The 229,080-nt window shown below is 72.0% G+C and carries 202 protein-coding genes, 6 tRNA genes and 6 pseudogenes (2 of these 214 only partly in view); 113 read left to right on the top strand and 101 right to left on the bottom strand.

The window, feature by feature from the left end; all coding sequences use genetic code 11:
- From C6376_RS15160 to C6376_RS43825, 6 genes are all read left to right on the top strand, one after another.
- On the top strand, positions 1–487 hold the end of the coding sequence (locus C6376_RS15160) for a hypothetical protein (protein ID WP_107443905.1). The gene continues 851 nt to the left of window position 1, outside the view; only the last 487 of its 1,338 coding nucleotides appear in the window; its start codon lies off the left edge, out of view; its stop codon occupies positions 485–487.
- Between the two features lie 2 nt (positions 488–489).
- Positions 490–3,186: a serine/threonine-protein kinase gene (locus tag C6376_RS15155; protein WP_107443904.1), complete on the top strand. Its 2,697-nt coding sequence runs from the start codon at positions 490–492 to the stop codon at positions 3,184–3,186.
- 3 nt (positions 3,187–3,189) lie between these two features.
- Complete coding sequence (locus C6376_RS15150; protein ID WP_107443903.1) at positions 3,190–4,590, top strand: PP2C family serine/threonine-protein phosphatase; 1,401 nt, start codon at positions 3,190–3,192, stop codon at positions 4,588–4,590.
- Positions 4,591–4,761: 171 nt separating this feature from the next.
- Positions 4,762–6,108 carry a VWA domain-containing protein gene (locus C6376_RS15145; RefSeq protein WP_107443902.1) on the top strand — a complete coding sequence of 449 codons (1,347 nt, stop codon included), beginning with the start codon at positions 4,762–4,764 and terminating at the stop codon, positions 6,106–6,108.
- 66 nt (positions 6,109–6,174) lie between these two features.
- A complete protein-coding gene (locus tag C6376_RS15140; protein ID WP_107443901.1) occupies positions 6,175–7,908 on the top strand; it encodes an FHA domain-containing protein in 1,734 nt (577 codons plus the stop codon).
- Between the two features lie 29 nt (positions 7,909–7,937).
- A complete protein-coding gene (locus tag C6376_RS43825; protein WP_159083206.1) occupies positions 7,938–8,111 on the top strand; it encodes a hypothetical protein in 174 nt (57 codons plus the stop codon).
- A gap of 82 nt (positions 8,112–8,193) precedes the next feature.
- On the opposite strand, the gene C6376_RS15135 is transcribed toward C6376_RS43825, so the two are convergent.
- Complete coding sequence (locus C6376_RS15135) at positions 8,194–9,219, bottom strand: methyltransferase domain-containing protein (protein WP_107443900.1); 1,026 nt, start codon at positions 9,217–9,219, stop codon at positions 8,194–8,196.
- Positions 9,220–9,304: 85 nt separating this feature from the next.
- Between C6376_RS15135 and C6376_RS15130 the strand changes: the two genes are divergently transcribed.
- Entirely contained in the window at positions 9,305–9,718 is a 414-nt protein-coding gene (locus tag C6376_RS15130; protein ID WP_107448976.1) for a globin, read from the top strand.
- Positions 9,719–9,886: 168 nt separating this feature from the next.
- On the opposite strand, the gene C6376_RS15125 is transcribed toward C6376_RS15130, so the two are convergent.
- The 4 genes from C6376_RS15125 to C6376_RS15110 all read right to left on the bottom strand — a co-directional run bounded on the left by C6376_RS15125 (position 9,887) and on the right by C6376_RS15110 (position 13,125).
- Positions 9,887–10,567, bottom strand: coding sequence for a hypothetical protein (locus C6376_RS15125; RefSeq protein ID WP_107443899.1), 681 nt, complete (start codon positions 10,565–10,567; stop codon positions 9,887–9,889).
- Positions 10,564–10,977, bottom strand: coding sequence for a thioesterase family protein (locus tag C6376_RS15120; protein ID WP_107443898.1), 414 nt, complete (start codon positions 10,975–10,977; stop codon positions 10,564–10,566). Before C6376_RS15120 ends, C6376_RS15125 begins: the two co-directional genes overlap by 4 nt.
- Before the next feature lie 6 nt (positions 10,978–10,983).
- Positions 10,984–12,648 (bottom strand): energy-dependent translational throttle protein EttA, encoded by a 1,665-nt coding sequence (gene ettA / locus C6376_RS15115; protein ID WP_107443897.1) that lies wholly within the window; start codon positions 12,646–12,648, stop codon positions 10,984–10,986.
- Positions 12,649–12,903: 255 nt separating this feature from the next.
- Positions 12,904–13,125 (bottom strand): hypothetical protein, encoded by a 222-nt coding sequence (locus C6376_RS15110; RefSeq protein WP_057574844.1) that lies wholly within the window; start codon positions 13,123–13,125, stop codon positions 12,904–12,906.
- A gap of 407 nt (positions 13,126–13,532) precedes the next feature.
- Here C6376_RS15110 and C6376_RS45205 point away from each other — a divergent pair, with 407 nt between their 5' ends.
- A complete protein-coding gene (locus C6376_RS45205; protein WP_254075946.1) occupies positions 13,533–13,856 on the top strand; it encodes a hypothetical protein in 324 nt (107 codons plus the stop codon).
- 113 nt (positions 13,857–13,969) lie between these two features.
- On the opposite strand, the gene C6376_RS15100 is transcribed toward C6376_RS45205, so the two are convergent.
- The 4 genes from C6376_RS15100 to C6376_RS15085 all read right to left on the bottom strand — a co-directional run bounded on the left by C6376_RS15100 (position 13,970) and on the right by C6376_RS15085 (position 20,294).
- Entirely contained in the window at positions 13,970–15,391 is a 1,422-nt protein-coding gene (locus C6376_RS15100) for a thioester domain-containing protein (RefSeq protein ID WP_107443896.1), read from the bottom strand.
- 285 nt (positions 15,392–15,676) lie between these two features.
- Complete coding sequence (locus C6376_RS15095; protein WP_107443895.1) at positions 15,677–16,159, bottom strand: single-stranded DNA-binding protein; 483 nt, start codon at positions 16,157–16,159, stop codon at positions 15,677–15,679.
- 412 nt (positions 16,160–16,571) lie between these two features.
- Positions 16,572–18,683 carry a YfjP family GTPase gene (locus C6376_RS15090; protein ID WP_254075945.1) on the bottom strand — a complete coding sequence of 704 codons (2,112 nt, stop codon included), beginning with the start codon at positions 18,681–18,683 and terminating at the stop codon, positions 16,572–16,574.
- Between the two features lie 3 nt (positions 18,684–18,686).
- Positions 18,687–20,294, bottom strand: coding sequence for a dynamin family protein (locus C6376_RS15085; protein ID WP_107443894.1), 1,608 nt, complete (start codon positions 20,292–20,294; stop codon positions 18,687–18,689).
- Between the two features lie 320 nt (positions 20,295–20,614).
- On the opposite strand from C6376_RS15085, the gene C6376_RS15080 reads away from it, so the two are divergent.
- Positions 20,615–20,687: transfer RNA gene (locus C6376_RS15080), tRNA-Arg, on the top strand.
- A gap of 209 nt (positions 20,688–20,896) precedes the next feature.
- Here C6376_RS15080 and C6376_RS15075 read toward each other — a convergent pair.
- Complete coding sequence (locus C6376_RS15075) at positions 20,897–21,688, bottom strand: 4'-phosphopantetheinyl transferase superfamily protein (protein ID WP_254075944.1); 792 nt, start codon at positions 21,686–21,688, stop codon at positions 20,897–20,899.
- 29 nt (positions 21,689–21,717) lie between these two features.
- Positions 21,718–22,098, bottom strand: coding sequence for an S-adenosylmethionine decarboxylase family protein (locus C6376_RS15070; protein ID WP_069773010.1), 381 nt, complete (start codon positions 22,096–22,098; stop codon positions 21,718–21,720).
- A gap of 463 nt (positions 22,099–22,561) precedes the next feature.
- Between C6376_RS15070 and C6376_RS15065 the strand changes: the two genes are divergently transcribed.
- The 4 genes from C6376_RS15065 to C6376_RS15050 all read left to right on the top strand — a co-directional run bounded on the left by C6376_RS15065 (position 22,562) and on the right by C6376_RS15050 (position 26,179).
- On the top strand, positions 22,562–24,388 hold the full coding sequence (locus tag C6376_RS15065; RefSeq protein WP_107448973.1) for a GNAT family N-acetyltransferase: 1,827 nt from the start codon (positions 22,562–22,564) through the stop codon (positions 24,386–24,388).
- Positions 24,385–25,461, top strand: coding sequence for an HAD-IIIC family phosphatase (locus C6376_RS15060; protein WP_107443893.1), 1,077 nt, complete (start codon positions 24,385–24,387; stop codon positions 25,459–25,461). The genes C6376_RS15065 and C6376_RS15060 overlap by 4 nt, the downstream gene beginning before the upstream one ends.
- On the top strand, positions 25,458–25,736 hold the full coding sequence (locus C6376_RS15055) for a phosphopantetheine-binding protein (RefSeq protein WP_107443892.1): 279 nt from the start codon (positions 25,458–25,460) through the stop codon (positions 25,734–25,736). Before C6376_RS15060 ends, C6376_RS15055 begins: the two co-directional genes overlap by 4 nt.
- Positions 25,737–25,876: 140 nt before the next feature.
- Entirely contained in the window at positions 25,877–26,179 is a 303-nt protein-coding gene (locus C6376_RS15050; protein WP_107443891.1) for a chaplin, read from the top strand.
- A 215-nt stretch (positions 26,180–26,394) separates the two neighbouring features.
- Here the strand turns inward: C6376_RS15050 and C6376_RS15045 are convergent, their stop codons facing one another.
- The 6 genes from C6376_RS15045 to C6376_RS15020 all read right to left on the bottom strand — a co-directional run bounded on the left by C6376_RS15045 (position 26,395) and on the right by C6376_RS15020 (position 30,227).
- A complete protein-coding gene (locus C6376_RS15045; RefSeq protein WP_107443890.1) occupies positions 26,395–27,261 on the bottom strand; it encodes a tyrosinase family protein in 867 nt (288 codons plus the stop codon).
- Positions 27,245–27,727: a tyrosinase family oxidase copper chaperone gene (locus C6376_RS15040; RefSeq protein ID WP_107443889.1), complete on the bottom strand. Its 483-nt coding sequence runs from the start codon at positions 27,725–27,727 to the stop codon at positions 27,245–27,247. The genes C6376_RS15045 and C6376_RS15040 overlap by 17 nt, the downstream gene beginning before the upstream one ends.
- A gap of 381 nt (positions 27,728–28,108) precedes the next feature.
- The gene (locus tag C6376_RS15035; RefSeq protein ID WP_107443888.1) at positions 28,109–28,705 is read right to left on the bottom strand and encodes a vitamin K epoxide reductase family protein; all 597 of its coding nucleotides are present in this window, start codon (positions 28,703–28,705) and stop codon (positions 28,109–28,111) included.
- Positions 28,705–29,202: a DUF5949 family protein gene (locus tag C6376_RS15030; protein ID WP_107443887.1), complete on the bottom strand. Its 498-nt coding sequence runs from the start codon at positions 29,200–29,202 to the stop codon at positions 28,705–28,707. Before C6376_RS15030 ends, C6376_RS15035 begins: the two co-directional genes overlap by 1 nt.
- A 170-nt stretch (positions 29,203–29,372) precedes the next feature.
- The gene (locus C6376_RS15025) at positions 29,373–29,660 is read right to left on the bottom strand and encodes a hypothetical protein (RefSeq protein WP_107443886.1); all 288 of its coding nucleotides are present in this window, start codon (positions 29,658–29,660) and stop codon (positions 29,373–29,375) included.
- 327 nt (positions 29,661–29,987) lie between these two features.
- A complete protein-coding gene (locus C6376_RS15020; protein ID WP_107443885.1) occupies positions 29,988–30,227 on the bottom strand; it encodes a chaplin in 240 nt (79 codons plus the stop codon).
- A gap of 569 nt (positions 30,228–30,796) precedes the next feature.
- Here C6376_RS15020 and C6376_RS45200 point away from each other — a divergent pair.
- The 9 genes from C6376_RS45200 to C6376_RS14975 are packed head-to-tail and all read left to right on the top strand — an operon-like array spanning position 30,797 to position 40,409.
- Positions 30,797–31,111: a hypothetical protein gene (locus tag C6376_RS45200; protein WP_254075943.1), complete on the top strand. Its 315-nt coding sequence runs from the start codon at positions 30,797–30,799 to the stop codon at positions 31,109–31,111.
- A 52-nt stretch (positions 31,112–31,163) separates the two neighbouring features.
- Positions 31,164–32,339: a glycosyltransferase gene (locus tag C6376_RS15010; protein WP_107443884.1), complete on the top strand. Its 1,176-nt coding sequence runs from the start codon at positions 31,164–31,166 to the stop codon at positions 32,337–32,339.
- Positions 32,336–33,751, top strand: coding sequence for an exopolysaccharide biosynthesis polyprenyl glycosylphosphotransferase (locus C6376_RS15005; protein ID WP_107443883.1), 1,416 nt, complete (start codon positions 32,336–32,338; stop codon positions 33,749–33,751). The genes C6376_RS15010 and C6376_RS15005 overlap by 4 nt, the downstream gene beginning before the upstream one ends.
- A gap of 7 nt (positions 33,752–33,758) precedes the next feature.
- Entirely contained in the window at positions 33,759–35,081 is a 1,323-nt protein-coding gene (locus C6376_RS15000; RefSeq protein ID WP_107443882.1) for an O-antigen ligase, read from the top strand.
- On the top strand, positions 35,078–36,763 hold the full coding sequence (gene murJ, locus C6376_RS14995; RefSeq protein ID WP_107443881.1) for a murein biosynthesis integral membrane protein MurJ: 1,686 nt from the start codon (positions 35,078–35,080) through the stop codon (positions 36,761–36,763). Before C6376_RS15000 ends, murJ begins: the two co-directional genes overlap by 4 nt.
- Complete coding sequence (locus tag C6376_RS14990) at positions 36,750–37,490, top strand: polysaccharide deacetylase family protein (protein WP_254075942.1); 741 nt, start codon at positions 36,750–36,752, stop codon at positions 37,488–37,490. The genes murJ and C6376_RS14990 overlap by 14 nt, the downstream gene beginning before the upstream one ends.
- Positions 37,487–38,653 carry a glycosyltransferase gene (locus C6376_RS14985; protein WP_107443880.1) on the top strand — a complete coding sequence of 389 codons (1,167 nt, stop codon included), beginning with the start codon at positions 37,487–37,489 and terminating at the stop codon, positions 38,651–38,653. Before C6376_RS14990 ends, C6376_RS14985 begins: the two co-directional genes overlap by 4 nt.
- Positions 38,650–39,297 carry a lipopolysaccharide biosynthesis protein gene (locus tag C6376_RS14980; protein ID WP_107443879.1) on the top strand — a complete coding sequence of 216 codons (648 nt, stop codon included), beginning with the start codon at positions 38,650–38,652 and terminating at the stop codon, positions 39,295–39,297. The genes C6376_RS14985 and C6376_RS14980 overlap by 4 nt, the downstream gene beginning before the upstream one ends.
- Entirely contained in the window at positions 39,294–40,409 is a 1,116-nt protein-coding gene (locus C6376_RS14975; RefSeq protein WP_107443878.1) for a GNAT family N-acetyltransferase, read from the top strand. The genes C6376_RS14980 and C6376_RS14975 overlap by 4 nt, the downstream gene beginning before the upstream one ends.
- Positions 40,410–40,437: 28 nt before the next feature.
- On the opposite strand, the gene C6376_RS14970 is transcribed toward C6376_RS14975, so the two are convergent.
- From C6376_RS14970 to C6376_RS14955, 4 genes are all read right to left on the bottom strand, one after another.
- The gene (locus tag C6376_RS14970; protein WP_107443877.1) at positions 40,438–41,763 is read right to left on the bottom strand and encodes a glycoside hydrolase family 26 protein; all 1,326 of its coding nucleotides are present in this window, start codon (positions 41,761–41,763) and stop codon (positions 40,438–40,440) included.
- A 587-nt stretch (positions 41,764–42,350) separates the two neighbouring features.
- A complete protein-coding gene (locus C6376_RS14965) occupies positions 42,351–43,469 on the bottom strand; it encodes a chaplin family protein (protein ID WP_107443876.1) in 1,119 nt (372 codons plus the stop codon).
- A 103-nt stretch (positions 43,470–43,572) separates the two neighbouring features.
- Positions 43,573–43,800: a chaplin gene (locus C6376_RS14960; protein ID WP_107443875.1), complete on the bottom strand. Its 228-nt coding sequence runs from the start codon at positions 43,798–43,800 to the stop codon at positions 43,573–43,575.
- Between the two features lie 293 nt (positions 43,801–44,093).
- A complete protein-coding gene (locus tag C6376_RS14955; protein WP_107443874.1) occupies positions 44,094–44,504 on the bottom strand; it encodes a rodlin in 411 nt (136 codons plus the stop codon).
- 217 nt (positions 44,505–44,721) lie between these two features.
- Between C6376_RS14955 and C6376_RS14950 the strand changes: the two genes are divergently transcribed.
- The 3 genes from C6376_RS14950 to C6376_RS14940 all read left to right on the top strand — a co-directional run bounded on the left by C6376_RS14950 (position 44,722) and on the right by C6376_RS14940 (position 46,786).
- Positions 44,722–45,123, top strand: coding sequence for a rodlin (locus C6376_RS14950; RefSeq protein WP_107443873.1), 402 nt, complete (start codon positions 44,722–44,724; stop codon positions 45,121–45,123).
- Positions 45,124–45,228: 105 nt separating this feature from the next.
- Entirely contained in the window at positions 45,229–46,257 is a 1,029-nt protein-coding gene (locus C6376_RS14945) for an LCP family protein (RefSeq protein WP_107443872.1), read from the top strand.
- A 130-nt stretch (positions 46,258–46,387) separates the two neighbouring features.
- Entirely contained in the window at positions 46,388–46,786 is a 399-nt protein-coding gene (locus C6376_RS14940) for a rodlin (RefSeq protein ID WP_107443871.1), read from the top strand.
- A 122-nt stretch (positions 46,787–46,908) separates the two neighbouring features.
- Here C6376_RS14940 and C6376_RS14935 read toward each other — a convergent pair whose 3' ends face one another.
- The 3 genes from C6376_RS14935 to C6376_RS14925 form a co-directional block, all read right to left on the bottom strand.
- Positions 46,909–48,411, bottom strand: coding sequence for a VWA domain-containing protein (locus C6376_RS14935; protein ID WP_107443870.1), 1,503 nt, complete (start codon positions 48,409–48,411; stop codon positions 46,909–46,911).
- A gap of 172 nt (positions 48,412–48,583) precedes the next feature.
- A complete protein-coding gene (locus tag C6376_RS14930; RefSeq protein WP_107443869.1) occupies positions 48,584–49,438 on the bottom strand; it encodes an ABC transporter permease in 855 nt (284 codons plus the stop codon).
- The gene (locus C6376_RS14925) at positions 49,435–52,080 is read right to left on the bottom strand and encodes a CocE/NonD family hydrolase (protein ID WP_107443868.1); all 2,646 of its coding nucleotides are present in this window, start codon (positions 52,078–52,080) and stop codon (positions 49,435–49,437) included. Before C6376_RS14925 ends, C6376_RS14930 begins: the two co-directional genes overlap by 4 nt.
- Before the next feature lie 332 nt (positions 52,081–52,412).
- On the opposite strand from C6376_RS14925, the gene C6376_RS14920 reads away from it, so the two are divergent.
- Positions 52,413–53,267, top strand: coding sequence for a hypothetical protein (locus tag C6376_RS14920; protein WP_107443867.1), 855 nt, complete (start codon positions 52,413–52,415; stop codon positions 53,265–53,267).
- A gap of 154 nt (positions 53,268–53,421) precedes the next feature.
- Here the strand turns inward: C6376_RS14920 and mmsA are convergent, their stop codons facing one another.
- From mmsA to iolC, 5 genes are read right to left on the bottom strand one after another with little or no spacing between them, the layout of a single operon-like run.
- Entirely contained in the window at positions 53,422–54,924 is a 1,503-nt protein-coding gene (mmsA, locus tag C6376_RS14915; protein ID WP_107443866.1) for a CoA-acylating methylmalonate-semialdehyde dehydrogenase, read from the bottom strand.
- 14 nt (positions 54,925–54,938) lie between these two features.
- Complete coding sequence (gene iolD, locus C6376_RS14910) at positions 54,939–56,831, bottom strand: 3D-(3,5/4)-trihydroxycyclohexane-1,2-dione acylhydrolase (decyclizing) (protein WP_107443865.1); 1,893 nt, start codon at positions 56,829–56,831, stop codon at positions 54,939–54,941.
- Positions 56,828–57,649 (bottom strand): 5-deoxy-glucuronate isomerase, encoded by an 822-nt coding sequence (gene iolB / locus C6376_RS14905; RefSeq protein ID WP_107443864.1) that lies wholly within the window; start codon positions 57,647–57,649, stop codon positions 56,828–56,830. Before iolB ends, iolD begins: the two co-directional genes overlap by 4 nt.
- Positions 57,650–57,656: 7 nt before the next feature.
- Positions 57,657–58,541, bottom strand: a complete 885-nt coding sequence (locus C6376_RS14900; protein ID WP_107443863.1) for a deoxyribose-phosphate aldolase — start codon at positions 58,539–58,541, stop codon at positions 57,657–57,659.
- Positions 58,538–59,488, bottom strand: a complete 951-nt coding sequence (gene iolC / locus C6376_RS14895; protein ID WP_107443862.1) for a 5-dehydro-2-deoxygluconokinase — start codon at positions 59,486–59,488, stop codon at positions 58,538–58,540. The genes C6376_RS14900 and iolC overlap by 4 nt, the downstream gene beginning before the upstream one ends.
- A gap of 174 nt (positions 59,489–59,662) precedes the next feature.
- On the opposite strand from iolC, the gene C6376_RS14890 reads away from it, so the two are divergent.
- The 3 genes from C6376_RS14890 (at position 59,663) to C6376_RS14880 (ending at position 62,346) form a co-directional block, all read left to right on the top strand.
- Positions 59,663–60,580: a sugar phosphate isomerase/epimerase gene (locus tag C6376_RS14890; protein WP_107443861.1), complete on the top strand. Its 918-nt coding sequence runs from the start codon at positions 59,663–59,665 to the stop codon at positions 60,578–60,580.
- 255 nt (positions 60,581–60,835) lie between these two features.
- Positions 60,836–61,669 carry an AraC family transcriptional regulator gene (locus C6376_RS14885; protein ID WP_107448971.1) on the top strand — a complete coding sequence of 278 codons (834 nt, stop codon included), beginning with the start codon at positions 60,836–60,838 and terminating at the stop codon, positions 61,667–61,669.
- Positions 61,670–62,145: 476 nt separating this feature from the next.
- On the top strand, positions 62,146–62,346 hold the full coding sequence (locus C6376_RS14880; RefSeq protein ID WP_107443860.1) for an AlpA family transcriptional regulator: 201 nt from the start codon (positions 62,146–62,148) through the stop codon (positions 62,344–62,346).
- Between the two features lie 121 nt (positions 62,347–62,467).
- On the opposite strand, the gene C6376_RS14875 is transcribed toward C6376_RS14880, so the two are convergent.
- On the bottom strand, positions 62,468–63,511 hold the full coding sequence (locus C6376_RS14875) for a zinc-dependent alcohol dehydrogenase family protein (protein ID WP_107443859.1): 1,044 nt from the start codon (positions 63,509–63,511) through the stop codon (positions 62,468–62,470).
- Between the two features lie 219 nt (positions 63,512–63,730).
- Between C6376_RS14875 and C6376_RS14870 the strand changes: the two genes are divergently transcribed.
- A complete protein-coding gene (locus tag C6376_RS14870; protein WP_107448970.1) occupies positions 63,731–63,970 on the top strand; it encodes a heavy-metal-associated domain-containing protein in 240 nt (79 codons plus the stop codon).
- 112 nt (positions 63,971–64,082) lie between these two features.
- Positions 64,083–66,326 (top strand): cation-translocating P-type ATPase, encoded by a 2,244-nt coding sequence (locus tag C6376_RS14865; RefSeq protein WP_107443858.1) that lies wholly within the window; start codon positions 64,083–64,085, stop codon positions 66,324–66,326.
- 1,083 nt (positions 66,327–67,409) lie between these two features.
- On the opposite strand, the gene C6376_RS14860 is transcribed toward C6376_RS14865, so the two are convergent.
- From C6376_RS14860 to C6376_RS14850, 3 genes are all read right to left on the bottom strand, one after another.
- Complete coding sequence (locus C6376_RS14860; protein WP_107443857.1) at positions 67,410–68,699, bottom strand: citrate synthase; 1,290 nt, start codon at positions 68,697–68,699, stop codon at positions 67,410–67,412.
- A gap of 241 nt (positions 68,700–68,940) precedes the next feature.
- Positions 68,941–71,202, bottom strand: coding sequence for an ATP-dependent RecD-like DNA helicase (locus tag C6376_RS14855; RefSeq protein ID WP_107443856.1), 2,262 nt, complete (start codon positions 71,200–71,202; stop codon positions 68,941–68,943).
- A gap of 167 nt (positions 71,203–71,369) precedes the next feature.
- On the bottom strand, positions 71,370–71,696 hold the full coding sequence (locus tag C6376_RS14850) for a hypothetical protein (RefSeq protein WP_107443855.1): 327 nt from the start codon (positions 71,694–71,696) through the stop codon (positions 71,370–71,372).
- A gap of 323 nt (positions 71,697–72,019) precedes the next feature.
- Here C6376_RS14850 and C6376_RS14845 point away from each other — a divergent pair, with 323 nt between their 5' ends.
- From C6376_RS14845 to rbsD, 5 genes are all read left to right on the top strand, one after another.
- A complete protein-coding gene (locus C6376_RS14845) occupies positions 72,020–73,090 on the top strand; it encodes a LacI family DNA-binding transcriptional regulator (RefSeq protein WP_107443854.1) in 1,071 nt (356 codons plus the stop codon).
- On the top strand, positions 73,087–74,727 hold the full coding sequence (locus C6376_RS14840) for a sugar ABC transporter ATP-binding protein (RefSeq protein WP_254075941.1): 1,641 nt from the start codon (positions 73,087–73,089) through the stop codon (positions 74,725–74,727). The genes C6376_RS14845 and C6376_RS14840 overlap by 4 nt, the downstream gene beginning before the upstream one ends.
- Positions 74,717–76,672: a substrate-binding domain-containing protein gene (locus C6376_RS14835; RefSeq protein ID WP_173985644.1), complete on the top strand. Its 1,956-nt coding sequence runs from the start codon at positions 74,717–74,719 to the stop codon at positions 76,670–76,672. Before C6376_RS14840 ends, C6376_RS14835 begins: the two co-directional genes overlap by 11 nt.
- 73 nt (positions 76,673–76,745) lie before the next feature.
- A complete protein-coding gene (locus tag C6376_RS14830) occupies positions 76,746–77,672 on the top strand; it encodes a ribokinase (protein ID WP_107443853.1) in 927 nt (308 codons plus the stop codon).
- Entirely contained in the window at positions 77,669–78,058 is a 390-nt protein-coding gene (gene rbsD, locus C6376_RS14825) for a D-ribose pyranase (protein WP_107443852.1), read from the top strand. Before C6376_RS14830 ends, rbsD begins: the two co-directional genes overlap by 4 nt.
- Before the next feature lie 215 nt (positions 78,059–78,273).
- On the opposite strand, the gene C6376_RS14820 is transcribed toward rbsD, so the two are convergent.
- From C6376_RS14820 to C6376_RS14790, 6 genes are all read right to left on the bottom strand, one after another.
- On the bottom strand, positions 78,274–78,561 hold the full coding sequence (locus C6376_RS14820) for a GntR family transcriptional regulator (RefSeq protein WP_107448968.1): 288 nt from the start codon (positions 78,559–78,561) through the stop codon (positions 78,274–78,276).
- 186 nt (positions 78,562–78,747) lie between these two features.
- Complete coding sequence (locus tag C6376_RS14810) at positions 78,748–79,509, bottom strand: HNH endonuclease (RefSeq protein WP_254075940.1); 762 nt, start codon at positions 79,507–79,509, stop codon at positions 78,748–78,750.
- Positions 79,506–80,927 (bottom strand): AAA family ATPase, encoded by a 1,422-nt coding sequence (locus C6376_RS14805; protein WP_107443851.1) that lies wholly within the window; start codon positions 80,925–80,927, stop codon positions 79,506–79,508. Before C6376_RS14805 ends, C6376_RS14810 begins: the two co-directional genes overlap by 4 nt.
- Before the next feature lie 91 nt (positions 80,928–81,018).
- Positions 81,019–81,819, bottom strand: coding sequence for a sugar phosphate isomerase/epimerase (locus C6376_RS14800; RefSeq protein ID WP_173985891.1), 801 nt, complete (start codon positions 81,817–81,819; stop codon positions 81,019–81,021).
- A gap of 38 nt (positions 81,820–81,857) precedes the next feature.
- Entirely contained in the window at positions 81,858–83,012 is a 1,155-nt protein-coding gene (locus C6376_RS14795) for a dihydrodipicolinate synthase family protein (RefSeq protein ID WP_107443849.1), read from the bottom strand.
- Positions 83,009–84,166, bottom strand: coding sequence for a Gfo/Idh/MocA family protein (locus C6376_RS14790; protein ID WP_107443848.1), 1,158 nt, complete (start codon positions 84,164–84,166; stop codon positions 83,009–83,011). Before C6376_RS14790 ends, C6376_RS14795 begins: the two co-directional genes overlap by 4 nt.
- Positions 84,167–84,467: 301 nt before the next feature.
- Here C6376_RS14790 and C6376_RS14785 point away from each other — a divergent pair.
- The 3 genes and pseudogenes from C6376_RS14785 to C6376_RS14775 form a co-directional block, all read left to right on the top strand.
- Positions 84,468–85,508, top strand: a pseudogene (locus C6376_RS14785) (LacI family DNA-binding transcriptional regulator); the annotation flags it as partial.
- A 152-nt stretch (positions 85,509–85,660) separates the two neighbouring features.
- Complete coding sequence (locus C6376_RS14780) at positions 85,661–86,044, top strand: hypothetical protein (protein WP_107443847.1); 384 nt, start codon at positions 85,661–85,663, stop codon at positions 86,042–86,044.
- Between the two features lie 117 nt (positions 86,045–86,161).
- A complete protein-coding gene (locus tag C6376_RS14775; RefSeq protein WP_107443846.1) occupies positions 86,162–86,962 on the top strand; it encodes a sugar phosphate isomerase/epimerase in 801 nt (266 codons plus the stop codon).
- 199 nt (positions 86,963–87,161) lie between these two features.
- Here the strand turns inward: C6376_RS14775 and C6376_RS14770 are convergent, their stop codons facing one another.
- On the bottom strand, positions 87,162–87,842 hold the full coding sequence (locus tag C6376_RS14770; protein WP_107443845.1) for a hypothetical protein: 681 nt from the start codon (positions 87,840–87,842) through the stop codon (positions 87,162–87,164).
- A gap of 155 nt (positions 87,843–87,997) precedes the next feature.
- Positions 87,998–89,284, bottom strand: a complete 1,287-nt coding sequence (gene aroA, locus C6376_RS14765; RefSeq protein ID WP_107443844.1) for a 3-phosphoshikimate 1-carboxyvinyltransferase — start codon at positions 89,282–89,284, stop codon at positions 87,998–88,000.
- Positions 89,285–89,691: 407 nt separating this feature from the next.
- Between aroA and C6376_RS14760 the strand changes: the two genes are divergently transcribed.
- Positions 89,692–91,527, top strand: a complete 1,836-nt coding sequence (locus tag C6376_RS14760; RefSeq protein ID WP_107443843.1) for a glycoside hydrolase family 3 protein — start codon at positions 89,692–89,694, stop codon at positions 91,525–91,527.
- A gap of 14 nt (positions 91,528–91,541) precedes the next feature.
- On the opposite strand, the pseudogene C6376_RS14755 reads toward C6376_RS14760, so the two are convergent.
- From C6376_RS14755 to C6376_RS14735, 5 genes and pseudogenes are all read right to left on the bottom strand, one after another.
- A pseudogene (locus C6376_RS14755) lies at positions 91,542–92,811 on the bottom strand (RNA-guided endonuclease InsQ/TnpB family protein).
- A gap of 338 nt (positions 92,812–93,149) precedes the next feature.
- Entirely contained in the window at positions 93,150–94,565 is a 1,416-nt protein-coding gene (locus tag C6376_RS14750) for a S28 family serine protease (RefSeq protein ID WP_107443842.1), read from the bottom strand.
- A gap of 159 nt (positions 94,566–94,724) precedes the next feature.
- Positions 94,725–95,135, bottom strand: a complete 411-nt coding sequence (locus C6376_RS14745) for a hypothetical protein (protein WP_107443841.1) — start codon at positions 95,133–95,135, stop codon at positions 94,725–94,727.
- Positions 95,136–95,247: 112 nt separating this feature from the next.
- Complete coding sequence (locus tag C6376_RS14740) at positions 95,248–98,967, bottom strand: ABC transporter ATP-binding protein (RefSeq protein WP_107443840.1); 3,720 nt, start codon at positions 98,965–98,967, stop codon at positions 95,248–95,250.
- A gap of 206 nt (positions 98,968–99,173) precedes the next feature.
- The gene (locus C6376_RS14735; protein WP_107443839.1) at positions 99,174–100,028 is read right to left on the bottom strand and encodes a serine hydrolase; all 855 of its coding nucleotides are present in this window, start codon (positions 100,026–100,028) and stop codon (positions 99,174–99,176) included.
- 447 nt (positions 100,029–100,475) lie between these two features.
- On the opposite strand from C6376_RS14735, the gene C6376_RS14730 reads away from it, so the two are divergent.
- Positions 100,476–101,282: an endonuclease I family protein gene (locus tag C6376_RS14730; protein ID WP_107443838.1), complete on the top strand. Its 807-nt coding sequence runs from the start codon at positions 100,476–100,478 to the stop codon at positions 101,280–101,282.
- Between the two features lie 53 nt (positions 101,283–101,335).
- Here C6376_RS14730 and C6376_RS14725 read toward each other — a convergent pair whose 3' ends face one another.
- Genes C6376_RS14725 through speB form a run of 3 tightly spaced genes read right to left on the bottom strand, consistent with a single transcriptional unit; the run spans position 101,336 to position 104,730 of the window.
- Positions 101,336–102,052 (bottom strand): DinB family protein, encoded by a 717-nt coding sequence (locus C6376_RS14725; RefSeq protein ID WP_159083205.1) that lies wholly within the window; start codon positions 102,050–102,052, stop codon positions 101,336–101,338.
- 12 nt (positions 102,053–102,064) lie between these two features.
- Complete coding sequence (locus C6376_RS14720) at positions 102,065–103,765, bottom strand: thiamine pyrophosphate-binding protein (RefSeq protein ID WP_107443837.1); 1,701 nt, start codon at positions 103,763–103,765, stop codon at positions 102,065–102,067.
- Positions 103,762–104,730 carry an agmatinase gene (gene speB / locus C6376_RS14715; protein ID WP_107443836.1) on the bottom strand — a complete coding sequence of 323 codons (969 nt, stop codon included), beginning with the start codon at positions 104,728–104,730 and terminating at the stop codon, positions 103,762–103,764. Before speB ends, C6376_RS14720 begins: the two co-directional genes overlap by 4 nt.
- Before the next feature lie 164 nt (positions 104,731–104,894).
- Between speB and C6376_RS14710 the strand changes: the two genes are divergently transcribed.
- Both C6376_RS14710 and C6376_RS14705 read left to right on the top strand, forming a co-directional pair.
- Positions 104,895–106,433 (top strand): PucR family transcriptional regulator, encoded by a 1,539-nt coding sequence (locus C6376_RS14710; protein WP_107443835.1) that lies wholly within the window; start codon positions 104,895–104,897, stop codon positions 106,431–106,433.
- A gap of 116 nt (positions 106,434–106,549) precedes the next feature.
- On the top strand, positions 106,550–107,335 hold the full coding sequence (locus C6376_RS14705) for a phosphatase (protein ID WP_107443834.1): 786 nt from the start codon (positions 106,550–106,552) through the stop codon (positions 107,333–107,335).
- Positions 107,336–107,384: 49 nt separating this feature from the next.
- On the opposite strand, the gene tesB is transcribed toward C6376_RS14705, so the two are convergent.
- Both tesB and C6376_RS14695 read right to left on the bottom strand, forming a co-directional pair.
- Positions 107,385–108,257: an acyl-CoA thioesterase II gene (tesB, locus tag C6376_RS14700; protein ID WP_107443833.1), complete on the bottom strand. Its 873-nt coding sequence runs from the start codon at positions 108,255–108,257 to the stop codon at positions 107,385–107,387.
- Positions 108,258–108,293: 36 nt separating this feature from the next.
- The gene (locus tag C6376_RS14695) at positions 108,294–109,451 is read right to left on the bottom strand and encodes an acyl-CoA dehydrogenase family protein (RefSeq protein WP_057574840.1); all 1,158 of its coding nucleotides are present in this window, start codon (positions 109,449–109,451) and stop codon (positions 108,294–108,296) included.
- A 675-nt stretch (positions 109,452–110,126) separates the two neighbouring features.
- Here C6376_RS14695 and C6376_RS43820 point away from each other — a divergent pair.
- Together C6376_RS43820 and C6376_RS14685 are read left to right on the top strand one after the other, a co-directional pair.
- Positions 110,127–110,282 (top strand): hypothetical protein, encoded by a 156-nt coding sequence (locus C6376_RS43820; protein WP_159083204.1) that lies wholly within the window; start codon positions 110,127–110,129, stop codon positions 110,280–110,282.
- Positions 110,283–110,938: 656 nt separating this feature from the next.
- Positions 110,939–111,301: an Imm51 family immunity protein gene (locus C6376_RS14685; protein WP_107443831.1), complete on the top strand. Its 363-nt coding sequence runs from the start codon at positions 110,939–110,941 to the stop codon at positions 111,299–111,301.
- A 44-nt stretch (positions 111,302–111,345) separates the two neighbouring features.
- Here the strand turns inward: C6376_RS14685 and C6376_RS14680 are convergent, their stop codons facing one another.
- Both C6376_RS14680 and C6376_RS14675 read right to left on the bottom strand, forming a co-directional pair.
- Complete coding sequence (locus tag C6376_RS14680) at positions 111,346–111,804, bottom strand: MarR family winged helix-turn-helix transcriptional regulator (RefSeq protein ID WP_107443830.1); 459 nt, start codon at positions 111,802–111,804, stop codon at positions 111,346–111,348.
- 110 nt (positions 111,805–111,914) lie between these two features.
- Complete coding sequence (locus C6376_RS14675) at positions 111,915–112,622, bottom strand: TetR/AcrR family transcriptional regulator (RefSeq protein WP_107443829.1); 708 nt, start codon at positions 112,620–112,622, stop codon at positions 111,915–111,917.
- Positions 112,623–112,719: 97 nt separating this feature from the next.
- On the opposite strand from C6376_RS14675, the gene C6376_RS14670 reads away from it, so the two are divergent.
- The 13 genes from C6376_RS14670 to glmS all read left to right on the top strand — a co-directional run bounded on the left by C6376_RS14670 (position 112,720) and on the right by glmS (position 129,408).
- Complete coding sequence (locus tag C6376_RS14670; protein WP_107443828.1) at positions 112,720–114,336, top strand: carboxyl transferase domain-containing protein; 1,617 nt, start codon at positions 112,720–112,722, stop codon at positions 114,334–114,336.
- Positions 114,337–114,348: 12 nt separating this feature from the next.
- Positions 114,349–116,301 (top strand): acetyl-CoA carboxylase biotin carboxylase subunit, encoded by a 1,953-nt coding sequence (locus C6376_RS14665; protein WP_107443827.1) that lies wholly within the window; start codon positions 114,349–114,351, stop codon positions 116,299–116,301.
- Positions 116,298–117,245, top strand: coding sequence for a hydroxymethylglutaryl-CoA lyase (locus C6376_RS14660; RefSeq protein ID WP_107443826.1), 948 nt, complete (start codon positions 116,298–116,300; stop codon positions 117,243–117,245). The genes C6376_RS14665 and C6376_RS14660 overlap by 4 nt, the downstream gene beginning before the upstream one ends.
- 7 nt (positions 117,246–117,252) lie before the next feature.
- Positions 117,253–118,413, top strand: coding sequence for an acyl-CoA dehydrogenase family protein (locus C6376_RS14655; RefSeq protein WP_107443825.1), 1,161 nt, complete (start codon positions 117,253–117,255; stop codon positions 118,411–118,413).
- A 359-nt stretch (positions 118,414–118,772) separates the two neighbouring features.
- The gene (locus C6376_RS14650; protein ID WP_107443824.1) at positions 118,773–119,822 is read left to right on the top strand and encodes an ABC transporter substrate-binding protein; all 1,050 of its coding nucleotides are present in this window, start codon (positions 118,773–118,775) and stop codon (positions 119,820–119,822) included.
- 63 nt (positions 119,823–119,885) lie between these two features.
- Positions 119,886–120,707 (top strand): siderophore-interacting protein, encoded by an 822-nt coding sequence (locus C6376_RS14645; protein WP_107443823.1) that lies wholly within the window; start codon positions 119,886–119,888, stop codon positions 120,705–120,707.
- A 178-nt stretch (positions 120,708–120,885) separates the two neighbouring features.
- Positions 120,886–122,328 (top strand): lysine decarboxylase DesA, encoded by a 1,443-nt coding sequence (desA, locus tag C6376_RS14640; protein ID WP_107443822.1) that lies wholly within the window; start codon positions 120,886–120,888, stop codon positions 122,326–122,328.
- A complete protein-coding gene (locus C6376_RS14635) occupies positions 122,312–123,595 on the top strand; it encodes a lysine N(6)-hydroxylase/L-ornithine N(5)-oxygenase family protein (RefSeq protein ID WP_107443821.1) in 1,284 nt (427 codons plus the stop codon). Before desA ends, C6376_RS14635 begins: the two co-directional genes overlap by 17 nt.
- Entirely contained in the window at positions 123,592–124,152 is a 561-nt protein-coding gene (locus C6376_RS14630) for a GNAT family N-acetyltransferase (RefSeq protein ID WP_107443820.1), read from the top strand. Before C6376_RS14635 ends, C6376_RS14630 begins: the two co-directional genes overlap by 4 nt.
- On the top strand, positions 124,149–125,918 hold the full coding sequence (locus C6376_RS14625) for an IucA/IucC family siderophore biosynthesis protein (protein WP_107443819.1): 1,770 nt from the start codon (positions 124,149–124,151) through the stop codon (positions 125,916–125,918). The genes C6376_RS14630 and C6376_RS14625 overlap by 4 nt, the downstream gene beginning before the upstream one ends.
- A gap of 70 nt (positions 125,919–125,988) precedes the next feature.
- Complete coding sequence (locus tag C6376_RS14620; RefSeq protein ID WP_107443818.1) at positions 125,989–126,888, top strand: DUF4429 domain-containing protein; 900 nt, start codon at positions 125,989–125,991, stop codon at positions 126,886–126,888.
- A gap of 420 nt (positions 126,889–127,308) precedes the next feature.
- Positions 127,309–127,566: a hypothetical protein gene (locus tag C6376_RS14615; protein ID WP_107443817.1), complete on the top strand. Its 258-nt coding sequence runs from the start codon at positions 127,309–127,311 to the stop codon at positions 127,564–127,566.
- Positions 127,567–127,590: 24 nt separating this feature from the next.
- Positions 127,591–129,408, top strand: coding sequence for a glutamine--fructose-6-phosphate transaminase (isomerizing) (glmS, locus tag C6376_RS14610; protein WP_107443816.1), 1,818 nt, complete (start codon positions 127,591–127,593; stop codon positions 129,406–129,408).
- A gap of 94 nt (positions 129,409–129,502) precedes the next feature.
- On the opposite strand, the gene C6376_RS14605 is transcribed toward glmS, so the two are convergent.
- The gene (locus C6376_RS14605; RefSeq protein WP_107443815.1) at positions 129,503–130,069 is read right to left on the bottom strand and encodes a GPR1/FUN34/YaaH family transporter; all 567 of its coding nucleotides are present in this window, start codon (positions 130,067–130,069) and stop codon (positions 129,503–129,505) included.
- Between the two features lie 149 nt (positions 130,070–130,218).
- The gene (locus C6376_RS14600) at positions 130,219–130,746 is read right to left on the bottom strand and encodes a universal stress protein (protein ID WP_107443814.1); all 528 of its coding nucleotides are present in this window, start codon (positions 130,744–130,746) and stop codon (positions 130,219–130,221) included.
- 373 nt (positions 130,747–131,119) lie between these two features.
- Here C6376_RS14600 and C6376_RS14595 point away from each other — a divergent pair, with 373 nt between their 5' ends.
- From C6376_RS14595 to C6376_RS14575, 5 genes are all read left to right on the top strand, one after another.
- On the top strand, positions 131,120–131,449 hold the full coding sequence (locus C6376_RS14595) for a hypothetical protein (RefSeq protein WP_107443813.1): 330 nt from the start codon (positions 131,120–131,122) through the stop codon (positions 131,447–131,449).
- Between the two features lie 377 nt (positions 131,450–131,826).
- Entirely contained in the window at positions 131,827–133,056 is a 1,230-nt protein-coding gene (locus C6376_RS14590) for a helix-turn-helix domain-containing protein (protein WP_107443812.1), read from the top strand.
- A 127-nt stretch (positions 133,057–133,183) separates the two neighbouring features.
- Entirely contained in the window at positions 133,184–133,786 is a 603-nt protein-coding gene (gene orn, locus C6376_RS14585; protein ID WP_107443811.1) for an oligoribonuclease, read from the top strand.
- 84 nt (positions 133,787–133,870) lie between these two features.
- Positions 133,871–133,943 (top strand) — tRNA-His (locus C6376_RS14580).
- Between the two features lie 66 nt (positions 133,944–134,009).
- A complete protein-coding gene (locus C6376_RS14575) occupies positions 134,010–134,528 on the top strand; it encodes a GNAT family N-acetyltransferase (protein WP_107443810.1) in 519 nt (172 codons plus the stop codon).
- Between the two features lie 82 nt (positions 134,529–134,610).
- Here C6376_RS14575 and C6376_RS14570 read toward each other — a convergent pair whose 3' ends face one another.
- Positions 134,611–135,666, bottom strand: a complete 1,056-nt coding sequence (locus tag C6376_RS14570; RefSeq protein WP_107443809.1) for a LacI family DNA-binding transcriptional regulator — start codon at positions 135,664–135,666, stop codon at positions 134,611–134,613.
- A gap of 402 nt (positions 135,667–136,068) precedes the next feature.
- Between C6376_RS14570 and C6376_RS14565 the strand changes: the two genes are divergently transcribed.
- From C6376_RS14565 to C6376_RS14550, 4 genes are all read left to right on the top strand, one after another.
- On the top strand, positions 136,069–137,400 hold the full coding sequence (locus C6376_RS14565) for an ABC transporter substrate-binding protein (protein ID WP_107443808.1): 1,332 nt from the start codon (positions 136,069–136,071) through the stop codon (positions 137,398–137,400).
- A gap of 5 nt (positions 137,401–137,405) precedes the next feature.
- Entirely contained in the window at positions 137,406–138,416 is a 1,011-nt protein-coding gene (locus C6376_RS14560; protein WP_107443807.1) for a carbohydrate ABC transporter permease, read from the top strand.
- 32 nt (positions 138,417–138,448) lie between these two features.
- Positions 138,449–139,345, top strand: a complete 897-nt coding sequence (locus C6376_RS14555) for a carbohydrate ABC transporter permease (protein ID WP_107443806.1) — start codon at positions 138,449–138,451, stop codon at positions 139,343–139,345.
- A 172-nt stretch (positions 139,346–139,517) separates the two neighbouring features.
- Positions 139,518–140,948: a GH1 family beta-glucosidase gene (locus C6376_RS14550; protein WP_107443805.1), complete on the top strand. Its 1,431-nt coding sequence runs from the start codon at positions 139,518–139,520 to the stop codon at positions 140,946–140,948.
- 209 nt (positions 140,949–141,157) lie between these two features.
- Here the strand turns inward: C6376_RS14550 and C6376_RS14545 are convergent, their stop codons facing one another.
- Both C6376_RS14545 and C6376_RS14540 read right to left on the bottom strand, forming a co-directional pair.
- Positions 141,158–142,528 (bottom strand): HAMP domain-containing sensor histidine kinase, encoded by a 1,371-nt coding sequence (locus C6376_RS14545; RefSeq protein ID WP_107443804.1) that lies wholly within the window; start codon positions 142,526–142,528, stop codon positions 141,158–141,160.
- Positions 142,525–143,244, bottom strand: a complete 720-nt coding sequence (locus C6376_RS14540; RefSeq protein WP_107443803.1) for a response regulator transcription factor — start codon at positions 143,242–143,244, stop codon at positions 142,525–142,527. Before C6376_RS14540 ends, C6376_RS14545 begins: the two co-directional genes overlap by 4 nt.
- A 142-nt stretch (positions 143,245–143,386) precedes the next feature.
- On the opposite strand from C6376_RS14540, the gene C6376_RS14535 reads away from it, so the two are divergent.
- Positions 143,387–143,926 (top strand): hypothetical protein, encoded by a 540-nt coding sequence (locus C6376_RS14535; protein WP_107443802.1) that lies wholly within the window; start codon positions 143,387–143,389, stop codon positions 143,924–143,926.
- A 73-nt stretch (positions 143,927–143,999) separates the two neighbouring features.
- Here C6376_RS14535 and C6376_RS14530 read toward each other — a convergent pair whose 3' ends face one another.
- Entirely contained in the window at positions 144,000–144,866 is an 867-nt protein-coding gene (locus tag C6376_RS14530; protein ID WP_107443801.1) for a spermidine synthase, read from the bottom strand.
- Positions 144,867–144,964: 98 nt separating this feature from the next.
- Positions 144,965–145,354, bottom strand: coding sequence for a hypothetical protein (locus C6376_RS14525; protein ID WP_107443800.1), 390 nt, complete (start codon positions 145,352–145,354; stop codon positions 144,965–144,967).
- Positions 145,355–145,610: 256 nt separating this feature from the next.
- Here C6376_RS14525 and C6376_RS14520 point away from each other — a divergent pair, with 256 nt between their 5' ends.
- Positions 145,611–147,071 carry a hypothetical protein gene (locus C6376_RS14520; protein ID WP_107443799.1) on the top strand — a complete coding sequence of 487 codons (1,461 nt, stop codon included), beginning with the start codon at positions 145,611–145,613 and terminating at the stop codon, positions 147,069–147,071.
- Between the two features lie 107 nt (positions 147,072–147,178).
- On the opposite strand, the gene C6376_RS14515 is transcribed toward C6376_RS14520, so the two are convergent.
- Entirely contained in the window at positions 147,179–147,772 is a 594-nt protein-coding gene (locus C6376_RS14515) for a histidine phosphatase family protein (RefSeq protein ID WP_107443798.1), read from the bottom strand.
- A gap of 247 nt (positions 147,773–148,019) precedes the next feature.
- Here C6376_RS14515 and C6376_RS14510 point away from each other — a divergent pair, with 247 nt between their 5' ends.
- The 7 genes from C6376_RS14510 (at position 148,020) to C6376_RS14480 (ending at position 154,304) form a co-directional block, all read left to right on the top strand.
- Positions 148,020–148,988 (top strand): phosphatase PAP2 family protein, encoded by a 969-nt coding sequence (locus tag C6376_RS14510; protein ID WP_107443797.1) that lies wholly within the window; start codon positions 148,020–148,022, stop codon positions 148,986–148,988.
- A gap of 1 nt (position 148,989) precedes the next feature.
- A complete protein-coding gene (locus C6376_RS14505) occupies positions 148,990–150,078 on the top strand; it encodes a hypothetical protein (RefSeq protein ID WP_107448965.1) in 1,089 nt (362 codons plus the stop codon).
- Positions 150,069–151,658 carry a hypothetical protein gene (locus C6376_RS14500; RefSeq protein ID WP_107443796.1) on the top strand — a complete coding sequence of 530 codons (1,590 nt, stop codon included), beginning with the start codon at positions 150,069–150,071 and terminating at the stop codon, positions 151,656–151,658. The genes C6376_RS14505 and C6376_RS14500 overlap by 10 nt, the downstream gene beginning before the upstream one ends.
- Positions 151,655–152,995 carry an AAA family ATPase gene (locus C6376_RS14495; RefSeq protein WP_107443795.1) on the top strand — a complete coding sequence of 447 codons (1,341 nt, stop codon included), beginning with the start codon at positions 151,655–151,657 and terminating at the stop codon, positions 152,993–152,995. The genes C6376_RS14500 and C6376_RS14495 overlap by 4 nt, the downstream gene beginning before the upstream one ends.
- An 82-nt stretch (positions 152,996–153,077) precedes the next feature.
- Positions 153,078–153,446: a hypothetical protein gene (locus C6376_RS14490; protein ID WP_107443794.1), complete on the top strand. Its 369-nt coding sequence runs from the start codon at positions 153,078–153,080 to the stop codon at positions 153,444–153,446.
- 206 nt (positions 153,447–153,652) lie between these two features.
- Positions 153,653–154,240: a bifunctional DNA primase/polymerase gene (locus C6376_RS14485; RefSeq protein ID WP_107443793.1), complete on the top strand. Its 588-nt coding sequence runs from the start codon at positions 153,653–153,655 to the stop codon at positions 154,238–154,240.
- A tRNA-Lys gene (locus C6376_RS14480) sits at positions 154,231–154,304 on the top strand. Before C6376_RS14485 ends, C6376_RS14480 begins: the two co-directional genes overlap by 10 nt.
- A 48-nt stretch (positions 154,305–154,352) precedes the next feature.
- On the opposite strand, the gene C6376_RS14475 is transcribed toward C6376_RS14480, so the two are convergent.
- Entirely contained in the window at positions 154,353–155,756 is a 1,404-nt protein-coding gene (locus C6376_RS14475) for a M6 family metalloprotease domain-containing protein (protein ID WP_107443792.1), read from the bottom strand.
- 315 nt (positions 155,757–156,071) lie between these two features.
- Here C6376_RS14475 and C6376_RS14470 point away from each other — a divergent pair, with 315 nt between their 5' ends.
- Positions 156,072–157,928 carry a bifunctional diguanylate cyclase/phosphodiesterase gene (locus tag C6376_RS14470; RefSeq protein ID WP_107443791.1) on the top strand — a complete coding sequence of 619 codons (1,857 nt, stop codon included), beginning with the start codon at positions 156,072–156,074 and terminating at the stop codon, positions 157,926–157,928.
- On the opposite strand, the gene C6376_RS14465 is transcribed toward C6376_RS14470, so the two are convergent.
- The 3 genes and pseudogenes from C6376_RS14465 to C6376_RS45195 form a co-directional block, all read right to left on the bottom strand.
- Positions 157,907–158,980 carry an LLM class flavin-dependent oxidoreductase gene (locus C6376_RS14465; RefSeq protein ID WP_107448964.1) on the bottom strand — a complete coding sequence of 358 codons (1,074 nt, stop codon included), beginning with the start codon at positions 158,978–158,980 and terminating at the stop codon, positions 157,907–157,909. The genes C6376_RS14470 and C6376_RS14465 overlap by 22 nt on opposite strands.
- A gap of 258 nt (positions 158,981–159,238) precedes the next feature.
- Complete coding sequence (locus C6376_RS14460; protein WP_107443790.1) at positions 159,239–159,970, bottom strand: decarboxylase; 732 nt, start codon at positions 159,968–159,970, stop codon at positions 159,239–159,241.
- Positions 159,967–160,164, bottom strand: a pseudogene (locus C6376_RS45195) (decarboxylase); the annotation flags it as partial. The pseudogene C6376_RS45195 and the gene C6376_RS14460, both read right to left, overlap by 4 nt.
- Positions 160,165–160,402: 238 nt before the next feature.
- Between C6376_RS45195 and C6376_RS14450 the strand changes: the two are divergent.
- The gene (locus C6376_RS14450; RefSeq protein WP_107443789.1) at positions 160,403–161,398 is read left to right on the top strand and encodes a D-2-hydroxyacid dehydrogenase; all 996 of its coding nucleotides are present in this window, start codon (positions 160,403–160,405) and stop codon (positions 161,396–161,398) included.
- Positions 161,399–161,518: 120 nt separating this feature from the next.
- On the opposite strand, the gene C6376_RS14445 is transcribed toward C6376_RS14450, so the two are convergent.
- Positions 161,519–162,019, bottom strand: coding sequence for a cupin domain-containing protein (locus C6376_RS14445; RefSeq protein WP_107443788.1), 501 nt, complete (start codon positions 162,017–162,019; stop codon positions 161,519–161,521).
- A 308-nt stretch (positions 162,020–162,327) separates the two neighbouring features.
- On the opposite strand from C6376_RS14445, the gene ehuB reads away from it, so the two are divergent.
- From ehuB to C6376_RS14415, 6 genes are all read left to right on the top strand, one after another.
- On the top strand, positions 162,328–163,254 hold the full coding sequence (gene ehuB, locus C6376_RS14440; RefSeq protein WP_107443787.1) for an ectoine/hydroxyectoine ABC transporter substrate-binding protein EhuB: 927 nt from the start codon (positions 162,328–162,330) through the stop codon (positions 163,252–163,254).
- The gene (ehuC, locus tag C6376_RS14435; protein WP_107448963.1) at positions 163,254–163,997 is read left to right on the top strand and encodes an ectoine/hydroxyectoine ABC transporter permease subunit EhuC; all 744 of its coding nucleotides are present in this window, start codon (positions 163,254–163,256) and stop codon (positions 163,995–163,997) included. The genes ehuB and ehuC overlap by 1 nt, the downstream gene beginning before the upstream one ends.
- Positions 163,994–164,641, top strand: a complete 648-nt coding sequence (ehuD, locus tag C6376_RS14430) for an ectoine/hydroxyectoine ABC transporter permease subunit EhuD (RefSeq protein WP_107443786.1) — start codon at positions 163,994–163,996, stop codon at positions 164,639–164,641. The genes ehuC and ehuD overlap by 4 nt, the downstream gene beginning before the upstream one ends.
- Positions 164,631–165,455, top strand: a complete 825-nt coding sequence (gene ehuA / locus C6376_RS14425; protein WP_173985642.1) for an ectoine/hydroxyectoine ABC transporter ATP-binding protein EhuA — start codon at positions 164,631–164,633, stop codon at positions 165,453–165,455. Before ehuD ends, ehuA begins: the two co-directional genes overlap by 11 nt.
- Before the next feature lie 344 nt (positions 165,456–165,799).
- Positions 165,800–166,558: an IclR family transcriptional regulator gene (locus C6376_RS14420; protein ID WP_107443785.1), complete on the top strand. Its 759-nt coding sequence runs from the start codon at positions 165,800–165,802 to the stop codon at positions 166,556–166,558.
- Positions 166,559–166,659: 101 nt separating this feature from the next.
- Positions 166,660–166,733 (top strand) — tRNA-Lys (locus tag C6376_RS14415).
- Here C6376_RS14415 and C6376_RS14410 read toward each other — a convergent pair.
- From C6376_RS14410 to C6376_RS14390, 5 genes and pseudogenes are all read right to left on the bottom strand, one after another.
- A complete protein-coding gene (locus C6376_RS14410; RefSeq protein ID WP_107443784.1) occupies positions 166,699–168,483 on the bottom strand; it encodes an AMP-binding protein in 1,785 nt (594 codons plus the stop codon). The genes C6376_RS14415 and C6376_RS14410 overlap by 35 nt on opposite strands.
- A gap of 55 nt (positions 168,484–168,538) precedes the next feature.
- Positions 168,539–169,003 (bottom strand): DUF3592 domain-containing protein, encoded by a 465-nt coding sequence (locus C6376_RS14405; RefSeq protein ID WP_107443783.1) that lies wholly within the window; start codon positions 169,001–169,003, stop codon positions 168,539–168,541.
- A 116-nt stretch (positions 169,004–169,119) separates the two neighbouring features.
- Positions 169,120–169,215: pseudogene (locus C6376_RS14400) on the bottom strand (chitin-binding protein); the annotation flags it as partial.
- A 124-nt stretch (positions 169,216–169,339) separates the two neighbouring features.
- On the bottom strand, positions 169,340–170,446 hold the full coding sequence (locus C6376_RS14395) for an SPFH domain-containing protein (RefSeq protein WP_107443782.1): 1,107 nt from the start codon (positions 170,444–170,446) through the stop codon (positions 169,340–169,342).
- 285 nt (positions 170,447–170,731) lie between these two features.
- Positions 170,732–171,916 (bottom strand): peptidoglycan-binding protein, encoded by a 1,185-nt coding sequence (locus C6376_RS14390; RefSeq protein WP_107443781.1) that lies wholly within the window; start codon positions 171,914–171,916, stop codon positions 170,732–170,734.
- Positions 171,917–172,106: 190 nt separating this feature from the next.
- Between C6376_RS14390 and C6376_RS14385 the strand changes: the two genes are divergently transcribed.
- Positions 172,107–172,180, top strand: a tRNA-Lys gene (locus C6376_RS14385).
- 59 nt (positions 172,181–172,239) lie between these two features.
- On the opposite strand, the gene C6376_RS14380 is transcribed toward C6376_RS14385, so the two are convergent.
- From C6376_RS14380 to C6376_RS14360, 5 genes are all read right to left on the bottom strand, one after another.
- Positions 172,240–172,911 (bottom strand): class F sortase, encoded by a 672-nt coding sequence (locus tag C6376_RS14380; protein WP_107443780.1) that lies wholly within the window; start codon positions 172,909–172,911, stop codon positions 172,240–172,242.
- Positions 172,912–172,914: 3 nt separating this feature from the next.
- Entirely contained in the window at positions 172,915–173,541 is a 627-nt protein-coding gene (locus tag C6376_RS14375) for a hypothetical protein (RefSeq protein ID WP_107443779.1), read from the bottom strand.
- 104 nt (positions 173,542–173,645) lie between these two features.
- Entirely contained in the window at positions 173,646–174,425 is a 780-nt protein-coding gene (locus C6376_RS14370) for an HAD-IIA family hydrolase (protein WP_107443778.1), read from the bottom strand.
- A gap of 124 nt (positions 174,426–174,549) precedes the next feature.
- Positions 174,550–175,407, bottom strand: coding sequence for a hypothetical protein (locus C6376_RS14365; RefSeq protein WP_254076375.1), 858 nt, complete (start codon positions 175,405–175,407; stop codon positions 174,550–174,552).
- 147 nt (positions 175,408–175,554) lie between these two features.
- On the bottom strand, positions 175,555–176,670 hold the full coding sequence (locus tag C6376_RS14360; protein WP_107443777.1) for an ROK family transcriptional regulator: 1,116 nt from the start codon (positions 176,668–176,670) through the stop codon (positions 175,555–175,557).
- 47 nt (positions 176,671–176,717) lie between these two features.
- Between C6376_RS14360 and C6376_RS14355 the strand changes: the two genes are divergently transcribed.
- Positions 176,718–177,806: a Gfo/Idh/MocA family oxidoreductase gene (locus tag C6376_RS14355; protein ID WP_107443776.1), complete on the top strand. Its 1,089-nt coding sequence runs from the start codon at positions 176,718–176,720 to the stop codon at positions 177,804–177,806.
- Positions 177,806–178,312, top strand: coding sequence for a heme-degrading domain-containing protein (locus C6376_RS14350; protein ID WP_107443775.1), 507 nt, complete (start codon positions 177,806–177,808; stop codon positions 178,310–178,312). The genes C6376_RS14355 and C6376_RS14350 overlap by 1 nt, the downstream gene beginning before the upstream one ends.
- 473 nt (positions 178,313–178,785) lie before the next feature.
- Here the strand turns inward: C6376_RS14350 and C6376_RS14345 are convergent, their stop codons facing one another.
- The 3 genes from C6376_RS14345 to C6376_RS14335 form a co-directional block, all read right to left on the bottom strand.
- Complete coding sequence (locus C6376_RS14345) at positions 178,786–179,649, bottom strand: fumarylacetoacetate hydrolase family protein (RefSeq protein WP_107443774.1); 864 nt, start codon at positions 179,647–179,649, stop codon at positions 178,786–178,788.
- A gap of 150 nt (positions 179,650–179,799) precedes the next feature.
- Entirely contained in the window at positions 179,800–180,498 is a 699-nt protein-coding gene (locus C6376_RS14340; protein ID WP_107443773.1) for a YidC/Oxa1 family membrane protein insertase, read from the bottom strand.
- 101 nt (positions 180,499–180,599) lie between these two features.
- Positions 180,600–180,917 carry a DUF6412 domain-containing protein gene (locus C6376_RS14335; protein WP_107443772.1) on the bottom strand — a complete coding sequence of 106 codons (318 nt, stop codon included), beginning with the start codon at positions 180,915–180,917 and terminating at the stop codon, positions 180,600–180,602.
- Positions 180,918–181,252: 335 nt separating this feature from the next.
- Here C6376_RS14335 and C6376_RS14330 point away from each other — a divergent pair, with 335 nt between their 5' ends.
- The 3 genes and pseudogenes from C6376_RS14330 to C6376_RS14320 all read left to right on the top strand — a co-directional run.
- The gene (locus tag C6376_RS14330) at positions 181,253–182,011 is read left to right on the top strand and encodes a hypothetical protein (protein WP_107443771.1); all 759 of its coding nucleotides are present in this window, start codon (positions 181,253–181,255) and stop codon (positions 182,009–182,011) included.
- Complete coding sequence (locus C6376_RS14325; RefSeq protein WP_107443770.1) at positions 182,004–182,387, top strand: GntR family transcriptional regulator; 384 nt, start codon at positions 182,004–182,006, stop codon at positions 182,385–182,387. The genes C6376_RS14330 and C6376_RS14325 overlap by 8 nt, the downstream gene beginning before the upstream one ends.
- A gap of 67 nt (positions 182,388–182,454) precedes the next feature.
- A pseudogene (locus C6376_RS14320) lies at positions 182,455–183,192 on the top strand (DUF817 domain-containing protein); the annotation flags it as partial.
- Between the two features lie 72 nt (positions 183,193–183,264).
- Here C6376_RS14320 and C6376_RS14315 read toward each other — a convergent pair.
- Positions 183,265–184,131 (bottom strand): class E sortase, encoded by an 867-nt coding sequence (locus C6376_RS14315; RefSeq protein WP_107443769.1) that lies wholly within the window; start codon positions 184,129–184,131, stop codon positions 183,265–183,267.
- Positions 184,132–184,450: 319 nt separating this feature from the next.
- Between C6376_RS14315 and C6376_RS14310 the strand changes: the two genes are divergently transcribed.
- The 3 genes from C6376_RS14310 (at position 184,451) to C6376_RS14300 (ending at position 190,536) form a co-directional block, all read left to right on the top strand.
- Entirely contained in the window at positions 184,451–185,926 is a 1,476-nt protein-coding gene (locus C6376_RS14310; RefSeq protein WP_107443768.1) for a glycoside hydrolase, read from the top strand.
- 87 nt (positions 185,927–186,013) lie between these two features.
- Complete coding sequence (locus C6376_RS14305; RefSeq protein WP_107443767.1) at positions 186,014–187,042, top strand: SEC-C domain-containing protein; 1,029 nt, start codon at positions 186,014–186,016, stop codon at positions 187,040–187,042.
- 416 nt (positions 187,043–187,458) lie between these two features.
- Complete coding sequence (locus C6376_RS14300) at positions 187,459–190,536, top strand: DUF3427 domain-containing protein (protein ID WP_107448960.1); 3,078 nt, start codon at positions 187,459–187,461, stop codon at positions 190,534–190,536.
- Positions 190,537–190,552: 16 nt separating this feature from the next.
- On the opposite strand, the gene C6376_RS14295 is transcribed toward C6376_RS14300, so the two are convergent.
- Entirely contained in the window at positions 190,553–191,215 is a 663-nt protein-coding gene (locus C6376_RS14295; protein WP_254075939.1) for an ATP-binding protein, read from the bottom strand.
- Between the two features lie 199 nt (positions 191,216–191,414).
- On the opposite strand from C6376_RS14295, the gene C6376_RS14290 reads away from it, so the two are divergent.
- The 7 genes and pseudogenes from C6376_RS14290 to C6376_RS14260 all read left to right on the top strand — a co-directional run bounded on the left by C6376_RS14290 (position 191,415) and on the right by C6376_RS14260 (position 196,673).
- A complete protein-coding gene (locus tag C6376_RS14290; RefSeq protein WP_107443766.1) occupies positions 191,415–192,260 on the top strand; it encodes a helix-turn-helix transcriptional regulator in 846 nt (281 codons plus the stop codon).
- On the top strand, positions 192,260–192,463 hold the full coding sequence (locus tag C6376_RS14285; RefSeq protein WP_107443765.1) for a DUF397 domain-containing protein: 204 nt from the start codon (positions 192,260–192,262) through the stop codon (positions 192,461–192,463). The genes C6376_RS14290 and C6376_RS14285 overlap by 1 nt, the downstream gene beginning before the upstream one ends.
- Before the next feature lie 224 nt (positions 192,464–192,687).
- Positions 192,688–193,428, top strand: a pseudogene (locus C6376_RS14280) (DUF6879 family protein).
- Positions 193,425–194,468, top strand: coding sequence for a helix-turn-helix transcriptional regulator (locus C6376_RS14275; RefSeq protein ID WP_319595072.1), 1,044 nt, complete (start codon positions 193,425–193,427; stop codon positions 194,466–194,468). Before C6376_RS14280 ends, C6376_RS14275 begins: the two are co-directional and overlap by 4 nt.
- On the top strand, positions 194,416–195,045 hold the full coding sequence (locus C6376_RS14270) for an RNA polymerase sigma factor (RefSeq protein ID WP_107443764.1): 630 nt from the start codon (positions 194,416–194,418) through the stop codon (positions 195,043–195,045). The genes C6376_RS14275 and C6376_RS14270 overlap by 53 nt, the downstream gene beginning before the upstream one ends.
- Entirely contained in the window at positions 195,042–196,196 is a 1,155-nt protein-coding gene (locus tag C6376_RS14265; protein WP_107443763.1) for a CU044_5270 family protein, read from the top strand. Before C6376_RS14270 ends, C6376_RS14265 begins: the two co-directional genes overlap by 4 nt.
- Positions 196,197–196,370: 174 nt before the next feature.
- The gene (locus tag C6376_RS14260) at positions 196,371–196,673 is read left to right on the top strand and encodes a hypothetical protein (RefSeq protein ID WP_107443762.1); all 303 of its coding nucleotides are present in this window, start codon (positions 196,371–196,373) and stop codon (positions 196,671–196,673) included.
- 154 nt (positions 196,674–196,827) lie between these two features.
- On the opposite strand, the gene C6376_RS14255 is transcribed toward C6376_RS14260, so the two are convergent.
- Both C6376_RS14255 and C6376_RS14250 read right to left on the bottom strand, forming a co-directional pair.
- A complete protein-coding gene (locus C6376_RS14255) occupies positions 196,828–197,868 on the bottom strand; it encodes a hypothetical protein (protein ID WP_107443761.1) in 1,041 nt (346 codons plus the stop codon).
- 60 nt (positions 197,869–197,928) lie between these two features.
- Positions 197,929–198,891: a GlxA family transcriptional regulator gene (locus tag C6376_RS14250; protein ID WP_107443760.1), complete on the bottom strand. Its 963-nt coding sequence runs from the start codon at positions 198,889–198,891 to the stop codon at positions 197,929–197,931.
- Between the two features lie 394 nt (positions 198,892–199,285).
- On the opposite strand from C6376_RS14250, the gene C6376_RS14245 reads away from it, so the two are divergent.
- Together C6376_RS14245 and C6376_RS14240 are read left to right on the top strand one after the other, a co-directional pair.
- On the top strand, positions 199,286–199,735 hold the full coding sequence (locus tag C6376_RS14245) for a hypothetical protein (protein ID WP_107443759.1): 450 nt from the start codon (positions 199,286–199,288) through the stop codon (positions 199,733–199,735).
- 95 nt (positions 199,736–199,830) lie between these two features.
- Positions 199,831–201,291 (top strand): alginate lyase family protein, encoded by a 1,461-nt coding sequence (locus C6376_RS14240; RefSeq protein ID WP_107443758.1) that lies wholly within the window; start codon positions 199,831–199,833, stop codon positions 201,289–201,291.
- Positions 201,292–201,384: 93 nt separating this feature from the next.
- Here C6376_RS14240 and C6376_RS14235 read toward each other — a convergent pair whose 3' ends face one another.
- Positions 201,385–202,905, bottom strand: coding sequence for an MFS transporter (locus C6376_RS14235; RefSeq protein ID WP_107443757.1), 1,521 nt, complete (start codon positions 202,903–202,905; stop codon positions 201,385–201,387).
- A 65-nt stretch (positions 202,906–202,970) separates the two neighbouring features.
- Entirely contained in the window at positions 202,971–204,293 is a 1,323-nt protein-coding gene (locus tag C6376_RS14230; protein WP_254075938.1) for a DUF445 domain-containing protein, read from the bottom strand.
- 215 nt (positions 204,294–204,508) lie between these two features.
- Here C6376_RS14230 and C6376_RS14225 point away from each other — a divergent pair, with 215 nt between their 5' ends.
- On the top strand, positions 204,509–205,864 hold the full coding sequence (locus C6376_RS14225; RefSeq protein ID WP_107448958.1) for an SGNH/GDSL hydrolase family protein: 1,356 nt from the start codon (positions 204,509–204,511) through the stop codon (positions 205,862–205,864).
- A 210-nt stretch (positions 205,865–206,074) separates the two neighbouring features.
- Here the strand turns inward: C6376_RS14225 and C6376_RS14220 are convergent, their stop codons facing one another.
- Genes C6376_RS14220 through C6376_RS14205 form a run of 4 tightly spaced genes read right to left on the bottom strand, consistent with a single transcriptional unit; the run spans position 206,075 to position 209,581 of the window.
- On the bottom strand, positions 206,075–206,908 hold the full coding sequence (locus C6376_RS14220) for a DUF1707 domain-containing protein (RefSeq protein WP_107443755.1): 834 nt from the start codon (positions 206,906–206,908) through the stop codon (positions 206,075–206,077).
- Positions 206,909–206,917: 9 nt separating this feature from the next.
- Positions 206,918–207,970: an ATP-binding cassette domain-containing protein gene (locus C6376_RS14215; RefSeq protein WP_254075937.1), complete on the bottom strand. Its 1,053-nt coding sequence runs from the start codon at positions 207,968–207,970 to the stop codon at positions 206,918–206,920.
- Positions 207,967–208,731 (bottom strand): ABC transporter permease, encoded by a 765-nt coding sequence (locus tag C6376_RS14210; RefSeq protein ID WP_107448957.1) that lies wholly within the window; start codon positions 208,729–208,731, stop codon positions 207,967–207,969. The genes C6376_RS14215 and C6376_RS14210 overlap by 4 nt, the downstream gene beginning before the upstream one ends.
- A gap of 49 nt (positions 208,732–208,780) precedes the next feature.
- Positions 208,781–209,581 carry an ABC-2 family transporter protein gene (locus C6376_RS14205; RefSeq protein WP_107443754.1) on the bottom strand — a complete coding sequence of 267 codons (801 nt, stop codon included), beginning with the start codon at positions 209,579–209,581 and terminating at the stop codon, positions 208,781–208,783.
- A 229-nt stretch (positions 209,582–209,810) separates the two neighbouring features.
- On the opposite strand from C6376_RS14205, the gene C6376_RS14200 reads away from it, so the two are divergent.
- On the top strand, positions 209,811–212,246 hold the full coding sequence (locus tag C6376_RS14200; RefSeq protein WP_107443753.1) for a transglycosylase domain-containing protein: 2,436 nt from the start codon (positions 209,811–209,813) through the stop codon (positions 212,244–212,246).
- A 161-nt stretch (positions 212,247–212,407) separates the two neighbouring features.
- Here the strand turns inward: C6376_RS14200 and C6376_RS14195 are convergent, their stop codons facing one another.
- Both C6376_RS14195 and C6376_RS14190 read right to left on the bottom strand, forming a co-directional pair.
- Positions 212,408–212,764, bottom strand: a complete 357-nt coding sequence (locus C6376_RS14195) for a co-chaperone GroES (RefSeq protein WP_107443752.1) — start codon at positions 212,762–212,764, stop codon at positions 212,408–212,410.
- A 180-nt stretch (positions 212,765–212,944) separates the two neighbouring features.
- Positions 212,945–213,274 carry a DUF3618 domain-containing protein gene (locus tag C6376_RS14190; RefSeq protein WP_107448956.1) on the bottom strand — a complete coding sequence of 110 codons (330 nt, stop codon included), beginning with the start codon at positions 213,272–213,274 and terminating at the stop codon, positions 212,945–212,947.
- Between the two features lie 94 nt (positions 213,275–213,368).
- On the opposite strand from C6376_RS14190, the gene bcp reads away from it, so the two are divergent.
- Both bcp and C6376_RS14175 read left to right on the top strand, forming a co-directional pair.
- On the top strand, positions 213,369–213,836 hold the full coding sequence (gene bcp / locus C6376_RS14185; protein ID WP_107443751.1) for a thioredoxin-dependent thiol peroxidase: 468 nt from the start codon (positions 213,369–213,371) through the stop codon (positions 213,834–213,836).
- 545 nt (positions 213,837–214,381) lie between these two features.
- Positions 214,382–214,470 (top strand) — tRNA-Leu (locus C6376_RS14175).
- Positions 214,471–214,514: 44 nt separating this feature from the next.
- Here the strand turns inward: C6376_RS14175 and rdgB are convergent.
- The 3 genes from rdgB to rph all read right to left on the bottom strand — a co-directional run bounded on the left by rdgB (position 214,515) and on the right by rph (position 216,423).
- The gene (gene rdgB, locus C6376_RS14170) at positions 214,515–215,117 is read right to left on the bottom strand and encodes an RdgB/HAM1 family non-canonical purine NTP pyrophosphatase (protein WP_107443750.1); all 603 of its coding nucleotides are present in this window, start codon (positions 215,115–215,117) and stop codon (positions 214,515–214,517) included.
- A 40-nt stretch (positions 215,118–215,157) separates the two neighbouring features.
- Entirely contained in the window at positions 215,158–215,574 is a 417-nt protein-coding gene (locus C6376_RS14165) for a hypothetical protein (RefSeq protein ID WP_107443749.1), read from the bottom strand.
- Positions 215,575–215,685: 111 nt separating this feature from the next.
- Positions 215,686–216,423 carry a ribonuclease PH gene (gene rph / locus C6376_RS14160; RefSeq protein ID WP_107443748.1) on the bottom strand — a complete coding sequence of 246 codons (738 nt, stop codon included), beginning with the start codon at positions 216,421–216,423 and terminating at the stop codon, positions 215,686–215,688.
- Positions 216,424–216,786: 363 nt separating this feature from the next.
- On the opposite strand from rph, the gene C6376_RS14155 reads away from it, so the two are divergent.
- Positions 216,787–218,007 carry an RNA-guided endonuclease TnpB family protein gene (locus tag C6376_RS14155; protein ID WP_107443747.1) on the top strand — a complete coding sequence of 407 codons (1,221 nt, stop codon included), beginning with the start codon at positions 216,787–216,789 and terminating at the stop codon, positions 218,005–218,007.
- Positions 218,008–218,042: 35 nt separating this feature from the next.
- On the opposite strand, the gene C6376_RS14150 is transcribed toward C6376_RS14155, so the two are convergent.
- Positions 218,043–218,276 (bottom strand): glucose PTS transporter subunit EIIB, encoded by a 234-nt coding sequence (locus tag C6376_RS14150; RefSeq protein ID WP_107443746.1) that lies wholly within the window; start codon positions 218,274–218,276, stop codon positions 218,043–218,045.
- A 179-nt stretch (positions 218,277–218,455) separates the two neighbouring features.
- Between C6376_RS14150 and C6376_RS14145 the strand changes: the two genes are divergently transcribed.
- Together C6376_RS14145 and C6376_RS14140 are read left to right on the top strand one after the other, a co-directional pair.
- A complete protein-coding gene (locus C6376_RS14145) occupies positions 218,456–219,754 on the top strand; it encodes a PTS transporter subunit EIIC (RefSeq protein ID WP_107443745.1) in 1,299 nt (432 codons plus the stop codon).
- Between the two features lie 222 nt (positions 219,755–219,976).
- Complete coding sequence (locus tag C6376_RS14140; protein WP_107443744.1) at positions 219,977–221,284, top strand: PTS transporter subunit EIIC; 1,308 nt, start codon at positions 219,977–219,979, stop codon at positions 221,282–221,284.
- Positions 221,285–221,380: 96 nt separating this feature from the next.
- On the opposite strand, the gene C6376_RS14135 is transcribed toward C6376_RS14140, so the two are convergent.
- Complete coding sequence (locus C6376_RS14135; RefSeq protein WP_107443743.1) at positions 221,381–222,133, bottom strand: MBL fold metallo-hydrolase; 753 nt, start codon at positions 222,131–222,133, stop codon at positions 221,381–221,383.
- A gap of 260 nt (positions 222,134–222,393) precedes the next feature.
- Here C6376_RS14135 and C6376_RS14130 point away from each other — a divergent pair, with 260 nt between their 5' ends.
- Entirely contained in the window at positions 222,394–222,960 is a 567-nt protein-coding gene (locus C6376_RS14130; protein ID WP_107443742.1) for a type II toxin-antitoxin system PemK/MazF family toxin, read from the top strand.
- A gap of 137 nt (positions 222,961–223,097) precedes the next feature.
- Here C6376_RS14130 and C6376_RS14125 read toward each other — a convergent pair whose 3' ends face one another.
- The 5 genes from C6376_RS14125 to C6376_RS14105 form a co-directional block, all read right to left on the bottom strand.
- Positions 223,098–224,048 (bottom strand): PLP-dependent cysteine synthase family protein, encoded by a 951-nt coding sequence (locus C6376_RS14125; RefSeq protein WP_107443741.1) that lies wholly within the window; start codon positions 224,046–224,048, stop codon positions 223,098–223,100.
- A 16-nt stretch (positions 224,049–224,064) separates the two neighbouring features.
- Positions 224,065–224,343 carry a MoaD/ThiS family protein gene (locus C6376_RS14120; RefSeq protein ID WP_107443740.1) on the bottom strand — a complete coding sequence of 93 codons (279 nt, stop codon included), beginning with the start codon at positions 224,341–224,343 and terminating at the stop codon, positions 224,065–224,067.
- A gap of 89 nt (positions 224,344–224,432) precedes the next feature.
- Positions 224,433–224,528 (bottom strand): winged helix-turn-helix domain-containing protein, encoded by a 96-nt coding sequence (locus tag C6376_RS44705; RefSeq protein ID WP_216825713.1) that lies wholly within the window; start codon positions 224,526–224,528, stop codon positions 224,433–224,435.
- A 168-nt stretch (positions 224,529–224,696) separates the two neighbouring features.
- Positions 224,697–225,281: an isochorismatase family protein gene (locus tag C6376_RS14110; RefSeq protein WP_107443738.1), complete on the bottom strand. Its 585-nt coding sequence runs from the start codon at positions 225,279–225,281 to the stop codon at positions 224,697–224,699.
- Between the two features lie 205 nt (positions 225,282–225,486).
- Complete coding sequence (locus tag C6376_RS14105) at positions 225,487–226,833, bottom strand: nicotinate phosphoribosyltransferase (RefSeq protein ID WP_107443737.1); 1,347 nt, start codon at positions 226,831–226,833, stop codon at positions 225,487–225,489.
- A gap of 56 nt (positions 226,834–226,889) precedes the next feature.
- Between C6376_RS14105 and clpS the strand changes: the two genes are divergently transcribed.
- The 3 genes from clpS to C6376_RS14090 form a co-directional block, all read left to right on the top strand.
- Entirely contained in the window at positions 226,890–227,207 is a 318-nt protein-coding gene (gene clpS, locus C6376_RS14100) for an ATP-dependent Clp protease adapter ClpS (RefSeq protein ID WP_057574446.1), read from the top strand.
- Between the two features lie 11 nt (positions 227,208–227,218).
- The gene (locus C6376_RS14095; RefSeq protein ID WP_107443736.1) at positions 227,219–227,827 is read left to right on the top strand and encodes a DUF2017 domain-containing protein; all 609 of its coding nucleotides are present in this window, start codon (positions 227,219–227,221) and stop codon (positions 227,825–227,827) included.
- 335 nt (positions 227,828–228,162) lie between these two features.
- Positions 228,163–229,080, top strand: the 5' portion of a protein-coding gene (locus tag C6376_RS14090; protein WP_107443735.1) for an amino acid permease. It continues 516 nt past the right edge of the window; only the first 918 of its 1,434 coding nucleotides appear in the window; its start codon is at positions 228,163–228,165; its stop codon lies beyond the right edge, outside the window.

Here is a 229,080-nt window from a genome sequence, read left to right as displayed (position 1 = left end):
CACCCTCGCCGAGGCGCGTGCCGCGCGCGGCGAGGTGCTGGCGAAGATCGCCGCCACCGAGGTGCCGGTGGTCAGCGGCCCGCCCACCGCGCTGCAGGAGCAGCTCGCGACGGCCGCCGAGTACCGCCGGCACGCCCAGTGGCACCGCCTGTCCCCGCTCCTGGAGTCCCTGGAGCAGAAGGCGGAGGACGAACTGCTGCGCGCCCGCGAGTCGTTGGGCGCGGTCACCCAGCCGCTGGCGGTCCGCGCGGAGCTGCGCGGCCGTCTCGACGCGTACAAGGCGAAGGTCGCCCGTCACGGGCTCGCCGAGGACCCGTTCCTCATCGAGCGCTACGACGCGGCGCGCCGCATGCTGTGGAGCGCACCCTGCGATCTGCGCGTCGCCGAACAGGCCGTCCTGCGATTCCAGCAGGCGGCCGCCGAACTGCTCACCGCGCCACGCGTGCCGGAGCAGGGCGGACCTCAGGACCACAGGGGGGAGCAGTAGCCATGAGTCAGGCAGGGCAGGCGTGTCAGCGGCCGGGCTGCGAGGGGTCGTACGAGGACGTGGGCGGCGGCGAGCTGTACTGCGACACCTGCGGTCTGGCCCCCGTCGTGTCGGTCGGGGGCCCCGCCGCCGAGGGAGGCCTGGTGGGCTCGCCGCCGACCGGGGTGACCGGCGGCAAGGGCTCTTCGGGCAGCTCCAGTTCACGTACCAGCGCGCGTACGACGTCGCAGTCGGCGAAGTCCCGCCGCTCGGTGTCCGGGCGGCTGTCGCGCTCGCTCTCCGGCACGTCGACGGGCCGGTCGGTGTCGGTGCGCAGTTCCGGCTCGACGTCGAGCTCCTCCGGGCGGGCCCGGCTGGGCGCCGGTCTGGTCATGGTGCCGCAGGTGCCGAAGCCGGACCCGCGCTCGATGGTGCTGGACAACCCCGAGGTGCCCGAGCGCAAGCGGTTCTGCTCGCGCTCCGACTGCGGTGCCCCGGTGGGCCGTTCACGCGGCGAGCGGGAGGGGCGCACGGAGGGCTTCTGCACCAAGTGCGGCCACCCGTACTCCTTCGCGCCGAAGCTGAAGGCCGGCGACGTCGTGCACGGCCAGTACGAGGTCGTCGGCTGCCTCGCACACGGCGGGCTCGGCTGGATCTACCTGGCCATCGACCGCCCGGTGGGCGACCGGTGGGTCGTCCTGAAGGGCCTGCTGGACACCGGCGACCAGGACGCGATGGCCGCGGCGATCTCCGAGCGGCGCTTCCTCGCCGAGATCGAGCACGCCAGCATCGTGCGGATCTACAGCTTCGTCGAGCACCTCGACCAGCGCACCGGCTCCCTCGACGGCTACATCGTCATGGAGTACATCGGCGGCAAGTCCCTCAAGGAGATCGCCAACGACCGCCGCACCCCCCAGGGCAAGCGGGATCCGCTCCCCGTCGAGCAGGCCTGCGCGTACGGCATCGAGGCGCTCGAGGCGCTCGGTCATCTGCACAGCCGCAACCTGCTGTACTGCGACTTCAAGGTCGACAACGCGATCCAGAGCCAGGACGAGCTCAAGCTGATCGACATGGGCGCGGTCAGACGTATGGACGACGACGAGTCGGCCATCTACGGCACCATCGGCTACCAGGCGCCGGAGGTCGCCGAGGTCGGCCCCTCGGTCGCTTCCGACCTGTACACGGTGGGCCGCACGCTCGCCGTCCTGACCTTCGACTTCCAGGGCTACACGACCGTCTTCGTGGACTCGCTGCCCGACCCCGACAACATCGAGGTCTTCCGGCAGTACGAGTCCTTCTACCGGTTCCTGGTCCGCGCCACCGACCCCGATCCGGACCGCAGGTTCGCCTCCGCCCAGGAGATGGCGGAGCAGCTGACGGGCGTGCTGCGCGAGGTCGTCTCCCTGCAGAGCGGCCGGGCGCGGCCCGCGCTGTCGACGCTGTTCGGCCCGGAGGTCAAGGTCACGGACACCGAGCTGTTCCCGAAACTGGACGGGGAGGTGTCGCGGCTGGGCGCGCGCGTCGCCGTCACGTCCCGGGGGCTGTTCGGAGGTGCACGCTCAGCGACGGCGCCGGCCGGCGGCGCCGGCCGCACGGCCGCCCTCGCCGCCGCTCCCGCCGCGACGGCCGGTTCGCCCTCCGCGCTGCCGGGCGGCGCCGCACCCGCACCCGCTCTCGCTCTCGCTCTCGCGGGCACCACGTCCCCCGTCGCGGCCGGCGGCGCACTGCCGGGCGCCGGCGGTGCGACCGCGCCCGCCGTTCTGGCCACGCCGGTCGCCCCAGGTCTCGTCCGGGCCGTTCCCGCGCCCGCCGCGGCCCTCGCGCTGCCCGCTCCCCATGTCGACCCCACCGACCCCAACGCGGGTTTCCTTGCGGGTCTGCTGGCGTCCGCGCCGGCCGAACTGATCACGGCTCTCGCGGCCGCGCCGGCGCCGTCGGTGGAGACCCGGCTGCGCCAGATCCGCGCCTGGCTGGAGAACGGCGACCACCAGGCGGCCCTCATGGCACTGTCGAAACTGGAGGGCGAACGGCCCGACGACTGGCGGGTGGTCTGGTACCGGGGCATGGCCTCGCTGGTCACCGGTGACCACGAGGGCGCCGCGCTGGCCTTCGACGCGATCTACGACGCCTTCCCCGGCGAGACCACGCCGAAGCTGGCGCTCGGCCTGTGCGCGGAGGTGCTGGGGCAGCTGGACAACGCCGCCGAGTACTACCGGCTGGTGTGGTCGACCGACCCGAGCTATGTGAGCTCCGCCTTCGGCCTGGCCCGCGTGCAACTCGCGGCCGGCGACCGCGCCGGCGCCGTACGGACGCTGGAGTCGGTGCCCGAGTCCTCCATCCACTACACCGCGGCCCGGGTGGCCGCCGTGCGCGCGAGGCTCCGGCAGCGGACCGCAACCGCCGCCGACGTACCCTTCCTGGAGGATCTCACCGCCGCCGCGGCCCAGGTCGAGGCGCTGGACGCGTACGGTCTGGACCCGACACGGCGCGAGCAACTGTCCGCCGAAGTCCTCGGCTGCGCCCTCGACTGGATACTCTCCGGTGGCCAGGGCGCGGGACCGGCCGCCCGGGTGCTGCTCGGCAGTCAACTGGACGAACGGGGGCTGCGCTTCGGACTGGAGCGCTCGTACCGCACGCTGGCCCGGCTGGCGACCGGCGGTGAGGAGAGAGTCGACCTGGTGGAACGTGCCAATCGTTACCGCCCCCGGACGTGGGTGTAGTTGATGTCGCAGATGCCCCGGCAGGCCGCCCTGCCGACGTGTCCGAGCTGCGCGGAGCCGCTCGACGCGGGTGACCGTTTCTGCGGTGCGTGCGGATACGACCTGTCCGTCGTACCGCCGAGCCCGGACGACCACCCGACCCTGACGATGAACGGCTCGGCCCTGCCGGCTCCCCCGGAGACCGGCGGCGCAGTCCATGAGGCACGGGAGGCCCGGCGGGCCCAGGAACCGCCCCCCGGGACCGCTACGGCTCCGGGCGTTCCCGGTGCGCCCGGTGCGCCCGGCGTTCCGGGTACCCTGACCGCTCCCGGCGTTTCCGGTGTTTCTGCCGGCTCCGGTGCTTTCGCCGGCTCCGGTGTTTCCGGCGCCCCCGGGGTCGGTGACGTCTGCGGTGTCCGGTTCGACCGTCCCGCGGCGGAGCCTGACGAGTACGCCTTGCAGGCGCCGGACCCGCGGGTCGCGGCCGAGGCCGCCGTGGTGGCGGAGAGCGCGAAGGTGTGCGTGGCCTGTCGTGCGGGCCGGGTCGACGACGACGGGTACTGCGAGAACTGCGGCCATGCCCAGCCGCGCGAACGCGACCACATGGAACTGGAGTCGGGCCCGATCGCCGCCGTCAGCGACCGCGGTCTGCGCCACCACCGCAACGAGGACGCCTTCGGTCTCGGCTGCACCGCTCTGCCCGACGGCTCGCCGGCGCTCGTGGCCATCGTCTGCGACGGCGTGTCCTCCGCCACCCGCCCGGACGACGCCTCCCTCGCCGCGTCGAAGGCGGCGAGGGAGACACTGCTGGCCGTCCTGCCGCGGGGCACGCACCCCCAGCAGGCCATGCACGAGGCGATCGTCGCCGCCTCGCACGCGGTCAACGCGCTGGCCGAGGAGCCCGCCACGGCCCGCGAGCACGCCCCCCACCAGAACGCCCCCGCCTGCACCCTGGTGGGCTCGGTGGTCACCGCCGGGCTGCTGGTCGTCGGGTGGGTCGGCGACAGCCGTGCCTACTGGGTCCCGGCGGACCGCAGTTCACCGCCGGCCCGCCTCACCGAGGACGACTCGTGGGCCGCGCAGATGGTCGCCGCGGGCCTGATGAACGAGGCCGAGGCCTACGCCGACGAGCGTGCCCACGCGATCACCGGCTGGCTCGGCGCCGACGCCTACGAACTGGAGCCGCACACGGCTTCCTTCAAGCCGGACCGCCCCGGTGTGGTGGTGGTGTGCACGGACGGCCTGTGGAACTACGCGGAGGCCGCTCAGGAGATGGCGGGCGTCGTTCCGCCGGACGCCTCGGCCCGGCCGCTGCACAGCGCACGCGTACTGGTCGGCCACGCCCTGGACGGCGGGGGCCACGACAACGTAACAGTGGCCGTCGTGCCGTTCCCCGCCCCCGCGCAGGGGGCAGGATCGGCCTGAGGCCGCAGAACGAACTACGGAAAACCCGGGAATCACGGGCATCACGCGAACCCCGGGATTCACGGTGATCACGGCAACCACGGGGAAGCACGCCTGCGGACCGGAGGGGACCGGTCCGCGCCCAGACATCGCCCTGCCGACGTGGGGTTTCCTAGGGGGATTTGAGTAGACATGGCCAATTTCTCGAAGTCGAACGTGCCGCAGTTCTCGGTGGACGTCTACCAGAACGAGTACCTGCCGGAGGGCGGCCGCGAGGTCAACGCGATCGTGACGGTCACCGCCACCGGCGGCGGCACGGTGGGCGGCGCGGCGGCCGCGCCGCACCTCTACTCGCCGGGCCAGGGCCCGTCGGCCGCGGTGGCGATCATGGTGGACTGCTCCGGCTCGATGGACTACCCGCCGACCAAGATGCGCAACGCCCGCGACGCCACCGCCGCCGCCGTCGACACCCTGCGCGACGGGGTGCACTTCTCGGTGATCGACGGCACGCACGTCGCCAGGGAGGTCTACCCCGGCGGGGGCCGGCTCGCGGTCGCCGACGCGACCACCCGCGCGCAGGCGAAGCAGGCGCTGCGCCGGCTCAGCGCGGGCGGCGGCACCGCGATCGGCACCTGGCTGCGGCTGGCCGACCGGCTGCTGTCCACGGCGGACGTCGCCATCCGGCACGGCATCCTGCTGACCGACGGCCGCAACGAGCACGAGTCGCCGCAGGACCTCAAAGCCGCCCTCGACGACTGCGCCGGACGTTTCACCTGTGACGCGCGCGGCGTGGGCACCGACTGGGAAGTGAAAGAAGTCACAGGGATCGCGTCGGCCCTGCTCGGCACCGCCGACATCGTCGCCGACCCGGCCGGCCTCGCCGCCGACTTCACGCAGATGATGGAGACGGCGATGGGCAAGGAGGTCGCGGACGTCGCGCTGCGGCTCTGGACCCCGGTCGGCACCGCCGTCAAGTTCGTCAAGCAGGTCGCCCCGACGGTCGAGGAGCTGACCGGACGCCGCACGGAGGCGGGCCCGCGCGCGGGCGACTACCCCACCGGTTCCTGGGGCGACGAGTCCCGTGACTACCACGTGTGCGTCGAGGTCCCGGCGGCGAACGTCGGCCAGGAGATGCTCGCCGCACGGGTCTCGCTGGTGATCCCGGAGCCCGGGGGCAGTGTCCGGAACCTGGGCGCACAGGGGCTCGTGAAGGCCGTCTGGACCGACGACATGGCCGCCTCCACGTCGATCAACCCTCAGGTCGCCCACTACACCGGCCAGGCCGAACTGGCACAGGTCATCCAACAGGGGCTCGACCTCCGCAAATCGGGAGACATGGACGGAGCGACGGCCAAACTGGGTCGCGCGGTCCAGCTCGCCAGCGTCTCGGGGAACGCGGATACTGCGAAACTGCTTGCGAAGGTGGTGGACGTGGTCGATGCCACGACGGGTACTGTGCGACTGAAGGCCAAGGTCGCGGACGCCGACGAGATGACGCTCGAGACCCGGTCCACAAAGACTGTTCGTGTAAAGAAGTGACCTGAACGAGCTTCTGGGACACCGAAGGCTTCCGGGACACCGAAGAAGAGAGGGGGACGCGCCGACATGCCGACCTGCCCGAACGGACACCAGTCGGGTTCCGACGACTGGTGCGAGGTCTGCGGTCACCGCATGGCCGGTGCCGTACCTCCGCCCCCGCCCCCACCGCCCCCCGCCGCAGGCGGCGGCTACGGCTTCCCGCCGCCCCCGCCCGGCCAGGGCGGCGGGCGGCCCGGCGGGCGCCCCCATGCCTCGGGGCCCGGCCACGAACCCGAGCTCTGCCCGCAGTGCCGCACGCCCCGGGAGGGCGGCGCGCCGTTCTGCGAGGAGTGCCGGTGGAACTTCCTCACCAACACGGCGACCTCGTACACCCCGGCCGCCCCGCGCACGCCGGCCCCCGGCCCGGGCGGCCCCGGCGGCCCCGGTCACATGGGTCCCGGCGGGCCGGGTCCGGGTGGCCCGGGTCCGGACGGGCGGTTCCAGCCACCGCCGCCGTCCTACGGAGGCAGTGATTCCTTCGAGTACCAGGGTTCCCGTCCGTCGCAGGTGAACCGTCCCGCCGAACCGATTCCGCCGGGCCCGCCGTTCGGCGGCGACCCGTCGGGGCGGCAGAGCGGTCCCGGCGGCGTGGGCGGTCCCGCGGGACAGGCCGGCGGACCCTTCGGACGCGAGCCGGGCGGCCCCGGCGGCCCCGGTGCTCCGGGCAGACCCGGTGGTGCCTCCGGTCCGGCCGGCGGTCCCCCGGCGGGTGCCTTCGGAGGCCCCCCCACCGCTCCGGGCGGCGACCCCTTCGGTCGTGAGCCCTCCGGACCCGGCGGCCGCCCTCCCGGCCCGGCCGGCGATCCCTTCGGGCAGCCTTCGGGCCCGCCCTCGGACCCCTACCGGCGTGAGCAGGGCGGGCAGTCCGCCGATCCCTTCGGACGTGAGCCGTCCGGTCCGTCCGGCGACCCCTTCGGACGCGAGCCGTCCGGACCCGGCGGCCGTCCGCCCGGCCCGGGCCGCCCTGGTGAGGGCGGTCCCTCGGGCTTCGGCGGCGAGCCCTCGCGGCCGGGCTCTCCCGGGCCCACGCCCACGGCAGGTCCCGGCTTCCCGGGCCAGGGCGGCCCCCAAGGTCACGGCGGCCAGGGCGGCCCCGGAGGCCCCGGGGTTCAGCAGGCCTACCAGCCGTCCGGCCCGCCGTCCCCGCCCGGCTACCCGCAGGAGACCGGCCGGCAGCAGCCCGTCGGCCGGCCCTTCGGCGGCGGTGACGACGACTGGGTGATCTCCCCGCCGTCGCACACGGGCCCCGGTCAGGGGGACCCCAGGCAGGGCGCGCCCCAGGGCGGCTACGGCTACCCGCAGACGGGCGCCACCCAGGCCCCGCCCCCGCCCAACCCCGCGTTCCCACAGCAGCCGGCGACCTGGACGGCGACCATCGGCCCGGACCGCTCGTACTTCATGGCGATGATGCACCGCTCGGGTCCCGAGGCCGCGGGCCTGAACCTGCCCGCGTACTCGCCCGAGCAGCAGCGCACGCTCACCGGCAACCAGATCACCATCGGCCGCCGCCGCCATTCCACCGGCGAGACCCCCGACATAGACCTGTCGGTGCCGCCGGAGGACCCGGGCGTCTCGCACCAGCACGCGGTGCTGGTCCAGCAGCCCGACGGCAGCTGGGCCGTCGTCGACCAGAACTCGACGAACGGTACGACGGTCAACGGCTCGGAGGAGCCGATCCAGCCGTTCGTCCCGGTGCCTCTGCAGGACGGCGACCAGGTCCACGTGGGCGCCTGGACGACGATCACCGTCCGCCGCGGCTGACAGCGGCTCCCAGCGGCCGGCCGGGCCGGATGACCACAGGCCGGCCGGCCCCGGTCGGCTCGGCCGTCCCGGACGCCCTGAAGACCCCGGACGTCCTGCGGATCTTGACAGCTCTGCGGATCTTGGCAGCTCTGCAGGTCCTGGCGGTTCTGCAGGTCCCGGACGGCTCGGTGGTCCGGGACGTCCCGCCGGCCCTGTCGTAGGTCCTGCTGGTCCTGTCCTGGCTCCTCCCGCAGGTCCCGCGGGCCGTTCTGCGGGTCCTGTCGTCGTGCCGTTCCGCCCGTTCTAGAGGCCGGGCCGGCGCTCGACCGGGTCGGGCCCCGACGAACCCGGCAGCGGCCATGCGTACGGTCCCTCCGGATCGTCGAGCCACGCCCACACGTGTCCGTCGCCGACCGTGACTCCGTAGCGCTCCCGTCCCGGCATTCCCTCGCGCTCCCAGAGGGAGCACGCCTCCTGCGGGTCGAGGGCCTCCCGGGTCAGGGTCAGCAGGAAGCGGAACCGGTCGCTCTCCCTGGCCCGGCTCGGCACCCCCGCGAGGTTCACCGGCTCCGGGTCGGGCCGGTCCGTCCCGCGCAGCGGCACGAAGTACGCCGGGGTGTGCAGGAACCGTCCCTCCGCGTGTCCGGCGTCCCGGACCGTCAGGGCGATCAGCCCGGTGGCGAGCGGCGCGAGGATCAGGGCCCCGGGGGCGCACTGGGCGAGCCAGGCGCGCGGGACCGACGCCAGCGTGCAGGTCGCGATGACCCGGTCGAAGGGGGCGCGTTCGGGGACCCCCCGCGCCCCGTCCCCGGTGACGACGGCGGGCCGGTACCCGGCGTCCGCGAGATGCCGGCGGGCAGACTCGGTGATCTCCGGATCCAGGTCGACAGTGGTGACGTTCTCCTCGCCGAGCCGGTACGACAGCAGCGCGGCGTTGTACCCCGTGCCCGCGCCGATCTCCAGGACCCGGTCGCCGTCCTCGACCCCCAGCTCGGCCAGCATCAGCGCCATCAGCGAGGGCTGGCTGCTGGACGTGAGCAGCACGCCGTCGCGCAGCCGGGTGGCCAGCGGGACGTCCTCGTACGCGCCGCGCATCCAGCGCTCCCTGGTGCGCGGGTCGGGACTCTCGCCCCAGCGCCTCTCATAGCCGCCGGCGCCGGCGACGTAGTAGTAGGGCACGAAGAGATGGCGCGGCACCGTCGCGAAGGCCTCCCGCCATCGCGGGTCTGCGGCGAACGCACCGCTCGCCTCGATCTCCCGCACCAGCAGCGCCCGCGCGGAGGCGGCGAGGCCGGCCACACCGGCGGGGTCGGGATCGTTGGCGCCCATGACTCCACTGTGCGGTGCGCGGCCCCCGGAAGCGAGCATCGGGGTGGTCCTACGCCTCGAGTCCTCCGTCGCGCCGTCTGAGACCATGGGAGGCGTGACAGAGATTCGGCGCGGCACGCTTCAGGAGCAGACCTTCTACGAGCAGGTCGGCGGGGAGGAGACCTTCCGCCGGCTGGTCCACCGTTTCTACCAGGGGGTCGCCGAGGACCCACTGCTGCGGCCCATGTATCCGGAGGAGGACCTGGGTCCGGCCGAGGAGCGCTTCGCGCTGTTCCTCATGCAGTACTGGGGCGGCCCGACGACGTACAGCGAGCAGCGCGGTCACCCGCGGCTGCGCATGCGGCACGCCCCCTTCGCCGTGGACCGGGCGGCGCACGACGCGTGGCTGAAGCACATGCGGGACGCGGTGGACGAACTCGGCCTGTCGGAGGAGCACGAGCACACACTGTGGAAGTACCTGACGTACGCGGCGGCGTCGATGGTGAACACCCCGGAGTAGACGCCGACGCGTCGCACGGCACGACTGCGGCACAGCACACGAGGCCACCAGCGCGAAGGACGCGAAGGCCTCAGCGCACACGCCGACATCAGCGCACGACGGCGTCGGAGAACGACGACACGAGAACACGCCGACGCCGGAACACGACGGCGTCGGAACGCGACGGCGTCAGCGCACGCTGACGTCGAGCGTTCCCAGCCGTCCCGCGCGCCGTACCGCGACGGACCCGTACGGGGTGCGCAGCCGCAGCCACGCGCCGAGCGAGAGCAGCGCCAGGTCCTCCGGTCCGGCCGCGGGCCGGAGGAAACCGAGCGACTGGGCCGCGTGTACGGCTCGCACGGGAAGCCCGGTGTCCCCGATCGTCCGGGACCAGATCTCCCGTCCGATCCGGTCGAGTTCGGCCCGGGTCCGCAGTTCGGCCGCCAGCTCCTCGGTGCGGGACCGGAATTCGGCGACGGCCGAACCGACCGCCGCCCGCAGCGCGTCCGGCGCGGGCAGGCCCGCCTCCGGCCGCCACCCGCCGCGCGGCGGCAGCACGCCGGCCCACGGCGGCCCGGTGACCGCGGCGGGGACACCGGCCGTGGCGGCGCTCTCGGCCACGGACTCCAGCAGTTCGCCCGCCGACACCGTCACGTCCAGGGTGACGTCGAGGCCGTCCTCGTACGGCTTGGCGAGCCGGACCGCACGGATCGCGAGCACCTCGAAGGACGGCGGCCGTCCGAAGACGGCGAGCGCGGTGCCGGCCGCCTGCAGCCGCACCGCGGCTCCGCGGTCGTAGTGGAGCAGGCGGGAGAGGAAGGCCGCGAGATCCGCGGCCTCCCCCTCGTCGGCGAGGTGGAGCACCGTCATGCGGCGACGGCCTTATCGGCGTCGTCGTCCTGGTACTCCTCGAGGAAGAGGCGCTCCTCGGCGGTGATCCGGCGCGGCCGTTGCGTCGAGAAGTCGAACGGCACGATGACGGTGGAGGCCCTCACGTAGACCACGTCGTCGTCCTTCACCTCGTAGGAGATGGTGAAGGACGCCGCCCTGATGGCCGTGACCCACAGCTCGATGTCCACGGGCATGTGCCGGTGGACGAGCTGCCGCTTGTAGTCGATCTCGTGGCGCGCCACCACGGACCCCTGCTGGAAGTCCTTGTCCGGGCGGAACAGGAAGTCGATACGGGCTTCCTCCAGGTAGCGGAGGAAGACCACGTTGTTGACGTGGCCGTACGCGTCCATGTCCGCCCAGCGCAGCGGGCAGCGGTAGATGTGCCGCAAGATCGATCAGTCCCGGGTCAGCTTCTTGTAGGTGGCACGGTGCGGACGCGCGGCATCCGCACCCAGCCGCTCGATCTTGTTCTTCTCGTACGACTCGAAGTTGCCCTCGAACCAGAACCACCTGGAGTCACCCTCGTAGGCGAGGATGTGGGTCGCGACCCGGTCCAGGAACCACCGGTCGTGGGAGACGACCACGGCCGCACCCGGGAACTCCAGCAGCGCGTTCTCCAGCGAGGACAGCGTCTCCACGTCGAGGTCGTTGGTCGGCTCGTCGAGAAGGAGCAGGTTGCCGCCCTGCTTGAGAGTGAGCGCGAGGTTCAGGCGGTTGCGCTCACCGCCGGAGAGCACACCGGCCGGCTTCTGCTGGTCGGGCCCCTTGAAGCCGAAGGCGGAGACGTACGCGCGCGACGGCATCTCCACCTGACCCACGTTGATGTAGTCGAGCTCGTCGGAGACCACGGCCCACAGCGACTTCTTCGGGTCGATGTTCTCGCGGCTCTGGTCGACGTACGAGATCTTGACGGTGTCGCCGACCTTGATGGATCCGGAGTCGGGCTCTTCGAACCCCTGGATCATCTTGAAGAGGGTCGTCTTGCCGGCGCCGTTCGGGCCGATGACGCCGACGATGCCGTTACGCGGCAGCGTGAAGCTCAGGTCGTCGATGAGGACCTTGTCCCCGAATGCCTTGGAGAGGTTGTTGACCTCGACGACGATGGAACCCAGGCGCGGGCCCGGCGGAATCTGGATCTCCTCGAAGTCCAGCTTCCGCATCTTGTCGGCCTCGGCGGCCATCTCCTCGTACCGGGCGAGACGCGCCTTGGACTTGGCCTGACGCCCCTTGGCGTTCGACCGCACCCACTCGAGCTCTTCCTTCAGACGCTTGGCACGCTTGGCGTCCTTCTGCCCCTCGACCTTGAGACGGCTCTGCTTCGTCTCCAGGTACGTGGAGTAGTTGCCCTCGTAACCGATGGCCCGGCCGCGGTCGAGCTCCAGAATCCAGCCCGCGACGTTGTCGAGGAAGTACCGGTCGTGGGTGACGGCGACGACGGTGCCGGGGTACTTCGCGAGGTGCTGCTCCAGCCACTGCACGGACTCGGCGTCCAGGTGGTTGGTGGGCTCGTCGAGCAGCAGCAGGTCGGGGGCCTCGAGCAGCAGCTTGCACAGCGCGACGCGGCGGCGCTCACCGCCGGAGAGGTTGGTGACGGGCCAGTCGCCGGGCGGGCAGCCCAGGGCGTCCATGGCCTGCTCGAGCTGGGTGTCCAGGTCCCACGCGTTGGCGTGGTCGAGGTCCTCCTGCAGCTTGCCCATCTCGTCCAGCAGCGCGTCGGAGTAGTCCGTCGCCATCAGCTCGGCGACCTCGTTGAAGCGCCTGAGCTTGCCCATGATCTCAGCCGCGCCGTCCTGCACGTTCTCCAGAACGGTCTTGGACTCGTCGAGCGGCGGCTCCTGCAGCAGCATCCCGACGCTGTAGCCGGGCGACAGGAACGCGTCACCGTTGGAGGGCTGCTCCAGTCCCGCCATGATCTTCAGAACGGTGGACTTACCGGCGCCGTTCGGCCCGACCACACCGATCTTCGCGCCGGGCAGGAAGCTCAGCGTTACGTCGTCAAGGATGACCTTGTCGCCGTGTGCCTTGCGCGTCTTGCGCATGGTGTAGATGTACTCAGCCAAGAGAAACCGTCCGGCAGCTTGAAATCTGGCAGTGGGCAGATACACCCCATCTTGCCGGACGGCTACCCCTCGGGGGAAACCCGTCCGGGCAGGGGGCTTTGATCTGGGGTTTTCGCCGGGAGGTCCCGGGAGCGGGGCGCCGGCGGTGCCGTTGATCGGCAAGCGGGTGCCAGTGGTCGGCGGGCGGCCGCGGCAGTGCTCTGTCGCGGCACGCCGCCCGTGGTGCCGTGTGGTGCTGTGCGGTTTTGTGTGGTGTCAGAGCTTGGTCATCTTGGCGTAGGGGCTCAGGATCCGCTCTTGTGCCGAGCCGAAATCCACGAGCGCGGCGATCCCGTCCTCGATGCCGATCACTCGGCCGAGGCCGTACATGTCGTGTGTCACCTGGTCACCCACGGCAAAGTGCTTGGGCACGAGGGTGGCCGGCGCCTTGAAGGGGCTGGTGGGCAAGTGACGCTTCGGTGCAGAAGGTTTTGTCATTGCCTTCAGTATGCGCCTGGATCGGGGTGGAAATCGGCTGGAGTCCTCGGTCGGGGGTCTTCCAGGGTCTCGCGGATGGACCGGAACAGGTGGCACGACCGGTACGACGCCCCGGATTCGCCGCCTGCCCGGCGGCTGTGGACGGTGCGGGAACGGGTGCGGCCGGCGCTGGACGGCTCTCCCCCCGGCCCGCCCCGGGTGGTGAGCGCCCGCGCGGGACAGGGACGCGATCCGCTGGACGTTCTGCCTGGTCATCCGCGCCGTGCAGCCGCGCGGACGCGGCTGGTGGAGCTTGATCGGAACAACGTCGACGCGGCCCGCGAGGCCGTCCGTTCGGCCGGTCGGCCGGTCTCGCACAGGTCCAGGTCTCGCCCGCCGACGCCTCGCTCCTCGATCACTACGCCGGGATGGCCCCCGCCGACATCGTGCTGCCCTGCGCGGTATTCGGAAACATCACGGATCCGGACATCGAACGGACCGTCGACGCGTGCACACGGCTGTGCGCGACCGCAGGCCGGGTGATCCGGACCAGGAGTCGCAAGGCCCCGGGCCGGGTGCCGCTGATCCGCGGGTGGTTCGGGGAACGGGGCTTCGAGGGCGAGTGGATCACCGAGGAGGAGCTGTTCCGGTCCGTGGGCGTGCACCGCTTCCGCGGGCGGTCCCGGCCGTTGCGGCCGGGCGAACGCGTCCTCACCTTCCTCGGGTACGACAGGCTGCGCCCGCCGACCTGATGCCGGGGCCGCCGACCCGGCCGGCCCTGTCGGGTCCGTCGGCTCTGTCGAGTCCGTCGAGTGGGTCGAGTCGATGAGGCCCGGCGTCAGCTCCGTCAGTACTGGCGGTCCTGTCAGCGCTGCGCGCCGTTCTCCTTCCTCCCCACGAACACGAGCGCCGCTCCGCCGATGACCACCAGGCCGATGGCCGTACCCGCGATGAGCGGGGTGGCACTGCTGCCACCGGTGGCGGCGAGGTCGGTGTCGCTCGCGGCGGAGACACCGCCCACCGTGGCCGGGCTCGGTTCGCTCAGGGTCTGGGTGGTCAGGCCGGCGATCTCGTCGGCCTGGGTCCGGCAGTCCAGAACGCCGGTGAATCTGTTCTGGTCGCCCCGGGGGCCGACGATCGAGAAGTCGTAGGCCTGGTCCTCCTGCAGCGGGATGGTCACCGTTCGGGACCCGCCGGCGGGGATGGTGTGCTGCAAACCCATCAACGCGAAGGTGAAGGCCTCGTCGCCCCGGTTGGCGGCGGCGATGTCCACGCCGGCCTTCGCGCAGTTCTTCGCCGCGGACAGTGCCGGTACGGCGCCCTTCCGGGCCCAGGTGGCACTCGCCGTCGCCGACACCGTGGACTCACTGGAGCCGGCCAGGATCTGGGTCTGGCTGCGGCTGTCGGAGGTGAAGGCACGGCCGACCGGGACGGTGGTGGAGGCCTGCACGGTCAACTCTGCCGAGCCCGCGGCCGTGTCGGCGGGCACGTCGAAGAACAACTGGCTGCCGTCCGACACGGCCGTGAGCGGCCTGCCGTCCTTGCCGACGACGCGCACCCCGCTGGTCGCGGCGTCCACCGGCGGCGTCACCGTCGCGCTCGTTGCGTTGGTGTGGACCGTCACCGGGCCGAGCAGCTCGCCCGGGCGGCCGGAAATGGCGGGCGCGTCGAGGGTGAGGGACGCCGTGGGCTCCGCGACGACCCGTGCGGCCTTCTGCAGGTAGTCCGCGAGCCGCTCGGCCTGGGGGTCGACGGCGTCGACAGCCGCGCCGTCCGAGTAGCGCCAGATGGCCACCTGGGTGCCGGCGGCCGCGTCCTGCTCGGTGAGGCCGCCCCCGCCGATGCCGGCCTTCTCGGCGAGCGAGGCGAGATCGTTCACCTGGGGGTAGGAGTTCTGCAGGATCCAACGGATGCGGCCCGCGTTCGGGTTGGCGGCCAACAGCGTGCCGCTCCAGGGCGTCTCGTGGTACTTGGCGTCCCTCTGCGTGGGGTTGTAGAGGTCGACGCAGTACGTCTGCAGGGTGCCGCCGCCTTCGACGGACATCTCGAACAGGCCGGCCGACACCTCCTGGTCCCCGCCCTTGGCGTGGACCAGGGCAGCGCCGTAGGTCTTGAGACCGCCGATCGTCGCAGTGGCCCCGCCCTGACTCTGCGTCACCTCTGCCGCGGCGGCAGTGCCCGCAGTGGCGAGCAGGCCGACGGCGACGAGGCCGGACGCCATGGCCGCCGCCGCGAGACGGACCGGGCCCCGCCCGCGCGCGAACAACGCGGAGATCGAAGAAATCACACAATTCCCCTTCGAGCGGGACCCGTTGATGTGGGGGCAGGTCCCACCAGCAGAATCAGAAGCCCCAGTGAGCTACGTCCGGCATCCTAGAGACGCCGCGCACCGCGCTTACCGGTCATCTCGTCGGATCACCGATCCGACTCGGAATCGTTATCCCCAAGATCGACCACGAGCGCGCCATGTCGACCTGTCCACTTCGCTACGCCGTGCGGATGCGTCGATATGCCACAGCTCACCGTTGACCGACCGTCACCGTCGCACCGCACTGCGGATCGTGGGGCCCGCTCAGGTCACCGCCGCCGGCTCGCGACGCCGGGCGCCGTCCGACTTCGCGTCCGCCGCACCGGCGACCGGGGTCTCCCAGTCGGGCTCGGGCTGTGACGACTGGCCCGCCGTCGCGGGCTCGGCACGGCCCTGCCGCCGGAAGGCCGACGTGCCCCGTGCGAGGTCGTGGCCGATCGCCACGGCGTCGATGTCCGCCGAGGTCCGGCCCTGCTGCCCCTCGCACGACTCCGCGCGCACCTTGAGCCTGCCCTGGACGATCACCGGGTCCCCGACGTTCAGCGAGGCCATCGCGTTCTGGGCCAGCTGCCGGTTGGCCCAGACGGTGAAGAAGTTGGTGTGGCCGTCGGTCCAGGCACTCTTCTCCCGGTCCCAGTAGCGCGAGGTCACCGCCAGCCGGAACCTCACCGACGCGCCCGCCGCCAGGTCCCGGTAGACCGGCTGCGTCGCCACGTTGCCCACTGCGCAGACCATCGTCTCGTTCATGCGAACCCCTCCCTCGCCCGGACGGTCCCGCCGCCCGGTCACGCGTACGAGCCCCTCCCGTACGGCTGCGTCCGCCGCGACGGCCGCGGTGGTCTTCACCGTGTGCCGTCAGCGCCGTTCGCGGCGACCGCGTCCGTCGCGGCCGCCGCGAAGCCAGACTGCCTCCGTCGGGCCGGGCCCGCCGGGCACTGTGGACGACCGCCCGCCAGTGGAAAACTCCACCGCCCGGACGAGCGATCAGCACCCGCGCGCGCCCCGTGATCCCCCAGCGGATGCGCTCCGTCGCGCGGGCATCAGGGCCCCCGACCTCCTGTCGCCCCCTGTTCATCACCACCGCTCCACCGCGGGCCCGTTCGCCGACAGCCCGCTCGCCGCGCGCCTCTTCACCTCGCGCCGGCCACCGCCCACCTCTTCACCCCGCGCCGGCCGCCGCCCCCGTGACCCTGGCGTACTGCTCCCGCACCTCCCGGTAGCGCAGCAGCTCCGCGGCCACGGGATCCAGCACCCGGGCCCGTCCGCAGCCGGCCGCCGCCTCCCGCAGTCGGCGTTCCGCGTCGTGCCCGTACCGCCGGGCCGGTCCCCGGGCCGCCATGCGGCAGCTCCACTCGACCAGCGGGCCGCCGATGATGCCGGACACCATCAGCAGTACCGGGACCCCCAGGTTGGGGGCCATCACGCCGACGATCTGCCCGACCAGCCACAGTCCGCCGACGACCTGCAGGAGCGTCATGGACGCCTGCGCCAGGACGGCGACCGGCCACCAGCCCGGCCGGGGCGGTCGTCCCGGCGGCAGCCCGGCCCGCGCCGCCAGGTCGTCCAGCGCCTCGGGCAGTCCCTGCGCGCCGCGTACCGCCGCCTCCCGGACGGCCTGCGCCCAGGGCACCGGCAGCCCGGCCGAGGCCCGTTCGGACACGGTGCGCACCGCCTGCTCGACGCGTTGCCGTGCCGTGGCCTCCTCGTCGGCCTGGGCGCGGACCGGCAACCGCCCGGTGGGAGGCTCGCGCCGGTCCTGGTGCCACCGCCACAACCGCAGCCAGGGCGTACCGCAGGCGCGGTTGGCGTTGCGCAGCCAGGCGCGCTCGGCGGCCTCGCCCGCCGCTGTGGCGCCCACCGCGTCCGCCAGCCGGTCGGCGAACTCGTCCCGCGCCTGCTCGCTGAGCCCGATGCGTCGTCCGGTGGCGTAGACGGACCGCAGCCGTCGGGCCGCGGCGTCCACGTCGGCCCCGATGCGCCGGGCGGCGGCACCACGCTCCGCGACGAACTGGCCCAGTGCTTCGCGCAGTTCACCGACGCCGTCACCGGTCAGCGCGGACAGCGCGAGCACGGTGGCGCCCGGTTCGCCGTACTCGCCGAGGGCGACACCGTCCTCGTCGAGCAGCCGCCGCAGGTCGTCGAGGACCAGCTCGGCGGCCTCGCCGGGCAGCCGGTCGACCTGGTTGAGGACGACGAACATGACCTCCGCGTGTCCGGCCATGGGCCGCAGATACCGTTCGTGCAGGACGGCGTCGGCGTACTTCTCCGGGTCGACGACCCAGATGACGGCGTCCACCAGCGCCAGCACCCGGTCGACCTGCTCACGGTGCTGCACGGCGGCCGAGTCGTGGTCGGGGAGGTCGATCAGGACGAGCCCGCGCAACTGGGCCTCCGCCTCCGCGCTCTGCACCGGCCGTCTGCGCAGCCGGCCCGGGATGCCGAGCCGGTCGATGAGGGACGACGCGCCGTCGCTCCAGCTGCACACGATGGGCGACGACGTGGTCGGCCGCCGAACGCCCGTCTCCGAGATCGTGACGCCGGCGAGGGCGTTGAACAGCTGTGACTTGCCGCTGCCGGTGGCGCCCGCGAGGGCGACCACGGTGTGCTGCCCGGAGTGCCGGCGCCGGGCGGCAGCCTCGTCCAGGACCCGGCCGGCCTGGGCGAGTGTCCTGCTGTCGAGACGCGTGCGGGAGAGTCCCACGAGTTCGCGCAGCGCCTCCAACCGTGAGCGCAGCGGCGCGTCGTAGACGAGCGGGGTCGAGGGCAGGGCGCTGCCGCCTCCGCCGGTCCGGGCCGCCTTGTCGGCCGCCGCCTGCTCGGCGGCGGCCTCGTCGACACGGCGGGCGATGAGACCGTCGTCCCAGGCATCGGCCGAGCCCTCCTCGGCGTCCGCACGGGACATCCGCGCGAACGCAGCCCGGGTGGACGGATCCGGGGCCGGGTCGGCGTCCGGGCGCGGCAGGGCGTCCTTGGTGCTGTCGGCCGCGCGCGCGTGGCCGGTCGGCTCCTGCGGCGAGGCGTCCGCCTCGTCGGACAGGCCGCCCTCGTCCTCCGGCCTCTTCCCCTCCGGCCCCGCGCTCTCGGTGCACTCCTGGACTTCGCGCTCGTCCTGGTGTCGCTGCCGGTCCTCGCGCTCCTGGTGCTCCTGGTGCTCCCGGTGGCTCTGGGGGGTTTGGTGGCTCTCGTGCCCCGGATTCTCCTTCCCCTCCTGGTCCGCGTTGCCTGTCCGGTCCGTGTGGTCCGTGTGGTCCTGGTCAGTGACGGCGGTCACCGGTCACCTCTCCTTCTGCAGTACGGACAGCGCGGCAATGAGTTCGGCCTGGGGTTCGGGGTGGACTTCGAGTCCGTCGAGGGGGGCGAGCCGGCGTTCGCGTTCGGCGTGCATGACCCGGTCGAGATGGTCGGCGAGCAGCCGCCCGCCCCGGTCGCGCAACCGCAGCGCCCCGTGCGCGCCGATCCGCTCGGCGAGCCCCTCGCCCGCGGAACGCGCCCTGCGGCCGCCCAGCAGCGCCGTGGCGACGAGAGCGGCGACCGACTCCGGGTCGGGCGTGGCACCCCGCTCCAGGCCGCGTACCTCGTCCTCGGCGTACTCCTCCAGCTCGCGCCGCCACCGTCGGACGGCGAGGCCGATGCGGTGCTCGGCACTCTCCGGGAAGGCGTCTTGGTCCGCTGGCGCCGCGGCCTGTGACGCCGGTTCGCGGCGCCAGGCCTCGTCGACGCGTTCGTCGGCGGCGGTGACCGCGCACAGCAGCAGCGCGGCGAAACTCTCCACCAGGGCGTCGAGGAGTTCACCGGCGGTGCAGTCCAGCGGGAAGGCCCGCCAGCGCTTGAGCGCGTCACCGGCGAGGACCGCGCCGCTCTGGAGACGACCCCGCACGCGCGTGTGCTCGCTGTCGTACGCCCCCTCGACGGCCGAGGTGAGCCGCAGTGCCGCCGCGTACTGCGCGGCGGCGGCGCCGGCCAGTTCGGGCATCCGTGCCTTGAGGGAGTCGAGGACTCCGTGGGCGGTGCGGGCGAGGGCGTGGTTGCGGGCGGCCGGGTCCTGGGCGTGGTGGACGAGCCAGGCGCGCAGCTGCGCCACGGCGGTGGCCGGAAGAAGCCCGCCGCCCCAGGCCGACTCGGGCAGTTCGGGCACCGTGAAGCGCGGCACCTCGCCCAGCCCGGCCTTGGTGAGCAGAGCGCCGTACTGCCGGGACACCTCGGAGACGACCTGGTGCGGCACCCGGTCGAGGACGGTCACGAGCATGACGTCGTACTCCTTGGCGGTGCGCAGCAGGTGCCAGGGCACGGCGTCGGCGTAGCGGGAGGCCGTCGTCACCATCACCCAGATGTCGGCCGCGCAGATCAGTTCGGCGGCGAGCACGCGGTTGTCGGCGACGAGCGAGTCGATGTCGGGCGCGTCGAGAAGGGCGAGACCGGGCGGGAGGGTGTCGGCGGTCTCGATCCGCAGCACGGGTCTGCCGTCCTCGCCGGTGAGCAGCAGATCGTCCGCCGACTCCCGACGAGAGGCCCACGTGCGGGCGAGGCCGGGCAGCACCCGCATGCCGCTGAACCAGTGATGGTCCTCCGGATGGCACACGAGCACCGGGGTCCGTGTCGTCGGCCGCAACACGCCCGCCTCGCTGACGCGCCGCCCCACGAGGGAGTTGACGAGCGTCGACTTGCCGGCGCCGGTGGAGCCGCCCACCACCGCCAGCAAGGGCGCGTCGGGCTGCCGGAGTCGCGGCACCAGGTAGTCGTCGAGCTGGGCTAGCAGTTCGTCGCGGTTGGCACGCGCGCGCGGGGCCCCTGTCAGGGGCAGCGGGAAGCGTGCGGCGGCGACACGGTCGCGCAGGGCGGAGAGTGCGTCGAGTAGCTGAGGCCTTACGTCCAAGGTCACCACACGCGAAGAATGCCCAATTTTAGGGGATTAATGAAGCATATAGGCACGCCTGCGCGCCGATAGGACACAAGGGACGGAAGGTGCGAGTGGGGCAGAGGCACAGCGCAGGCATAACGAGTGCACAACACCCGTGGCCAGGGACGCCAAAAGCGGTGCACGATTCGCACCTGCCTGCGATTATCAGGACCGCTTCACCGAACCTCCACATTGAGCCACGGAGGCGAAGCAACCGGGACAAGGAACCGGGAGCCCTATCCTTGTCCCCGGCAACGTCACGGATCAGCCCACACACGGGCAGCACGTACGAGGCCACCACATCGGCCCCCGTAGCTCAGTGGATAGAGCAGGCGCCTTCTAAGCGCTTGGCCGCAGGTTCGAGTCCTGCCGGGGGCGCAAGTCTCCGCCCTCCCTCCGGGAGGGCATTTTTGCTGTTCAGAGCACGTTTCGCTAGGCACGACGAAGCCCCGGACACTCCCCCGATGATCATGGGGAGGGTCCGGGGCTGTCCGGCTGTCACCGGGTTTCCGCGGGTGGTCGTGGCGCATACGTGTCGACGTTCTCGGCGAAAGGCCCTGTCCGTCGGCCGACCCGGCCACCGGCGTTCAGCGGTCGTGGGCGGCGAGTACGGCCGAGCCGTCGCGGGGGACGACCCGCACCTCTCCCGGGCCGCTCACCGCGCCACCCGTCCCGGGCCCCGTCGCCGGTGTCACCGCTGTCGCCACCGTCGCCACCGTCGCCGGATGCACGCCGTCGACTAGCAGGTCCGCCATCCGCAGGTCGGCCGGGTGCCGGCCGGGAGGGACGGACGGCGGGGGCGGCCAGGCGAGCACGGCCGGGGGCGCTTCGGGCGACGAGACCTTCAGTCCGCGCAACGGCATGCGCAGGCCCACGCCGAGGGCCTTCAGCACGGCTTCCTTCCTGGTCCAGACGCGCAGGAAGGCCGGGCCTCGCTCGGCGGGGGGCAGGGCGTGAAGGGCGGCCAGCTCGGTCCCGGACAGTGCGGTCCGTGCGGCACCCTCGACATCGACAGGCACCTCGCAGTCCTCGACGTCGAGGCCCACGGCTCCGTCCGAGGACACCGCCACGCCGACGAGCGCGCCGCTGTGGGTCACCGAGAAGTCGTACGGCGCAGGGGCGCCCGGCGTGTCCAGCCGGACCTTTCCGTGCGGTCCACCGCAGCGCGGACACACCCGCCGCAACGGCACGTCCGCCGGGGGGAGATCGAGCAGTTCACCCAGCAGCAGACGGCTCAGGGCGCAGCCGACGAGGAAGCGGGCCCGGTCGGCCGGGGCGACGGTCTCGTCGTGGCGGCCGCGCTCCACGGGATCGAGGAGCGTCAGCAGATCCGCGCGGGCGTCGCCGAGGCGCGCCCACGCGACCTGTACGGAGATCACGGGCCCGGTGCCGGAGGGAGAGGAACGGGTCAGTGCACGGCGCGCAGCATGCGCGTGACGTTGATCCGCGTCGGCGAGAGGCCGAGTTCCACGCTCTGCATCATCCGCTCGCCGTTCAGCCGGCCGTAGGCGAGGAGGTCCACGTTGGCCAGGCTGAATTCGGGCCAGGTGTGAATGCTCAGATGCGATGCGGAAAGCAGCAGAATAGCGGTGACGGCACCGTTCGGGAAAACGTGCGACGCCTCACCGAGAACCGTGGCGTTTCCCTTTTCGGCGGCCGTGCGCAGCACCTGGAGGAGGCGCTCCTCGTCGGTCAGGATGCTGTGGTCGCTCACCCATACGTCGACCGCATAAGAGCACAGATCGTCGACGTTTATACCCTCGGTGGCGAGGCTGGCGGAGTTGGTCATGGGGAACCGGGGGTGGCGAACTGCTTCCCCCGTCTCCTTTCACATAGGCGCTCGATGGCCCCCAGCGTAGCATCCGGGACGCCCTACGGCTCGCGCGCCCCTTCTGTCAAGGGGGCCCGGGGACACTCGGGGCGTTCCGGCATCACTGCGCCCGGGCCGTTGTGGAAGCCATTACGGAATCGATTACGGAAGCCGCTGCACAAGCCGTCAGGAAATTATTTACCCGAGCCGCCCGGAAACTCTTCGAAAACGCTGCGACACCGCTGGCGAAACGCTCCGGGAAACTTTTCTCGAGTTTCCCTTACGCACCGCGATACCCGGCTGTTTCCACGGTGCGGGAGTGGGTCCGGTCGGCCGCCTACCGGCCCGTATACTGGATGTTCCCGCAATCCACCGTCAGCTTGCCTGGAGCAGCATTGTGACCAACGCGCGTCGGCACCCTGGGAGCAGCACCGCCGAATCCGTGCTCACGGAAGTAGCGGACGCCGTCCGTCTCCAGGAGGGTCCGCCGGGAGTGCGGTCCGTCCTGCGCGCCCTGCGCCGGCTGGCTCCCGCCTCCACCAAGGACCTCAGCCGGGCCACCGGGCTGCCCGTCCCGATCGTCGCCGCGCTGGGGAACGAGTTGCGGCGGCGGGGCATCGTCACCACGCAACGCCCGTCGCGGCTGACCGAGGCCGGTCAGGAGCTCGTCGCCCGGCTCGGCATGGACCTCGTCCTCGACGCCACCTGCCGCGCCTGCGACGGGCGCGAGCTGGTCGTCCCCGACGTGCTGGACGAGGCCGTGCGGCGGTTGCGCGCGCTGATGGAGTCGGGTCCCGCCGCCGACATGGCGATCGACCAGTCGCACTGCACGGCCGAGACCAAGGTCCGCCGGGTGCTCGCGCTGCTCACGGCCGGCGCGCTGCCGGGCGGCTCGCTCCTGCTGATCGGGGACGACGACCTGATCTCGCTCGCCGTCGCCGTGGTGGGCGACGTGCTCGGCGGCCCGATCGTCGAGCAGGTCACCGTCGTGGACATCTCGGAGGAGATCCTCGACCACATCCGCAAGACGGCGGCCGGTCTCGGCACACGCGTGGAGACCGTCCGGCACGACCTGCGGCTGCCGCTGCCCGCCGCGCTGCACGGGCGGCACGACGTGGCCATGACCGACCCGCCGTACACCCCGGAAGGCGCCCGGCTCTTCCTCTCCCGCGCCGTGGAGGGCCTGCGGCCCGGTCCGGCGCACAGCGTCTTCTTCTCCTTCGGCGGCAAGAGCCCGGACGAGATGCTGGAGGTGCAGCGGGAGATCATGGCGCTCGGCCTGGTCACCAACGGCTACATCCGCAACTTCAACGAGTACGAGGGCAGCGGCATCCTCGGCGGGGTCGGCTTCTTCCAGCACCTCCTGACGACCACCTCGACGGCCCCCTCCCACCTGGGCGAGTTCAGCGGCCCCCTCTACACGGGCGACAAGCGGACCCGGCAGCGCGAGTACACCTGCGCGGCGTGCGACGCCCGGATCCGCGTCGGCCCCGGCGCCCGCTGGACGTCGGTGGCCGCCCTGCGCGCCGACGGCTGCCCGAACTGCGGCAAGGGGCCCTTCCGCCCCGGCCGCCTGGTCCCGGCAGAGGAACCGGCGCCCCCGGCTGCCCCGCAGGACGCGGCCTCGGTCCCGACATCCCTCGCGGCCCCGGAGCCCGCACCCGCGCCCGCACCGGTCGCCGCCACCCCCGCTCCGGCGCCCGCCGCCGCACCCGCCCCCGTCTCCCCCTCCGGACGCGTCCACGGCTGGCGCCCCCCGAGCGACGACGACCGGGCCGCCCTCGTCGACCGGGCGCAGCCGTATGCCACCCGTCAGGCCGACGAGCGCGATCTGCCGGCCATCGGACGGTTCGAGGCCGAGATCGCCCGGGTCTCCTTCGGAGAGGACGCCATCGACGATCCCGAGCGGTGGGCGGCCCGGCTCGGCCGTGCCATGGAGAAGTCGAAGGAGGGCATGATCGTCGCCCAGGGGCCGGGCGAGGAGCCCGTCGGCTGGTGCTGGGTGAGCATCAACCAGAACGCGATGACCGGCGACCGTTACGCCAACTTCCGCTCCCTCGCGGTGTCCCCCGTCGACAACCGCAGCGACGTCGCGGAACTCCTGCTCACCGCGGGCCTGGAGTTCTGCCTGGCGAACGGCATCACCGAGGTCGTCGGCCGGGTGCACGTGGGCAACGTCCCGATGCGCACGGTCTACCGCAAGTTCGGCTTCGACCCCACCAGTCTGGCGATGAAGCTGTTCCTGCCGGAGCAGGACGGCGTCCGATGAGCGGCCCGGAGGGCTTCGATCCCGACCGGGTCAAGTGCGTCGTCTGGGACCTCGACGGCACACTGTGGGACGAGATCGCCCTCGAGTCGGCCACCGACGCGCTGCCCGTGCCCCGCCCCCGGATGCTCGCCGCGATCGACGCGCTGGCGGCCCGCGGCGTGCTGAGCAGCATCGCCAGCCGCAGCGCGCCCTCGGTCCTCGGCCGGCTGGACGACGTGCCCGGCCTGCGGGCGCGCTTCCTCGCCCCGCAGGTCTCCTGGCAGGACAAGAGCGAGTCGCTGCGCGCGATCGCGAAGGAGCTCGGCATCGCGGTGGAGGCCCTGCTGCTGGTCGACGACTCCCCCTACGAGCGCGCCGAGGTCGAGGCCCTGCTGCCGGGCGTGCGCACCCTCGACCCCGCGCAGGTCCCGGCGCTGCTGGCCGCCTTCGAGGGCCGGGAGGAGACCCCCGAGTCCCGCGCGCGCGTTCAGCGCTACCGCACCGAGGAGACCCGCCGGGCCGAGGCCGACCGCTTCCGGGGCACCCGCGAGGAGTTCCTGCGCTGGTGCGGCATGCGCCTCACCGTCGGCGCCGCCACGCCCGAGGAGCTCCCGCGCGCGCTGGAGCTCGCCGCCCGCACGCACCGGCTGAACTCCTCCGGCCTCACCCCCGACCGACTGCGCGAGCTGGCCGGCTCGGCGGGACACGAGCTGTTCACGGCCGCCATGACGGACCGTTTCGGCGACTACGGCGTCATCGGCGCCGCCCTCGTCGACGGGACCGCTCCCGCCGTCCGGTCCGTGCCGCTGCTGGCCCTCTCCTGCCGGGTGGCCGGGCGGGGTGCGGCGGCCGCCTTCCTGTTCCGGCTGATGGAGCGCTCCCGCGCGGCCGGCGCCGAGGAGTTCCGGGTGACGCTGCGCCCGACGGACGCCAACCTCGAGATGCGCATGCTGCTCCGCCAGGCGGGCCTGCGCCGCACGGACGACACCGCCGACACCGCCGCGGGCGCGGTCCTCGGCAGGTCCCTGCACGGCGACCTGCCCGAGCCGCCCGCATGGCTGCACGTATCCGACCGAGAGGACACCGAGGCGTGAGCGACACACCGGACCGGGCCGCGGTGGAACGGGAGATCCGTTCGATGATCGCCGAGGCCGCCCGCCTGGACGAGACCCTCGTCGCGGAACTCCCCGCCGACGCCGACCTGTTCGGTCCGCGCATCGGCCTCACCTCGCTGGCCGGCGTCGCCCTGCTGGGCTCGATCGACCGGCGCTACGGCGTCGACGTGGCCGCGCTGGACCTGAGCCTGGACAGCCTGCAGTCCATCGCCACCCTGGCCGACTTCGTCACGGCCTGTCTCCAGTCGCCCTAGCCACCCGTCCGTACTGCTTCCTGTTCAAAAAGGGTGATCCGTACGGCCGTGCCGTGACCGGTCGGGGGCGGCGGCGTTGAACGGGGCGTGCGGCGGCGCCTTCTGCTGCCGCACGTACCGAATCACTTAAGGAGAACGTGATGTCTCGCATCGCGAAGGTCGCCGCTGTTGCCCTCGGCACCAGCGCCGTGGTGGTCAGCGGAGCCGGCCTGGCCATGGCGGACGCGGGTGCGCAGGGCGCGGCCGTGGGCTCGCCGGGTGTCCTGTCGGGCAACGTCGTCCAGGTTCCGGTCCACATCCCGGTCAACGTCTGCGGCAACACCATCAACGCACCGGGCCTGCTGAACCCGGCCTTCGGCAACACCTGCGCCAACGTCGATGGCGACCACCACGGCAAGGGCGGCGGCAAGCACAGCCACGGCGGCAGCGGCTACGGCGGCTGAACGTTCGTCGGTACGCCTCGCGCGTACACCCCGGTCGTACGCGCCGTACGTACCACCAGGAGAGCCCCGGCACCTCGAGCGCCGGGGCTCTCCCCCTTTCTTGTCCGCCGGGGCTCTCCCCCTGTCTTGTCCGCCGGGGCTCTCCCCCTGTCTTGTCCGCCGCGCACCGGCTCCCCGGTACGCCCGTGACCCTCGCCGGGTCGGTCGTACTCGGGTCAGGCGTACCGGTAGGTCCGGGACATGTCCTCCAGCTGATCCGGCGTCACGTCCCACGGCGGCAGCTTCTGCCGGCGGGCGACGACCCGGCGGTACTGGCTGCTGGCGGGCCCCGGCGGTTCGGCCGGCAGATAGCGGTGGTCGCGGTGGCGGCTCTGCCAGCGGGTCCACAGCAGGTCGACGAAGGCGTGGTGCAGCCAGAAGACGGGGTCGTTGACGGATGCGCCGCTCAGCATGACCCCGCCGACCCAGCGGTGCACCCGGTTGTGGTTGCGCCAGGCGGCACTGCCCGAGCCGGTCCCCCAGCCCTCCAGTTTGTTGCGGAAGCCCCGGGTGACGGTCGAGTCGTAGGGCCGGACGTCGTAGACCGGGTCCTTCAGCGCCCACTCCACGTCGGCGGCGGTGGGCAGGGCGATCGGGGCGGCGGCCCGGCCGAGGTCCCGGGTGAGGAACTTCCCGTCGGTGACGTTCTCCCTGAGGGTCCAGTCACCGGTGGCGTAGGCGAACGGCCCGGTGGTCACCCGGTGGTCGGAGCGCCGCCCGTTGCCGCCCAGCAGGTCCGCCGTCCAGGGCGTGGCGGTCGCGGTGCGCCGGCGTGTCCAGTCCCAGTAGGGCACGGTCACCGAGGAGTCGACCCGGCGCAGCGCCTTCTCCAGGTCGAGCAGGAACCTGCGGTGCCACGGCAGGAAGGAGGGCGCCATGTGGGCACTGCGCAGGCCGCCTTCGCCGTCCGAGACGTAGTGGTCGATGTGCACCCGCACGAACTCGTCGTACTCCCCCTTCCGTTTGATCTCGAGCAGCGCGTTCACGAAGCGTCGTCGTTCGGCGGCGGTGAGCTTGCTGACGTCCTTACGGATGTAGGCCATGGTGTCCCCCGATGTGCGTGTCGTCGTGGTGTGCCGGGCCCGCCTCGCGCAGCCGCTGTCCGGGGCCGAGTTCGTCGACGGCGGCCCGGGCCGCCTCCAGCGGCGTGGCGTACGAGCGGTAGTGGTCGACCATGCTCAGCCAGGTGCCGTCGGCGCGACGCATGAGGTGCAGCGGACGGCCGTCGACCGTGACCGTCCACTCGGCGTGGCCCGCGCCCGCGGTCCCCGCCGTGGTGAGGAGCCCCCGGATGCGCCGCCCCAGGTAGGTCTCGTCGAACGAGTCGAGGCCGCCGTCCGCCCGGCGGCGCGGCCGGGTGGCGGTGACGGCGGGGACGATCGCCAGTGCGGCGGACGCGGCCAGCAGCCCGCGCAGCAGATCGCGTCGTCGTGTGCCGCGCGCCGTGGCGGGTCTTGCCGGGCCCGCCGGCGGCGCGGTCAGGGGTACTGCGTCGGCGCTGACGGCCATGGTGTGCTCCTCGTCCGGGATCGCTCGTCCCCGTGGTCTGTTGGGTTGCTTCGTGGGGGTAACCGCCCGGCGGGCCGACTGGTCACCGCCCGGCCCCCGATCGGCCCGCCGCGGTGTGGCGGCGGGCACGGCGACGGGCCCGGGACGAGGCGTCCGGGCCCGTGGTCGTGGCGGTTCGTCAGCGGTTCGGACGGCGCGCCCGCGGCGGCGGCCATGCGGGTGATCACTGCGGCGGGGGTTCCCTCGGGTGGTCGACTTCGTCTCGGGTACGGTCCCTCTCGGCAGGAGGCGGGGGGCCGTGCGCCGTACCCGGGCAACGAGCTGGAGAACGGCATCGGTGCAAAGCGCCCGACTGCCGTGGCCCTGCTGCCGCCGCACTGGTCAGCCGGTCCAGAAACTCCACCATCGGGTCAGGATCAGCATCCCGATCGCCCCCATGTGCAGCAGCGGCGGCACCCAGGTGAATTCGGCGAAGAACGTCCGCACGCCGGCCGGAACGGGCAGGAAGCCGTGCCGCACGTCGAACGAGACGGCGTACCAGAACACGAGGATCGTGGCGACCCACGCCAGACAGCACCACAGACACAGCGCGTTGATCCGGTACAGCGACTCGAACTGCAGCCAGGACACGAACCCCACGCCGAACAGGCAGCCTCCGGTGAAGGTCAGCCAGTACCAGCGCGGGAAGGCGGCCCGGGCGAGCAGGCTCATGCCGACGCACACGACCATGCCGTAGGCCACCAGGCCGAGCATCGGGTTGGGGAACCCGAACACCGAGGCCTGGTCGCTCTGCATGACACTGCCGCAGGAGACGACGGGGTTCAGGCTGCACCCGGGAGTGAATCCGGGGTCCTCCAGCAGCTTGAACTCGTCGAGGGTGATGACCCAGGACGCCAGCAGCCCGGCCGCGCCGGTCAGGACCAGCAGCAGGGCGAACGCGCGTCCGCCGCCCACGGCCGTCGGCTGCGGCGGCCTCATCAGCCGCGCAGGCGGCGGGCGGGCAGGACGACGTGCGCCGCCGCCGTCAGGGTCTCCTCGGCGCCCGCGAACGCGGCCAGCGCCTCGGGTGTGACGGCCTGTCCGGGGATGGCCTCCGGCCAGGCGCGACAGGTGAGGACGAGGTAGGCGTAGCCGCGCTGCTCGACGGCCGCGAGCCACTCCCGCGGCGGCAGGCACTGGGCGTTGAGGCCCGGCATGTTCAGGACGGCCGCGCCGGACTCGACCAGCAGGCTGAACGGCAGGCTGGGCCGCTCGGTGCCGTCGACGACGCCGCCGACGCGCATGCCGTTGTCGCCGGCCAGTCGCGCGACGGCGAGGGCCGTCCCCTCGGGGCCCTCCGCGGTGTCGCCGAGTGAATAGGCGAGGAGGTAGGGCATGTCGCTGCCGTCGGGAGCCTCTCCGCTCCACGGCATCACCACGAGGGTGCCCAGGTCGGTCACACGGAAGGGCCGGGTTGCGCTGGGGGTTGAGGTCACCGCGCGACCTTATCGGCGTGCCGGAGGGCCACCGGGCGCGTTCTCACCCGACCGGGGGACGCCGGTGCGCTGCTCCACACGAACGAGGGACCCGCCGCTCGAGCGGCCTCGAACAGCACGCGGGCCGGCACCGTCGGTGACGGGTACCGGCCCCTGCGGCGGCGGGCGTCTCAGCCCTTCAGCGGCAGCCCGCCGAGCAGCGGGTTGCGGGTGTTGAGGGCCTCGGCGGCGCCGTTGACGGCGTGCAGGACGGAGTCCTTGTTCTCGGTGTCGAGCGCGTCCGACTGGTGCTGCAGGGGCAGCGCGTCCTCCACGCCGATCGGCCCCCTCGCGAGGGTGTCCACGGCGCCGTTGAGGCTGGTGGGCGTGAGGTCGGCGGGTGCGGCGAACGCGGGCGCGGCGACACCGGCGAGAATCACGGATCCGGCGACGACGACGGCGGCCTTCAGGGACTTCATCGGATTCCTTTCATCGGCGACCCTGCGCCTCGGCACAGCACGTCACCAGGGGAAATTCTGACGCCGTGCCTAACGAGCCCCGTCCGGTGCGGAAACCGTGCGCACGGGAATTTCCGCGCCCCGGCGTCCTTTCGGAGCCGGCGTGCGGACGTGCCCGGAGCTGCCGGGCGGCGTCCGTCGGACTGCGGGAAGCGCCGGCATCGACCGAGCGCGTCGCGGCCCGCCCGCGGTCAGGGTAACGCTGTCCGCAGACGCGAACAGCCGCCCTCCTGGCGGGAGGGCGGCTGTTCGGTGAATGACGTGTCGTGACCTCGGGGAGAGGTGACGTCAGTCGTTGACGCAGATGTTGCCGAACGCCGGGTTCAGCAGGCCCGGTGCGTTGGTGGTGTTGCCGCAGACGTTGACCGGGATGTGGACGGGAACCTGGACGACGTTGCCCGACAACACGCCCGGGGAGTGCGCGGCGACGGCGTTCGCGCCACTGTCGGCGGCGGCGATGCCGGAGGCGCCGACGACGGCCGCGGCGGCAACGGAGGTCAGGGCCAGGCCCTTCGCGATACGCGACATGGAGAGGTGCTCCTTGGGGTTTTGACACAAACACCTGGGCGGGGATGCCCGGCGCTGAGGTCAACGCGCCGGGAACCGCGGGGGTTGTGCCACCAAAGGAGTGATGTCACCGGAGGCCACGCTTCACCATTCCGACACACTTGACCTTTTTATGCGGATTAATCCGGGCAGAAGTTAGAGTTGCGCACCATCCGCCGCACGCCTATAGCAAGCAAATCGCACGAAAGGCCACTGCCGGTCATGCGTACTTCCCTGGGTCCGCTGTCGCGCCGCACGACGGCCGGTGTCCTCGCCCTCGCCTCGCCCTGGGTGCCGTCCGGTGCCCGTGCGGGCGGGACGCCGCCCGCCACGCAGGCGCCGAGCCTCGCCTTTCGGCAGCGCTACCCCGCGACACGGCACGGCGGGATCGCCCGCGCGGCCAACGCGGTCAACGCGGCCATCGGCTGCCGGGCCGCTCCGGAGGTCCGCGCGGCGCACTCCTGCCCTTCCGTCCGCCGGGGCGGGGCCGGCCTCGACAACGGCTTCGACATCTGGACACCGCGCCCCGCGCGGGCGGCCGGGCCGGGCTCGTGGCCTACGACGGCGACCGCGGCCGTTCGGGTGATTCGCTCATGTTCTCGACCGGTGGCCGGCCGTCCGTCGCGCTCACCGACCCGGTCAATCCATCTGACGATGTGTTGAACTCCACGATCAGCGAGCCGGGGGAGGCTCCGGCGGCGCGTGTACCGGCGTGCGTCAACACGCTCGGCTACGACTCCGATGTGTTCGATCTCCGCAGGGGTTTGCGGCACGGCGGTGACCAGCTGGCCGTGCGGCTCGTTTCCCACCGGGACGCGGCGTGGGCCGGGGCGCTCTTCGCAGCCGTCGACACACGGAAGAAGTAATCAGGCGCGTTCCCGCAGTCCCGAGCGCCACCGTGAGCGAGGAATCCGCGCAATGCACCAGCCAGAACCCGACGCCGGGCCCCGGGTCCTGCACCTCACCCAGCCCGTGGAAGGCGGGGTCGCCCAGGTCGTGACCGACCTGGCACGGGCCCAGCTCGCGGCGGGTCTGCACGTCACCGTCGCCTGCCCGGACGGCGGGCTCGCCGGGGAACTGCGGTCCCTGGGCGCGCGGACCCGGCGCTGGGCGGCCACACGGTCGCCGGGCCCCTCCCTCCCCGGCGAGGTGCGGCAGCTCGTACGCCTGATCGCCGAGGTACGACCCGACCTCGTGCACGCGCACAGTGCGAAGGCGGGACTGGCCGGCCGGCTCGCGGTGCGCGGCCGGATCCCGACCGTGTTCCAGCCGCACGCCTGGTCCTTCGAGGCCGTCGGGGACACCACCGCGGCGCTCGCCCGCACCTGGGAACGCTTCGGGGCGCGTTGGGCGGACCGGCTGATGTGCGTGAGCGAGGCGGAACGCGCCGCCGGCCGCCGGGCGGGGATCTCCGGACGATGGAGCGTCGTCCCCAACGGCATCGACTGCGGGCGTTTCCACCCCGCCCCCGTCGGCACCGTGCGGGCCTCGCTCCTGCCCGGCCTCGACCCGGCCGCCCCGCTGGTGGTGTGCGTGGGGCGGCTGTGCCGGCAGAAGGGGCAGGACGTGCTGCTGCGGGCCTGGGACACGATCGTGGCCAGGACGCCCGCCGCCCGGCTGGTGCTGGTCGGCGACGGTCCCGACGCGGCACGCCTGCGGCCCGGCGCACCGGAGTCGGTGCTGTTCGCGGGGGCCGTCGCCGACGCCGTCCCCTGGTACCAGGCGGCCGATCTGGTGGTGCTGCCCTCGCGCTGGGAGGGCATGGCGCTGGCCCCGCTGGAGGCGATGGCCTGCGGAAGACCCGTGGTGGTGACCGACGTGAACGGCGCCCGGGAGAGCCTGCCGGCCGGACTCGCGGAGCGCTGTGTCGCCCCTGCCGAGAACCCCGCGGCGCTCGCCGAGGCGGTCTGCGCACTGCTGTCCGACCCGCTGCTGCGCGAGTCGCTCGGCCACCAGGGGCGTCGGCACGTCCTGGCCGCGCACGACGTGCGGCGAACGGCCGAGGCGGTCGAGGGCGTGTACCGCGAGCTGCTCACGACCACCGAAGGGGCGCGGGTCGCGCCCACCGAGTGCAGGGAGCCCATCCACTCGTGACTGCGGAAAGCACCGTCCCCTCTCCCGGCACGCAGGCCGGATACTCACCCGTCTCGGTCATCCCGCGGCGAGGAAGCGCAGCGGGATTCCGGTTCCCCGCCCGTCGGCCTCCGGCGCGTCCCGCGTCTTCGCTGCCGCTGCTGCTCGCCGACGGCCTCGCCGCGGTCGCGGTCGCGCTGGCCCTGACCGGGGTGCAGCGCCGTCCGCTGCTGGTGGCCCTGCTGGTGGCGGCGACGATACTGCTGCGCCCGCAGCGCCCGCGCCCGGTGGCCGGGGTGCTGGACGAACTACCCGCCGTGTGCGGCCGGATCGCGGTGGCCTGGCTCTCGCTCGGCGCGCTCGCCGCGGCGTGGAACCCGGCGCACGCGCTCTCGGCCCGCACCCTGGTCGTCGGCTGCGCGGCACAGACCGCGGTCGGCTGCACGGCCCGCGCGGTCGTGCACCTGCGCCGGCGCCGGACGCTGCTGCGCCGGCCGCGCGCCGCGCTCGTCATCGGTCCCGCCACGACCTCGCAGCGGGTGGCCGCCGCGGTGCTGCGGCATCCCCGGTGCGGGGTCCGGCCGGTGGGGATCGTGGCCGAGAGCCCCGGAGGCGACGAGGGGCTGCCGGTGCTGACCACCGGTCAGGAGGTGCAGCGGGCCCTCATCCAGAACGGCGTGCGGGACGTGCTGTGCGTCCACCCCGCCGTGCGCAGCGTGCAGGGCCCCCTGCTGCGGGCGCTCGCCGAATCGGGCTGCACGGTGTGGGAGGTCGACGCCGACACCCCTTCGTACGCGAGCCCCGAGCAGTTGGCCGGGTTCTCCTGCCGGCGCCTCGACATGGGCGTCCGGCGGCGGGGCAGCCTCGGCAAGCGGTTGCTGGACGTCGTGGTCTCCGGGGTGCTGCTGCTGCTGGTGAGCCCGCTGCTGCTGCTGTGCGCGGCCGTGCTGCGACTGACCGACGGACCCGGAGTGGTCTTCCGGCAGGAGCGCATCGGCAAGGACGGCCGGCCCTTCACCCTGCTGAAGTTCCGCACCCACCGTCCCGTCGACGAGCACGAGTCGGCGACCCGCTGGAGCGTGGCCGGCGAACGCGAGATGAGCCACTTCTGCCGCTTCCTGCGCCAGACCTCGCTGGACGAGCTGCTCCAGTTGTGGAACGTCCTGTGCGGCGACATGAGCCTTGTCGGACCGCGCCCCGAACGCCCCTTCTTCGTCGGCCAGTTCAGCCAGACCTACCCCGGTTACGCGGCACGCCACCGGATGCGGACCGGCATCACCGGCCTCGCCCAGGTACAGGGGCTGCGCGGCGACACCTCGATCGAGGACCGGGCCCGCTTCGACAACGCGTACATCGACAACTGGTCGCTGTGGCAGGACGTGTGCATCCTGCTGCGCACCGCGGCCGCCCTCGTGCGACCGACCGGGAGCTGAACCGCCGATGACCCTAGCCCCGCACCTTCCGCTGACGCTGCCCCGCGCCCGGACGCTGTCGCCGGTCCTGCCGGTGGTCGCCGTGGTCGCCCTGCTCGGCCTTCCGCCCTCCCCCGGCGGCGAGGGCGGCGCCGGGCCGGCCGACGCGCTGTCCGCGCTGGTGGTGCTGTTCTGCCTGGTGCGGCTGCTGCGGCAGCGGCGACGCCCGCTGTCCATGACGGCGGCCGTAATCCTCGGGACGCCGGTCGCCGGACTCGCGCTCGCGGCGATGGGCGCGTCCTCGCCGGACGCTGGTCTCACCGGCCTCGGGCGCTATCTGCAGATCTTCGTGCTGGTCCCCGCGGCCGTCGTGCTGCTCGTCCGGGACCGGGCCGACCTGCGGGTGCTCGCCTGGTCGTTCGTGGGGCTCGCGGGCTGGCAGGGGGCCGTCGGCGTCCACCAGTTCGTCACCGGTACCGGCGCCTCCTACCAGGGCGAGACGATCCGGGCGGTCGGCACCTTCGGACCGCAGGACGTGATGGGCATGGCGACCGTCGTGTCCTTCGGGCTGGTGTGCGCGGTCGGTCTGGCGCTCGGCGGCTCCGGCGTACGGCAGCGGGCGGTCGCCGCCGCGGCCGCGCTCGCCCTGACGGCGCCGCTCGCGCTCTCCTTCAGCCGGGGCGCGTGGATCGCGACCGCGCTGACCTGCGCGATCCAGCTGGCCCTTGCAGGACTGCGCCGGGCGCTCAAGGTCGGCGCGGCGGTGGTCGCCGCCGGGGTGGTCCTGGTGGGCGGCTTCGGCGTCGGCTCGGCGATGCTCCAGGAACGCGTCAGCAGCATCACACGGGTCGCGGACGCGCCCGACCAGTCGGTCACCGACCGGTACACCCTGTGGGCGTCCGCGGTCGGCATGTGGGCCGAACAGCCGCTCACCGGCGTCGGGTTGAAGGGCTTCCCCGAACACCGGGACACGCACGCCTCCCTCGCGCTGTCCTCGGCCAGCGACACCGACGGCGCGGGATCCGGCTTCGTCCGCCAGCCGCTGCTCTCCCCGCACAACATGTATCTGCTGGTCCTCGGCGAACAGGGCCTGATCGGACTGCTCGCCCTCACGGGCGGCTGGCTGGCGCTGCTGGCGTGCGGGCTGCGGGGGTGGCTGTGCGCCCGGCGCTCGGGCCGCGGCCTGGACTGTGCGCTGTTCGCCTGCGGCCTGCTGGTCTGGCAGCTGATCGACTTCGTGTACGCCGACATCGGCGGACCGTCGACGGTGCTGACCGCCGTCGTCTTCGGGATCGTCGCCTGGTGGGCGCTGGTCGGCGCGGGCGGCCTCGAGGAGGCGCAGGCCCGATGACCGTGACGCCTCCTCGGACACCCCGCACGGACGGGCCCGTGTCCGTGCCGCCCGCGCGGTCCGCCGCGCGGTCCGGGGAGACGGCCCCCGAGGCTGCCGGGGAGGCCGGCGAACTCCCCGCCGCGTCCAGCGGTTTCCTCGCCAAGGCCGCGCTCGTCACCGCCGCCCTGTCCGTGGCCGGGGCCCTGCTCGGGCTGGTCCGGGACCAGGCGCTGGCCCGGCTCTTCGGGGCGGGCAGCGACACCGACGCCTTCCTCGTCGCGTGGACCGTGCCCGAGTTCGCGGCCACGCTGCTGATCGAGGACGGGCTGGCGTTCGCCCTCGTCCCGGCGTTCAGCATGGCGCTGGCCCGCCGCTCGCAGGGCGCCCCCGGCGACCCGGTCCGGGCGCTCGTCGCCGGCACGCTGCCCCGGCTGTCGCTGGCGTTCGTCGCGGTCGGCGCGCTGCTCGTCGGCGCCGCCCCGCAGGTCGTCGACGTCCTCGCGCCCGGTCTCCCCGACCCTGCGCTCGCCGTCGACTGCGCCCGGCTCACCGCGACCTGCGCGGTGACCTTCGGTCTCGCCGGGTACTGCAGCGCTGCGCTGCGCGCCCACCGGCGGTACGTGGCGCCCGCGGCGATCTACGTCGCCTACAACGTGGGCATCGTCACCGGGATGTACGTGCTGGGCGGGCGTTGGGGTGTGCGGTCGGCGGCGGCCGGGGTGGCGGTGGGCGGGCTGCTGATGGTCCTCGTGCAGCTGCCCTCGCTGGTCGGTCAGCTCCGCAAGGGCCGGACGGCCGGGGAGGCGTCCCTCGGGCAGGAGGAGCCCCGGCCGCTGGACACCGCGCTGCTGGCGACCGTCCTGCTCTTCGCGCTGTGCCGGCAGTCGCAGACGCTCATCGAGCGCTTCCTCGCCTCACAGCTTCCGGCGGGGGCGATCTCGCACCTCAACTACGCGCAGAAGGTCGCGCAGATGCCGATGATCCTGTCGGTGATGGTGTGCACGGTGACCTTCCCGGTGGTGGCGCGGGCGCTGGCCGAGGGGGACGCCGAACGGGCCCGCAGCCGGGTGGAGCGGGATCTGGCACTGGCGTCGTGCATCGTGCTGCTGGGCACCGCCGCGGTCGTGGCGTGCGCCCCGCAGATCGTCGAACTGCTCTTCCAGCGCGGTGCGTTCACCGCCCGGGACACGGCGGCGACGGCCGGCGTCATGCGGGTGTACGCGCTCGGGCTGCTCGGCCAGACCCTGGTGGGCGTGCTGGTCCGCTCGTACTTCTCGGGGGGCCGCGGCTCCTGGTACCCGGTCGGCGCGATGGCCGGCGGGATCGTCGTGACGTCCTGGGTCGGCGCCTTGAGCATCGGTCCCTGGGGCGTGTACGGCATCGCCGTCGCCAACGCGACCGGCATCACCGTCACCGCCCTGCTGCTGCTGGCCGGCATGGGTCCGCGCAGCGTCCCGATCCGCGTCCGGGGCGTGCTGGGCGAGTTGAGCCGGCCGGTGCGGGCGGCGCTGGTGGCGACCCTCGCCGGGGCCCTCGCCGCCGCGCGCTTCGACGACCCGGTGCGGGGGCTCGGCGCCGGTGGCCTCGCCGTGACCGTCGTCTTCCTGCTGCTGGGCCGGGCCCTGGGCGCCCAGGGCGTCGTCTCCGCATTCCGTTCCGTACGTTCCGCGACCCGAAGGCTCTGCCATGGCCGCTCCTGACCTCAGCACCCGCGCTCCCGTCCCGTGGGTGGCGATGTACCACTCGGTGAGCGTCTGCTCCGACGATCCCTACCGCATCACGGTGACCCCCCAGCGGTTGGAGAAGCAGCTGACGTGGCTGCGCCGGCGCGGACTGCGCGGCGTCTCCGTGGCCGAGCTGCTGGCCGCCCGCGCCCGGGGCGAGGGCCGCGACCTGGTGGGCCTCACCTTCGACGACGGCTACGCCGACTTCCTCACGGCGGCGCTGCCGGTGCTGCGTCGGCAGGGCTGCAACGCGACCCTGTTCGTGCTGCCCGGCCGGCTCGGCGGCGACAACGCCTGGGATCCGCTGGGTCCGCGCAAACCCCTGCTGACCGCCGACGACATCCGCCGAGCGGCCGGTGCGGGCGTCGAGATCGGCTCGCACGGCCTCACCCACGTCGACCTGACCCGGGCCGACGACCGCACCCTGAAGGCGGAGACGGTCGAGAGCCGCGCCGCCCTCGTCGAGCTCCTCGGGACCGAGGTGGACGGATTCTGCTACCCGTACGGCACGGTCGACCGGCGTGCCGTGGACGCGGTGGGCGAGGCCGGTTACTCCTACGCCTGCGCGATCGACCCCGGCCCGCTGAACGGCCTGCACGCTCTCCCGAGGGTCCATGTCGGGCAGGACGACCACACCGTCCGGCTGTTCCTGAAGTACCGGCTGCACCGGTTGCGCCGGCGACCCGTCGAGGGGCTGCGGTGAAGGCGCTGCACATCATCACGGGGCTGGGCGTGGGCGGCGCCGAGCAGCAGTTGCGGCTGCTGCTGCGGCACCTGCCGGTCGACTGCGAGGTGGTGACGCTCACCAACCCGGGGCCGGTGGCCGACGGGCTCGCCGAGGACGGCGTCAAGGTCGTCCATCTGGGCATGGCCGGCAACCGCGACCTGGGCGCGCTGCCGCGGCTGGTCCGGGTCGTCCGCTCCGGGGGCTACGACCTCGTGCACACGCACCTGTACCGGGCCTGCGTCTACGGCCGGCTGGCCGCGCGGCTCGCCGGGGTCCGCGCGGTGGTGGCCACCGAGCACTCTTTGGGCGACTCGCAGATGGAGGGACGGCCGCTGACCTCCGGGGTGCGCGCGCTGTACCTCGCCAGCGAGCGGCTGGGCCGCACCACGGTCGCCGTCTCCCCCACCGTCGCCGACCGGCTGCGCGGCTGGGGCGTGCCGGAACCGCGTATCGAGGTCGTCCCCAACGGCATCGACCTGGCCCGGTTCCGCTTCGATCCGGCGGCCCGTCTGCGCACCCGCAGGCGCCTCGGGCTGCCCGACGACGCCCGGGTGGTGGGCGGCGTGGGACGCCTGACGGCCGGCAAGCGCTTCGACGTCGTCATCCGCGCACTCGCCCAGCTTCCGCCGGACCACTGGCTGCTGCTGGTCGGCGGCGGCCCGGAGGAGAACGTGCTGCGACGTGTCGCACAGGAGGCCGGGGTGGCCGACCGGGTCCTGTTCGCCGGCGAGCGGCCCTACGTCGCGGACGGCTCCCCCGGCCCCGATCTGCCCTCCCTCGCCTGCGCGATGGACGTGTTCGTCTCGCCGTCCGCCGAGGAGACCTTCGGGCTGGCCGTCGTGGAGGCGCTGGCGTCGGGCCTGCCCGTGCTCTACGCCTCCTGTCCCGCGATCGAGCGGTTGCCCGCCGGTGCGGCGCCGGGCGCGCGCCGGGTGACCGGCGGCGCCGCCGCGTTCGTCCGCGCGCTGTCCGAGTCCCGCGCGCAGCCTCCCGGACCACGCACCGCCCCCGAGGCGGCGCTCCACTACGACATCGCCCGCAGCGCCGCCCAGCTCATGGACGTGTACACGACCACCGTTTCCGGACCACCCCTGTCGTCCTCCGCTTCCCCGACACCCCAGGGAGTCAGTTCCCCATGACCGAGAACCCTCGCCGTCCCGCCGTCCCGCGCCGCGCCAAGGGGCTCCCGCCCTGGGCCCTGCTCGCGGCCGGCGCCGTCGCCGGCGGCCTGCTCGGCGGCGCCTACGGGGCCGTCGAGCCGCCCGTGTACACGGCCACCGCGTATGTCGTCGCCGTCCCCACGGCGAAGTCCGATCCGGCCTCGGCGCTCGGCTTCGCGCAGGCCTACGGCCGGGTCGCCACCCAGCTCGCGGTGCTCGGGGACGCTCAGGTGTGGGCCGGTGTGCCGGCGAGGACACTCCAGCAGAGCGTGCGGACGGCGACCTCGCCGGACGCCCCGATGGTCTCGATCACGGCGACCTCCCCGCGCGCCGACCTGGCCGCCGACATGGCCAACGCGGTCTCCCGCTCGCTGACCCAGCACGCGAAGAACTCCCAGGCCACCACCAACGTCGAACTCCAGCAGTTCGCCCGCGCGGTGAAGCCGACCGGCCCCTCCTCGCCGTCCCCCGTGCTGACCTGCGCGGTCGGGGCGAGCGCGGGCGGACTGCTCGGCGGACTGCTGCTGCTGGTGCGGCCGAAGCGCGGCCGGGAGGTGGAGGACGCGCGCCCCGCCGCCGTTCCCGGGCCGGCCCTCGCCGCCGACGCCCACGGGGCGCTGTGAAGCCGACGTTCACCACCGAGGTCGTCACCGGCGAACAGGCCTTCGCCGCTCTCGCCCCGGCCTGGAACGGGCTGTACCAGCGATGCGCGACGGCCACCCCGTTCCAGAGCCACGCCTGGCTGCACTCGTGGTGGCTCTCGTACGGTCGCCCCGGCCGGCTGCGCCTGCAGCTGGTCCGGGACGGCGCCGAACTCGTGGCCGTCGCCCCACTGACCGCGGTGCGCCGGCCGGTGCCCGCGCTCGTGCCGCTCGGCGGGGCGATCTCCGACTACGGGGACGTCCTGGTCGACGACGAGCGGGGCGAGGCAGCCGTGTGCGCGCTCACCGACGCCCTCGCGGCGGCCGCCCGCACCGCGCTGATCGACTTCCGCGAGGTGCGGCCGGGCGGTGCGGTGGAGAGCGTCTACGAGCACTGGCGCGGGCCGCGGCGGCGGGTCGGCGACTCGGTGTGCCTGGAGCTGCCCGCCGTACCGATGGACGAGCTGGTGGCCCGGCTGCCGTCGGCGAAGGCCCAGCGGGTGCGCGCCAAGCTGCGCAAGCTGACCGCGCTCGGTGTGCAGCGCCAGGCGGTGCGCCCGGAGGAGGTGGACGCGGCGCTGCGACGGCTGCTGAAACTGCACCGGCTGCAGTGGCAGGGGCGCAAGGTGACGGGCGAGCACCTGCGCGACCGGTTCTGCGAGCATCTGGTGCGTTCGGTCGGTCCGATGGTGCGTTCCGGGGACGCGGTGGTCACCGAGTTCCGGCTCGACGACGACGTGGTGGCCGTGGATCTGACGCTGCTGTCACGGCGGCTGGCCGGCGGCTACCTCTACGGCGCCCATCCGCGGCTGCGGGAGCGCAAGGCGGACGTTGCGGTGATGCTGCTGGAGGCGTGCGCCGAGCACACCCGCGACGGCGGGCGCGCCGCGCTGAGTCTGCTGCGCGGCGACGAGCCGTACAAGCACCACTGGCGGCCCGAACCGGTCGTCAACCAGCGGCTGCTGCTGGCCCGTCGGCGTACCGCCCCGCTGCTGTCGGCGGTCGCGTGCGACGTGGCCGCGCGGCGCCGGGGCAAGGATCTGCTGCTCCGGCTGGAGCAGCGGAGGGAGCGGGCCGGTGGCGGCGGTCCCTGAGGTGGACCTGCCGCCACCGCACATCGCTTCACGCGTCGCGCGACCACCAGCCCAGGCGGATGCACAGCTTGCCGCCGAGCCAGTTCTCGACCCAGTCGCCGAGGTCCATCGGCGTGCAGTTCACCGGGGGTTCGCCGGTGGGGTCGGTGGTGGGCGGTTCGGTGGCAGGCGGGGTCGTCGGGTCGGTGACGGGCGCCGGGGCCGCCGGCTCGGTGACCGGTTCGTCGGTGCGGCCGGACAGCAGCGAACGGTAGACCTCGGACGACCGCGGGTTCTGGTCGCACTGCCACACACCGTGCGGGCAGTAGTCGGTCAGCGTGTTGTACACCGGCCGGTGCTCGTCCATCCAGGCGATCATGCGGCGCATGTACTCGGTGTTGTCGCCGTTGCGGAAGAGTCCCCATTCGGGATAGGAGACGGGCTTCCCGTGGGATGCGGCGAAGTCCACGTGTGCCTGCAGTCCGTAGGGTTCACTCACCTGCTCGTCGAAGGACAGACCGGTCGGCTGGTCGTACGAGTCCATTCCGATGATGTCGACCGTGTCGTCCCCCGGATAGCACTCGGTCCACGGGACGGCGTCCTTGCCGCGCGTCGGCGTGAAGTCGAACCTGAATTTCTGGCCCGGCACCGCACGCATGGCGGTGACGATCCTGTTCCAGTACTTCTTCCAGGCCGCCGGGTCCGGCCCGCACCGATGGGTGTACGTGATGCCGTTCATCTCCCAGCCGAGCACGATCACCGTGTCCGGCACCTTCAGTGCGACCAGCCGCTCGGCGAGAGCCGTGAAGTGGTGGTCGAACTCCCCGTCCGCGCCCTGCCGCAGCAGCCGGCGCACCTCGGAGTCGGAGACGCCCTCCTCGTTGCGCTCCAGCATGGGCACGTTGAGGACGAGCATCCGGTCGTCCTTCTCCCGCCGCCAGTCCGCCCACACGTCGAGGAAGCCGACCGGGCCCTCGATGTTCTGCCACTGGTCGCCCGGCAGGTAGGTGTGGCCGACGCGCAGGTCGGAGCCGCCCAGCCAGGCACTGAGCTCGGCGATGCGGGCCACGCCGCGGGCTCCGTAGTCGAGGTAGGCGCCGAAGGCGGGGGCGGCGGCCTTCGCCGGCGGGGCCGGGGGCGCGGGGGTCTGCGCCGGGCTCGCCGGTACCGCCGGAACCGTGGCCGGGGCGGGGACGGCCGGTTGGGGCGCGGCGGGCGACGGTGCGGTCGGAGCGGGAGCGAGAGGGGCGGCGACCCGCGCCACCCCCGCACCCGCGGCGAATCCAGGTCCGGACGCCAGGGCGGCCGACGCCGCCACCGCTGCCGCTACGACGGCAAGCCGCCGGGACCGTGCGCGTCGCTGTCGTGGAGCCATACCTGCTCCTTTCTCCACTCGGGCGTAACGCGCACTGCCCGCGCATTACTGACACTCAGTCATATAAAAGTCACACGAAAAGGACCCGCGCCACCGCCGATACGGCTTTCGAGTTCCTTGATCGCCCATATCGGTGAACGCAGCCGCCGGATCCACTGAAAAATGCCTCAGTCGCTGCTCGGCACCCGCGTCCCCGCCGTTCTCCTGCGGATCGACCGGAATCCCTTTCACCACGGCACGCCGGGTGCCGTGCGCTCGCTCGGACGGGCCTGAATCGACGTGCACGTGGTGGCCGACGCGACGGGAAGTCCCGTGCGCACCCGCACCGTCGCCCTCGCCGTCGGCGTGATGCCGGTACTTCACGGCGGGGACCCTCCTCCGGGGCGTCCGGCGCCGGTTGCGCACGGGGCTGCCGGGTGCGGCGATCCCCCGGCAGGCCGGCGCGAGGCGGAGAAGGCCGTACGGCGCTGAGCGCGGCGGGGGCCTGCCGTCCGGATCAGGTCGCACCGGTGCGGCGTGATCCGGACGGCAGGCCCCCGGGCGCGGGCGTGGGTGCCGGCCGCGCGGGCGGCCGGCACCGGATGCGTTCACCGCCGGGAGGCGGCCCTGCCTCGCCGGTACAGAACGGCGCCGCCCGCGATCAGCATCGCGCTGATGCCGGAGGCTGCCAGCAACGCCGCGTTGTCGCTGCCGGTGTGCGGCAGCTCGGGCCTGGTGTGCCCACCACCGGGCGGCGTGCTGTGCCCGCCGTACGGGGGTGGTGTGCTGTGCTCCCCGTACGGCGGAGGTGTCGAGTGCTCCCCGTACGACGGAGGCTTGCTGTGACCCCCGTACGGCGGCGGCGTCGAGTGCTCCCCGTACGACGGAGGCTTGCTGTGACCCCCGTACGGCGGCGGCGTCGAGTGCTCCCCGTACGACGGAGGCTTGCTGTGACCCCCGTACGGCGGCGGCGTCGAGTGCTCCCCGTACGACGGAGGCTTGCTGTGACCCCCGTACGGCGGCGGCGTCGAGTGCTCCCCGTACGACGGAGGCGGCGTGCTGTGGTCTTCGCCGCCGCACGTGTCGCCGTAGCCACCGCAGTCGTCTCCGTACTCGTGGCCGCCCTGATCGGAGTGGCCGTACCCGGAGCTCCCGTAGCCGGACTCTTCGTCGTCGGACTCGCCCTGGGCGGGCTCGGCGTGGACGGATTCTTCGTCGTCGGACTCGCCCTGGGCGGGCTCGACATGGGCGGGCTCGACATGGGCGGGCTCGACATGGGCGGGCTCGACATGGGCGGGCTCGACATGGGCGGGCTCGACATGGGCGGGCTCGACATGGCCGGACTCTTCGGCGTCGGACTCGCCATGGGCGGAGTCCCCGTCTCCCGAGTCCCCGTCGTCGGACTTGCCGTAGCCGGAATCCGTGGCGTGGGGGGCGTCGTCGGCGTGCGGTGTCCCGTGCGCGCGTTTCACGCCGACGCCGAAGTGCTCGGCGCAGGCGTTGCCGAACTCGGGGTCAAGCGCGGCGACGACGTCGACCGTTTTCCCGCAGACCTTCACCGGGACGTGCAGCGGTGCCTCGGCGTGGTTGCCCGACAGGGCCCCCGGTGAACCGTTGGCCGCCCCCTCGGCGTTCGCGTCGGCGAGGGCGTAGCCGCCCCCATACAGGGACAGGATGCTCGTCGCTGCGGCCGCCGCGACCATTCCCCTGCTCAGGGTCCGTCGCAATCTCGTTGCCTTCCTGCTTGGAGGAGTGGGAAAGCCGGCCCCGGACCACACGGAGTCGTCCAAGGCCGGCCTCGACCCAGCCGTACTGAGGTGTGGCGCGTCGTCAGCCGTTGACGCAGACGGTTCCGACGTTCGGGCTCAGCAGGCTGAAAAGCCCGAACGAATTGCCACAGACATTCGTCTGCGTGTGGGTCGGAATCTGGACCAGGTTGCCGGAGAGGAAACCGGACGAACCGATGGCTGCACCGTTGGCCTCAGCGTCGGCGAAGGCCGGCGCGGCAGCTCCGAGCGAAAGGACCAGCCCCGCAACGACGACAGCGGTCTTCTTCATGTGATTCCCTTCTGTGCGGTCACGCCTCGATGGCGGTCGAAACCGAGCGAGAACAACTGGAACGGCTCGCTCATGACCCGCAGAGTACCCACGAGAAATAGACGGTCCGATGAGCAGACAAACTCACACCGCAGAGGGATTCACTCGACTGCCCCGACCGTGACCCATCCGCCCCAGAGAGAGGCCCGTTTTCACTCGAGTTACCCGGAGGGAATCCGACAGCACATTGACGAAAATCATTCGTACGACCCATACGGAGGGCGGGACCGACCGGGCGAAGGGGCCGGCGTGCGTCAGCCGTTGCGCATCCCGTTGCCCGAAAGAGCCGAGATACCGTCCAGGATGTGCGACAGCGGGTCGTCGCCCTTGGCCTGGGTGCTGTTCTCGGCACACTGCTGGTTCTGCGCCGACGACAGAATCGGGGAGTCCTGGAGGCCCAACAGCGCTTCACCGGTGAGGGTACTCGTATTGGCCGCTGTCGGCAGACCCGCGCAGAGCTTGTTGAGCGAGCCCTGGACCAGTGCGGCCTGCGGGCTCTTGTCTCCCTTGGTCACGGAGTTCCCGAACTTCTCGGACGCACCGTTTCCACTGGCGGAGGTGGTGCCGCTGTCGTCACCGATGGCAAGCGCCTGAGGGGCGGCCGCCGCCGACATCCCGACGACGGAAGCGGCGATCGCCGCAGCTGCAATGGCCTTCTTCAACATATTCCTGTTCCTTTCCCTGTTCCAGGACAGGACCATGTGCCTGCCTGTCTCCGACTCAACCCGGCGCGCCGGACCTGGGTTGCGGCTCTTCACTCTTTCGGTTTTCTCACCGCGTCCGCCGCAATGGGCCATCAGAGTGAAGGGCAGCAACCAAACAGAGCGGAGCCAGTTGGTCAGGGCGCTCCGATGGACGGGGTTTTCCAGAAGGGAATTTCAAGTGATCAAGAAGGTACTGGCTGCCGCGGCGGTCGCCGCCTCCGTCGTCGGCGTCTCCGCCGCCGTCGCATCCCCGGCGCTCGCCATCGGCAACGACAGCGGCACCACCTCCGCCAGCGGAAACGGCGCCAGCCAGTCGTTCGGCAACTCGGCCACCTACGGCAACATGAGCCCGCAGCTGGCGCTCATCCAGGGCTCCCTCAACAAGCCCTGCCTCGCCCTGCCGACCAAGATCAACACCGCTACGACCGCGGGCACGCTGCTCCAGGACGTTCCGATCCTGTCGTCGTCGCAGAACCAGCAGTGCGTCGAGAACAGCACCCAGGCCAAGGGCGACGACCCGCTGTCGCACCTCCTCGACGACATCTCCGTGCTCGCCGGCAACGGCACGGGCAACCACTGAGTCCCACGTGGTGAACGGGTTCTGTTCCTGAGCGCCCGGGTGGTTTCTCCGCCCGGACAGCGGGCCGTCGGATCATCGGCGGCCCGCTGTTCTAGCGTGCGGCGCGTGACGACGAAGAGAAACCTTTTGCCACGCCGGCTGGCGATTCCCTCAATCGTCCTGGCAGCCACGGGCGCACTGCTCGGCAGTTCCTCGCTCCCCGGCCGGGAACACGCCCCGCGCGCCATGAACGTCCTGCTGATGGGCACCGACGAACGGAACACCATCTCCGTCGGCGAGAAGCACGCGTTCCACGCGGGCGGTCAGGCCTGTGGCTGCACCGACGTCCTGATGCTGATCCATCTCTCCGCGCGGCGGGACCGCGTCAGCGTGATCGGTCTGCCCCGCGACTCGTGGGCGCACATCCCGCAGTACCGCGACGCCAACGGCAGACAGCGCGAGGCACATCCGGCGAAGATCAACGCGGCGTTCCAGGAAGGCGGTCCGGAGCTGGCCGTCAGGACCGTCGAGGCCATGACCGCGCTGAGCGTCGACCGGTTCATCCAGGTGGACTTCCGGCGGTTCATGGACTCCGTGGACGAGGTCGGAGGCGTCGAGGTGTGCACGCCACGGCGTCTGACGGACTCCGCGACCAAGATGGACCTCGAACCGGGCAAGCACCGGCTCGGCGGCGGGCAGTCGTTGCAGTACGTGCGCTCGCGGCATGTCGACACCAGCGCCGACCTCGGCCGCATTCAGCGTCAACAGCGCTTTCTGGTCCAGGCGTTGCGCAAGTTGCAGGAGCGCGAACTGCTCGCCGACCCGCGGCGCACCCTGCACCTGGTGCGCACCCTGCTCGGGGACGGCCGGCAGGGGTTCTCGCTGAACGAACTCGCCCGCGAGGCGGCCGCACTGCGCAGGCTGCCGAACGCGGCGACGGAGTTCGTGACCGTGCCCATCGCCGGGTTCGCTCCGGCCTCGCTGGGTATCGGTTCGGCACTGGCCTGGGACGACCGGAAGGCTGACGCGCTCTTCACGAAGTTGCGCGAGGACCGGCCACTGGTCGCGCCGGGCAGGAATCCCGAGCCCAAGGACCCGCCGACCGTTGTCGGCAGCACGGTGCCGGTCCGCGGGAGCACGTACGCGTGCAGGTGAGGGGCGCACGGTCGGCGTGACCGGTGCGCTACGCCGATCGGGGCACATCACGCAACCCGGGGCGGGGACGGAGCGTTGTTGATCACGCGGCTCCTCCCCCGGTGTCCGCGCCTTTCGGAAGGGAACGAAAATGAAGAAGCTGTGGGCATCCGCGGTTCTCGCCGCCTCGGTCGCCGGTCTCGCGGCCGTGAGCGCCCCGCAGGCCCTCGCCATCGGTGACGACAGCGGCACCACCTCCGCCAGCGGTAACGGCGCCTCGTCGGAGTTCGGCAACTCGGCCACGTTCGGCGACATGAGCCCGCAGCTCTCGCTGATCCAGGGTTCGCTGAACAAGCCCTGCCTCGCTCTGCCGACCAAGACCAACGTCGCTACGACCACGGGCACGCTGCTCCAGGACGTTCCGATCCTGTCGTCGTCGCAGAACCAGCAGTGCGTCGAGAACAGCACCCAGGCCAAGGGCGACGACCCGCTGTCGCACATTCTGGACGACATCTCCGCCCTCTCGGGCAACGGCGCGGGCAACGGCTGAGCCTTCGCCCCACGTACCGCGACGGCGGGTCACCGGTTCTTCGGTGACCCGCCGTTTCGTGTGCCGGGCCGGGGTGTGCCGTCCGCGGCGTGCGGGCCGGCGTGGGCCGACGGGCGCCGGGATCAGAGGTCGAGACGGTTCGCGTCGGCGATCGCCTCGGCGAGGGCGGTGACGTCCGCGTCCTCCGTCTTCTTCGCCAACGTGCGGGCCGTTTCCTCCAGTGCGGTCAGGTCGGGGGCGTCCGGGAGCCGGGTCTCCGGGCGGCGCAGGGCGTCGGCGAAGTAGGCGGCCGTCGCCGTGACCCGGAAGCGGGCGGAGGCGCCCGCGAGGTCCTCGTGCAGGGCGCCGGTCTCCAGCCGGCCGGAGGTCTCGTGCGGGGTGCGGGTCTCGGGGTCGAGCCAGCGGACGGTGGCGGTGGCGAGGCGTCCGTCGGCGCCGTGCCTGACGCGCACGGCGTAGAGGGCGGTGACGGTGTGGCCGGGGCCGACCTCGCCGCCGTCGACGCGGTCGTCGCGGAAGTCGTCGTCGGCGACCCGGCGGTCGTCGTAGCCGATCAGGCGGAACTCGGCAACGGCGTCGGGGTCGAAGGCGACCTGGGCCTTGGCGTCGCGGGCGGTCAGGTCGACGTTGCGCGGGAGGTCCTCGCAGAAGACCTTGCGGGCGTCGGTCTCGTCCGACACGTAGACGGTGTGGCCGTCGCCCTTGTCGGCGAGGCGTTCCATCAGGGCGTCGCCGTAGTCGCTGCCTACGCCGACGCCGAAGAGGGTGATGCCGTGTTCGCGGCGAGCGGTGTCGATGCGCTCCAGGATCGCGTCGGCGTCGGTGTCACCGGTGTTGGCAAGGGCGTCCGAGACCAGGACGACCCGGTTGGTGGCGCCCTGGCGCAGTCCCTCGACGGCGGTGGCGTATCCGGTCTCGACGCCGGCGCCGAGGTTGGTGGAGTCGGTGGGTTCCAGGCCGTCGACGGCGTCGTGCACGCGGCTGCGGTGGTCGCCGAGCCGGGTCATGGGCAGGACGGTCTCGGCCTCGCCGCTGAAGGTGACGAGGGCGACGGAGTCGTCGTCGCGCAGACGGTCGGTCATCGTGCCGAGCGAGGACTTGGCGAGGTCCAGGCGGCCCGGTTCGCCCATCGAGCCGGAGACGTCGATGACGAAGGTGAGGGCGGCGGGCGGACGTTCGCCGTGCTGCGCGGCCGTGCGGGTGGCGAGGCCCACGCGGACCAGGGACCAGTCGTCGTCGCCGGTGCGGGCGCCGTCGACGGTGACCGAGAAGCCGTTGCCGTCCGGGCGTTCGTAGTCCTGGCGGAAGCTGTTGACGAACTCCTCGGGGCGGACGGTGGCGGGGTCCGGGCGGCGGCCCTCGGCGAGGGTGCGGCGGGCGTAGCCGTAGGACGCGGTGTCCACGTCGAGGGCGAAGGTGGAGAGGCGGTCCGCGCGTCCCTCGTCGCCCTCGACGCGCTCCTCGCCGGCGCGCGGTGCGTTCGGCGCGGGGAAGGGCCCGTTGTCGCGGGCCGCTCCGTCCGCGGCCTTGCTGCCGCCGGAGTCTTCGCCTGAGCCGCCGCAGCCGGTCAGCAGCAGTGCCGCCGCGGCCGCGCAGGCGAACAGTCGTGGTAGCCGGTTGTCCATTCTGTGCCCCCTGTGTCCGTCGACATCTGTGACTGTGACGGGGCAGGGGGCCGGAACGTGCGACACGGGGAGTTGCGGATACGTCTCGAAGTGGGCACGGCCGGCTGCCTTCGAGACCGGTCGGAGACCCTCCGGTGACCTGGGGTTCGTCGTCCTGCTCGGGCGAATGGCCCTACGAGACCACGTCCTTGTGGGCGAAACCGCGGAAGGCCAGGGCGAACAGCACCAGGGCGTAGGTCACGGAGACCGCGGTGCCCTGGATCATGCCGGACCACTCGGGGGTGGGCTGGACGGCGTCGGCCCAGGCGAACTGCCAGTGCGCGGGCAGGAAGTCGCGCCAGTCGCCGAGGGCGGTGACGGCGTCCAGGACGTTGCCGACGATGGTCAGGCCGACCGCGCCGCCGACCGCGCCGAGGGGGGCGTCGGTCTTGGTGGAGAGCCAGAACGCCAGCCCGGCGGTGACCAGTTGGGAGACGAAGACGTATCCGACGACCACGATGAGCCGCTGGGCGGCCGTGCCGGGGTCGAGCGCGCCGCCGGTGGGCAGCTCCAGCGACCCCCAGCCGTAGGCCGCGCTGCCGACGGCGAGGGCGACGACCGGCAGCAGGACCATCGCGGCCAGGCTCAGGCCGAGGCCCACGACGAGCTTGGACCACAGCAGGCGGGCCCGGGGCACGGGGGCGGCGAGGAGGTAGCGCAGGGAGGACCAGCCGGCCTCCGAGGCGACGGTGTCCCCGCAGAACAGGGCGACCGGGATGACGAGCAGGAAGCCCGCCGACACGAACAGGTTGACCGCGGCGAAGTTGGCGCCCGAGGCGGTCGCCGTGTCCATCAGGGTCACCTGGTCGTTGCGGCCGCCGGGCTCGCCGCCGATGGCGAAGGCGATGAGCAGGACGAACGGCAGGGCGGCGAGGATGCCGCCCATGACCAGCGTGCGGCGGCGCTTGAGCTGGCGGGCCAGTTCGACGCGCAGCGGCAGGGTGCGGCCGGGCTGGTAGCCGGAGGCGACCTCGGTGAGCGTGCTCATGCGGAACCTCCGATCAGGGTGAGGAAGGCGTCCTCCAGGCGGCGGTGCGGGCCGACCGAGGTCACCGGCACGTCGAGCCGGACGAGTTCGGCGATCAGGTGCCGGGCGCTGCCGTCGGCGGCCAGCCGGATCAGCAGGCCGTCGTCGGCGGGGAGCGCGGAGGACACGCCGGGCAGCGCGGCGATCTTCTCGACGACCGGCTCGTCCACGGGGACGGCGGTGCCGACGAGGAGGGTGTCGCCGGAGCCGATGATCTCGGCGACCGGACCGGCCTGGACCAGCCGGCCGCGGTCCATGACCACGAGGTGGGTGCAGGACTGCTCGACCTCCGCCAGGAGGTGGCTGGAGACGATCACCGTGCGGCCGGCCGCCGCGTAGCGGATCATCACCTCGCGCATCTCGCGGATCTGCGGCGGGTCGAGGCCGTTGGTCGGCTCGTCGAGGATGAGCAGGTCGGGCAGGCCGAGCATGGCCTGGGCGATGGCCAGGCGCTGGCGCATGCCCTGGGAGTAGGTGCGCACCGCGCGGGCGAGCGCGTCGCCGAGGCCGGCGATCTCCAGGGCCTCGTCGAGATGGGCGTCCTCGGCCGGGCGGCCGGTGGCCCGCCAGTACAGCTCGAGGTTCTCCCGGCCGGTCAGGTGCGGCAGGAAGCCCGCGCCCTCGACGAAGGAGCCGACGCGGGAGAGCACGGGGGCGCCCGGGCGGACGGCGTGACCGAAGACGCGGATCTCGCCGCCGTCGGGCGTGATCAGGCCCATCAGCATGCGCAGGGTCGTCGTCTTGCCGGCGCCGTTGGGGCCGAGCAGGCCGAGCACCTGGCCCTTCTCCACCTGGAAGGACAGCTCGCGGACGCTGTAGCGGTCGCCGCCCGCGTACTTCTTGCTGAGGTCGGTGATCCGCAGCGGGACGTCGGCGAGCGCCGGGTCGGGGGCGGGTGTGGCGGTGCGGCGGCGGGCCGTCAGGAGCAGGGCGAGCGCGAGCGCCGCGCCGGTGAGGGGGAGCCACCAGACCCAGGACGGCAGCGGTGCGGCGGCGGTCGTCACGGCCGGGGCGGTGGGGACCTTCAGGTCGCCCTTCATCGACACGGTGTACGTCGCCGGGGTCATCGGGGAGGCGTAGCCGAGGTCGGTGGAGGCGAGGACCAGGCGCAGCCGGTGCCCCTCCTCGATCTTGTGGTCGATCGCCGGGAGGGTGATCGTGACGTCCTTGCCGGCCGTGGCTCCGTCGACGCGGACCGGGGCCACGAGCTGGGAGGGCAGCACCTGGTTGCCGCTGCCCCCGACGTCGTAGACCTTGGCGAAGAGGACGGCGGTGCCGGTCGTCGACCTCACGTGGACGGTGACCGTCGGCGTGCCGGTGACCCGCAGGTCGTCGGTGAGCGGCGCCGAGTCGAAGGCGGCGTACTGGCCGGGGAAGTCGAGGGAGACGCCGACGCCGAGAGCGGAGAGCCGGGAGAGGCCGCCGCCGCCGAGGCCGGGCAGGGCGGAGACGGCGGGCGGGGTGGCACCGGGCGGGTTGACGAAGGACTGCTCGGCGCGGCGGCCGGTCAGCGGGAACGAGCGGTCGCCGCCGGTCAGGCCCGGGTAGGCGGCCGCGCTCGCGCCCCGGAGCTGGGCGGCGCCGTCGGTGGAGTCGACGCCTCCGGTGCGGGTGACGCGGAAGGCCGGGCCGGTGTCGGCGGACCTGTCGTCCTTGAGGTGGCGGTCGAACCAGGAGGCGACGCGGGCCTGGACGCGCGAGGCTTCCATGTCGCCGCCGTCGTGGCCGCCGGAGATCCAGTCGACGTCGACGGGCGCGCCGTTGGCGCGGATCGCCTTCTCGGCGGCGTCGGACTGGGCGAGGGTGAACAGGGAGTCGGTCTGGCCCTGGAGGAGGAGGGTGGGGACCTTGATGCGGTCGCCGACGGCGGACGGCGAGCGCTCTTCTAGCAGGGCGCGTGCGGCGGCGTCCGGGGCGCCGGACTCGGCGACGCGCTCGTACATCGCGGCCAGCGCGGGTTCGAAGCGGGCGGCGCCGCCGCCGGTGTTGAAGAAGACGCCGGCCCACAGCTTCTTGAACACGCCGTCGGGGAACAGGGCGTCCGCGAGGTTCCAGTAGGTGATCGCGGGGGCGATGGCGTCGACGCGGTCGTCGTACCCGGCGGCGAGCAGGGAGACCGCGCCGCCGTAGGAGGCGCCGGCCATGCCCACGCGCGGGTCGCCGGGCTTGTCCAGCCGGACCTCGGGCTGCTTCGCGAGCCAGTCGATCAGCCGGGAGACGTCGGCGACCTCGCCCTTCGGGTCGTTCAGCCCGATCCGGCCGGTGGACTCACCGAATCCGCGCGCGGACCAGGTCAGCACGGCGTACCCGTCGCGGGCGAGGCTCTCGGCCTGTCGGCGGACGTCGTCCTTTTCGCCGCCGAAGCCGTGCGCGAGGAGGACGGCGGGACGGCGGCCGGTGGCGCCGGAGGTGAAGTACGAGGTGTCCAGGCGTACGCCGTCCACCGCCATGACCCGGTCGGTCTGGTGCACCGAGGGCGTGTCGTCGTCGGCGGCGACGGCCGTCCAGGTACCGGCACCGGCGAGTACGGCCACTGCGGCCACGGCGGCGAGGAGCCGTCGCGGCCGCCGTGGTCCTCGCAGACCGGGCAGTCGAAGATCCATGCTTCAACCGTACGGGGTCAACCTGTCGTGGAGTTGTCGACCGCAGACCGAACTCGCCGACCTCCCCGGGGCGTACACGGCCGTGGGCGCATACTGCGGACGCGGTACACGCGGGCCGGTCCCGCCCGTCCCGCGGGACGCTCACCGGCCGGCGGACGCCGCCTCGGCAGGGCACGGACACGCCGTTCCCCGTCAGGCCGCTCCGGTCGCTCGGGCGGGTTCCGGAACCGCGGGGCTCCCGGCGCGAAAGTGGGGCGACGGCCGGCATCCGGACGTGTCAGTGTGACCCGTTAGGGTCGGGGATCACAGACTACGCACAGGGGTGGGGACTCATGAAGACGAAGTACGCGGGGGCCTGGACGGCGGTCACGGTGGCGGCCCTGGTCACGACGGCCGGGTGCGGCGGCGAGACCGCCAAGGACGCGGCCAAGGCCGTGGACGCCACGGACGCGATCATGGCGGCGCTCGGCCGGGCGACCGACCGCACCGAGCAGCTCGGTTCGGCGGAGGTGAAGATGACCACCTCCATGGGCACGGGCGCTCCGGTCGCCATGGAGGGCACCTACTCCTGGGGCGACGGATACGCGTTCGACGTCCTGATGGACACCGCGGCCGCGCAGATGCAGCAGCTCCAGGACGCTCCGAAGATGCGCATGCTCTTCGTGGACGGCGCGTACTACTACGACGTCGATCCGCAGGCCGCCGGCCCGCTCAAGGGCAAGGAGTGGATGAAGATCGACAGCTCGGCCGTCTTCGGCAAGCAGGGTGCGCAGGCGCTCAGCGGCAGCAACGGCAGCCCGTCGGCGTCCATGAAGGGCCTGAAGTACGCGGACGACGTCGAGAACCTCGGCTCGGAGAAGATCAACGGCAAGGCCACCACGCACTACCGGGCCGTCATCGACCAGGCCGGGATGGGCAAGTTCAAGAAGGCCTACGGCGACAAGGACAACCTCTTCGGCTCGCTCACCGGCGGCGCCACCTCGATCACCATGGAGGTGTGGGTCGGCCCCAAGGACCTGCCGGTCCGCATGATCCAGGAGATCGGCACCATGAAGGTCACCATGGACTTCGAGAAGTTCGGCCAGACGGCACCGGTCAAGGCGCCGCCCGCCGCGCAGACCGGCGACCTCACCGAGGCGGTCAAGTCCGCCGGCGCCGGCGCCGGTGCCGGGACCACCACCGGCTGACGTCGACACCCACGGCCGAAGTCCACGCCGTCGGCCGACGCCTACGCCGGCCGGCTGACGCGGCCGGACCCGTCGGCCCACGCGCCCGCGACGCGGCTGACGCACGGCGACGCCCTGCCCCCCGGACGGGGCAGGGCGTCGCCGTGCGTGGGGGTCAGTGGTTGCGGGGGAAGCCCAGGTCCACGCCCGCCGGGGCGTCGGCCGGGTCGGGCCAGCGGGTGGTGACGACCTTGCCGCGGGTGTAGAAGTGCGTGCCGTCGTTGCCGTAGATGTGGTGGTCGCCGAAGAGCGAGTCCTTCCAGCCGCCGAAGCTGTGGTAGCCGACGGGGACCGGGATCGGCACGTTCACGCCGACCATGCCGGCCTCGACCTCCAGCTGGAAGCGACGGGCCGCGCCGCCGTCCCGGGTGAAGATCGCGGTGCCGTTGCCGAACGGCGACGCGTTGATGAGGGCGATGCCCTCGTCGTAGGTGTCGACGCGCAGTACGGTCAGCACCGGGCCGAAGATCTCGTCCTGGTAGGCCTTCGCCGTGGTGGGGACCTTGTCGAGGAGCGAAATGCCGATCCAGTGGCCGTTCTCGAAGCCGTCGACGGTGTGGCCGGTGCCGTCCAGGATCACCTCGGCGCCCTCGGCCGCCGCGCCCGTCACGTAGGACGCCACCTTGTCGCGGTGGACGGCCGTGATGAGCGGGCCCATCTCGCTCGTCGGGTCGTTGCCGGGACCGATCTTGATCTTCTCGGCGCGCTCGCGGATCTTCTCCACCAGCTCGTCGCCGATCGCGCCGACGGCGACGACCGCGGAGATGGCCATGCAGCGCTCGCCCGCCGAGCCGTACGCGGCGGAGACGGCGGCGTCGGCGGCCGCGTCCAGGTCCGCGTCGGGCAGGACCAGCATGTGGTTCTTCGCGCCGCCCAGCGCCTGGACGCGCTTGCCGTTCGCCGAGGCGGTGGTGTGGATGTAGCGGGCGATCGGCGTCGAGCCGACGAAGGACACGGCCTTGACGTCCGGGTGCTCCAGGAGACGGTCCACGGCCACCTTGTCTCCCTGCACGACGTTGAACACGCCGTCCGGGAGACCGGCCTCGGACAGCAGCTCGGCGATCTTCAGCGAGGCCGACGGGTCCTTCTCGGACGGCTTCAGCACGAACGTGTTGCCGCAGGCGATCGCGATGGGGAACATCCACATCGGGACCATCGCCGGGAAGTTGAACGGCGTGATGCCCGCGACGACGCCGAGGGGCTGGCGGATCGACGCGACGTCCACCCGGCTGGCCACCTCGGTCGACAGCTCGCCCTTCAGCTGCACGGTGATGCCGCACGCCAGGTCCACGATCTCCAGGCCGCGCGCGACCTCGCCGAGCGCGTCGCTGTGCACCTTGCCGTGCTCGGCGGTGATCAGCTCGGCGATCGCGTCCCGGTTCGCGTCGAGCAGCGCCCGGAACGCGAACAGGATCGTGCTCCTCTTGGCCAGCGAGGAGGTGCCCCAGGTGGCGTAGGCGTCCTTCGCGGCGGCGACCGCGGAGTCGACCTCGTCCACCGAGGCGAAGGCGACCTTCGTGGTGACGGCGCCGGTCGCGGGGTCGGTGACCGGCCCGTACGAACCCGACGCGCCTTCGACGGTCTTGCCGCCGATCCAGTGGTTGACGATCTTCGTCATGACCGAGTGCTCCTTCACAGATGGCGGCGTCGGGTAGAGACGTGCCGTTCGTACAGCTCACGTGCCTTCACCGCGGACGGTCGCGTCGCGGTCTCGGCCACAGGTACATCCCACCAGGCCTGCGCGGGTGGCGGGCCCGACACAGTGTCGGCCGTTTCGGTCTCGACGTAGACACATGTGGGAGTGTCGGCGCGGCGCGCCTCGGCGAGGGCTTCGCGCAGTTCGCGGACGGTCTTCGCGCGCAGCACCCGCATGCCGAGGCTGGCCACGTTGGCGGCCAGGTCGACGGGGAGCGGGGCGCCGGTGTAGGTGCCGTCGTCCGCGGTGTAGCGGTAGGCCGTGCCGAAGCGCTCGCCGCCCACCGACTCCGACAGACCGCCGATGGAGGCGTAGCCGTGGTTCTGCACGAGCAGGATCTTGATCGCGATCCCCTCCTGCACGGCCGTCACGATCTCCGTCGGCATCATCAGGTACGTGCCGTCGCCGACCAGCGCCCAGACGTTGCGCTGCGGGGCGGCCAGTTTCACGCCGATCGCGGCCGGGATCTCGTACCCCATGCAGGAGTAGCCGTACTCCAGGTGGTACTGGTCCCGGGAGCGCGTCCGCCACAGTTTGTGCAGGTCGCCGGGGAGTGAGCCGGCGGCGTTGATGATCACGTCGGACTCGTCGACGAGGGCGTCGAGCGCGCCGAGCACCTGCGGCTGTGTCGGGCGGACGTCCGGCTCGTCGGCCTCGTAGCAGGCGTCGACGCGCTGCTCCCAGCGCTCCTTGTCCTCGGAGTACGCGGTGACGTAGGCGTCCGCGACCCGGTGCCCGTGCAGGCGCAGGGCCTCGGTCAGTTCTCCGAGGCCGCCGCGGGCGTCCGCCACGAGGGGCAGGCCGGCGAGCTTGTGGCCGTCGAAGGAGGCGATGTTGAGGTTGAGGAAGCGGACGCCGTCGCCCGCGAACAGGGTGTTGGAGGCGGTGGTGAAGTCGGTGTAACGGGTGCCCACGCCGATGATCAGGTCCGCCGTGCGGGCCAGTTCGTCGGCGGTCGCGGTGCCGGTGTGGCCGACGCCGCCCACGTCCTGCGGGTGGTCGTGGCGCAGCGAGCCCTTGCCGGCCTGGGTGGAGGCGACCGGGATGCCGGTGGCCTCGGCGAACTCGGCGAGGGCCTCCTCGGCGCGGCTGTGGTGGACGCCGCCGCCCGCGACGACCAGGGGCCGTTCGGCGGACCTGATCGCCCGTACGGCCTCGGCGAGTTCGACGGGGTCGGCGCCGGGACGGCGGACCGCCCAGACGCGCTCGGCGAAGAACTCCTCGGGCCAGTCGTAGGCCTCGGCCTGGACGTCCTGCGGCAGGGCGAGGGTGACCGCGCCGGTCTCCACGGGGTCGGTGAGGACGCGCATCGCCTGCAGCGCCGCCGGGATCAGCGCCTCCGGGCGGGTGATCCGGTCGAAGTACTTCGACACCGGGCGCAGGCAGTCGTTGACCGACACGTCTCCCGCGTAGGGGACTTCGAGCTGCTGGAGCACCGGGTCGGCGACCCGGGTGGCGAAGACGTCGCCGGGCAGCAGCAGGACCGGCAGCCGGTTGACGGTGGCGAGGGCCGCGCCGGTGACCAGGTTGGTCGCGCCGGGGCCGATCGACGTCGTCACCGCGTGGGTGGACAGACGGCCCGACTGGCGGGCGTAGCCGACGGCCGCGTGGACCATCGACTGCTCGTTGCGGCCCTGGTGGAACGGCATCTCGTCGGCGTACTCGACCAGTGCCTGGCCGAGGCCCGCGACGTTGCCGTGGCCGAAGATGCCCCAGGTCGCGCCGATCAGCCGCTGCCGTACGCCGTCGCGCTCGGTGTACTGGGCGGCGAGGAAGCGCACCAGCGCCTGGGCGACCGTCAGCCGCGTCGTCGAGGTCTGCGCCGTCATCGGTAACCCCCTGTGCTCTCTACGTGGTCCGGGTGGAAGCAGATCCGCCACTCCCGGGTCTGCCCCGGTCCCGCCATGACGTTCAGGTAGTACATGGCGTGCCCGGGCTGGGCGACGGCAGGTCCGTGCCAGCCGTCGGGGACGAGCACGGCGTCGCCGGAGCGCACCTCGGCGAGGACGTCGGCGCCGCCCTCGCGCGAGGGGGACACCCGCTGGTATCCGAAGCCGTTCGGGCCGTCGATCTCGAAGTAGTAGATCTCCTCGAGCTCGGCCTCCTCGCCCGGCCGGTGCTCGTCGTGCTTGTGCGGCGGGTACGAGGACCAGTTGCCGCCGGGGGTGATCACCTCGACGGCGATCAGCTTGTCGCAGTCGAAGGCGTCGGCGGAGGCGAAGTTGCGCACCAGCCGGGCGCATGTGCCGCTGCCGCGCTCTTCGACGGGGACCTCCGGCGCGGGGCCGTAGCGGGCGGGGAGTCGTCGCTCGCACTTCGCTCCTGCCAGGGCGAAGCGGCCTCCCGCGCCGGAGGCGATCTGGACCCGGGCGTCCCGGGGAACGTACGCGAAGTCGGAGACCGACGCGAACACCGTTTCCCGGCCCAGGAGTTGGAACTCTTCTTGATCTGTGCGCACGGTACATCCGCCTTCGAGGGGCAGCACGATCCATTCGCTGTCACCCGTGTCGAAGACATGCCCGCCGCCCGGCTCCAGCTCGACGACCCGCAGGCTGCAGTAGTCCCAGCCCGCTCGCGCGGGATCGATGTCGAGCGCGTAGCCGGCGTGCGCGGTGGTCCCGCGCGCGAGGTACAGGTCCTGGCTCATGCGGTCCTCACAGCAGTCCTACGGCGGTGTCCACGGCGGCGGCGACGTCCCCGTCCGCCGGGTACAGCAGCGAACGTCCGACCACCAGGCCCTGGACGGTGGGCAGTTGCAGCGCGCCGCGCCACTTCTCGTACGCGCCGTCCTGGTCGTCGCCGACCTCGCCGCCCAGCAGGACGGCGGGGAGCGTGGACGTCTGCATGACCTCGGCCATGTCGTCGGGGTTGTCGGTGACGGGCACCTTCAGCCAGGTGTAGGCCGAGGTGCCGCCCAGCCCGGAGGCGATGGCGATCGACCGGGTGACGGCCTCCGCGGAGAGGTCGTTGCCGAGCCTGCCGTCGGGGGTGCGCCGGCTGATGAACGGCTCGACGAAGAGGGGGAGTCCGCGGGCGGCCATGTCGTCGACGGCGCGGGCGGTGGTCTCGAGCGTGGTGAGGGAGCCCGGGTCGTCGTAGTCGATGCGCAGCAGCAGTTTGCCCGCGTCGAAGTTGAGCCGCTCGATGTCCTCGGCGCGGTGGCCGGTGAAGCGGTCGTCGAGTTCGAAGGCGGCGCCCTGGAGGCCGCCGCGGTTCATTGAGCCCATGACGATCTTGTCGTCGAGGGCGCCGAGCAGCAGCAGGTCGTCCAGGATGTCGGCGGTCGCGAGTACGCCGTCCACGCCGGGGCGGGACAGGGCGAGGCAGAGGCGTTCCAGCAGGTCGGCACGGTTGGCCATGGCCAGCCTGCGCCCGCCGACGCCGAGCGCGCCGCGGGCCGGGTGGTCGGCGGCGACGATCATCAGCCGGCCGGAGTCGCCGAGCAGCGGCCGGCGGGTGCGGCGGGCCGCGGCCTCGGCGATCGCCTCGGGGCGGCGGCTGCGCAGGCGGACGAGTTCGGAGACGTCGACGGTGGTCACAGGACGGCTCCCGCCTCGATCGCCGCGGCCACTTCGTCCGGCGTCGGCATGGCCGAGGAGCACTCCAGCCGGGAGGCGACGATGGCGCCGGCGGCGTTGGCGTGCCGCATGGTCTTCTCCAGGTCCCAGCCCGCGAGCAGGCCGTGGCAGAGGGAGCCGCCGAAGGCGTCGCCGGCCCCGAGGCCGTTGAGGACGTTCACCGGCAGCGGCGGGACCTCGGCGGACCCGCCCTTGCTGTCGACGGCGAGGACGCCCTTGGGCCCCTGCTTGACGACGGCGAGCTCGACGCCGGCGTCCAGCAGCGCCTGCGCGGCGGCCCGGGGCTCGCGCACGCCGGTCGCCACCTCCACCTCGTCGAGGTTGCCGACGGCGACGGTGGTGTGCTTCAGGGCCTCGGCGTAGAACGGGCGGGCGGCGTCGGGGTCGCTCCAGAACATCGGGCGCCAGTCGAGGTCGAAGACCGTGGTGCCGGCCTTGTCGCGGTGGGCGAGGGCGGCGAGGGTCGCGGTCCGGCTGGGCTCCTCGCTCAGGCCGGTGCCGGTGACCCAGAAGACGCGGGCCTCGCGGACGGCGTCGAGGTCGAGCTCGTGGGCGTCGATCTCCAGGTCCGGCGCCTTGGGCTGCCGGTAGAAGTACAGCGGGAAGTCGTCCGGCGGGAAGACCTCGCAGAAGGTGACGGGCGTCGGCAGGCCGGGCACCGGCGTCACCCAGCGGTCGTCGACGCCGAAGCCGCGCAGGGCCTCGTGCAGATAGGCGCCGAAGGGGTCGTCTCCGGTGCGCGAGATCACCGCCGTGGACCGGCCGAGACGGGCCGCGGCGACCGCCACGTTGGTCGCCGATCCGCCCAGGAACTTCCCGAAGGACGTGACCTGCGGGAGCGGGACGCCCGTCTGCAGGGGATAGAGGTCCACCCCTATCCGCCCCATGGTGATCAGGTCGTACGCCATCGACTTCCCTTCGTGTCGGTCGTCCCCGTGACGCCGCTCGCGGCATGTCCTCGGCACACGTCCCGTATCGGCTCTCAGGCTTTGTAGCCCCGCACGGCGGGCCCTGTCAATGTTTTGTCCAGACATTCGGACCAGGCCTTGACACCCCTTCGGCGAGACCGCACTCTGGCGGCCATGACGTCGTTGTCACCTCAGTCCTCACTTTCCCGCATCCGGATCGGATCGGCCCCCGACAGCTGGGGCGTCTGGTTCCCGGACGATCCCGCCCAGGTCCCGTGGCAGCGCTTCCTCGACGAGGTGGCGCAGTCCGGCTACGAGTGGATCGAGCTCGGCCCCTACGGGTACCTGCCGACCGACCCCGCCGTACTCACCGAGGAGACGTCCAGGCGCGGCCTGAAGGTCTCGGCGGGCACGGTCTTCACCGGCCTGCACCACGGCGAGGCCGTGTGGGAGAAGACCTGGGCGCACGTCGCCGACAACGCGGTGCTCGCGCAGGCGATGGGCGCGAGGCACCTGGTCGTCATCCCGTCGTTCTGGCGGGACGACAAGACCGGCGAGGTGCTGGAGTCCGACACGCTCACGGCCGAGCAGTGGCGCAACCTGACCTCGCTGACCGAGCGGCTCGGGCGGGAGGTGCGGGAACGGTACGGACTGCGGATCGTCGTCCACCCGCACGCCGACACCCATGTCGACAGCGAGGAGAACGTCGCCCGGTTCCTGGACGGCACCGACTCCGACCTGGTGTCGCTGTGCCTGGACACCGGCCACTACGCCTACTGCGGCGGCGACAGCGTCAAGCTGATCGAGACGTACGGGGAGCGCATCGGCTACCTGCACCTCAAGCAGGTCGACCCCGAGATCCTGGCCGACGTGCGCGCCAAGGGGACGCCCTTCGGGCCTGCCGTGGCGCAGGGCGTCATGTGCGAGCCGCCCGCGGGCGTGCCGGCGCTGGGGCCGGTGCTGGAGGCGGCGCAGAAGCTGGACGTGGACCTGTTCGCGATCGTCGAGCAGGACATGTACCCGTGCGCCCCGGACACCCCGCTGCCGATCGCGCAGCGCACGCGGGCCTTCCTGCGGAGCTGCGGGGCCTGACGCGGGCCCGCCCGGCCCCGGAGGCCCGGTCCCGCCGGTCCCGCCGGGACCGGGGCGGATCAGGGCGGATCGGGGCGGGCCTGCGGGACCCCTGGCGGTGCCGCGCGCGCTGGAGCAACATAAGCGCCCATGGCTGTACGGGCGGTACACGCCCGGTCCGGGCAAGGGCCGGGCGGATCCTGGGAGTTCGTCACCGCGTTTCCTCATCCGCGGCTGCGGCCGGGGGTGATGAGCTACCGCGGGATCCGGCTCGCGATGCCCCGGCCCCGGCGGCGGCTCGAGGCGCCCATCGGCGCCTCCACCCTGCTGCTGGGGTTCGACGAGCCGGTGCGGATCTGGCGGGCGGGACAGGAGCCGGAGACCCTCGCCTCCGTGTACTGCGGGCCCACCACCACGCCCGCCGTCGGGGAACACTGCGGACGGTTCTCGGGCGTCGAGGTGCTGCTGACGCCCTGGACCGCGTTCGCTCTGTTCGGCACGCCGCAGCACGAGCTCGTCAACCGCACGGTGGATCCGGACGAGCTGCCCCACACCCTCGGCTCGCCCCTCGGCGAACTCACCGCCGCCCTGGCCGCGTTGCCGTGCTGGGAGCGGAGATTCGCGCTGCTCGACGACACGTTCGACCGCTGGCGGCAGGCGGCCGCCCCGGGTTCGGAGCGGGTGGCACGGGCCTGGTCGCTGCTGGTGCGCACGGACGGCACGCTGCCGGTCCCCCGGCTGGCCGAGGAGGTCGGCTGGAGCGTACGGCAGCTGGAGAGCCGTTTCCGCGAGCAGATCGGGCTGGGACCGAAGGCCGCGGCCCGCGTACTGCGGCTGCAACGGGCCCGGCGGCTGCTTGCCGAGGGGCGGAGCGCGGCGGAGACGGCGGCCCTGTGCGGCTTCTACGACCAGGCTCACCTCAGCGGCGAGTTCAAGGCGATGACGGGGTGCACGCCGAGGCAGTTCGCGCAGGCCAGGCGGTTGCCGGAACCGGTGTCCCCGGCGGCGGACCGACTGGGCGGCGAGGCGACCAGCCTGCTGCTGCCGACACCGGCCGGTGGTTGGTCCGGACCGGGTGCGGATTTTTCCAAGACCGGACGCATTGGCTGAATACAGGCTGGGGTCCTGCCAGGTGAATCCGGTCGTTCCGGCCGAACCGGCCGATCAGACCCATGCGGTTGCTCCGGCCCATGCGGTGGATCCGGCCGGTCCGGCCGACGGGAACGTACCGGGGGGATGGCGGGGAACGGGGTCGGGCCGGGCCTGTCGCAGCGGGCCCGGCCCGTCTCCTGTCGCCCGCACCGACGGCCCCGGCGCCTGCCCCGGCGGCCAGGGCCCTTCGACCGGCGGGCGTCCCGCTCGCGGACCCCACGCCCGGCTTTGCGTCACCGGTGTCACAAAAACCCCCTTCCTGTCACACATGTCGCGTGTGTGTGAGCCTTGTGTCACATGCTGTCAACAGCCGTCTCCTCTCGGTCACCGTGCCTCGTTGACGGGGCACAGGCTCGTTGATCGCCAGCGCAGCGCGGGGCTCCCCCGGGCGGCCTCCCGGCCGCCGCCCCGCGCCCGCAGGGAAGGTGCGGCTCATGACCGACCGAAGGCTCTGGTCCTACAAGGAGATCGCGGCGCACATCAAGGTGCAGCCGGACACCGTGCGGTCCTACCGCAAACACGGACTGCTGCCCCCGCCCGACCACGTCGAGGGCGGCAAGCCCTACTGGTACGCCGACACCGTCCGCGCCTGGGTCGCCTCCCGCCCGGGCAACCGCGGCCGCGGGCCGGCCTGACCACCCCGGGGGGAATCCCCGGCGTCACACCGTGTCCCACCGGTGACGTGGGGCACGGCGCTTTCCGGGTGCCTCCGCAACGTCCGCCCGACGGCGGCCGTCCCGTATGCCGGTGGTCCGCTCAGGTCCACGGCTCGACGACCGTCATCCCCGCGCCCGGACTCGCCCCCAACGCCGCCAGCGCCGCCGGAGCGGCGTCGAGCGTGATCGTGGACGTCACCAGCAGGTCGGGGCGCAGCACGCCCGACCGGACCAGCTCCAGCAGCTCCGGGTAGGCGTGCGCCGCCATGCCGTGGCTGCCCAGGATCTCCAGTTCCAGGGCGACGGCACGGGCCAGCGGCACGGACGTCATGCCGTCCGCGGAGGGCAGCAGGCCGACCTGGACATGACGGCCGCGGCGGCGCAGGCCGTTGACGGAGGCGGCGCAGACCGCCGGGGAGCCCAGGGCGTCGAGGGAGAGGTGCGCGCCGCCGCCGGTCAGCTCACGGACCGCCTCGGCCGTGTCCGGCACGTGGGCCGCGTCCACGCACTCCGCCGCGCCGAACGTCCGCGCCAGCTCCAGGGCCTGCGGCGAGACGTCCACCGCCACCACCCGCGCACCGCTCGCCGCCGCGATCATCACGGCCGAGAGGCCCACGCCTCCGCAGCCGTGCACCGCCACCCACTCCCCGGCCGCGACCCGGCCCTGCTGCACGACCGCCCGGAACGCGGTGGCGAAGCGGCAGCCGAGGGAGGCGGCCGTCGCGTACGACAGGTAGTCGGGGAGCACGACCAGGTTCACGTCGGCGTGGTCCAGGGCCACGTACTGGGCGTAGGAGCCCCAGTGCGTGAAGCCGGGCTGCGTCTGGTGTTCGCACACCTGGTGGTGGCCGGCCGCACAGGACGGGCAGCTGCCGCAGCCGCACACGAAGGGGACGGTGACCCGGTCGCCGGGCCGCCGGAGGGTGACCAGCTCGCCGACCTGCTCGACGACGCCGGCGAGTTCGTGACCGGGCACGTGCGGCAGGGCGATGTCCGGGTCGTGACCCATCCAGCCGTGCCAGTCGCTGCGGCACAGGCCGGTGGCCTCCACCCGCACGACCACTCCATGGGGGGCGGGCCGGGGGTCGGGCACCTCACGCACCTCGGCCGGTTCGCCGTACCGCTCGAAGACCACCGCTCGCATCCGCGCTCCTGTCGCCGTTCTCGTCGCCGTCTCGTCGGCGGGTACATCGTCGCCGGGCGGCCGGCGCGAGGAGAACGCGGGTGCGGGTGCGCGGCGCGTCGGCAACGACGACCCTTCTGGTTCATACCCCCTAGGGGTATACTCGACAACGGCAGGCCCACCGTGCCGGTCACGGCACCGGCGACCGCCCGCCCCAGCCGCCGCTACGAGGAGAACGACATGACCGCTGCAACCGATACCCCGGGCTCCGTCACCACCGTCTACCAGGTGAGCGGCATGAGCTGCGGCCACTGCGAGGGCGCCGTTTCCGGCGAGCTCTCGGAGCTCGCCGGCGTCACCTCGGTGAAGGCCGTCGCCTCCACCGGCGAGGTCACGGTCGTCTCCGTCGCCCCGCTCGACGAGGAGGCCGTGCGCGCCGCGGTCGACGAGGCGGGCTTCGAGCTGGCCGGCCGGGCCTGAGCAGGCCCCACGGGTCCGAGCAGCCGCTTTCCCATCCCGAGGCATCCACCGGGCCGTGCCGACCAGCTGATACTGGTTCCGTACGGCCCGGTCCGTTTCCTGGAGTACGGACATGACCAGCACCGCCACCGCCACCGAGTCCCCGACAGCCGCTCCCCCTTCCGAGGTCGAGCTGCTGATCGGCGGGATGACCTGCGCCTCCTGCGCGGCACGCGTGGAGAAGAAGCTCAACCGCATGGACGGCGTCACCGCCACGGTCAACTACGCGACCGAGAAGGCACGGGTCAGCTATCCGGCCGGCGTCGAGGTCGCCGACCTGATCGCGACCGTGGTGAAGACCGGGTACACGGCCGAGGAACCCGCGCCCGAGCCGGCCCCGCAGGACGCCGACGACGCACCGCGGGACCCCGAGCTGTCGGCCCTGCGTCACCGCCTCCTCGTCACCGTCGCGCTCGCCGCGCCCGTCGTGCTGCTCGCGATGGTCCCGTCCCTGCAGTTCGACAACTGGCAGTGGCTCTCGCTGACGCTCGCCGCCCCGGCGGTGGTCTGGGGCGGGGCACCGCTGCACAGGGCGGCCTGGACGAACCTGCGGCACGGCGCGGCCACCATGGACACCCTGGTCTCCGTCGGCACGCTGGCCGCGCTCGGCTGGTCGCTGTGGGCGCTGTTCTTCGGCGACGCGGGGATGCCCGGCATGCGGCACCCCTTCGAGCTGACCGTCTCCCGCACGGAGGGCGCCTCGACGATCTATCTCGAGGTCGCCGCCGGCGTGACCGCCTTCATCCTGCTCGGCCGCTATCTCGAGGCCCGCTCCAAGCGGCGCGCGGGAGCGGCCCTGCGGGCGCTGATGGAGCTGGGCGCGAAGGAGGTCGCCGTGCTGCGGGACGGGCGCGAGGTGCGCATCCCCGTGGACCGGCTGGCGGTCGGGGACCGGTTCGTCGTGCGGCCCGGCGAGAAGATCGCCACCGACGGGACCGTCGTGCAGGGCACGTCCGCCGTGGACGCCTCCATGCTGACCGGTGAGTCCGTGCCGGTGGACGTCGCGCCGGGCGACGCCGTCACCGGAGCGACCGTGAACGCCGGCGGCCGGCTGACGGTCGAGGCGACCCGGATCGGCTCGGACACCCGGCTCGCCCGCATGGCGCAGCTGGTGGAGGAGGCGCAGACCGGCAAGGCCGAGGTGCAGCGGCTTGCCGACCGGATCTCCGGCGTCTTCGTGCCGGCGGTGCTGCTGGTCGCGCTCGCCTGTTTCGGGGGCTGGCTCGTGGCGACGGGCGACACGGCCGCCGCGTTCACGGCGGCCGTCGCCGTGCTGATCATCGCCTGCCCGTGTGCGCTCGGGCTCGCCACGCCCACCGCGCTCATGGTGGGCACCGGGCGCGGCGCGCAGCTCGGCATCCTCATCAAGGGCCCGGAGGTCCTGGAGTCCACGCGCCGCGTCGACACCGTCGTCCTCGACAAGACCGGCACCGTCACGACCGGCCGGATGACCCTCCAGGACGTGCACGTCGCCGACGGCGTGGACGAGCGGCTGCTGCTGCGCCTCGCCGGCGCCCTCGAGCACGCCTCGGAGCACCCGGTCGCCCGGGCGGTGGCCGCGGGCGCCGAGGAGCGGGTCGGCGAGCTGCCGCCGGCAGAACGGTTCGAGAACGTGCCCGGCCGGGGTGTGCGCGGGCTGGTGGAGGGCCACGAGGTGGCCGTGGGGCGCCTGTTCGCGTCCCTGCCCGAGGAGTTGGCGCGCGCCAGGGACGAGGCCGAGCGGGGCGGTATGACGGCCGTCGTCGCCGGGTGGGACGGCGTGGCGCGCGGGGTGCTCGCGGTCGCCGACGCGGTCAAGGAGACCAGCGCCGAGGCGGTCCGGGAACTGCGGGCGCTGGGACTCACGCCCGTGCTGCTGACCGGGGACAACCGGACGGTCGCGGAGGCGGTCGCGGCGGCCGTCGGGATCGACCGGGTCGTCGCCGAGGTCCTGCCGGAGGACAAGGTCGACGTGGTGCGGCGGCTGCAGGACGAAGGGCGGGTCGTCGCCATGGTCGGGGACGGGGTCAACGACGCGGCCGCGCTCGCCACCGCCGACCTGGGACTGGCCATGGGAACGGGCACCGACGCGGCGATCGAGGCGAGCGACCTGACACTGGTGCGCGGCGACCTGCGGGTGGCCGCGGACGCGATACGGCTGTCCCGGCGGACGCTCGCCACGATCAAGGGGAACCTGGTGTGGGCCTTCGGCTACAACGTGGCGGCGCTGCCGCTGGCCGCGGCCGGCCTGCTGAACCCGATGATCGCGGGGGCGGCGATGGCGTTCTCGTCGGTGTTCGTCGTCACCAACAGCCTGCGGCTGCGCGCCTTCAGGTGAGGACGGACCATACCGCCGGGTAGGTCCCGGCCTTTCGACGAGACCCCTGGAGTCCTGCCCGTACCTCACATAAGCTCTTCACAAGGCTCGCGCATCATCCTTACGCTTGGGCCTCGATCGCCGTATCCGTTCTCTTGCGCATCTAACGGACATATGCAAGAGACACAGATCACAGTGATGCGAACGAAACCATCGAAGGGGTTCGAAGGTCTAAGTTGACGATGTCGGGAAACGTCTTGGGGGGCGTGCCCTGACGTCTGAGGATGTCTTGGGGGACTTCCTCAGAGATGCGTTGCCGGGGCACGCACACCGGGAAGCTTTGAGCGGCCCTCCCAGCGTGCGCTGTCCCGGCAGACCGCACACTGCGGTAGTACGAGCAGTTCTGCTCGTTCTGCTCAACCGCAGGCACAACAACCGCATACCGTAGAAAACAGCGAATTCAGGCGCTGTCCTCACAACGCCCGGCCGGATCCCGTGGGGGGAATCCGCACCGGGACATGGGAAGGCGCCCTGGTCGTCGGCCCGTGGGGGGACTGGCGCCGGGGCGCCTTCCGTTTGCCCGCACATCGGAACCCGTACAGCGGAGCCCGCGAAAGGGCCCTACGACCCCGACTCCAGGTGAGCGCGCCGAACCCTCGAACGCGGCCGCCCACCCCCACCTGCGGGCGCAGGGACCCCTCTGAACGCCGCCGACCACCCCGACCTCAGGGCACGGGCACCTCCGGACGCGGCCGACCACCCCGACCTCAGGGCACGGGCACCTCCGGACGCGGCCGACCACCCCGACCTCAGGGCACGGGCACCTCCGGACGCGGCCGACCACCCCGACCTGCGGGCGCAGGGACCCCTCTGAACGCGGCCGACCATCCCGACCTCAGGGGCGCGGGGAACTGCGCGACCAGGCCCCACCCACCCGCACCCGAAGACGTGCCCCGAGACCCCCGAACCTCTCCCCCTGGGCCCTGGGCCCCCGGGTGCCCGGCCCCGGACACACGACTGCCCGGGACAAGGCCCCGGGCAGTCGAACATCAGAACATCACAAGCGAGGGGCACCTGATGGAGACCCGGCCCCCGCCGGAGGCGTCAGCGCTGCTCGACGGGCACGAAGTCGCGCTCGACCACGCCGGTGTAGATCTGGCGCGGGCGGCCGATGCGGGAACCCGGCTCCTTGATCATCTCGTGCCACTGGGCGATCCAGCCCGGGAGGCGGCCGAGGGCGAAGAGGACCGTGAACATCTCGGTCGGGAAGCCCATGGCCCGGTAGATGAGGCCGGTGTAGAAGTCGACGTTGGGGTAGAGGTTGCGCGAGACGAAGTAGTCGTCGGAGAGCGCGTGCTCCTCCAGCTTCAGCGCGATGTCCAGCAGCTCGTCGGACTTGCCGAGGGCGGAGAGGACGTCGTGCGCGGCCGCCTTGATGATCTTGGCGCGCGGGTCGAAGGACTTGTACACCCGGTGGCCGAAGCCCATCAGGCGGACGCCGTCCTCCTTGTTCTTCACCTTGCGGATGAAGGAGTCGACGTCGCCGCCGTTGGCCTGGATGCCCTCGAGCATCTCCAGCACTGACTGGTTGGCGCCGCCGTGCAGCGGACCCCACAGGGCGGAGATGCCGGCCGAGATCGACGCGAACATGTTGGCCTGGGACGAACCGACCAGGCGGACCGTGGAGGTGGAGCAGTTCTGCTCGTGGTCCGCGTGCAGGATCAGCAGCTTGTCGAGCGCGGAGACGACGACCGGGTCGAGGTCGTACTCCTGGGCCGGCACGGAGAACGTCATGCGCAGGAAGTTCTCGACGTAGCCGAGGTCGTTGCGCGGGTAGACGAACGGGTGGCCGATCGACTTCTTGTAGGCGTACGCGGCGATCGTCGGAAGCTTGGCGAGCAGCCTGATGGTGGAGAGGTTGCGCTGCTTCTCGTCGAACGGGTTGTGGCTGTCCTGGTAGAACGTGGACAGCGCGGAGACCACCGACGACAGCATGGCCATCGGGTGCGCGTCGCGCGGGAAGCCGCGGTAGAAGTTCTTGACGTCCTCGTGCAGCAGGGTGTGCTGCGTGATGTCGCTCTGGAAGACGGTGAGCTCGTCGACGGTCGGCAGCTCTCCGTTGATCAGGAGGTAGGCGACCTCGAGGAAGGTCGACCGCTCGGCCAGCTGCTCGATCGGGTAGCCGCGGTACCGGAGGATGCCCTGTTCGCCGTCGAGGTAGGTGATCGCGGATTTATAGGCGGCGGTGTTGCCGTAGCCGCTGTCCAGGGTCACCAGACCGGTCTGGGCGCGGAGCTTCCCGATGTCGAAGCCCTTGTCGCCGACGGTGCTGTCGATCACCGGGTAGGTGTACTCGCCGTCGCCGTACCGCAGTACTACAGAGTTGTCGCTCACGTCATCCCTCACCGACGTTGTGCCTCTTCTTCGAGGTTGCCCTGACTGTCTCTACCATCCCCCATTTGGCGCACGAGAGTGCACTCGGGGTCGACCATTGGGCTCATCGGCGGCACTCAGTGCCGCCAACCAGCTCATCCTGCCGCCTTGGTCACGGTTGGGGAAGTGCTCTGTGACCTTCGCGACTCATTTGATCGATCATTTTTCCGCCGTGTGCGCACCGCCCCCGGGACGGCTCAGGTCACCGGCCCGCCAGCCGGAAGTCCAGGGCCGTGCAGCGGCGGCCCGCCGACACCGTGCGCACCGCCTGGCCGATCGCCTTGCGGGAGCCGACGAGGACGACCAGCTTCTTCGCGCGGGTGACGGCCGTATACAGAAGATTCCGCTGCAGCATCATCCATGCTCCGGTGGTGACGGGGATCACCACCGCGGGATATTCACTTCCCTGGGACCGGTGGATGGTCACCGCGTACGCATGGGCCAGCTCGTCCAGCTCGTCGAACTCGTACGGGACCTCCTCGTCCTCGTCGGTCAGCACCGTGAGCCGCTGGTCGACCGGGTCGAGCGAGGTCACCACTCCCACGGTGCCGTTGAAGACGCCGTTCTCCCCCTTCTCGTAATTGTTGCGGATCTGGGTGACCTTGTCGCCGACGCGGAAGACCCGGCCACCGAAGCGCTTCTCGGGGACGTCGGGGCGGCCGGGCGTCACGGCCTGCTGGAGAAGGCCGTTGAGGGCGCCGGCGCCGGCCGGGCCGCGGTGCATGGGCGCCAGCACCTGCACGTCCCGGCGCGGGTCCAGGCCGAACTTGGCCGGGATGCGCCGGGCGGCCACGTCCACCGTGAGGCGGCCGGTCTCCTCGGTGTCGTCCTCGACGAAGAGGAAGAAGTCCTTCATGCCGTCGGTGACCGGGTGCTGACCGGCGTTGATGCGGTGCGCGTTGGTCACCACGCCCGACTGCTGCGCCTGGCGGAACACGCGCGTGAGCCGCACCGCGGGGACCGGACTGCCGTCGGCCAGGAGATCGCGCAGCACCTCGCCCGCGCCGACGCTGGGCAACTGGTCGACGTCCCCGACGAAGAGCAGGTGCGCGCCGGGCGGCACGGCCTTGACCAGCTTGTTGGCGAGGAGGAGGTCCAGCATCGACGCCTCGTCGACCACCACCAGATCGGCGTCCAGCGGGCGGTCGCGGTCATAGGCCGCGTCACCGCCGGGCTTGAGCTCCAGCAGGCGGTGGACGGTGGAGGCCTCCGCGCCGGTGAGCTCGGCGAGCCGCTTGGCGGCGCGGCCGGTGGGCGCCGCCAGCACGACCTTCGCCTTCCTCGCGCGGGCCAGCTCCACGATCGAGCGGACGGTGAACGACTTGCCGCAGCCCGGGCCGCCGGTCAGCACGGCCACCTTCTCGGTCAGCGCCAGCTTGACGGCCGCCTCCTGCTCGGGCGCGAGCTCCGCCCGCGTACGGGACTTCAGCCACGCCAGCGCCTTGTCCCAGGACACGTCACGAAAGGCCGGCATCCGGTCCTCGTCGGTGCGCAGCAGCCGCAACAGCTGGGCGGAGAGGGAGAGTTCGGCCCGGTGGAAGGGGACCAGGTAGACGGCGGTGACGGGTTCCGCCGCGCCGTCCGGGCCCGGCACCCGCTCCCGGACGACTCCCGGCTCCTCGCCCTCCTCCGAGGGTTCCGCGAGGGCGGCGAGGCACTCGATGACGAGGCCGGTGTCGACCTGGAGCAGCTTGACGGCGTCGGCGATCAGCCGCTCCTCGGGGAGGTAGCAGTGGCCCTGGTCGGTGGCCTGGGACAGCGCGTACTGGAGGCCCGCCTTGACCCGCTCGGGGCTGTCGTGCGGGATGCCGACGGACTGGGCGATCTTGTCGGCGGTGAGGAAGCCGATGCCCCAGACGTCGGCGGCCAGCCGGTAGGGCTGGTTCTTCACCACGGAGATGGAGGCGTCGCCGTACTTCTTGTAGATGCGCACCGCGATGGAGGTGGACACCTCGACGGTCTGCAGGAAGAGCATGACCTCCTTGATCGCCTTCTGTTCCTCCCAGGCGTCGGCGATCTTCTTGGTGCGCTTGGGGCCGAGGCCGGGGACCTCGACGAGCCGCTCGGGCTCCTCCTCGATGATCTTCAGGGTGTCCACGCCGAAGTGCTGGGTGATGCGGTCGGCGAAGACCGGACCGATGCCCTTGACCAGGCCCGATCCCAGGTAGCGGCGGATGCCCTGGACGGTTGCGGGCAGCACGGTCGTGTAGTTCTCGACGGTGAACTGCTTGCCGTACTGCGGGTGGGAGCCCCAACGGCCCTCCATGCGCAGGGACTCGCCGACCTGGGCGCCGAGGAGCGCGCCCACGACCGTGAGCAGGTCGCCCGCGCCCCGGCCGGTGTCGACGCGGGCGACCGTGTAGCCGTTCTCCTCGTTGGCGTAAGTGATGCGCTCGAGCACGCCTTCCAGCGTGGCCAGCCGCCGCTCGCCCGCCGCCTGGGCGGCCCCCGTCTGTTGGGACATGAACCGACCGTACCGTCCGGCACCGACAGTCCGGCCCGGGCCGTCCCACCGAGGCCGGCGGACCGGCGGACCGGCGCAGCAGAACCGGTCGGGATCAGCGGCGGCGGACCGGCGCAACAGGACCGGTCGGGATCAGCGGCGGCGGGGTGTGCGGCGTCCGGGCCGGTTCAGTTCTGTGTGATCGTCACACAGGTGCCGACGACGTAGCCGGTGACGCCGCTCCGGGTGACCTTCACCCACCGCTTGCTGACGATGCCGCACTTCTCGTACGAGGTGTTGACGTAGTACATCGTGCAGTCCGCAGGCGCGCTCTGGCCCTTGTTGAGCTGGGCGAGGGCCGTGCCTCCGGTGGACTTCGTGGCCCGGATGACGACCGTCTCGTCGGCCTTGGCCGTGCAGCCCGCCGCGGACGCGGGGGCCGCGACGACGACGGTGGTCCCGAGTCCCAGGGCGAGGGCCCCGATCGTCGCTCCGAGTATCCGGCCTGCGCGCATGTGCACTGCTCCCCTGTCGACTGGCGCGGGCATGTCACCCGCGACGGACAGGGGCAGCCTAGGACAGGCCCCGGACTCGTCAGGCGTCCCCCAGGGAGCCACACATCACGATCCGGTTGCGGGATGGTGCGGAGGGGTTGATTCCGGCTCGTGTAATCGATTCCATTCCTCCGTACACGTCGATGTAATCGATTCCACGCATTGGTTCCACGACATGGTTGCGCGACCTGGTTCCACGGCCTGGTTGCGCGCACTGGTCGCGCGCAGCGATTCCCCGGCGTGTCCCACATATCCGACCCGAGTCCACGAGGAGGTGGCAGGCGATGGCGAGCATCAAGGACGTCGCTGCCGAGGCGGGGGTCTCCGTCGCCACGGTGTCCCGCGTCCTGAACGACCATCCGTCGGTCAGCGCGGACGCCCGCACGCGCGTGCTGGCCGCCGTGCAGACGCTGGGCTACCGCCCGAACGCCGTGGCCCGGTCGCTGCGCACCGACCAGACCCACACCCTCGGCCTGGTCATCAGCGACGTGATGAACCCCTACTTCACCGAACTGGCCCGATCCGTCGAGGAGGCGGCCCGCGCGCTCGGCTACAGCGTCATCATCGGCAACGCCGACGAGCGGCCCGACCTCCAGGACCACCATGTGCGCAACCTGCTGGACCGCCGCATCGACGGGCTCCTCGTCTCCCCCACCGACGGCGCCTCGCCGCTGATGCTGGAGGCCACGCGCGGGGGCACCCCGATGGTGTTCGTCGACCGGTGGATCCCGGGCGTCGACGTGCCCGTGGTGCGGGCGGACGGACGGGCCGCGGTGCGCGACCTCGTGGCGCATCTGCACGGGCTCGGACACCGGCGGCTCGCCATCATCGCGGGCCCGGCGGCCACCACCACCGGCAGCGAGCGCGTCGACGCGTTCCGGGAAGCCCTGGCCGAGTACGGCCTCCCCCTCCCGGACGCCTACATCGGTCAGGGCGACTTCCAGGCGGAGAGCGGGCGGCGGGTCACCGAGGGGTTCCTCGACCTGCCAGAGCCACCCGAGGTCGTGTTCGCCGCCGACAACCTGATGGCGCTGGGCGCGCTGGACGCCGTACGCGCGCGGGGGCTGCGCGTGCCGGGCGATCTGGCGCTCGCCGCGTTCGACGACATCCCGTGGTTCGTGCACACCGACCCGCCGGTCACCGCGATCGCCCAGCCGACCGGCGAACTCGGCCGGGCCGCGGTGCGGGCGCTGGTCGACCGCATCGAGGGGCGGCCCCCGCAGTCCGTCACGCTGCCCGCCCGGCTCGTCGTGCGCCGCTCGTGCGGCGAGCCCGCCTCTCAGGAGCCGCCCGCTCCGGAGGAGTTCCCCGCCTCTCAGGAGCCGTCCCCCGTAACGAACAGGAGCCAGACGTGAGCGACCCGGACGAGTTGCTGCGCATCGAGGGCATACGCAAGACCTTCCCCGGCGTGGTCGCGCTCGACAGCGTCGACTTCGACCTGCGGCGGGGCGAGGTGCATGTGCTGCTCGGCGAGAACGGCGCGGGAAAGAGCACCCTCATCAAGATGCTCTCCGGCGCCTACCGGCCCGACGCCGGGCGGATCCTGGCCGGCGGCGAGGAGGTGCGCATCCACGGCGCGCAGGACGCCGCACGCCTCGGTATCGCCACCATCTACCAGGAGTTCAACCTCGTCCCCGACCTGACGGTCGCCGAGAACATCTTCCTGGGACGGCAGCCCCGCCGGTTCGGGATGATCGACCGGGGGCGGATGGAGGCCGAGGCGGCCGTCCTGCTGGAGCGGGTGGGCGTGCACGTCTCGCCCCGCGCGCGTGTGCGGGAACTCGGCATCGCCCGGCTGCAGATGGTCGAGATCGCCAAGGCGCTCAGTCTGGACGCCCGCGTGCTGATCATGGACGAACCGACCGCCGTGCTGACCTCCGAGGAGGTCGACAAGCTCTTCGCCATCGTGCGCAGGCTGCGCGAGGACGGCGTGGGCATCGTGTTCATCACGCACCACCTGGAGGAGATCGCCGCTCTCGGCGACCGGGTCACCGTCCTGCGCGACGGTCGCTCGGTGGGACAGGCGCCCGCCACCACGCCGGAGGACGAACTCGTCCGGCTCATGGTGGGCCGCTCCATCGCGCAGCAGTACCCGAGGGAGCGCGCCGGGACCGGAGCGGCGCTGCTGTCCGTCGAAGGGCTGACCCGGGACGGCGTCTTCCACGACGTCAGCTTCGAGGTGCACGCCGGCGAGGTCGTCGGCATCGCCGGGCTGGTCGGCGCCGGACGCACCGAGGTCGTCCGGGCCGTCTTCGGAGCGGACCCCTACGACCGGGGAACCGTGCAGGTCGGGGGCGCGCCGCTGCCGCGCCACGACGTGAACGCCGCGATGGCGGCCGGCGTCGGGCTGGTGCCCGAGGACCGCAAGGGCCAGGGGCTGGTGCTCGACCAGTCGGTCGAGGAGAACCTCGGGCTCGTCACCATGCGGGCCGCGACCCGCGGCGGGCTGGTCGACCTGAAGGGCCTGCGCGAGGCGGCTGCGCGGATCGCCGCGCAGCTCGGGGTGCGGATGGCAGGGCTCCACCAGCAGGTGCGCACGCTGTCCGGCGGCAACCAGCAGAAGGTCGTCATCGGCAAGTGGCTGCTGGCCGACACCAGGGTGCTGATCCTCGACGAGCCGACGCGCGGGATCGACGTCGGCGCCAAGGTCGAGATCTACCAGCTGATCAACGAACTGACGGCCGCCGGCGCCGCCGTCCTGATGGTCTCCAGCGATCTGCCCGAGGTGCTCGGCATGAGCGACCGGGTGCTGGTGATGTCCCAGGGCCGGATCGCGGGCCGGCTCTCCGCCGAGGAGGCCACGCAGGACGCCGTGATGGCCCTCGCGGTGAGCGCTCCCGCGGTGACCGGCGGCTCCCCGGCCACCGGAACGTCCCCGGCGGCCGGCGCGTCCGCCGCCTCCGACCCGCCCCCCACCGAACCCCTCCCCACCAAGTCCCTCCCCACCGACTCTTCCCCTACCACCGAACCGGAGGCCGGCCGTGGCCGCTGACACGCATCTGAGCACATCGGGCACCGGTGGCGGCGCCGCGGCGGTCCGCCGACTGCTCCTCGACAACGGCGCGCTCACCGCGCTGATCGTCCTCGTCGTCGCCATGTCGGCGCTGTCGGGCGACTTCCTGACCACGGACAACCTGCTCAACGTGGGCGTCCAGGCGGCCGTGACCGCCATCCTCGCCTTCGGCGTGACCTTCGTGATCGTCGCGGCGGGCATCGACCTGTCGGTCGGCTCGGTGGCCGCGCTGTCGGCGACCGTGCTCGCCTGGAGCGCGACCCAGCACGGTGTGCCGGTGGTCCTGGCGGTGGCGCTGGCCGTCGTCACCGGCATCGCGGCCGGTCTGGTGAACGGATTCCTCATCGCGTACGGCAAGCTGCCGCCGTTCATCGCGACGCTCGCGATGCTGTCCGTGGCGCGCGGTCTGTCGCTGGTGATCTCCGAGGGCTCCCCGATCGGCTTCCCCGACTCGGTCTCGCACCTCGGGGACACACTCGGCGGCTGGCTGCCGACGCCGGTGCTCGTCATGATCGTGATGGGTCTGCTCGCCGCGTTCGTGCTCGGCCGCACGTACATCGGGCGTTCGATGTACGCGATCGGCGGCAACGAGGAGGCGGCCCGGCTGTCGGGTCTGCGGGTGAAGAAGCAGAAGCTCGCGATCTACGCGCTGTCCGGGGTGTTCGCGGCCGTGGCGGGCGTCGTGCTCGCCGCCCGGCTGTCCTCGGCGCAGCCGCAGGCCGCCGACGGTTACGAGCTGGACGCGATCGCCGCGGTCGTCATCGGCGGCGCCTCCCTCGCTGGCGGCACGGGCAAGGCCTCCGGCACCCTGATCGGCGCGCTGATCCTCGCGGTGCTGCGCAACGGCCTGAACCTGCTGTCGGTCTCCGCCTTCTGGCAGCAGGTCGTCATCGGCGTGGTCATCGCGCTGGCGGTGCTGCTCGACACCGTGCGCCGCAAGGCGGGGGCGACCCCGGTGGCGGCCGGGACCGGTGCGGGCGGGAGCAAGGGCCGGCAGGCGGCGACGTACGGACTCGCGGCGGTCGTCACCGTGGCGATCGTGGGCGCGACCTCGTTCCTGCACGGCGGCGGTTCGTCGACCGCGAACCCGCGGATCGGTCTGGCGCTGTCCACGCTGAACAACCCGTTCTTCGTGCAGATCCAGTCCGGCGCGAAGGCCGAGGCGAAGAAGCTGGGCGTGGACCTGACGGTCACCGACGCTCAGAACGACGCCTCGCAGCAGGCCAACCAGCTGCAGAACTTCACCAGTTCGGGCCTCGACTCGATCATCGTCAACCCGGTGGACTCGGATGCGGCGGGCAACTCGGTGAAGGCCGCCGACAAGGCGGGGATCCCGGTCATCGCGGTCGACCGGGGCGTCAACAAGGCCACGGTGGACGCGCTGGTCGCCTCCGACAACGTGGCGGGCGGCGAGCTGGCCGCGAAGACGGTCGCCGAGAAGCTGGGCGGCACGGGCAAGATCGTGATTCTGCAGGGCCAGGCCGGCACGTCGGCGGCCCGGGAGCGGGCGGAGGGCTTCGCGAAGGGGCTGAAGGCCTACCCGGGCATCCAGGTGCTCGCCCAGCAGCCTGCCGACTTCGACCGCACCAAGGGACTCGACGTGATGTCGAACCTGCTCCAGGCGCACCCGGACGTGCAGGGCGTCATCGCCGCCAACGACGAGATGGCGCTGGGCGCGATCAAGGCGCTCGGCGCGAAGGCCGGCACGTCGGTCCAGGTCGTCGGTTTCGACGGAACTCCGGACGGCCTGAAGGCCGTTGAACAGGGCACGCTGTACGCGTCCGTGGCGCAGCAGCCGTCGCAGCTCGGGAAGATCGCCGTGGACAACGCGGTGAAGGCGCTGCGGGGCAAGAAGGTCGAGGAGACGGTGAAGGTGCCGGTGAAGGTGGTCACGAAGGAGAACGTGGCCGGGTTCAGCGGCTGACACCGAACACGAAGGCGGGCGGTCACCCTTGCGGGTCCGCCCGCCTCACGTCACGTTTCAGGGGAGTTCTTCCATGTACGACTACGACCTTCTGGTCGTGGGGTCGGCCAACGCCGACCTGGTGATCGACGTCGAACGGCGTCCGGGCGCCGGAGAGACGGTGCTCGGCGGCGACCTGGCGGTCCACCCCGGCGGCAAGGGCGCCAACCAGGCCGTCGCGGCGGCTCGTCTCGGGGCCCGCACGGCCCTGCTGGCCCGGGTCGGCGACGACGCGCACGGCCGGCTGCTGCTCGACTCGCAGCGGGCGGCCGGGGTCGACACGGCGGGCGTCCTGGTGGGCGGTGCGCCGACCGGTGTCGCGCTGATCACCGTGGACCCGTCGGGCGACAACAGCATCGTGGTGTCGCCCGGCGCGAACGGGCGGCTGACGCCGGCGGACGTGCGGGACGCCGGCCGTCTCCTGCGGTCCGCGCGGGTGGTGTCGGCGCAGCTGGAGATCCCGCTGGAGACGGTCGTGGCGGTGGCGGCGGGCCTGGCGCCGGGCAGCCTCTTCGTGCTGAACCCCTCCCCGCCGCGTCCGCTGCCCGCCGTGCTGCTCGCCGCCTGCGACACGCTGATCGTCAACGAGCACGAGGCGAAGGTGATCCTCGGCGGGACCGCCGACGGCGGGTCGCCCGAGGACTGGGCGCGGCTGCTGCTCGCGAGGGGGCCGAAGTCCGTGGTCGTGACGCTGGGTTCGCAAGGCGCGCTGGTGGCGTCCGCGGAGGGCGTCGCCCGGATCGCGTCCGTGAAGGTGGACGCCGTGGACACGACGGGTGCGGGCGACTCCTTCACGGCGGCGCTGGCGTGGAAGCTGGGCACGGGCGCGTCCCTGGCCGAGGCCGCGGAGTACGCGGCGCGGGTCGGGGCGGTCGCCGTGACCCGACGGGGCGCGCAGGAGTCGTTCCCGACGGCGGACGAGGTCGAGGCGCTCGCCGGCGAAGAGGGTGGGGTCCGGTGAAGAAGGCCGGGATCCTCAACCGTCATCTCGCCGGAGCGCTGGCCGAGTTGGGGCACGGGGACGGGGTGCTGGTGTGCGACGCCGGCATGCCGATACCGGACGGGCCGCGCGTCGTCGACCTCGCCTTCCGGGCGGGGGTGCCGTCGTTCGCGGAGGTGGTCGACGGGCTGCTGGCCGAACTGGTCGTGGAGGGGGCGACGGCGGCGTCGGAGGTCAGGGAGGCGAACCCGGCGGCGGCCGGACTGCTGGCGGGCCGCTTCCGAGCGCTGTCGTACGTCTCGCACGAGGAGCTGAAGGAGCTGTCGGCCGGGGCCAGGCTGGTGGTCCGCACGGGCGAGGCCCGGCCGTACGCGAACGTGCTGCTCAGATGCGGGGTGTTCTTCTGACGACGCCTGCGGCTCCGCCGCACGGGGCACGCCCGGGCCGGGGCGAGGAAAGCTTCGAGGGGGCCCGGTCCATGGACCGGGCCCCCTCGGCTTTCCCCTCCCGTATCAGAACCCCCGCGATCCCCCCGGATCCCCCTCCAGAAGCCCTGACGCCGTGTACGACACGCGTCCGGCGGCAAGGGTTGCACGGCTTCCGCAAATTTTCTGACAACCGTTCACGAGGCAGGCGCCTCGGGGGCGGGCGGCAGGGGGTCGGCGACGAACCATCCGCGCTGGGGAACGGCGTACACCCAGCTTTCGTCCGCCAGCAGGCCGAGTCCTCGCCGCACGGTCGTCCGTGCGATGCCGTACCTCTGCACAAGCTGAGCTTCGCTCGGCAGCATCCGCCCGGGCTGCCAGTCGCCGCGTCGAATCTGCGCCCGCAGGATCTCGGCGAGCTGCCGGAGGAGGCGTTCGTGCTCGCGCGTCCCGGCGGTGTGCTGGAGGACCTGGCAGACGTGCACGCGATGAAGGCCTCCGCCGTCCTGGTGACGGTCGTCGGGGCTGTTCTGGAGGCGGGCAGGTCGTCCGACGCCGAACTCGCCGCGTTCGTAACGTCGTTGCACGCGGCGCTCGAGGAATGCGTCGGGATCATGGCGGCGGACAGGGAGCGCCAGGAACGGCGTCCGGCCGCACCTACGGCGGGCGTGTCAGTAGCTGACGCCCCTGAAGTGCAGGAACGCGGACCGCAGTTCGGCGTCGAGGAGGAGGCCGAGGGTCTCCTCCTCCCCCGCGAACAGGGCATCGGCCGCCGGATGGCCGGACTGATGGAACATGGCGACCAGTACGTCGATGAGGGGACGGTTCCAGGTGACCCGGACGATCTCCGTCGCCTTGTCACGCTGCCCCTTGTCCATGGCTATGCGCCACAGCTCGATGGAGTGCCTGGCCGTCGCGTAGGCGTCCCTGCGTCCCTCCACCAGGACCGCTCTCGCGTTCAGGCCGAACACCTCGATACAGGCCTCCCCTCGGTCGGTCAGGCCCCGGTACGTGCCGAGTGGGAGCACCAGCCGCAGATGGTCCAACGGGTCCTCGGCTGACGGGTCGACGAGCAGCGGGCTGCCGTCGGCCGCGGTGGGGAAGAGGTTCCGCTTCTGGTTGCTGTTGCAGAACGAGCAGGCCAGCAGATGGTTCAGCCAGTCGAAGGTACGCAGCGGAGCGAGGCTCTTCGGCTCGAAGTGGTCGATGTCGGTGCCCTGGCTGTCACCGCAGTACATGCAGCGTTCGCGGCCGGGGGCCATCTCCGCGAGCCCCGCGACGAGTGCGGGACGGACCTGTCGGCGATTAGCCCAGAGTTCCTTCGCCCGGTCCTTGCGTTCCTTCTCCGTGGCCCGCTGCCGGATCTCGGAGGTGTAGCGGTTCAGTCGTTCCGTCGTGTCCGCCGGAAGGACGGCACGGCGCAGGCGGATCACTCCTGTGCGTCCTTCGTGTCCTCGGCGTCCTCGGCGATCTCCTCCGCCAGCCGACGGAGGTGGGCCGACACCTCGTTCACGCGAGCCGCCGGCGAACTCGCGAGCCGCGCCTTCAGTTCCTTGTAGCGGGCGAGCGACTCGCGGGACCCGGCCCCGTCGTAGATCTGCGCCTCCAGGTCCACGAACTCGGCCCTGGCCCGTTCGGCGCGCTCCGAGTAAGGGGTGTCCAGTCCGAACAGGTCCGAGAGGACCGCGTCGTCGCCGCTGCCGTACACCACCCGGTCGTACAGGTCCTGGTCGATGACCTCGGGGGGGAGGGCCTCGTCCACGCCGGGCAGCCTGATCAGACCGCCGGGATCCGCGGCCTGGCAGATGTAGGGGCTGTGCGTGGTGACGATGAACTGGATGCGAGGGAAGTGGGAGGTCAGCCACGGGCCGATACGGCGCTGCCAGGAGACGTGCAGATGGGCGTCGATCTCGTCGATGATGACGACGCCGGGCGTCATCAGACGCATCGGACCGTCTCCGACCTCCGCGAGCTCCAACTCCCACAGGTCGGCGCCGAACGCGTCGTGCAACTGCTTGAGGATGTCGACGACCAGAGCGGCCACGGTACGGAATCCGTCGCTCATCTCCCGCATCGGGAAACGGCTGCCGTGCCGCTCCACCCACAGGCCGTCGGAGTCGACGTCGACGATCCGGTATCCGTCCGGCAGCAGTCCGTCTCCGAGGAGTGCCAGTGCGAACCGCTTCAGCCTGGCGGCGCCCGGGCGGCGTTCCAGTGCTCGCAGATGCTGCTCGATCAACCAGGCGACGCCTTCGGCGAGCGAGGCGTCCTCGTGGAAGAGGCTCGCATGCCTGGCCACCGGCCCGGATGTCAGCATCAGCCGCTGCACCTCGCCGGAACCACCCGCCATCCGCCGGAACGGCCCGTAGGCCGCGCTGAACCAGCCCGCGGGGTTGTCCGCCCACGGACCACGACGGGCGATGCTGGTCTGAGCCTTGGTGTACCTGATCTCCTGCAGACCGGGAAGGACACCTCTGCGGACGGGAACCTTGCCGGCCGACCCGTCTCGGGGCGTGGTCCAGCGGAGTCCGGCCGGGACCGCACCGGCAGGGGGGCGGCCCTGCGAGAAACGGTCGTGGCTCGCGTCCCGGACGATCTCGACCTTGACCTGCCCCGCGGTGCTGTGCTCGGTCACCCAGTTCTCGAAGCCCGGCACCAGGCCTCGGGCCACCGCGGGACCGCTGAGCGCCAGTGCCATGGCCCGCAACAACGTCGTCTTGCCCGAGCCGTTGCGACCGGCGAGGACCGTCCAACCGGCGTGGCTGCCGTCAGGGCGGGTCAGAGTGAGGTCCACCTCGCGGGGACCGTGGAAGGACTTGATGTCCTGCACGATGATCCGGCTGACGTACATGGGCGTCGGCATCCGTTCGTTCGGGTGTCGTGCCCGATCCTACGGCCGAGGCCGGCCCGCCCGTGGCGGAGGCGGGCGGGCCGCGGGTCCGTCAGTTCGCCGTGTGCGTCACGAAGCGTTGCGCGGTCTCGGCGAGCACCTCGCGGCCGTCGCGCGCCCAGAGGCCGTCGTTGAACAGTTCGACCTCGATCGCGCCCGTGTACCCGGCCGCCTCCACGTAGCCCTGCCACTCGCGCATGTCGATCGCGCCGTCGCCGATCTGGCCGCGGCCGGTCAGGACGCCCTCGGGCAGCGGCGTCGTCCAGTCGGCGAGCTGGAAGGTGTGGATGCGGCCGCCCGCGCCCGCCCGGGCGATCTGGGCGGGAGCCTGGTCGTCCCACCAGATGTGGTACGTGTCGACCGTGACGCCGACCTGGTGGGCCGGGAAGCGTTCGGCCAGGTCGAGCGCCTGGGCGAGCGTCGAGACCACGCAGCGGTCGGCGGCGTACATGGGGTGCAGGGGCTCGATGGCCAGCTTCACCCCGTGCTTTTCGGCGTACGGGCCGAGTTCGGCGAGGGCGTCCGCGATGCGCTCGCGGGCTGCGTGCAGGTCCTTGGAGCCGGCGGGCAGGCCGCCGGAGACCAGGACGAGCACCTCGGTGCCGAGGGCCGCCGCCTCGTCGACCGCCCGGCGGTTGTCGGCGAGCGCCGCGGCCCGCTCGTCCGGGTCGGTCGCCGTGAGGAAGCCGCCGCGGCACAGGGTCGTCACCGTCAGGCCCGCGTCACGGACCAGCTTCGCGGTCGCCTCCACGCCGTACGTCTGCACCGGCTCGCGCCACAGGCCGACGTTCGTCACGCCCAGGTCACCGCAGGCGGCGACCAGTTCGGGCAGCGACAGCTGCTTCACCGTCATCTGGTTGATCGAGAAGCGGGACAGGTCCCCGGAAGCGCTCACTGGTTCACCCCGTACAGCGACAGCAGGTTCTTCATCCGTTCCTCCGCCAGCTTCGGGTCGGGGAACAGGCCGAGGCCGTCGGCCAGTTCGTAGGCACGGGCGAAGTGCGGGAGGGAGCGGGCCGACTGCAGTCCGCCGACCATCGTGAAGTGCGACTGGTGTCCCGCCAGCCAGGCCAGGAACACCACGCCCGTCTTGTAGAAGCGGGTGGGGGTCTGGAAGAGGTGGCGGGAGAGCTCGACCGTCGGGTCCAGCAGCTCCCGGAAGCCGGTCACGTTCCCCGTGTCGAGGACGCGGACGGCCTCCGCAGCCAGCGGGCCCAGCGGGTCGAAGATGCCGAGGAGGGCGTGGCTGAAGCCCTGCTCGTCGCCCGCGATCAGCTCCGGGTAGTTGAAGTCGTCGCCGGTGTAGCAGCGCACGCCCCGCGGCAGCCTGCGCCGGATGTCGATCTCACGCCCGGCGTCCAGCAGCGAGACCTTGATGCCCTCGACCTTGTCGGGGTGGGCGGCGATGACCTCGAGGAAGGTGTCCGTGGCCGCGTCCAGGTCGGAGGAGCCCCAGTAGCCGTCCAGCGCCGGGTCGAACATCGGGCCCAGCCAGTGCAGGATCACCGGCTCGGCGGACTGGCGCAGGAGGTGGCCGTAGACGTGCAGGTAGTCCTCGGGGCCGGTCGCCGCCGCGGCCAGGGCACGCGAGGCCATCAGGATGGAGCGCGCGCCGGAGGCCTCGACGAGGGCGAGCTGCTCCTCGTAGGCCGCGCGGACCTCGGCGAGCGTCGCGCCGGCGGTGAGCTGGTCGGTGCCGACGCCGCAGGCGACGCGCCCGCCGACGGCCTTGGCCTCGGCGGCGGAGCGGCGGATCAGTTCGGCCGCGCCCGCCCAGTCCAGGCCCATGCCGCGCTGGGCGGTGTCCATCGCCTCGGCGACGCCGAGCCCGTGGGACCACAGGTGGCGGCGGAAGGCGAGGGTGGCGTCCCAGTCGACGGCGGCGGGCGAGTCGGGCGACACGTCCGCGAACGGGTCGGCGACGACGTGCGCCGCCGAGTAGACCGTGCGGGAGGTGAAGGGCGCGCCGGTGGTGAGGGCGAGCGGCTCGGTGCGGGGTTCGTAGGGCCGCAGGGCGCCGGTCACGTCGGGCAGCAGGAGGGTCACAGCGTGACCTCCGGGACCTCGAGACGGCGGCCCTCGGCGGAGGACTTCAGACCCAGCTCGGCGAGCTGGACGCCGCGGGCGCCGGCCAGCAGGTCCCAGTGGTAGGGGGCGTCGGCGTAGACGTGCTTGAGGAACAGCTCCCACTGGGCCTTGAAGCCGTTGTCGAACTCGCCGTTGTCGGGCACCTCCTGCCACTGGTCGCGGAAGACCTCCGTGGCGGGGATGTCGGGGTTCCAGACCGGCTTGGGGGTCGCGGAGCGGTGCTGGACGCGGCAGTTGCGCAGTCCGGCGACGGCCGAGCCCTCGGTGCCGTCGACCTGGAACTCGACGAGCTCGTCGCGGTTGACGCGGACGGTCCAGGACGAGTTGATCTGCGCGATGGCGCCGCCTTCGAGCTCGAAGACACCGTAGGCGGCGTCGTCGGCGGTGGCGTCGTAGGGCTTGTCCTGCTCGTCCCAGCGCTGCGGGATGTGGGTGGCGGTGAGCGCCTGGACGGACTTCACCCGGCCGAACAGCTCGTGCAGGACGTACTCCCAGTGCGGGAACATGTCGACGACGATGCCGCCGCCGTCCTCCGCCCGGTAGTTCCACGACGGGCGCTGCGCGGCCTGCCAGTCGCCCTCGAAGACCCAGTAGCCGAACTCGCCGCGCACGGAGAGGATCCGGCCGAAGAAGCCGCCGTCGATGAGGCGCTTGAGCTTGAGCAGGCCCGGCAGGAACAGCTTGTCCTGGACGACGCCGTGCTTGACGCCCGCGGCGGTGGCCAGCCGGGCCAGCTCCAGGGCGCCGTCGAGGCCGGTGGCGGTGGGCTTCTCGGTGTAGATGTGCTTGCCGGCGGCGACCGCCTTGCGGATCGCCTCCTCGCGGGCCGAGGTGACCTGGGCGTCGAAGTAGATCTCCACGGTCGGGTCCGCGAGGACCGCGTCGAGGTCGGTGGAGACGTTCCGCGGGTCCAGTCCGTGCTGTTCGGCAAGCGCCTTCAGGGCGTGTTCACGACGGCCGACGAGGACCGGTTCCGGCCACAGCACGGTGCCGTCGCCGAGGTCGAGGCCGCCCTGTTCGCGGAGGGCCAGGATGGAGCGGACGAGGTGCTGGCGGTAACCCATGCGCCCGGTCACGCCGTTCATGGCGATACGCACCGTCTTGCGTGTCACGTCGATCCCTTCGTAGGCGTCGTGCGCAGCGTGCCTGCGCGTTCCGTACGCGGTTGTGCGCGCCGCGTACGCCTCATTCCTGATCAGCGTTACAGCAAGCGCTTTCTATACAGGGAGAAGCTAGCCTCTGACCGGTGGTCCGGACAAGACCGTGTCCATCCCGAGTTGTTCGAGGGGGCGAACAACAGGGGTCCCGGGCCGTAAGGTCTGCTCGACACGCCCGGAACCGCGCTCACCGAGCCGCGGCCCACCTGGGCGGATGACGACGTACGACGAGATGCGTGACCGGAGGACTGACGAGATGACGGTGACCCTGGCGGACGTGGCGGCCCGCGCGCAGGTCTCGCCCGCGACGGTGTCGCGCGTGCTGAACGGAAACTACCCCGTCGCCGCTTCCACCCGGGAACGGGTGCTGCGCGCGGTCGACGACCTGGACTACGTGCTGAACGGTCCGGCGAGCGCGCTGGCGGCGGCGACCTCCGACCTCGTGGGCATCCTGGTGAACGACATCGCGGACCCCTTCTTCGGGATCATGGCGAGCGCGATCCAGTCGGAGATCGGGGGGCCGGGCGGCCGGGCCGGAGGCGAACGGCTCGCGGTGGTCTGCAACACCGGGGGTTCGCCCGAGCGGGAACTGACCTATCTCACGCTGCTGCAGCGGCAGCGGGCCGCGGCCGTCGTGCTGACCGGCGGGGCCATGGAGAACGAGCCGCACGCGGCCGCCGTCGCGGCCAAGCTGCGCAAGCTGGGCGAGGCGGGCACCCGCGTGGTGCTGTGCGGGCGCCCGCCGGCGCCCGAGACCGCGGCGATCGCGCTGACCTTCGACAACCGCGGAGGCGGGCGTGAGCTGACCGAGCACCTCCTCGGCCTCGGTCATCGGCGGCTCGGCTACATCGCCGGGCCCGAGGAGCGCACCACCACCCGGCACCGGCTGGAGGGCCACCGGGCGGCACTGGCCGCGGCCGGCGTCGAGGAGGACCCGCGCTGGACCGTGCACGGACCCTACGACCGGCGGGCCGGCTACGAGGCGACGCTGGAGCTGCTGCGCCGGGACCCGTCCCTGACGGCGGTGGTGGCCGCCAACGACTCCGTCGCCCTGGGCGCCTGCGCCGCCCTGCGCGACTCGGGTCTGCGCATCCCGGACGACGTCTCGGTGGCCGGCTTCGACGACCTGCCCTTCAGCGTCGACGCGGTGCCCTCCCTGACGACCGTGCGGCTGCCGCTGGCCGAGGCGGGAGCACGGGCGGGCCGCATCGCCATGGGCCGCGAGGAGCCGCCGCCCGGTGGGATCGCGACGGTCCGGGGCGAGTTGATGGTGCGGGGGTCCTCGGGCGCGCCGCGAGCAGCGTCGGACGAGAAGCGCACGGCCCGGGGCGGACACGGGGGCGCCGCGGGCGAGGAGCCGTCGGCCCGGGCCGGGCAGTCCGCCTCTTCGGGCGAGGCGCAGGCGGCACAGCCGGCGCCGTCCGGCGAGGCGCAGGGGTCTCGGCAACGGTGAGGCTTCCCGACGACTGCGGGAGGGCCGAACTCCTCGAGGTCGTCAGGCTGTCGGACGCCGCACGGCCCTTCACCGCGCACGGCCTCACGGGCGAGGTGGTCGACGTCTGGGTCGAGGACGAGGCGGCGCAGGCCCTGGCGCTGGTCGGCGCTCTGCCCGACAGCCCGCGGTACCGCTGCTTCGTCCCGGGCTGGGGCCTGCGGCTGCACGAGTCCGCAAGCCACGAGCCGCTCCTGGAGATCGCGTTCTGCTTCCGCTGCAACGGCGCCCGCGTCCAGGGGCGGAACGTCCCGGAGGACATGCGCTTCCAGGACTTCGAGAGCGAGAGCCCGCCCGGCCGGGAATTACTGCGCCGCTTCCGCGCCTGCGCCCCGGGGTGAGCCGGACCCCGGCCGGGGCCGGGCCCCGGGGGAACGGCGCGGTGCCGGGCGACGCCATCGACGGCCGTACGTCCCGCCTTACTGGACCCGGCCCCGGGTCCGGGTGAGAGTGGGGGCATGAAGTTCGCCTTCTCCACTCTCGGTGTTCCCGGTATGCCCCTTCCCCAGGTGCTGCGGCTCGCGGTCGCGCACGGCTATCACGGCGTGGAGTTGCGCGCCCATCCCGAGGAGCCGGTCCATCCGGGTCTGAGTCCCGACGAGCGGACCGATGCGGCCGCCGCGTTCAAGGCGGCCGGCGTCGAGGTGCTCGGGCTCGCCGGGTACGCGCGGGTCGCCGCGCCGGGAGACGACGAGGCCGTGGTCGAGGAGATCCGCGCCCTCGCCGGTCTCGCCCGCGATCTCGGGGCGCCCTTCGTCCGCGTCTTCCCCGGCGGCGCGGACGGTCAGTCCGCCGACGAGGCCGACGCGGTCGCCGCCCGACGGCTCGCCGTCGCCGCCGAGTTCGCCGCCGACCTCGGAGTGCGCGTCCTGCTGGAGACCCACGACTCCCACCGCACCGGCGCGGACGCCACCCGCGTGCTCGGTCTCGTCGGGCACCGGCAGGTCGGCGCGCTGTGGGACGTGATGCACACCTGGCTGGGCGGCGAACAGCCGCAGGAGACGTACGCGGCGCTCGCCCCGTACCTCGGCTACGTACAGGTCAAGGACATCGCGTCGGCCGACGACACCACGCCGCTGGCGCTCGGCACCGGAGTGCTGCCGCTCGCCGAGTGCGTGGAGGTGCTGGCGCGCCACGAGTGGGACGGCTGGCTGTGCTGGGAGTACGAGAAACGCTGGTACGAGGCCGCCGCGCCGCTGGAGGGGCTCCTGGACGCCGGACGCGCGCATCTCGGACGGCTGCTGAACGACTCCGCCTGAGGCCAGGGGCGCCAGGGCTCGCGAGGGCCGCTTGGGAGCGGCTGCCGAGAGCTTCCGTCGCCGCGGTCGCCGCAACGGCTTCGACCGACTCGTGAGGCAGCCGTCACCGGACGGACGTCGGCGGCCGAGACGGGGGCGGGCGGTGTGCGTCCGCCCCTCCGTGCGGTCACGGCGGCGAAACACGACCGGAAAACACGATCTACCGGGCACCGTCCGGCGGCAGACTGCTCAGATCCAGGACGTCGGCCGCCGGTGGGGGCTGAATGTCCACACGGTCGTTGAAGGCGCTGAACTTCGTGACGCGGCGGGAGTGGCGTTCCTTGTAGTCGACCCTCAGAAGGTACGGCTTGCCCTCGGCGGCCACGTAGTAGGTGAAAACACCCCCCTCGACTTCGCCATCCGCCACTTCCACGGGAATGACCTGTACTCCGTCGAGCTCGGTGGGGTCGTCCCTGGTCGCCTTGCCCGACGAGGAGGGCAGGAAACGCCATGCGCAGTCGGCCAGCAGGTCCGCACCCTTCGCCGCGCTCACGGGGCTCTTCAGCCAGGGTTTGAGCCGCATCGCGGGGACCGTCTCCCGCCCCCACAGCTCGAAGTACACGTCGTTGCCACGGATGTAGTCCGTCCCACCGATCCGGATCTGCTCCATCTCGGAACCGGAGGATGCGGTCGACTTCACCCGGCATCTGCTCTTGAGGTCGGTCGTCAGGCGGCTGGAATGCCGGTTCCGGGCCGTGGTGACCTCCCTGACGACGGTCACCGACGTGAGCGCCTTCATGGTGCGGTCGGCTTCGCCGAGCAGTCGGTCGGCGGAGCGCGTATCGACCGCGTCAGCCGTGTCGCCCGCGCCACCGGCACAACCGACCGCGACAGCCCCCATGAGCAGGCATAAGGCGGCGGCTCTCGCCCTCGTTCGCACAATCCCCCCTGATGACGTGTAGGGCAGCACACATTACGTGAACAGTGATCTCCGCACCCCTGGCGGTGTGCCCCTCGGCCCCCTCTCGAGGGCCGGTCTCTCAGGCAGTCCGGGGCTCAGCCGACGCCGTCCTCGCGCAGTGCCTTCGCCAGCCGCGCGAACGCCTCGTGGAAACCGGGGAAGGTCTTGCGGACGCAGCCGGGGTCGTCGAAGGTGACTCCGGGGACGCGCAGCCCCGTCACCGCGAAGGACATGACGATGCGGTGGTCGCCGTAGGTCTTCACGTCGGCGCCCGTGGGAGCGCCGCCGGCACCGGAGCCGTCCGCACGCCTGCCGCCCGCGTCGGGCCGGATCTCGATCCAGTCGGGGCCGGTGGCCACCTCGACGCCGAGCCGCCGCAGGTTCTCCGCGCAGGCCTCCAGGCGGTCGCATTCCTTCACGCGGGTGTTCGCCACGTCTTCGATGCGCACCGGGCCGGTGGCGAAGGGGGCGAGCGCGGCGAGGGTCGGCATGGTGTCGGAGATGTCCCGCATGTTGACGGTGACGCCCCGGAGTTCGCCGGTCCCCGCCACGGTCGTGCGGTCCGCGCCGACGTCGACGCGGGCGCCCATCCGCCGCAGCACCTCCACGAAGCCGAGATCGCCCTGGAGCGCGCCCTCGCCGAGGCCGGGCACGGTCACCTCGCCGCCGGTCAGCGCGGCGGCCGCGAAGAAGTAGCTCGCGGTGGAGGCGTCCGGCTCGATCGCGTAGGTCGTGGCGCGGTAGCCGCCGGGCGGGACGACGTACGTGTCCCCCTCGCGGCCGACCGTCACGCCGAACGCCCGCATCATCGCGAGGGTGATCTCGACGTACGGCGCCGAGACCAGGTCGGTGACGGTGACGCGCAGGCCGGTGCGGGTCAGCGGGCCGAGCAGGAGGAGGGCGGTCAGGTACTGGGAGGACTGGCCGGCGTCCAGCACCACCGCGCCGCCCTCGACGCCCGCCGCCCGCACGGTCAGCGGGTGGTGGCCCTCCGCCTCCTCGTGCCGCAGGTCCACGCCCAGGTCGCGCAGGGCGCGGGTGAGCGGCAGGAGGGGGCGGCGGCGCATCTGCGGGGAGGCGTCGAAGCGGTAGACGCCGTGGCCGGCGGCGGCGAGGGCGGGCAGGAATCGGGCGGTGGTCGCGCCGTCCCGGCAGAAGACGTCGGCCTCGGCGAGCGCCGGCCCCTGCGGACGGCCGTCGATCTGCCAGGCGTCCGGCGTCCGGCCGACGCGGTAGCCGAGCCGCGTCAGGCCCTCGGCGAAACCCTCGGTGTCGTCGGAGCGGAGAGGGCGCTGCAGCGTGGTGACGCCGTCGGCGGCCGCGGCCAGGAACAGGGCGCGGGCGGTGATGGACTTGGAACCGGGGATGTCGACGAGGACCATGCCCCTCATGATCCCGCGCGGCTCGCCCGCGACGCCGGTACGTCCACGGGATGGACGGGCGTCGAGACGGTGCCCTGCGGGTGAACGGCCGGGTCGTCGGCGTGCCGACGGCAGGCCGGCAGCAACTCGATGGCGGTTCCACGGCAGGTCGGCCGCGGGGCCGCGGCGGAGTGTCGGGGACGGCCGGCCCCCGACGGCGGGGCGGCGGGCCGGGCGGCCTTCGGCGGCCGGGCGGCGGGCCGGGCGGCCTTCGGCGGCCGGGCGGCGGGGCGGAGGTGCCGGCCTCTGGATCCGTCGGCGCGCCTTCGTCCAATGCGCCGACGGCGGCGCTCGCGCGGGTAGCGTGCGCCACCGGTCCCCCACCCCGCCGTCCCCCACCCCGCCGTCCCCCACCGGAAGGAGTGCCGATGCCCTCCCGACGCACCGTTCTCGCCGCCACCGCCGGCGTCACCGCCGCGCTCGCCGTCGGCGGCCCCGCGCACGCGGACGAGCGCCGGCCGCGCGCCCTCCTCTCCCGTATGACGCTGGAGGACAAGGTTGGCCAGGTCTTCGTCTCGCGGGTGCACGGCCACTCGGCGACCGCCCCCGACCCGGCCGACGCCGACGCCAACCTCGCCGACTTCGGCGTGCGCACCGGCGCCGAGCTGCTCGCCCGCTACCGGCTCGGCGGAGTCGTCTACTTCGCCTGGGCGCACAACACCCGCGCGCCCCGGCAGATCGCGGACCTCTCCGACGGTCTCCAGCGGGCCGCGCTCCGGCAGCCGCGCGGTCTGCCGGTGCTGATCTCCACCGACCAGGAGCACGGCGCGGTCTGCCGGGTGGGCCGGCCGGCCACCCTGTTCCCCGGCGCGATGGCGATGGGCGCCGGCGGTTCCCGCGACGACGCCCGTACCCTCGGCCGGATCGCGGGACGCGAGCTGCGGGCCATGGGCATCCGGCAGAACTACTCCCCCGTCGCCGACGTCAACGTGAACCCGGCCAATCCGGTGATCGGGGTCCGCTCGTTCGGCGCCGGCCCTGACGCGGTGGCCTCGCTGGTCGCGGCGGAGGTCGAGGGCTACCGGGCGGCGGGGGTCGCGGCGACCGCCAAGCACTTCCCCGGGCACGGGGACACCACCGTGGACAGCCACACCGGCTTCCCCGTCATCACGCACACCCGTCAGGAGTGGGAGGCGCTGGACGCGGCGCCGTTCCGGGCGGCGATCGCGGCCGGCGTCGACTGCCTGATGACGGCGCACATCGTGCTGCCCTCGCTGGACGCCTCCGGCGACCCGGCCACCCTCTCCCGGCCCGTCGTCACCGGGCTGCTGCGCGAGGAGCTGGGCTACGACGGCGTCGTGGTCACCGACGCCCTGGACATGGCGGGCGTGCGCACCAGGTACGGCGACGACCGGGTGCCGGTGCTCGCACTCAAGGCCGGCGTCGACCAGCTGCTCAACCCGCCCAGGCTGGACGTCGCCTTCAACGCCGTCCTGAAGGCGGTCCGGGACGGGGAGCTCACCGAAGGGCGGCTCGACGAGGCGGTCCTGCGCATCCTGCGGCTGAAGGAACGGCTGGGGCTGTTCGACGATCCCTACGTCGGCCCGGCCGGGGCCGCCCGGACCGTCGGGTCCCCGGAGCACCTCGCGGCGGCCGACCTGCTCGCCGAGCGCACGACGACACTCCTCGTCAACGAAGGCCGCACGGGCCGCGAGCGCGGCGAGCGCGGGACGGGCGGCTCGAAGGGCGATGGCGGCGTGCTCCCGCTGTCGCCCCGCACCCACCCCACGCTGCTGGTCGTCGGCGCCGACCCCGCCTCGCCCACCGGCACCACGGGCCCGCCCACCGGCGTCCTCGCCGCCGCCCTCGCCGCGCAGGGCTTCCGCACGACGACGCTGCCCACCGGCACGGCCCCCTCCGCCGAGACGATCGCGCAGGCGGTCGCGGCGGCGGACGGCGTGGCCGCGGTGGTGGTCGCGACCTACAACGTCACGGCGGACAGCGCCCAGAAGACGCTGGTCGAGCGGCTGTCGGCGACTGGCCGGCCGGTGATCGCGGTGGCGGTCCGCAACCCCTACGACGTGGCACACCTGCCGTCCGTCACGGCGTGCCTGGCGACCTACTGCTGGACCGACGTCGAACTGCGGACCGCCGCACGCGTCATCGCCGGCGTGGTCCGGCCGCAGGGCAAGCTGCCGGTGCCCGTGCAGCGGGCGGACGACCCGACCCGCGTGCTGTACCCGATCGGACACGGCCTGACGTAGTCAACGACTCGGGACTAAAGTCCCGGGCTTGCACAGCGGGCGCCACTGGCTGTGGTGCTGCGTTTGCGTCCGGTCCCGCCCTCGGGTGTCGGGGGTGGGTCTGGGGCGGTTGACTGCGCCCCGCGTCGCCACAACTCTTCCGCGCGAGCGCGGATGTTGCGGGAGCCGTTGCGGTCTGCGTGATCAACGAATCCGCAGGACCGGCACGCGAACCAGGCCTGCGAGACCCGGTTCGCTCTGTCGATGTGGCCGCATTCGGCGCAGGTGCGGGAGGTGTACGCCGGATCGACATACACCACCGGTACCCCGGCCTTCTTGGCCTTGTACGCGATGAATGCCCCCAACTGGGCGAATGACCAGCTGGAGTGGGTAGCCCGTTGGGGCTTGCGAAGCCGTACCCGTTCGCGGATGCCCGTCAGCTCTTCGAGGGCGATTCCGCGTCCGGTGCTCCCCCACTGCCTTAAGGGCGTGGGCGGTGCCCCCAGCCTCGGCCACCACATGTTTCGCGATCTTGTGATTGATGTCCTTGGCCCGCCGTGCCTCTTTGCGCCTGCGGTTCTTCAGCCGGCGCTTGGCGGACGGGGTGTTCTTCTTCTGCAGCTTGGTGCGCAGGGTGCGTTCACGCAGTCGTCCCCGGTTCAGGGCGCGCCCGGCCATGATTTGACCGTCGGAGGTGGTGGCGATGTTCACGATCCCCAGATCGATACCGAAAAAGGCCACCGGATCGGTGTTCAGGGGTGCTTCGGGGATCTCGCAGGTGGCGTGCAGAAACCACATGCCGTCCCGCGCGACGAGGTCGGACTCGCCCTTGCGGTACAGGGCCAGGCGAGCCAGTTGTTCCGGGGAAGCCATGAACGCCACCTGTTTCATCCGCCCGGACAGGGTCCACAGCGAGACAGTCCGGTCGGCGATCTGCCACGACAGCATCCGGTCGTCATAGGGCTGTGCGCCCTCGGGCCGGAACGTGATCGGCTTCTCCACCGCCCGCCGGTACGGCTTCGACCACGGCTTGCCCAGGTTCCCAGCCTTCAGATTCGCCGCCAGCGTTCGGTAGGCGTCACAGGTCTTCTTGATGGTGTGCTGGGCGGCCTGCGCACCCAGGCCCCAGCGCTGCTTGATCTCGGAGTAGGTGTGCTCGCGCAGCGCGAAGTTGCGCTTCACGTCCTTGACGAAGGCGACCCCGGACACCCAGGTCGCCGCCTCGTTGCAGGCATGCAGGGTCGCCTCAAGCGCCGCCGCCTGTACCGGCGTCGGCAACAGCTTGACCTGCACCACCAGCTTCATGACACCGGAACCTACACACCGGCCCGCACACACAGGCAGCTTCCGCACATCCGTCCTACCATCCAGCGACCCACTGACCGTACGTTCGATATCATCCCGCTCCGCCGGACAGCCCCACGGGCGCTCCGCGCCCGAACTCCCGGACACCGCGACGCTCCGCGTCGCCACCACACGATGCGATTCCTCCCAGGCGTGAACGCCTGGGGTTCCTTCCTCGCAAGAATGTCGCTGAACCTGAACCTGAACCTGACCCCGGGGACGACGAAGGCTGTGGACGCCGGGCGTCCGGCGTCCACAGCCTCGCTCCTCAGCTCCTCAGGGGCGCGTCACGGGCGTGTTCATGGGCGCAGCGCGGGCTCCCGTTCCACGTCCCGCACGTCCAGCTTCGCGTCGAACTTCGCGAGCGGCTTCGCCCGGTCCACGGACGGCGCCGCGACGCCCGCCCAGTCCAGGATGCGGGCCGTGGCCAGCGTCTTCTGGTCCGCGACCAGTCCGGCCACGTTCGCGCCGTGGTTCAGGCCGGGGGCGGTGAAGACGTAGCTGTCCTTCGCGCCCTTGCCGGGCCGGAACCGCTCCGAGCCCCACGGGTCGTTCTGGCCGTAGACGAAGAGCATGTGGCGGGCGTTGTGCCGCACCCACGTGTCGACGTCCCGCATCGCCCCCGGCTGGAATTTCATCCGGATGTCGCGGGGGACGAAGTTGCGCGGCGGCTGGTAGCCGTAGCGGATGTACTTCTTCTCGATGGCCGGGAAGTGGATGGTGGGGGCGCCGAGCTGGGTGCCCGCCTGGTAGTAGTACGGCGTGTACGTGGCGAGGCCCTGGTCGGTGTAGGCGGAGAAGCCGGAGATCGCGTCGACCGAGTTCCAGATCTCGTCGTCGGTCGCGGTGGCCGCGTCGGCCGGGATGGACGCGCAGTCGGAGAGCAGGCTGTACTGCCAGAATCCCCAGACGTAGTCGAGGACGACCGCCTCGTAGGCGCGGTCCAGGCTGCCGACGGTGGTGAAGGTGTAGCCGTTCGCCTCCGCATCCGCCGCGTACCTGCGCTCCAGGGGCTCCCGGCGGACCAGCGCCTCGCGCTGGACGGCGTTCAGCCGGTCGCGGCACTCCTTCGTGCCGACGGAGGCGAAGAAGCGGTCGTAGGCCGAGTCCTCGTGGTCGACGACGTCGTTGGGCGCGACGTAGGCGACCACGCCGTCCATGTCCCGGGGGTAGAAGCGCTCGTAGTACGTCGCCGTCATACCGCCCTTGGAGCCGCCCGTGGCGAGCCACTTCTTCGCGTAGATCTTCTTCAGCGCGGCGAAGACGCGGTGCTGGTCGCTGGCGGCCTGCCAGATGTCCAGCTTGGACCAGTCGGCGGGGGCCGGGCGGGACGGGGTGAAGAAGCGGTACTCCAGGGAGACCTGGTTGCCGTCCACGATCTGGGTGGGCTCGCGGCGACCGGGGTTGGTGGAGACGTTGTAGCCGCTGGTGTAGAAGACCGTCGGGCGGCTGACGTCCTTGTGCAGCACCGTGATGCGCTGCTGGAAGGTGCCCTTGGCGGGGTGCCGGTGGTCCACCGGCTGGGTGTAGTTCAGGACGAAGAAGCGGTATCCGGGGTACGGCTTCTCCTCGATCAGGCTGATGCCCGGGATCGCGAGCAGCCGGTCCTTGATGTCGGTGGCCTCCGGCGTGGGGGCGGCGGTCGCCGCTCCCGCCGTGCTCAGCGTGCCTATGAGCACCGTGAGCGCGAGCAGCCATCTGAGCGCCTTGCGCATGCGCGTGCACCCTCCTTGTGAGACAGATGTGCGTCGCCGGAAGCTATCGGAGCAACACGGGTCACACCAGAGGGGGTTGGCGCATCGGGGGGGCGGCACGCGGGCCGGCGGGTCAGCGCGGCGTCGCGGGGGCCGGGGCCCGGCGGGCCGCCGCGCGGGTCAGCACAGGAACCAGCCCGACCGGTACGAGACGCTGCCCACCGCTGCCGTCACCCGCACCCGTCGGTGGCCGGCGTACGTCTTGGCGACCGGTGAACTGCGGGCGTCCATCCGCGACTTGCGCACGGCGACCAGCCCGCGAGCCTGGACGCTCACCGAGACCAGCCGCTTGACGCCGGGCCGCTTCTGGACGGTGACGGCGCAGACCACGCCGCCGTCCCGGTAGATCAGCACGGAACCGGCCGGGAAGGACAGGGTGCGCACCTTGCGTCCCGTGCAGGACGAGGCGGTCGCCGCCTGGGCGCTGCCCGGGACGGCGACGGCGAGCACCGCTGCCGCGATCAACACGGCCAGCGCCGCGGTCAGTCTGCGGACCGTCGTGCTCCGTGCGCGTTCCGCACCTGTGCCCACGGTCTTGGCCCCTCCCGCGTCCGCCGTACGCGACGCCCGGCCGTTCCGGCCGTGCGCGCGATGCCCGTACTGATGTACGGACGCCCGAGGCGTGCCGATGGTTGCGCGGCCGTCACCGCGACGCGCTCACCGGCTCCTCGGGCTCGGCCGCACCGACGAAGGTGCGCCACAGGCGCGCGTAGCGTCCGTCCAGGGCGAGGAGCTCGTCGTGCGTGCCGTCCTCGACGACCCGGCCGTGGTCCATGACCACCACCCGGTCCGCGCGGGCCGCGGTGGTCAGCCGGTGGGCGACCACGAGCGTGGTGCGGCGGCCCGTCAGACGGTCGGTGGCCTGGTTGACCTGGGCCTCCGTCGCCAGGTCGAGGGCGGCCGTGGCCTCGTCGAGGAGCAGGACGTCCGGGTCGACGAGTTCGGCGCGGGCCAGCGCGATCAACTGGCGCTGTCCGGCGGAGAGGTTGCGGCCGCGCTCGGCGACCTCGTGGAGGTAGCCGCCGTCGAGCGTGGCGATCATCTCGTGCGCGCCGACCGCCCGCGCCGCCGCCTCCACCTCGGCGTCGGAGGCGTCCGGCCGGCCGTAGGCGATCGCGTCGCGGACGGTGCCGGGGAACAGGTACGCCTCCTGCGGCACGACGCCCAGCCGGTGGCGGTACGAGGTCAGGTCGAGGGAGCGCAGGTCCCGGCCGTCCACCGTGACCCGGCCGCTCGTGGGGTCGTAGAACCGGGCCACCAGCTTGACCAGGGTCGACTTCCCGGCACCGGTCTCGCCGACGAACGCGACGGTCTGGCCGGCCGGGATGCGCAGGTCGATCCCGGTGAGGGCCTCCTCCTCCGTGCCGTAGCGGAAGCGGACGTCCTCGAAGGCGATCTCGCCGCCGAGCGAGCGCACCTCGTGCGGCTGTTCGGCGGACCGGGTGGACGTCGGCTCGCGGAGCAGTTCCTGGATGCGGCCCAGCGAGACGGTCGCCTGCTGGTAGCCGTCGAAGACCTGCGAGAGCTGCTGCACGGGGGCGAAGAACAGGTCGATGTAGAGCAGGTAGGCCACCAGCGCGCCGGTGGTGAGGGTCGCCGCGTCGACCCGCCCCGCGCCCGCGATCAGCACGGCCGCCGCCGCGACCGAGGACAGCAGCTGCACGAACGGGAAGTAGACCGAGATCAGCCACTGGCCCCGGATGCGCGCGCGGCGGTAGCTGTCGGAGCGCTCCGCGAACCGTGCCGCGCCGTCCCGCTCGCGCCGGAAGGCCTGCACGATCCGCAGCCCGGACACCGACTCCTGGAGGTCGGCGTTGACCGTCGAGACCCGCTCGCGGGCCAGTTCGTACGCCTTCACGCTGGCCCTGCGGAAGAAGTAGGTGGCGATGATCAGCGGCGGCAGCGTCGCGAAGACGACCAGCGCCAGCTGCACGTCGATCACCAGCAGCGCGACCATGATGCCGAAGAAGGTGACGACCGAGACGAAGGCGGTGACCAGGCCGGTCTGCAGGAAAGTGGACAGGGCGTCGACGTCCGTCGTCATCCTCGTCATGATCCGGCCGGTCAGCTCACGCTCGTAGTAGTCGAGGCCGAGCCGCTGGAGCTGGGCGAAGATCTTCAGCCTGAGCGTGTAGAGGACGCGTTCGCCGGTGCGTCCGGTCATCCGGATCTCACCGGTCTGCGCGGCCCACTGCGCCACCACGGCCAGCAGGGCGAGCAGGGAGGCCGTCCAGACGGCGCCCAGCGCCGCCCGGGACACGCCCTGGTCGATGCCGTGCCGGATCATCACCGGCAGCAGCAGGCCCATGCCGGCGTCGGCGGCGACCAGGACGAGGCTGACCAGGAGCGGCGCGCCGAAGCCGTGCAGCAGCCTGCGCAGGCCGTACGACGCCTCCGGCCGGACCGCCCGCCGTTCGTCGACGCCGGGGGTGTCGGCGGCCGGGGGAAGCGCCTCGACCTGGGCGAGGAGCTCGGGCGTGGCGGGCGTTCCGGACAGCGCCGTGTCCTTCGGCTCACGGTCGCCGGTCCACAGCCGGGGGGTGACCCCGCGCTCGGCGTCGAACTCGGCGTCCAGCTCGTCGCGGACGGAGGTGTCCTCGCCGGGGGCGGCCGGCCGGGTGTGGCCGGGCGAGACGCCGCCGAGTTCGTCGGGGTCGGTGAGCAGCCTGCGGTAGAGCGCGGAGCGCTCCTGGAGCTCCTCGTGGGTGCCGATGTCGGCGAGACGGCCGGCGTCGAGGACGGCGATGCGGTCGGCGAGGCCCAGGGTGGAGCGGCGGTGGGCGATCAGCAGTGTGGTGCGGCCCTGCATGACCTGCCCCAGCGCCTCGTGGATCTCGTGCTCGACGGCCGCGTCCACGGCGGAGGTGGCGTCGTCGAGGACCAGCAGGCGCGGGTCGGAGAGGATCGCGCGGGCGAGCGCGACGCGCTGGCGCTGGCCGCCGGAGAGGGTGAGGCCGTGCTCACCGACCTTGGTGTCGTACCCGGCCGGCAGCTCGGCGACGAACCGGTCGGCCTGGGCGGCGCGGGCGGCCGCCTCGATCTGCTCCTGGGTGGCGTCGGGGCGGCCGTAGGCGATGTTGGCGCGGATGGTGTCGGAGAAGAGGAAGGAGTCCTCGGGGACCAGTCCGATCGCGGCCCGCAGCGAGTCGAGGGTGAGCTCGCGCACGTCGTGGCCGCCGATGAGGACCGCGCCCCGGGTGACGTCGTAGAAGCGGGGCAGCAGCAGCGAGACCGTGGACTTGCCGGAGCCGGAGGAGCCGACGACGGCGACGGTCTCGCCGGGGCGGATCTCGAAACTGAGGCCGTCGAGGACGGGACGTTCGGGGTCGTAGCCGAAGGAGACGTCGTCGAACTCGACGGTCGCCGGGGCGTCCGCGGGGAGCACCTTGGAGCCGTCCCGCATCGACGGCTCGGTGTCGATGAGCTCCAGGACGCGCTCGGTGCCGGCGCGGGCCTGCTGGCCGACGGTGAGGACCACGGCCAGCATCCGGACCGGGCCGACGAGCTGGGCCAGGTAGGTGGAGAAGGCGACGAAGGTGCCGAGGGTGATGTGGCCGCGCACGGCCAGCCAGCCGCCGAGCGCCAGCATGGCGACCTGGCCGAGGGCGGGCACGGCCTGCAGGGCGGGGGTGTAGGCGGCGTTCAGGCGGATCGTGCGCAGCCGCCCGGCGAAGAGCCGGCGGCCCACCTCGCGGAGCTTCCCGGTCTCCTGGTCCTCCTGCCCGAACCCCTTCACCACGCGTACGCCGCTGACGGCGCCGTCGACCACGCCCGCCACGGCCGCCGCCTGGGCCTGGGCGTACCAGGTGGCGGGGTGGAGCTTGGTCCGGCTGCGCCCCGCGATGTACGCGAGGGCGGGCGCCACCGCGAGGGCGACCAGGGTGAGCGGAAGCGACAGCCACGCCATGATCACCAGGGAGATCAGGAACAGCAGCAGGTTCCCGATCGTCATCGGGAGCATGAACAGCAGGCCCTGGATCAGCTGGAGGTCGCTGGTCGCGCGGCCGACGACCTGGCCGGTGGACAGCTCGTCCTGGCGTCGGCCGTCGAGCCGGGTGATCGTCTCGAACATGTCGGTCCGCAGGTCGTGCTGGACGTCCAGGGCGAGACGGCCGCCGTAGTAGCGGCGGACGTAGGTGGAGACGTAGACGAGGACGGCGGCGCCGAGGAGGGCTCCCGCCCAGGGGGCCATGTCACGGGAGTGGTCGCCGATGACGTCGTCGATGATCACCTTGGTGACCAGCGGGACCAGCGCCATCACGGCCATGCCGAGCAGCGAGGAGCCGAGGGCCAGGGCGACGTCCGCAGGGTGGCGCCGGGCGTAGCCCGCCAGCCGTCGTGCCCATCCCCGTTGCTCACTCACGCCGGTGCCTCCGCTTCCTCGATCCGACCTGATCTGCCGGAAGGCACCAACGTCCGGGGACGCGGATTTCATCCCCGCGCAACGATCCGCTTCCCGGCGTGCGGGCCGCGCCTGCAAGGATCACGGAAGGTCATCGGCCCGTCACCTTGGGCGAGCCGCGGTGACGGGCCGGGGGGCCGCCCGAAGGGATGGTGCGCGAAGCGCGCTCAGGAGGCGGCCAGATCCTTGTGGACGACCTTGGCGACGCCCTGGATGGTCGCGATGCCGTAGTTCATGGTGCTGTTGCCGTGCGTGAGGACGGTCATCACGTAGTCGTGGCCGCCGCCCTTGAACGTGCCGACGCTGTGCACCCGCCAGCCCTGCGTGGCACGCGACAGCCAGCCGTTCTTGACGTGCCAGGAGACGTTCGCGGGCCGGCCGTACGGGGTGCCCCAGCGCTGCGCGGAGACGACCTTGCCCATCAGGGTGCTGACATAGGTGCGCGAGGCGTCGGTCAGCACCGTGTTGCGGGCGTGGATCAGCTTGAGCAGCTTCTGCTCGTCGGTGACGGTGATCTGGGTCAGACCCCAGTAGTTGTTCGCGCCGGGCTTGGTCTGGGTCATCTTCGCCGCGGCCAGGAACTTCTTGATCTTCGTCACGCCGAGCTGCTTCCACAGGGTGGAGGTGGAGGCGTTGTCCGACTTGGTGATCATGGCGGTGGCGAGCGACTTCTCCCGGCTGGTCAGCGTGCGGCCGGCGTTCTGCGCGTCCCACAGCAGCGCGGACAGGACGGTCACCTTGACCACGCTGGCCGAGTCGTAGGCGGTGGAGGCGCGCAGGGTGCAGGTGGTGTTCGTGGTGCGGTCGTAGAGACCCACGGCGATCGTGCCCTTGCGACCCACCAGCGCGGCGGTGATGTCCTTCTTCAGCTTGGTGGCCAGAGCGGCCTTGCTCGACGTGCAGGTGACGGTGGGCGTTGCGGCCGAGGCGGGTGCGGCGGTGGCCACGCCGGTGACGAGGACGGCGGCGCCGAGCGCCGTGGCGACCAGTCCCCTTCTGCTTCTTGCGGTCCGGTGAGTCATGCCACGTTGACTCACACGCCTGATCGATAGTTGTACTCCCGTTCGATCTGCGGGAGTTCGTGACAGGTTCGTCGCAGAACGTACGCACATCGCGCACCACGAGGGGGAGTTCGCGCCGCGACCGACAGGCGAGCGAGTACGGCGCGACGTCGGACGCCTCGGACGGCGCCACCGGGTCGGACGCCGCGTCCACCGCGCAGAGCAGCCAGTCGACGGTCTACCGGCTGGACCCCTGCGACGTGAGCCGACCACCCCTCACCCGTACAGCGGCGACGGCCCCGGCCCTCCTGTCGGGGGCCGTTCGCGCACGTCAACTCGCGTAGACAAAGGACAGTTTGCCGGTTCTCGTCATCTGAAAGACATGTCAGATTCATTGCCACGGCCGCATGTGCATGTCACTCTCCCGATTGCCGCCTTCAATCAACCCGCGTAGATCGGACACCCCACATGCTGGCGACACGCATAAACCGATGGAAGTCGGTGGCGCTTGCCACCACGGCCGTCCTGGTCGGCCTCACCGCCCCCGCGCTCACCGCGTCCCCCGCCGCGGCGACCACGACGGCGTACGACTCGACGTACTACAAGAACGCGGTCGGCAAGACCGGCACGAGCCTGAAGTCCTCGCTGCACACGATCATCAGCGCCAATGTCTCGAAGATCTCGTACTCCGCGGTCTGGAACGCCCTGAAGGTCACCGACCAGGACCCGAACAACAGCAGCAACGTGATCCTGCTGTACAGCGGCGTCTCACGCAGCAAGTCCCTCAACGGCGGCGACGTCGGCGACTGGAACCGCGAGCACGTCTGGGCCAAGTCGCACGGCGACTTCGGCGAGGTGACCGGTCCCGGCACGGACCTGCACCACCTGCGTCCCGCGGACGTGACGGTCAACAGCATCCGCGGCAACAAGGACTTCGACAACGGCGGCAGCACCGTCTCGGGCGGCGGCGGCAGCCTCACCGACTCCGACTCCTTCGAGCCGCGTGACGCCGACAAGGGCGACGTGGCCCGCATGATCCTCTACATGGCGGTCCGCTACGACGGCGGCGACGGCTTCGCCGACCTGGAGCCCAACGAGAAGGTCAACAACGGCAGCAACCCGTACATCGGCAAGCTCTCCGTGCTCAAGCAGTGGAACGACGAGGACCCGCCGAGCGCCTTCGAGGAGAAGCGCAACCAGACCATCTACGACACCTACCAGCACAACCGCAACCCGTTCATCGACCACCCGGAGTGGGTCGAGGCGATCTGGTAGGACCGCGGGACGAACGCACGGAGGGGCTGAACCTCCCTTGGTGACAAGGGGGTTCAGCCCTTTTCGGCGGCCTCGCGGGGAGCACCGTGCCAGCGCCACCGGGTGAGACGGGCGCGCCCGGGGATCTCGCCCCGGCCGGTCGCCCACAGCAGGGTGGGCCACGGGCCGGCGCCGGCCGGGGCGTCCGGGAACAACCGCGCCAGCACCCGTTCGCACAGCCCGGCGTCCGGCTCCCACCGCACCCCGAGCCCCTCGGCGACGTCGTGCAGGTGCACCAGCGTCTCGACGACGCCCATGGCGGCGAAGCCCTCGGGGTCGGAGGCGCCGAAGACATGGTGCGACCTGACGTCGGGCGCGGCGGTGCGCACCACGGCCGTCAACAGGGCGCCGCTCGCCTCCAGCACCTGCACCAGCCCGGCCGCACCGGCCCCGCGGTCGGCGAAGACGACGTTGGCCGGTCCGCCGGGCCTCCTGGGGCTCCAGACGAAGGGCACCTCCCGGTCCGACGGCGGCTGCTCGGGGCCCAGTTGGGCGGCATAGGCGAAGAGATCGTCGGCGAGGTGCTCGACGGTCTCCCAGCAACTCCACTCCAGGGAACCGGCCCTGACGTCCCAGTCGGCCTCCCGAGCCCCGCGCAGTACGGCCGCCGCCGCCCGGACCGCGTCCCGCACGTCGTCGGCGGTGACAGGGCCGGGACCGAGGTGGGCGCCGGGACCGAGGTGGGCGCCGGGACCGAGGTGGGTGCCGGGTGGTCCGGGTGCTTCAGACATGCCGGGACGGTATCAACGGCCGTCGCCGGTCCCGGTGTGCGTCGGCGCGAACATGCGCAGCACCGCCGGGAGCACGACCACCGACGGGCCGGGTTCGGACAGCGCCTTCGCCAGGTCCGCCGCCAGGGCCCGCGGGGACGTCCGCACGCCCGGCACGCCGAAGGACTCCGCCAGCGCCGCGAAGTCGGGGCGGGTCAGCTCGGTGCCGGTGGCCGCGCCGAAGGAGTCCGTCATGTACTCGCGCAGGATGCCGTAGCCGCCGTCGTCGACGATCAGCCAGGTGACGTTCAGGTCGTGCTGGCGGGCCGTGGCCAGCTCGGCGACCGAGTACAGGGCGCCGCCGTCGCCGGACACCGCCAGCACCGGTCGGGTCGGGTCGGCCACCGCCGCGCCCAGCGCCGCGGGGAAGGCATAGCCGAGGCCGCCGGCGCCCTGCGCGGAGTGCAGGCGGTTGGGACCCTTGGCGTCGAAGGCCGACCAGGCCCAGTAGGCGAGGATCGTCATGTCCCAGAAGGACGGGGAGTCGGCCGGGAGCGCCCTGCGCACCGACGCCAGCACTTCCTGTTCCAGGGTGAGGTCCTGGGCGGCGATACGGTCGGCGACCTTCGCGAGCAGGTCCCGCACCCGGCCGGGCGCGGTCTCGTCCTGCCGCGTCTCCACCGTCTCCAGGAGCGCCTGCAACGCGAGGCGGGCGTCCGCGTGGATGCCCAGCGCCGGGTGGTTGGACTCCAGTTTGCCGAGGTCCGCCTCGATCTGGACGACGCGGCCGCGGGGCGTGAACGTGTGGTAGTTCGACGACAGTTCGCCGAGACCCGAGCCGACCACCAGCAGGACGTCCGCGTCCTCCAGGAAGTCCGTGGTGTGCCGGTCCTCCAGCCAGGACCGCAGGGAGAGGGGGTGCGTCCAGGGGAACGCGCCCTTGCCGCCGGGGGTGGTGACGACGGGCGCGTCGAGCCGCTCCGCGAGCTGCCGCAGCTTGCCCGACGCGTCCGCCCGGACCACTCCCCCGCCGGCGATGATCGCCGGGCGCTCGGCACGCGACAGCAGGTCGGCGGCCAGGGCCGTCAGTTCGGGGCGCGGCGGCAGGTCGTCGGGGAACGCGTCGCCGCCCGTCACGACCGGGATCGACGTCCGCGCCAGCAGCACGTCCTGCGGGATCTCCACCCACACCGGGCCGTGCGGGACCGTCAGCGCGGACTTCCAGGCCGCCTCGATCGCCGAAGGGATCTGCGACGCGGTGCGGGCCTGGTGGACGGACTTCACGACACCCCTGAACGAGGCCGCCTGGTCCGGGAGTTCGTGCAGATGACCGCGCCGGCCGCCGCCCAGCCCCGCCGTCGGGACCTGGCTGCAGATCGCCAGGACCGGGGCGGAGGCCGCCGCGGCCTCGTGCAGGGCGGCGAGGGAGGTGAGGGCGCCCGGGCCGGTCGACAGCAGCAGCGGCGCGGCCTCCCCGGTGATCCTGCCGTACGCGTCCGCCGCGAAGCCCGCGTTGTTCTCCATCCGCAGGCCGACATAACGCAGCGAGGAGCGGCGCAGGGCGTCGAAGACGGCGAGCGCGTGCTGGCCGGGCAGCCCGAACACCGTCGTCGCGCCGAGCCCGGCCAGGGTCTCCACGACCAGGTCTCCGCCGGTGCGGCCGGGGGGAGGGTTCAGTGCGGCCTCCGTCTGCGCGGCGGTCGGGCGGAGCACCAGGTCGTGGTCGTGAGTCACTTCGCGCGAGCCTCGGCAATCTGTCGGGACATGATCGTGGTGAGTTCGTACGCCGTGTGGGACGCGGCCACCGACGTGATCTCCGCGTGATCGTACGCGGGGGCCACCTCGACGACGTCCGCCGAGACCAGGTGGCAGGAGGCGAGGCCGCGCAGGATCTCCAGGAGCTCGCGGGAGGTCATGCCGCCGGCCTCCGGGGTGCCGGTGCCGGGCGCGTGCGCCGGGTCGAGGCAGTCGATGTCGATGGAGATGTAGAGCGGGCGGTCGCCGATGCGCTGGCGCAGCTGGTCGGCGATCTCGTCGGCGCCGCGCCGGTAGACGTCCGCCGAGGTGACGATGCCGAAGCCCATCTTCTCGTCGTCGGTGAGGTCCTGCTTGCCGTAGAGCGGTCCGCGGGTGCCGACGTGGGACAGCGCCTCGGTGTCGAGGACGCCCTCCTCGACGGCCCGGCGGAACGGCGTGCCGTGTGTGTACTCGGCGCCGAAGTAGGTGTCCCAGGTGTCGAGGTGGGCGTCGAAGTGGAGCAGGGCCACGGGGCCGTGCTTCTTCGCGACCGAGCGCAGCAGCGGGAGCGCGATGGTGTGGTCACCGCCCAGGGTCATCAGGCGCGCGCCGGTGCCGAGCAGGTCGTCGGCGGCCGCCTCGATCGTCTCCACGGCCTCGTGGATGTCGAACGGGTTCACCGCGATGTCGCCGCCGTCCGCGACCTGGGCGAGGGCGAACGGGGAGGCGTCCTGTGCCGGGTTGTACGGCCGCAGCAGCCGGGACGCCTCGCGGATCGCGTTGCCGCCGAAGCGGGCGCCGGGGCGGTAGGAGACGCCCGAGTCGAACGGCACGCCCACGACGGCGACGTCGGCGCGGCCGACCTCGTCGAGGCGGGGCAGCCGGGCGAAGGTCGCGGGGCCGGCGTAGCGCGGGATGCGGGAGGAGTCGACGGGGCCGCGGGGCGTCTCGTTGCCGTCCATGGTCGTATGCCTTCTTTCTCACGCTTCGTCGCGTATGCGCTGCTTCTCGTCCGACCCTACGGGGGAGTCGGGCCGGGGGTCTCCCGTCGACCCTAGGCAGCCGGACGGCGGCCGCGAAGTGTACGTTTCATCCATCATGGGGTCCTGATGTGGAGGAAGCGCACATGACGTCGCCGGGTCCGCCTGCCGTCCCTCCCACTCCGCCCGTGCCCCTCGCCGCCCTGCTGGCCCGCAAGGATCTCGGGCTGCGGCAGATCGCCGGACCGGTCGGCGCCGGCCCGGTCCTGCACGGCGCGCACTCCTCGGAGATGGCCGACCCGTACCCGTACCTGCTGGGCGGCGACCTGCTGCTGACAGCCGGGGTGCACCTCCCGGGGACGGCGGGGCCGGGGACGGCGACGCAGGGGACGGCAGGCCCGGGGACGCACGTCGACGAGTACGTCTCGCGGGTCGTGGCGGCGGGCGGCGCGGCCCTGGGCTTCGGCGTCGCGCCGGTGCACGACACGGTGCCGCCCGCGCTGGTCGCCGCGTGCGAGGCGCACGGGCTGCCGCTCCTGGAGGTGCCCCCGCAGACGACGTTCGCGGCGGTCGCCCGCGCCGTCTGGCAGCTCATCGAGCGCGCCCGCACGGCCGAACTGCGCCGGGTGACCGAGGCCCAGCAGAGCCTCGCGGCCGCCGCCTCCCGCCCGGACCCGGTCCCCTCCGTGCTGCGGCAGCTCGCCCGGCGGGTCGGCGGCCGCGCGGTGCTGTACGGCCCGCAGGGCGCGGAGATCGCCGGGGCGGGCAGTCCGTCCGAGGCGGACGACCCGCTCGCCGCGCTCGCCCGGCTGCTCCTCTCCCGCGCCGCCACTCCCGCCGCGCAGGCCGCCGCCCCGTCCTCGGCCGCCCCTCCCGCCACCGCCGGCGACACCACTCCGGCGGGCGTCCACCTGTCCGCCTACGCGCTCGGCGCCGGGCGCGGCTTCGTGCTGGGCGTGGCGGCGCCCCGGCGGGGTCCCGGCGACCACACCATCGCCTCCGTCGCCGCCGTGCTGCTCTCCCTGCTCACCGGCGAGCAACAGAGCGGGTCGGGAGCGTCACGCTCCTCGGCGCTGGTACGGCTGCTGCTGGGCGGCGCGCCCGAGGAGGTGGCGCCGCTGCTGGGCGGGGAGCGGTGGCTCGTCGTGCACGGGCGGCCGCAGGGCGGGCGCACTCCCGACCCGGTGGCGGCCTCCGCGCTAGGCGCCGGGCTGGGGTCGCCGCTGGTCGATCTCGGCGAGGACGTCGTCCGGGTCCTCGTGCCGGCCGGCCGCCCGCCGCGGCCGCAGCCGGGCTGGGTCCTCGGCGTCAGCGCGGACACCGCTCCGGCCGGCTGGCCGGCCGCCGACGCGCAGGCGGCCCGCGCGCTGGGCCGGGCCCTGGCCGCCCGCACGGCCCTGGTGCGCCACGGCTCGGGGGCCGGGCTGCTGGACCTGGTGCCCGCGGACGAGGCCCGGGACCACGCGCGTGCCCAGCTCGCCCCGCTCGCCGGCCGGGCCGCCCTCGTCGAGACGCTGCGCGCCTGGCTCTCCCTGCACGGCAGTTGGGACCGGACGGCAGTCGCCCTGGCCGTGCACCGCAACACCGTCCGGCAGCGGATCGCCCGCTGCGCCGCGCTGCTCGACGCCGACCTGGACGATCCCGACGTGCGGATGGAGCTGTGGTTCGCGCTGAAACAGGACTGACCGGGAGCGACCAGGACCGATCAGGGCCCCCCGAACGCCTGCACAGGGGGCGTGACGCGTGTCCCAGCGTCCGCAACAGCCGGGACGCCCACAGCCCGCTGCCCCACAATGAGTCCATGCCGATATCCGCGACGCCCAGCCGCGTCGAACTCGTCGACCACCTCGTCAGAACCCGTATCGCCGGGGACGTCGCCACCCCGCGCGAGAACAACCTCTCGCACTACCGCCACCTCGCGAACGGCGTGCGCAACTTCTGGCTGGGCCTGGAACTCGGCGACCGCTGGACCGACGAGCAGGACGTGCTCGCGGTGATGGCGGAGCGGGTGGGAGTCAACGACGATCCCGAGTACCGCTACGGGCAGGACACCATCGACCCCGAGCTGACGGTCGACGGCCTGAACCGGATGGCGGCCCGGCTGCGCAAGGCGGCCGAGGGCCGGCAGCGGGTGCTGTTCGCCACCGGTCACCCGGGCGGCCTGCTGGACGTGCACCGCGCGACCGCCGCCGCCCTGCGCGCGGCGGGCTGCGAGATCGTCGTCATCCCGCCGGGTCTGCAGACCGACGAGGGGTACGTCTGGCAGGTCGCCGACGTGGCGGTGCTCGAGCACGGGGCGACGCTGTGGCACACCCACTCGGGCGAGCCGATGAAGGCGATCCTGACGGCGCTGGAGCGTGCGGGGCGCCCGCTGCCGGACCTGGTCGTCGCCGACCACGGCTGGGCGGGCTACGCCGGCCGGCACGGCGTGGACTCCGTCGGCTACGCCGACTGCAACGACCCGGCGCTGTTCATCGGCGAGGCGGAGGGCGTCGTCCAGGTGGCGGTCCCCCTGGACGACCACGTCGTCAGCCCGCGCCACTACGACCCGATGGTCGCCTACCTGCTCGCGGAGGCGGGCCTGTAGGACGGGGAGTCACGGGCGGGGGGCACGAACGGCGGTTCAGGGCAGGGGCTCAGTCCGCCCGGGGGACGCGGACCACGCCCTCCTGGATCACCGACACCGCGAGCCGGCCGTCCTGCGTGTAGATGCGGGCCTGGCCGAGGCCGCGGCCGCCGTGCGCGGAGGGCGACTCCTGGTCGTACAGGAGCCACTCGTCGGCGCGGAACGGGCGGTGGAACCACATCGCGTGGTCCAGGGACGCCCCCACCACGTCTCCCACGGCCCAGCCGCCGCGCCCGTGCGCGAGCAGGACCGAGTCGAGCAGGGTCATGTCGGAGACGTAGGTGGCGAGGACGACGTGCAGCAGAGGGTCGTCGGCCAGCTTGCCGTTGGTGCGGAACCACACCTGGGAGTGCGGTTCGCGCGGCTCGCCGAACTTCCCGTACGGCGGCTCGTCGACGTAGCGCAGGTCGATGGCCTCTCGGGCCTCCAGGAACCGCTCGACGACCGACGGGTCGAGGTGGCCGTACCCGCGCAGCCGCTCCTCGGAGGTGGGCAGCGTCACCGGGTCCGGCGAGGCCGGCATCGGCGCCTGGTGGTCGAGGCCCTCCTCGTACGCCTGGAAGGACGCCGACAGCGAGAAGATCGGCCGGCCGTGCTGGATGGCGACCACCCGCCGGGTGGTGAAGGAACGGCCGTCACGGATGCGCTCGACGTCGTAGACGATGGGCGCGCCCGGGTCCCCCGCACGCAGGAAGTACGCGTGGAGGGAGTGGGCGGGCCGGTCCTGCGGGACCGTCCGCCCGGCGGCGACCAGCGCCTGGGCCGCCACCTGTCCGCCGAACACGCGCGGGACGACGGCGGACCGGGACCGGCCGCGGAAGATGTTCTCCTCGATCTGCTCGAGGTCGAGCAGATCGAGGAGATCCTGCAGTGCGTGGCTCATGGCGTCCAGTTGTACCGGGCAGTAGTGGCCGGGACCCTACAGGCCCATGTCCTTGGCGATGATCGACTTCATGATCTCGCTGGTGCCGCCGTAGATGCGGTTGACGCGGTTGTCCGCGTACAGGCGGGCGATCGGGTACTCGTTCATGAAGCCGTAGCCGCCGTGCAGCTGGAGGCAGCGGTCGATCACCCGGTGGGCGACCTCGGTGCAGAACAGCTTGGCGCTGGCGGCCTCGGCCGGGGTCAGCTCGCCGGCGTCCAGTGCCTCCGTGGCGCGGTCGGCGACGGCCTCGGCCGCGTCCACCTCGGCCTGGCAGGCGGCCAGCTCGAACTTGGTGTTCTGGAAGTGCGCGACCGGCTTGCCGAAGACGGTGCGCTCCTGCACGTACTGCTTGGCGAACCGGACGGCAGCCTTGGCCTGCGCGTACGCGCCGTAGGCGATGCCCCAGCGCTCGGAGGCCAGGTTGTGGCCGAGGTAGTAGAAGCCCTTGTTCTCCTCGCCGAGGAGGTTCTCGACGGGCACCTTGACGTCGACGAAGGCCAGCTCGGCGGTGTCGGAGGTCTTCAGGCCGAGCTTGTCCAGCTTGCGGCCGATCGAGTAGCCCTCGGACTTGGTGTCCACCACGAGGAGCGATATGCCGTGCCGGCGGTCGTCGGCGCTGGGCGCGTCGGTCCGGGCGCAGACGATCATCTGGTCGGCGTGGACGCCACCGGTGATGAAGGTCTTGGAGCCGTTGAGGACGTAGTGCGTGCCGTCCTCGCTCAGCTTGGCGGTGGTCTTCATGCCCGCGAGGTCGGAGCCGGTGCCCGGCTCGGTCATCGCGATCGCCCACATCTCCTCGCCGGAGACGAACTTCGGCAGGTAGCGCTTCTTCTGCTCATCGGTGGCGAGCAGCTTGATGTACGGCAGACCGAGCAGCACGTGCACGCCGGAGCCGCCGAAGGTGATGCCCGCGCGGGCCGTCTCCTCGTACAGGACGGCCTCGAACTTGTACGAGTCGATGCCGGCGCCGCCGTACTCCTCGTCCACCCGGATACCGAAGACGCCCAGCTCGGCGAGCTTGTAGTAGAAGTCGCGCGGCGCCTGGCCGGCCGCGAACCACTCGTCGTAGACCGGGACGACCTCGGCCTCGATGAAGGCCCGGAGGGTCTCCCGGAACGCCTCGTGGTCCTCGTTGAACACCGTACGGCGCACCGCCGGCCCCTCTCTGCGCCTAAGCCGGCGCCGCTCTCGCGGATGTGGTTGCTCGCCGTGGGGGTTCCTCAATGTGTGGCTGCGGTTTCCTACGGCTAAGCGCTCGCTCAGAAGCCACCGTACCGGCGGGTAGTGAAAAGCGTCCAGACCTCTCGGCCCCCGACACCCGTAACGCTCGTCACGTACCGGGGGCGCCCCCCTGACCGCCGACTGAAGCGCCGTCGTGGCACGCTTTCACCGGCCGAAACCGAGCCAGACCGCGACGAAGGTGCCGGCCGCCAACCGGACGAGGCCCACGCCGTGCGAAGGAGAGCCGCCCCAGACGCGTCCAGGGCTCCCTGGGCAGTGGCCAATGACGACCGACGACGACCAGCAAGCGCACGGCCCTATCGCCCCTGACCTGCAAAAACCCACCCCTCGAATGCGTGGAGGGCGAGGTCAGCAGCACCTTCAACCAACTGAGCCTGAAGACTTCCCGCGAACACGCCACCGTCAAGGTGACCGCCCCTTCACAGGTTCACTGGGCCCTCACCGTGGGACGCTGACGAGCTCGTCAACGGTTGGCGTTGGCACGTCGAAACCTTGATCGTCGGTCATGGTCTGCGCGGTGGGGAACCGGACGCGTCAACCTCCCGTCGTAGCGTAAATCCCATGGCCCCAAGGGAAGTTGGGATCATGGGATCCAAGAAACAGCCGCACAACGCCGCGTTCCGTGAGGGCACCGTTCGCATCATGATCGAGACCGGAAAGCAGGTCCCGGAGGCAGACGAACTCGGCATCAACGGAATGAAGGCCTGGCGGGACATCGCGACCCCATACGACAAAACCTGAGAGTTACCGGACTGCGTCTCCGCCGCAACGACCATCTGGATCAGCAGCCTCCTGCAACCCCATTGATCACGACAGGCTCCAGCGTCTCCCCGGGTCCGGCCGACCTGCCCGGCCGGACCCTTCCCGTACCACAGAGTGGAGATGCCGTGACCGACGCCTCACCCTCACGTTTCTTGCGCATGGCCCTGCGTGCCGACTCCTTCGCTACGTCCTCGGCCGGGACGATCACGCTCATCTCGGTCCTGTTTGCACTCGTCTTCACCAACACTGTCGCGGGCGTCGTCGCCGCGACCGTCCTCTTCGCCGCATGGGTGGCCGTCGGTTGGACCGGCCGCAGGCATCAGCGGCTCACTGGGCGGAGTCGGACAGCTGAAGACCGATGATGCCCACGATGAAAATGCCACGGATATCGGCATGCACTCATAGGCACCGATCTCGACGGCAACGCCTCCATCGCCGTCGCCGGTCAGGAGGACACCCCCCTCACCGACACCCGCGAAGCCCTCCGCACCCTCATCCTGGAGATCAAGGCGGGCAAGGCAGACCACCTGCTCTAAGGGTGCTCCAGGGACTGGGCGGCGGGTACGTTTGCCGCTCGGGACCTCGCAACGCCGCAGGCGGGAGGGCCTGTCGGTGGGGCGTGCCAGGATGCACGCATGACGGAAGTAATCAATCACGCGGACCTCGCGCCCCTGAGGCTCTTCGACACATCGCCCGGCAACTACAGCCTGATCCTCGGCGACGACCACTTCGCCGAGGCGGGCGACCTTTTCGAAGCCGTCGGCCAGGAGGTCAGCGGCTACAGCTGGGACGCGGTCGCGCGCACTGCGGTGCGCGTCCACGCGCCGGAGCTGGCCGACCGGATCGGCGGTTTCGATCCCGAGGCCGGGATGATGTGCGTCTACGGTAACGACGAGGCGGCGCTGCGGGAGCTCGGGCTGATTCTCAGCGGCGCTTTCCATGACCGCGCCAAGCTGGCCGCGCTGATCGAGGTGACCGACCCCGGCGACTGGGACTGAACCCGGCTCCGCCCGAACTACCGCCGGGACGACAGGCGCGGTGACTAGTGGTGCCAAGCTCGTCCGCCAGTGTTGTGGATGAACCGCTGCAGCACCTTGAGGGTGGTCAGATACTCCTCGTCGGAGATGTCCGCGTGCCGTTCCGCTCGGAGTTCGTCCTGAAGGGCCGCCGCCTTGCCGTAGAACGCCCTGCCCTCAGCCGTGATGCCCAGACGTCCCTCTGCGTCCTCGGTGACCCAACCCTGGACGATGATCGTGTCGATCTCCGACTCCATGGTTTCCGGGCCGACGTCGAGGTAGTTCCGCAGGAGGCGGGAGACTTCGTCACGGGTCTTGACCGTGTCGGAGCCTGCCACCTGCGCGAGGGCCCACCACTGCGGTTGGGTGGTGCCGATGCCGGCGAGGGCGGCCCGGGTCCGGTCGATGACGGCCTTGTAGGCCGCCCAACTCCAATATCCGATGGGCTGTTCGATCAGGTCGGTGTCGCTGTGCGAGTACTCCATGGCCATGATCCCTGCCGTTGTCCGAGTCGGTTCCTCGAACTCGACCGTAGAAACTCAACCGGACTTGAGGTCAAGGGCGTACCGGTCGACACGTCCGAGCGAGCCGGGCGTCAGGCGTCCGCCGCCGCCGCGAACGCGCCGCGGGCCATGCGGTGCAGGAGTTCCGCCGTGGCCGCGCGGCCAGGGAGGGAGCCCGGGCGGCCGAGGTGCGGGGTGGAGTTCAGGAGGCCGAAGACGGAGTGGACCGCGGAGCGGGCGGCGGGCTCGACGAGGTTCGGGTAGAGGGCGCGCACCGCCTCCACCCACAGTTCGACGTACTGCCGCTGGAGCTGGCGGACCAGCTTGCGGTCGCTGTCGCGCAGGCGGTCCAGCTCACGGTCGTGCAGAGTGATCAGGGGACGGTCGTCGATCGCGAAGTCGATGTGCCCCTCGATGAGCGAGTCGAGGACCGCCTCCGCCACTGCCGGGCCGCCACCCACCACCGCCGGGCTGCCGCCCAGCCCCGCCCGGTCGGCTTCCGCCCCCGCCCGGTCGGCTTCCGCCCCCGCCCGGGAGGCGTCCGCCCGCGACCTGTCGGCGCCCGCCTCTGCCAGCCGGCGTCTGGCGCCGGTCAGCAGCTGCCCGCTGATGCCCACGAGCAGTTCCGCGAGCATCGCGTCCTTGCCGGGGAAGTGCCGGTACAGACCGGGGCCGCTGATGCCGACCGCGGCGCCTATCTCGTCGACCCCGACGCCGTGGAACCCGCGCTCGGCGAACAGCCGCGCGGCCTCCCTGAGGATCTGCTCGCGCCGGGTGGGGGCGTCGGTTCTCGTGGCCATGGGAGCAATTCTAGACAGGGAGGTTAGCGGTCGTTAACCTGAAGGAAATGGTTAACGCTCATTAACAGTCGATCACTGGCGTGAGGGGACCGCGAGGATGGAAGAGGCACCGGAGCTGACGAGCGCGGGCGACCCCGCGTCGGAGGCCTGGCGGGCCAACGAGGAGGCGCACCGCGCACTCGCCGAGGAGCTGCACGGCAAGCTGGCCGCGGCCCGGCTGGGAGGCGGTGAGAAGGCACGGGCCCGGCACACCGCGCGCGGCAAGCTGCTGCCCCGGGACCGGGTCGACACCCTCCTGGATCCGGGGTCGCCCTTCCTCGAGCTCGCCCCCCTCGCCGCCGACGGGATGTACGACGGGCAGGCCCCGGCCGCCGGGGTCATCGCCGGGATCGGGCGGGTGAGCGGGCGCGAGTGCGTGATCGTGGCCAACGACGCCACCGTCAAGGGCGGCACCTACTACCCGATGACGGTGAAGAAGCACCTGCGCGCCCAGGAGGTGGCGCTGGAGAACCGCCTGCCCTGCCTGTACCTGGTCGACTCCGGCGGCGCCTTCCTGCCGATGCAGGACGAGGTGTTCCCCGACCGCGAGCACTTCGGGCGGATCTTCTACAACCAGGCCCGGATGTCGGGGGCCGGCATCCCGCAGATCGCGGCGGTCCTCGGGTCGTGCACGGCCGGCGGGGCGTACGTGCCCGCCATGAGCGACGAGGCGGTCATCGTCCGCGGTCAGGGCACGATCTTCCTGGGCGGCCCGCCGCTGGTGAAGGCCGCCACCGGCGAGGTCGTCACCGCGGAGGAACTGGGCGGCGGCGAGGTGCACTCCCGGGTCTCCGGCGTGACCGACCATCTCGCCGAGGACGACGCGCACGCGCTGCGGATCGTGCGCAACATCGTCGCCACGCTCCCCGCGCGCGGCCCGCTGCCCTGGCAGGTGCGGCCGTCCGTGGAGCCCAAGGTCGACCCCCACGGGCTGACCGGAGCCGTGCCCGTCGACTCCCGCACCCCCTACGACGTGCGGGAGGTCATCGCGCGCGTGGTCGACGGCTCCCGCTTCGCGGAGTTCAAGTCCGAGTTCGGGCAGACCCTGGTCACCGGTTTCGCCCGGATCCACGGCCACCCGGTCGGGATCGTCGCCAACAACGGCATCCTGTTCTCCGAGTCCGCCCAGAAGGGCGCCCACTTCATCGAGCTGTGCGACCAGCGCGGGATCCCGTTGGTGTTCCTGCAGAACATCTCCGGCTTCATGGTCGGCAAGGACTACGAGGCCGGGGGCATCGCCAAGCACGGCGCCAAGATGGTGACGGCGGTGGCGTGCACGCGCGTGCCGAAGCTGACGGTCGTCGTCGGCGGGTCGTACGGCGCGGGCAACTACTCCATGTGCGGCCGGGCGTATTCGCCCCGCTTCCTGTGGATGTGGCCCAACGCCAAGATCTCCGTCATGGGCGGCGAGCAGGCCGCCTCCGTCCTCGCCACCGTCAAGCGCGACCAGCTGGAGGCCGGCGGCCAGGAGTGGCCCGCAGCGGACGAAGAGGCGTTCAAGGACCCGATCCGCGCGCAGTACGAGCGGCAGGGCAACGCCTACTACGCGACCGCCCGGCTGTGGGACGACGGGGTCGTCGAACCGCAGGAGACCCGGCAGGTGCTGGGCCTGGCCCTGACGGCCTGCGCCAACGCGCCGCTGGGCGAGCCCCGGTTCGGCGTCTTCCGGATGTGAGGAGGGGACTTCATGTTTGACACAGTGCTCGTGGCCAACCGGGGCGAGATCGCCGTCCGCGTCATCCGCACGCTGCGTGCCATGGGCGTGCGCTCGGTGGCGGTCTTCTCCGACGCCGACGCGGACGCCCGGCACGTCCGGGAGGCGGACACGGCCGTACGGATCGGACCGCCGCCCGCCGCCGACAGCTATCTGTCCGTCGAGCGGCTGCTGGAGGCGGCCGCGCGGACCGGCGCCCGGGCCGTCCACCCGGGGTACGGCTTCCTGGCCGAGAACGCCGGCTTCGCGCGTGCCTGCGCCGACGCCGGACTGGTCTTCATCGGGCCGCCCGCCGAGGCCATCGCCCTGATGGGCGACAAGATCCGGGCCAAGGCCACCGTGCGGGAGGCCGGGGTCCCGGTGGTGCCGGGATCGAGCGGCAGCGGCCTGACGGACGACCAGCTGATCGCCGCCGCCCTCGAGATCGGCGTGCCCGTGCTGCTGAAGCCGAGCGCCGGCGGCGGCGGCAAGGGCATGCGGCTGGTGCGGGACACCGCGGCGCTGGCCGAGGAGATCGCGGCCGCCCGCCGCGAGGCCCGCGCCTCCTTCGGCGACGACACGCTCCTCGTCGAGCGGTGGATCGACCGCCCCCGGCACATCGAGATCCAGGTCCTGGCCGACGCCCACGGCAACGTGGTGCACCTCGGCGAGCGCGAGTGCTCGCTGCAGCGCCGGCACCAGAAGATCGTCGAGGAGGCGCCGAGCGTCCTGCTCGACGAGGCCACGCGCGCGTCGATGGGCGAGGCGGCCGTACAGGCGGCGCGCTCGTGCGGCTACCGGGGCGCGGGCACGGTGGAGTTCATCGTGCCGGGCGACGACCCGTCGGCGTACTACTTCATGGAGATGAACACCCGCCTCCAGGTGGAGCACCCGGTCACCGAACTGGTCACCGGCCTCGACCTGGTGGAGTGGCAGCTGCGGGCGGCGGCCGGCGAGCCGCTGGCCTTCGGCCAGCAGGACGTCCGGCTGACCGGGCACGCGGTGGAGGCGCGGATCTGCGCCGAGGACCCCGCGCGCGGCTTCCTGCCGTCCGGCGGCACGGTGCTCAGGCTGCACGAGCCGCAGGGCGACGGCGTGCGCACCGACTCCGGGCTCAGCGAGGGCGCCGAGGTCGGCAGCCTCTACGACCCCATGCTGTCCAAGGTGATCGCCTACGGCCCGGACCGGGAGACCGCGCTGCGCAGGCTGCGTGCGGCCCTGGCTCAGACGGTCACGCTGGGCGTGCAGACCAATGCCGGGTTCCTGCGGCGGCTGCTGGCGCATCCGGCGGTCGTGGCGGGCGATCTGGACACGGGGCTGGTGGAGCGGGAGGCGGAGGCGCTCGTCTCCACCGAAGTGCCGGAGGCGGTGTACGAGGCCGCGGCGGCGGTACGGCTCGACGCCCTGCGCCCGGCCGGCGACGGCTGGGTCGACCCGTTCTCGGTGCCCAGCGGCTGGCGGCTGGGCGGCGCCGCCCGGCCCCCCGCCTTCCACCTGCGGGTCACCGACCCCGTCGCGCACACCCCGCGCGGCACGCACTCCGTCGCCGGCGACCGGGTGTCGGTGACGCTGGACGGCGTCCGGCACACCTTCCACCGCGCCGCCGACTGGCTCGGGCGCGACGGCGACGCCTGGCACGTACGCGACCACGACCCGGTCGCCGCCTCGCTCACCGGGGGCGCCCACGCGGGCGCCGACTCGCTCACCGCTCCCATGCCGGGCACGGTGACGGTCGTCAAGGTGGCCGTCGGCGACGAGGTGGCCGCCGGCCAGAGCCTGCTGGTGGTGGAGGCGATGAAGATGGAGCACGTCATCTCCGCCCCGCACGCCGGCACGGTCGCCGAGCTCGACGTGTCGCCGGGCTCGACGGTCGCCATGGACCAGGTGCTCGCCGTCATCGCCCCGGCCGCCGACCCGGCCGCCGTCCCGGCGAAGGAGGAGCGATGACACTCCCCATGGTCGTGCCGGACCCGGGCCTGCCGGCCCGGGTGCGCGTCCACGAGGTCGGCGCACGCGACGGACTGCAGAACGAGAAGACGACCGTCCCGACGGCCGTCAAGGCCGAGTTCGTGCACCGCCTCGCCTCCGCGGGCCTCACCACCATCGAGGCCACCAGCTTCGTCCACCCGAAGTGGGTGCCCCAACTCGCGGACGCCGAGCAGCTGTTCCCACTGCTGGACGACGTGGACGCGGCCCTGCCGGTGCTCGTGCCGAACGAACGCGGACTCGACCGCGCGCTCGCCCTGGGCGCCCGCCGGGTCGCCGTCTTCGCCAGCGCCACCGAGTCCTTCGCCAAGGCCAACCTCAACCGCACGATGGACGAGGCGCTGGCCATGTTCGAACCGGTGGTGACCCGCGCCAGGGCCGAGGGCGTGCATGTGCGCGGCTATCTCTCCATGTGCTTCGGCGATCCGTGGGAGGGCGCGGTGCCGGTCGAGCAGGTCGTGCGGGTCTGCCGCGCCCTGCTCGACCAGGGCTGCGACGAGCTGAGCCTGGGCGACACCATCGGGGTCGCGACCCCGGGCCACGTCGGGGCGCTGCTGACCGCGCTGAACGAACAGGGCGTGCCCACCGGCGCGCTCGGCGTGCACTTCCACGACACCTACGGGCAGGCGCTCGCCAACACCCTCGCCGCGCTCCGGCACGGCGTCACCACCGTCGACGCGTCGGCGGGCGGTCTCGGCGGCTGCCCGTACGCAAAGTCCGCCACCGGAAACCTCGCCACCGAAGACCTCGTGTGGATGCTGCAGGGCCTCGGCATCGACACCGGGGTCGACCTCGGCCGTCTCGTCGCCACGAGCGAGTGGATGGCCGGCCACCTGGGCCGACCCAGCCCGTCCCGCACCGTACGAGCCCTCGGTAACACGACACAGCCCCACAAGGAGCAGTGACCCCGACATGGACCACCGTCTCTCCCCCGAACTCGAGGAACTCCGCCGCACCGTCGAGGAGTTCGCGCACGACGTCGTCGCGCCCAAGATCGGCGACTTCTACGAGCGGCACGAGTTCCCGTACGAGATCGTCCGCCAGATGGGCCGCATGGGCCTGTTCGGGCTGCCGTTCCCGGAGGAGCACGGCGGCATGGGCGGCGACTACCTCGCCCTCGGCCTCGTGCTGGAGGAGCTGGCGCGGGTCGACTCGTCGGTGGCGATCACCCTGGAGGCGGGCGTCTCGCTGGGCGCCATGCCGATCCATCTCTTCGGCACGCCGGAGCAGAAGCGGGAGTGGCTGCCGCGCCTGTGCTCCGGGGAGATCCTGGGCGCGTTCGGGCTGACCGAGCCGGACGGCGGCTCGGACGCGGGCGCGACGCGCACGACGGCCCGTCTCGACCCCGACACGGACGAATGGGTCATCAACGGTTCCAAGTGCTTCATCACCAACTCGGGCACGGACATCACCGGGCTGGTCACCGTCACGGCGGTGACCGGGCGCAAGCCGGACGGCAGGCCGCTGATCTCGGCGATCATCGTGCCGTCCGGCACGCCGGGCTTCACCGTCGCGAGCCCGTACTCGAAGGTCGGCTGGAACGCCTCCGACACCCGTGAGCTGTCCTTCTCCGACGTGCGCGTCCCGGCGGCGAACCTGCTGGGCGAGGAGGGCCGCGGGTATGCGCAGTTCCTGCGGATCCTCGACGAGGGGCGCATCGCCATCGCCGCGCTGGCGACCGGACTCGCCCAGGGCTGCGTGGACGAGTCGGTGAGGTACGCGAAGCAACGGCACGCGTTCGGCCGTCCGATCGGCGCCAACCAGGCCATCCAGTTCAAGATCGCCGACATGGAGATGAAGGCCCACACGGCCCGTCTCGCCTGGCGGGACGCGGCGTCACGGCTGGTGGCCGGCGAGCCCTTCAAGAAGGAGGCCGCGCTGGCGAAGCTGTACTCGTCGACGATCGCCGTCGACAACGCCCGGGACGCCACGCAGGTGCACGGCGGTTACGGCTTCATGAACGAGTACCCGGTGGCGCGGATGTGGCGCGACTCCAAGATCCTGGAGATCGGCGAGGGCACGAGCGAGGTCCAGCGGATGCTGATCGCCCGCGAGTTGGGCCTGACGGACTGATCCGGCGGGGCCGGACTCCCGGGCGCGCGTCGCGTGCGGTGATGGCCGGAAGTGGCCCTGCCCTCCGCGCCCGGCATGCTCCCGTGTCGGACAACTCCCCTGCTGCGGCGGCCTCGTGGACAGACCACGAGGCCGCCGCGCCGTTCTTGGCTTCACGGGGCGAACGGCCGGACCGCACCCGGTCCACCCACCTGACGCCCTCTTCGCCTTCGATACCCAGGCCGCGCACGGGCGACGGACGGGAAGCGCTCCCGGCGCCCCGCACCCCGGGGCCACCTTCTGGACATCAGATGAGGTTAGGCTAACCTACATTCGAATCGTCCTCGGGTGATCCACCCCGTTCGAAAGTAGCCAGAGACATGTCCAACGTCAGAGTCGCCCGCCCCTCCCGCCGCGGCATCCTCGCCGCCGGTGGCGCCCTCGGCCTCGGCGCCGCGCTCGCAGCCTGCGGGAACGACGACGCGAAGAGCACGGGCTCCGGGTCGTCGGCGAGCGCCTCTGCCAAGTCCGGCCCCTGGAGCTTCAAGGACGACCGCGGCACCACGGTGAAGCTGGACGCGATCCCCGCGAACATCGTCGCCTTCACCGGCGTCGCCGCCGCCCTCTTCGACTACGGGATCCAGGTCAAGGGCGTCTTCGGCCCGACGAAGACCGCCGCGGGCAAGGCGGACGTCCAGGCCGGCGACATGGACGTCAGCAAGGTGACGGTCCTCGGCAACGTCTGGGACGAGTTCAACGTCGAGAAGTACGCGGCCCTCGCGCCCGACGTCCTCATCTCCACGATGTTCGACAACGCAGGCACCCTCTGGTACGTCCCCGAAGCCTCCAAGGACAAGATCGCGAAGCTCGCCCCGAGCGTCGGCATCTCGGTCTACGACCGCCTGCTGACCGCTCCGCTGCAGCGCGTGTGGGAGCTGGCCGAGTCGCTCGGCGCCGACATGACGGCGGCCGCGGTCACCGACGCGAAGAAGAAGTTCGAGGCCGCCGCCGCCCGGCTGCGCGCCGCCGCCAAGGCCAAGCCCGAGATCAAGGTGATGGCCGGTTCCGCGAGCGCCGAGCTGTTCTACGTCTCCGGCAGCAACCTCTCCGTCGACCTGGAGTACTTCAAGTCCCTCGGCGTGAACCTCGTCGAGCCGCCGGAGAGCGCCAAGGCCCAGGGCGGCGGCTGGTACGAGTCGCTGAGCTGGGAGAACGTCGACAAGTACCCGGCCGACATCATCATGATGGACGACCGCTCCTCGACGGTCCAGCCCGCCGACATCACCGAGGCGACCTGGAAGAAGCTGCCCGCGGTGCAGGCCGGTCAGGTCATCGCGCGCTCGCCCGAGCCGATCCTGTCATACGACAAGTGCGTGCCGCTGCTGGAGAACCTCGCCGCCGCACTGGAGAAGGCGAAGAAGGTTTCCTGACCCCCGGGTGGCTCGGGCGAAAGCAGGTGAGCCACCCCTCCCCCCGCCCACAGGAGCACCCCCGTGACCACCGCCGTCGCCGCACCCTTCCGGTTCTTCCCCCTCCAGGTCGTGCGCGCCCGCCGCCTCGGGTCGTCGCTCGTGCGGGTCACCTTCGCCGGGGAGGATCTGCGGCACTTCCTCTCCGACGGGCGCGACCAGTCGCTGTCGCTGTTCCTGCCCCACCCGGGGCAGGACGCGCCCGCCGTGCCCTTCGAGCTGGGCGACGGATGGTGGCAGGCCTGGCGTGAACTGCCCGACGGGGTAAGGGCGGTGATGCGGTCGTACACCCTGCGCGCCCTGCGCCGCGACGCGCTCGGCCGCACCCGGGAGATCGACATCGACTTCGTGCTGCACACCCCGGCCGGCCCCGCCTCCGCCTGGGCCTCCCGGGCGGCCGCCGGGGACCGGGTCGTCCTGCTGGGCCCGGCCGTGGCCGACAACCGGGCGATCCGATTCCGGCCGCCGCACGACACCGATCTGGTGCTGCTGTGGGGTGACGAGAGCGCCCTTCCGGCCGTCGCCTCGATCCTGGAGTCCCTGCCGGCCGGGCAACGCGCCCGGGTGTGGCTGGAGACGCACGACGCGGGGAACGTGGCGGAGTTGGCGACGGTCGCCGACGCCGAGGTCACCTGGGTGACCGGGGAGGGCTCCGTCGACGCCGTGCGCGCCACCCGGCTCCCGGCCACCGAACGTCCGTACGTCTGGATCGCGGGCGAGTCGGGGTGCGTGAAGGCGCTGCGGCGGCACTTCGTCCAGGAGCGCGGCATCGACCGGCGGCGCATCACCTTCGTCGGGTACTGGCGCCGGGGCATGAGCGAGGAACAGCTCCGCGAGGCGGAGTAGGCGCCCCGACCGCCGTGCCCCCGCGGGCAGTTGCCGCACGCACGGACGTGATCACGGTCACGGCACAGGCATGACCAAGATCAGTTAACTTAGGTTAGGCTAACTTAAGTTGAATCTCCTGCTCCGCCTTTCGCCGTCCACCCGCGGACCCCGTCCCCACCCCCGGAGGACCCCACCCATGCGCTCGCACCTGCTCAATGACACGACCGCTGAGCAGTACCGCCGCTCCGTGACCGAAGGAGTAGAGCGGGTCGCCGCCAAACTGGCCTCCACCGAGCGGCCGTTCACCGGCATCACGGTCGACGCCCTCGCACCCCGCATCGACGCGATCGACCTCGACCGGCCGCTGGGCGACACCACCGCCGTGCTGGACGAGCTGGAGGAGGTCTACCTCCGCGACGCGGTCTACTTCCACCACCCCCGCTATCTCGCCCACCTCAACTGCCCGGTCGTGATCCCCGCCGTCCTCGGCGAGGCGGTGCTGTCCGCCGTCAACTCCTCCCTGGACACCTGGGACCAGTCGGCGGGCGCCACCCTCATCGAGCGCAGGCTGATCGACTGGACGACCGCCCGCATCGGCCTCGGGCCCGCCGCCGACGGCGTGTTCACCTCCGGCGGCAGCCAGTCCAACCTCCAGGCCCTGCTGCTCGCCCGCGAGGAGGCGAAGTCGGACTCCCCGGCGAAACTGCGCGTCTTCGCCTCCGACGTCAGCCATTTCAGCGTGCGGAAGTCCGCCAAGCTGCTGGGCCTCGAGCCGGACGCGGTGGTCTCCGTCCCCGTCGACCACGACAAGCGCATGCAGACGGTCGCGCTCGCCCACGAGCTGGAGCGCTGCAAGCGGGACGGACTCGTCCCGATGGCCGTCGTCGCCACCGCCGGCACCACCGACTTCGGCTCGATCGACCCGCTTCCCGAGATCGCCGAACTGTGCCAGCAGTTCGGCGCTTGGATGCACGTCGACGCCGCCTACGGCTGCGGGCTGCTCGCCTCCGTGAAGCACCGGGACCGGATCGACGGCATCGAGCGCGCCGACTCCGTCACCGTCGACTACCACAAGTCCTTCTTCCAGCCCGTGAGTTCGTCCGCCGTGCTGGTGCGGGACGCGGCCACGCTGCGCCACGCCACCTACCACGCCGAGTACCTCAACCCGCGCCGCATGGTGGACGAACGCATCCCCAACCAGGTCGACAAGTCCCTCCAGACCACCCGCCGGTTCGACGCGCTCAAACTGTGGATGACCCTGCGCACCATGGGCGCCGACGGCATCGGCCGGCTCTTCGACGAGGTCTGCGACCTGGCCGCCGAGGGCTTCGACCTGCTGGCCGCCGACCCGCGCTACGACGTCGTGGTCCAGCCGTCGCTCTCCACCCTCGTCTTCCGCTACGTCCCCGCCGCCGTCACCGACCCGGCCGAGATCGACCGGGCCAACCTCCACGCCCGCAAGGCCCTTTTCGCCTCCGGAGACGCCGTGGTCGCGGGCACCAAGGTCGGCGCCCGCCACTACCTGAAGTTCACCCTGCTCAACCCCGAGACGACGGCCGACGACATCACGGCCGTCCTCGACCTGATCGCCGGCCACGCCGAGCAGTACCTGGGAGACTCCCTTGACCGCGCTTCCTGAACCCGCCCCCGTGACCCGGACCCACGACTTCGTGGGCATCGGGCTCGGCCCGTTCAACCTCGGCCTCGCCTGCCTGACCGAGCCGATCGACGCGCTCGACGGCGTCTTCCTGGAGTCCAAGCCGCACTTCGAGTGGCACTCCGGAATGTTCCTGGACGGCGCCCACCTGCAGACCCCGTTCATGTCGGACCTGGTCACCCTGGCCGACCCGACCTCCCCGTACTCCTTCCTGAACTACCTGAAGGAGAAGGGCCGGCTCTACTCGTTCTACATCCGCGAGAACTTCTACCCGCTGCGCGTCGAGTACGACGACTACTGCCGCTGGGCCGCCGACCAGCTGAGCAGCGTGCGGTTCTCCACGACCGTCGCCGAGGTGACCTACGAGGACGAGCTGTACGTCGTGCGGACGACCGCCGGCGAGGAGTTCCGCGCCCGTCACCTCGTCCTCGGCACCGGCACGCCCCCGTACGTCCCGGAGGCCTGCGCGGGACTGGGCGGCGACTTCACGCACAACTCGCGCTACCTCGAGCACAGAGCCGAGCTGCAGAAGAAGGAGTCGATCACGCTGGTCGGCTCGGGCCAGTCGGCCGCCGAGATCTACTACGACCTGCTCAGCGAGATCGACGTCCACGGCTACCGGCTGAACTGGGTCACCCGCTCCCCACGCTTCTTCCCGCTCGAGTACACCAAGCTCACGCTGGAGATGACCTCCCCCGAGTACGTCGACTACTTCCACGAGCTGCCGGAGCAGACCCGCTACCGGCTCGCGGCCGAGCAGAAGGGCCTGTTCAAGGGCATCGACGGCGAGCTCGTCAACGAGATCTTCGACCTGCTCTACCGCAAGAACCTCGGCGGCCCGGTGCCCACCCGGCTGCTGACCAACTCCTCGCTCACCGGCGCGGCCCACGCCGACGGCGCCTACAGGCTGTCCTTCCGCCAGGAGGAGCAGGGCAAGGACTTCGAGCTGACCTCGCAGGGGCTCGTCCTGGCCACCGGTTACCGGTACGCCGAGCCGGAGTTCCTCGCGCCGGTCCGGGACAGACTGCGTCACGACTCCCGGGGCAACTTCGACGTCGGCCGCAACTACGCCGTCGACATCACCGGCCGGGGCGTGTTCCTGCAGAACGCGGGCGTGCACGCGCACAGCGTCACCTCGCCCGACCTCGGCATGGGCCCTTACCGCAACAGCTGCATCATCCGCGAGCTGCTCGGCAGCGAGTACTACCCCGTCGAGAAGAGCATCGCGTTCCAGGAGTTCGGCGTATGAGCACCGTCACCGCCACGGCCGCCGTCGGCCGGCCGGCCTTCCGCCCCCTCGACCCCCTCCGGGACGCCGAGCTGCTGCACCGCTGGGTGACGCATCCCAAGGCCGCCTACTGGATGATGCAGGACGCGCGACTCGTCGACGTCGAGCGGGCCTACATGGAGATCGCGGCCGACGAGCACCACCACGTGCTGCTCGGCCTGCACGACGGCGAGCCCGCGTTCCTCATGGAGTACTACGACCCCCGCCACCGGGAGCTGGTCGGCCTGTACGAGCCGCGGCCCGGGGACGTCGGCATGCACTTCCTGGTCGCCCCCACCGACCGGCCCGTGCACGGGTTCACGCGCGCCGTCATCACCGCCGTCATGGCCCGTCTCTTCGAGGACCCGGCCATCGCCCGCGTCGTCGTCGAGCCGGACGTGTCCAACAAGGCCGTGCACGCGCTGAACGAGGCCGTCGGGTTCGTGCCCGAGCGGGAGATCCAGAAGCCGGAGAAGCGGGCGCTGCTGAGCTTCTGCACCCGCGAACAGTTCACCGCGGCCACGGGGGTGACGGCATGAGCCTCACCGACGCCGTGACCCACCTCTCCCCCGAGCGCTGGGCGAAGGCCAACCGCCTGCTCGTCCGCAAGGCCCTCGCGGAGTTCGCGCACGAACGCCTGATCACCCCCGAGGAGCAGGACGGCCGGTACGTCGTGCGCAGCGACGACGGGCTGACGGCCTACCGGTTCACCGCCGTCCGGCGCGCCCTGGACCACTGGCAGGTGGACGCCGGGTCGATCACCCGCAGCCGCGAGGGGGCCGAACTCCAGCTGGAGGCACTGGACTTCTTCATCGAACTGCAGAAGACGCTGGGCCTCAGCGACGCGATCCTGCCGGTCTATCTGGAGGAGATCTCCTCGACCCTGTCCAGCACCTGCTTCAAGCTGGCCAAACCGCCGCTCACGTCGGCGGAACTGGTCGGCGGCGGCTTCCAGGCCATCGAGACCGGGATGACCGAGGGCCACCCGTGCTTCGTCGCCAACAACGGGCGGCTCGGCTTCGGCGTCCACGAGTACCTGTCGTACGCCCCGGAGACGGCGAGCCCGGTCCGCCTGGTGTGGCTGGCGGCCCACCGCTCACGGGCCGCGTTCACCGCGGGCGCCGGGATCACGTACGAGTCGTTCGTGCGCGAGGAACTGGGCGAGGAGACGGTCGAGCGGTTCGACGCGATCCTGCGCGAGCGGAGCCTGGACCCGTCCGACTACCTCCTCATCCCCGTCCACCCCTGGCAGTGGTGGAACAAGCTCTCCGTCACCTTCGCGGCCGAGATCGCCCGCGGGAACCTGGTGTGTCTGGGCGAGGGCGACGACGAGTACCTGGCACAGCAGTCCATCCGGACGTTCTTCAACCGGTCCCACCCCGAGAAGCACTACGTCAAGACGGCCCTGTCCGTGCTCAACATGGGCTTCATGCGGGGGCTGTCGGCCGCCTACATGGAGGCGACCCCGGCCATCAACGACTGGCTGGCGCAGCTCATCGACAACGACCCCGTACTGAAGTCGAGCGGCCTGTCGATCATCCGGGAGCGGGCGGCCGTCGGCTACCGGCACCTGGAGTACGAGGCCGCCACGGACCGCTACTCGCCGTACCGCAAGATGCTGGCCGCGCTGTGGCGCGAGAGCCCCGTCCCCTCCCTCCGGGACGGCGAGTCGCTCGCGACCATGGCCGCCCTGCTCCACGTCGACCACGAGGGCAGGTCGGCGGCCGGCGTACTGATCGAGCGGTCCGGCCTGCGCCCCACCGAGTGGCTGCGCGCCTACCTGGAGGCGTACTACACACCGCTGCTGCACTGTTTCTACGCCTACGACCTGGTCTTCATGCCGCATGGCGAGAACACGATCCTGGTGCTCAGGGACGGTGTCGTGCAGCGGGCGGTCTACAAGGACATCGCCGAGGAGATCGCCGTCCTGGACCCGGACGCGGTGCTGCCGCCCGAGGTCCGGCGCATCCGCGTCGAGGTGCCCGACGACACGAAGCTGCTGTCCGTCTTCACGGACGTCTTCGACTGCTTCTTCCGCTTCCTCGCCGCCGGCCTGGCCGACGAGGGGATCCTGGCGGAGGACGACTTCTGGCGCACGGTCGCCGAGGTCACCCACGCCTACCAGGGCGCGCACCCCGTACTGGCCGACAGGTTCCGCCAGTACGACATGTTCGCCCCCGAGTTCGCCCTGTCCTGCCTCAACCGGCTCCAGCTGCGCGACAACCGGCAGATGGTGGACCTCGCGGACCCGTCGGGCGCCCTCCAGCTGATCGGCACCCTGAGAAATCCCGTCGCGGGGTTCTGATCGAGGCGACGGGCGCCCGACGGGTACGGTCCCCGGGGGCGCCCGTCGCCGTGTTTGGAAGAATCCCCCCATGGCGGAAATCATCCAGCGAGACGGAACCTGGGTCTTCGACGGCGACGCCCTGCGGCTGACCCCGGGCCGGGACAGGAACGTCAGCCTGCTCCGCCGGACGCTGGGCGAACTGACCGTCCCCCTGGGCGCGTTGGCCGGCGTCTCGTTCGAGCAGGGCAAGAAGGCCGGACGGCTCAGACTGCGGCTGCGCGACGGCGCGGACCCCCTGCTGCAGTCGACCGGCGGCCGGCTGACCGAACCGCACGATCCTTACCAGCTGAGCGTCGAGTCCGACCGGTACGGCGTCGCCGAGTACCTGGTGGACGAGGTGCGCCGGGCGCTGCTGCTCGACGGGGTCCCGGCCGGCCCGGTGGACGCCTATCTGCTGCCCGGCCCCTCCGTGCCCCTGTCGGTCTCCGCCGGCGACGGCACCGCGAGCTTCGACGGTGAACGGGTGCGCCTGGAGTGGAACTGGAAGACGGAGGAGTCCAAGGCCTCGGCCGGCGCCCGCAGTATCGGCGTCGCCGATATCGAGGGCGTGGAGTGGCAGCCCGCGGTCGGTCTCGAGAACGGTTGCCTGCGTTTCCGGCTGCGGCACGCGCCGACGAAGGCGCCGGCCAAGTACGACCCCAACGCCGTGGAACTGTGGGGCTTCAAGAAGGACCCCCTGATGGCGCTCGTCGCCGCGGCCGTGCAGGCCCGGCTGCCCCACCCGGCCGCCGTCCCCGAGGAGGCGCCGCCGCCGTCCGCGTCCCTGGCGCCGGGCCTGCCGTCGGGGGCTGTGCCCTCCCCCGCGCCCGGCCACGACCACGACGCCCTGCTGCGTCGGCTGCGCGAGCTCGGTGAGCTGCACCGCGACGGCGTGCTGACGGACGACGAGTTCGCGCTGGCCAAGCAGGCGGTCCTGCACCGCATGTGACGCGGACGAGGACCGCCGGCCGGCGTGGGCGTGCGGGTGGACGTCCGGGTGGGGTGCGGCGGGAGCGTGTGCCGCGGGCGTGTGCGCGGCTGATCCGGCTGCGGCGCGCCCCGCCCTCCGGACGCACCGCAGCCGAAGGTCCTGGTTGGCCTTGCGGGCCACCGTGAAGTGGTCGACCCGCCCGCCGCTCCCGGCGACGCCGCGGACCGCCGGCGTGGCCCTGCGGCCCTCGGCGGCGGGGGTGACGTCGACACGCGGGAGCGAGCGGCCGAGAGGACGACGGCCCGCCGGACGCCACTCGGATGCGCGCGCGGGGGCTCATAACACATTCGGTGTTCCGCCACGGCTACTTGGCAGGGGCCTGCCCGAAACCGGGCAGGTTTCTTGCGAAACCGGCTCTCGTACCCCAGGATCTACCGGGTGCACGACGAACTTGTTGATCACCTGACGCGTTCCACGCCCCTCCAGCGGGGCGAGGCGCTGCGGGTGATCCAGGATGTGCTCGCCTACTTCGACGAGACGACCGAGAATTACGTCCGTCGCCGCCATCGCGAGCTCCAGGCCCAGGGCCTGGTGAACGCGGAGATCTTCATACGGATCGAGGCGGACCTGCAATACCGGGCGGTCGCACCTCCGGAGCTCTCGCTCCGGCAGCTGCGGCGCATCGTCTACGGCTGATCGAAAGCTTGGGGATACCTTTATATGTGCGGAATCGTCGGATACATCGGCAAGCGCGACGTCGCGCCCCTGCTGCTGGAGGGACTGCAGCGCCTGGAGTACCGCGGGTACGACTCCGCGGGCATCGTCGTCACGTCCCCGAAGACGGCCGGCCTGAAGATGGTCAAGGCCAAGGGCCGGGTCCGTGACCTGGAGGCCAAGGTCCCGGCGCGCTTCAAGGGCACGACCGGCATCGCGCACACCCGCTGGGCCACCCACGGCGCCCCCTCCGACGTGAACGCCCACCCGCACATGTCGGCCGACCTCAAGGTCGCCGTCGTCCACAACGGCATCGTCGACAACGCCTCCGACCTGCGCAGGAAGCTCGAGGCCGACGGCGTCGAGTTCCTCTCCGAGACGGACACCGAGGTGCTCGTCCACCTCATCGCCCGCTCCCAGGCGGAGAAGCTCGAGGACAAGGTCCGCGAGGCGCTGCGCGTCGTCGAGGGCACCTACGGCATCGCCGTCATGCACGCCGACTTCAACGACCGCATCGTCGTGGCCCGCAACGGCTCGCCGGTCGTCCTCGGCATCGGCGAGAAGGAGATGTTCGTCGCCTCGGACATCGCCGCGCTGGTCGCCCACACCCGTCAGATAGTCACTCTCGACGACGGCGAGATGGCCACCCTCAAGGCCGACGACTTCCGCACGTACACCACCGAGGGCACCCGCACCACGGCCGAGCCGACGACCGTCGAGTGGGAGGCCGCCTCCTACGACATGGGCGGCCACGACACCTACATGCACAAGGAGATCCACGAGCAGGCCGACGCCGTGGACCGCGTGCTGCGCGGCCGCATCGACGACCGCTTCTCCACCGTGCACCTCGGCGGCCTCAACCTGGACGCCCGCGAGGCGCGCCAGATCCGCCGCGTCAAGATCCTCGGCTGCGGCACCTCGTACCACGCGGGCATGATCGGCGCCCAGATGATCGAGGAGCTGGCCCGCATCCCCGCGGACGCCGAGCCGGCCTCCGAGTTCCGCTACCGCAACGCGGTGGTGGACCCCGACACCCTGTACATCGCCGTCTCGCAGTCCGGTGAGACGTACGACGTGCTGGCGGCCGTGCAGGAGCTGAAGCGCAAGGGCGCCCGGGTGCTGGGCGTGGTCAACGTGGTCGGCTCGGCGATCGCCCGCGAGGCGGACGGCGGCGTGTACGTGCACGCGGGCCCCGAGGTCTGCGTCGTCTCGACGAAGTGCTTCACCAACACCACCGTGGCGTTCGCGCTGCTCGCCCTGCACCTGGGCCGCACCCGCGACCTGTCCGTGCGCGACGGCAAGCGGATCATCGAGGGACTGCGCAGGCTGCCCGGCCAGATCGCGGAGATCCTCTCCCAGGAGGAGGAGATCAAGAAGCTGGCCGAGGAGTTCGCCGAGGCCCGCTCGATGCTCTTCATCGGCCGCGTCCGGGGCTACCCGGTGGCCCGTGAGGCCTCCCTGAAGCTCAAGGAGGTCTCGTACATCCACGCCGAGGCCTACCCGGCCTCCGAGCTCAAGCACGGCCCGCTGGCCCTCATCGAGCCCGCGCTGCCGACGGTCGCGATCGTCCCGAACGACGACCTGCTGGAGAAGAACCGCGCGGCCCTGGAGGAGATCAAGGCCCGCAGCGGCCGGATCCTCGCGGTGGCCCACGAGTGCCAGGAGAAGGCCGACCAGACGATCGTCGTCCCGAAGAACGAGGACGAGCTCGACCCGATCCTCATGGGCATCCCGCTCCAGCTCCTCGCCTACTACACGGCGAAGGCGCTCGGCCGGGACATCGACAAGCCGCGCAACCTCGCGAAGTCGGTGACGGTCGAGTAGCCGGACCGGACACCGACGAGCGGCCCCCCGCGTGCGCCACCTGCACGCGGGGGGCCGTTCTCGCGCCGGGCACGCCCGGCTCCCCGGCTGCCGTTCAGCCCGCGGCCGTCACTCCGGGGCGGGCAGCGCGTCGGGAGAACGCGGTGGGCCAGTGGGCCAGCGCCGCCGTCGCCGCGTACCAGGCGACCGCGCCCGACGCGACGGCGAACCAGCCGCCCGCCTTGGTGAGAGCGTCGCTGTCGGCGAACCGGGCGACGGCCATCAGCACGAGCCCGGCGCAGAACAACCCGTAGGAGCCCTGGCCGAGCTGGTCGCCGCCGGCGAGGGTCAGGGAGAGCGCCACGAGGGCGAACAGGAGCAGGAAGAGCCCCGCCGCGTTGTCGGAGGCCTGGGTTCCGGCAGAGACCGCCCAGGTGAACCAGAAGGCGCCGAGGACGGTGTAGGCGGTGCCGGTGGCCGCGTCGCGGTCCCGGAGGGCGAACAGGCCGGCGACGAACAGTGCGACGCCGCCGATGTAGTGGGCGATGGTCACGGCGTCCGCAGCCGTCACACCGTCGATGAGGTCGGTGTACCCGAGACCGAAGGCCAACAGGGTGACGCCGAGGGCGAGTCGGCCGGCGATCGTGGTGGTGCTGCTTCCCGCAGAGACGTCGTTGTCCACGGCGGGGCTCCCTTCAGGCATGTGCAGTTGTGTGAGCGATATATGCCCTTCACAAAGGCACAAACACCTCTACGCGCCAGTAGGTTCACGCTGCGCGCACGGCGGGCCGCAAGCCCCCCGGATCTCGTCCCACCTGGGGGGGCCGCTGGTCACGGAATGACGACGACGGGCCGCTTCGCCCGCTTGGCGAGCCGCCCCGCGACGGACCCGAAGAGCCGGCCGACGAGGCCGTGCGTCGAGCCGACGACGATCGCGTCGGCCTCGTACTCCCGCCCCACCTCTTCGAGTTCGTGGCAGATGTCGCCGCCCCGCTCGACCAGGATCCAGGGCACCTCGGCGAGGTAGTCCGCGCACGCCAGCTCCAGACCGAGCACCTCGGTGCGGTGGTCCGGCACATCGACGAAGACCGGCGGCTCACAGCCGGCCCACACCGTGGTGGGCAGCCGGTTGGCGACATGGACGATGATCAGCCCCGAGCCGGAACGATGCGCCATGCCGATGGCGTACGCGAGAGCGCGCTCGCTGGACGTGGAGCCGTCGAAGCCGACGACCACGCCGTGCTTGAAGGCGGGATCGCAGGAATGACGCGCTTCTTCCGCCGCCAGGGGCTCGGCCGCCGTGGGATCGGCGACGGGCCGCTTGCGGTCCGCGGGTTCGAAGAATTCGTGACCGGCCATGGCTGTCTCGGCGTATCGATCCTTATACGGGTGCGACGGCGGTGAGCGGCGGAGCTGTCCGGGAATGGTCTTCCCCACCCCATACCCCCAAGGGTACGGCGGCACGCCTCCTGGGCCCAGAGCCCGCACACCCTCGGTGGGGGTTCCAGGGAGCATGCACGAGCGGACGCCCGTAACGCAATGGTTGCTGCCCCGTACAGGCGGTTTGCACAGGGTCCGCTCGTACCGGACGCGCCGCGGCAGTGACCGACCGCCCGAACGGACGTTGAACCCCTTGTACCGCCGCCCGCCCGCCGCCGCCCGCCGCCGGTCGCCCGCCCCGCCACGCCGTCCCGCCGCCGGTCGCCCCCGCCCCCGGGAAGGAGCCCGCCCCGTGCCCTCGCCCCGCGTCCGCCCCGAGAACCACCCGGGCGACGACCGGATCACCGGCCTGATCCGCTGGGCGGCCTTCACCTGCGCGCTCGTCCCGGTGGTCCTCCTCTGGTACGGGACCTCCCCGGCCGGCACGGCCGGCACCGCCCTCGGCCTCGCCGCCGTCACCGCCGTCTGCCGGCTGCTGCTGCGCCGGTCCGAGCGGTACCCGGCCAGGCTGCTCGCCGAGGAGCAGACGCCGCGGGTACACCACCGCGGGCGCCACCAGCGGACCGGAACGGGGGCCCACCGTGGCGGTCGTCACTCCGGGGGAAACTCACCGGTCGGTTGACCGGTTTTCACACATGGACCCGCTTCTTTTCAGCCAACTTCCGGTCTCTGTGCATCTCTTGCCGTAACCACCCCCCACCCCCCGTTCCACCTGCACGGAAAGGGTCTTCGGTACCCTGCGCACCCTACGGGGATTGGCCACCACACCGAGGCGCACTTCCCTGCACGGCCCACGAGTGCAACGCTTCGTGATCGAATGCTTCACGCCAAGTTGCCATGTCGACAATCCGCCGGGTGGTGAACTGGCCACGCCGGCATTGTGCGACACGTTAGATTCGATCTTGACTGTCTACGGCGGGGGACTCGTGCAGGACCGAGGGGAAACGTGCAGGAACGACACAACCGAGGAGCCGCGACCACCGAGGGGGGCTTAGCAGTATGAGCCACGACTCCACTGCCGCGCCGGAAGCCGCGGCCCGGAAGCTTTCCGGGCGACGCCGCAAGGAGATCGTCGCGGTGCTGCTGTTCAGCGGCGGTCCCATCTTCGAGAGTTCCATACCGCTGTCGGTGTTCGGGATTGACCGCCAGGACGCCGGCGTACCGCGCTACCGCTTGCTGGTGTGCGGCGGCGAAGAAGGCCCGCTGCGGACCACAGGGGGCCTGGAACTCACCGCGCCACACGGCCTGGAGGCGATCGCACGGGCGGGCACGGTCGTCGTGCCGGCCTGGCGCTCGATCACCTCGCCGCCGCCGGAGGACGCGCTCGACGCACTGCGCCGGGCGCACGAAGAGGGCGCCCGCATCGTGGGCCTGTGCACCGGCGCGTTCGTCCTGGCCGCGGCCGGCCTGCTGGACGGCCGCCCGGCCACCACCCACTGGATGTACGCGCCGACACTGGCCAAGCGCTATCCGTCGGTGCACGTCGATCCACGAGAACTCTTCGTGGACGACGGCGACGTGCTGACGAGCGCCGGCACCGCGGCCGGAATCGACCTCTGTCTGCACATCGTGCGGACGGATCACGGCAACGAGGCGGCCGGTGCGCTGGCCCGCCGCCTGGTCGTCCCGCCTCGCCGCTCGGGCGGTCAGGAGCGCTATCTCGACCGGTCTTTACCCGAGGAGATCGGCGCCGACCCGCTCGCCGAGGTCGTCGCCTGGGCGCTGGAGCACCTCCACGAGCAGTTCGACGTGGAGACGCTGGCGGCACGCGCCTACATGAGCCGCCGCACCTTCGACCGCCGTTTCCGGTCGCTCACCGGCAGCGCGCCCCTGCAGTGGCTGATCACCCAGCGAGTGCTGCAGGCGCAGCGGCTGCTGGAGACCTCGGACTACTCGGTGGACGAGGTGGCCGGCCGGTGCGGCTTCCGCTCACCGGTTGCCCTGCGCGGCCACTTCCGCCGCCAGCTCGGCTCGTCGCCCGCGGCGTACCGGGCGGCCTACCGGGCGCGCAGGCCACAGGGCGAACGCTCGCCGGACAGCGAACCGCCACCGCCGCCGCCACCGCCGCTGCACCCGGAGACGCCCGGCCCGGTGCCGCCGCAGGTCCGGCGCACGGCCGCGGCGACGGCCGGACCGGTGGGCGCGTCCGCGTCGCTGCCGTCCGAGCATGCCCGCGAGGCGTACCTGGCCTCGCGCGCGAGTCTTCCGGGGCAGCGCAGCGGCCTGTGACCGCGGGACGGCATTCTGTGGACGCCGGACGGGCATCTCGCCCCGTCCGGCGTCCGCGTCCCCGGCCGGCGAGCCCGGTGCCCGCCGCGGACGCATCAAAAGCCGACGTCAGCTTTAGGGTGGTCGCATGAACGATCGCATGGTGTGGATCGACTGCGAGATGACCGGCCTCTCGCTGTCGGACGACGCTCTCATCGAGGTTGCCGCCCTCGTCACCGACTCCGAGCTGAACATCCTCGGCGACGGTGTGGACATCGTCATCCGGCCGCCGGCCGAGGCGCTGGAGACGATGCCGGAGGTGGTGCGCCAGATGCACACGACGTCCGGGCTGCTCGACGAGCTGGCGGGCGGGACGACGCTCGCCGCGGCGGAGGAGCAGGTGCTGGCGTACGTCCGCGAGCATGTGAAGGAGCCGGGCAAGGCGCCCCTGTGCGGGAACTCCGTCGGCACCGACCGCGGATTCCTGGCGCGGGACATGACGACCCTCGAGGGCTACCTGCACTACCGGATCGTGGACGTCTCCTCGATCAAGGAGCTCGCGCGGCGCTGGTACCCGCGCGCGTACTTCAACAGCCCCCCGAAGAACGGCAACCACCGCGCCCTCGCCGACATCCGCGAGTCCATCGCGGAACTGCGCTACTACCGCGAGGCCGTCTTCGTGCCGCAGCCCGGGCCCGACTCCGACACGGCGAAGTCGATCGCCGCGAAGCACGTGCTGCCCGCCCCCTAGAAAGCCGTGCGCGAGCACCCCTTCGGACCCTGTACACTTTTTCTCGGCCGGTAGGGAGACCGCAAAGTCCAACTGCCGGGCGTGGTGGGTGTAGCTCAGCTGGTAGAGCACCTGGTTGTGGTCCAGGATGCCGCGGGTTCGAGTCCCGTCACTCACCCTGAGTCATCAGCCGGTGACCTCCCGCGAGGGAGGTCACCGGCTGATGTGTTTCCCGGGAGCAGTCATGCGCTCAGCCGTCCGCCCCGAGCCGATCGGCACCGCCCGGCTCGACCTTCTCCCGCTGCGCGTCGACCACGCGGCACGCATGGCGGCGGTCCTCGCCGATCCCGCCCTGCACACCTTCATCGGCGGCGCGCCCTGCACGCCCGAGGAACTGCGCGCCCGCTACGAACGCCTCGTCGCCGGCTCCCCCGACCCGGCCGTCTCCTGGTGCAACTGGGTGCTGCGGACACGGGACGACGGCCGCCTCGCCGGAACCGTCCAGGCGACGGTGACCGGCCGGACCGAGGCCGAGATCGCCTGGGTCGTGGGCGTCCCCTGGCAGGGCCGCGGCCTGGCCTGCGAGGCGGCCCGCGGGCTCGTCGAATGGCTGCGGGACCAGGGCGTGCGCACGATCGTCGCCCATGTCCACCCCGACCACCGGGCCTCCGCGGCGGTGGCCGCCGCAGCCGGGCTCTCCCCGACGCGGGAGGAGCAGGACGGCGAGATCAGGTGGCGTTCCCCAAGCCCCGGAAGCGTCTGACGCCCCCGCCCCGCCTCCCCGCCTTCCGGAACCCGGTCCGCGCCCGTCCGTCTGCCCGCCCGTCCGTCCGTCCGTCCGTCCGTCAGGAGGACGCCCGCCCCACCAGCTCCGTCGCCAGCACCACCTGCCGGCGCTCCAGGCCCCGGGAGACCGCCGGACGGCGGTCCGCGATCTCGGTGAGGAGGAGGTCCAGCATTCTGCGGCCCATCTCCTCGATGGGCTGGCGCACGCTCGTCAGCGGCGGGTCCATGTGACGGGCTATCGCCGAGTCGTCGTAGCCGACCAGGGCCACGTCCTGCGGAATGCGGCGTCCCGCCTCGCGCAGCGCCTGCCGGGCGCCCGCCGCCATGACGTCGGAGCCCGCGAAGACCGCGTCGAGCGTGGGGGTACGGGCCAGGAGTTCGCGCATCGCGCGATGGCCGCCCTCCTCGGTGAAGTCGCCCAGGGCGATGAGCCCTTCGTCCACCGGGTGCCCGGCGTCGCGCAGCGCGTCCCGGTAGCCGTCCACGCGCCGCTGGGCGCCGTAGACGTCGAGGCGGCCGGTGATGTGGGCGATGCGGGTACAACCCCGGGACAGCAGGTGCTCGACCGCCGAGCGGCCACCGCCGTAGTTGTCGGAGTCCACCGACGGGAGCGTCTCCCCGGCGGAACGCGGACCACTGATCACCGCGGGGATCTCCAGCTGCGACAGCAGATCGGGCAGCGGGTCGTCGGCGTGCACCGAGACCAGCAGGACGCCGTCCACCCGGTGCGCCGCCAGGTACTGGGCCAGCCTGCGCCGTTCGCGATCGCTACCCGCGAAGATCAGCAGCAGCTGCATCTCGGTCTCCGCGAGCTCCGCGCCGACGCCGCGCAGCATGTCCGAGAAGTACGGCTCGGCGAAGAACCGGGTCTCCGGTTCGGGGACGACGAGGGCGATCGCGTCCGTGCGGTTGGCCGCGAGCGCGCGGGCGGCGGTGTTCGGGACATAGCCGAGCTCGGCGACCGCCGCCTCCACCGCCGCGCGGGTCGCGTCGCTGACCCTGGGCGAGCCGTTGATCACCCGGGAGACCGTGCCCCGGCCGACGCCGGCGCGCGCAGCCACCTCTTCAAGGGTCGGCCGGCCTCCGCTGCGCCCCCGTGCTCCGTGGCCTGCCATGGGCTCCGCCTTCCCGTTGTTCGCACTCGCCTGGAATCTAACAGTCCTGCGTGCCGGGCCCTGCGGTCACCGGGGGTCATGACCCCGCCGACGCCTGCCGCCGGCCCGGGCCCTCGCCGCTTCGGGCACCGGGCGGGCTTTTTATGCCGAACTGTGCTTTATGGGCTCCGCTTCATCTGATTAGCTAACAGGCCGATAACTGAACGCATCTCTCCGCGCCCCCACCCTTGACACCCCCGCCGGAACCGACGACTCTTCAACACATCACCTGTGGGAGCGCTCCCACGGTACCTGACACATACATATCCCGCACGTTCCCCGCCCGAGCCGCAGCGAGTAACTGACGGGCCCAACATTGCAGTTGGCCGGGGGGTCGGCACGTCAGGGCAACAGGAGGACGTAATGCGAGCACGTACCCGAACCGCCCGCCGGGCGGTTGTCCTCGCGGCCGTCGCGTCGTTGGGCGCCGGCCTGCTGGCCGGCTGTGCCGACGACGGCGGCGACGACAAGGCTTCCGACGGTTCGTCGTCCGGCGGCGGCAAGGGCAAGACCACGATCACGCTCGGTCTGTTCGGCACGATGGGCTTCAAGGAGGCCGGTCTCTACGCCGAGTACGAGAAGCTCCACCCCGAGATCAAGATCGCCGAGAACGTCACGGAGCGGAACGAGAACTACTACCCGGCGCTGGTCAACCACCTGACCACCAACAGTGGCCTGCAGGACATCCAGGCCATCGAAGTGGGCAACATAGCCGAGGTCGTCGCCACCCAGGCGGCCAAGTTCGAGGACATGTCGAAGGTCTCGGGCGTCGACAAGAGCAAGTGGCTGGACTGGAAGTGGTCGCAGGGCACCACCAAGGACGGCCAGACGATCGCTCTCGGTACCGACGTCGGCCCGATGGCCCTCTGCTACCGCAAGGACCTCTTCCAGGCGGCCGGTCTGCCCACCGACCGCGCCGAGGTCGGCAAGCTGTGGGCCGGTGACTGGAACAAGTTCGTCGCCACCGGCGAGCAGTACAAGAAGAAGGCCAAGGCGGGCACCTTCTTCATGGACTCCCCCGGCGGCCTGATCAACGCCATCCTCAGCAGTGAGAAGGAGAAGTTCTACGACTCCTCCGGCGAGATCATCTACAAGACGAACCCGGCGGTGAAGGCCGCGTTCGACCTGACCGCGAAGGCCGCCAAGGAGGGCCTGGTCCAGGCCCAGACGCAGTTCCAGCCGGCCTGGGACACCACGATCGCCAACAGCAAGTTCGCCACCATCGCCTGCCCGCCGTGGATGCTCGGCACCATCAAGGGCAAGGCGAAGACCGAGGACGCCGGCAAGTGGGACGTGGCCGTCGCGCCCAAGTCCGGCAACTGGGGCGGCTCCTTCCTGGGTGTGCCGAAGAGCGGCAAGCACGTGAAGGAGGCCGAGGCGTTCATCACCTGGCTGACCGCGCCCGAGCAGCAGGCGAAGCTGTTCAAGGTGCAGGGCTCCTTCCCGAGCACGCCGAGCGCGTACACGATGCCCGAGGTGACCGGCGCGAAGAACGACATGACCGGTGACTCGCCGATCGGTACGGTCTTCTCCGAGGCCGCCAAGACCGCTCCGGTGCAGGTGATCGGCCCGAAGGACCAGATCATCCAGCAGGGCCTGACCGACAACGGCGTCATCCTCGTGACGAAGGGCAAGTCGGCCGCGGAGGCCTGGACGACGGCCACCAAGACCATCGACAACAACCTGGACAAGTGACCCGCATGGCCACCCGCCACACCACCGCCGCGCCCCCCGTGAAGGAGGGGGGCGCGGCCCCGGGCCGCCCGCCCGCCGCGCCCACGGAGGCGGAGAAGCGCCGGCGGAACCGGCTGTCGCGCCGCTGGCAGCGGGACATCCGCTGGAGCCCGTACGCCTTCGTCTCGCCGTTCTTCCTGCTCTTCCTCGCGTTCGGCCTGTTCCCGCTGGTCTACACGGGCTGGGCGTCGCTGCACCAGGTGGAGATGACCGCGCCCACGGACATGACGTGGGTGGGGATGCGCAACTACACGCGCATCTTCGACGACGATTTCTTCTGGAACGCGGCGCGCAACACCCTCACGATCGGGATCATCTCGACCGTCCCGCAGCTGCTGATGGCCATGGGCCTGGCCCACATCCTCAACTACAAGCTGCGTGCCTCGACCTTCTACCGGGTCGCGATGCTCGCGCCGTACGCGACGTCGATCGCGGCCGCCTCGCTGGTCTTCGTCCTGCTCTTCGGCCGTGACTACGGCATGATCAACTGGGCGCTGCACTTCGTCGGGATCGACGCGATCGACTGGCAGAACGACAAGTGGCCGTCGCAGATCGCCGTCTCGTCGATCGTCATCTGGCGGTGGACCGGCTACAACGCGCTGATCTACCTGGCCGCGATGCAGGCCATCCCGCAGGACCTGTACGAGTCGGCGGCGCTGGACGGCGCGAGCCGCTGGCGGCAGTTCCTGCACGTGACGCTGCCGTCACTGCGGCCGACGATCCTGTTCACGGTCGTCGTGTCGACGATCGGCGCGAGCCAGGTCTTCGGCGAGCCGCTGCTGTTCGACGCCAACAAGGGCGCGTCGGGCGGCGCGGAGCACCAGTTCCAGACGCTGGGCCTGTATCTGTACGAGCAGGGCTGGGTCAACCAGCACCTGGGCCGGGCCTCGGCGATCGCCTGGACGATGTTCCTGATCCTGATCGCGGTCGGCATCGTCAACTACGTCATCTCGCGCCGGCTGCGCGCCAGTAGTTAGGAGTACCGGCCGTGACGACGACGACAACGACCGTGAAGACCGCGGAGCCCGAGGACACCGTGCCGGCGGCCCGCAAGGTGCGGCGCCCCAAGTCCGCGCAGGCCGGCGGGCACATGCACGGCGGCCCGATCGCCTACATCATCCTGGCCGTGTTCACCATCGTGTCGCTGTTCCCGCTGGTGTGGACGGCGATCGCGGCCTCCCGCGACAACCAGCGACTGGCACAGAACCCGCCCCCGTTCGTGTTCGGCTCCAACCTCTTCCACAACCTGGACGTGGCCTGGAACGACGCGAACCTGGGCAAGGCCTTCGTCAACACGACGATCGTCGCGGGCACCTCGGCGGCGACGATCGTCTTCCTCTCGACGATCGCCGGGTTCGCCTTCGCCAAGCTCCGCTTCCGGGGCCGGGGCGCGCTGATGCTGATCGTGATCGGCACCATGATGGTGCCGCCGCAGCTGAGCGTCATCCCGCTGTACATGATGGTCGCCAAGCTGGAGTGGACGGACCAGCTCCAGGCGGTGATCCTGCCGTCGCTGGTGAGCGCGTTCGGGGTGTTCTTCATGCGGCAGTACCTCATCCAGGCGCTGCCCGACGAGATCATCGAGGCGGCCCGGGTGGACGGCGCGAGCAGCTGGCGGGTGGTGTGGCACGTGGTGTTCCCCGCGGCGCGCCCCGCGATGGCGGTACTCGGCATGCTGATGTTCGTGCAGACCTGGAACGACTTCCTGTGGCCGTTCCTGGTGCTGAGCCAGACCGGCAACCCGACCGTGCAGGTCGCGGTCGCGGGCCTGGGCCGCGGCTACACCCCGGACCAGTCCCTGATCATGGCGGGCGCACTGCTCGGCACGCTGCCGCTGCTGCTGGTCTTCGCGATCTTCGGCAAGCAGATCGTGGGCGGCATCATGCAGGGCGCGGTGAAGGGCTGAGCCGCCCCGCGCGGCCGGGACGCCCACCACTCACGACGTCGGCGGCACAGGCGCGGGCCGTCACGCGTCCATGAATCCCCCGGGGGCCGGGTCACCGCCGCCTCGGCCCCCTTCGCACCACTTCCCCCCTCAACCTCCGTCGGTCTCGACGACCACTCATGGGAGCGCTTCCATGCCTGAGCCCGTTTCTCCGGTGACCTTTCCTCCCGCCTTCCTCTGGGGCGCGGCGACCTCCGCGTACCAGATCGAGGGGGCGGTGCGGGAGGACGGCCGCACCCCCTCGATCTGGGACACCTTCAGCCATACACCCGGCAAGACGGCGGGCGGCGAGCACGGTGACATCGCTGTCGACCACTATCACCGCTACCGCGACGACGTGGCGCTGATGGCGGACCTGGGCCTGTCGGCGTACCGCTTCTCCATCTCCTGGTCCCGGGTCCAGCCGACCGGCCGCGGTCCCGCGGTCCAGGTGGGCCTGGACTTCTACCGGCGTCTGGTGGACGAGTTGCTGGCGAAGGGCATCAAGCCGGCCGTCACCCTCTACCACTGGGACCTCCCCCAGGAGCTCGAGGACGCGGGCGGCTGGCCGGAGCGGGACACGGCCTACCGGTTCGCGGAGTACGCGCAGATCGTCGGCGAGGCGCTCGGCGACCGGGTGGAGAACTGGATCACGCTGAACGAGCCGTGGTGCAGCGCCTTCCTGGGCTACGCGTCCGGGGTGCACGCACCGGGCCGTACGGAGCCGGTGGCCTCGCTGAAGGCGGCCCACCACCTGAACCTGGCGCACGGCCTGGGCACTTCGGCGCTGCGCGCGGCCATGCCCGCCCGCAACACGGTGGCGATCAGCCTCAACTCCTCGGTGGTGCGCCCGCTGTCCCCGGGCGACCCGGCGGACCTGGCCGCGGTGCAGAAGATCGACGACCTCGCCAACGGCGTCTTCCACGGCCCGATCCTGCGGGGCGCCTACCCCGAGACGCTGCTCGCGGCGACCTCGTCGCTGACGGACTGGTCGTACGTCCTCGAGGGCGATCTGCGCGCCATCCACCAGCCGCTGGACGCGCTGGGCCTCAACTACTACACGCCCACGCTGGTCTCGGCGGCTGACGCGTCGGTGCGCGGCCCCCGCTCGGACGGTCACGGCGCGAGCGACCACTCGCCGTGGCCGGGCGCGGACGACGTCGCGTTCCACCTGACCCCCGGCGACCGCACGGAGATGGGCTGGTCCATCGACCCGACCGGCCTGCACGAGCTGATCATGCGCTACACCCGGGAGGCGCCGGGCCTGCCGCTGTACATCACGGAGAACGGCGCGGCCTACGACGACAAGCCCGACTCGGACGGCCGTGTGCACGACCCGGAGCGCATCGCCTATCTGCGCGGCCACCTGGCGGCCGTGCGGCAGGCGATCGCGGACGGCGCGGACGTGCGCGGCTACTACCTGTGGTCGCTGCTCGACAACTTCGAGTGGGCGTACGGCTACGAGAAGCGGTTCGGCGCGGTGTACGTGGACTACGCGACGCTGACCCGCACGCCGAAGTCGAGCGCCCTCTGGTACGGCCAGGCGGCGCGGACCGGTTCGCTGCCCGAGGCCGAGACCGTCTGACGGAGGCCCGAGCCGCCTGACGGAGGCAGGGACCGCCCGACCGGAGAAGTCGGAGGGCACCCGACCGCAGTCGGGGCCGCCCGGCCGCACAGACCGCCTGGCCCGGGGGCAGGGGGAGGGGCGCGGCACGCCGTGGGGGCGTGCCGCGCCCTCTGCGTGACGGGCCGGTTCGGCCGCTCCCGGCAGGCCGGCGCGGGCGGCCCCCGTCGTCACCGGAGCGCGGTCCGTCTCCGTCTGCGGACGGTGCCACGGTGGCCCTTGCGGGTCGGCCGGCGGTCGGTCAGCTGGAGCCGGAGGCGGACCTCCGTGCCACCCAGCACCGACGAGCCGATGCGGACGTCGCCGCCCGTGGACTCGGCGAGCCGGCGGACGATGTCCAGGCCGAGGCCGGTGGAGCCGGCGGTGCCGGACCCCCGGCCGCGGGCCATCGCCGTGACGGGGTCGGGGATGCCCGGGCCGGCGTCGGAGACCAGGACGATCACCGCGTCCTCGCCGTTGTGGACGTCGACCGCGAAGGCGGTGCCCTCCGGGGTGTGGCGGAAGACGTTGCCGAGCAGGGCGTCGAGGGCGGCCGCGAGGTCCGCGCGGGCCACCGGGATGCGGACCGGGCGGTCGACGCCGGCGGTGCGCACCTTGCGGCCCTCGTCCTCCGCGAGCGCCGACCAGAAAGCCATCCGTTCCCGGACCACCTCCGCCGCGTCGCATCCCGCTCCCGGACCGGCGGCCGCCGTCTGCGGCTTGGCCTCCCGCGCGGTGCGGATGACGGTGTCCACCTCGCGTTCCAGCTGGGCCACCGCCGTGCGGGTCTGCTCGGCGGCCGGGGAGTCGCCGAGGGAGGCCGCGTTGAGCCGGAGCACGGTCAGCGGGGTCCGCAGACGGTGGGACAGGTCCGCCGCCAGCTCCCTCTCGTTCGCCAGCAGTTGGACGACCTGATCGGCCATCGAGTTGAACGCCACGGCGGCGAGGCGCAGTTCACTCGGCCCCTCCTCCGGCACCCTCGCCCCGAGCTTCCCCTCCCCCAGTTCCCGCGCCCCTTCGACCAGCCGCCTGGCCGGCTGCACCATCCGCACGCCGAGCCGGTCGGCGACCGCCACCGACCCGACGACCAGCGCGGCCCCGACCGCGGCGAGCACCGCCCAGGCCGTGGCGACGCCGTTGCTCACCTCGGACTCGGGGACGTACACCTCGATCACCGCGGTCCCCAGGCTCAGCGCGACCGGCTGGAGCAGCACGGAACCGCCGGGGATCTCCGCCATGGACGCCCGGCCCAGCTTCCGCACGGCGGCTACAGCGGCGGCGTCCGCGCGCTGCCGGCCGAGGTCGACGGCGGCGCGGCCCTCGCCCGCCGGCAGGTGCACCGCCATCCCGTCGTCGGAGCCCGCCGCGGCCACCACCCGCTCCAGCTGGTCGCGGTCGGTGGTGATGGACAGTGCCGGGACGACGACCGCGGCCACCCGCTCCGCGTTGGAGAACGCCCGGTCCCTGGCCATCTCCTTGATGACGAGCCCCAGCGGGACCGCGAAGGCGATCACGACCATCGTGGTGACCGCCAGACACACCTTGACCAGTGCCCATCTCATCGCGGCGGCTCCGCTCCCCCGGGGCCGCAGGCCGGCGGCTCCAGCTTCACGCCGACGCCCCGCAGCGTGTGCAGATAGCGCGGCCGTGCCGCCGTCTCGCCCAGCTTGCGCCGCAGCCACGACAGATGGACGTCGATGGTCTGGTCGTCGCCGTAGGACTGCTGCCACACCTCGGCCAGCAGTTCCCGGCGCGCTACCACGACCCCGGGCCGGCCCGCCAGGAACGTCAGGAGGTCGAACTCGCGGCGGGTCAGGTCGAGCCGTGCGCCGTCCAGCTCGGCCTGACGGCGCAGCGGGTCCACGGTCAGCCCGCCGACCCGCAGGACGGTGGACGGCGCCGCCTCCCCGGCGCCGGCGCGGGAGCGCCGCAGCACGGCCGCCATCCGGGCGGACAGGTGTTCCACCGAGAACGGCTTGGTCAGGTAGTCGTCCGCGCCCGCGTTGAGGAGCCGGACGATCTCCGACTCGTCGTCGCGCGCGGTGGCGATGATGACCGGCACGTCCGTGATCCCGCGCAGCATCTTCAGGGCCTCGGACCCGTCCAGATCGGGCAGCCCGAGGTCGAGGACGACCACGTCGAAGGAGAAGTGGGCGACCTCGCGCAACGCCTCCAGCGCCGTGCCGACACTGCGCACCGTGTGCGCGGCGTCGGTCAGATGCCGGATGAGCGCCGAGCGTACGAACTGGTCGTCCTCGACCACGAGCACACTTGCCATGCGCCGCAACCTACGCCATGCGGGCGAGGGTCATTCGGGCCTGTGGACAACTCCGCGTCTGTGGACAACCGGTGGGTCCGCCGGACTCCGCGGGGTCCCCGGCCGGGGACACGGCCGGGGCGCGTGGGGCAGGATGGCGGCGATGCGCAGAGGACTCGTACACGTACTGGCCTGGTCGCTCGCCACGGGTGCGGCGGTCACGCTGTCGTGGTGGGGCGTCCACACAGTGATGGCGGGCACGGCCTACGACCCGCCGCGCGCCCTGCCGCTGGTCGCCGACTCGGCCGTGCGGGAGCCGAAGACGCCGGCCGCGTCCGCGACCGGTCCCGGATCGTCGGCCGCACCGTCGGCCGGTCCGTCCCGCAGCCCGGGCCGCACGCCCGCCGCGCCCACGCCGTCGAGCTCGACGCCGGCCGGCGGCCCCGCACCGAGCGGCCCCGGCGCATCCGGTGCGGCGCGGAACAGCGTCAGGAGCTACGACACCGACGGCGGCCGGGTCGTCTTCGACCTCGGGAGGACCTCGGCGACGCTGGTCTCGGCCACGCCGGGCGCTGCCTGGTCGATGCAGGTGTGGAAGACCGAGTCGTGGATCCGGGTGGAGTTCAGCTCCGGAGCGGACCGGGTGTCGGTGTTCTGCACCTGGCACGACGGACCGCCCCGGGTGGAGGTGGGGACGTACTGACGCCGGGACTGAGCCCGGGACGAACGCCGGACCGAACGTCTGAACGAACGCCCGCTGCGCGGGGCCGGACGCGTCAGCGGAACACCGAGGGCGGCGGTGCGGGCGAGGCCACCGCCGACGCGTCCACCACGGCCACCGCGCCGCCGGTGAAGTCGGTCAGCGCCCGGCCGTGTTCGACCCGGCCGGGGTGCGGATCGGAGGCGGCCCGGCGGGTCAGTTCGGCGATCGGCAACGGCAGGTCGGAGGCGACGAGCACGGCGTTGCCGAACCGCTTGCGCCGCAGCACGGTCGGGTCGGCGACCAGCGCGAGTTCGGGGAAGCGGGCGGCGGCGGTGGCGATCTGGCCCCGCAGATGCGCGAGCGGCGGGCCGTCGGCCAGGTTGGCGGCGTAGACCCCGCCGGGCCTCAGCGCCCTGCGGACCTCGTCGAGGAACTCGGTGGAGGTGAGGTGGGCGGGGGTCCTGGCGCCGCTGAACACATCGGCCACGACGAGATCGGCCCATCCGTCGGGCACCTTGGCGAGGCCTTCGCGCGCGTCCATCGACCGGACCCTGATCCGCGCCCCCGGATCCAACGGCAGTTCCCGGCGCACCAGTCGGACGAGGGCGGCGTCACGTTCGACGACCTGCTGGGTGGAGCGGGGGCGGGTGGCGGCGACGTACCGGGCGAGGGTGAACGCGCCACCGCCGAGGTGCACGGCGTGCAGGGGCTTGCCGGCCGGGGCGGCGAGATCGACGACATGGCCGAGGCGCCGCTGGTACTCGAAGGAGAGGTATCCGGGGTCGTCGAGGTCGACGTGCGACTGCGGGGCGCCGTCGACGAGCAGCGTCCAGGCCCGTGCCCGGTCCCGGTCGGGGACGAGCTGGGCGAGTCCGCCGTCGACGGGCTCGACGACGGCGTCGGCGTCCCGCTCGCGCCGGGTGTTCCTGGACTTTCCCATGACAGCATTTTCGCAGGACCCGACGGCTCACCGCGCGCCCGGCACCCGGTCGCCCGCCTGCGGGCCCCGACCCGGGTCACCCCCAGGTCGGACACGTCCTAACGGCAGCTGTCCGCCGCCTCGATCAGCCGGGCCGCCTCCCCCAACGCCCGGCGCAGCACCGCCGGATCCGTCGCGAGGTCCGCCTCGCCGGGGGGCACCAGCCAGTCCGAGCCCTCGACGGGCGGCTCGGGGACGGGTCTCAGGCGCCGGCCTTCGGTCCTGGTGCAGACGCTGCCCGGCATGTCCCACGCCGCCGCGGTGCCGGGCGGCACCACGAAGCCGAGCGTGTCGCCGCCGTCGTCGTGCAGGACGGGACCCACCCCGTCCGCGGCCGGCCCCCGCCGCAGGATGTCCACCGCCTCCAACCCCTGCCGGGTCCCCACCGTCACCAGGTCGCATGCCGCCACCGACGGCATCCGACGATCGTTGCTCTGACTGGTCTCCATTCCGGCCTCCACCGCGCAGCCCGCCTGTAGTCCGCAAGGCTCAACGCGTCACGGCGTCAAGGGCTACGGCGGAAGTCCGCCGCAAAGGATGGCAGTTCATGGCAGATCGCGGATGAGATATCCGTTTTGTTGCCAAACACCGCATGGCGGCCCGACCACAGCGGGTACGTTCTTGCCCGCCGGGAACAAGGGTGCCACTCGGACAACTCACCCCTGGTCCGGCATGGTTCGACGGTTCGCACGAGAGGACCCGGCCATGGCGTCGTCAACGGTGACCCCGGCTCGGCCCGACCGGCCGGCACAGCCCAACTCCGCCTTCCGGCAACTGCGCGGACAGCGCTCGCCGGCCGAGTTCGCCGCGCTCGTACGGCGGGCCGCCCGCGAGATCGGCGAGCGGGTCAGCTGTGACGCGCGCTACATCGGCCGGGTCGAGGCAGGCGAGATCCGCTGCCCCAACTACGCCTACGAACGGGTGTTCCTGCACATGTTCCCCGGCCGCACACTCGCCGATCTGGGGTTCGCACCCCGCTCGTCCGTACGTGGCCGAGGGGCGCGCGGCAGCGAGGAAGCCCCCGGCGCGCACCCCGCCGGACCGGCGCGCGCCACCGGTGACGAGCGGCACACGGATGAGACGCGCCGGGCGCACGAACCGTATGACAGGCAGGACCCGTACGACATGCACCACGACCACGAGGAGAGCGACGTGCTGCGTCGCGCATTCATGACCGGCGGAGGCGCCACCATGGCCGCCGCCACCCTGGGCCCCTTCGTCCTCGCCCACAGCGCTTCGGCGACGGCACACCGGGGACGTCGCGCGGGATCGAGCGAGGCGGGCGCACTCGAAGACGCGGTCCGCAGAATCCGGCTGCTGGACGACCGGCACGGGGCCGACGGCCTCTACCGGCGCGCGGCCGCTCCGCTGCGCGCCGCCTTCGCTCTGCTGGACGCCGGGACCACCCGGCAGGCGACCGCCGACCGGCTCCACTCGGGCGCCGGGGAGCTCGCCATCTCCGTGGGCTGGCTGGCACACGACTCGGGCCGGTTCGACGACGCGCGCTCGCACTACGCCGAGGCCCTGGCGACCGCCCGGATGACCGGGGACGACGCGCTGGAGGCGCACGCCTTCTGCAACACGGCGTTCCTCGCGCGGGACGCGGGCCGCCCCCGCGAGGCCGTCCGCGCCGCCCAGGCCGCCCAGCGCGTCGCCCGCCCGCTGGGCTCGCCCCGGCTGATGTCGCTGCTGGCGCTGCGCGAGGCGGGCGGCTGGGCGGGGCTCGCCGACCGGACCGGCTGCGAGCAGGCGCTCGTCCGCGCACAGGCCCTCTACGACCGCGGCCGCTGCGACCACGACCCCGAGTGGATGAGCTTCTACGGCGAGGCCGAGCTGGAGGGGCTCACGGCGCAGTGCTGGTCGGCGCTCGGCGACTGGCCGCGCGCGGCCCGGCACGCGAGCCGGGCCGCGGACCTCCAGGACCCGCACTTCACCCGGAACATCGCCCTGTACACGGCCGAGCTGGCGGACGACCTCGCCCGCGGGGGACGTCCCGACGAGGCCGCGGTCGCCGGACTGCGGGTCCTGGAGCTGCTGGACCAGGTCCAGTCGTCGCGGATCCAGACCATGCTGGCGGGGACGGCACGGGTACTGCTGCCGCACCGCAGGGCGGGCGGCGTCTCAGCGTTCCTCGAGCGGCACGCCTCGACACCGCGGACGGTGTGAACCGCGCTCTCCCGGCCCGTCGCGGCCGGGCGCCCCTGCCGCTGTGCTGCCCCGCCCCCGGGCCGGCCGCTGTGCCCGTGGTCGGCGCCCGCGGTCCGCGCCTTCGGTCAGACGAGGTGACCGAGGTCGTTCCAGCTCTCGATGGCCGGCTCGCCGTAGGCCCAGCCCAGAACCGACACCGACGTGGGGTTCAGACGGATCCGCGCCGCGAAGTCCAGCGGCAGACCCAGCCAGCGTGCCCCTATGGAGCGGAGGATGTGCCCGTGGGCGAAGACCAGCACGTCCCGGTCGGCCGAGCGGGCCCAGGCGACGATCTCGTCCGCGCGGGCCGTCACCTCGGCCAGGGTCTCCCCCTCGGGCACGCCGTCGCGCCAGATGAGCCACCCGGGCCGGACCGCCTGGATCTCCGCGGGGGTCATCCCCTCGTAGGCGCCGTAGTGCCACTCCACCAAGGTGTCCCAGACCTCGGCACGCTCGCCGAAGCCGGCGAGTGCGCACGTCTCCCGCGCGCGGACCAGCGGACTGGTGCGTACCTCGGCGTCGGCGAGGCCGTCGAAGGGCGGCCGGTGCAGCCGCTCCCCCAGCAGCTTGGCGCCCCGGCGGCCCTCCTCCAGAAGGGGGACGTCGGTCCTGCCGGTGTGCTTGCCGGACAGCGACCACTCCGTCTGCCCGTGCCGGGCCAGCAGAATGCGCGGTGCCATGGGGGACCTTTCCGGGAGAACCCTGGGAGGGGACCAGGGAGGAAATCGGGGGCGAATCCCCTCCATCATCGCTCACCCTGAACAGGGGCAACCCGGCGGGCGATCTCAGCGTCTTTGAGATCCGGGGCCCCTCGCGAGGGGCGCGGCCTTCCGCCGTAAAGTGGCACGTCCCGCGCCACCGGCGCCGCAGTGACCGAACCAGCAGCAGACAGCGACCAGACAGTGACCTGAAGGGGGAGGCGATCGGATGCCGCAGACCGAGACACCAGGCACCGAGGCGGCCTCGGGGACAGCCCGGCTGCGCTGGTGGACCGAGCTGCCCCTGCTGGTGCTGGTGTACCTCTGCTACTCGGCGGGGCGGCTGCTCGCGCGCGGTGACGTCTCCACCGCCGTCGACCACGGTCTGGCGATCCTGCGCGTCGAGAAGCTCCTCTACCTCAACGCCGAGCACCCGCTGAACCGGCTGTTCACGGCCCACGCCTGGATCGGCGTGCCGGCCGACTTCTGGTACGCGTCACTGCACTACCTGGTCACCCCCGCGATCCTGGTGTGGCTGTTCCGGTCGCGGACGCTGCACTACCGGGCGGCCCGCACCTGGCTGATGGCGTCCACCTCCGTCGGCCTCATCGGCTTCAGCCTGATGCCCACCTGCCCGCCGCGGCTGCTGTCGGCGGGGCACGGCTTCGTGGACACGATGGCCCAGTACAGCTCGTACGGCTGGTGGGGCGGCGAGGCGAGCGCGCCGCGCGGCATGGGCGGCATGACCAACCAGTACGCGGCAATGCCGAGCCTGCACGTGGGCTGGGCCCTGTGGTGCGGTGTGATGCTGTGGCGCCACGGCGGCACGCGCCTGGCGAAGACGGCGGGCGTCGTCTACCCGCTGGTGACCACGCTCGTGGTGATGGGCACCGCCAACCACTACTTCCTCGACGCGGCCGCCGGCGCGGCCGTGATGGGCGTCGGACTGCTGCTGACACCTTGGGCGATGCGCACAGCGGACCGGGCCCGGGCGTGGTTCGCCTCCCGCGTCCCGGCGCTCGCCCCCGGTCTCCCGGCGGACTCTCCCGCCCCTTCGGCCTCGGTTGTCAGTGGCGGATGCCAGACTTCCCCGGGTGAGCGAATTCCACGGCAGCGCGAGTCACGGCTCCGCCCCGGAGTCGAACCGGACGTCTCTCCCTCGGACGCGGGGGAAGGCGCTCCGGCAGCGGCTCGCTGAGCTGCGCGGCCCCGACACACCGGCCAAGGCGCTGGACGCCCGCGCCCTCGCCGCGCTCGCCGCGAACCCCGGCTGCAAACGGCGTGCCATCCTCGACGGCGCCGGCGTGAACAAGGCGGCCCTCGCGGGCGCGCTGGGCTCGCCGTCGGCTTTCGGACAGTCCCAGTTCGCCCTCACCCGCGGCAACGCCTTCGAGGCGAAGGTCAAGGCGGACGGCGGCGCGGAGCTGCTGCGACTGGTGCACGAACGGCTGGACCCGGCCGCACCGCCGCCCGTCGGCGCGGCCGTTCCCGACCTGTCCGCGATCGGCCCCGAGGGCCGCACGGCTCGTACGGCGCTGGCGCTGCGCGAGGCCGCCGCGGCCGCCGCGGAATCCGCCGGGGCCGGCGGCTGGACGCTCCTCGACCACCCGATGATCGCCCTCGACGTGGCGGGCTCCCCCGCCTTCCTCGAGCCGGACGCGGTCGTGGTCCACCCGGACGGCGGCTGGACGGTCGTGGAGATCAAGTCCTTCCCGATGCTGGACGGCGCGGCGGACCCCGCGAAGGTCGGCGCCGCCGCCCGGCAGGCCGCCGTCTACGTGCTGGGCCTCGAGGAGGTCGCCGCCCGTCTGGAGCCCGCCCCGCGCGTGCGCCACCGGGTGCTCCTGGTCTGCCCCAAGGACTTCTCCAACCTGCCCACCGCGTCCGCCGTGGACGTGCGCAAGCAGCGCGCCGTCACCCGCCGCCAGCTCGCACGCCTCACCCGCGTCCAGGAGATCGCCGACGCCCTGCCCGACGGCGTCTGCTTCTCCCCCGAGCTGCCCGCCGAGCAGCTGACGCAGGCCGTGGAGGCGGTCCCCGCGGCGTACGCGCCCGAGTGCCTGGCCGCCTGCGAGCTCGCGTTCCACTGCCGTGACCGCTCCCGCGCGGCCGGCGCGGTCACCTCGCTGGGCCGGTCGGTGCGGGCCGAACTGGGCGGGCTGAGCACCGTCGAGGACGTCCTGGCGGCGGCCCACGGCGAGGCCGGCGATCCGCGGGACCCGGCGGTCGCCGCCCTGCGCCGGGCCGCGGAGCTGCGCCGGGAGGCCCTGGGGGCGATGTGTCCCTGATCACAGCCCTGGCCCGGCTGGAGGCCGTCGCCACCGGCCGTGCCCAGCCCGCCGCCACCGTCCGCCACCGTCGGCTGTCCGAGCGCCCGCTGGTGTTCGTGCCGCTGACCACCGCCGGCGAGGCCGGCGCCCCGCTGGGCGCGCTGGTCGGCACCGAGCGGGACGCGCCGCGACTGCTCGTCGTGCCGCAGCCGCGCGACCGCGACCTGCGGTTCGCGTTCCTCGCCGAGCTGGCCGACGTGGTCCTGCCCTACCTCGACTCCTACGCCGACGACGTGGAGTGCGCCGAGCGGGCCGAGACCGACCCGGAGACCGGCAAGCGCGTCAAGGTCGAGGTCGAGCTGTGCGCGGACGCGCCCCAGCTGATCGTGCCGAGCCGCGCCGGCGTCGACCTCGTGCGCCTGCTGGGCCGCTCCATGCGCTTCCGGCGGACGGCCGAGCAGGACCCGCAGACGCCGTATCCCGCACCCCCGCGCGTGCCGCTGCTCGGGCGGTGGCTGACGCACTTCGGGGAGCGGTCCCGGGTGCCCGGTTCCTCGCTGCTGCTGGCCCTCACGGAGGTGCTGGGCCGGCACTGGGCGACCGGGCAGTCCAGCCTGGAGGACCAGCACCTGGGGGCGCTGCTCGCCTGGATCGACCCGCCGCCCGGCGAGACCGGCGCCGGGGCGGCGCTGCGCGCGGAGCTCGCACGGGACGCCGACGGGCAGTTGCGGTGCCCGCCGGCCGGTCCGGCCACCGACCCGGCGTTCGACAACAAGCTGCTCGCCCCCGCCATCGAGCGCTACGACCGCGCGCGCACCGCCCTGGCCGCCGCCGAGGACGGCCTGCAGGCAGACGACCGGCTGGGCGCGCTCACCGCCGCCGAGCGGGAGATCCGCGAGCTGGTGCGCAGCCGGACGCTGCCCACCTGGAACGCGGTGTGGGCGGGCCTGGACCTGCTGCGGGCCCTGCCCGAAGGCGCGCACGTCGAGGAGCGGTGGACGCGCGACCGCTGGTCGTTCACCGGCCACCGCGACCGGGTGGTCGCCGGCGAACCCCCGCAGCCGCGCCGGGACGACGCGGTCACGGCGGCCAACAAGCTCGCCACGCGCGAGCGCGAACAGGCCCGGCTGGAGGCCCAGGAGGCGCTCGACGACCCGCTGGCGATGGCGGGCCGCCGGCTGGCCGGGGAGGCCTTCGCGGGCGAGGTCGTCGACGTCGTCATGGCGTACGCCGAGGGGAGGCGGCCGAGCCCCCGTCCGCTGGTCACCGTACGGACGGACGACCGTCCGCATCTCGCCGAGCGGGCGAAGGCGTACCGGTCGCTGGGCGGGAAGCCGCAGGCCTCCGAGTTCGTGGAGCGGGTCGCGGAGGACCTGGTCGTGCTGCGGATCGTCGACAGGATGGGCCGCGGCAAGGAGCCCGAGGCGGGGTCCGTGCCGGAGAAGGGCGACCGGCTCTGCTTCACCCTCTTCGAGCACGAGCAGCGCGGCGGCGCGAAGCTGCCCGACCCGGAGGACACCCCGTGGACGCACGGCGGCCCGCCCGGTGAGCAGGCGCCCGAAGCCCCCGACTCCGTCACCCAGGAGGACGTCCTGTGACCGCCGAGGCCGCTGTCGACCCCGGTACCGCCGCCGCCCGCGCCACCGAAGCGATCCTGCGCGACACCCTGCACGCCACCGCGCGCGGGGTCGTCGTGGACTCCCCGCCGGGTGCCGGCAAGTCCACGCTCGTCGTCCGGGCGGCCCTCGAACTGGCCGACGCGGGCCGCTCGTTGATGGTGGTCGCGCAGACCAACGCGCAGGTCGACGACCTGGTGCTGCGGCTCGCCGAGAAGAGCCCCGAGCTGCCGGTGGGCCGGCTGCACAGCAGTGACGCCGACCCGTACGACAAGGCACTCGAGCAGCTGCCGAACGTGCGGAAGTCGGCGAAGGCGGGGGAGCTGGCCGGACTGCCGGTGGTGATCTCCACCGCCGCCAAGTGGGCGCACGTGAAGACCGACGAGCAGTGGCGGCACGCCATCGTGGACGAGGCGTACCAGATGCGGTCGGACGGTCTGCTGGCCGTGGCCGGGCTGTTCGAGCGGGCCCTGTTCGTGGGTGACCCCGGGCAGCTGGACCCGTTCTCGATCGTCGGCGGCGAGCAGTGGGCGGGGCTGTCGTACGACCCGTCGGCGTCGGCGGTGAGCACCCTCCTCGCGCACAACCCGGAGCTGCCGCAGCACCGGCTGCCGGTGTCCTGGCGGCTCCCGGCGTCGGCCGCGCCGCTGGTCTCCGCCGCGTTCTACCCGTACACGCCGTTCCGCAGCGGAACGGGGCACGGCGACCGCCGTCTCTCCTTCGCCGTTGCGTCGGACGGCTCCGGCCCCGACCGGGTGATCGACGAGGCGGCGGAGTCCGGCTGGGGCCTGCTGGAGCTGCCCGCCCGGCACACGCCCCGCACCGACCCGGAGGCGGTGCGGGCGGTCGCCACGGTGGTGCGGCGGCTGCTGGACCGGGGCGGCGCGGCCGTCTCGGAGCGCTCCCCCGACCCGGCCCCGCTCACGGCCGACCGGGTCGCGGTCGGCACCGCCCACCGCGACCAGGCGGCGGCCGTACGGACGGCACTGGCGGAACTCGGCGTCCGCGACGTGACGGTGGACACCGCGAACCGGCTGCAGGGCATGGAGTTCGACGTCACGGTGATCCTGCACCCGCTCTCCGGCCGCCCCGACGCCACCGCCTTCCACCTGGAGACGGGCCGGCTGTGCGTCCTCGCCTCCCGCCACCGGCACGCGTGCGTGGTGGTGTGCCGGGCGGGCGTCGCCGACCTGCTGGACGAGTACCCCTCGACGGAACCGGTGCAGCTGGGCACCCTCGTGAAGTTCCCGGACGGCTGGGAGGCCAACCACGCGGTGCTGGCGCGTCTCGGGGAACATCGGGTCGCCTGGAAGCCTTGAGGGTCCGGGGCCGAATGCCTCTTGCGCCATCGGGGGAGAATGGAAGGCGGTCTGCATCCGAACCGTACGAGGAGGAGAAGACATGGCGGAGCCCACGCCGCGTCGGAACGAACCGCGGCTACGCCCCGCGCCCCTGCTCTTCGAGCCCGCCGAGGCGGCCGGTGACCCTGAGCACTTCTTCGACCTGGAGTCGATAGACGATCCGGGCGCGCTGCTGACCCGGGCGACGGAGCTCACGCTCGCGTTCCGGGCGGCGGCCGACCGGGCCCTGGAGTTCCAGGCGATGGCGGCGGCCCAGCTCGCCGATCCGCGCCGCTTCGACCGGCTGACGACCGCGGACATCGCCGACCGGGCCGAGTGGACCGAGGACTACACGAAGAAGATGGTCGAGTTCGGCCGGGATCTGCTGCGGGGCGACGCCGAGGGGCGGGGGCCCGCCGACCCCGGGTGAGGCGTGCGAGCCGTGTGCGTCGCATGGGCCGTGCGCGCTGTGTGAGCCGTCTGCGCTGTGTGAGTCGAGTCGTGTGACACGGCGGCACCGTGCGATCTCACCGGTGGCATATGCCGGGCGGGCAAGATACTCCTTTCGCGCCTCTCCCGTCCCGATTTCCCGCAACCCTGCGAGTTCCCCTGCTCACGTTCGGTAGACATGCCGGTATGAGCAGCGCATACGACGAAGCCCTCGGCGTCACCCCGGACGGCGCCGCCTGGCTGGCCTCTGCCGGAACGTATCCGCGCAGCACGCTCGCCTTCTGGGAGGAGCGGCCGCAGGCGCCGGTCGTCCTGCCGTGCGGCGCGGTGTTCGACGTCGTCAGCGCGCCGGCGGTGTTCGGGCGGGCGATGCTCGACCGGTTGTGGGGCGACGGGCCGGGCTCCGGGCCGGTGGCCGCGTTCCGCGGCCGGACGCTGCTGTTCGCGGCGCCGGGCACGGCACAGCGGCTGCCCTCGCTGCTGGAGTGGGAGGAGTGGAGCGCCGAGGGCCGCCAGGACGGCCGTGCCGCGACCGTGCCGCCGCTGCTGTGCCACGGCACCGGCGACGCGGTGACCGTGCCCGCGCTGGTGCCGTCCGATCCGGGGTGCGGCGCCCGCTGGGTGGTCGCCCCGGACACCCGTCACCCCTGGCTTCCGGGGCCCGAGATCCTGCTGTGGGCGGCGGTGCGGGCGGCCCGCTCGGCCGTGCGCATATCGATTTCTCCTCCCCCCGACCAGGATGCTAAGGTCTACGACGTCAGCAGGCGCCGCTAGCTCAGTTGGTTAGAGCAGCTGACTCTTAATCAGCGGGTCCGGGGTTCGAGTCCCTGGCGGCGCACGACAGTGAAAGGCCCTTCGCGTGAGCGGGGGGCCTTTTCTCTTGCCTTCACAGCTTCGTCCCGGGGGTGATCCTCAGCGTCCACGCTCCCGACGCCGAGCGGCTCTCCACGTCCACCCGGACGCCGTCGCCCGGCACGGTGAAGCTCTCGCCGAGAGCCACCGGGGCGTCGGCGAGCGGCGGATAGACGGAGTTCTCCCAGCAGGCCTCGGTGCGCGGGTGGGCGTCGAGCACCTCGACCGGTCCGCGGCCCGACCGGGCTGCGCTGCTGACGCGGTAGACGAGGATGCCGGCGCGGCAGGCGGCGCGGTCGTTGCCCACCGGGCCGCGCGCCTCGAAGGCGAGCGTGCTGTCGGGGCCGGTGCGGACCACCGCGAGCCTGGCGCCGCCGGGCACGGGGGCCGGCTCCGCGGGGACCTGCCGCCCGGGGGCCGACCGCACAGGGGCGGGGACCGGCCGCCCGGGGCCCGACCGCACGGGGACCGGGGCCGGCTGCGCGGAACCGAGGGCCGGTTCCCCGGGGGCTCGTGCGGCCTGGGCGCCCGGTCCGGCGCCGAGCGGCTCCAGCGTCAGCCGGGTCGGGCCGGGGCCCCGCAGGCACAGCACCTGGCGCGGATCCAGCCAGCCCAGCTTCCACTTGTGCCAGGCGAACAGGTCGGGGGCGAGTCCGAACTGGCTGCCCATCAGGTCCCAGTCACCGACGTAGGTATCCCAGTCGCCCTTGCCGTCGACGGGGCGGTGGTAGAGGTCGGGCAGGTCGAAGACATGGCCGGTCTCGTGGGCGAGAACGAGCCGGTCCGGGGGGTGCTTCTCGAACACGGTGACGACCCGGCGGATGTCGGTTCCGTCGGCGTGCAGCGGGTCGTCCAGGTTGACGACCTTCGTGGCGTCCGAGTCGACGCCGGGGGCGTCCGGGTCGGCCACGAAGTAGACGACGTCATAGCGGGAGAAGTCGACGTGGGGGTCGGCGGCGGCCAGGGCGTCATGCAGGTAGGAGGCCCGGTCATCGGAACTCCAGTCACGCCGTATGGCGTAGGCGGTGGACGGCTTCGGCATGCGGATCCACCGCTTCAGCGGATGGGAGCGCAGGCTGAACCTGCCGTACGACGCCTGCTCGAAGAAGCGGCTGGTGGCCGGGAAGTGGTCGGCGGCCAGTTCGGCGGGCGAGGCCAGCGGGCCATGGTCGGGGAACGACAGGAACACCATCACCGCGTCCAGCGAGCGGGCCGGTCGGGGGTAGGCGGCGTTCCAGGTGTCCAGGCCCTCCGAGTGGTGGGCCGCGGTGCGGGCCAGGGCGCAGGGCGCGGCGGAGAAGGGTTCGGCCACCGAGGGGTTGCCGATGAGGGAGGTCGCGGCGAGCGCGGTGAGGGTGGTGAACACGGCCGCGGTACCGCGCAGTCGGGGGCGCGGGAGCAGGCGCACGGCTCGCGGCAGTCGCGGCAGTCGCGGCACAGAGACCTCCGGGGGCGGTTCATGGGACACCGCCACCCAGACTGTGTGTGTTTGTCGTATTACGCCCTGTTTTTCTGCACCAGACGAGTGAGGACGCGGAATGCGGGCATCACCCCGACACCCCCGAAATTCTCACGGAACGTCACAAGCGGTCGCAGGCCCGCAGAACCGGGCCAGGTGCGGGCAGAAACGATCTGTCAGAAAGCCGGGTTGTTCCGGGACACTGGGCATGGGCTGCGCGGGTCCCCGGGCAGCCTCTATGATCGGCACACTTTCCTGCACGGACAGAGATCGAGTGCACTGCGGGAGCGAGCGGTGAGCGGAACGTCCGAAGGGCCGACGCCCGCGGCAGACCTCGACCGGTCAGCCGTCACAGAGAGTGACATCAACAGTACGAGCGGCGGGCCTGCGGCCTACCGGTCCGTCTTCGCGGCGGCGCCGCTCGCCATGGCCGTCGTGGACGGCGAGGGGCGGATCGTCGATGCCAACGGCGCGCTCGGCGCACTGCTCGGCGACGGCAGCGCCCCGCTCGTCGGGCGGGTCGCCTCCGACCTGCTGGACCTGGCCTCCGACGCCCGGATCCGGCACGCCTACCGCGAGGTCCTGCGCGGCCGCCGGGCCAAGCTGCGCTGCACCCGGCGACTGAAGCAGCCCGACGGGCACGCGCTGTGGGCGCAGGTCACCGTCTCGCCGCTGGAGGCGTCCCAGACGCCGGGGGCGGAGACGCCCGGGGTGCTGCTGTCCGTGGCCGACGTCAGCGCCCAGCGTGATCTGCAGGCGCGGCTGCGGCACCTGCAGATGCACGACCCGGTGACCCGGCTGGCCAACCGCACGCTGTTCTTCGAGCGGGTGTCGGCCGCGCTGGAGGCGGAGGCGGAGGCGTACGAGCGGAGCGGCACCGGCCGGATCGGCCTGTGCTACCTGGACCTGGACGGCTTCAAGGCGGTCAACGACACCCTCGGTCACCGGGTGGGCGACCGCCTGCTGGCCGCCGTCGCCGAGCGGCTGAACGGGTGCGCCGAGGAGGCCGGGCGGACCAGGCCGAGCGTGCCACTGGTGGCCCGGCTCGGCGGGGACGAGTTCGCCCTGCTGGTGGAGGACTCCACCGGCACCGACCAGCTCGCCGACCTCGCCGAGTCCGTGCTCAAGACGCTCCGGGCCCCGTTCGACCTGGCCGGGCACCGGCTGAACGTGTCCGCGTCGATCGGGGTGGTGGAGCGGGCCGCGGCCGGCACCACCGCGACCGGCCTGATGCAGGCCGCCGACACCACGCTGTACTGGGCGAAGGTGGACGGCAAGGGCCGCTGGACGCTGTTCGACCCCGAGCGCAACGCCCATCTGATGACCCGGCAGGCGCTGGCCTCCACGCTGCGTCCGGCCATCGAGCGCGGCGAGTTCCGGCTCGACTACCAGCCGCTGGTCGGCATGTCGGACGGCCGGCTGCGCGGCGTGGAGGCGCTGGTGCGCTGGGACCACCCCCGGTTCGGCCCGCTGCCGCCGAATCGGTTCGTCGCGCTGGCCGAGGAGGACGGTTCGATCGTCCCGCTCGGCCGATGGGTTCTGGCCACCGCCTGCCGTCAGGCACGGCAGTGGCAACTGGACAATCCGGACGATCCGCCGCTGTTCGTCAGCGTCAACGTGGCGGTGCGTCAGGTGTGGGACTCCGACCTGGTGGCGGACGTGGCGGAGATCCTCGCCGAGACCGGGCTCGCGCCGCACCTGCTCCAGTTGGAGCTGACCGAGTCGGCGGTGATGGGCTCGGCGGGACGGCCGTTGCAGGCGTTGCAGGCGCTCAGTGACATGGGCGTGGGCATCGCGATCGACGACTTCGGCACCGGCTACTCCAACCTCGCCTACCTGAGCCGGCTGCCGGTGTCGGTGCTGAAGCTGGACGGCTCCTTCGTGCGCGGCTTCCAGTACGAGAGCGACAAGGAAGGGGCCACCCCGCCGAACCCGGCCGACCAGGTGGTCGTCGAGGCGATGATCGACCTGGCCCACCGGCTGGGGCTGACCGTCACCGCCGAGTGCGTGGAGACGTCCGCGCAGGCGACCCGGCTGCGCAGCATCGGCTGTGACACCGGGCAGGGCTGGCTGTACTCCCGCCCGGTGTCGCCGGACCGCATCTCCGAACTGCGCGGAACCGCCGAGTCCTACGCGGTCGGCAACCCGTAGGCGTCCGCGACGAGTTCGTAGGAGCGCAGCCGCAGGGCGCCGCGGTGGGCGTGACTGGTGAGCATCAACTCGTCGGCGCCGGTGCGCTTGTGCAGGTCGTCCAGGCCGGTGCGGACCTCGTCGGCGGTGCCGTGGATGATGTTCGCCGTCCAGGAGTCGACGAACTCCCGCTCCAGCGGGCCGAGTCGGTGCGCCTGTGCCTCCTCGGGGGACGGGAACAGGCCGGGGCGGCCGCTGCGCAGCCGGACCATGTTGACGCCGGTGGCCAGGACCTGGCGGCGGGCCTCGCGTTCGTCGTCGGCAGCGAGCACGGAGACGCCGATCAGCGCGTAGGGCTCGGCGAGCACCTCGGAGGGCCGGAACGACGCCCGGTACAGGTCGAGGGCGGGCACGGTGTTCTGCGCGGAAAAGTGGTGCGCGAAGGCGAAGGGCAGACCGAGCACACCGGCCAGACGGGCGCTGAAGCCGGAGGAGCCGAGCAGCCAGACCGGCGGCCGGTGCGCCGACTGCACCCCGCCGGGGGAGGTGCCCTGGATGGGGCCGGGGATGGCGTGCACCCTGCGGTAGGGATGGCCGTCGGGGAAGTCGTCGTCGAGGAAGCGGGTGAGTTCGGCGAGCTGCTCGGGGAAGTCGTCGGCGCCCTCGTGCGGGGTGGCGGTCCGGCGGAGGGCGGCCGCGGTGCCTGGGTCGGTGCCGGGAGCGCGGCCGAGGCCGAGGTCGACGCGGCGGGGGGCCAGCGCCTCCAGGGTGCCGAACTGCTCGGCGATGACGAGGGGCGCGTGGTTGGGCAGCATCACGCCGCCGGAGCCGAGCCGGATGCGGTCGGTGTGGGCGGCGAGATGGGCGAGGATCACCGCGGGCGAGGACGAGGCGACGCCGGGCATCGAGTGGTGCTCGGCGACCCAGTAGCGGTGGAAGCCGCGCGACTCGGCGAACCGCGCGAGGGCGACGCTGGTGCGCAGGGCGTCGGCGGCGGTGCTGCCGGAGCCGACGGTGACCAGGTCCAGTACGGACAGGGGGGTCGGGGCGCTGCCCCGTGCCGTGCCGCGGATCCCGTCCCCCGCAGTGGTTTCGTCCGCCGTCGTGGCCCCGTCCCTCGCGGTGGTCCGGTCGGCGGCCGTCGTCCCGCCTGCCGTCGTCGCGCCCGCCGGCTCGGCCGGTGCCGGCGTCTCTTCTGCGGCCACGGGGATCCTCCTGTCGTCAGCCGTGTGCTGTCCTCGCAGCGCTAACAGGAGGGTGTCCCCGCTTATTCCCGGCGGACCGGGACCGGCGGCGGGGCAGGCGGGCACGCCCGGCGTCGTACCGGGCCCTCACACCTGCACGACGGGCTCCCGGGTGAACAGGGCGCCGAGCCCCGGCGCGTTCACCCGCCGGTCGGTGAGGCGCAGCGCCTCCCACACCGTGACCTGGTTGGCGGTGAGGACCGGCTTGCCGAGCTCCTTCTCCAGCTCCGTCAGGTACGCGGCCGTGTGCAGGGCGGTGCCGGGCAGCAGGACCGCCTGCGCCTCGGGGGAGTCGGCCGCCCGCGCGAGCGCGAACACCTCCGCCTCGCCCCAGGCGCCCACCTCGGCCGCCGTGCCGATCCCGGCGCCGTGGACGCCGGTCACCCCGACGCCGCCCGCCCGGAGGAAGTCGGCGAAGAGCGCGGCCACGTCGTCCGGGTAGGCCGCCGCGACGGCCACGCGCGCGGCCCCGAGCTCCCGGGCCGCCCGCACGAAGGCGAACGAGGTCGAGGAGGCCGGCGTTCCGGCGCTGGTGGCCAGGGTGCGCACCTGTTCCTGGGCGCCCTCCCAGCCGTGCACGAAGCCGCCGCTGGTGCTCGCCCACACGATCGCCTCGACGCCCGCGAGCCGCAGTTGCGCGACGCCCTCCGCCAGCTGCTCGGTCGCGCCCTTCTGCCGCAGGGCGTCGACCCGGTGGGTGCCCTCGCCGACGCCGGTGTGGACCAGGTCCAGCCGGACGTCGCTGCCCAGGAGCTGCTCGATGCGCGGGTAGTCGTCCTCGGCGGAGTGGCCCGGGTAGAGGAATCCGAGTGCGGTCATGTCCAGCCTTTCCTGCTGCTCTTCTTCCGGCAGTGCCGGCGGCGGGTCCCGCGGCGGGGCCGGCCTCCGGCGGTTCGGTGGGCCGCACGCGCGCCGGGCTGTCCGGCGGCGCTCCACGGTCCCACCGCCCGGGTACCCAGTCGGCGCAACGCCGCCCACACGGTCACCTGGTTGGCCGAGATGAGCGGTACGCGGGTCGGGCGGCCGGCCGGGGGCGCCACGTCCGCCTCGGCCGGGCGCTCCCCCGGGGTGTCCCCCACGCGGCAGGGTCCGCACGACGCCGACGGGCAACGGGTGGTCGTGGCAGCCGTGTTGACGACGGTGGGCCCGGATGCCACCGTGGTCAATCCGCGCACGTCATCAACCGTGCCCGTCGGAATCCGCGCACGTCATCAACCGTGCCCGTCGGACGCGCGGGGGAAGGGACACCGGATGGCCGCCGTCCCCCCGTCCCCCGCCGCGCCGCCTCCCGCCGCCCCTTCCGCCCCTCCCACGCTCCTCGTCCTCGACGCGGACCCGCCGCCCCGGCTCGGGCGGCTCACCGGGCGGGTCCGGGTGGTGCACACCGACGAGGCCTCGCTCGCCGAACGGCTGCCGGCCGCCGACGTCCTGCTGGTCTGGGACTTCACCTCGCGCGCGGTCCGCGACGCCTGGCCCGGCGAGGGCCCGCGGCCACGCTGGGTGCACACGGCGAGCGCGGGCGTGGACCACCTGATGTGTCCTGAACTCACCGCGTCGGACACGGTGGTGACGAACGCCCGCGGCGTGTTCGACGAGCCGGTCGCCGAGTACGTCGCCGCGCTGGTGCTGACGATGGCGAAGGACCTGCCCCTGACCTGGGAGCTCCAGCAGCGGGGCGAGTGGCGGCACCGGGAGGGCCGGCGGGTCGCCGGGACCCGGGCCGTCGTCGTCGGGTCGGGGCCGATCGGGCGTGCCGTCGCCCGCACGCTGAAGGCGCTCGGCATGACCGCGGCGGTCGTCGGCCGCGTCCCGCGGACCGGCATCCACGGCCCCGACGACCTGGACCGGCTGCTGGCCCGTGCCGACTGGGTGGTCGCGGCCGCGCCGCTCACCGAGCAGACGCGGGGCATGTTCGACCTCCGGCGGTTCGGCGTGATGCAGCCCTCGGCCCGGTTCGTGAACGTCGGCCGCGGGCAACTGGTCGTGGAGGAGGCGCTGGTGCGGGCCCTGGAGCGGCGGTGGATCGCCGGCGCCGCCCTGGACGTCCTCGCCTCGGAGCCGCTGCCTGTCGACAGCCCGCTGTGGCGGGTGCCGGGTCTGCTGATCTCGCCCCACATGAGCGGTGACACGGTCGGCTGGCGGGACGACCTCGGCGCGCAGTTCGTCGAGTTGTTCGAGCGGTGGGCGGTCGGCCGGCCACTGCGGAACGTGGTCGACAAGCGGCGCGGATACGTGCCCGGGCACTGACGTCCCGTCGCTGCGCATACGGCGGCCGGGGCGACACAGGCGTTGCCCGGGGCGGCTCGGGCATGGCCGGAGCCGGTGCTCAGGCGTGTGGCCCCGTGCGGCTCAGGTGTTAGCGACGGCTCAGGCGTGGTCCGGGGCGGTCCGGCGCAGCTCGTCACGCCACAGGGCGCTGTCGACGTAGTGGTTGTCGTAGCGCTCGGAGCTCGCGCGGATCTCCTCCACGCCCGCCTCGCCGTGGTGCACGCGCTCCAGCAGCCGGTAGTAGTCGAAGCGGTGCAGTCCGGGCGTGAAGAGGACGAGCAGTTCGGCGGTGCTGCCGGGAGCCGGCGCGAAGGCGTGCGGGACGGTCGGCGGGACGGTCAGGAAATCCCCCCGGTCCAGGGTGCGCACCTCGTCGCCGATCAGGAAGCGCATCCGGCCGTCCAGGACGTAGAACACCTCGGTCGCCCTGGTGTGGAAGTGCGCGGGAGCGCCGGGTGAGCCCTCGGCGAAGGCCGCCTTGTTGGCGGTGAGGGCCTCGCCGGTGGCGTCCGCGTCGGCGAGCAGCGTGATCAGGCTGAGGGCGCCGTCCTGGAGGGTCTCGGCCTGGCCGGAGCGGACGACGAGGGGGCTGCTGTTCATGGGGGCTCCCTAAGATCGGCGGGCGGTCCGCGGCTGAGGCCGTCGGACCCGTCACCCATGAATCTAGGCCCGCGAGAGACCCGCCGAACGGTGCATTGGGAGGTCGTTCCCATGGGTCAATCCGCGGCGGTGCGCGGGTCGTCGCCGACGGCCGTCCCGGGTTCTGAGCAGCGGGGGACGCGACGCGCCGGCCGCCCGTGCGGTCCGGGTCGGGAGAGCCTCGGCGAGGTCCTTCGCGAGGCCTTTCGCGACGAACGGGGCCGGAAGCGATCCGCATAACTCGCCGGAACCCGGGTAGCGGCGCGCCCATGGCTCGACCACAAGCACATCGATCAGGAACCGGCCCCCGACCCCACAGAGGACCCAGCCGCCGCTCACTGCTCACGGCGGCGGTGTCGCTGAGCGCCGCCGGAAGTCTGGGGGCGGCAGGCTGCAGCCGCGTCCCGGACGACGGAAAGGTTCTGGGGGGCGGTCTTCTGGACACTTTGCGGAAGCAGGGGTCCGTGAAGATCGGCATCGCCAGCGAGCCGCCCTTCGGGTACGTCGGGGACGACGGACGGGCCACCGGGGAAGCGCCCGCGATCGCGCGGGTGATCTTCAAGCGGCTCGGCATCGACGACGTCGAGCCGGTGCCGGTGGACTTCGGCGCCCTCATACCGGGGCTCAAGGCCCGGCAGTTCGATGTGGTGTCCGCCGGTATGTACATCAATCCGGTCCGGTGCGAGCAGGTGCTCTTCGCCGACCCGGACTATCTGATGCTGGACTCCTTCATCGTCCGCAAGGGCAATCCGCACGGCGTCAGGACGTACGACGACGTCAAGAAGAAGGGGCTCAAGCTCGCCTCCGGGAAGGCGTACGCCCAGATCGACTACGCCAAGGCCGCGGGCATCAAGGACGTGCTGGTCCTGCCGGACCAGGTGGCCGGTCTGGACGCGGTGGCCCAGGGCCGGGTGGACGCCTTCGCGGGCACCCGCATCACGGTGAAGTCGGCGGTGGCGAGTTCCGGACGGGTGTCCGCGACCGAGCCGTTCCAGCCCGTGGTGGACGGCGAACCGGCGTACGGCGCGGGCGGCTTCGCCTTCCGGCAGTCCGAGAAGAACCTCCGTGACGCGTTCAACGGGGAACTGCTGGAGCTCAAGAAGGACGACTACCGGGAACTCCTCGGGATCGTCGCCCCCTTCGGCTTCGTAAGGGCCGACATGACGGACCTCACGGCGAAGGAGCTGTGCGGCTGATGATGAGTTCCGAGTTCTTCACCACCTGGTTCCTGCCGGGCATCTGGGTGACCGTCCAGGTGACGGTGTACGCGGCGGCCCTCGGCGCGGCCATCTCGTTCGGGATCGGTCTGGCCCGCGGGTCGCGGTACTGGATCGTCCGCTTTCTCGCCGGGATCTACTTCGAGGTCTTCCGGGGCATGTCGGCGCTGGTGCTGATGTTCTGGATGTTCTTCGCGCTGCCCCTGTTCGGCTGGCAGCTGGTGCCCATGTGGGCCGGCGTCAGCGCGCTCGGCCTGACCTACGGCGCCTACGGCTCCGAGATCGTCCGCGGGTCCCTGGCCGCCGTCTCCCCGGCGCAGAAGGAGGCGGGCGTCGCGCTCAACTTCACCCGGCTGCAGCGGCTGCGTCTGATCGAACTGCCCCAGGCCTGGCCCGAGATGGTGCCGCCGTTCAACAACCTGCTGATCGAGCTGCTGAAGGGCACCGCCCTGGTCTCGGTCATCACGGTGGCCGACATGACGTTCGCCGGCAACCTGGTCCGGCTGGGCACCAACGAGACCACCCCGGTCTACACCCTGCTGCTGGTCCTGTACTTCGTCCTCGCCTTCCTCATCACCCGCGGCATGCGGCTGCTGGAGCGCAGGGCCAAGGCGGGGATCGGCCGGCGGCCCGAGAAGACCGGCGGGACCGCCCGCAGGTCCGGCACGCGCGGCGAACGCCTGTCCGCCGGTTCGCGGTCCGCGGCAGGAGGCACGGCATGAGCTGGGACTGGAACGTCGTGGACGCCTTCATGCCGCGCTTCTGGGACGGCGTGCTCGTCACCCTGCAGGCGCTGGCCGCCGGCACGCTGATCGCCTTCACGCTGGGACTGGTGTGGGCGCTGGCCCAGCGGTCCGGTCGGGCGTGGGTGCGCCGGCCGGTCGTCGCCGTCACGGAGTTCGTCCGCAACACGCCGCTGCTGGTGCAGCTGTTCTTCCTCTTCTACGTGGTGCCGAACTTCGGCCCCTCGATGTCGCCGCTCACCACCGGCATCGTCGGCCTCGGTCTGCACTACTCCACCTACACCGCGGAGGTGTACCGCGCGGGCATCGACGGCGTGCCCGCAGGCCAGTGGGAGGCGGCCACGGCGCTGAACCTGCCCAGGGGCCGCACCTGGCGGGTGGTGATCCTCCCGCAGGCGATCCGCCGGGTCGTCCCGCCGCTGGGCAACTACGTCATCGCCATGCTCAAGGACTCTCCGATGATCGCGACCATCGGTGCCTTCGACATGCTCGGCGAGGCCCAGACCTTCAGCAACGAGACCTTCACCACGGAGGCGCTGACCGTCGTCGGCGTGGCGTTCATCGTCATCGCCTACCCCGCCTCCCTTCTGATCCGAGCCCTGGAGCGACGCCTTGTCCGCTGACACCGATCCCGCACAGACCCTCGAGCCCCTCGCCAACCCGCCGGTGGACGGCAGTGAGCTGATCCGCTTCGACCAGGTCACGAAGCGCTTCGGCGACAACACCGTCCTCGACCGGCTCGACTTCTCCGTCGACTCCGGCAAGCACGTCACGCTGATCGGCCCGTCGGGCTCCGGCAAGACGACGATCCTGCGGCTGCTGATGACCCTGGCCACGCCCGACGAGGGCACCATCAGGGTGGGCGGCGAGTACCTGACCCACGAGGAGCGCGACGGCAGACTGGTCCCGGCCGGCGAGAGGCACGTCCGCGAGGTCCGTAAGAACATCGGGATGGTCTTCCAGCAGTTCAACCTCTTCCCGAACATGAAGGTGCTGCGCAACATCACCGAGGCCCCCGTCACCGTCCTCGGCCTGTCCGGGGACGAGGCGGAACAGCGGGCGCGCGAGCTGCTCGAACTGGTCGGTCTGACCGAGCACATAGACAAGTACCCGAGCCAGCTGTCCGGCGGCCAGCAGCAGCGGGTGGCGATCGCCCGGGCGCTGGCGATGCGGCCGCAGGTCCTGCTGCTGGACGAGGTGACCTCGGCGCTGGACCCGGAGCTGGTGGCCGGAGTCCTGGACGTGCTGCGGGACATCGCCCGCACCACCGACATCACCATGCTCTGCGTGACCCACGAGATGGGCTTCGCCCGGGACATCTCCGACCAGGTGCTGATGTTCGACTCGGGCCGTGTCATCGAGTCGGGTCCGCCGGAGAAGATGTTCAGCGATCCGGAGCAGGAGCGCACGCGGGAGTTCCTCAGCGCCGTGCTGTGACGGCTCCGGACCCGACCGGCGGGCACGTACCGGCGGGCGGGCGACGTGGACCGGAGGCCGGGTGTGCTCAAGTCGGCCGGGCGGGCGACGTGGGTTGGGCGGGCCGGGCGTATCCGAGCCGGGACGGACGGGCGGGCGACGTGGGCCGGGAGCGGGCCGGCGTCGTCGGCGACCCGGTTGCCGCCGATGGCATATGCCGATGGAACGGTCTGCTGGAGAGGGGGCCGGCAATCCCGGCGACGCCCCTCCCCGCAGGCCCGTCCCCGGTTATCGTGGTAGCGGTGCACTGACCGGATTACGGCCCATAGGCAAGCGCAGCCGACACAGCGAGCGCAGGGGGAACCGTGGCGCTGAAACACGAGCCGACCGCGCCGTACCACTCGACCCAGCACGCGCTGCGCGTCCTGGAGAGCGTGGCGCGGCACCCCACCGGAATCACCGACACCCGACTCGCCCGCCTGACCGGCCTCGACCCGGAGCGCCTGACCACGCTCCTGCGGATGCTGCGCCGCGAGGGATACGTCGAGCAACTCGCCGACGGGGTGTACGTGACCGGTGACGCCCTCACCCGCCTCGGCTCCGCAGAGGACCACGACCAGGCCCTGCGCGCGAGGCTCCAGCACACCCTCGACCGGCTGCGCGACTCCGTCGGCGCGGCCGTCTACATCAGCCGGTACGTGGACGGCGAGGTCACCATCACCCAGTACGCGGACGGCCCCGCCACGCCGTCCGTCAACGAGTGGTTCGACTTCCGCCGTTCCGCGCACGCCACCGCGCTCGGCAAGAGCCTGCTCGGCCAGCTCGACCACAACGGCCGCCGCGACCACCTCTCCCGGCACAAGATGGCCCGGCTCACCTCGCGCACCATCACCAGCGACAAGCTGCTGCTGTCGCGTCTGGAGGCCCAGGCGCCCACCGTCCCGGTGCTCGACCTCCAGGAGTACGCGATCGGCACGGTCTGCGCCGCCGTCCCGATCACCGCGGGCTCCACGGCGGGCTGTCTGGCCCTCTCCCTGCCCGTCGCCCACGCCCACCGGCTCCGCCAGGCCGCCGAGACCCTGAACAGGAACGCGGCGCCGGTCCTGCTGTCGCTCGCCATCTGAGACGCGGCCGCGGGGGTGCCGCCGCATGGTCGGAAGCACCCCCGCGGACCGGGTAGTATTTTCTTCGTCGCCGGCCGCCGAAGGCGGAGGGCGAGAGTCATGCGCCGCTAGCTCAGTTGGTTAGAGCAGCTGACTCTTAATCAGCGGGTCCGGGGTTCGAGTCCCTGGCGGCGCACAGATGAAGGGCCTCTCGTGAACACGAGGGGCCCTTCGGCTTCCCCGGATCGCCCCTCGGTCTGCCCGGATCCCTCACCTTTCCCGGCGTCCCCTCCCTCCACGGCCGGCCGGGCCGGTCCGGCCCCTCTGGTCCGCACGGCAGGTCCGGCCGCCGCGGCCTCCCGCGCCGTCAGCCTCCGGTAGGCGGACTCTCCCGGCGGCCGCCACCACACCGGGTCGGCGCAACGCGGCCCCTCGCCCCGCAGCAGGGCCCGGTGGATCTTGTTCGTCGCGGTGACGGGCATCCGGTCCACCACCCGCACGAACCGGGGCGCCATCTTGGTGCCCAGGTCGGGCTGGGCGAGCAGGAAGCCGGCGAAGCCCGCCGGATCGAACGTCCCGGCCAGCGTCGCCATCACCTGGTCGCCGGTCACCGGGTCCGGCACCGCGTAGACGGCGACGGCGTCCGCCCCCTCGTACCGGGCGAGGATGTTCTCGATCATCGCGGCGGCCAGGTTCTCGCCGTCGACGCGAAGCCGGTCGTCGGTGCGGCCCGCGAAGTAGAGGAAGCCCTCGCGGTCCCGGTAGAAGAGGTCGCCGGTCCGGTACGCGCCGTCCTCCCGGCGCCGCTCCGCCTCCGCCGCCGGGTTGCGCCAGTAGCCCTCGAAGGGGTTCGGGCCCCGGTTGACCAGCTCCCCGATCGCCGCGTCGCCGTTCAGCAGCCGCCCCGCCGCGTCGAACACGGCCCGCGGACACTCCTCGCCCGTCTCCGGATCGAGGACGACGAGACCCGGGCCCGCCCGGCCGACCGCGCCCGGCGGTGTGCCGGGCGACCACTGCACCGCCGCCCCGCCCTCCGAGGAGCCGTACCCCTCCACCAGCCGCACCCCGAAGCGCCGTTCGAAGGCTGCCGCGTCCACCGCTCCCGCCTCGGTGCCGAAGCCCAGGCGCAGCACGTGGTCCCGGTCGTCCGGGCCCGGCTCGGTGGCCAGGACGTACTGGATCGCCCGGCCGACATAGGTGAAGTACGTCGCCCTGTGGCGCCGTACGTCCGCCAGGAACCCCGACGCCGAGAAGCGCCGGCGCAGCGCCACCCCGGCGCCGGCCGTCAGCGCCGGGGCCCAGTCGGCGATCACCGCGTTGCCGTGGAACATCGGCATGCAGACGTAGTGCACGTCGTCCGGGCCGACGGCGAACTGTCCGGCCAGGGAGCGCCCGGCGGCCGACAGCCGGCCCTGTGTGCAGATCGCGGCCTTGGGGGCGCCGGTCGAGCCGGAGGTGAAGTAGAGCAGGAACCGGTCGGCGGGCGTGGCGCGGGACGGGTCCGGGCGGGCGTCCGCGTACGGGACGAGGAGCTCGTCGTACGCGGGCGTGCCGGTGATCAGCAGGCGGACTCCGGGCAGGTCGAGTCCTCTGAGCAGCGGCAGGTGGGCGTGCTCGGTGATCAGCAGCCGGCACTCGGTGTGCAGGACGTCCCGGGCCAGCTCGGGGCCGCGCCGGGTGGAGTTGATCCCGGCGACGGCCGCCCCGGCGAGGGCCGCGGCCGACAGCCAGAGCGGGAACTCCGGTGTGTTGTCCAGCAGCAGCCCGAGGTGCGGCGGCCCGTCCGGCGGCAGCAGGTCGGTCAGCAGAGCCGCCCGGGCGGCGGCGCCGGCGGCCACCTCGTGGTGCGTGAGGACCGTGTCCTCGCACCACAGCCCCGGCCGGCGGTCGCCCCAGCGGGCGGCCACGAGTTCGGCGACGGTACCGGTTCCCCTGGTGGACTCCATGAGCGGGCACGGTAGTTGACGTGCCGTCAGATGTGGAGGGTCAGGGGACGCGCCGTCAGGGCAGCAGGCCGTCCGCCTCTGAGAGGAAGGTGTGGGCGATGACCATGAAGCCGATGCAGAAGGTGATGAACACGGCGAAGAAGGCCAGCAGGAAGCCCGTGCCCAGGGCGAGCCTCGCCCGGTTCGGCCGGTGGGCGGTGGCCCTCTCCGGGTGGTCCGGCGCGTAGTACACGGTGACGATGTCACCCTCGATGACGGTGCCCGGACCGCCGCCCTCGTCGAAGCGGAAGGCGCGACCGTCCCTCGTGGTGAACTCGTAGACGTGGTGCAGGGTGGTGCTCACCGAGGTGTCGTTGCCCCCGCCGCTCGTGCGCGTGTAGGCCCGCAGACAGCGGCCCTCGGCCGTGAACCCGCTGTCCCAGGCCGCTCGGACCTGCCGGGTGCGGCCGAGGGCCTTGTACGCGAAGAAGAGCACGCCGACGATCATGACGGTCGGCACGATGTAGAAGAACGTTTCCATGAGCTCCCCCGGATGTCCTGGCGCCGGTCGGTCCTGTCGGCGTGCAGGGAACGTACCCGTGTGCGGGCCCGGGGGAGCTCAAGCGATGCTCAGGAAATTCGGCCGCTCAGAACGTGGTAGCCGTGGCCGCTCGCGCCGCCGACGGTGAGCACGAAGGCTTCCGCCGTGGTGAGCCCGAGCACGGCGGCGTACCGCTTGGTCCTTTTGCGCATGCTGCCGCTCCTGGAGAACGTGGGGAGTTCACTGAGCCGAGCCGTGCAGGTCTAGACCAAGTTCGAGGTTATGGGCGTGCGCGGGACATGTCCATACCCGTCACCCGTTCTGTTCGACGGGTCGTCAGGGCGACTGCTCCCGGCCCGCGCAGAAGGCCACGGTCAGGTCCTTCACCAGCGCCTTGCGCTCGTAGTCGTCCAGTTCCACGAGCCCGCGCATGGTCAGCCGGGTCACCGTGTCCTCCACCGAGTCGACGACCGAGGTCAGCACGGTGGCCCGGTGCTGGGCGTCGAGCGCGGCGATCCGGCGGCGGTGCATCGCCGCGGCGACCTCGGGGGCGTACTCCACCCGGACCGGCTGCACCGAGAACACCTCGAGGCCGACCACCCCCGCGTCCCGCGCGACCAGCCGGGTCAGCGCCTCCCCCGCCGCCTCCGCCGAACCCCGGCCCGCGCCCGGCGTCTCCACCGGGATCCGGGCCAGGGCCGCCTCGACGCACTCGCGCAGATACGTCTCGTGGTCCTCCACCCCCAGCGTCGCCCGCGCGGTGTCCCGCACCCGCCACACCACCAGGGCCACCACCCGCAGCGCGACCCCGCTGCCGTCGGCGGCGGACATCGGCTCGCTGCGCCAGTGCCGCAGCCGCACGTCCACCAGGCGGCGCAGCGGCAGCGGGTTCACCCACAGCAGGCCGGTGCGCCGCACCGTGCCCCGGTAGCGGCCGAACAGGCCGAGCACCCAGGCCCGCCCGGTCCGTCCGCGGGCGAGACCGCCGAAGCCGAACAGGGCGAGCGTGCCCGCACCCGCGTACGCCGCCCACTGCGCCGGACCGAGGCCCGCGCCCGCGATCTCCGGCAGCCGCAGCGACGCCACCGCGAGCGGCGGCAGGACCCCGGCCCACCACGAGACGGCCACACAGCCGGCCACCCCGCATACTCCGCCGAGCACCCCCAGGGCGCCGGGCAGCACCCGCGCCGGCCGCTCCGCCAGCTCGGGGTCCGGCCGCGGTCCCGGACGGGGCTTCGCGAGCACCGGCCGGCGCAGCCTCGGCTGCTCCCCGGTGCCCGCCCGGCCGTCCACCACGGCGGGTCCGAGCGGCACCGGCCGTGGCTCGGGCTCGTCGCGGAACAACAGGTGGACGGGGATCTCGGTCGTCGCTTCGTTCTGGATGAGCCGTGCGGGCCTGGACGGCCCCTCGGACTCGGGTGTGGGGGAAGTGGTCGTGTGCATTGCGTGCCTCCAGCCTCCGCGCCAGATACGCCAGATACGCCATGACAGTGGGGGACGGTGTGGGTGGACGGTGCGAGTGCAACCGGTGCGGGCGGGACCGGGTGAAGGGGATCGGAGGGACCGGGCGGGCGGGGCCGGGTGAAGGGGATCGGGTGGGCGGGGCAGGCGGCCGGGTGGGTGGGATCCTCGGGCCGGACCCCGGGGGGCCGGCCCCTGTGGGCCGGGCCGCGTGGGCGGGGACTGCCAGGGCGGGGGCACCCGGGCGGGGCGGCGGGGGCGGCGGTTCTACGAGAAGAGCCGCCGCCAGGTCTCGGGGCCCGGGTAGCCGTCGGCGGCGCCGCCGCGCCAGCCCTGGGCGCGCTGGAAGGACTCGACCGCTCGCCGGTCCGTCTCGCCCCAGCGCGGCCCGGGACCCGTCGCGTAGCGCCCGCCGAAGCCCTTCTTCACCAACTGCCGCCCCAGCTGTGTGACGTACACGTTCTGCGCCCCGGGCCGGAACACGCCCCGGCCCGGGTAGGCGGGGACGCGCGGCGCCGAGGGGGCGGGAGTGGCGTCCGGCTCCGCGGCACCCGCCCCGGACCCGGACGCGGCCCCGGACCGCCCCGGGAGCGCCGGCAGCGCGACCGGCTGCCCTCGCGGCTTGTCCCCGTCCCTTTCCGCGATCGCGCCCCGGTTCCCGGCCTCGCTCCCGCCCCCGGCGCCGGACTTCTCCCCGGTGCTCTGCGCGGCCGGCCGCAGACCCTTGTAGCGATAGGGGACGTAGCGGTCGGAATGACTCCAGTAGGCGTAGGGAGTGGCCTGGCGGCGCGTGGCCGGACGGGTCTGCTCGTACACGACGTAGTAACTGTGCGTGTAGTCCGTCCAGCCGCCGAAAAGGACGACGTGCGAGCCTTTCTCGGGGTCGGACGGATTGTGGAACAGCAGAATGTCGCCGGGCCTGAGTTCCTCCTTGGAAATCCTCGTCCCGAACTGGTGGAGACTGCCCGTCCACTCGTTGTGGGGCAGGTTCCAGGCCATGGAGACGAAGCCGGAGCAGTCCTGCCGGTAGCCGTCCCACCAGTAGCCGCTCATGTTGTACGGCACCTGCGCCGAAACCCATTCCCTGGCCCGTCCGATGATGTCGGACCGGGTCGTCACGGGCGTCACGACCGGTCCCGCCGCTCCACCCGGGCGCACCGAAGGCCCTGCGGGCCCGTGCAGCGGGGCCTTCACTCCCTGGGGGGTCTCGGGCTCGTCGCCTGCGGGAACGCCGAATGGGTCGGGGGACCGCGGAGCGGCGGCGACGTGCGCCGCGGGCGCCGCGCCGAGCGCCGCCGCCGTCGCGGTGGCCACGACCAGGGCACGGTGAGCGGGCGGGAGGCAGCCGAACGGGCCGGTCGGGGAATTCCGGGCCGCCCGTCGGCGTGCCGCGCATCCGGGGCAGTCGCAGTCGCTCTCGGGATCGAATTCCTCGAATACCGGAGGCTCCATGCGATTCCCCTCACACCTCGGCTGGAAATGTCCGCGACTGCGTACCTTCGCCAGTTTCTCAACCGTCTTGTCGACGCGCATGCTGACGGTCCGAATGATGTAAGCGGCGCCCTCCCGGTCCAGCGCCCGCGACCCCCCGGACGGTCGGATGCACTCTCCGGCGTCCTGTAGAGTTACGGAGTCAGTGCAAGCGCCGCTAGCTCAGTTGGTTAGAGCAGCTGACTCTTAATCAGCGGGTCCGGGGTTCGAGTCCCTGGCGGCGCACAGACGACGAAGGCCCCTCGCGAGAGCGAGGGGCCTTCGTGCGTCCGCGTCACGTCACCTCACGTCATGTCACGGCCGGCGCTCGTGCCGGTCAGGTACGCCGACACGATCACGTTCGCCGTGTAGCTGTGGCTGGTCCGGTCGAAGACTCCGCCGCAGGTGATGAGACGCAGTTCGGCGCGGCCCGGCCGGCGGGCGCCGTAGGCCAGCCGGGCGTCGAAGCGGTCGCGCCGGACGACCTCGACGTCGTCCACGGTGAACTCGGCGACCTTCCCGTCGTCCCGGACCACGCGGATCGCCTCGCCGCCTCTGAGTGTGCTCAGCTTGTAGAAGACGGCGGGACGGGTCTCGGTGTCGACGTGCCCCACCAGCAGGGCCGCGCCGCGCGCACCGGGCTTCGTGCCGCCGGCGTACCAGCCGACGACGCCCGCCTGGTCGAAGGGCGGCGGGTCGACGGCCCCGTCCCGGTCGAGGCCGCGGGCGACGACCGGGGCCCGCACGCCCAGCTCGGGTATGTCGACGCGTCGCGGCAGCGCCTGCCCCAACGGCTCGACGGCGGGCGGGAGCAGGACCGGTGGACGGCCCACCGCGGCCATGTCGCCGGTCGCCGGGACGGATCCGCCGTGCCGCACCTCGGTCGCCTCGCGGCCCCACAACCACAGCGCGAGCAGCAGCACCGCCCAGGCCAGGCCGGTCAGGAAGCGACCGGAAGCGTGCTCGCGGTCGGACACGGCTCAGTCCGTCCTGCGTCTCCGCCGCACACCGCGGAAGACGACGGCGGCCGCGGCGACGCCCGCCAGCAACAGGCCGATGACCGCCTGCACCGCGCCGGGGCCGTCCACCCGGGCCTCCTCCACGGAGGCGAGCGGAGCCGCCCCGCCGCCGCCCGCGCGGACCGGGGCGACGGGAGAGGCGGGGACCGTCGGGGCGTCCTGCGCCGGGGGACCCGACGACTCGCGCGGCCGCGACGGCTCGGCGAACGACGGGGCGACGACGCTGATCCGGCCCTTGACCGTGAAGTCGACGCAGGTGATCCGCACGTCGTAGGCGCCGGCCGCGACCGAGGAGCGCACCCGGGTGTCGCCGAAGAGCGAGCCGCCCGAACCGCTGAGCCGCGCGTCCGAGACGAACGCGTCCGAGGTAGCGGTGGCCGTGCGGCCGCCGCAGCCCGTGACCTTCAGCGTGACCTCGGCGCCGGGCCCGGGCTTGGACGGCGTGACCGAAACCCTGCCTCCGCCACCGTCGCCGTCGCCCGACGCGTACGCCGTGGGTGCCAGCGCCGTGGGGACGAGCATCGCGGGGGCGAGCGCCGCGGCGGCGACCGCGACACCCGTACAAAGAGTGACTTTCAGTGAACTCATCGTGAACCTCCAGCTCTCTGGAGAGTCCCCCACCGGACCGCCGGGCGCATCCCCTGGCGGGTTTTCGCTGCTCCGTACGGGTGACAGGCGGGTCGCCGCGGGTTTCAGACCCGGTCGACGAGGTCCGCGATCGAGTCCACGATCTTCGACGGCCGGTACGGGAAGTCCTCGACCTGCTCGGGCCTGGTCAGACCGGTGAGCACCAGGAACGTCTGCATGCCGGCCTCCATGCCCGCCAGCACGTCGGTGTCCATGCGGTCGCCGATCATCGCGCTGGTCTCGGAGTGCGCGCCGATGGCGTTCAGCCCGGTGCGCATCATCAGCGGGTTCGGCTTGCCCGCGAAATACGGGTTCTTGCCGGTCGCCTTGGTGATCAGCGCGGCGACCGCACCCGTGGCGGGCAGCGCGCCCTCGACGGAGGGGCCCGTCTCGTCCGGGTTGGTGCAGATGAAACGCGCGCCGTCGTTGATGAGGCGGACCGCCTTCGTCATCGCCTCGAAGGAGTAGGTGCGGGTCTCGCCGAGCACCACGTAGTCGGGCTCGTGGTCGGTGAGGACGTAACCGATGTCGTGCAGGGCGGTGGTCAGACCCGCCTCGCCGATGACGTACGCCGTGCCCTCGGGCCGCTGGTCGCCGAGGAACTGGGCGGTGGCCAGCGCGGAGGTCCAGATGTTCTCGATCGGCACCTCCAGACCCATCCGCCGCAGACGGGCGTGCAGGTCGCGGGGGGTGTAGATCGAGTTGTTGGTGAGGACGAGGAACGGCTTGCCGGACTCCCGCAGCTTCTTCAGGAAGGCGTCGGCGCCGGGGATCGGCACACCCTCGTGGATGAGCACACCGTCCATGTCGGTGAGCCACGACTCGATGGGCTTGCGGTCTGCCATGTGCGGGATCTCCCTGCCGTGCGCGAGGACGCAGTCGCTGCGTGCGCCCCAGCCTAATCACAGGGCCGATCTTGGGGAATGGCCGCTTCCGGGCCGTCCACCTGCTGGGACGCGCCCCTCGAGATCAGCGCCGTCGGCGGGCCAGCAGCAGGGCCGCGCCGACGAGCAGGAAGCAGCCGCCGACGGCGCCGAGGGCGGCCGGCGAGGCCAGGCCGGTGCGGGCCAGCTCGGCGGCCTCGTCGGCGAGGGAGAGCGCCCCGGTGTCGGCGGCGGAGGGGCGCGGAGAGGGCGTGGCGGGGAGCGCGGTTCGCGGGGCGGCCGAACCGGAACCCGCTTCCGCCTTCCCGGCCCCGGATTCGATGCCCGGTTCGGTGTCGGGTTCGGTGTCGGGTTCGGGTTCCGCGTCGGGTGGGGTGCCGGGCGCGGTCTCGACGGCGAAGCGGTAGTCGTTCGACTGCCCGACCCAGTCGCCGTCGTCACCGTGCCGCTGGACGACGGCCGCGTTGGCGGTGACGACGTTCGGGGCGGTGTCCGGGGCGAGGGCCATCCGCATTCTCACCGTGAGGGTCCGGCCCGGGTCCACACGGAACCCGGAGAAGCCGCGCGCCCCCTTCTCGTCGGCGAGGACGCCGACCAGCTCGTCGTCGTCGGTGGGCTCGAAGCGGACCGGGTGCGCCCGTCCGTCGGCGTAGAACTCCAGGCGCGGCTGATCCGGTTTCAGCAGGTGCCCGGCGTCGACCAGGACGACGACCGGGTGGACGCCGTCACAGGTGCGGCGGGTGGTGTTGGTGAGGTCGAGGTACCAGGCGCCGAATCCACCGCCGGGCCGGTAGGAGTCGGGCCCGCCGCGCAGACGGGTGGTGAGCGGGAAGCCGTCGGCGCCGGACCCGGCACAACCCGGTCCGGCTTCCGCGTACGCGGGCACGGGGAGGAGGGCGGCGGCCGCGGCGAGACAGAGGGAGACGGGCGGGCACAGTCGCATGAACACGTGAGCCTGCACGATGATCCGACCGGACCGCCCCCGCCGCACCGCACGACGGCACGCATCCCCTCGTTCGGCGGAGGCAGCCCGACTCACGGACTCACCGGCGCACGGACGTACGGACTCGCCTGCGCACGGACGCACCCGTCAGCCGGTCTCGCGGCCGAACAGCGGGGCCAGGAGGAGCTGGGCGGCGCCCTCCGCCACGTTGCGCGGGCCGCCGGGGGCGAGGCGTACCGGCACGGCGTTCTGCGGGGCGCCCTCGCGGCGGGCGTGGGTGTCGAGGACTGCGGCCACACCGCGCAGAAAAGGCTCGGGGTCGGCCTCGACGGTCCGGCCGCCCAGCAGGACGACGTCGATGTCGAGCAGTCCGACGAGGTTCGCGGCGGCCACCCCCAGCACGCGCGCCGCCTCGCCCACGTCCCCCCGGTCGAGGGCGGCCAGGCACAGCGCCTCGACGCACCCCCGGTTGCCGCACGGGCACGGAGGTCCGTCCAGTTGCACGACCTGGTGCCCGAACTCCCCCGCGCCGGTGCGCGCGCCCCGGTGCACGGTCCCGCCGATCACCAGGCCCGCGCCGAGGCCGGTGCCCAGGTACAGGCAGGCGAAGGAGCCGCGCAGTCCGCCGACGGCGAGTCCGAGCGCGACGGCGTTGGTGTCCTTGTCGACGACGACCGGCGCCCCGAGCCGCTCCGCCAGCGCGTCCCGCAGCGGGAAGCCGTCCCACTCGGGGAAGCCGGTGATCCGGTGCAGCACCCCGTGGGTGTGGTCGAGCGGTCCGGGCAGGGCCACCCCGACGCCGAAGGCGGCGCCGCCCGCGCTCCGGACCAGCGCGACGGCCTCCCGGACGACCGCCCCGAGCACCGCTTCCGCGCCCGCGCCCAAATCCAGCGGCACGCCCCGCTCCCCCACCACGGTCCCCTCGAGATCGACCAGCACCGCCCTCAGCTCGTCCCGCTCGAGGTGGACGCCGACGGCGTGACCCGCGCCGGGGACGAGCCGCAGGACCGTGCGCGGCTTCCCGCCGGTCGACGCGCGCCGGCCCGCCTCCGCCGCCAGCCCCTCCTCCCGCAGCCGGGCGGTGATCTTGCTGACGGCCTGCGGGGTGAGGCCGGTCCGCTCGGCGAGCTCGAGTCTGCTGATGCCGTCCCGGCCTGCCGTGCGCAGCAGGTCGAGCACGAGCGCGGCATTGTGGTTGCGCAGCCCCGGCAGATTCACACCGGTCGGGTGGCCGCCGCCGTTCGTCCTGTTCACGTCTCCCATTCTCCCCCTGCTTGCACTTTGGCAACAGTGTTGTGAAAGTGGGGTTCATGACTGGACGCAAGACTGGCGGCACCCCTGTGCGCGTGGGCCTGATCGGCTACGGCCTCGCGGGCTCCGTCTTCCACGCCCCGCTGATCGCCGCCACCGAGGGCCTCGTGCTCGACACGGTGGTCACCTCGAACCCGGAGCGGCAGGAGCAGGCCCGCGCCGAATTCCCGGACGTGCGCCTCGCCGTCGGCCCCGACGACCTCCTCGCCCGGGCCGGTGAGCTGGATCTGGTGGTCGTCGCGTCCCCGAACAAGACGCATGTGCCGCTCGCGACCGCCGCCCTGAAAGCCGGTCTGCCGGTCGTCGTCGACAAGCCGGTCGCGGGCACGGCGGCCGAGGCCCGTACGCTGGCCGCCCTCGCCGACGAGCGCGGACTGCTCCTGTCCGTCTTCCAGAACCGGCGCTGGGACAACGACTTCCTGACCCTGCGCAAACTGCTGGACGAGGGCGCGCTGGGCGACGTCCAGCGCTTCGAGTCGCGGTTCGAGCGGTGGCGTCCGCAGCCGAAGGGCGGCTGGCGGGAGTCCGGCGACCCGGCAGAGATCGGAGGTCTGCTCTACGACCTCGGCAGCCACGTGGTCGACCAGGCGCTGGTGCTGTTCGGCCCGGCGGTCCTCGTGTACGCCGAGGCGGACGTCCGCCGGCCGGGCGCGGAGACCGACGACGACACGTTCATCGCGCTCACCCATGCGAACGGCGTCCGCTCCCACCTCCACGTCTCCGCGACGACCGCCCAACTCGGCCCGCGCTTCCGGGTGCTGGGCTCGCGGGCGGGGTACGTGAAGTACGGCCTGGACCCGCAGGAGGCGGCGCTGCGCGAGGGCCTGCGGCCCGGCGGCTCGGCCGGCTGGGGCACGGAACCGGAGGAGCTGTGGGGCCGGGTCGGCGCCGGCGAGTCCCCGCCGACCGGCGGCGGACGGCCCGAACGGACCCTCCCCGGCGACTACCCGGCCTACTACGCTGCGGTGACCAAGGCACTGATCGACGGCGGCCCGGGCCCGGTGACCGCCGTCGAGGCGGCCGCCGCCCTCGACGTCCTGGAGGCGGCCCGCCGTTCGGCACGAGACAAGGTGGCGGTGACGCTGTAATGGGCACCCACGAGATCACCCCGAAGTTCACTCCGGAGATCACCCCGACCCTGGAGGAACTGCAGACCCAGGAACGCCGGCTGGTCTTCCGCCAGTTCACCCACGACGACGCCTGGGCGCTCGGCACACTGCTGGTGGAGCTGGCCCGTGAGCGCCAGGCACCGGTGGCCGTCGACATCCACCGCTCGGGCCAGCAGCTCTTCCACGCCGCCCTGCCCGGCTCGACCCCCGACAACGACGCCTGGATCGCCCGCAAGCGCCGGGTGGTGGAACGCTTCGGCGCATCTTCGTACCTGGTCGGCACCCGTTTCCGCGCCAAGGGGACGACCTTCGAGGATGCCTCCCGCCTCGACCCGGACGCCTACGCGGCCCACGGCGGCTCCTTCCCGATCAACGTCGAGGGCGTGGGCATCGTCGGCGCGGTGACGGTCTCGGGCCTCCCCCAACTCGAGGATCACCGCTTCGTGGTGGCGGCCCTGGAACAGTTCCTGGAGAAGTACCTCTAACGGCCCACTCGGACGCCGGGAGCGCCCGGGGCGCAGGCCACCCCCTCAGGGGCGCGGAGCCGGTCCCACGGCCGGCCCACCCCCTGAGCAGCGGGCGCTCCCGAACACACGACGGCCACCCCTAAGGGGCCCGGCCACCCGACGCACGGCCGGCACACCCCCTCCAGCCACGGGCACTCCCGAACGCACAGCCCGGCCCACCCCCCAGGGACGCTGGCACCCCCGAACACACAGCCCGGCCCACCCCCCAGGGACGCTGGCACCCCCGAACACACAGCCCGGCCCACCCCCCAGGGACGCTGGCACCCCCGAACACACAGCCCAGCCCCCCAGGGGCGCTGGCACTCCCGAACACACAGCCCAGCCCCCCAGGGGCGCGGGGAACTGCGCGATCAGCCACCTCCCACCCGCACCCGACGAACAGCCGCACCCCCGCCCCGCCCCCGCAGTCCCCCCGCCAACCCAGCGGAGCGCTACGCGTCGGCGCACACCTGCCGCTGCCGCCCCAGCCGCGAGATCTCAAGTTCCACCACGTCCCCGCCTCGCAGGAACGGCTTCGGGTCGGGCGCCCCGAGGGCCACCCCGGCCGGCGTCCCCGTGTTGACGACGTCCCCGGGGTACAGCGTCATGAACTGGCTGACGTACCGCACGACCTCCCCGACCGCGAAGATCTGCTCAGCCGTCGTGCCGTCCTGCTTGAGCTCACCGTTGACCCAGAGCCGCAGGGAGAGGTCCTGCGGGTCGGCGATCTCGTCCGCCGTCACCAGCCACGGCCCGAGCGGGTTGAACGTCTCGCAGTTCTTGCCCTTGTCCCAGGTCCCGCCGCGCTCGATCTGGAACTCCCGCTCGGACACGTCGTGCGCCACCGCGTACCCGGCGACGTGCGCGAGCCCCTCCTCGGCCGACTCCAGGTAGCGGGCCGTGCGCCCGACGACGACGGCCAGCTCCACCTCCCAGTCGGTCTTGACGGACCCGCGCGGGATCAGCACGGTGTCGTGCGGCCCGACGACCGTGTCCGCCGCCTTGAAGAAGATCACGGGCTCGGCGGGCGGCTCGGCCCCGGTCTCCCGGGCGTGGTCGTGGTCGTGGTAGTTCAGCCCGATGCACACGATCTTGCCGATCCGGGCCAGCGGCGGCCCGATCCGCAGCCCGGCGGCGTCCAGCGCCGGCAGCGCCCCGGACTCGGCGGCGGCCCGGACCCGGCCGAGCGCCGCGTCGTCGGCGAGCAGCGCCCCGTCGATGTCCTGGACCACCCCGGAGAGGTCCCGCAGGACCCCCTCGGAGTCGAGCAGCGCGGGACGCTCCGTTCCCTTCGCACCGACTCGCAGCAACTTCATGATGACCGTCTCCCTGGATCGCGGGTCGTCCTCCGACGGGTGCAGCCATCGGAGGACTGGCCGATCGTCCAAGCTCGGCGTCCGCTCCGCAATACCCGGTTCACGTACTGGACCGTCACCGGACGGACGCGGGGACGGACGCGCGGACGGTCATCGGTACAGGACGGCCCGTTCGACCGCGCTCCACGCCGCTGACGTGATCACGTACAGCGCGGCGGCCAGCGGGACGACGGCCACGGTGACCAGGGTGAAGAACGACATGAACGGCATGACCTTCGTGAGGGCGCCGGCCCCGGGCACGTCCTGGCCACCGGTCACGGGCAGTGGCATCCGCTTGGCGCGCAGGTAGTTGAAGGTGGCGATCACGGCCACGACGGTGAACAGCGCGAGGTAGACCAGCCCGGCCCCGCCGACCGGGCCGCCCCCCGCGAGCGCGTCCGCCCAGTGGCCGCCGAGCGGCGCGGCGAACAGCCGGTGGCCGAGCAGCCCGTTGCTCTCACCGCCGATCGAGGTGCTGGAGAAGAGGTGGTAGAGCACGAAGAACGCGGGCGCCTGGAGCAGGCTGGGCAGGCAGCCGGAGAGCGGCGACACCTTTTCCGCGGTGTGCAGTTCCAGCACGGCCTTCCGGAGGCGTTCGGGGTCCTTCGCGTACTTGCTGCGCAGTTCGGCGATCCTCGGCTGCAGGGCGGTGCGGGCCTTCTGCCCGCGAGCGGCCGCGCGGGACAGCGGATGGACGAGGAGCCGTACGAGGGCGGTGAACAGGACGATCGCGGCGGCCGCGGCGGCGGCCCCGACCAGGGGCTGGAGCAGGTCGGCGAGGTGCTCGACCAGGCTGGCGAAAACGGACATGGGTGAGGAGCCCTCCGGGGGTCTCGTCGTGCCGGGGACAACGGGGTTGACGGCATGACGACCCGCGCGGGGTCACGAGGACGACGTCGTACGTGCGTGCCCTACGCGGCGGTCGCCGGGAGGACGTGACCGGGTGCTCGGGGGCGGGGCCGGCCCGACGCGTCCGGATCGCGTTGGGGCAGGAACGCCGTGCGCCGGGCGCGGTCCCTGATCGCCGTGCGCACCCGGGTGGGCGGCACGCGGGGTGCGCTGCGCGCGGCGACGACGGTGCAGACGGTGAGCGCGGAGGAGGCGGCGGCGGTCGCCGCGAGGGCGACGGCGGCCGTGAGACTGCCGGAGTCGAGGAGCAGCACGTCGAGGACGAGGAGGAGCAGGAAGGGCATGACGGCGCGACGCGCGTCGAACCGGTTGCGCGGCATGCCTCTCCTTCCCTGCCCCCAAGAGGACGTCCGGAAGGTGGCGATGGTTCCGCGGGCACAGCCGGAGCGGAAACGGGAGCGGTAGCGGGAACGGGAGCCACCGCCACAGCCGGAACCGGAACCGGAGCCGGAGCCGGAGCCGGAGTCTCAGCACCGCGGAAATGCCGCAACTGCCGCGCCTCCGGCCGTACGCGCCGAGCCTGCCGATCCCGCGGGACGCACCGAACCCGCCGAACCCGCCGGCGAGGCAACTTGTATCAGCTGTTTGACACAAGATTCGGCTCACGGCATCTTGTACTCACCACTTGATACAAGTACCGACCGGGGGGTCCGCCATGCTCGACACCGTCCCGCCCGAGCGGCTGCTGGCGCGCGCCGACCTCTGCGCCCGCTGGGCCGGCCTGGCCCTCGGCGTCGTCGTCGCGCAGCCGCTGGCCGCCTGGGACAGCGACGACCTCGCCATGCGCTTCCTCAGCGCGGTCACCGCGTTCGGGCTGTGTGCCGTCGGCGGGGTCCTGCTCGGCGACTCCCTCACCCCCGCTCCCCTGGAAGCGGTCCGCACCGCCGCCCTCGCCCCGCGCAGGGTCCGGGACCACGTCCCGCCCCGGATGACGCCGCTGCTGGCCTTCGAGGCGGCCTGCATCGCCGTCCTGCTGACGATCGGGACCCTCATGGCCTCCCACGGCGACGACGGCCGGGCCGGCCGCACCCTCACCGTCATCTGCGCCACCGGCAGACCCCGGATCCTGGGCCCCTGGCCCGGTCTCCACTACGCCGCCCCGGCCCTCGCCGCCCTCGCCCTCGGCACCGCCGCCTGCGTCTGGGCGCTGCGCCGCATCGCGCACCGCCCCGGCGACAACCTGCGACGCCACGACCGCAGCTGGGCGATCACCGGGGCCTGGGGGCTGCTGGTCTCCAGCCAGCTGCTCATCGTCCTCGGCATGATCGGCCGGGTGCTGTCCTACACCACCTGCGCCGGCATGCTGGGCAACGTCACCGCGCTGGTGATCTACCCCCTGGGGCTGCTCGCCCTGTTCAGCCTGGGCTGGTGCCTGTTCACCGTCGTCGCACCGCGGGCCGTGGGCGATGAGTGAGCCCGCGGTACGCGTCGACACCACCAGCCAGGTGCCCCCGTACGACCAGATCCGGTCCCAGCTCGCCGCGCTGATCGTCACCGGCCGGCTGACGGAGGGCGAGCGACTGCCGACCGTGCGCCAGCTCGCCGCCGACCTGGGTCTGGCGCCGGGGACCGTGGCCCGCGCCTACCGCGAACTGGAGGCCGCCGAGCTGATCCGCACCCGGCGCGGCGCCGGCTCCAGGGTGGCGGCTCCCCGTGCCCGCCCGGCCCGTCCCGACCCCGGGCAACTGGCCACGCTGGCGCGTGACTTCACGGCGTCCGCCCGCGCCCTGGGCGCCGACGCCGACGCCGTCCTGGCCGCCGTCCGCGAGGCCATGGAGGAGGGGGCGTAGCGCCGCGGGCGGGAGCACCGCGGCGCGGTCCGCAACCGTCCGCCCCGCCGGACCGCTCTACACGACCATGCGCATGCACGAGAGAGTGGCCCGCGGGGTCAGGACGTTCGCCGGTCAGCTGGCGCGCTTCGGCTGGGTACAGGCGCGCTGTTGCGCCTTCGCGGTCGCGCTGCTCGGCGGCATGGCCGTCTCCAGGCTGCTCCCGGCCCTCCCGGTGGCCCGCTACGACCTCCTCCTCGCCTACGGCGTGCTGCTCACCGCGGTCGCGTGGCTCCTCGGCTGGGAGTCCCGCCGGGAGGTCGCGGTGGTGGCCGTCTGCCACGTCCTGGGGCTCGCCTTCGAACTGGTCAAGGTGCGGGTGGGTTCGTGGAGCTACCCGGAGCCCGGCCTCACCAAGATCGCCGGCGTGCCGTTGTACGGCGGTTTCATGTACGCGGCCGTCGGCAGCTACGTCTGCCGGTCCCGGCGGCTGCTCGACCTGTCCCTGACCGGCTACCGGGCCCGTTCCACCGCCGTGCTCGCCGTCGGCCTGTACGTGAACTTCCTCAGCCATCACTGGCTGCCGGACCTGCGGCTGCCGCTCGGCGCACTGCTGCTGGCCGCCACGGCGGGGACGTGGGCGCACTTCACCGTCGGCCGGATGCGGCACCGGATGCCGCTGGCGCTCGCCTTCACGCTGATCGGCTTCTTCCTCTGGCTGGCCGAGAACATCGCCACCTACCTCGGCGCCTGGACCTACCCGTACCAGCTCGACGGCTGGGAGCCCGTCTCCCTCTCCAAGTGGGTCTCGTGGGCGCTGTTGATCAGCGTCACCTTCGTCATCTGCGGGGCCGGCCGGGAGCGCGGCGGGCACGGGGACCGCCGCGCTCCCGGCCCCCTATCCGCGCGGCCGCTCGGCGACCAGGACGCCCCAGACGACCAGCCGGTACCGGGAGGTGTACTCCGGCGTGCAGGTGGTGAGGGTGAGGTAGCGGCCGGGGACGCCGTAGCCGCGGCCGGGCTCGGTGACGGAGCGGGGCACGGGCCCGATGACGCCCGTGTCCCGGGGTGAGGTCTGCGGCAGGATCTTGTCGACGAGGTAGGTGTAGGTGGCGTCCCGGGTCTCCACCTCCACCCTGTCGCCCCTCCCCAGACGGTTGAGGTAACGGAAGGGCTCACCGTGCGTGTTGCGATGCCCGGCTACCGCGAAGTTGCCCTGCTGCCCCGGCTGTTGACTGCCGCTGTAGTGACCCGCGTACCCCTTGTTGAGGACCTTCTGCTTGCTGGTGCCCTCGGCGACCGGCACCCGGAGGCCGAGCCGGGGGATGCGCAGCACGGCGTACGCCTGGGAGGAGCGCGGGACGCCGCTCGCGGCGTCGTCCGCCGCCGGCGAGCCGGTACGGCCGTCGGGGCCGGCGGCACCCCCGTCGCCGGCGGACGGGTCACCGGCGGCGGTGCCGGCGCCCGGGCCGCCGTCACCGCCGGCGCCTTGCGAACCGTCCGCGCCACCGCTCCCCCACTCCCGCTCCAGGGCCTGCACCCTGCGCTCGGCGCCGTCCTTCGCCTCCCGGTTGGTCCACCACAGCTGGTGGACCACGAGGAGGAGCACCAGCACCCCGGCGGTGACGAGGAGTTCGGCGCCGGTCCACAGCGCCCGACGGCACCGGCCGCGCCGCCGCCGGGTGCCGTGCCGAACGACGGGGACGCGCCGGCCGAGAGAGACACGCCGGCCGAGGGGAGTCCACTGCCCGGGGGAAGTCCGCACGCGGGCACGATAAGGGGAGGGGGACAAGGTCTCCAGACCCGTACATACACGGACCGTCCCCACCTCGCCCGTTCGTCCCCTCGAACCCGTTCCGCCCCTTTCTCCACAGGTTTGAGAAAGGGCTGTCAGAACTCTCGACAACCGCACGGACCACAACCGATGCTTCGTGACGCACTGACGCGCCGATGCGTGCAACGACGCACCGACGCACGTACTGCCGCACCGAAGCACCCACTACCGCAATGCCGCACTGCCGCATTCCGATACGACGCCGGCGGGGACGACCGGCGGTCGATCGCTGTCATGAAGCGGAGAAGTCATGATCCGACGCAGAACCCTGCTGGCCGCCACGGGCGGCGCGCTCCTCGGAAGCACCCTCGCGACGGGCACCGCCCGCGCCGACTCGACGATCGCCGTCAACCCCGCGACGACCTACGGCACATGGGAGGGCTGGGGCACCTCCCTGGCCTGGTGGGCGAACGTCTTCGGCGCCCGGGACGACTTCGCCGACATCTTCTTCACGACCAAGTCGGTCTCCTACAACGGCAGCACCCTGCCGGGCCTCGGCCTCAACATCGCCCGCTACAACCTGGGCGCGTGCAGCTGGAACACCGTGGGCGGCGCGTCGATGGTGGCGTCCCCCAACATCCCCGGGTTCAAGCAGATCGAGGGCTACTGGCAGGACTGGAACAACGAGGACCCGACGTCCTCGGCCTGGGACTGGACGGCCGACGCCAACCAGCGCGCGATGCTGCAGAAGGCCGTGTCGCGCGGCGCGACGACGGAGCTGTTCGCCAACTCCCCCATGTGGTGGATGTGCCTGAACCACAACCCGTCCGGCGCCTCGGGCGGCGGCAACAACCTCCAGTCCTGGAACTACCGCCAGCACGCCTCCCACCTCGCGGCGGTGGCCCTGCGCGCGAAGAACAACTGGGGCGTGAACTTCGCGACGGTCGACCCCTTCAACGAGCCGTCCTCGTCCTGGTGGACGGCGACCGGGACGCAGGAGGGCTGCCACATGGACGCGACCGTCCAGGCGGCCGTCCTGCCGTACATGCGCAGCGAGCTGGACTCGCGGGGCCTGACGGCGACGAAGATCTCGGCCTCGGACGAGACGAGTTACGACCTCGCCCGCACCACCTGGAACTCCTTCTCCGCGACGACGAAGGGATACGTGAACCGGGTCAACGTCCACGGCTACCAGGGCTCCGGCGGCCGACGCGACCTGCTGTACACGGACGTCGTGACGACGGCCAGGAAGGCGCTGTGGAACTCCGAGACCGGCGACAAGGACGGCACCGGCCTCACCATGGCGAGCAACCTGCTCTACGACTTCCGCTGGCTGCACCCGACGGCCTGGGTCTACTGGCAGGTCATGGACCCGTCGGCGGGCTGGGCGATGATCCGCTACGACCAGAACACGCTGGCGGCCGGCGCGGTCACCACGAAGTACTACGTGATGGCCCAGTTCAGCCGTCACATCCGGCCCGGCATGACGATCCTCGACACGGGCGTGAGCTACGCGGCGGCGGCCATCGACAAAACAGCGAAGCGCCTGGTGATCGTCGCGGCGAACACGTCGACGTCGCCCCAGACGCTCACCTTCGACCTCTCCCGTTTCACCACGGTGAGCGGCGGGTCGGGCGGACTGGTCCCGCGCTGGAACACGGTGACCAGCGGCTCCGGCGACCTCTACGCGTCCCACTCGGACACGCACCTGAGCGGCAAGTCGATCAGCGTGCCGTTCGCGGCGGGCGCGGTCCAGACCCTCCAGGTGGACGGGGTGACGATCTAGCACGGGTTCTCGGCGGCGGGGCGGCGTTGTGGTCGCTGGCCTGCAGGTATCTCTCCTTTGTCGCCGGGCGGCGTTACGGTGTCACCCATGCGCCCCGACACGCCTGCCGAGAACGTCGACCACACCGCCGAAGCGGCACGCCTGGAGCGGACCGCCGGCCTGTATCCCGAGGACGCGGAAGCCCTGCTGCTGCAGGCCGCGGCACATCTGGAACTGGCCGGCGACCGCCCCGCCGCGACGACCCTGTACGACCGCCTCCTGTCCACCTCGGAGGGACCGGAGACCCTGGAGAGCCCGCACCTGATCCGCGCCCTGAAGGCCTCCAACCTGTGGGAGTACGGTCACGAGGCCGAGGCCAGAGCGATCATCGACGGCATCCGCGCCGCCGCCCCCCGCGACCCGGCCCCCTGGGTGATCGTCGCGGAGGCGCTGGAGTCCCACGACGAGCTGGAGGCCGCGCAGAAGACGTTCACCGAGGGCGTCACCCTGCTCCTGGCGGACGTCCCGGAACCCCCGCCGCACTCCTCCCATCCCCTGCTCTTCGGCCGCCACCGCGTACGCCGCATGCTGGGAGCCGCCCACGACGACTGGGACGTGCTGGCCGACACCCTCCACTCCTCCCCCGTCCCCCTGGACGAACTGCACGACCCCAAGCGCGTCTGGTCCCTGGGCTCGGAGAACCCGGCCGAACTGCAGGCGGAGATCTCCCGGCTGCGCGCCGAGCTGGGCACCTACCGTGAGGAGCTGTCCCGCCCGTTCCCGGTGGCGGTCCTGCACTGGCCCAAGGGCGAGTTGGCGGAGCTGGTGGCGGCGTACCCGACTCTGTCGGACGAGTACCCCTCCCACGAGGAACACCTGTCGACGATAGAGGCGTCCCTACGCGAACTCGCCGCCTCCGGCACCGCCAACCTCGGCGTCGTCACAGGAACGGTCCCCTCCTACGAGGCCTTCGCCGCCTCGGAGACCACGTCCCCGGCCGACCCCGACCTCCTCCCCCAGTACGCGACGACCCTGGCAGCCAGGGGCAGGGCAGCGGGCTGGCCCCCGGAGCGAGGCGCGGCATGCTGGTGCGGCTCGGGGGCGGCGTACGAGGGGTGCCACGGAGCGGGTGCTTAAGACCGAGCACCGGCCTTCTCACCGGAGGTGACCGAAGCATGCAGCCGGGGTGTGGACCGCTGACGTTCACCGGGTGCGCCCGCCCGAGAGTCTCACGGGTATGGCCCGCGGCTTCACCTGCGCCACGTCCTCGGCCAGCGCCGGTCACCTCCGGGACCCGGCCGGTGAGGAGATGAAGTTGCGGCCGCCGCGTTGGGGGTTGGGATTCATTGCGGACAACCTGGCTTCGCTGGACGACGACCCATGTCCCGCCATGCCCAATCCCTCATCGATGGAGCACTCAACCCTTCTGTGTCAGCGCCCCCTGTTAAAACTGTTTGTGGCGCAACAAACGATCTAGGGGGACCCGCGTGGCTCAGCCAGGAGATCTGTCGCAACCTGTTCCGGGTGTGTACGAGGAGCTCATCACCGAAGGAATGCGGGAACAGATCGAGCGGCTGAGCGAGGCCGGTTGGAAGCCGATCCACACGGAGGTGAGTGCCGAGTCCTCACCGCATGTTCTGGCGCGCCATATCGGTGAGGCCGTCGAGCGGCGGCTGAGCCAGCTCTCTCATGACAAACGGGTGGCCGCGGCCAACGAGATCATGCGATCACTGGTCAGCAGCATCCCGGATCCGGACGTGGATGCGGCCGGAACGGCCATCGTCGATGGTCCCCGCCAGCTTCTCGCCCTGGCCGAGCAGGAAGCTCCTGGCGTGTACGCCATCAGGCCCCTGACGCCTCTGTCCGAGACGTCACTGATCACCAATGCGCCGGATGATCCGAGTTTGGGTGCGGAGTTGCGGGCAGAGCTCGCCACCGCCGACCGCATCGATCTGCTCTGCGCGTTCGTGAAGTGGTACGGGATAAGGGTTCTCGAGGACTCGCTCCGCGCGGCCAAGGAACGTGGCGTCCCGATCCGGGTCATCACGACCACCTATATCGGTGCCACCGATCGCCACGCTCTGGACCGGTTGGTGCGCGAGTTCGGCGCAGAGGTCAAGGTCAACTACGAAATCAGGTCAACGCGTCTGCATGCCAAGGCCTGGCTGTTTCGTCGCAACACCGGCTTCGATACGGCGTACGTGGGCAGCTCCAATCTGTCCAAGGCTGCCTTGCTCGACGGCTTGGAATGGAACGTACGGCTGTCCTCGGTGGCCACTCCAAGGGTGCTCGACAAGTTCGAGGCGACCTTCGACGCGTACTGGGCGGACGCGGCCTTCGAGGCATACGACCCCGATCACGACGGCGAGCGGCTGGCTCGGGCACTCGACCAGGCGGGCGGCACCGGGCCCACTGGGGAAATCAAGATCAGCCTCTCTGGTCTTGAGGTGCATCCGCTCCCCCATCAGAAGGACATGCTCGAGCGCCTTCGCGTTGAGCGCGACATTCGCGGCCGCCATCGGAATCTGCTCGTTGCAGCGACGGGTACGGGCAAGACCGTCATGGCCGCACTGGACTACCGGAGCATGCGGGACGCACGCGGCGGGCAACTTCCCCGCCTTCTCTTCGTCGCCCACCGCAAGGAGATCCTGAATCAGTCTCTGCGCACCTACCGAGAGGTGCTCGACAACGCCTCCTTCGGCGAGCTCCTTCACCACGGCAAGGAGCCGCGCGACTGGACGCACGTCTTCGCCAGCGTCCAGTCCCTCAACCTCCAACGTCTGGAGGAACTGGACCCCGAGCGATTCGACGTCATCGTCATCGACGAGTTCCATCACGCCACGGCCGAGACGTACCGGCGGGTCATCGAGCACTTCAGGCCGGCCGAGCTCCTGGGCCTCACAGCAACCCCGGAGCGGATGGACGGGCGCAATGTGCAGGACGAGTTCTTCAGCGGACGGATCGCCGCCGAGCTACGGCTCTGGGAGGCGCTGGAGAACGATCTGCTCTGTCCCTTCCACTACTTCGGGCTGCCGGACGGCACGAACCTGACCCGTCTCGACTGGCGTTCAGGCGTCTATGACCGGGATCAGCTCGGCCGCCTCTACACGGGTGACGAGGCGCGGGCGCGCATCGTTATCAAGCAGGTCGAGGCCAAGATCTCGGCCCCCGCAGCGATGCGTGCGTTGGGATTCTGTGTGAACAAGGACCACGCGCACTTCATGGCGGAGTGCTTCCGCCGAGCGGGGTTTCAGGCAGCGGCACTCGACAGTGCCTCCAGGCCCGAGGTGCGCCAGCGGACACTCGACGACCTCAGGGCAGGTCGCATCCAGGTGATCTTCTCCGTTGACCTGTTCAACGAGGGCCTGGACATCCCCGACGTCGACACCCTTCTGCTGCTGCGCCCCACGAACAGCGCGACCGTCTTCCTCCAGCAGCTCGGACGCGGACTGCGGCGAACGCCGAACAAGCCGGTCCTCACCGTGCTCGACTTCATCGGCCAGCATCGAGCCGAGTTCCGCTTCGAAGAGCAGTTCCGGGCTCTGACCAACCTCTCGCGCAACCGTCTGGTCGACAACATCGAGCAGGGTTTCCCCCAGTTGCCGTCGGGCTGCCAGATCATCCTGGAAGGCAAGTCCAAGGACCTCGTCCTCGACAACATTCGGACCCAGCTCAAGGCCACCATCACCACGTTGGCCAAGGAAGTGAGGGACTACAGCACCCCGCGGCTGGCTGACTACCTCCGCGAGAGCAGACGCGATATCCAAGAGCTCTACAAGAGCGACAACTCCTGGACCAAAGTGTTGCGTAGGGCGGGGTTCATCCGCGAAGACGAGCCGCCGGGCGAGGCAGAGCTCCTCAAGCGGGTTCACGCCTTCCTGCATGTCGACGATCCGGACAGGATCCGCGCGTACATGCGTCTGGTCTCCGATGACGCCCCCGACTACAACTCGTTGTCCGTGCAGGACCAGGCATACGCCCGCATGCTGTTCTTCAACTTGTGGGACAACGCAGGCGGGTTCTCCAGCTACCGCCATGGGCTCGAATCGCTGCGCGGCCAACCGTCGCTGCGTGACGAGCTGGAGCAGGTCCTGTCGCACGCCCTGGAAAGGGCTGAACACTTTCCCCTCCCGCTGGATGGTCCGCTGGCTCCCATCCCGCTGAAGATCCACAGCTCCTACAACCGCTCCGAGCTCCTCGCCGCGCTAGGAGTCGCCCGACTGGGCGGACAGATGCCGCGCGCCTTCGGACAGGGAGTGCGGTGGGTGGAGGAATGGCACACGGATGCCCTTCTGATCACGCTGGAGAAGAGCGAGCGCGACTTCTCCCCCACAGTCCGTTACAAGGACTACGCGCTCAGCCCGACCCGATTCCATTGGGAGTCGCAGAGCACCACTCCGGCTGACTCCGCAACGGGCCTGCGTTACCGGCATCACGCCCAGCGAGGCAGTCACGTCCTGCTCTTCCTGCGCCGTTACACGAGCAACAGCATCGGCAAGGCCGAACCGTGGATGCTTCTCGGACCAGCCACCTATGCCGGCCACACCGGCAGCAAGCCCATGGCGATCACCTGGGACCTACAACACGAGCTCCCTGCCGACGTGAGCTCGTACGCATCCATCACGAGCTGACCGACCCGGTCGCAGTTCAGGCAGAGCTTCTGGCCTCTGCCTCAAAGTGCGTCTGCACCCGGTCGAGGAAGTCGTCCGCGTCCCGGCCGTGCCTGTGAAGCCAGTGGAGGAGGTCGGCGATGATGTCGATTGCCGCTTCCTCCGCTCGGGCCAAGCTCAGCCGCCGGGAGCCGACGAGCCCGGCGTCCGGCGTCTCTCCTCCCTCGTAGACGTGCACCAAACGTTCGGCTCTCCTCATGCGTGGATCGTCGTACGTCGAGGGCGACGGGCCCGGCTCCGCCGCCAACTCGCACCAGGTCACTTTCCGATCGGTACGGGGCTCAACACCCCAGCGAACGGCCATGGCGTCGATGAGGGCCATCCCCCGACCGCCTTCGGAGTCAGCTCCCGCCTGGAGCACGACGGGGAGGGCCCGGGTGTCCGGGTCCTCCATCTCGATGCGAAGACAGCCACCGTTCATAGAGACCGAAAGCGTGGTGGGTGTACCCGGTCCCACGTGCGCGATGACGTTGGAAAGCAGCTCGGTGACGCAGAGTTGAGCGTCCTCGACGACTTCAGGAAGCCCCCACAGCCCCAAGTGGAGGCGCATCAGCCGACGGAGCGCCGCTGCCTCCCTCGGCTCCGCTACGAACGCAAGGCTCCACGGCTTCCTCTGCGTGCGCTGGTCGTTGTGCACCACGGCGAGTCCTCCCAACGGGAACCGATCGCTCCATGCGACTGGTCACACACTGAGAGTTGCATTGAAACTCTCAAAATGGAACTCTCATCTTGACCGGGAAGGAGTGCGAACCTCCGCAACGCGCCCCCGCGCACGCCGTCTTGTCTGCACACCCCGACAACCCGCACGATCTACCCGATCCACACGAAGGGCCTTGGCCATGACAGTTGGACCCACCACCCGCAGACGCCAACTCGGGGCCGCCCTACGCCGACTGCGTGAGGCGAGGGGGCTCCCCCTCGAAGAGGCGGGCGCACGCGTGGGAATCTCGAAGGCGACTCTGAGCCGTTACGAGACCAAGGAGGGCGTCGTCAAATGGCCTGCGGTCGATGCCCTGTGCCGCGAGTACGAGGCCTCCGAGGAAGAGCGGCTCGCGTTGGTCGAACTCGCCAAGGGAGCCAAGATCCAGGGTTGGTGGCGATCGCTGGCCGACCCCATCCCTGATTCCATGAACCTCATGCTGACACTCGAGGACGAGGTCGTCCGCGAGGACCATTACGCCTGCATGTACATCCCGGGCCTTCTCCAGACGCGTGCCTATGCCGAAGCCGTACATCGGGCCTCGGAGGTGCAGTGCTCAGAGCAGGAGGTTCAGCACATGGTCGACATCCGCATGAAGCGGCAGGAACTACTGAACCGAGAGGAGCCGCCTCACCTCTGGTGTGTGATCGACGAGGCCGCGCTACGACGCAGAGTGGGCGGCAACGACGTCATGCGGGACCAACTCCACCACCTACTTGCGACATCGCAACGTCCCCACGTAACCGTCCAGGTACTGCCGTTCTCCAAAGGGGCGCACGCAGCAGCCGTCGGCAGTTTCGCCGTCCTCCGAGGCCCGTCCAGGGAGTTGGACGTGGTCTACGTGGACCTGATCGGCGGGGGGCTGTTCATGGAGAAGCCGCAAGAACTGCAGCGCTATAGGTTGGCGTTCGAGTACCTCAGCGCGCAGGCACTCGACCTGGAGTCTTCAGCAGAGATCATTGACCGCATAAGCAAGGAGTCCTGATGACCTCGCTCTCCCCGCCCGAGTGGTTCAAGTCCTCCCATAGTGGCGGCAGTGGAACTGAGTGCGTGGAGTGCATGCGAGGGGAGTCCGGCACCCTTGTTCGCGACTCCAAACAGACGGGCGGTCCGGTCATAGCCGTACAGCCGCACGCTTGGGGTTCCTTCGTAGCCGCGTTGCGATGCGGGACGCTGGAAGATCGCTGACGAGGGTCGGTCTACATGGCACTGGGCACAACCATGGCGACTGATCGGGTACTTGGTTGCGTCGAGATCCACACCTACAGCGCATCGACCGGAGGCCCACTCCGGAGGTGCTTGCGCGCAATTGCAGGGTCAGCGCTCACCGTGCGCAATCGACCGCAATTCCCGAGCGCCACCGGTTCCGCCCACTCATCCTTGATCTTCCGACCACCGCAGATGGAGGGCAAGTGACACTCAGGCTCATCGGCACGACCAGTGATGACGGTGACTGCCCCACGCTGTACGAGATCGAGGGGACGGACGAGATTCTCGTCCAGGGTGAGCGGGAGACCGACCTGGACATCTTGTGCAACTGCGGGACGTCAAGGAGTCGGAGACGTTCGTCCGTGTCCCGCGCAGCCTGCTGACTCGCTACGCGCCCAGGCACGAAGCCCCGGAGCTTCAGCCCTTCGCCTCCGTCTCCGGGCTCTTCCGGGACTTCAGGCACACTGCTTGGCGTCTGGAGACCCGCTGCGGATACCGCCTCGGACCGCAACAGTCCCCAGTGGGCCCGGTTCCTCTCGGGGGAGGACATCTCTCGTGATCCCGACAATGCGTGGCGGGAGAACGTCCGTGTGCAGACCGCTCAGGGCAAGCGGTTCGAGCGTGTGCGGCTGGTCGACGAACCCCCCTCACGGGGACAGGAGTTCCTTCTTGCGAGCGCGCCCGGCAATGTTGCCGCGGGAGAAGACATCCGCAACCTGAGTCGCAGTCGGGCGCACGAGCTTCGGCTGCCCGACTTCGACTTCTGGCTCTTCGACTCGAAGGTGGTCGTACGCTTCGCCTTCGACGACAAGGACGCCACCCTCGGCGTCTACGTCACCGAGGATCCGGTCGAAGTCCTGGCCGCCTGCCAGGCCAGGGACACTGCCTGGCATCACGCCGTACGTGCCGAAGAGTTCGCGAACCGGGTACGTTCCGCCGTGTGAGCACCGACTACCAGACCGCCAGAGAAGCGCTCGGGGCGCGGCTTCGCGAGCTGCGCCCCGAGGCCGGTCTGGAAGGCAAGGACCTGTCGGCCAAGCTGGGTTGTCAGCCGTCCAAGGTCTCCCGTCTGCAGAACGGCAAGCAGACCCCTACCACCGACGACCTGACGGCATGGGCGCAAGCCTGTGGCCGGCCGGACGTGGAAGCCGAGCTGCAAGGCCTGAGGGCCGGACTGGAGATGAAGCAGCGGCACCGCTCCTGGCGGCGGCAGTTGGCCGGCGGCCACCGAGGTCGCCAGGAGATCGCCGTCCGGCAGACCGAGGCCACGAAGACGATCCGCGGACTTGAGGTGACGCGCGTTCCCGGGCTGTTCCAGACGCCGGAGTACGCCCGTGCCATCTTCGACGCCAATGCGCGCTTCCGGGACATCACGCCGACGACGGAGGCCGCCGTCGAGGCTCGGATGCGCCGCCAAGAGGCTCTCTACGACCCCGAGAAGTCGCTCCGGTTCCTCGTATGCGAGGCCGCTCCGTACCACCGCTCCTGTCCTGCGGACGTGATGGCCGAGCAGCTGGACCGGCTGTACAGCCTGGTGGGTCAGCGTCGGATCGAGCTCGGTGTCCTCCCCTTCGGCGCGCAGCTACGCCGTACGGCCCCGCACGCGTTCTGGATCTACGACCGTCGGCTGGTCATCGTCGAGACGATCAGTGAAGAGTTGTGGCTCAACGGCGAGGACGACCGACGCACTCTTCGCCAACGACGAAGTCCTCATGACCGGCCGGATCGCTCTGGCGCCTCACTGAGCTGTACCTCGAGGTCTGGGCCCGGGTGGGTTGCGACGGGCCGACGGGGAGTGTGCGCCGCCGCTGACGGTTCCGGATCATTGGTGTGTGATCGACGCCACGGGAACTGGGGTCTCCGCGCGGAGAGGTTCCTGTGTGAGGTCCAGCGAAGACATCGAAGAGGCCGGGGACGAGGACGGGCGTCGGTTGCGGGCGCGGGTGCGGGGCGGGGAGCGGGCCGCGTTCGGCGAGCTCTATGAGCTGTACGCCGGCGTCGTCTATCAGCATGCCCTGCGGTTGACCGGGGACTGGTCGGTCGCCGAGGAGGTCATGTCGGAGACGTTTCTGGCTGCTTGGCGGGGGCGGGAGGCCGTGGAGGCGGACGGGGGGTCGCTGCGGCCCTGGTTGTTCGGGATCGCCACCAACAAGGCTCGCAACGCCGACCGGAGCCTGCGGCGGCGGCTGGCCTTCCTCGCGCGTCGGGCCGAGGCCGGGGGCGAGGAGGTCGTCGGCGACTTCACCGAGGGGCTCGTCGGGCAAATCGACGACGCGCGGCGGCTCGCCGAGGTACGGCGGGTGCTGGGGCGGTTGCGGCGGCACGAGCGGGAGGTCATCGCGCTGTGCGTGTGGGGCGGGCTCGACTACGCACAGGCCGCCGAGGCGCTCGGGGTGCCGGTGGGGACCGTCCGCTCCAGGTTGTCCCGGGCGCGGAAGCGGCTGCGGGAGTTCGTCGAGCGGGAGGCGCTCACGCGGGGGAAGGAACCCGTCTCGCGTCGCGGAGAGGTGGAGAGTGAGGCCGCGTTCGCGGTCCTGCCCATTCAGGAGGAAGCCCGATGAACTCCCCGGAGGAATTCGACGAACTCACGGAGCTGGCACGGCTGTTGCCGACCGTGCCCGTCGAGCGGGGGCTGCCGCCTGAGCGTCACTCCCACCACAAGGATCTACTGATGCAGCTCATCGATCGCGACGCGTCCGCCGCGGCTCCGTCCCGGACCGGACGCTTCTCCCGGCCCCGCCACTTCTCCCGGCCCGTGCTGCTCGCCGCCTGCGTCGCCGTCGCGGTGGCCGCCACGCTCACCGTCGGACTGGCCGACGGGCCGCAGGAGAAGGGGCACGGTCACAGCGCGGCCGGCACGCCGGGCACCGGCGATCACGGTGGTCGCGGCACCGGCGGTCGCGCCGGGCGCGGTGCCGTCGTCACGCTCGACCGGATCGCCGCCGTCGCGCTGCGCACGAACGTCGTACCGGTGCGGGACGGCCAGTACGTGTACGTGCGCACCCGGGTCGCCGAGAACGAGGCCGACTGGGGGCAGCCGGTGCGGCCCGGCTCCCTGCACGACCGCGAGACCTGGTTCTCGCAGGACCGGAAACCGCTGACCGAGTACGGCATGACCCGCGAGAACGGGGACGACTACCCCATCAGGATCCTGGTGCCGGATGGCTCCGCGGGTGAGGCGGCCGGCATCGACCGGCCCACGTACGCCTGGCTCGCCTCCCTGCCCGCCGATCCGGCCGCGCTGCTGCGGCGGATCTACGCCGAGACGCCCGTCGAGGACGGCGAGAACCACGACCAGGCCGTGTTCGACCGGATCGGCGAGCTGGTCCGGGAGCAGGTCATGCCGTCCGCCACGGCCGCCGCGATCTACCGGGCCACCGCGCGGATTCCCGGGGTGACCGAGGTGGACGACGCGGTGGACGCGGCAGGCCGACACGGCGTCGCCATCGCCCGGGAGGACACGAGGATGGGCCTGCGGACGGAGTGGATCTTCGATCCCGGCACCCTCGAGTACCTCGGTGAGCGGACGGTGCTCAGCCGGGACTCCGCGATGGGCGCGGCGGGGACGGTGTTCGACACACGGGCCGTTCTGGAACGGGCCGTCGTCGACCGGAAGGGCCAGGAGCCGGGCTCCGATCCGGAAACCAAGTCCGGCTCCGCCACCCGCTCCCACTCCGGCTCCGGCTCCGGCTCCGGCTCCGGGACGAGCTAGCGGGTCCGGGATGAGCTAGCGGGTCCGCTTCGCCGCGGCGCGGGCCCGGCCCCCGGGACTGTCCGGGTCCGGGTCCGTTCTCGCCGGGGGTGACGGGGCTCGGGCGTCGGGTGGTGGGACCGGCGCGTTAGCCTCGGGGGCGAGCTTGGTGATCAGTTCGAGGAGGCGGCAGACATGGCGAAGGTTCCCAGTGCGGTGATCGCGGCGGGCGGGCTGGTCGGCGGGTACGGGGTGGCCCGGTGGACGAGGCAGCGGCCGCTGGGCGGGGCCGTGCTCGCCGTCGCGGGGGCCGCGGCCGCGCGGCAGTGGCGGCAGCAGGCCGGCGGGACGGCCGCGGGGGCGCTGAGCGCCGCGTACGTCGCCGCCTTCGCGGCGTCGCATCCGCTCGCGAAGAAGGTGGGCGCGTGGCCGTCGGTGTTCGGGGTGGCGGGGGCCGTGGCCCTGGCCTCGTGGGCGGTCGCCGACCGCCGGGGGTGAGGGGCCGGACCGGCTCTCCACCGGTCCACAGCCCGTCGGCCGACTGGTCCACAGCCCGCAGGAAGGCCGGTCGATCGGCTGCCGGACACCGCCTCCCGAGCCCATGGGCCTCCACGGGGCGACGACGGCTACGGCGGCACGGCTACGGCTACGGCTACGGGGAGTACGGCAACTGCGGGGCGTGCGACGGGTATTGCGGCGCCGGCGCATAGGTCGGACCCGGGAGATGCCCCGGGCCGCCCGGGAAGTGGGTCGCTCCCGGGACGTACGTCGGCACCGGTGCATACGCGGGTACCGGCTCCGGTGCGTGCGGCGGCTCCGGCGTGTACGTCGGCTCGGGGACCCCGCCCCGGCCCAGTGCCGAGCGCATCGTCACGCCGTAGCAGCGCCGCAGCCGTCGTACCTCCCAGACCGACAGGGCCGTCACCGAGACCGGGCCGCCCAGCAGGAAGGCGAGGCCGACGAGCGGCGGGGCGGCCACTTCGGGGCCGTCGGAGTAGCTCAGCGCGAACAGCGCCCACACCGGGAACGGCGAGATCAGCGCGGGCAGCAGATCGTGGACGTCGCCGACCCGGAAGCAGGAGTTGAGCGCGAACACCCCGGCGGCCAGCGTGAACAGCGCCACCACGGCCAGGACGATCGCGCCGATCAGCATCACGATGACGAACACCAGGAACGACGCGAGCCAGGCGAGGTTGCCGGCGGCCCGGATGTCCGCCCACGGGATGATCTCCGCGTGCAGCAGCTTCACGCCCAGCAGGACGCCGCCGCCGCACACGCCCACGCCCAGCGCGATGACGCCGAGCGCGGTGCCGGGGCCGGTGAGCCGTCGGGCGTAGACGCCGCGCAGCGAGGGGCGGGCCATGCCGATGAAGACGCTCAGGGCGATCAGTCCGGCAACCAGGGCGATCCCGCAGCCGACGACGACGTCCAGCACCTTGCCGAGGAGGATGTCCTCGCCGCTCTCGGCCAACGGGTAGGCGAACAGCAGGCCCACCGACGCCGCCACGCCCGCCCAGGTGCGACCGGACTGGAGGCGCTCGACGACCGGGTCCCCGACGCGGTCGGGGCGGGACGCGGCCGCCAGCGCGGCGGCGGCGGCGAGCGGGCTGGGCGCCGAACGCAGCCTGGACGACAGAGTCGAGTGACGGGTGTGCACGGTGACGTCTCCCCCGAGTACGTGACGGTGGTTCACGTGCGCACGTGAACCACGTGCCACGGCGGGACACCTTATCCGAGCCTTACGGCCCGACGATCATGCCCCCGTCGGCCTCGACCGGAACGCCCGCCGGTAACCCTGCGGGCTCGTCCCCACGACCTTGCGGAAGCACTCCCTGAACGTCGTCGGGGAGGCGAAACCGGCCTGGGCGGCGATCCGTTCGACCGGATACGCCGTCGCCTCCAGCAGGTACTGCGCGCGCCGCACCCGCGCCCGGTGCAGCCAGCGCAACGGCGTCGTGCCGGTCTGCTCGCGGAAGCGGCGGTTGAGGGTACGGGTGCTCATGCCCGCCCGTTCGGCGATCCGGTCCGTCGTCAGGTCGTCGCCGCAGTGGTCCTCCAGCCAGGCCAGCAGGGGTTCGAGGGCCGCCCCGGCGGGCGCGGGAGCCAGGTCGTGGACGATGAACTGGGCCTGGCCTCCCTCGCGTTCGAGCGGCATGACCGACATCCGGGCCGCCTGGGCGGCGATCGCCGAACCGTAGTCCTTGCGGATCATGTGCAGACACATGTCCAGGGCCGCCGCCGCACCCGCCGAGGTGAGGAACTGGCCGTGGTCCACGTAGAGGACGTTCGGGTCGACTTCCACCTCGGGGTGGCGCTCGGCCAGTTCCCGCGCCGCGAACCAGTGGGTCGTCGCGCGCAGCCCGTCCAGCAGGCCCGTCGCCGCGAAGAGGAACGCGCCGACGCAGACCGACGCGATACGGGTACCGTTCGCCGCCGCGTCCCGCAACGCCTCCGCCACCGCGGGCGGCAGCTCGTGCGGCGGCTCGGCGACACCGGGCAGGACGATGGTGTCGGCCTCCGCCAGCGCCTCGAGTCCGTACGGCGCCCGCACGGTGAACGCCCCCGCGCTCACCTCCCCGGACGCGGACGGCGAGCAGACCCGCACCCGGTACGCCGGACGCCCGTCGGGCAGCCGTGCCCAGCCGAAGGCGTCGATCGGGGCGGACAGGTCGAAGGGGACGACCCCGTCCAGGGCCAGTACGGCGACGGTGTGCATGGCGAGATCCTAGGCAGCCGACGATTCCCCGCCAAACCAGGCCCACCCCGAGCCAAGCCAGGCCCCACCGGGCCACGCCAAGCCAGGCCGCGCCAAGCCAGGCCGCACCGAGCCGCGCCGCGCCGGGCCGTGAGTCGCCGCGCACGGCCGGAGGCCGGTGGACCCGAGGGTTGCGGCCGCCCGGCGGATCGACCGACGGCGGTGGGACGGCTGGCCGCAGCAGGCGGGGTGTGACGGCCGCAGGCCGCAGCAAGCCCCCCGGGGGACGGCCGGCCGCAGCAGGCGGGGTGGCGGGCTGCCCGGAACCCGGCCCGGCGGCGACCTGGCGGGAATCCGTCGACCCCTGGCACCTCCGCCACTTCTCGATGATCCTGGTGCCGCCTACCGTCGGTCCGTGACCAAGTTCCTCCTCGCCGTCCACGTCCTCGCCGCGATCGTCGCGATCGGGCCCGTGACCGTCGCCGCCAGCATGTTCCCGCCCGCCGCGCGCCGGGCTCTCGCCACCCCGGACGACGTGCGCGCCTCCGAGACCGTGCGGCTGCTGCACCGCATCTGCCGGGTGTACGCCGTCGTCGGCATCGCCGTCCCCGCGTTCGGGTTCGCCACGGCGGGCGCGATGGGGGTGACGGGCGACCCCTGGCTGATCGCGTCGATCGTGCTGACCGTGCTGGCCGCCGGGGTGCTGATCGTTCTCGTCCTGCCCCGGCAGGAGGTGCTCGTCGAGGGACGGGGAGTGCGGGAGACCACCGTCCAACTGGCCATGTCCACGGGGGTGTTCAACCTGCTGTGGGCGACCGTGACGGTTTTGATGATCGTCCGGCCGGGGTCGACGACGGGCGCTTAGCCCGCGGCCCGGTTTTCGTTATCGGGCCCGTCCTCGCCCGTCTCCCGTGCATGCACCTGAACCGATCTCGACAGATCAGCGTCAGCCGCCGGAGCATGCTGAAGGCCGCGGGTGTGGCCGCCGGGGCGACCGCCGTCGGTGTGACCGCCACTCCGTCGGCGTCCGCGGCCGGCTACGCCCACCCCGGGCTCCTGCACACCGGCGCGGACCTGGCCCGTATGGCCGCCAAGGTGAAGGCCGGCTCCGCGCCCCACACGGCCGGATACGCCAGGCTCACCGCGAACCGGCATGCGCAGAGCGGCTGGACGGCCAACCCGCAGGCGACCGTGTACCGGGGCGCGGGCTCGCCCCAGAACTACGCCGCCCTCTACAACGACCTGCACGCCGCGTACCAGAACGGCCTGCGGTTCCACGTCAGCGGCGAGAGGGCGTACGCCGACACCGCCGTCGCGATCCTCAACGCCTGGTCGGCGAAGCTCACTTCGCTCGCGGGCTCCGCCGACCGGTTCCTCGCGGCCGGGCTCTACGGCTACCAGGCCGCCAACGCCGCCGAACTCGTCCGTGACCAGCCCGGCTTCGACCTCGCGCGCTTCCAGAAGATGCTGACGACCGTCTTCTCCCCGCTCAGCGAGAGCTTCCTCACCGGGCACAACGGCGCCGTGGTCACCAACTACTGGCCCAACTGGGACCTCGCCGCCATGGCCTGCGTTCTCGCCACCGGCATCTTCTGCGACGACAGTGCCAAGGTGGATCAGGCCGTCGAGTACTTCAAGAACGGCTCCGGGCTCGGCGCCGTCAGGAAGGCCATCCCGGTCGTGCAGGACGACGGCCTCGCCGAGTGGCTGGAGGCCGGACGCGACCAGGGCCACGCCCTGCTCGGCGTCGGCCTGATGGGCACGTTGTGCGAGATGGCCTGGAACCAGGGCATCGACCTGTACGGCTACGACGACAGCCGCTTCCTCAAGGGCGCCCAGTACGTGGCCAGATGGAGCCTCGGCGGCGACGTGTCCTACACCGCCAACTCCCGCCGGAAGGGTGCGATCGGCGGCTGGTCGGGGACGGAGACCGCGTCCGGCGCGGCGGGCGTCGACCCGGCGATGACCCGGCCGATCTGGGCGATGATCGCCAATCACTACACCAAGCGCCGGGGACTGTCCGCCCCCTACCTCACCCGGATCGCCGCCAAGGCATCGCCCGAGGGCGGCGGCGGGGACTACGGCCCCAACAGCGGCGGCTACGACCAACTCGGCTTCGGCACTCTCGCGTTCACCCGGGACCGGGACCGGGCGGCGGCGGCCCCGGGCGGCGCGGGCGGTTCCCCGGCCGCCTCCGCCGGCGCTTCGGCGGTGGACTCGTCCGCCTCGGCGTCCCCCACGGCTCAGTCGTCCCCGGACGGCCGGACCTCCGCGCACGCCGCAACGGGCCATGGCGACGGCCTCGCCTCCACGGGCGCCACCGACCTCGCCGCCTGGAGCGCCGCCACCGGCATCACCGCCCTGGCCGGCGGGTTGCTGCTGCTGCGCCGCCGTGGACGCGCGCGCAAGACGGCCGAATAGCCCCCGGCGCGCGTCCACCGCGCCGGCACGGCTGTACTTCCGCGGACGCGCTCCGCAGCCACGCCTCCGCGGCCGTGCTTCCGCGGCCGCGGCTCAGGCCGTCGCCCTGCGCGTGCCGTCGGCCGGCTGCGCCGCCTCGCGGGCCTTCGTCGCCGCCGCAGTCAGGGGCTTGGCGATGTCCTCCAGGGAGCGTCGCTCGGCCTTGACCGCGAGGAACGCCGCGACCAGGCCCGCCAGGCACATCAGGGTCGCGCCGATGGAGAAGGCGAGGACCGTGTCGGCGACCTTGCCCGTGTCGGTGAGCTTGGCGAACAGCAGGGGGCCGCTGATGCCGCCGGCAGCGGTGCCGAGGGCGTAGAAGAAGGCGATGGACATCGCGCGGGTCTCCATCGGGAAGACCTCGGACACCGTCAGATAGGCGCTCGACGCGCCCGCCGACGCGAAGAACAGCACCGCGCACCAGCAGGCCGTCATCGTCGTCGCGTTGAGCGAGCCCTGGTCGAACAGCCAGGCCGTGCCGAAGAGCAGCACACCGGACAGCAGATACGTCGAGGAGATCATCACCCGCCGGCCGACCGTGTCGAACAGCTTGCCCAGCAGCAGCGGGCCGCAGAAGTTGCCGATCGCGATGACGGCGAAGTAGTAGCCGGTGTTGCCGCTCGGCACGTCGAAGAACCTGGTGAGGATCGCGCCGAAGCCGAAGGTGATCGCGTTGTAGAGGAACGCCTGCCCGATGAAGAGGGAGAAGCCGAGGATCGAGCGGCGCCGGTAGTCGGAGAACACCGTGCGGGCGATCTCCACGAAGGACACGCTGCGCCGCTGGTGGATGGTGAGCTCGCCCTCCGCCCGCGGCAGCCGCTCGCCCCTGTCCGACTCGATCTTCCGCTCGATCGAACCGACGATCTCCTCGGCCTCCCGGTCCCGGCCGTGGATCAGCAGCCAGCGCGGACTCTCCGGGACGTGCCGCCGTACGAGCAGGATCACCAGGGCGAGGACGGCGCCCAGCGCGAACGTCAGCCGCCAGCCCACGTCCGCCGCGAAGACGTCCGTGTTCAGCGCGACGATCGACAGCAGCGAACCGCCGACCGCGCCCAGCCAGAAGCTGCCGTTGATGATCAGGTCGACGCGGCCCCGGTACTGCGCCGGGATCAGCTCGTCGATCGCCGAGTTGATGGCCGCGTACTCACCGCCGATGCCGAAACCGGTGAGGAACCGGAACAGCAGGAACCACCAGGTGTCGAAGGAGATCGCGGTCAGGGCGGTGGCCGCCAGATACACCGCCAGGGTGATCATGAACAGCTTCTTGCGGCCCCACTTGTCGGTCAGCCGGCCCCAGAACAGGGCACCGGCACAGGCGCCCGCCACGTACAGCGCCGCCGCGATGCCGGTGACCTGACCGGAGGTGATGGGCAGACCGCTGCCCGGCTCGGACAGCCGGGCGGCGATGTTCCCGACGACCGTCACCTCCAGGCCGTCCAGGATCCACACCGTGCCGAGGCCGAAGACGATGGTCCAGTGCCAGCGCGACCACGGCAACCGGTCGAGGCGGGCGGGGATGTCGGTGGTGATCGTGCGGTCTCTCTCGGCCGGCACCGCGGCTTCTGCGCTGGTCATGGGCTCCCTCCTCGGCACGCTCCTCATCGAGCGGAACGCCGGTCGGGTTCCCGCCGCCGACGCCTTTACGCCCCGAGCGAGCGCGCCACGGTGTAGATCAGCAGCCCGGCCAGCGAACCCACCACCGTGCCGTTGATCCGGATGAACTGCAGGTCACGGCCGATGTTCGCCTCGATCTTGCGCGTCGTGTGCTCCGCGTCCCAGCCCGCCACGGTGTCGGTGATCAGCAAGGTGATCTCCTTGCGGTACGTCGTCACGACATGCACGGCCGCGCCCTCCACCCAGCTGTCGACCTTCTCCTGCACCTTGGGCTCGGTGGCCATCCGCGCCCCCAGCGACAGCAGCGAGGCCCGCACCCGCAGCCGCAGCTCGCTGCGCTCGTCCTCCGCGGCCGCCACGATCATGGAGCGGACGGCCGTCCAGACGGACGCGATCAGATCCTGCACCTCGCCCCGGCCCAGCACCTCGCCCTTGAGCCGCTCCACCCGCGCACGCGTGTCCGTGTCGGACTGCAGGTCGGTGGCGAAGTCCCGGAGGAAGCGGTCGAGGGCGCCCCGAGCCGGGTGGGAGGGCATGTCCCGCATCTCCGCGCAGAACCGCAGCAGCTCCTTGTAGACGCGTTCACCGATGCGCTTGTCGACGAACCGGGGCGTCCAGCCGGGCGCGCCGCCCTGCACCGCGTCCATCACCGAGTCGGCGTGCAGCTCCAGCCAGTCGTGCGCCCTGGACACCACCAGATCCACGGCCCGCCGGTGGCCGCCGTCCCCGACGATCCGCTCCAGCAGCTTCCCCATGCCCGGCGCGATCTCCTGCGCGTCGGCGCGCCGGGTGATCGCCTCGCCCACCACCGCCTGGACGTCCGCGTCGCGCAGCACCGTCAGCGCGCCGCGCAGGGCCGTCGCCAGCTCCGCCGTCACCCGGTCCGCGTGCTCCGGCTCGGCCAGCCAGGAACCCAGCCGGGTGCCGATGCCCACCGACCGCAGCCGCTGCCGCACCACGTCCTCGGAGAGGAAGTTCTCCCCGACGAACTCACCCAACGAGACGCCCAGCTGGTCCTTCTTGTTCGGGATGATCGCCGTGTGCGGGATCGGCAGGCCGAGCGGGTGACGGAACAGCGCGGTCACCGCGAACCAGTCGGCGAGCGCACCGACCATGCCCGCCTCCGCCGCCGCCGCCACATAGGACGCCCACGGACCCGCGCCCCGGTGCGTGGCCCACTCGGCGAGGACGTACACCACGGCCACGAACAGCAGCAGCCCCGCCGCGGTGAGCTTCATCCGGCGCACTCCGCGCCGCTTCTCCTCGTCGGCGGCGCTGAACACCGTCATCGCGCGCGCCGCCCCGGCACGGGCCGCCCCGGCGCCCGCCGGTTCCTCCGTACGATCCATCCGCTCCACCCGTTCCGATCGGCCGTGCACCGCCGGCGTCCCGCACGCTGATAATGGTCCCTGCCTGACCGACTCCTGGAACGGAACAAGAGTTCCCGTCGTCTGTCAGACGGGGGAGCTCAACGGTGAACTCCTGCATGAACACGTGCCCCGTCGGTGCACGCACGCATCATCCGGAGCAGCACCGCTCCCCTCACGAGGAGAACCACACCCGCATGACCGCCAAGCATCATGGTTATGCCCTGCTGGCCGCGATCGTCGCCCTCGTCGTGGGCCTGTCCGCCGCCATCTACGCCGGCGTCGCCTCCGGCGACGGCGCCGACTCCGGGCGTCTCCCCGGCGGGAACACGGTCGCCGCGGGCCCCGGCCCGGGCAACGCGGCTCCCGTCTCGACCGGCGTGTGGGTCGGGGCCTGGGGCGCCGCCCCGGCCGGCGGGGAACCGGGCACCGAGACCGACGGCATGGCCGGCCGCACCGTCCGCAACGTCGTGCACACCGGTGCCGGCGGCACCAGCGCGCGGATCACCCTCTCCAACCTCTGCGGCAGCGGACCGCTGACCGTCACCCACGCCACGCTCGCCGTCGCCGCCGCCGACGACAGCGCGGCCGCCGATCCCGCGACCCTGCGCCGGCTCACCTTCGGCGGAACCACCACCGTCGTCGTCCCGGCCGGCGAACAGGCCGTCAGCGACGCCGTCGCCGTCGTCGTCCCGCATGACGCCGACATCCTGATCAGCACCTACTCCCCCACCTCCGCCGGCCCGGTCACCTACCACCCGCGCGCCCGGCAGACCAGCTACGTCGCCGACGGCGAGTCCACCGAGGACGTCACCGGCGCCGCGTTCACCGGCACCAGCGTCTACTGGCGCTACCTGACCGCGCTGGACGTGCTCGGCAACGAGGCCGACGGCACGCTCGTCGCCTTCGGCGACTCCATCACCGACGGCGTCACCTCCACCGCCGGCGAGAACCGCCGCTGGCCCGACGTCCTCGCCGGCCGGCTGCGCACCGCGCTCACCACCGGCGCGTCCACCGCCGGCGACATCCCCCGCTACGGCGTCGTCAACGCCGGCATCAGCGGCAACCGGGTCCTCGTCGACGACCCGCTGCGCGGCGCCAGCGGCCTGCACCGCTTCGACCGGGACGTCCTCGACCGCACGAACGTGAAGGCCGTCGTCGTCGACCTCGGCATCAACGACATCCTGCGCGACCCGAACCCCTCCGGCCCGCAGGCGATCGTGGCCGGCCTGCGCACCCTCGTCGACCGCGCCCACGCGCGCGGCGTCCGGGTCGTCGGCGCCACCCTCATGCCGTTCCGCGGCCACCGCGGCTACACCGACGCCCGCGAGCGCGTCCGGCAGCAGGTCAACGCGGCGATCCGCGCGGGCGGCCTGTTCGACGAGGTCGTCGACTTCGACAGGGCGCTGCGCGACCCCTACGACCCGCGCAGCCTGCGCTCCGAGTACGACTCCGGGGACCATCTGCACCCCAGCGACCTCGGCTACCGGGAGATGGCGCAGACCGTCGACCTGAGCGACCTCACCGGGCCGGCCGCCCGGGCCCGCCTCTGACGACCACCGGCGCCCAGCCGGCGCACCGCGCTCACCGCGCCCCTCCTGCCGCGACGACGACCGCCCGCCACGAAGACCCGCCGCCACGGCCACAGACCGCCCGGGCGGCCGCCTGCCACCGCCACCCGCACCCACGACGACCAGCGGCCACCGGCACCGGCAGCCCCGGCGACCCGCGCCGTCGGCGCGTGGACCCGCCCACTCCTCGCGCTACTCCTCGCGGCGGCGCTCCCGCCGCTCCTCCCGGCGCCCGCGCTCCTCCCCGACACCCTGCCCGAGCCCGAGCCCGTGTCCCCGCAGCAGGTCCTTGTGGCCGTCCAGCATCCGCCGGTGCGCCTCCTGCGCTTCGTCGCGGGACGAGGCCTGCAGCTCGCGCCGCGCCGCCTTGCGGTCCAGCTTCTCCTGCCGCCGGGCGGCCCGCGTCTTCTTGCGCTCCACACCGACCCCGCCCCAGAAAGCGAACCCGGTCACCACCACACGCGGCGCCCCCGGCTCGCCCGCCACCCCGCTTTCCCGCTGGTCGAAACCGCCCATCACACCGATGCCGCGCACGACGACCTCCACCCCCGGCGGCACCGTGATCTGCACCCCGCCCATGACGGCGAAACAGTTGATCTCGACCTCCCCGGCCGAGAAGTCCGCCTCCCGCAGATCGATCTCCCCGCCGCCCCAGAAGGCGACGCAGGTGAACCGCCGCGGCACCGTCCAGCGGCCCTTGCGCTGGAAGCCCGACATCACCGCCACCGCCCACGCCGACGAACCCTCGCCGCCCACGATCCGCCCGGCCCAACTCCCGTCCTCGGACGGCTCCTTGTGCAGGGACACCACAGGCGGCGCAGCCACCCCGGGCACCGGCAGATCACGGGTGACCGGCGCCAACTCCCGGTACGTGCGCGCCGCGTAGGTCTGCTCGAGCCGCTCCTCGAACTCCACCATGTCCAGCCGGCCCTCGGCGACCGCGTCGCGCAACACCTCGGCGACCCGCTCACGATCGGCGTCGGAGGCACGGAGGTCCGAACGGTCCGGGACTGCGTCGTCGGTCATACCGGCAGCCTACGAGTTCCCGGCCCCCGGCACTACGGTCTCCCGCTCCCCCGCGGACCCGCCGCCGTCCCCCGCACCCGCCCCTTCCCCGGACCCCGCCCCGTACAGCATCCTGGCGATCACCGCCTCGATGTCCGGCTCCCGCACCGACAGGTCCACCAGCGGATACTCCGCCGCGATCCGCGCGACCAGCGCCGCCGCCGACCCCGACGCCGGAAACGCCAGCCACTGACGGGGACCCTCCACCCTCACCACCCGCGCCGCGTCCCCCGCATCGATCGGCGGCGACTCCCGCTCCAGATCCACCACCAGCGTGCGCTCGCTCTCACCCACCTCGTGCAGCCCCGCGAGCGCGCCGTCGTACACCAGACGCCCGTGGTCGATGACCATGACCCGCGAACACAACTGCTCGATGTCCTGCAGATCATGGGTGGTCAGCAGCACCGTCGTCCCCCGCTCGGTGTTCAGCTCACGCAGGAACTCCCGCACCCGCGCCTTCGACACCACGTCCAGACCGATCGTCGGCTCGTCGAGATACAGCACCTCGGGATCGTGCAGCAACGCCGCCGCGATGTCACCGCGCATCCGCTGCCCCAGCGACAGCTGACGCACCGGCACCTCCAACAGGGCCGACAGATCCAGCAGTTCCACCAGCCGGTCGAGATTCTCCCGGTAACGCCCGTCCGGGATGCGATACATGCGGTGCATCAGCCGGTACGAGTCGATCAGCGGCAGATCCCACCACAGCGTCGTCCGCTGCCCGAACACCACCCCTATCCGGTGCGCCAGCCGCGTCCGCTCCCGCGACGGATCGATCCCCGCCACCCGCAGCCGCCCACCGCTCGGCGTCAGGATGCCCGTCAGCATCTTGATCGTCGTCGACTTACCCGCACCGTTCGGCCCGATGTAGCCGACCATCTCCCCCCGAGCCACCGAGAACGACAGCCCGTCGACCGCCCGCACCTGCCGCAGCTCACGCCTGAGGAACCCCGTCCTCCTGCGCACGTCGAAGACCTTCTCGACCCGGTCCACCTCGATGAACACGTCCTCGGTCACACTCAACTCCCCGTACTCCGATACGACCTGAGACCCACCCGCCACGCCAGCCCCGCCGCCGCGCAGCACAACAGCGCCGCCAACGGCGAAGCGAACGCCGCCCACCCCGGCAACCCCAACGGATACGGCCGCCCCAGCACATAGGCCGCCGGCACCCAGTTGACGAACGCCAACGGCAGCACGAACGTCACCGAACGCAGCAACTCCCGGCCGAACACCGTCGGCGGGTACTGCAACAGCGTCTGCCCGCCGAACGTGAACGCCGCCTGCACCTCCGCCGCGTCCTGCGCCACGAACTGGAACGCCGCACCCGCCACGAACACCGCCGAGAAGATGACCCCGCCGCACACCAGCATCACCGGCACCAGCAGCACCTTCACCGGCGTCCACGCCACGTCCAGCGACACCAGCGCCCACCCCAGGATCAAGTCGCCCTGAGTGATCCGCGCCACCCGGCGCAACGCGAACCGGTCCGCCGCCACCTGCGCCAGCACCGGCGCCGGCCGCACCAGCAACATGTCCAGCGTCCCGTCCCGCACCCGCGTACCCAGCCGCCCCGCCGAACCGATCGCCAGATCCGCCGCCCCGAACGACGTCGCCGACAACCCGTACAACAGCGCGATCTCCGGCAACGTGTAACCGCCCAACACGTCCACCTGCGAGAACATCAACAAGATCGCGACAAAGTCCAGCCCCGTCACCAGCAGACCGCCCAGCACCGTCATCGCGAACGACACCCGGTACGTCAACGTCGAACGAATCCACATCCCGGCGATCAACCGGTACGCCCGCAACCCCTCCACCAGCCGGCCTCCCTCACCCACCCTGCACCACCACCCGCCGCGTCGCCGCCCCCTGCACCAGCCGGCCCACCGCCAGCAGCACCACCGCCCACCCCGCCTGGAACGCGAACGCCGACCACACGTCCACCCGCCCCATCAGCACGTCCGCCGGGGTCTGCAACAACGCCGACCACGGCAGCAGCATCACGATGTCCCCCAACGGCCGCGGAAAAGCGTTCAACGGCAACGTCATCCCCGAACAGAACACCCCCGTGACCATCAGCACCTGCAACACTCCCGTGCCGTCCAGCAGCCAGAACCCGCTCAACGCCACCAGGAACCGGATCGCGTAACTCACCACCATCGCCAGAACCACCGTCACCAGGAACGCCAGCCACACCCCCGCCTCGTCCGGCAGCGCCGTCGGGAAGAACCACGCCCCGAACACGAACGGAACCACCCCCCGGCCCAGCAACTGGAAGAACGCCCGCCCCAGATCCGTCGCCAGCCACCACGCCTGAAGATCGGCCGGCCGGTACAGATCGACCGCCACCTCACCCGTGCGGATGCGCTCGATCAGATCCGTCTCGAAACCGCCGCCCTGGATCGCCAGCGTCGCGAACAACGCCTGCCCCAGCCACACATACGTCACCGCCTGCGCCTGGTCGTAACCCCCCAGATGCGGCCGCTCGTCCCACAACGCCAGATATGTGTAGACGAGGATCAGGCCGAAAACAGTGTTCGTGAACACCCCCGCCGCCGTCGCCACCCGATACGTCGCGTACCTTCTGAAGCCCCCCGCCGCGACGGCCGCGTACAACCGCGCCGATCCCAAGGCAACCCTCCTCCTCGCCCATCAGTCACCTGGGTGCCCCCTGCGACACCGAAGCGCAGGAGCCTAGTGCGCCGCCCCCGCCGCGTGCCACGCGTTTTCCGGCACAACACGCGTGGATTGTCGGGAACGGAACGCCCGGTGCGAGAGTCTTCAACAGGGGGCGCAGAGAAATAACGAGGCGTACGAGGCGTACGGGCACGTACGACGCGAAACAGGAGTCCGGCAACACATGAGCGACGAGCCGCAGCCGCAACAGCCGACCGAGGGCACCGCCCCCGGAGAGCCCGAGGCGGGTGACGGAGGGAGCAGCAAGAAGGTGAAGCGACCCAAGCGCACCGGCTGGCGCCGCCTGCTGCCCACCTGGCGGATGGTGCTCAGCACGTTCGTCCTCGGCGTCCTGCTCCTCGCCGGCCTGTTCTTCCTCGGCTACTCCATGGTCAAGATCCCGCCGGCCAACGCCCTCGCCACCAAGCAGTCCAACGTCTACCTCTACGCCGACGGCACCGAGATCGCCCGCGACGGCAAGGTCAACCGCGAGAACGTCGACCTCGCACAGATCTCCAAGGACGCCCAGCACGCCGTCCTCGCCGCCGAGGACCGCGACTTCTACACCGAGTCCGCCATCGACCCCAAGGCGATGCTGCGGGCCGGCTGGAACACCGCCACCGGCAAGGGCAAGCAGTCCGGCTCCACGATCACCCAGCAGTACGTGAAGAACTACTACCTCGCGCAGGAACAGACCGCCACACGCAAGGTGAAGGAGTTCTTCATCGCGATCAAGCTCGACCGCGAGAAGTCCAAGGACGAGATCCTCGAGGGCTACCTCAACACCAGCTACTTCGGCCGCAACGCCTACGGCATCCAGGCCGCCGCCAAGGCCTACTACGGCATCGACGCCCTCAGGCTCACCCCCGCCCAGGGCGCCTACCTCGCCGCCCTCGTCAACGCGCCCAGCGAATACGACGTCATCGCCCACCCCGAGAACCGCAAGGCCGCCGAGGCCCGCTGGAACTACGTCCTCGACGGCATGGTCACCAAGGGGTGGCTCACCGCGTCGCAGCGCACCGGCATGAAGTTCCCGGGCCCCAAGGAGACCTCCGGCGCCGACAACGGCATGTCCGGACAGCGCGGCTACCTCGTCAACGCCATCAAGGACTACCTGCGCGACAACAAGATCGTCACCCAGGCGGAACTCGACGCCGGCGGCTACCGCATCACCACCACCCTGGACAAGAAGAAACAGAACGCCTTCGTCGACGCCGTCAACGACCAGTTGCTGAAGAAGCTCGACAAGAAGAACCGCAAGGTCGACACCTACGTCCGCGCCGGCGGAGCCGCCGTCGAGCCCAAGACCGGCAAGATCCTCGCCCTGTACGGCGGCGTCGACTACGTCAAGCAGTACACCAACAACGCCACCCGGCAGGACTTCCAGGTCGGCTCCACCTTCAAGCCGTTCGTCTTCACCTCCGCCGTCCAGAACGACTCCACCACCCAGGACAACCGCAGGATCACGCCCAACACGATCTACGACGGCACCAACAAACGCCCCGTCCAGGGCTGGTCGGGACCCGTCTACGACCCCGAGAACGAGGACTACGTCAACTACGGCGACATCAACGTGCGCACCGCCACCGACAAGTCCGTCAACTCGGTGTACGCACAGATGGCCGTCGACGTCGGCCCCGCCAAGGTCAAGCAGACCGCCATCGCCCTCGGACTGCCCACCGACACCCCCGAACTGCAGCCCTACCCCTCCATCGCGCTCGGCACCGCCAACGCCAGCGTCCTGGACATGGCGAAGGCCTACGCCACCCTCGCCAACCACGGCAAGCACGGCATGTACACAATGATCAGCAAGGTCACCAAGGACGGCTCCGACGTCGTGGAACTGCCCGCGTACAAGGCCTCCCAGGTCATCAGCCGTGAAGCCGCCGACACCACCACCTCCGTCCTGCGCAGCGTCGTCCAGAACGGCACCGCCAGGAAGGCCCAGGCCGCAGACCGCCCCGCCGCCGGCAAGACCGGCACCGCCGAAGAGGACCAGGCCGCCTGGTTCGCCGGCTACACCCCCGACCTCGCCACCGTCGTCGCCGTCATGGGCCAGGACCCGGTCACCGCACACCACAAGTCCCTCAAGGGCGCCCTCGGCCTGCCCCGCATCAACGGCGGCGACGCCCCCACCCAGATCTGGGCCCAGTTCACCGAGGAAGCCCTCAAGGGCAGCCCCGCCAAGGACTTCGACCTCACCCTCCAGGAAGGCGGCGGCGACTCCGCCGCCCCCTCCGACCCGGCCGACGACCCGGACGAGCCCTCCGACGACGACACCGGCGACAGCACGCCGAGCGCCGGCACCAAGGGCCAGACGCAGGGCCAGACCCAGGGGCAGAGCCAGGGGCAGACCGGCGGCGGCACCACGACCGGCGGCGACACGACCGGGGACACCAGCACCGGCGCCACCGGCGGCAACACCGCCGACGGCGGCACCTCCACCGGCACCACGAACGGCGGATCGGCGACCAACGGGACGACCAGCGGCGCCAACTCCGGCACCACCGACGGCGGCGGCACGTCGACCGGCACCGCCGACGGCGGCGGGGGCAGCGACGCCGGCAACTCGGCCGGCACGACCGTCGGCCCCCAACTCACACCCACCCGCCGGGAATGACGCCCGGCCCGGGCACCCCGCCGGCCCGGAGCCCCGGCGGCCGCGCACCTCGGCGGCCGCCGACCCCCGGCACGGCGCGTCTCGTCCGGCTCCTTCGAAACAGCAGAGCCACAGCAAGAAGGGCCGGTGACGACAGTCACCGGCCCTTCTTCACCCTGCGATCAGAGGTACAGCCCCGTGGAGTCCTCCGACCCCTCGAACCGGTCCGCGGCCACGGCGTGCAGATCGCGCTCCCGCATCAGCACATACGCCACGCCCCGCACCTCCACCTCCGCACGGTCCTCCGGGTCGTACAGCACACGGTCACCCGGCTCCACCGTCCGCACGTTCTGCCCCACCGCGACCACCTGCGCCCACGCCAGCCGGCGACCGACGGCCGCGGTGGCGGGAATCAGGATCCCGCCACCCGAACGCCGCTCACCCTCACCGGCCTCCTGCCGCACGAGCACACGGTCGTGCAGCATCCGGATGGGCAGCTTGTCGTGCTGCGGATCGAGGTCGTCTCTCTTGGCGCTCACACCACTGAACCTACCTGCCCTCGGCGCATCCGTGAGCGAGCGGGGGTACGCGGACGCGCCCAGTCGTACGCGCCGAGCCGGGCGCGGGCCGTGTCACGGGGCGGGGGCGGGTTCGCCAGCCACGGCGGTCACCGCCACCGCTGTCACCATCGCCGTCACCGTCGCCGTCGCCGTCGCGGATCAGCCCCTGCGGCGACGCGGACCGAACGCCAGCAGCCCCACGACCCCGACGACCAGCAGCGCCACCGGCACCACCCGCTCCAGTCGCGGCGCGCCCTCCTCGTCCACGAACTGCGCCCTCACCTCACTCACCACCCGGTTCACCTGGACGTAAGCCCGGCCCAGGGTGTGATCGACGTTGGCGACGACCCTTGCCTTGGCGTCCCCGACGATGGTCTTCGGGTGCACCCGCACCCCGATCTCGTCCAGCGTCTCCGCCAGCACCTCGCGACGGGCCCTGATGTCCGCCTCGATCTGCGCCGGGGTTCTGGTGTCCGACGTCTCCGCCACGGTGAGTCCTCCGAAGTCGGCTGGGTCCTGTTCCGGACAGTCTGTCAGCTCCACCCTCGCCCGCACCGCCGGGACCCCCGGTTACGCTGGACCGATGAGCGAGCGACTGCAGCCCGGGGACGTGGCCCCCGCCTTCACCCTCTCCGACGCCGACGGCAACCAGGTGTCCCTGTCGGACCACAAGGGCCGCAAGGTCATCGTCTACTTCTACCCGGCCGCCCTGACCCCCGGCTGCACGAAGCAGGCCTGCGACTTCACCGACAACCTCGACCTCCTGACCGCCGCGGGCTACGACGTCCTCGGCATCTCCCCGGACAGCCCCGAGAAGCTGGGCAGGTTCCGCGAGAAGGAGTCCCTGAAGGTCACCCTCCTGGCCGACCCCGAGAAGACCGCCCTCGACGCGTACGGCGCGTTCGGCGAGAAGAAGAACTACGGCAAGACGTACATGGGCGTCATCCGCTCCACGATCGTGGTGGACGAGGAGGGCAAGGTCGAACACGCCCTCTACAACGTCCGCGCCACCGGCCACGTCGCCAAGATCATCAAAGACCTGGGCATCTGACACCCCCTCCCCGACACCCGAGCGGCCCGCGTCGAACACCTGACGCGGGCCGCTTCACGTTCCGTGCGTGACTGTCCGATAACCGGTTCGTTACTCCGCACGAGACCACGAACGGGCGGTCGGCAGACGGAGGGGATTCGGATGGGCGTGCGGAACTCGGCAGAGAGGGCGGGCCGTTACAGCAGGGAGCGGCTCGCGCGGGAAGTCGCCGAGGCTCGCTGCTGGGCCGACCTCATGCGACGACTCGGCCTCAAGTCGAGCGGCGGCCAATGCAGGGTGCTGCAAGAACACGTCACACGTCACGGGCTCGGCACAAGCCACTTCGTCAAGCGCAGCCCATGGCGCAAATCCCGATCACCCTGCAGATCGACCACGTCAACGGCGACTGGCGGGACAATCGCGAGGAGAACCTGCGGTATCTGTGCCCCAATTGCCACGCCTTGACGCCTACGTGGTGCCGCCGCAAAGCTGGAGTGCCACTCGCCGGGTGAGCTGCGACGCCCGTACACTGGGGGCCATCGGTCGAGCACGATGACCGTTTTTGAGCGGCCGTGATGGAATTTGGTCAGACATGCTGGGTTTAGGTCCCAGTGGGTTAATCATACCCGTGTGGGTTCGAGTCCCACCGGCCGCACACCTCGGAAGGGGCCGCCACACCAGGCGGCCCCTTCTCCTCGCTCAGCCCAGCAGCTCCCGCACCACCGGTACCAGGCCCCGGAAGGCCTTGCCTCGGTGGCTGATCGCGTTCTTCTCCCGCGCCGTCAGTTCCGCGCAGGTGCGCGTCTCGCCGTCGGGCTGGAGGATCGGGTCGTAGCCGAAGCCGTTCGTGCCCGTGGGCGCGTGGCGCAGGACGCCCGTCAGCCGGCCCTCGACGACGCGTTCCGTGCCGTCCGGGAGGGCCAGGGCCGCCGCGCAGGCGAAGTGGGCGCCGCGGTGTTCGTCGGCGATGTCGGACAGCTGGGCGAGGAGGAGGTCGAGGTTGGCCTTGTCGTCGCCGTGTGTGCCGGACCAGCGGGCGGAGAAGATGCCGGGGGCGCCGTTCAGGACGTCCACGCAGAGGCCGGAGTCGTCGGCGACGGCCGGGTGGCCGGTGGCCCGGGCGAGGGCGTGGGCCTTGAGGAGCGCGTTCTCGGCGAAGGTGACGCCGGTTTCCCTGACGTCGGGGATGTCGGGGTAGGCGTCCGCGCCGACGAGGTCGTGGGGCAGGCCTGCGTCGGCGAGGATCGTCCTGAGTTCGGTGATCTTTCCGGCATTGCGGGTGGCGAGGATCAGGCGGGTCATGCGCCCAGTATCCCGGCCGCCCGGGCCGGTGCCGCGGCCGCTAGGGGGTGCAGACCTTGGTCAGTTCGCCGGCCGCGTCGGTGACGGGGCTGACGTCTGGGGTGTTGTCGCCGTTCTTGACGGCGGTGCGGACGTTCGCGACGGCTTTGCGGAGGTCGTCGACGGCCTTGTCGACGTCGGCGTTGTCCGTCTTGTCGCCTATCTTGTCGAGGTTGTTCTCGATGGAGGTCAGCGACTCCTGCGTCTGGGTCGGGTCGTTCGCGGCGTTCTCCACGGCCTGCTGGAGGTCGGTGACGCTGTCGGCGATCGAGTCCGCGGTCTGGACGCAGTCGAGGGCCTTGTTGACCGCGTCGCAGCCGGTGGCCGTCAGTCCCAGGGTGAGGGCGACGGCCGCCGTGGTGGCGGCTATGACGGTTCGGCGACGCCGGAGTGGGCGTCGGCTCGCGGCCGTGGACATAACTGTGTTCCTCCCCTTGTCAGGCCCAGGAGGCCCCCGTCGGTGTACTGGCCTAGACGCGACGGCGGGCGGACCGGTTGCCCGCGCCCGCCGCCGTTCTTGGTGTGCTCTTTACTTTTCGAGGACGGTATCAAGTGCCGTGCGCTGCAGCGCGGTCAGTTCGGCGCAGCCGGAAACGGCGAGATCGAGCAGGGAGTTGAGTTCGTCGCGGGCGAACGGCTCGGCCTCGGCGGTGCCTTGGACCTCGACGAAGCGGCCGTCGCCGGTGCAGACGACGTTCATGTCGGTCTCGGCGCGGACGTCCTCCTCGTAGCGGAGGTCGAGGAGCGGGATGCCGCCGACGATGCCGACGGAGACGGCGGACACCGTGCCGGTGAGGGGCTGGCGGCCGGCCTTGATCAGCTTCCTGCCCTGGGCCCAGGAGACGGCGTCGGCCAGTGCGACGTACGCGCCGGTGATGGCGGCGGTGCGGGTGCCGCCGTCGGCCTGGAGGACGTCGCAGTCGAGGACGATGGTGTTCTCGCCGAGGGCCTTGTAGTCGATGACGGCGCGCAGGGAGCGGCCGATGAGGCGGGAGATCTCGTGGGTGCGGCCGCCGATCTTGCCGCGGACGGATTCGCGGTCGCCGCGGGTGTTGGTGGCGCGGGGGAGCATGGAGTATTCGGCGGTGACCCAGCCTTCGCCGCTGCCTTTGCGCCAGCGGGGGACGCCTTCGGTGACGGTGGCGGTGCAGAAGACCTTGGTGTCGCCGAAGGAGACGAGAACGGAGCCTTCGGCGTGCTTGCTCCAGCCGCGTTCGATGGTGACGGGGCGGAGCTGTTCGGGCGTGCGGCCGTCGATGCGAGACATGGCGCTGAGCCTAGTGGTAGCGGGGTGGGGCTCCGCCCGTGGTGGGTGGAGCCCCACCCTCAGGGAGTCAGCCGCTGGGTGTGAGCGCTGGGCTCACCTGTTTCTTGCGAGGAGGCTCCGGCGTTCTCGCCGGGGAGGAATCGCATGCGGTTGTCGTGACGTGGAGCGTCGCCGTATCCGGTCCAAGCGCGGAGCGCCCCTACCGCGGTAGCGATCGCCAAGGTATACGAACGCGTGTACCCACGATCACCGGTCGGGGGGACCGCTGGGGAATCGGGGGCGTTTGTGCGGCTGTCGTACGTATGGTCTTTCGGAGGGTTCGGGACGGCACGGTGTCCCGGCCGGCGACCGTGAGGGGGCGAGATGGCGCAGGCGAGGGCGGCTGTGGAGGCTGGGCGTGCCCGCTACACCTACCGGCTGCGCGTGTCGTGCGCTGCCGGCGCCGCTCTGGCGGCGGAGTGGGGCCGCTGCCGCTGGGTGTGGAACGAATGCGCTGCCAAGTCCAGGGCTGTACACCTGCACAACAAGGCCACCGGCCAGAAGGCCACCTGCGGCCCCGCCCAACTCGACCGGATGCTGACCCAGGCCCGCGCTCGTACGCCGTGGCTGCGTGAGGGCTCGTCGGTTGTCCAACAGCAGGTCATCCGCGACTTCGGCCGCTCCCGCGCCAAGGCGCTCAGGGACATCGAAGAGCGCCTGCCCATGGCACGCCGGGCGGGTATGCCCGCGTACAAGAAGAAGCACGAGGCGTCGGCGACCCTCAATTACACCCGGCGCGGCTTCCGGTTGAAGGACGGCTGTCTTCACCTGGCGGGCGGCATCGTCCTAGCGGTGGTGTGGTCGCGGGAACTGCCCGCCGAGCCGTCCTCGGTACGCGTCTACCAGGACAGTCTCGGGCACTGGTACGGCTCCTTCGTCGTCCCCGCCCAGGTCCGGCCCCTGCCGGAGACCGGCCGCGTACTCGGCGTCGACTGGGGTGTGAAGGAGACGGCGACCACCACATCCGATGCGCACGACCTCCCCCATCCCGGGCATGGTAGGAAGGCCCAGACGAAGCTGACCCGGTACGACCGGATGATGGCCCGCCGTAGACCGAAGAAGGGCCGGCCCGCATCGAAGGGCTACCGCGAAGCGAAGGAACTGCGGGCGAAGGCGTACAAGAAGGTCGCCAGGCAGCGTGAGGACACCGGTCGTAAGTGGGCCAAGAAGGTGGTCCGCGACCACGACGCCATCGCGGTCGAGGACTTTCGTCCGAAGTTCCTGGCCAAGAGCACCATGGCCCGCAAGGCCGCCGACGCCGCCATCGGCGCCACCAAGGCCGCGCTGATCGAGATGGGCCGCAAGCACGGGCGGGACATCCGCCTCGTGCATCCCGCGCACACCACGATGGACTGCGCGCACTGCGATGCGAGAGCCAAGCACGCACTGCCGCTGGGTGAGCGCACCTACACCTGCACCGCGTGCGGAAACACGTCTCCACGGGACAAGAACTCCGCCCACGTCATGCTCGTCCGGGCTGGTCTCAACCCGGCTGGTGCCGATGGCGCAAGACCTCCTGGAGCACTGCTCCAGGAGGCGGCCTGAGCCAGGAATCCCCTTCCCTCAAGGGAGGGGAGGATTCAAATCATGTCTTCGATCTCCGCTGCGATGGGGTCGGCGTCGGTGCCGATGACGACCTGGATGGCGGTGCCCATCTTGACGACGCCGTGGGCGCCGGCGGCCTTCAGGGCGGCTTCGTCGACGAGTGAGGCGTCGTTGACCTCGGTGCGCAGGCGGGTGATGCAGCCTTCGATCTCTTCGATGTTGTCGAGCCCGCCGAGTCCGGCGACGATCTTCTCAGCCTTGGTGGCCATGTTCGGTCTCCCTGAATTCCCTGGTGCCGGCCGTGATTGCGTGTCGGACCGCTGGTGGCAGTAACCCACAGTCGGCCCAGCTTCGCGAGCGATTGCGGCGTGTGTGCCGAAGGATGGCGTCACAGTATCCCCAGTCGTCCATAGTTGGTCTACACCACCTGACAGGCGGTCGCCAAACGATGAGTGCCGAGAGCGCCCGGTCCGAGGTCAGTCCTGCGCGCAGGCGCTGGCAGAGTGCGTTCCAGGGTCTGCAGAAGATGGGACGGAGTCTGCAGTTGCCGATCGCGGTGCTGCCGGCCGCGGGCATCCTCAACCGGCTCGGTCAGCCGGATGTGTTCGGGGACGACGGGCTGGGCTGGACGGACGTGGCGAAGGTGATGGCGGGTGCGGGCGCGGCGCTGCTCGACGGTTCCCTCGGGCTTCCGCTGCTGTTCTGCATCGGTGTGGCGATCGGCATGGCGAAGAAGTCGGACGGTTCGACGGCGCTGGCGGCGGTGGCGGGATTCCTCGTCTACTACAACGTGTTGCGGCAGTTCCCGGAGGACTGCGCGCCGGGTTCGAAGGTGATCCCGAACATCGGGTGCCAGGCGACGGACAACACGGTGGGGGCGTTCGCGTACCAGAATCCGGGGGTGTTCGGCGGGATCGTGATGGGTCTGCTGACGGCGTTCTTCTGGCAGCGGTACCACCGGACGAAGCTGGTGGACTGGCTGGGGTTCTTCAACGGGCGGCGGCTGGTGCCGATCATCATGGCGTTCGTCGCGATCGCGTTCGCGGCGTTGTGTCTGTGGGTGTGGCCGCCGATCGGTGACGCCCTGGAGAACTTCAGTGACTGGCTGGACGGGCTGGACGCGTGGGGTGCGGGCATCTTCGGGGTGGCGAACCGGGCGTTGCTGGTGATCGGTCTGCATCAGTTCCTGAACGTGCCCATCTGGTTCCAGTTCGGGAGTTTCACGAAGCCGGACGGCACGGTGGTGCACGGTGACATCAACATGTTCCTGGCGGGCGATCCGGACGCGGGGCAGTTCACCTCGGGTTTCTTCCCGATCATGATGTTCGCGCTGCCCGCGGCGGCGCTCGCGATCACGCACTGTGCGAGGCCGGGCCGGCGCAAGGAGGTCGGCGGGCTGATGCTGTCGGTGGCGTTGACGTCGTTCGTGACGGGCATCACCGAGCCGATCGAGTACTCGTTCCTGTTCGTCGCGCCGTTGCTGTTTGCGGTGCATGCGGTGCTGACGGGTGTGTCGATGGCGGTGACGTGGGGGTTGGGGGTGCATGACGGGTTCAGTTTCTCGGCGGGGCTGATCGACTACGTCATCAACTGGAACCTGGCGACGCGGCCGTGGGCGATCGTCCCGATCGGTCTGTGTTTCGCGGCCGTCTACTACGTGATCTTCCGGTTCGCGATCACACGGTTCGATCTGAGGACGCCGGGGCGGGAGCCGGAGGAGGAGCGGGAGGACGTCACGAAGGCGTGAGCGGAGGTCCGCGGCGCCGGTTGCGGTGCTGGGCGAGGGCCCCCGGAACTCGGTTCCGGGGGCCCTCGCGCGTGCGGGGCGTCACGGCAGGAACGTCCAAGATCGGGCACGGGACGTAGTTCGTCGGTTGCGTGTTTGACGGGTTCCTTATATCGCCACCATCGTGCTAGAACATGGTCTACACCACTGAGTGGTGTAGACCATCACCGATGGAGGAAGTCTATGAGCACCGCCACCGCGCCCACGGCGGCCCCCGCGAAGAAGCGGGGATCCGGCCTTTTCCAGGGCCTCCAGAAGGTCGGCCGCAGCCTGCAGCTGCCCATCGCCGTGCTGCCGGCGGCGGGTCTGCTGCTGCGGCTGGGTCAGCCGGACGTGAAGGAGAAGCTGCACCTGCCGACCGACGTCGCGAAGGTGTTCGCCGGCGCCGGCGGTGCCCTGCTCGACAGCTCCTTCGGTCTCCCCCTGCTGTTCTGCATAGGCGTGGCGATCGGCTTCGCCAAGAAGGCCGACGGCTCGACGGCTCTCGCCGCCGTGGTCAGCTTCCTCACCTACTACGCGGTGATCCACCAATTCCCGATCGAGGAGGGCCACAAGGGCGCCACCTACACGGCGACGGGTCTCTTCGGCGGCTTCTGGCAGAAGGGCAACGAGGCCGCGACAACCGCCTCCTTCCAGAACCCGGGCGTCCTGGGCGGCATCGTCCTCGGTCTGCTGACCGCGGTGCTGTGGCAGCGGTACCACCGCAAGCAGCTCGTCGACTGGCTCGGCTTCTTCAACGGCCGCCGACTCGTGCCGATCATCACGGCGGTCGTCGGCACCGCCCTCGGTGTTCTGGTGGTTCTCGGCTGGCAGCCCATCGGTGACGTGATCACCGACTTCGGCGAGTGGATGACGGGCCTCGGCTCCTTCGGCGCCGCCCTCTTCGGCCTGATCAACCGTGCACTGATCCCGATCGGCATGCACCAGTTCGTGAACTCCGTGGCGTGGTTCCAGATCGGCGACTTCACCAACTCCGCCGGCACCGTCTTCCACGGTGACCTGCCTCGCTTCTTCGCCGGTGACCCGTCCGCCGGTATGTTCATGACCGGCTTCTTCCCGATCATGATGTTCGGTCTTCCGGCCGCCGCTCTCGCCATCGCGCACTCCGCCCGCCCGGAGCGCCGCAAGGCCGTCCTCGGCATGATGACGTCGCTGGCCCTGACCTCCTTCATCACGGGCGTGACCGAGCCGATCGAGTTCTCGTTCATGTTCATCGCGCCGGTGCTGTACGCGATCCACGCCGTGCTCACCGCTCTGTCCATGGCGGTGACCTGGGCGCTGGGCATCCACATGGGCTTCGGCTTCTCGGCCGGCCTCACCGACGTCCTGATCAACTGGGGCATCTCCACCAAGCCCTGGCTGATGATCCCGGTGGGTCTGGTCTTCGGCGCGATCTACTACGTCGTCTTCCGCTTCGCGATCACCAAGTTCAACCTCCCCACCCCGGGCCGGGAGCCCGAGGAGGAGGTCGAGGACCTCACGAAGGCGTAGGCGACACCCTCGCCCGCGCGCCCTCCCCCGCGCGACACGCGAAGACCCCCGGAGCCCTGAACCGCTCCGGGGGTCTTCGTCCGACGTGTCGGGGGTTCAGATCTCGTACGTCTGCCGTGGCGCGGCCAGTTCCACCGGGCCGTCGAACACCGCGCGGGCGTCCTCGAGGTTGACCTGGGGGTCGGTCCACGGCGGGATGTGGGTCAGCACGAGCTTGCGCGCGCCCGCCCGGCTCGCCGTCTCGCCGGCCTCGCGGCCGTTGAGGTGCAGGTCGGGGATGTCCTCCTTGCCGTGGGTGAAGGCGGCTTCGCAGAGGAACAGGTCCGTGTCGCGGGCGAGTTCCAGCAGTGCGGGGCTGACGCCGGTGTCGCCGGAGTACGTCAGCGATCTGCCGCCGTGTTCGACGCGGATGCCGTAGGCCTCCACCGGGTGGGCGACCCGTTCCGTGTGCACGGTGAAGGGGCCGATGTCGAAGGTCGACGGCTTGACCGTGTGGAAGTCGAAGACCTCGCTCATGGAGGAGGCCGAGGGGGTGTCGGCGTAGGCGGTGGTCAGGCGGTGCTCGGTGCCCTCGGGGCCGTAGACCGGGATGGGGTCGCAGCGCCCGCCGTCGTGCCGGTAGTAGCGCGCGACGAAGTACGCGCACATGTCGATGCAGTGGTCGGCGTGCAGATGGCTCAGGAAGATCGCGTCGAGGTCGTAGAGACCGCAGTGGCGCTGCAGCTCGCCCAGGGCGCCGTTGCCCATGTCGAGAAGCAACCGGAAGCCGTCGGCCTCTACGAGGTAGCTCGAGCAGGCCGATTCCGCGGAGGGGAACGACCCCGAGCAGCCGACGACGGTGAGCTTCATAAAGCAGAAACCTCCGCTGGCGGGTAACCGGGAAGGGTCCGGGAGGGACCGTGAACGAATGATCGTCACATGGGGCGACGGGGGTCGTGCGGTTCGTCGAGCGTAAGGCGCAAAACCCCGGGTCGCTCCTCCGCCAGGGGCCGTTGTGGGCGAACTCACCTGTGCTGTCACCGGTTCGGCTGGACCAGGGGCGCGCGGGGTGCAGGACGGGGCGCGCGTTGATGGTCGCGCGCTGGTGGGGCCGCCGGTAACGTCGTCGTATGGACACGTCCTGGTGGCTCGCGCTCGCCGCGGTGGTACTGCTGGCGCTGGTCGCCGCGCTCGTGGACGGCTGGGGTCGCGGGCGGCGTCCGCGAGGAGACGGGACCCGGCCGCCGGGTCGGCCGAAGCGTCCGGCGGCGGGACGGCCGGCGCGGGGGCGTAATCGCGCGGGGCGGCCGCAACCGGCGGAGATCTGGTGGGCGAACGTGCCGTACGAGGACGGGCCGGCAGCGCGGGGGGCGGGCCGGCGGGACTCGCCCCGTGGCCCCGGATCCGGGGCGGCGCCGGGCGGTGCGGCGGCGGGGGACGGGCGGGCCAAGGACCGGCCGTGCCTGGTGCTGGCGGTGCGCGGTAACCGGGTGACGGTCGCGAAGATCACCAGTAAGTACCGTGACGAGCGGCCCGGGGTGATCCGGCTGCCGCCGGGCGCGGTCGGGGACGCGCGGGGGCGGCCGAGTTTCCTGGAGACGGAGGAGCTGCGCCAGGTCCCGGTGCGGGAGTTCCGGCGCCGGGTGGGGGTCGTGGACCCGGCCCTGTGGGACCAGGTCCGTCATCTGACCGCCTGAGGTCCGCCGTCCTGGTCCGGGTGTCCCCGGGGCCCCCGGCCCCTCCGTCCGCCGCGCGCGGCGGACCCTTGCGTGCCTTGCGCGCCTGCGGCCCGCGGGCGGCGCGGGTCCGCGTCCCACGGACCGGTGTCCGTGGTCTACGCCCAGAGCTGGCCCTGGAGGGTCTCGATCGCCTCCTCCGTGGTGGCCGCGGTGTAGACGCCCGTCGACAGGTACTTCCAGCCGCCGTCCGCCACGACGAACGCGATGTCGGCGCTCTCCCCCGCCTTCAGCGCCTTGTTGCCGACGCCGATCGCGGCGTGCAGGGCGGCGCCGGTGGAGACGCCGGCGAAGATGCCCTCCTGCTGGAGGAGTTCCCGGGTGCGGGTGACGGCGTCGGCCGAGCCGACGGAGAAGCGGGTGGTGAGGACGGAGGCGTCGTACAGCTCGGGCACGAAGCCCTCGTCGAGGTTACGCAGGCCGTAGACGAGGTCGTCGTAGCGCGGCTCGGCGGCGACGATCTTCACGTCCGGCTTGTTCTCGCGGAGGAACCGGCCGACGCCCATCAGCGTGCCCGTCGTGCCGAGGCCGGCGACGAAGTGGGTGATGGAGGGGAGGTCGGCGAGGATCTCGGGGCCGGTGGTGGCGTAGTGGGCGCCCGCGTTGTCGGGGTTGCCGTACTGGTAGAGCATCACCCAGTCGGGATGCTCGGCGGCGAGTTCCTTGGCGACGCGCACGGCGGTGTTGGAGCCGCCGGCGGCCGGGGAGGAGATGATCTCGGCTCCCCACATGGCGAGCAGGTCGCGGCGTTCCTGCGAGGTGTTCTCGGGCATCACGCAGACGATGCGGTAGCCCTTGAGCTTGGCCGCCATGGCGAGGGAGATGCCGGTGTTGCCGCTGGTGGGCTCCAGGATGGTGCAGCCGGGGGTGAGGCGGCCGTCCTTCTCGGCCTGTTCGACCATGTGCAGGGCGGGGCGGTCCTTGACGGAGCCGGTGGGGTTGCGGTCCTCGAGCTTCGCCCAGATGCGGACGTCGGCGGACGGCGAGAGCCGCGGCAGGCGCACCAGAGGGGTGTTGCCCACCGCGGCCAGCGGGGAGTCGTAACGCATGGGGTCCGGCGGCCGATCAGGCCATGCCGCCGGCGACGGCCGGCAGGATGGTCACGGTGTCGCCGTCGGTCAGCTTGGTGTCGATGCCGTCGACGAAGCGGACGTCCTCGTCGTTCAGGTACACGTTGACGAAGCGGCGCAGCTTGCCTTCGTCCACGATGCGGGCGTGGATGCCCGCATGCCGGGTCTCGAGGTCGGTGAACAGGTCGGCGAGGGTCTCACCGCTGCCCTCCACCGCCTTCTGACCGTCGGTGTACTGGCGGAGGATGGTGGGGATGCGGACCTCGATGGCCATGGCTGAGGGCTCCTGTCGGAAGGTGTGGGCAGCGCGAATACGTGCGTGTGGGACGCCGCGGCTCACGGCCCACGGCGGCAGGGCCTGCGTCAACAGATGGCGCTGGCGAGCCTGCACAGGTCGACGTGCAGCCGCGCCACGAGCAGTGCGCCCGGCGTCTTGTCGCTCACGTCGTTCAGAACCATGGGCTCATCGTATCGATTCCCGGTCGGGCGTCCGGAGTGTGATCCCATATGGTGGACGGGATGCGTCCGGGGCGTGGGATCGCGCCGTTGGAGGCCTTTGCGGTGCGGCGGCCCGCCGGGCGGGTGCCGGATTCGCCCCGTGTGGCGTGTCCCGGCGCGGCGGGCAGGTCAGACGACGGGCTTTCCCGTCAGGTGGACGCCCGCCGCGCGCATGTCCTCCAGGGCGCGGTCGGTGGTGTCCTCGGCCACGCCGGCGGTGAGGGACAGCAGGACCTGGGTGCGCAGGCCCGCGCGGGCTGCGTCCAGGGCGGTGGCCCGGACGCAGTGGTCGGTGGCGATGCCGACCACGTCGACCTCGTCGATCTGCCGGTCCCGCAGCCAGTCGCCCAGGCTGACGCCGTTCTCGTCGGTGCCCTCGAAGCCGCTGTAGGCGGCCGCGTATTCGCCCTTGGAGAAGACGGCGTCGACGGCGCCGGAGGCGACGGCCGGGGCGAAGTTGGGGTGGAAGCCGACGCCCTCGGTGCCGGCGACGCAGTGCGCGGGCCAGGAGTGGACGTAGTCGGGGTTGTCGGCGAAGTGGCCGCCGGGCGCGATGTGGTGGTCGCGGGTGGCCACGACGTGCCGGTATCCGGCGGGGGCCTGGCCGATCAGTTCGGTGATGGCGGCGGCCACGTCGGCACCGCCGGCCACCGCGAGGCTGCCTCCCTCGCAGAAGTCGTTCTGCACGTCTACGACGATCAAGGCGCGGCGCATGGGCGGTGTCCTTCGGTGGGGGTCCACCGGTTCTTCCGAGCCGGAGGAGGGTGAAGTAATTGAGCCTAGAGACTTTGCCGACGGTACGGGAGGGGGCGGGCGAGGGCCCGGCGCGCTCCCGCACGCCGGGCTCGGGGTCCAGGTCGTGTCCGCGGAGTCCCGCCCGGCCCCCGGGGGCCGAGGACGTCACTTCGCGGACACGGCACTAGTTACCCGACGGGCAGTGCAGATACTCCGTGGGGAGGACGGGTTCGCCGCGGGAGAGCTGGGTGGCGGACAGGGGGAGGCCGGCGCGGGCGGCCGTGTGGCGGTCGCGGACGGCGTCGAGCGGCTCGCGGGCGACGACCTCGCCGGACCTGACGAGGTCGACGAGGAGCTGGCGGTCGGCCAGCTCGGCGGGGACGTCGCCGGTGCCGACGATCTCGGCCTCGGCGACGCCGTACGCGTCGAGGCGGCGGGCGGCCCACTTGCGGCCGCCGACCGACGTCTTGCCGCCGGACGACTTCTTCGCCACCGGGACGAGCGGCGCGGACGGGTCGTCGGACTCGGCGCGGGCGACGAGTTTGTAGACCATGGAGGCCGTGGGGTGTCCGGAGCCGGTGACGAGCTGGGTGCCGACCCCGTAGGCGTCCACGGGGGCCGCGGCGAGGGAGGCGATGGCGTACTCGTCGAGGTCGGAGGTGACGATGATGCGGGTGTCGGTGGCGCCGAGGTCGTCGAGTTGCTGGCGTACCCGGTGGGCGACGAGGAGGAGGTCGCCGGAGTCGATGCGGACGGCGCCGAGCTCGGGGCCTGCGACCTCGACGGCGGTGCGGACGGCTTCGGCGACGTCGTAGGTGTCCACGAGGAGGGTGGTGCCCCGGCCGAGGGAGTCGATCTGCGCCCGGAAGGCGTCCCGCTCGGTGTCGTGCAGCAGGGTGAAGGCGTGGGCGCTGGTGCCGACGGTGGGGATGCCGTAGCGGAAGCCTGCGGCGAGGTCGGAGGTGGTGGTGAAGCCGCCGACGTAGGCGGCGCGGGCGGCGGCGACCGCGGCGAGTTCGTGGGTGCGGCGGGCGCCCATCTCGATGAGGGGGCGTTCGCCGGCGGCGGAGGACATGCGGGAGGCCGCGGCGGCGATCGCGGAGTCGTGGTTGAGGATGGAGAGGATGACGGTCTCGAGGAGGACGCATTCGGCGAAGGAGCCCTCGACGCGCATGATCGGCGAGCCGGGGAAGTAGACCTCGCCCTCGGGGTAGCCGCTGATGTCACCCGAGAAGCGGTATCCGGCGAGCCAGTCGAGGGTGGCCTCGTCGACGATGGCGCGTTCGCGCAGGAAGCCGAGGAGGTCGGGGTCGAAGCGGAAGTTCTCCACCGCGTCCAGGACCCGGCCGGTACCGGCGACGACGCCGTAGCGCCGGCCGTCAGGCAGCCGGCGGGTGAAGACCTCGAACACGCTGCGTCGTTCGGCGGTGCCCGCCTTCAACGCGGCCTGCAGCATCGTCAGCTCGTACTGGTCCGTGAAGAGCGCCGTCGACGGGACTCGCACCGGCAGCCCAAGGTCCGCTGTGTTCATGACGAGGATGCTACCCCCTTTTCGTCGGTGTGACGATTTTGGTGTGGCGTGGCAGCATGGGCCTTGTGACGTCACCCGCTCCCCTTGAGATCGAACGCACCGAGTCGGCGGAGGAGGTCTTCGCCGTACCCGAGCCGGACGTCCCCTGGGTCACGATCGTCCACAACGACCCGGTCAACCTCATGAGCTACGTGACGTACGTCTTCCAGGCGTACTTCGGCTACTCCAAGGACAAGGCCACCAAGCTCATGCTCGACGTCCACCACAAGGGCCGGGCGGTCGTCTCCAGCGGTTCCCGCGAGGAGATGGAACGCGACGTGCAGGCCATGCACGGGTACGGCCTGTGGGCCACCCTCCAGCAGGACCGGAAGTAGCCTCCCCTCATATGCCTGGACACTTCGAACCGCTCCCCGGCGGCGGCGCGGCCGTCGCGCTCGACGACGTCGAGATCTCCATCATCCGGTCGCTGGCCGTGCAGCTCCTGGAGCTGATCGGCCCGGGCCCCGCCGAGGACGCCCCCGACGACCCGCTCGCCGAGCTCTTCGCCGAGGGGCCGAGCGAGCCGCCCGCCGATCCCGTGCTCAGAAGGCTGTTCCCGGACGCCTACACCGACCCGCAGGCCACTGCGGACCCGCGGGAGGCGGACGAGCAGAAGGAGCACTCCGCCGAGTTCCGCCGGTACACGGAGAACGACCTGCGGGCCGGCAAGCGGGAGAACGCCCTCACCGTGGTCCGCTCGCTGGACACGCTGGCCTCCGAGGCGGCCGCCGGGGGCGGGACGGTGCTGAAGCTGACGCCGCAGGAGTCCCAGCAGTGGCTGCGGGCGCTCAACGACCTGCGGCTGGCGATCGGCTCCCGGCTGGAGATCACCGACGAGGAGGACACCGACCTTCTCTACCGGCTGCCGGACGAGGACCCCCGCAAGCCGATGGTGATGGCGTACCTGTGGCTGGGCGGCCTCCAGGAGACCCTGGTGACGACCCTGCTGCCGTAGCCGTTGTGCGGCGGTTCCTCCACATTTCCCGTTCGCTCAGAGGACGCTCAAATCCGGATAACGATCGCGTCACCGCGACGGCCGGGAGTGTCCTCTTTGTGTCACGTTCATCCGCTTCTTCTGGTGTCGTGCGCCACACGTCCCGCCGCTGATCGATGTTTCGGGCGTGATAGATCTTCACGACCGCCCGGCGAACACCACCCGTATGTTCCGCCGGGTGCGCCACCGAGCCGGTTGATCGCCGGCCAGGCATCGCTCCATCAGTCCGGGGGGATCGAAACCCGATCCGAGGCCGACCAGAGGTCCGGATCGGCATGGAGAAAGGCGCACCACACATGTCCTCTGAGAAGGTCACTGACACCGCCGTCACTGACACTCCCGAAGAGGGGTACGAACGCGGGCTCGGCAGCCGCCAGGTCCAGATGATCGCGATCGGCGGCGCCATCGGCGTCGGTCTCTTCCTGGGCGCCGGGGCGAACATCGCCAAGGCCGGTCCCAGTCTCATCGTGATGTACGCCCTCGCCGGCGCGATCGTCTTCTTCATCATGCGGGCGCTCGGCGAGCTGCTGCTCTACCGCCCGGTGTCGGGCTCGTTCGCGGAGTACTCCCGCGAGTTCCTCGGCCCGTTCTTCGGGTACTTCACCGGCTGGACGTACTGGCTGATGTGGGTCGTCACCGGCATGGCCGAGCTGACGGCCGCCGCGATCTACGTCAACTACTGGTTCCCGGCCGTTCCCCGGTGGGTCACGGCCCTGGCCTTCCTGGTGATCCTCTTCGGGGTGAACCTGATCTCCGTGAAGGTGTTCGGAGAGCTCGAGTTCTGGTTCTCGATGGTCAAGGTCACCGCGCTGATCGGCATGATCGTCATCGGTCTGGGCGTCCTCACCTTCGGCTTCAGCTCGGCCGGCGACACGGCCGCGGTGTCCAACCTGTGGGCCTTCGACGGCTTCTTCCCCAAGGGCGTCGGCTCGTCCCTGATGACCCTGCAGGGCGTCATGTTCGCCTACCTCGCGGTCGAGCTGGTCGGCGTCACGGCCGGCGAGTCGGAGAACCCGGAGAAGACCCTTCCGAAGGCCATCAACACGCTGCCGTGGCGGATCGCGCTGTTCTACGTCGGCGCGCTCACCGTCATCCTGTGCGTGGTGAAGTGGACCGAGTTCGCGCCCGGCGTCTCGCCCTTCGTCGCGGCCTTCGCGAAGATCGGCATTCCGGCGGGCGCGGGCATCGTCAACTTCGTCGTGCTGACGGCCGCG

The organism is Streptomyces sp. P3 (assembly GCF_003032475.1).
Taxonomy (GTDB): domain Bacteria; phylum Actinomycetota; class Actinomycetes; order Streptomycetales; family Streptomycetaceae; genus Streptomyces.
Note: the sequence above shows the minus strand (reverse complement) of the source record. Positions and strands in the feature narration are given on the sequence as shown.

Coding starts and splice junctions, on each gene's coding strand:
- C6376_RS15155 (WP_107443904.1), top strand. CDS start 490: ATGAGTCAGGCAGGGCAGGCGTGTCAGCGGCCGGGCTGCGAGGGGTCG.
- C6376_RS15150 (WP_107443903.1), top strand. CDS start 3,190: ATGTCGCAGATGCCCCGGCAGGCCGCCCTGCCGACGTGTCCGAGCTGC.
- C6376_RS15145 (WP_107443902.1), top strand. CDS start 4,762: ATGGCCAATTTCTCGAAGTCGAACGTGCCGCAGTTCTCGGTGGACGTC.
- C6376_RS15140 (WP_107443901.1), top strand. CDS start 6,175: ATGCCGACCTGCCCGAACGGACACCAGTCGGGTTCCGACGACTGGTGC.
- C6376_RS43825 (WP_159083206.1), top strand. CDS start 7,938: ATGACCACAGGCCGGCCGGCCCCGGTCGGCTCGGCCGTCCCGGACGCC.
- C6376_RS15135 (WP_107443900.1), bottom strand. CDS start 9,219: ATGGGCGCCAACGATCCCGACCCCGCCGGTGTGGCCGGCCTCGCCGCC.
- C6376_RS15130 (WP_107448976.1), top strand. CDS start 9,305: ATGGGAGGCGTGACAGAGATTCGGCGCGGCACGCTTCAGGAGCAGACC.
- C6376_RS15125 (WP_107443899.1), bottom strand. CDS start 10,567: ATGACGGTGCTCCACCTCGCCGACGAGGGGGAGGCCGCGGATCTCGCG.
- C6376_RS15110 (WP_057574844.1), bottom strand. CDS start 13,125: ATGACAAAACCTTCTGCACCGAAGCGTCACTTGCCCACCAGCCCCTTC.
- C6376_RS45205 (WP_254075946.1), top strand. CDS start 13,533: ATGGCCCCCGCCGACATCGTGCTGCCCTGCGCGGTATTCGGAAACATC.
- C6376_RS15095 (WP_107443895.1), bottom strand. CDS start 16,159: ATGAACGAGACGATGGTCTGCGCAGTGGGCAACGTGGCGACGCAGCCG.
- C6376_RS15070 (WP_069773010.1), bottom strand. CDS start 22,098: ATGACCAACTCCGCCAGCCTCGCCACCGAGGGTATAAACGTCGACGAT.
- C6376_RS15060 (WP_107443893.1), top strand. CDS start 24,385: ATGAGCGGCCCGGAGGGCTTCGATCCCGACCGGGTCAAGTGCGTCGTC.
- C6376_RS15050 (WP_107443891.1), top strand. CDS start 25,877: ATGTCTCGCATCGCGAAGGTCGCCGCTGTTGCCCTCGGCACCAGCGCC.
- C6376_RS15045 (WP_107443890.1), bottom strand. CDS start 27,261: ATGGCCTACATCCGTAAGGACGTCAGCAAGCTCACCGCCGCCGAACGA.
- C6376_RS15040 (WP_107443889.1), bottom strand. CDS start 27,727: ATGGCCGTCAGCGCCGACGCAGTACCCCTGACCGCGCCGCCGGCGGGC.
- C6376_RS15035 (WP_107443888.1), bottom strand. CDS start 28,705: ATGAGGCCGCCGCAGCCGACGGCCGTGGGCGGCGGACGCGCGTTCGCC.
- C6376_RS15025 (WP_107443886.1), bottom strand. CDS start 29,660: ATGAAGTCCCTGAAGGCCGCCGTCGTCGTCGCCGGATCCGTGATTCTC.
- C6376_RS15020 (WP_107443885.1), bottom strand. CDS start 30,227: ATGTCGCGTATCGCGAAGGGCCTGGCCCTGACCTCCGTTGCCGCCGCG.
- C6376_RS15010 (WP_107443884.1), top strand. CDS start 31,164: ATGCACCAGCCAGAACCCGACGCCGGGCCCCGGGTCCTGCACCTCACC.
- C6376_RS15000 (WP_107443882.1), top strand. CDS start 33,759: ATGACCCTAGCCCCGCACCTTCCGCTGACGCTGCCCCGCGCCCGGACG.
- murJ (WP_107443881.1), top strand. CDS start 35,078: ATGACCGTGACGCCTCCTCGGACACCCCGCACGGACGGGCCCGTGTCC.
- C6376_RS14990 (WP_254075942.1), top strand. CDS start 36,750: ATGGCCGCTCCTGACCTCAGCACCCGCGCTCCCGTCCCGTGGGTGGCG.
- C6376_RS14980 (WP_107443879.1), top strand. CDS start 38,650: ATGACCGAGAACCCTCGCCGTCCCGCCGTCCCGCGCCGCGCCAAGGGG.
- C6376_RS14970 (WP_107443877.1), bottom strand. CDS start 41,763: ATGGCTCCACGACAGCGACGCGCACGGTCCCGGCGGCTTGCCGTCGTA.
- C6376_RS14960 (WP_107443875.1), bottom strand. CDS start 43,800: ATGAAGAAGACCGCTGTCGTCGTTGCGGGGCTGGTCCTTTCGCTCGGA.
- C6376_RS14955 (WP_107443874.1), bottom strand. CDS start 44,504: ATGTTGAAGAAGGCCATTGCAGCTGCGGCGATCGCCGCTTCCGTCGTC.
- C6376_RS14940 (WP_107443871.1), top strand. CDS start 46,388: ATGAAGAAGCTGTGGGCATCCGCGGTTCTCGCCGCCTCGGTCGCCGGT.
- C6376_RS14935 (WP_107443870.1), bottom strand. CDS start 48,411: ATGGACAACCGGCTACCACGACTGTTCGCCTGCGCGGCCGCGGCGGCA.
- C6376_RS14930 (WP_107443869.1), bottom strand. CDS start 49,438: ATGAGCACGCTCACCGAGGTCGCCTCCGGCTACCAGCCCGGCCGCACC.
- C6376_RS14925 (WP_107443868.1), bottom strand. CDS start 52,080: ATGGATCTTCGACTGCCCGGTCTGCGAGGACCACGGCGGCCGCGACGG.
- C6376_RS14920 (WP_107443867.1), top strand. CDS start 52,413: ATGAAGACGAAGTACGCGGGGGCCTGGACGGCGGTCACGGTGGCGGCC.
- mmsA (WP_107443866.1), bottom strand. CDS start 54,924: ATGACGAAGATCGTCAACCACTGGATCGGCGGCAAGACCGTCGAAGGC.
- iolD (WP_107443865.1), bottom strand. CDS start 56,831: ATGACGGCGCAGACCTCGACGACGCGGCTGACGGTCGCCCAGGCGCTG.
- iolB (WP_107443864.1), bottom strand. CDS start 57,649: ATGAGCCAGGACCTGTACCTCGCGCGCGGGACCACCGCGCACGCCGGC.
- iolC (WP_107443862.1), bottom strand. CDS start 59,488: ATGGCGTACGACCTGATCACCATGGGGCGGATAGGGGTGGACCTCTAT.
- C6376_RS14890 (WP_107443861.1), top strand. CDS start 59,663: ATGACGTCGTTGTCACCTCAGTCCTCACTTTCCCGCATCCGGATCGGA.
- C6376_RS14885 (WP_107448971.1), top strand. CDS start 60,836: ATGCCCCGGCCCCGGCGGCGGCTCGAGGCGCCCATCGGCGCCTCCACC.
- C6376_RS14880 (WP_107443860.1), top strand. CDS start 62,146: ATGACCGACCGAAGGCTCTGGTCCTACAAGGAGATCGCGGCGCACATC.
- C6376_RS14875 (WP_107443859.1), bottom strand. CDS start 63,511: ATGCGAGCGGTGGTCTTCGAGCGGTACGGCGAACCGGCCGAGGTGCGT.
- C6376_RS14870 (WP_107448970.1), top strand. CDS start 63,731: ATGACCGCTGCAACCGATACCCCGGGCTCCGTCACCACCGTCTACCAG.
- C6376_RS14865 (WP_107443858.1), top strand. CDS start 64,083: ATGACCAGCACCGCCACCGCCACCGAGTCCCCGACAGCCGCTCCCCCT.
- C6376_RS14855 (WP_107443856.1), bottom strand. CDS start 71,202: ATGTCCCAACAGACGGGGGCCGCCCAGGCGGCGGGCGAGCGGCGGCTG.
- C6376_RS14850 (WP_107443855.1), bottom strand. CDS start 71,696: ATGCGCGCAGGCCGGATACTCGGAGCGACGATCGGGGCCCTCGCCCTG.
- C6376_RS14845 (WP_107443854.1), top strand. CDS start 72,020: ATGGCGAGCATCAAGGACGTCGCTGCCGAGGCGGGGGTCTCCGTCGCC.
- C6376_RS14830 (WP_107443853.1), top strand. CDS start 76,746: ATGTACGACTACGACCTTCTGGTCGTGGGGTCGGCCAACGCCGACCTG.
- C6376_RS14805 (WP_107443851.1), bottom strand. CDS start 80,927: ATGTACGTCAGCCGGATCATCGTGCAGGACATCAAGTCCTTCCACGGT.
- C6376_RS14800 (WP_173985891.1), bottom strand. CDS start 81,819: ATGACGGTGAAGCAGCTGTCGCTGCCCGAACTGGTCGCCGCCTGCGGT.
- C6376_RS14775 (WP_107443846.1), top strand. CDS start 86,162: ATGAAGTTCGCCTTCTCCACTCTCGGTGTTCCCGGTATGCCCCTTCCC.
- C6376_RS14770 (WP_107443845.1), bottom strand. CDS start 87,842: ATGGGGGCTGTCGCGGTCGGTTGTGCCGGTGGCGCGGGCGACACGGCT.
- aroA (WP_107443844.1), bottom strand. CDS start 89,284: ATGGTCCTCGTCGACATCCCCGGTTCCAAGTCCATCACCGCCCGCGCC.
- C6376_RS14760 (WP_107443843.1), top strand. CDS start 89,692: ATGCCCTCCCGACGCACCGTTCTCGCCGCCACCGCCGGCGTCACCGCC.
- C6376_RS14750 (WP_107443842.1), bottom strand. CDS start 94,565: ATGCGCAAGGCGCTCAGATGGCTGCTCGCGCTCACGGTGCTCATAGGC.
- C6376_RS14735 (WP_107443839.1), bottom strand. CDS start 100,028: ATGACTCACCGGACCGCAAGAAGCAGAAGGGGACTGGTCGCCACGGCG.
- C6376_RS14730 (WP_107443838.1), top strand. CDS start 100,476: ATGCTGGCGACACGCATAAACCGATGGAAGTCGGTGGCGCTTGCCACC.
- C6376_RS14725 (WP_159083205.1), bottom strand. CDS start 102,052: ATGTCTGAAGCACCCGGACCACCCGGCACCCACCTCGGTCCCGGCGCC.
- speB (WP_107443836.1), bottom strand. CDS start 104,730: ATGGACGGCAACGAGACGCCCCGCGGCCCCGTCGACTCCTCCCGCATC.
- C6376_RS14710 (WP_107443835.1), top strand. CDS start 104,895: ATGACGTCGCCGGGTCCGCCTGCCGTCCCTCCCACTCCGCCCGTGCCC.
- C6376_RS14705 (WP_107443834.1), top strand. CDS start 106,550: ATGCCGATATCCGCGACGCCCAGCCGCGTCGAACTCGTCGACCACCTC.
- tesB (WP_107443833.1), bottom strand. CDS start 108,257: ATGAGCCACGCACTGCAGGATCTCCTCGATCTGCTCGACCTCGAGCAG.
- C6376_RS43820 (WP_159083204.1), top strand. CDS start 110,127: ATGGGATCCAAGAAACAGCCGCACAACGCCGCGTTCCGTGAGGGCACC.
- C6376_RS14685 (WP_107443831.1), top strand. CDS start 110,939: ATGACGGAAGTAATCAATCACGCGGACCTCGCGCCCCTGAGGCTCTTC.
- C6376_RS14680 (WP_107443830.1), bottom strand. CDS start 111,804: ATGGAGTACTCGCACAGCGACACCGACCTGATCGAACAGCCCATCGGA.
- C6376_RS14675 (WP_107443829.1), bottom strand. CDS start 112,622: ATGGCCACGAGAACCGACGCCCCCACCCGGCGCGAGCAGATCCTCAGG.
- C6376_RS14670 (WP_107443828.1), top strand. CDS start 112,720: ATGGAAGAGGCACCGGAGCTGACGAGCGCGGGCGACCCCGCGTCGGAG.
- C6376_RS14665 (WP_107443827.1), top strand. CDS start 114,349: ATGTTTGACACAGTGCTCGTGGCCAACCGGGGCGAGATCGCCGTCCGC.
- C6376_RS14660 (WP_107443826.1), top strand. CDS start 116,298: ATGACACTCCCCATGGTCGTGCCGGACCCGGGCCTGCCGGCCCGGGTG.
- C6376_RS14655 (WP_107443825.1), top strand. CDS start 117,253: ATGGACCACCGTCTCTCCCCCGAACTCGAGGAACTCCGCCGCACCGTC.
- C6376_RS14650 (WP_107443824.1), top strand. CDS start 118,773: ATGTCCAACGTCAGAGTCGCCCGCCCCTCCCGCCGCGGCATCCTCGCC.
- desA (WP_107443822.1), top strand. CDS start 120,886: ATGCGCTCGCACCTGCTCAATGACACGACCGCTGAGCAGTACCGCCGC.
- C6376_RS14630 (WP_107443820.1), top strand. CDS start 123,592: ATGAGCACCGTCACCGCCACGGCCGCCGTCGGCCGGCCGGCCTTCCGC.
- C6376_RS14625 (WP_107443819.1), top strand. CDS start 124,149: ATGAGCCTCACCGACGCCGTGACCCACCTCTCCCCCGAGCGCTGGGCG.
- C6376_RS14620 (WP_107443818.1), top strand. CDS start 125,989: ATGGCGGAAATCATCCAGCGAGACGGAACCTGGGTCTTCGACGGCGAC.
- glmS (WP_107443816.1), top strand. CDS start 127,591: ATGTGCGGAATCGTCGGATACATCGGCAAGCGCGACGTCGCGCCCCTG.
- C6376_RS14600 (WP_107443814.1), bottom strand. CDS start 130,746: ATGGCCGGTCACGAATTCTTCGAACCCGCGGACCGCAAGCGGCCCGTC.
- C6376_RS14590 (WP_107443812.1), top strand. CDS start 131,827: ATGAGCCACGACTCCACTGCCGCGCCGGAAGCCGCGGCCCGGAAGCTT.
- orn (WP_107443811.1), top strand. CDS start 133,184: ATGAACGATCGCATGGTGTGGATCGACTGCGAGATGACCGGCCTCTCG.
- C6376_RS14575 (WP_107443810.1), top strand. CDS start 134,010: ATGCGCTCAGCCGTCCGCCCCGAGCCGATCGGCACCGCCCGGCTCGAC.
- C6376_RS14570 (WP_107443809.1), bottom strand. CDS start 135,666: ATGGCAGGCCACGGAGCACGGGGGCGCAGCGGAGGCCGGCCGACCCTT.
- C6376_RS14565 (WP_107443808.1), top strand. CDS start 136,069: ATGCGAGCACGTACCCGAACCGCCCGCCGGGCGGTTGTCCTCGCGGCC.
- C6376_RS14560 (WP_107443807.1), top strand. CDS start 137,406: ATGGCCACCCGCCACACCACCGCCGCGCCCCCCGTGAAGGAGGGGGGC.
- C6376_RS14550 (WP_107443805.1), top strand. CDS start 139,518: ATGCCTGAGCCCGTTTCTCCGGTGACCTTTCCTCCCGCCTTCCTCTGG.
- C6376_RS14545 (WP_107443804.1), bottom strand. CDS start 142,528: ATGAGATGGGCACTGGTCAAGGTGTGTCTGGCGGTCACCACGATGGTC.
- C6376_RS14540 (WP_107443803.1), bottom strand. CDS start 143,244: ATGGCAAGTGTGCTCGTGGTCGAGGACGACCAGTTCGTACGCTCGGCG.
- C6376_RS14535 (WP_107443802.1), top strand. CDS start 143,387: ATGCGCAGAGGACTCGTACACGTACTGGCCTGGTCGCTCGCCACGGGT.
- C6376_RS14530 (WP_107443801.1), bottom strand. CDS start 144,866: ATGGGAAAGTCCAGGAACACCCGGCGCGAGCGGGACGCCGACGCCGTC.
- C6376_RS14525 (WP_107443800.1), bottom strand. CDS start 145,354: ATGGAGACCAGTCAGAGCAACGATCGTCGGATGCCGTCGGTGGCGGCA.
- C6376_RS14520 (WP_107443799.1), top strand. CDS start 145,611: ATGGCGTCGTCAACGGTGACCCCGGCTCGGCCCGACCGGCCGGCACAG.
- C6376_RS14515 (WP_107443798.1), bottom strand. CDS start 147,772: ATGGCACCGCGCATTCTGCTGGCCCGGCACGGGCAGACGGAGTGGTCG.
- C6376_RS14510 (WP_107443797.1), top strand. CDS start 148,020: ATGCCGCAGACCGAGACACCAGGCACCGAGGCGGCCTCGGGGACAGCC.
- C6376_RS14490 (WP_107443794.1), top strand. CDS start 153,078: ATGGCGGAGCCCACGCCGCGTCGGAACGAACCGCGGCTACGCCCCGCG.
- C6376_RS14485 (WP_107443793.1), top strand. CDS start 153,653: ATGAGCAGCGCATACGACGAAGCCCTCGGCGTCACCCCGGACGGCGCC.
- C6376_RS14460 (WP_107443790.1), bottom strand. CDS start 159,970: ATGACCGCACTCGGATTCCTCTACCCGGGCCACTCCGCCGAGGACGAC.
- C6376_RS14450 (WP_107443789.1), top strand. CDS start 160,403: ATGGCCGCCGTCCCCCCGTCCCCCGCCGCGCCGCCTCCCGCCGCCCCT.
- C6376_RS14445 (WP_107443788.1), bottom strand. CDS start 162,019: ATGAACAGCAGCCCCCTCGTCGTCCGCTCCGGCCAGGCCGAGACCCTC.
- ehuB (WP_107443787.1), top strand. CDS start 162,328: ATGGCTCGACCACAAGCACATCGATCAGGAACCGGCCCCCGACCCCAC.
- ehuC (WP_107448963.1), top strand. CDS start 163,254: ATGATGAGTTCCGAGTTCTTCACCACCTGGTTCCTGCCGGGCATCTGG.
- ehuD (WP_107443786.1), top strand. CDS start 163,994: ATGAGCTGGGACTGGAACGTCGTGGACGCCTTCATGCCGCGCTTCTGG.
- C6376_RS14410 (WP_107443784.1), bottom strand. CDS start 168,483: ATGGAGTCCACCAGGGGAACCGGTACCGTCGCCGAACTCGTGGCCGCC.
- C6376_RS14405 (WP_107443783.1), bottom strand. CDS start 169,003: ATGGAAACGTTCTTCTACATCGTGCCGACCGTCATGATCGTCGGCGTG.
- C6376_RS14395 (WP_107443782.1), bottom strand. CDS start 170,446: ATGCACACGACCACTTCCCCCACACCCGAGTCCGAGGGGCCGTCCAGG.
- C6376_RS14390 (WP_107443781.1), bottom strand. CDS start 171,916: ATGGAGCCTCCGGTATTCGAGGAATTCGATCCCGAGAGCGACTGCGAC.
- C6376_RS14375 (WP_107443779.1), bottom strand. CDS start 173,541: ATGAGTTCACTGAAAGTCACTCTTTGTACGGGTGTCGCGGTCGCCGCC.
- C6376_RS14370 (WP_107443778.1), bottom strand. CDS start 174,425: ATGGCAGACCGCAAGCCCATCGAGTCGTGGCTCACCGACATGGACGGT.
- C6376_RS14365 (WP_254076375.1), bottom strand. CDS start 175,407: ATGCGACTGTGCCCGCCCGTCTCCCTCTGTCTCGCCGCGGCCGCCGCC.
- C6376_RS14360 (WP_107443777.1), bottom strand. CDS start 176,670: ATGGGAGACGTGAACAGGACGAACGGCGGCGGCCACCCGACCGGTGTG.
- C6376_RS14355 (WP_107443776.1), top strand. CDS start 176,718: ATGACTGGACGCAAGACTGGCGGCACCCCTGTGCGCGTGGGCCTGATC.
- C6376_RS14350 (WP_107443775.1), top strand. CDS start 177,806: ATGGGCACCCACGAGATCACCCCGAAGTTCACTCCGGAGATCACCCCG.
- C6376_RS14345 (WP_107443774.1), bottom strand. CDS start 179,649: ATGAAGTTGCTGCGAGTCGGTGCGAAGGGAACGGAGCGTCCCGCGCTG.
- C6376_RS14340 (WP_107443773.1), bottom strand. CDS start 180,498: ATGTCCGTTTTCGCCAGCCTGGTCGAGCACCTCGCCGACCTGCTCCAG.
- C6376_RS14335 (WP_107443772.1), bottom strand. CDS start 180,917: ATGCCGCGCAACCGGTTCGACGCGCGTCGCGCCGTCATGCCCTTCCTG.
- C6376_RS14330 (WP_107443771.1), top strand. CDS start 181,253: ATGCTCGACACCGTCCCGCCCGAGCGGCTGCTGGCGCGCGCCGACCTC.
- C6376_RS14325 (WP_107443770.1), top strand. CDS start 182,004: ATGAGTGAGCCCGCGGTACGCGTCGACACCACCAGCCAGGTGCCCCCG.
- C6376_RS14310 (WP_107443768.1), top strand. CDS start 184,451: ATGATCCGACGCAGAACCCTGCTGGCCGCCACGGGCGGCGCGCTCCTC.
- C6376_RS14305 (WP_107443767.1), top strand. CDS start 186,014: ATGCGCCCCGACACGCCTGCCGAGAACGTCGACCACACCGCCGAAGCG.
- C6376_RS14300 (WP_107448960.1), top strand. CDS start 187,459: ATGCGGGAACAGATCGAGCGGCTGAGCGAGGCCGGTTGGAAGCCGATC.
- C6376_RS14290 (WP_107443766.1), top strand. CDS start 191,415: ATGACAGTTGGACCCACCACCCGCAGACGCCAACTCGGGGCCGCCCTA.
- C6376_RS14285 (WP_107443765.1), top strand. CDS start 192,260: ATGACCTCGCTCTCCCCGCCCGAGTGGTTCAAGTCCTCCCATAGTGGC.
- C6376_RS14265 (WP_107443763.1), top strand. CDS start 195,042: ATGAACTCCCCGGAGGAATTCGACGAACTCACGGAGCTGGCACGGCTG.
- C6376_RS14260 (WP_107443762.1), top strand. CDS start 196,371: ATGGCGAAGGTTCCCAGTGCGGTGATCGCGGCGGGCGGGCTGGTCGGC.
- C6376_RS14250 (WP_107443760.1), bottom strand. CDS start 198,891: ATGCACACCGTCGCCGTACTGGCCCTGGACGGGGTCGTCCCCTTCGAC.
- C6376_RS14240 (WP_107443758.1), top strand. CDS start 199,831: ATGCTGAAGGCCGCGGGTGTGGCCGCCGGGGCGACCGCCGTCGGTGTG.
- C6376_RS14235 (WP_107443757.1), bottom strand. CDS start 202,905: ATGACCAGCGCAGAAGCCGCGGTGCCGGCCGAGAGAGACCGCACGATC.
- C6376_RS14230 (WP_254075938.1), bottom strand. CDS start 204,293: ATGGATCGTACGGAGGAACCGGCGGGCGCCGGGGCGGCCCGTGCCGGG.
- C6376_RS14225 (WP_107448958.1), top strand. CDS start 204,509: ATGACCGCCAAGCATCATGGTTATGCCCTGCTGGCCGCGATCGTCGCC.
- C6376_RS14220 (WP_107443755.1), bottom strand. CDS start 206,908: ATGACCGACGACGCAGTCCCGGACCGTTCGGACCTCCGTGCCTCCGAC.
- C6376_RS14210 (WP_107448957.1), bottom strand. CDS start 208,731: ATGTGGATTCGTTCGACGTTGACGTACCGGGTGTCGTTCGCGATGACG.
- C6376_RS14200 (WP_107443753.1), top strand. CDS start 209,811: ATGAGCGACGAGCCGCAGCCGCAACAGCCGACCGAGGGCACCGCCCCC.
- bcp (WP_107443751.1), top strand. CDS start 213,369: ATGAGCGAGCGACTGCAGCCCGGGGACGTGGCCCCCGCCTTCACCCTC.
- rdgB (WP_107443750.1), bottom strand. CDS start 215,117: ATGACCCGCCTGATCCTCGCCACCCGCAATGCCGGAAAGATCACCGAA.
- C6376_RS14165 (WP_107443749.1), bottom strand. CDS start 215,574: ATGTCCACGGCCGCGAGCCGACGCCCACTCCGGCGTCGCCGAACCGTC.
- rph (WP_107443748.1), bottom strand. CDS start 216,423: ATGTCTCGCATCGACGGCCGCACGCCCGAACAGCTCCGCCCCGTCACC.
- C6376_RS14155 (WP_107443747.1), top strand. CDS start 216,787: ATGGCGCAGGCGAGGGCGGCTGTGGAGGCTGGGCGTGCCCGCTACACC.
- C6376_RS14150 (WP_107443746.1), bottom strand. CDS start 218,276: ATGGCCACCAAGGCTGAGAAGATCGTCGCCGGACTCGGCGGGCTCGAC.
- C6376_RS14145 (WP_107443745.1), top strand. CDS start 218,456: ATGAGTGCCGAGAGCGCCCGGTCCGAGGTCAGTCCTGCGCGCAGGCGC.
- C6376_RS14140 (WP_107443744.1), top strand. CDS start 219,977: ATGAGCACCGCCACCGCGCCCACGGCGGCCCCCGCGAAGAAGCGGGGA.
- C6376_RS14135 (WP_107443743.1), bottom strand. CDS start 222,133: ATGAAGCTCACCGTCGTCGGCTGCTCGGGGTCGTTCCCCTCCGCGGAA.
- C6376_RS14130 (WP_107443742.1), top strand. CDS start 222,394: ATGGACACGTCCTGGTGGCTCGCGCTCGCCGCGGTGGTACTGCTGGCG.
- C6376_RS14125 (WP_107443741.1), bottom strand. CDS start 224,048: ATGCGTTACGACTCCCCGCTGGCCGCGGTGGGCAACACCCCTCTGGTG.
- C6376_RS14120 (WP_107443740.1), bottom strand. CDS start 224,343: ATGGCCATCGAGGTCCGCATCCCCACCATCCTCCGCCAGTACACCGAC.
- C6376_RS44705 (WP_216825713.1), bottom strand. CDS start 224,528: ATGGTTCTGAACGACGTGAGCGACAAGACGCCGGGCGCACTGCTCGTG.
- C6376_RS14110 (WP_107443738.1), bottom strand. CDS start 225,281: ATGCGCCGCGCCTTGATCGTCGTAGACGTGCAGAACGACTTCTGCGAG.
- C6376_RS14105 (WP_107443737.1), bottom strand. CDS start 226,833: ATGAACACAGCGGACCTTGGGCTGCCGGTGCGAGTCCCGTCGACGGCG.
- clpS (WP_057574446.1), top strand. CDS start 226,890: ATGGGCCTTGTGACGTCACCCGCTCCCCTTGAGATCGAACGCACCGAG.
- C6376_RS14095 (WP_107443736.1), top strand. CDS start 227,219: ATGCCTGGACACTTCGAACCGCTCCCCGGCGGCGGCGCGGCCGTCGCG.